General features: G+C 66.5%; 177 protein-coding genes and 7 tRNA genes (1 of these 184 running past the window's edge). 90 read left to right on the plus strand and 94 right to left on the minus strand.

Features of this window, described 5'->3' with window-relative positions:
- The 3 genes from AC13GA_RS04965 to AC13GA_RS04975 form a co-directional block, all read left to right on the plus strand.
- Nucleotides 1-355 carry the end of a pseudouridine synthase gene (locus tag AC13GA_RS04965; RefSeq protein ID WP_012510490.1) on the plus strand. It extends 368 nt beyond the left edge of the window, so 355 of the gene's 723 nt are visible here — the last part of the coding sequence; the start codon falls outside the window, past its left edge; its stop codon occupies nt 353-355.
- A 143-nt stretch (nt 356-498) separates the two neighbouring features.
- Nucleotides 499-1569, plus strand: coding sequence for a sensor domain-containing diguanylate cyclase (locus AC13GA_RS04970; RefSeq protein ID WP_482997639.1), 1071 nt, complete (start codon nt 499-501; stop codon nt 1567-1569).
- A 121-nt stretch (nt 1570-1690) separates the two neighbouring features.
- The gene (locus AC13GA_RS04975; protein WP_430766986.1) at nt 1691-2851 is read left to right on the plus strand and encodes an AAA family ATPase; all 1161 of its coding nucleotides are present in this window, start codon (nt 1691-1693) and stop codon (nt 2849-2851) included.
- 30 nt (nt 2852-2881) lie between these two features.
- Here AC13GA_RS04975 and AC13GA_RS04980 read toward each other — a convergent pair whose 3' ends face one another.
- The 3 genes from AC13GA_RS04980 to AC13GA_RS04990 are packed head-to-tail and all read right to left on the minus strand — an operon-like array spanning nt 2882 to nt 5130.
- The gene (locus AC13GA_RS04980) at nt 2882-3829 is read right to left on the minus strand and encodes a DMT family transporter (protein WP_447781027.1); all 948 of its coding nucleotides are present in this window, start codon (nt 3827-3829) and stop codon (nt 2882-2884) included.
- Between the two features lie 45 nt (nt 3830-3874).
- Nucleotides 3875-4687 (minus strand): DUF72 domain-containing protein, encoded by an 813-nt coding sequence (locus AC13GA_RS04985; protein ID WP_482997640.1) that lies wholly within the window; start codon nt 4685-4687, stop codon nt 3875-3877.
- Nucleotides 4687-5130 (minus strand): VOC family protein, encoded by a 444-nt coding sequence (locus tag AC13GA_RS04990; protein ID WP_482997641.1) that lies wholly within the window; start codon nt 5128-5130, stop codon nt 4687-4689. The genes AC13GA_RS04985 and AC13GA_RS04990 overlap by 1 nt, the downstream gene beginning before the upstream one ends.
- 110 nt (nt 5131-5240) lie before the next feature.
- Here AC13GA_RS04990 and AC13GA_RS04995 point away from each other — a divergent pair, with 110 nt between their 5' ends.
- From AC13GA_RS04995 to agp, 3 genes are all read left to right on the plus strand, one after another.
- Nucleotides 5241-6803 carry a serine hydrolase gene (locus tag AC13GA_RS04995; protein WP_482997642.1) on the plus strand — a complete coding sequence of 521 codons (1563 nt, stop codon included), beginning with the start codon at nt 5241-5243 and terminating at the stop codon, nt 6801-6803.
- A gap of 132 nt (nt 6804-6935) precedes the next feature.
- Nucleotides 6936-8768 (plus strand): multidrug efflux ABC transporter SmrA, encoded by a 1833-nt coding sequence (gene smrA / locus AC13GA_RS05000; protein ID WP_253077657.1) that lies wholly within the window; start codon nt 6936-6938, stop codon nt 8766-8768.
- Nucleotides 8765-9976 carry a bifunctional glucose-1-phosphatase/inositol phosphatase gene (agp, locus tag AC13GA_RS05005; protein ID WP_482997643.1) on the plus strand — a complete coding sequence of 404 codons (1212 nt, stop codon included), beginning with the start codon at nt 8765-8767 and terminating at the stop codon, nt 9974-9976. The genes smrA and agp overlap by 4 nt, the downstream gene beginning before the upstream one ends.
- A gap of 9 nt (nt 9977-9985) precedes the next feature.
- Here agp and AC13GA_RS05010 read toward each other — a convergent pair whose 3' ends face one another.
- Both AC13GA_RS05010 and AC13GA_RS05015 read right to left on the minus strand, forming a co-directional pair.
- Nucleotides 9986-10984, minus strand: coding sequence for a polysaccharide lyase (locus tag AC13GA_RS05010; RefSeq protein WP_482997644.1), 999 nt, complete (start codon nt 10982-10984; stop codon nt 9986-9988).
- 144 nt (nt 10985-11128) lie between these two features.
- Nucleotides 11129-12937: a DUF885 domain-containing protein gene (locus AC13GA_RS05015; RefSeq protein WP_482997645.1), complete on the minus strand. Its 1809-nt coding sequence runs from the start codon at nt 12935-12937 to the stop codon at nt 11129-11131.
- A 113-nt stretch (nt 12938-13050) separates the two neighbouring features.
- Here AC13GA_RS05015 and AC13GA_RS05020 point away from each other — a divergent pair, with 113 nt between their 5' ends.
- Together AC13GA_RS05020 and AC13GA_RS05025 are read left to right on the plus strand one after the other, a co-directional pair.
- Entirely contained in the window at nt 13051-13407 is a 357-nt protein-coding gene (locus AC13GA_RS05020) for a GFA family protein (RefSeq protein ID WP_046983156.1), read from the plus strand.
- Between the two features lie 32 nt (nt 13408-13439).
- Nucleotides 13440-14207: a DUF4349 domain-containing protein gene (locus AC13GA_RS05025; protein ID WP_426355766.1), complete on the plus strand. Its 768-nt coding sequence runs from the start codon at nt 13440-13442 to the stop codon at nt 14205-14207.
- Nucleotides 14208-14319: 112 nt separating this feature from the next.
- On the opposite strand, the gene AC13GA_RS05030 is transcribed toward AC13GA_RS05025, so the two are convergent.
- Nucleotides 14320-14613: a hypothetical protein gene (locus AC13GA_RS05030; RefSeq protein ID WP_046983155.1), complete on the minus strand. Its 294-nt coding sequence runs from the start codon at nt 14611-14613 to the stop codon at nt 14320-14322.
- A gap of 69 nt (nt 14614-14682) precedes the next feature.
- Nucleotides 14683-15627, minus strand: a complete 945-nt coding sequence (locus tag AC13GA_RS05035) for a LysR substrate-binding domain-containing protein (protein WP_004150868.1) — start codon at nt 15625-15627, stop codon at nt 14683-14685.
- 116 nt (nt 15628-15743) lie between these two features.
- Between AC13GA_RS05035 and AC13GA_RS05040 the strand changes: the two genes are divergently transcribed.
- Nucleotides 15744-16616, plus strand: a complete 873-nt coding sequence (locus AC13GA_RS05040) for a DMT family transporter (RefSeq protein WP_482997646.1) — start codon at nt 15744-15746, stop codon at nt 16614-16616.
- A 571-nt stretch (nt 16617-17187) separates the two neighbouring features.
- Here the strand turns inward: AC13GA_RS05040 and AC13GA_RS05045 are convergent.
- Nucleotides 17188-18090 carry a peptidylprolyl isomerase gene (locus AC13GA_RS05045; RefSeq protein ID WP_482997647.1) on the minus strand — a complete coding sequence of 301 codons (903 nt, stop codon included), beginning with the start codon at nt 18088-18090 and terminating at the stop codon, nt 17188-17190.
- A gap of 170 nt (nt 18091-18260) precedes the next feature.
- Between AC13GA_RS05045 and AC13GA_RS05050 the strand changes: the two genes are divergently transcribed.
- The 3 genes from AC13GA_RS05050 (at nt 18261) to AC13GA_RS05060 (ending at nt 21144) form a co-directional block, all read left to right on the plus strand.
- Complete coding sequence (locus AC13GA_RS05050; protein WP_136638661.1) at nt 18261-19700, plus strand: HEAT repeat domain-containing protein; 1440 nt, start codon at nt 18261-18263, stop codon at nt 19698-19700.
- 92 nt (nt 19701-19792) lie between these two features.
- Nucleotides 19793-20158, plus strand: coding sequence for a PadR family transcriptional regulator (locus tag AC13GA_RS05055; protein WP_004150914.1), 366 nt, complete (start codon nt 19793-19795; stop codon nt 20156-20158).
- Entirely contained in the window at nt 20155-21144 is a 990-nt protein-coding gene (locus AC13GA_RS05060) for a sensor domain-containing protein (protein WP_482997648.1), read from the plus strand. The genes AC13GA_RS05055 and AC13GA_RS05060 overlap by 4 nt, the downstream gene beginning before the upstream one ends.
- 106 nt (nt 21145-21250) lie before the next feature.
- On the opposite strand, the gene AC13GA_RS05065 is transcribed toward AC13GA_RS05060, so the two are convergent.
- Entirely contained in the window at nt 21251-22558 is a 1308-nt protein-coding gene (locus tag AC13GA_RS05065) for a polyhydroxyalkanoate depolymerase (protein WP_065722413.1), read from the minus strand.
- 93 nt (nt 22559-22651) lie between these two features.
- On the minus strand, nt 22652-23242 hold the full coding sequence (locus AC13GA_RS05070) for a class I SAM-dependent DNA methyltransferase (protein ID WP_046983149.1): 591 nt from the start codon (nt 23240-23242) through the stop codon (nt 22652-22654).
- A 147-nt stretch (nt 23243-23389) separates the two neighbouring features.
- On the opposite strand from AC13GA_RS05070, the gene AC13GA_RS05075 reads away from it, so the two are divergent.
- Complete coding sequence (locus tag AC13GA_RS05075) at nt 23390-23845, plus strand: CopD family protein (RefSeq protein WP_253077652.1); 456 nt, start codon at nt 23390-23392, stop codon at nt 23843-23845.
- A 315-nt stretch (nt 23846-24160) separates the two neighbouring features.
- Here the strand turns inward: AC13GA_RS05075 and AC13GA_RS05080 are convergent, their stop codons facing one another.
- The 24 genes from AC13GA_RS05080 to AC13GA_RS05195 form a co-directional block, all read right to left on the minus strand.
- Nucleotides 24161-25120 (minus strand): acetyl-CoA carboxylase carboxyltransferase subunit alpha, encoded by a 960-nt coding sequence (locus AC13GA_RS05080; protein ID WP_012510504.1) that lies wholly within the window; start codon nt 25118-25120, stop codon nt 24161-24163.
- 113 nt (nt 25121-25233) lie between these two features.
- Complete coding sequence (locus tag AC13GA_RS05085; protein ID WP_253077651.1) at nt 25234-26103, minus strand: hypothetical protein; 870 nt, start codon at nt 26101-26103, stop codon at nt 25234-25236.
- A 65-nt stretch (nt 26104-26168) separates the two neighbouring features.
- The gene (gene dnaE / locus AC13GA_RS05090; protein WP_482997649.1) at nt 26169-29759 is read right to left on the minus strand and encodes a DNA polymerase III subunit alpha; all 3591 of its coding nucleotides are present in this window, start codon (nt 29757-29759) and stop codon (nt 26169-26171) included.
- 260 nt (nt 29760-30019) lie between these two features.
- Nucleotides 30020-30694: a ribonuclease HII gene (locus AC13GA_RS05095; protein WP_046983145.1), complete on the minus strand. Its 675-nt coding sequence runs from the start codon at nt 30692-30694 to the stop codon at nt 30020-30022.
- Nucleotides 30691-31950: a lipid-A-disaccharide synthase gene (lpxB, locus tag AC13GA_RS05100; RefSeq protein ID WP_046983144.1), complete on the minus strand. Its 1260-nt coding sequence runs from the start codon at nt 31948-31950 to the stop codon at nt 30691-30693. Before lpxB ends, AC13GA_RS05095 begins: the two co-directional genes overlap by 4 nt.
- On the minus strand, nt 31947-32738 hold the full coding sequence (gene lpxA / locus AC13GA_RS05105) for an acyl-ACP--UDP-N-acetylglucosamine O-acyltransferase (RefSeq protein WP_012510508.1): 792 nt from the start codon (nt 32736-32738) through the stop codon (nt 31947-31949). The genes lpxB and lpxA overlap by 4 nt, the downstream gene beginning before the upstream one ends.
- Before the next feature lie 16 nt (nt 32739-32754).
- A complete protein-coding gene (fabZ, locus tag AC13GA_RS05110) occupies nt 32755-33213 on the minus strand; it encodes a 3-hydroxyacyl-ACP dehydratase FabZ (protein ID WP_004150978.1) in 459 nt (152 codons plus the stop codon).
- Entirely contained in the window at nt 33210-34232 is a 1023-nt protein-coding gene (gene lpxD / locus AC13GA_RS05115; RefSeq protein ID WP_046983143.1) for a UDP-3-O-(3-hydroxymyristoyl)glucosamine N-acyltransferase, read from the minus strand. Before lpxD ends, fabZ begins: the two co-directional genes overlap by 4 nt.
- A 376-nt stretch (nt 34233-34608) precedes the next feature.
- Nucleotides 34609-36972 carry an outer membrane protein assembly factor BamA gene (bamA, locus tag AC13GA_RS05120; RefSeq protein WP_046983142.1) on the minus strand — a complete coding sequence of 788 codons (2364 nt, stop codon included), beginning with the start codon at nt 36970-36972 and terminating at the stop codon, nt 34609-34611.
- 74 nt (nt 36973-37046) lie between these two features.
- Entirely contained in the window at nt 37047-38405 is a 1359-nt protein-coding gene (gene rseP / locus AC13GA_RS05125) for an RIP metalloprotease RseP (protein WP_482997650.1), read from the minus strand.
- Between the two features lie 55 nt (nt 38406-38460).
- Nucleotides 38461-39651 carry a 1-deoxy-D-xylulose-5-phosphate reductoisomerase gene (locus AC13GA_RS05130; RefSeq protein ID WP_046983140.1) on the minus strand — a complete coding sequence of 397 codons (1191 nt, stop codon included), beginning with the start codon at nt 39649-39651 and terminating at the stop codon, nt 38461-38463.
- Nucleotides 39652-39653: 2 nt separating this feature from the next.
- Nucleotides 39654-40490, minus strand: coding sequence for a phosphatidate cytidylyltransferase (locus AC13GA_RS05135; protein WP_012510511.1), 837 nt, complete (start codon nt 40488-40490; stop codon nt 39654-39656).
- Nucleotides 40487-41254, minus strand: coding sequence for a polyprenyl diphosphate synthase (gene uppS, locus AC13GA_RS05140; protein WP_482997651.1), 768 nt, complete (start codon nt 41252-41254; stop codon nt 40487-40489). The genes AC13GA_RS05135 and uppS overlap by 4 nt, the downstream gene beginning before the upstream one ends.
- Before the next feature lie 5 nt (nt 41255-41259).
- On the minus strand, nt 41260-41814 hold the full coding sequence (gene frr, locus AC13GA_RS05145) for a ribosome recycling factor (RefSeq protein ID WP_004151064.1): 555 nt from the start codon (nt 41812-41814) through the stop codon (nt 41260-41262).
- Nucleotides 41815-41910: 96 nt separating this feature from the next.
- Nucleotides 41911-42639 (minus strand): UMP kinase, encoded by a 729-nt coding sequence (gene pyrH, locus AC13GA_RS05150; RefSeq protein WP_005408745.1) that lies wholly within the window; start codon nt 42637-42639, stop codon nt 41911-41913.
- Between the two features lie 120 nt (nt 42640-42759).
- Entirely contained in the window at nt 42760-44298 is a 1539-nt protein-coding gene (locus AC13GA_RS05155; RefSeq protein ID WP_046983137.1) for a GGDEF domain-containing protein, read from the minus strand.
- A 281-nt stretch (nt 44299-44579) separates the two neighbouring features.
- On the minus strand, nt 44580-45455 hold the full coding sequence (gene tsf, locus AC13GA_RS05160; RefSeq protein WP_046983136.1) for a translation elongation factor Ts: 876 nt from the start codon (nt 45453-45455) through the stop codon (nt 44580-44582).
- 125 nt (nt 45456-45580) lie between these two features.
- A complete protein-coding gene (gene rpsB / locus AC13GA_RS05165; protein WP_012510514.1) occupies nt 45581-46384 on the minus strand; it encodes a 30S ribosomal protein S2 in 804 nt (267 codons plus the stop codon).
- A gap of 219 nt (nt 46385-46603) precedes the next feature.
- Nucleotides 46604-47302 carry a fimbrial biogenesis chaperone gene (locus AC13GA_RS05170; protein WP_046983135.1) on the minus strand — a complete coding sequence of 233 codons (699 nt, stop codon included), beginning with the start codon at nt 47300-47302 and terminating at the stop codon, nt 46604-46606.
- Entirely contained in the window at nt 47302-47517 is a 216-nt protein-coding gene (locus AC13GA_RS05175) for a hypothetical protein (protein ID WP_482997700.1), read from the minus strand. The genes AC13GA_RS05170 and AC13GA_RS05175 overlap by 1 nt, the downstream gene beginning before the upstream one ends.
- Before the next feature lie 260 nt (nt 47518-47777).
- A complete protein-coding gene (locus tag AC13GA_RS05180) occupies nt 47778-48815 on the minus strand; it encodes a Csu type fimbrial protein (RefSeq protein ID WP_426353929.1) in 1038 nt (345 codons plus the stop codon).
- Nucleotides 48812-51190 (minus strand): fimbria/pilus outer membrane usher protein, encoded by a 2379-nt coding sequence (locus tag AC13GA_RS05185; protein WP_482997652.1) that lies wholly within the window; start codon nt 51188-51190, stop codon nt 48812-48814. The genes AC13GA_RS05180 and AC13GA_RS05185 overlap by 4 nt, the downstream gene beginning before the upstream one ends.
- A 7-nt stretch (nt 51191-51197) precedes the next feature.
- The gene (locus AC13GA_RS05190; protein ID WP_136638656.1) at nt 51198-51947 is read right to left on the minus strand and encodes a fimbrial biogenesis chaperone; all 750 of its coding nucleotides are present in this window, start codon (nt 51945-51947) and stop codon (nt 51198-51200) included.
- Nucleotides 51947-52477: a Csu type fimbrial protein gene (locus AC13GA_RS05195; protein WP_046983131.1), complete on the minus strand. Its 531-nt coding sequence runs from the start codon at nt 52475-52477 to the stop codon at nt 51947-51949. The genes AC13GA_RS05190 and AC13GA_RS05195 overlap by 1 nt, the downstream gene beginning before the upstream one ends.
- Before the next feature lie 230 nt (nt 52478-52707).
- Between AC13GA_RS05195 and map the strand changes: the two genes are divergently transcribed.
- Genes map through dapE form a run of 6 tightly spaced genes read left to right on the plus strand, consistent with a single transcriptional unit; the run spans nt 52708 to nt 59583 of the window.
- Nucleotides 52708-53493 carry a type I methionyl aminopeptidase gene (map, locus tag AC13GA_RS05200; protein WP_032969368.1) on the plus strand — a complete coding sequence of 262 codons (786 nt, stop codon included), beginning with the start codon at nt 52708-52710 and terminating at the stop codon, nt 53491-53493.
- 20 nt (nt 53494-53513) lie between these two features.
- Nucleotides 53514-56123: a [protein-PII] uridylyltransferase gene (locus AC13GA_RS05205; RefSeq protein ID WP_482997701.1), complete on the plus strand. Its 2610-nt coding sequence runs from the start codon at nt 53514-53516 to the stop codon at nt 56121-56123.
- Nucleotides 56123-57187 carry a 2,3,4,5-tetrahydropyridine-2,6-dicarboxylate N-succinyltransferase gene (dapD, locus tag AC13GA_RS05210; RefSeq protein WP_253077639.1) on the plus strand — a complete coding sequence of 355 codons (1065 nt, stop codon included), beginning with the start codon at nt 56123-56125 and terminating at the stop codon, nt 57185-57187. The genes AC13GA_RS05205 and dapD overlap by 1 nt, the downstream gene beginning before the upstream one ends.
- Nucleotides 57188-57189: 2 nt before the next feature.
- On the plus strand, nt 57190-58056 hold the full coding sequence (locus AC13GA_RS05215) for a hypothetical protein (RefSeq protein WP_430766974.1): 867 nt from the start codon (nt 57190-57192) through the stop codon (nt 58054-58056).
- A 31-nt stretch (nt 58057-58087) separates the two neighbouring features.
- On the plus strand, nt 58088-58459 hold the full coding sequence (locus AC13GA_RS05220) for an arsenate reductase (RefSeq protein WP_136638654.1): 372 nt from the start codon (nt 58088-58090) through the stop codon (nt 58457-58459).
- Complete coding sequence (gene dapE, locus AC13GA_RS05225) at nt 58456-59583, plus strand: succinyl-diaminopimelate desuccinylase (RefSeq protein WP_046983126.1); 1128 nt, start codon at nt 58456-58458, stop codon at nt 59581-59583. Before AC13GA_RS05220 ends, dapE begins: the two co-directional genes overlap by 4 nt.
- A gap of 142 nt (nt 59584-59725) precedes the next feature.
- On the opposite strand, the gene AC13GA_RS05230 is transcribed toward dapE, so the two are convergent.
- A complete protein-coding gene (locus AC13GA_RS05230) occupies nt 59726-60604 on the minus strand; it encodes a tetratricopeptide repeat protein (RefSeq protein ID WP_482997653.1) in 879 nt (292 codons plus the stop codon).
- Between the two features lie 354 nt (nt 60605-60958).
- On the opposite strand from AC13GA_RS05230, the gene asnB reads away from it, so the two are divergent.
- Nucleotides 60959-62650: an asparagine synthase B gene (gene asnB, locus AC13GA_RS05235; protein ID WP_136638653.1), complete on the plus strand. Its 1692-nt coding sequence runs from the start codon at nt 60959-60961 to the stop codon at nt 62648-62650.
- Between the two features lie 57 nt (nt 62651-62707).
- Here the strand turns inward: asnB and AC13GA_RS05240 are convergent, their stop codons facing one another.
- Entirely contained in the window at nt 62708-65035 is a 2328-nt protein-coding gene (locus AC13GA_RS05240; protein ID WP_482997654.1) for a penicillin acylase family protein, read from the minus strand.
- A 123-nt stretch (nt 65036-65158) separates the two neighbouring features.
- Here AC13GA_RS05240 and bfr point away from each other — a divergent pair, with 123 nt between their 5' ends.
- Complete coding sequence (gene bfr / locus AC13GA_RS05245; RefSeq protein WP_004151115.1) at nt 65159-65647, plus strand: bacterioferritin; 489 nt, start codon at nt 65159-65161, stop codon at nt 65645-65647.
- A 339-nt stretch (nt 65648-65986) separates the two neighbouring features.
- Here the strand turns inward: bfr and parC are convergent, their stop codons facing one another.
- Nucleotides 65987-68230 (minus strand): DNA topoisomerase IV subunit A, encoded by a 2244-nt coding sequence (parC, locus tag AC13GA_RS05250; protein ID WP_428709179.1) that lies wholly within the window; start codon nt 68228-68230, stop codon nt 65987-65989.
- Between the two features lie 60 nt (nt 68231-68290).
- On the minus strand, nt 68291-69172 hold the full coding sequence (locus tag AC13GA_RS05255) for a helix-turn-helix domain-containing protein (protein ID WP_049456750.1): 882 nt from the start codon (nt 69170-69172) through the stop codon (nt 68291-68293).
- A gap of 172 nt (nt 69173-69344) precedes the next feature.
- On the opposite strand from AC13GA_RS05255, the gene emrR reads away from it, so the two are divergent.
- The 4 genes from emrR to emrB are packed head-to-tail and all read left to right on the plus strand — an operon-like array spanning nt 69345 to nt 74068.
- The gene (emrR, locus tag AC13GA_RS05260; RefSeq protein ID WP_025877626.1) at nt 69345-69788 is read left to right on the plus strand and encodes a multidrug efflux system transcriptional regulator EmrR; all 444 of its coding nucleotides are present in this window, start codon (nt 69345-69347) and stop codon (nt 69786-69788) included.
- Nucleotides 69785-71281 (plus strand): multidrug efflux transporter outer membrane subunit EmrC, encoded by a 1497-nt coding sequence (gene emrC / locus AC13GA_RS05265; RefSeq protein WP_046983119.1) that lies wholly within the window; start codon nt 69785-69787, stop codon nt 71279-71281. The genes emrR and emrC overlap by 4 nt, the downstream gene beginning before the upstream one ends.
- A gap of 11 nt (nt 71282-71292) precedes the next feature.
- Nucleotides 71293-72471, plus strand: a complete 1179-nt coding sequence (gene emrA / locus AC13GA_RS05270; RefSeq protein ID WP_482997655.1) for a multidrug efflux MFS transporter periplasmic adaptor subunit EmrA — start codon at nt 71293-71295, stop codon at nt 72469-72471.
- Between the two features lie 7 nt (nt 72472-72478).
- Complete coding sequence (gene emrB / locus AC13GA_RS05275) at nt 72479-74068, plus strand: multidrug efflux MFS transporter permease subunit EmrB (protein ID WP_046983117.1); 1590 nt, start codon at nt 72479-72481, stop codon at nt 74066-74068.
- Between the two features lie 132 nt (nt 74069-74200).
- Here emrB and AC13GA_RS05280 read toward each other — a convergent pair whose 3' ends face one another.
- The 3 genes from AC13GA_RS05280 to AC13GA_RS05290 all read right to left on the minus strand — a co-directional run bounded on the left by AC13GA_RS05280 (nt 74201) and on the right by AC13GA_RS05290 (nt 75653).
- A complete protein-coding gene (locus AC13GA_RS05280; protein ID WP_482997656.1) occupies nt 74201-74605 on the minus strand; it encodes a hypothetical protein in 405 nt (134 codons plus the stop codon).
- An 11-nt stretch (nt 74606-74616) separates the two neighbouring features.
- A tRNA-Leu gene (locus tag AC13GA_RS05285) sits at nt 74617-74703 on the minus strand.
- A 50-nt stretch (nt 74704-74753) separates the two neighbouring features.
- A complete protein-coding gene (locus AC13GA_RS05290; protein WP_482997657.1) occupies nt 74754-75653 on the minus strand; it encodes a LysR family transcriptional regulator in 900 nt (299 codons plus the stop codon).
- 99 nt (nt 75654-75752) lie between these two features.
- Between AC13GA_RS05290 and AC13GA_RS05295 the strand changes: the two genes are divergently transcribed.
- On the plus strand, nt 75753-76499 hold the full coding sequence (locus AC13GA_RS05295) for a sulfite exporter TauE/SafE family protein (RefSeq protein ID WP_065722395.1): 747 nt from the start codon (nt 75753-75755) through the stop codon (nt 76497-76499).
- Nucleotides 76500-76631: 132 nt separating this feature from the next.
- On the opposite strand, the gene AC13GA_RS05300 is transcribed toward AC13GA_RS05295, so the two are convergent.
- A tRNA-Leu gene (locus AC13GA_RS05300) sits at nt 76632-76718 on the minus strand.
- A gap of 182 nt (nt 76719-76900) precedes the next feature.
- Nucleotides 76901-76985, minus strand: a tRNA-Leu gene (locus AC13GA_RS05305).
- 128 nt (nt 76986-77113) lie between these two features.
- Here AC13GA_RS05305 and rnr point away from each other — a divergent pair.
- The 3 genes from rnr to rlmB all read left to right on the plus strand — a co-directional run bounded on the left by rnr (nt 77114) and on the right by rlmB (nt 80989).
- The gene (gene rnr / locus AC13GA_RS05310; protein ID WP_046983114.1) at nt 77114-79573 is read left to right on the plus strand and encodes a ribonuclease R; all 2460 of its coding nucleotides are present in this window, start codon (nt 77114-77116) and stop codon (nt 79571-79573) included.
- Between the two features lie 83 nt (nt 79574-79656).
- Nucleotides 79657-80151 carry a GFA family protein gene (locus tag AC13GA_RS05315; RefSeq protein WP_046983113.1) on the plus strand — a complete coding sequence of 165 codons (495 nt, stop codon included), beginning with the start codon at nt 79657-79659 and terminating at the stop codon, nt 80149-80151.
- Between the two features lie 94 nt (nt 80152-80245).
- A complete protein-coding gene (gene rlmB / locus AC13GA_RS05320; protein ID WP_012510538.1) occupies nt 80246-80989 on the plus strand; it encodes a 23S rRNA (guanosine(2251)-2'-O)-methyltransferase RlmB in 744 nt (247 codons plus the stop codon).
- A gap of 159 nt (nt 80990-81148) precedes the next feature.
- Here rlmB and AC13GA_RS05325 read toward each other — a convergent pair whose 3' ends face one another.
- The 3 genes from AC13GA_RS05325 to AC13GA_RS05335 are packed head-to-tail and all read right to left on the minus strand — an operon-like array spanning nt 81149 to nt 85781.
- Entirely contained in the window at nt 81149-82588 is a 1440-nt protein-coding gene (locus AC13GA_RS05325; RefSeq protein WP_482997658.1) for a TolC family protein, read from the minus strand.
- The gene (locus AC13GA_RS05330; RefSeq protein ID WP_337301992.1) at nt 82585-84543 is read right to left on the minus strand and encodes a MacB family efflux pump subunit; all 1959 of its coding nucleotides are present in this window, start codon (nt 84541-84543) and stop codon (nt 82585-82587) included. The genes AC13GA_RS05325 and AC13GA_RS05330 overlap by 4 nt, the downstream gene beginning before the upstream one ends.
- A complete protein-coding gene (locus AC13GA_RS05335; RefSeq protein ID WP_482997659.1) occupies nt 84540-85781 on the minus strand; it encodes an efflux RND transporter periplasmic adaptor subunit in 1242 nt (413 codons plus the stop codon). Before AC13GA_RS05335 ends, AC13GA_RS05330 begins: the two co-directional genes overlap by 4 nt.
- A gap of 204 nt (nt 85782-85985) precedes the next feature.
- Here AC13GA_RS05335 and AC13GA_RS05340 point away from each other — a divergent pair, with 204 nt between their 5' ends.
- The 3 genes from AC13GA_RS05340 (at nt 85986) to AC13GA_RS05350 (ending at nt 91334) form a co-directional block, all read left to right on the plus strand.
- The gene (locus AC13GA_RS05340; RefSeq protein WP_004151313.1) at nt 85986-86714 is read left to right on the plus strand and encodes a response regulator; all 729 of its coding nucleotides are present in this window, start codon (nt 85986-85988) and stop codon (nt 86712-86714) included.
- Between the two features lie 6 nt (nt 86715-86720).
- The gene (locus tag AC13GA_RS05345) at nt 86721-88130 is read left to right on the plus strand and encodes an ATP-binding protein (RefSeq protein ID WP_046983109.1); all 1410 of its coding nucleotides are present in this window, start codon (nt 86721-86723) and stop codon (nt 88128-88130) included.
- A gap of 177 nt (nt 88131-88307) precedes the next feature.
- Nucleotides 88308-91334 carry a two-component regulator propeller domain-containing protein gene (locus AC13GA_RS05350; protein WP_482997660.1) on the plus strand — a complete coding sequence of 1009 codons (3027 nt, stop codon included), beginning with the start codon at nt 88308-88310 and terminating at the stop codon, nt 91332-91334.
- A 285-nt stretch (nt 91335-91619) separates the two neighbouring features.
- Here AC13GA_RS05350 and rnt read toward each other — a convergent pair whose 3' ends face one another.
- The 11 genes from rnt to pstS (AC13GA_RS05405) all read right to left on the minus strand — a co-directional run bounded on the left by rnt (nt 91620) and on the right by pstS (AC13GA_RS05405) (nt 101188).
- Nucleotides 91620-92270 (minus strand): ribonuclease T, encoded by a 651-nt coding sequence (rnt, locus tag AC13GA_RS05355; protein ID WP_004151343.1) that lies wholly within the window; start codon nt 92268-92270, stop codon nt 91620-91622.
- Between the two features lie 169 nt (nt 92271-92439).
- Nucleotides 92440-92961: an HvfX family Cu-binding RiPP maturation protein gene (locus AC13GA_RS05360; protein WP_295378366.1), complete on the minus strand. Its 522-nt coding sequence runs from the start codon at nt 92959-92961 to the stop codon at nt 92440-92442.
- Between the two features lie 22 nt (nt 92962-92983).
- Complete coding sequence (locus tag AC13GA_RS05365; protein WP_136638641.1) at nt 92984-93739, minus strand: HvfC family RiPP maturation protein; 756 nt, start codon at nt 93737-93739, stop codon at nt 92984-92986.
- Nucleotides 93732-94607, minus strand: coding sequence for an HvfB family MNIO-type RiPP peptide maturase (locus tag AC13GA_RS05370; protein ID WP_447781051.1), 876 nt, complete (start codon nt 94605-94607; stop codon nt 93732-93734). Before AC13GA_RS05370 ends, AC13GA_RS05365 begins: the two co-directional genes overlap by 8 nt.
- Nucleotides 94594-94953 carry an HvfA family oxazolone/thioamide-modified RiPP metallophore gene (locus AC13GA_RS05375; RefSeq protein ID WP_136638639.1) on the minus strand — a complete coding sequence of 120 codons (360 nt, stop codon included), beginning with the start codon at nt 94951-94953 and terminating at the stop codon, nt 94594-94596. The genes AC13GA_RS05370 and AC13GA_RS05375 overlap by 14 nt, the downstream gene beginning before the upstream one ends.
- Nucleotides 94954-95211: 258 nt before the next feature.
- Entirely contained in the window at nt 95212-95925 is a 714-nt protein-coding gene (gene phoU / locus AC13GA_RS05380; RefSeq protein WP_136638638.1) for a phosphate signaling complex protein PhoU, read from the minus strand.
- A gap of 70 nt (nt 95926-95995) precedes the next feature.
- The gene (pstB, locus tag AC13GA_RS05385) at nt 95996-96826 is read right to left on the minus strand and encodes a phosphate ABC transporter ATP-binding protein PstB (protein WP_005408788.1); all 831 of its coding nucleotides are present in this window, start codon (nt 96824-96826) and stop codon (nt 95996-95998) included.
- A gap of 19 nt (nt 96827-96845) precedes the next feature.
- Complete coding sequence (gene pstA / locus AC13GA_RS05390; protein ID WP_004151398.1) at nt 96846-97709, minus strand: phosphate ABC transporter permease PstA; 864 nt, start codon at nt 97707-97709, stop codon at nt 96846-96848.
- Nucleotides 97709-98677 (minus strand): phosphate ABC transporter permease subunit PstC, encoded by a 969-nt coding sequence (gene pstC, locus AC13GA_RS05395; protein ID WP_012510550.1) that lies wholly within the window; start codon nt 98675-98677, stop codon nt 97709-97711. Before pstC ends, pstA begins: the two co-directional genes overlap by 1 nt.
- Before the next feature lie 82 nt (nt 98678-98759).
- Nucleotides 98760-99848, minus strand: a complete 1089-nt coding sequence (gene pstS, locus AC13GA_RS05400; protein ID WP_065722382.1) for a phosphate ABC transporter substrate-binding protein PstS — start codon at nt 99846-99848, stop codon at nt 98760-98762.
- 323 nt (nt 99849-100171) lie between these two features.
- Entirely contained in the window at nt 100172-101188 is a 1017-nt protein-coding gene (pstS, locus tag AC13GA_RS05405; RefSeq protein WP_482997661.1) for a phosphate ABC transporter substrate-binding protein PstS, read from the minus strand.
- Between the two features lie 552 nt (nt 101189-101740).
- On the opposite strand from pstS (AC13GA_RS05405), the gene AC13GA_RS05410 reads away from it, so the two are divergent.
- On the plus strand, nt 101741-102973 hold the full coding sequence (locus tag AC13GA_RS05410; RefSeq protein ID WP_004151438.1) for a porin: 1233 nt from the start codon (nt 101741-101743) through the stop codon (nt 102971-102973).
- An 80-nt stretch (nt 102974-103053) separates the two neighbouring features.
- Here the strand turns inward: AC13GA_RS05410 and nth are convergent, their stop codons facing one another.
- Genes nth through AC13GA_RS05425 form a run of 3 tightly spaced genes read right to left on the minus strand, consistent with a single transcriptional unit; the run spans nt 103054 to nt 104883 of the window.
- On the minus strand, nt 103054-103743 hold the full coding sequence (nth, locus tag AC13GA_RS05415; RefSeq protein WP_447781053.1) for an endonuclease III: 690 nt from the start codon (nt 103741-103743) through the stop codon (nt 103054-103056).
- Nucleotides 103743-104096, minus strand: a complete 354-nt coding sequence (locus AC13GA_RS05420) for a hypothetical protein (protein WP_447781054.1) — start codon at nt 104094-104096, stop codon at nt 103743-103745. The genes nth and AC13GA_RS05420 overlap by 1 nt, the downstream gene beginning before the upstream one ends.
- Before the next feature lie 4 nt (nt 104097-104100).
- The gene (locus AC13GA_RS05425; RefSeq protein ID WP_046984943.1) at nt 104101-104883 is read right to left on the minus strand and encodes an enoyl-CoA hydratase/isomerase family protein; all 783 of its coding nucleotides are present in this window, start codon (nt 104881-104883) and stop codon (nt 104101-104103) included.
- 167 nt (nt 104884-105050) lie between these two features.
- On the opposite strand from AC13GA_RS05425, the gene AC13GA_RS05430 reads away from it, so the two are divergent.
- The 3 genes from AC13GA_RS05430 (at nt 105051) to AC13GA_RS05440 (ending at nt 107700) form a co-directional block, all read left to right on the plus strand.
- Nucleotides 105051-105752: an FKBP-type peptidyl-prolyl cis-trans isomerase gene (locus tag AC13GA_RS05430; RefSeq protein ID WP_004151465.1), complete on the plus strand. Its 702-nt coding sequence runs from the start codon at nt 105051-105053 to the stop codon at nt 105750-105752.
- Between the two features lie 245 nt (nt 105753-105997).
- Nucleotides 105998-106801 (plus strand): CoA pyrophosphatase, encoded by an 804-nt coding sequence (locus AC13GA_RS05435; protein ID WP_430766358.1) that lies wholly within the window; start codon nt 105998-106000, stop codon nt 106799-106801.
- Nucleotides 106798-107700: a sulfurtransferase gene (locus AC13GA_RS05440; protein WP_253077619.1), complete on the plus strand. Its 903-nt coding sequence runs from the start codon at nt 106798-106800 to the stop codon at nt 107698-107700. The genes AC13GA_RS05435 and AC13GA_RS05440 overlap by 4 nt, the downstream gene beginning before the upstream one ends.
- Nucleotides 107701-108013: 313 nt before the next feature.
- Here the strand turns inward: AC13GA_RS05440 and AC13GA_RS05445 are convergent, their stop codons facing one another.
- Complete coding sequence (locus AC13GA_RS05445) at nt 108014-108580, minus strand: N-acetylmuramoyl-L-alanine amidase (protein WP_046984946.1); 567 nt, start codon at nt 108578-108580, stop codon at nt 108014-108016.
- Between the two features lie 72 nt (nt 108581-108652).
- Between AC13GA_RS05445 and AC13GA_RS05450 the strand changes: the two genes are divergently transcribed.
- Both AC13GA_RS05450 and rlmKL read left to right on the plus strand, forming a co-directional pair.
- Nucleotides 108653-109180, plus strand: a complete 528-nt coding sequence (locus AC13GA_RS05450; protein ID WP_100434353.1) for an alpha/beta hydrolase — start codon at nt 108653-108655, stop codon at nt 109178-109180.
- Nucleotides 109181-109324: 144 nt separating this feature from the next.
- On the plus strand, nt 109325-111463 hold the full coding sequence (gene rlmKL, locus AC13GA_RS05455) for a bifunctional 23S rRNA (guanine(2069)-N(7))-methyltransferase RlmK/23S rRNA (guanine(2445)-N(2))-methyltransferase RlmL (protein WP_046984948.1): 2139 nt from the start codon (nt 109325-109327) through the stop codon (nt 111461-111463).
- Between the two features lie 121 nt (nt 111464-111584).
- Here the strand turns inward: rlmKL and AC13GA_RS05460 are convergent, their stop codons facing one another.
- The 7 genes from AC13GA_RS05460 to aptA form a co-directional block, all read right to left on the minus strand.
- Entirely contained in the window at nt 111585-111914 is a 330-nt protein-coding gene (locus tag AC13GA_RS05460; protein WP_253077617.1) for a DUF3325 domain-containing protein, read from the minus strand.
- Nucleotides 111911-113545 carry a PepSY-associated TM helix domain-containing protein gene (locus AC13GA_RS05465; protein WP_482997662.1) on the minus strand — a complete coding sequence of 545 codons (1635 nt, stop codon included), beginning with the start codon at nt 113543-113545 and terminating at the stop codon, nt 111911-111913. Before AC13GA_RS05465 ends, AC13GA_RS05460 begins: the two co-directional genes overlap by 4 nt.
- The gene (locus AC13GA_RS05470; protein WP_482997663.1) at nt 113542-113856 is read right to left on the minus strand and encodes a DUF3649 domain-containing protein; all 315 of its coding nucleotides are present in this window, start codon (nt 113854-113856) and stop codon (nt 113542-113544) included. Before AC13GA_RS05470 ends, AC13GA_RS05465 begins: the two co-directional genes overlap by 4 nt.
- Nucleotides 113857-113963: 107 nt before the next feature.
- Nucleotides 113964-116189, minus strand: a complete 2226-nt coding sequence (locus AC13GA_RS05475; protein ID WP_426353898.1) for a TonB-dependent siderophore receptor — start codon at nt 116187-116189, stop codon at nt 113964-113966.
- A 292-nt stretch (nt 116190-116481) separates the two neighbouring features.
- Nucleotides 116482-117768 carry a DUF445 domain-containing protein gene (locus AC13GA_RS05480; protein ID WP_136638794.1) on the minus strand — a complete coding sequence of 429 codons (1287 nt, stop codon included), beginning with the start codon at nt 117766-117768 and terminating at the stop codon, nt 116482-116484.
- Nucleotides 117769-117886: 118 nt separating this feature from the next.
- Nucleotides 117887-118765, minus strand: coding sequence for a plasmid replication/partition related protein (locus tag AC13GA_RS05485; protein ID WP_046984954.1), 879 nt, complete (start codon nt 118763-118765; stop codon nt 117887-117889).
- Between the two features lie 63 nt (nt 118766-118828).
- Nucleotides 118829-120181 carry an omega-aminotransferase AptA gene (gene aptA, locus AC13GA_RS05490; RefSeq protein WP_426353895.1) on the minus strand — a complete coding sequence of 451 codons (1353 nt, stop codon included), beginning with the start codon at nt 120179-120181 and terminating at the stop codon, nt 118829-118831.
- A gap of 104 nt (nt 120182-120285) precedes the next feature.
- Here aptA and AC13GA_RS05495 point away from each other — a divergent pair, with 104 nt between their 5' ends.
- On the plus strand, nt 120286-121782 hold the full coding sequence (locus AC13GA_RS05495) for an aldehyde dehydrogenase (RefSeq protein ID WP_482997664.1): 1497 nt from the start codon (nt 120286-120288) through the stop codon (nt 121780-121782).
- Between the two features lie 43 nt (nt 121783-121825).
- Here the strand turns inward: AC13GA_RS05495 and AC13GA_RS05500 are convergent, their stop codons facing one another.
- Nucleotides 121826-122470 (minus strand): hypothetical protein, encoded by a 645-nt coding sequence (locus tag AC13GA_RS05500; RefSeq protein WP_482997665.1) that lies wholly within the window; start codon nt 122468-122470, stop codon nt 121826-121828.
- Between the two features lie 147 nt (nt 122471-122617).
- Here AC13GA_RS05500 and AC13GA_RS05505 point away from each other — a divergent pair, with 147 nt between their 5' ends.
- A complete protein-coding gene (locus tag AC13GA_RS05505; RefSeq protein ID WP_136638790.1) occupies nt 122618-123919 on the plus strand; it encodes an MFS transporter in 1302 nt (433 codons plus the stop codon).
- Here the strand turns inward: AC13GA_RS05505 and AC13GA_RS05510 are convergent.
- The 3 genes from AC13GA_RS05510 to AC13GA_RS05520 all read right to left on the minus strand — a co-directional run bounded on the left by AC13GA_RS05510 (nt 123900) and on the right by AC13GA_RS05520 (nt 127439).
- Entirely contained in the window at nt 123900-124361 is a 462-nt protein-coding gene (locus AC13GA_RS05510; protein ID WP_065722369.1) for a bacteriohemerythrin, read from the minus strand. The two genes, AC13GA_RS05505 and AC13GA_RS05510, sit on opposite strands and share 20 nt — an antisense overlap.
- An 85-nt stretch (nt 124362-124446) precedes the next feature.
- A complete protein-coding gene (locus AC13GA_RS05515) occupies nt 124447-125790 on the minus strand; it encodes a diguanylate cyclase (protein ID WP_136638789.1) in 1344 nt (447 codons plus the stop codon).
- 95 nt (nt 125791-125885) lie between these two features.
- Nucleotides 125886-127439, minus strand: a complete 1554-nt coding sequence (locus AC13GA_RS05520; protein WP_482997666.1) for an MASE1 domain-containing protein — start codon at nt 127437-127439, stop codon at nt 125886-125888.
- Nucleotides 127440-127686: 247 nt separating this feature from the next.
- Between AC13GA_RS05520 and AC13GA_RS05525 the strand changes: the two genes are divergently transcribed.
- Nucleotides 127687-128199 (plus strand): hypothetical protein, encoded by a 513-nt coding sequence (locus tag AC13GA_RS05525; protein ID WP_482997667.1) that lies wholly within the window; start codon nt 127687-127689, stop codon nt 128197-128199.
- 104 nt (nt 128200-128303) lie between these two features.
- Here the strand turns inward: AC13GA_RS05525 and AC13GA_RS05530 are convergent, their stop codons facing one another.
- From AC13GA_RS05530 to AC13GA_RS05540, 3 genes are all read right to left on the minus strand, one after another.
- Nucleotides 128304-129893 carry an MASE1 domain-containing protein gene (locus AC13GA_RS05530; protein ID WP_482997668.1) on the minus strand — a complete coding sequence of 530 codons (1590 nt, stop codon included), beginning with the start codon at nt 129891-129893 and terminating at the stop codon, nt 128304-128306.
- Nucleotides 129894-130090: 197 nt separating this feature from the next.
- Nucleotides 130091-131695 carry an MASE1 domain-containing protein gene (locus tag AC13GA_RS05535; RefSeq protein WP_482997669.1) on the minus strand — a complete coding sequence of 535 codons (1605 nt, stop codon included), beginning with the start codon at nt 131693-131695 and terminating at the stop codon, nt 130091-130093.
- Between the two features lie 51 nt (nt 131696-131746).
- Entirely contained in the window at nt 131747-133024 is a 1278-nt protein-coding gene (locus AC13GA_RS05540; protein WP_482997670.1) for an NAD(P)/FAD-dependent oxidoreductase, read from the minus strand.
- Nucleotides 133025-133185: 161 nt separating this feature from the next.
- Between AC13GA_RS05540 and AC13GA_RS05545 the strand changes: the two genes are divergently transcribed.
- From AC13GA_RS05545 to AC13GA_RS05555, 3 genes are all read left to right on the plus strand, one after another.
- Complete coding sequence (locus AC13GA_RS05545) at nt 133186-133947, plus strand: gamma-glutamyl-gamma-aminobutyrate hydrolase family protein (protein WP_482997671.1); 762 nt, start codon at nt 133186-133188, stop codon at nt 133945-133947.
- Entirely contained in the window at nt 133944-135338 is a 1395-nt protein-coding gene (locus AC13GA_RS05550) for a glutamine synthetase family protein (protein ID WP_046984963.1), read from the plus strand. The genes AC13GA_RS05545 and AC13GA_RS05550 overlap by 4 nt, the downstream gene beginning before the upstream one ends.
- A gap of 91 nt (nt 135339-135429) precedes the next feature.
- Entirely contained in the window at nt 135430-136539 is a 1110-nt protein-coding gene (locus AC13GA_RS05555) for a polyamine ABC transporter substrate-binding protein (protein ID WP_253079637.1), read from the plus strand.
- A gap of 39 nt (nt 136540-136578) precedes the next feature.
- On the opposite strand, the gene AC13GA_RS05560 is transcribed toward AC13GA_RS05555, so the two are convergent.
- A complete protein-coding gene (locus AC13GA_RS05560; RefSeq protein ID WP_482997672.1) occupies nt 136579-137979 on the minus strand; it encodes a flavin-containing monooxygenase in 1401 nt (466 codons plus the stop codon).
- Nucleotides 137980-138252: 273 nt separating this feature from the next.
- Here AC13GA_RS05560 and AC13GA_RS05565 point away from each other — a divergent pair, with 273 nt between their 5' ends.
- The 4 genes from AC13GA_RS05565 to AC13GA_RS05580 all read left to right on the plus strand — a co-directional run bounded on the left by AC13GA_RS05565 (nt 138253) and on the right by AC13GA_RS05580 (nt 142605).
- A complete protein-coding gene (locus tag AC13GA_RS05565) occupies nt 138253-139389 on the plus strand; it encodes an ABC transporter ATP-binding protein (protein ID WP_049412072.1) in 1137 nt (378 codons plus the stop codon).
- Complete coding sequence (locus tag AC13GA_RS05570; protein WP_482997673.1) at nt 139386-140318, plus strand: ABC transporter permease subunit; 933 nt, start codon at nt 139386-139388, stop codon at nt 140316-140318. Before AC13GA_RS05565 ends, AC13GA_RS05570 begins: the two co-directional genes overlap by 4 nt.
- Nucleotides 140315-141157 (plus strand): ABC transporter permease subunit, encoded by an 843-nt coding sequence (locus tag AC13GA_RS05575; RefSeq protein ID WP_008267688.1) that lies wholly within the window; start codon nt 140315-140317, stop codon nt 141155-141157. Before AC13GA_RS05570 ends, AC13GA_RS05575 begins: the two co-directional genes overlap by 4 nt.
- An 83-nt stretch (nt 141158-141240) precedes the next feature.
- On the plus strand, nt 141241-142605 hold the full coding sequence (locus AC13GA_RS05580; RefSeq protein ID WP_426353887.1) for an NAD-dependent succinate-semialdehyde dehydrogenase: 1365 nt from the start codon (nt 141241-141243) through the stop codon (nt 142603-142605).
- A 74-nt stretch (nt 142606-142679) separates the two neighbouring features.
- On the opposite strand, the gene AC13GA_RS05585 is transcribed toward AC13GA_RS05580, so the two are convergent.
- The 7 genes from AC13GA_RS05585 to AC13GA_RS05615 form a co-directional block, all read right to left on the minus strand.
- On the minus strand, nt 142680-143702 hold the full coding sequence (locus AC13GA_RS05585) for a magnesium and cobalt transport protein CorA (protein WP_046983335.1): 1023 nt from the start codon (nt 143700-143702) through the stop codon (nt 142680-142682).
- 6 nt (nt 143703-143708) lie between these two features.
- Entirely contained in the window at nt 143709-144959 is a 1251-nt protein-coding gene (locus AC13GA_RS05590) for a lipoprotein N-acyltransferase Lnb domain-containing protein (RefSeq protein WP_136638781.1), read from the minus strand.
- The gene (locus AC13GA_RS05595) at nt 144956-145837 is read right to left on the minus strand and encodes a CorC family transporter (RefSeq protein ID WP_004151956.1); all 882 of its coding nucleotides are present in this window, start codon (nt 145835-145837) and stop codon (nt 144956-144958) included. Before AC13GA_RS05595 ends, AC13GA_RS05590 begins: the two co-directional genes overlap by 4 nt.
- Before the next feature lie 64 nt (nt 145838-145901).
- A complete protein-coding gene (locus AC13GA_RS05600; protein WP_482997674.1) occupies nt 145902-146477 on the minus strand; it encodes a hypothetical protein in 576 nt (191 codons plus the stop codon).
- A gap of 28 nt (nt 146478-146505) precedes the next feature.
- Complete coding sequence (locus tag AC13GA_RS05605) at nt 146506-147114, minus strand: hypothetical protein (protein WP_136638779.1); 609 nt, start codon at nt 147112-147114, stop codon at nt 146506-146508.
- A 54-nt stretch (nt 147115-147168) separates the two neighbouring features.
- A complete protein-coding gene (gene ybeY, locus AC13GA_RS05610; protein WP_019659039.1) occupies nt 147169-147654 on the minus strand; it encodes an rRNA maturation RNase YbeY in 486 nt (161 codons plus the stop codon).
- Nucleotides 147651-148637, minus strand: a complete 987-nt coding sequence (locus AC13GA_RS05615; protein WP_032969420.1) for a PhoH family protein — start codon at nt 148635-148637, stop codon at nt 147651-147653. Before AC13GA_RS05615 ends, ybeY begins: the two co-directional genes overlap by 4 nt.
- Before the next feature lie 502 nt (nt 148638-149139).
- On the opposite strand from AC13GA_RS05615, the gene AC13GA_RS05620 reads away from it, so the two are divergent.
- From AC13GA_RS05620 to AC13GA_RS05630, 3 genes are all read left to right on the plus strand, one after another.
- Nucleotides 149140-150096 (plus strand): HlyD family secretion protein, encoded by a 957-nt coding sequence (locus tag AC13GA_RS05620; protein WP_046983331.1) that lies wholly within the window; start codon nt 149140-149142, stop codon nt 150094-150096.
- 65 nt (nt 150097-150161) lie between these two features.
- Nucleotides 150162-151040 carry an ABC transporter ATP-binding protein gene (locus tag AC13GA_RS05625; protein ID WP_482997675.1) on the plus strand — a complete coding sequence of 293 codons (879 nt, stop codon included), beginning with the start codon at nt 150162-150164 and terminating at the stop codon, nt 151038-151040.
- Nucleotides 151037-152149, plus strand: a complete 1113-nt coding sequence (locus AC13GA_RS05630) for an ABC transporter permease (RefSeq protein ID WP_482997676.1) — start codon at nt 151037-151039, stop codon at nt 152147-152149. The genes AC13GA_RS05625 and AC13GA_RS05630 overlap by 4 nt, the downstream gene beginning before the upstream one ends.
- Nucleotides 152150-152237: 88 nt before the next feature.
- Here AC13GA_RS05630 and miaB read toward each other — a convergent pair whose 3' ends face one another.
- A complete protein-coding gene (gene miaB / locus AC13GA_RS05635) occupies nt 152238-153656 on the minus strand; it encodes a tRNA (N6-isopentenyl adenosine(37)-C2)-methylthiotransferase MiaB (protein ID WP_136638778.1) in 1419 nt (472 codons plus the stop codon).
- Nucleotides 153657-153843: 187 nt separating this feature from the next.
- Complete coding sequence (locus AC13GA_RS05640) at nt 153844-154464, minus strand: glutathione S-transferase family protein (protein ID WP_482997677.1); 621 nt, start codon at nt 154462-154464, stop codon at nt 153844-153846.
- 80 nt (nt 154465-154544) lie between these two features.
- Between AC13GA_RS05640 and AC13GA_RS05645 the strand changes: the two genes are divergently transcribed.
- The 7 genes from AC13GA_RS05645 (at nt 154545) to AC13GA_RS05675 (ending at nt 160627) form a co-directional block, all read left to right on the plus strand.
- The gene (locus tag AC13GA_RS05645; RefSeq protein ID WP_046983327.1) at nt 154545-155513 is read left to right on the plus strand and encodes a helix-turn-helix transcriptional regulator; all 969 of its coding nucleotides are present in this window, start codon (nt 154545-154547) and stop codon (nt 155511-155513) included.
- Between the two features lie 46 nt (nt 155514-155559).
- Nucleotides 155560-156486, plus strand: coding sequence for a lytic transglycosylase domain-containing protein (locus AC13GA_RS05650; RefSeq protein WP_136638776.1), 927 nt, complete (start codon nt 155560-155562; stop codon nt 156484-156486).
- 212 nt (nt 156487-156698) lie between these two features.
- Entirely contained in the window at nt 156699-157319 is a 621-nt protein-coding gene (gene petA / locus AC13GA_RS05655; protein WP_004151998.1) for a ubiquinol-cytochrome c reductase iron-sulfur subunit, read from the plus strand.
- Nucleotides 157319-158578, plus strand: a complete 1260-nt coding sequence (locus AC13GA_RS05660; protein ID WP_428709153.1) for a cytochrome b — start codon at nt 157319-157321, stop codon at nt 158576-158578. The genes petA and AC13GA_RS05660 overlap by 1 nt, the downstream gene beginning before the upstream one ends.
- A complete protein-coding gene (locus AC13GA_RS05665) occupies nt 158571-159320 on the plus strand; it encodes a cytochrome c1 (RefSeq protein ID WP_482997678.1) in 750 nt (249 codons plus the stop codon). Before AC13GA_RS05660 ends, AC13GA_RS05665 begins: the two co-directional genes overlap by 8 nt.
- Before the next feature lie 134 nt (nt 159321-159454).
- Nucleotides 159455-160090 carry a glutathione S-transferase N-terminal domain-containing protein gene (locus AC13GA_RS05670; RefSeq protein WP_046983323.1) on the plus strand — a complete coding sequence of 212 codons (636 nt, stop codon included), beginning with the start codon at nt 159455-159457 and terminating at the stop codon, nt 160088-160090.
- An 84-nt stretch (nt 160091-160174) separates the two neighbouring features.
- Nucleotides 160175-160627, plus strand: coding sequence for a ClpXP protease specificity-enhancing factor (locus tag AC13GA_RS05675; protein ID WP_046983322.1), 453 nt, complete (start codon nt 160175-160177; stop codon nt 160625-160627).
- Between the two features lie 153 nt (nt 160628-160780).
- Here the strand turns inward: AC13GA_RS05675 and AC13GA_RS05680 are convergent, their stop codons facing one another.
- From AC13GA_RS05680 to AC13GA_RS05695, 4 genes are all read right to left on the minus strand, one after another.
- A complete protein-coding gene (locus tag AC13GA_RS05680) occupies nt 160781-161131 on the minus strand; it encodes a DUF3301 domain-containing protein (protein WP_012510594.1) in 351 nt (116 codons plus the stop codon).
- Nucleotides 161132-161198: 67 nt separating this feature from the next.
- Complete coding sequence (locus AC13GA_RS05685; RefSeq protein ID WP_482997679.1) at nt 161199-162200, minus strand: DUF2272 domain-containing protein; 1002 nt, start codon at nt 162198-162200, stop codon at nt 161199-161201.
- Nucleotides 162201-162315: 115 nt separating this feature from the next.
- Nucleotides 162316-163167, minus strand: a complete 852-nt coding sequence (gene nadC, locus AC13GA_RS05690; protein WP_012510596.1) for a carboxylating nicotinate-nucleotide diphosphorylase — start codon at nt 163165-163167, stop codon at nt 162316-162318.
- Nucleotides 163164-163433, minus strand: a complete 270-nt coding sequence (locus AC13GA_RS05695; protein ID WP_032128883.1) for a Trm112 family protein — start codon at nt 163431-163433, stop codon at nt 163164-163166. The genes nadC and AC13GA_RS05695 overlap by 4 nt, the downstream gene beginning before the upstream one ends.
- Before the next feature lie 58 nt (nt 163434-163491).
- On the opposite strand from AC13GA_RS05695, the gene purE reads away from it, so the two are divergent.
- The 3 genes from purE (at nt 163492) to AC13GA_RS05710 (ending at nt 165594) form a co-directional block, all read left to right on the plus strand.
- Nucleotides 163492-163995, plus strand: coding sequence for a 5-(carboxyamino)imidazole ribonucleotide mutase (gene purE / locus AC13GA_RS05700; protein WP_005412808.1), 504 nt, complete (start codon nt 163492-163494; stop codon nt 163993-163995).
- Entirely contained in the window at nt 163992-165140 is a 1149-nt protein-coding gene (locus AC13GA_RS05705; RefSeq protein WP_482997680.1) for a 5-(carboxyamino)imidazole ribonucleotide synthase, read from the plus strand. The genes purE and AC13GA_RS05705 overlap by 4 nt, the downstream gene beginning before the upstream one ends.
- A 112-nt stretch (nt 165141-165252) precedes the next feature.
- The gene (locus AC13GA_RS05710; protein ID WP_004152082.1) at nt 165253-165594 is read left to right on the plus strand and encodes a carboxymuconolactone decarboxylase family protein; all 342 of its coding nucleotides are present in this window, start codon (nt 165253-165255) and stop codon (nt 165592-165594) included.
- Between the two features lie 37 nt (nt 165595-165631).
- Here the strand turns inward: AC13GA_RS05710 and AC13GA_RS05715 are convergent, their stop codons facing one another.
- The gene (locus AC13GA_RS05715) at nt 165632-166210 is read right to left on the minus strand and encodes a superoxide dismutase (RefSeq protein WP_136638773.1); all 579 of its coding nucleotides are present in this window, start codon (nt 166208-166210) and stop codon (nt 165632-165634) included.
- A gap of 119 nt (nt 166211-166329) precedes the next feature.
- Between AC13GA_RS05715 and grxD the strand changes: the two genes are divergently transcribed.
- The 11 genes from grxD to AC13GA_RS05770 all read left to right on the plus strand — a co-directional run bounded on the left by grxD (nt 166330) and on the right by AC13GA_RS05770 (nt 179796).
- Nucleotides 166330-166650, plus strand: coding sequence for a Grx4 family monothiol glutaredoxin (gene grxD, locus AC13GA_RS05720; protein ID WP_004152129.1), 321 nt, complete (start codon nt 166330-166332; stop codon nt 166648-166650).
- Nucleotides 166647-167423, plus strand: a complete 777-nt coding sequence (locus AC13GA_RS05725) for an SDR family NAD(P)-dependent oxidoreductase (RefSeq protein WP_482997681.1) — start codon at nt 166647-166649, stop codon at nt 167421-167423. Before grxD ends, AC13GA_RS05725 begins: the two co-directional genes overlap by 4 nt.
- A gap of 230 nt (nt 167424-167653) precedes the next feature.
- Nucleotides 167654-170902 carry a TonB-dependent receptor gene (locus AC13GA_RS05730; RefSeq protein WP_482997682.1) on the plus strand — a complete coding sequence of 1083 codons (3249 nt, stop codon included), beginning with the start codon at nt 167654-167656 and terminating at the stop codon, nt 170900-170902.
- A 252-nt stretch (nt 170903-171154) separates the two neighbouring features.
- Nucleotides 171155-172543: a nucleotide 5'-monophosphate nucleosidase PpnN gene (gene ppnN / locus AC13GA_RS05735; protein ID WP_004152180.1), complete on the plus strand. Its 1389-nt coding sequence runs from the start codon at nt 171155-171157 to the stop codon at nt 172541-172543.
- A 172-nt stretch (nt 172544-172715) separates the two neighbouring features.
- Nucleotides 172716-173231 (plus strand): GspH/FimT family pseudopilin, encoded by a 516-nt coding sequence (locus AC13GA_RS05740; protein WP_295379187.1) that lies wholly within the window; start codon nt 172716-172718, stop codon nt 173229-173231.
- Nucleotides 173228-173728: a type IV pilus modification protein PilV gene (gene pilV / locus AC13GA_RS05745; RefSeq protein WP_046983314.1), complete on the plus strand. Its 501-nt coding sequence runs from the start codon at nt 173228-173230 to the stop codon at nt 173726-173728. The genes AC13GA_RS05740 and pilV overlap by 4 nt, the downstream gene beginning before the upstream one ends.
- Nucleotides 173725-174894, plus strand: a complete 1170-nt coding sequence (locus tag AC13GA_RS05750) for a PilW family protein (RefSeq protein WP_046983313.1) — start codon at nt 173725-173727, stop codon at nt 174892-174894. The genes pilV and AC13GA_RS05750 overlap by 4 nt, the downstream gene beginning before the upstream one ends.
- A 3-nt stretch (nt 174895-174897) precedes the next feature.
- A complete protein-coding gene (locus tag AC13GA_RS05755) occupies nt 174898-175419 on the plus strand; it encodes a pilus assembly PilX family protein (protein ID WP_046983312.1) in 522 nt (173 codons plus the stop codon).
- 11 nt (nt 175420-175430) lie between these two features.
- Nucleotides 175431-179225, plus strand: coding sequence for a pilus assembly protein (locus tag AC13GA_RS05760; protein ID WP_482997683.1), 3795 nt, complete (start codon nt 175431-175433; stop codon nt 179223-179225).
- Between the two features lie 21 nt (nt 179226-179246).
- Nucleotides 179247-179672 carry a type IV pilin protein gene (locus tag AC13GA_RS05765; RefSeq protein ID WP_136638768.1) on the plus strand — a complete coding sequence of 142 codons (426 nt, stop codon included), beginning with the start codon at nt 179247-179249 and terminating at the stop codon, nt 179670-179672.
- Between the two features lie 47 nt (nt 179673-179719).
- A tRNA-Asn gene (locus AC13GA_RS05770) sits at nt 179720-179796 on the plus strand.
- A 49-nt stretch (nt 179797-179845) separates the two neighbouring features.
- Here the strand turns inward: AC13GA_RS05770 and AC13GA_RS05775 are convergent.
- Entirely contained in the window at nt 179846-180382 is a 537-nt protein-coding gene (locus AC13GA_RS05775; RefSeq protein ID WP_482997684.1) for a GspH/FimT family protein, read from the minus strand.
- Between the two features lie 128 nt (nt 180383-180510).
- On the opposite strand from AC13GA_RS05775, the gene uvrB reads away from it, so the two are divergent.
- From uvrB to AC13GA_RS05790, 3 genes are all read left to right on the plus strand, one after another.
- Entirely contained in the window at nt 180511-182535 is a 2025-nt protein-coding gene (gene uvrB, locus AC13GA_RS05780) for an excinuclease ABC subunit UvrB (RefSeq protein WP_046984513.1), read from the plus strand.
- Nucleotides 182536-182641: 106 nt separating this feature from the next.
- A tRNA-Val gene (locus AC13GA_RS05785) sits at nt 182642-182716 on the plus strand.
- Between the two features lie 98 nt (nt 182717-182814).
- Nucleotides 182815-182889, plus strand: a tRNA-Val gene (locus AC13GA_RS05790).
- A 98-nt stretch (nt 182890-182987) separates the two neighbouring features.
- Here the strand turns inward: AC13GA_RS05790 and AC13GA_RS05795 are convergent.
- On the minus strand, nt 182988-183320 hold the full coding sequence (locus tag AC13GA_RS05795; protein ID WP_046984512.1) for a hypothetical protein: 333 nt from the start codon (nt 183318-183320) through the stop codon (nt 182988-182990).
- A gap of 182 nt (nt 183321-183502) precedes the next feature.
- Between AC13GA_RS05795 and AC13GA_RS05800 the strand changes: the two genes are divergently transcribed.
- Nucleotides 183503-183643: a hypothetical protein gene (locus AC13GA_RS05800; RefSeq protein ID WP_162838403.1), complete on the plus strand. Its 141-nt coding sequence runs from the start codon at nt 183503-183505 to the stop codon at nt 183641-183643.
- Between the two features lie 55 nt (nt 183644-183698).
- On the opposite strand, the gene AC13GA_RS05805 is transcribed toward AC13GA_RS05800, so the two are convergent.
- The gene (locus tag AC13GA_RS05805; protein WP_004152241.1) at nt 183699-183983 is read right to left on the minus strand and encodes a hypothetical protein; all 285 of its coding nucleotides are present in this window, start codon (nt 183981-183983) and stop codon (nt 183699-183701) included.
- A 32-nt stretch (nt 183984-184015) separates the two neighbouring features.
- Nucleotides 184016-184783, minus strand: coding sequence for a MipA/OmpV family protein (locus AC13GA_RS05810; RefSeq protein WP_482997685.1), 768 nt, complete (start codon nt 184781-184783; stop codon nt 184016-184018).
- Between the two features lie 143 nt (nt 184784-184926).
- Between AC13GA_RS05810 and AC13GA_RS05815 the strand changes: the two genes are divergently transcribed.
- The 14 genes from AC13GA_RS05815 (at nt 184927) to AC13GA_RS05880 (ending at nt 199960) form a co-directional block, all read left to right on the plus strand.
- Nucleotides 184927-185598, plus strand: coding sequence for a response regulator transcription factor (locus AC13GA_RS05815; protein WP_046984515.1), 672 nt, complete (start codon nt 184927-184929; stop codon nt 185596-185598).
- 1 nt (nt 185599) lies between these two features.
- A complete protein-coding gene (locus tag AC13GA_RS05820) occupies nt 185600-186943 on the plus strand; it encodes a sensor histidine kinase (protein WP_136638767.1) in 1344 nt (447 codons plus the stop codon).
- A 58-nt stretch (nt 186944-187001) separates the two neighbouring features.
- Nucleotides 187002-189401, plus strand: a complete 2400-nt coding sequence (locus AC13GA_RS05825; RefSeq protein ID WP_482997686.1) for a DNA internalization-related competence protein ComEC/Rec2 — start codon at nt 187002-187004, stop codon at nt 189399-189401.
- 3 nt (nt 189402-189404) lie between these two features.
- The gene (locus tag AC13GA_RS05830; protein ID WP_046984508.1) at nt 189405-190067 is read left to right on the plus strand and encodes a MotA/TolQ/ExbB proton channel family protein; all 663 of its coding nucleotides are present in this window, start codon (nt 189405-189407) and stop codon (nt 190065-190067) included.
- A 3-nt stretch (nt 190068-190070) separates the two neighbouring features.
- Nucleotides 190071-190493 (plus strand): ExbD/TolR family protein, encoded by a 423-nt coding sequence (locus AC13GA_RS05835; protein WP_046984507.1) that lies wholly within the window; start codon nt 190071-190073, stop codon nt 190491-190493.
- Complete coding sequence (gene msbA / locus AC13GA_RS05840; RefSeq protein WP_136638765.1) at nt 190490-192238, plus strand: lipid A export permease/ATP-binding protein MsbA; 1749 nt, start codon at nt 190490-190492, stop codon at nt 192236-192238. Before AC13GA_RS05835 ends, msbA begins: the two co-directional genes overlap by 4 nt.
- Entirely contained in the window at nt 192238-193257 is a 1020-nt protein-coding gene (gene lpxK / locus AC13GA_RS05845; RefSeq protein ID WP_482997687.1) for a tetraacyldisaccharide 4'-kinase, read from the plus strand. The genes msbA and lpxK overlap by 1 nt, the downstream gene beginning before the upstream one ends.
- 75 nt (nt 193258-193332) lie before the next feature.
- Nucleotides 193333-194106, plus strand: coding sequence for a 3-deoxy-manno-octulosonate cytidylyltransferase (kdsB, locus tag AC13GA_RS05850; protein WP_482997688.1), 774 nt, complete (start codon nt 193333-193335; stop codon nt 194104-194106).
- Nucleotides 194103-194591: a low molecular weight protein-tyrosine-phosphatase gene (locus AC13GA_RS05855; RefSeq protein WP_136638763.1), complete on the plus strand. Its 489-nt coding sequence runs from the start codon at nt 194103-194105 to the stop codon at nt 194589-194591. Before kdsB ends, AC13GA_RS05855 begins: the two co-directional genes overlap by 4 nt.
- On the plus strand, nt 194588-196000 hold the full coding sequence (locus AC13GA_RS05860; RefSeq protein WP_482997689.1) for a hypothetical protein: 1413 nt from the start codon (nt 194588-194590) through the stop codon (nt 195998-196000). Before AC13GA_RS05855 ends, AC13GA_RS05860 begins: the two co-directional genes overlap by 4 nt.
- Nucleotides 195997-197841 carry an excinuclease ABC subunit UvrC gene (gene uvrC / locus AC13GA_RS05865; protein WP_046984501.1) on the plus strand — a complete coding sequence of 615 codons (1845 nt, stop codon included), beginning with the start codon at nt 195997-195999 and terminating at the stop codon, nt 197839-197841. Before AC13GA_RS05860 ends, uvrC begins: the two co-directional genes overlap by 4 nt.
- A gap of 18 nt (nt 197842-197859) precedes the next feature.
- Complete coding sequence (gene pgsA / locus AC13GA_RS05870; protein ID WP_004152330.1) at nt 197860-198486, plus strand: CDP-diacylglycerol--glycerol-3-phosphate 3-phosphatidyltransferase; 627 nt, start codon at nt 197860-197862, stop codon at nt 198484-198486.
- 155 nt (nt 198487-198641) lie between these two features.
- Nucleotides 198642-198717 (plus strand) — tRNA-Gly (locus tag AC13GA_RS05875).
- 136 nt (nt 198718-198853) lie between these two features.
- A complete protein-coding gene (locus tag AC13GA_RS05880) occupies nt 198854-199960 on the plus strand; it encodes an NAD(P)/FAD-dependent oxidoreductase (protein WP_478475115.1) in 1107 nt (368 codons plus the stop codon).
- Nucleotides 199961-200139: the final 179 nt, after the last annotated feature.

The raw sequence follows: 200139 nt of genomic DNA on the forward strand, positions 1-200139 counted from the left end.
CGTCAACCAGATCCTGCGTGCCGAGAACGGCCATCAGAAGGAATACCTGGTGGCGGTGAACAAGCCGGTCACCGACGAGTTCCTGCGTGGCATGGCCCGCGGCGTGCGCATCCACGATCAGATGACGTTGCCCTGCAAGACCTCGCGCATCGCCAAGTTCGGTTTCCGCATCACCCTGCAGCAGGGCCTGAACCGGCAGATCCGCCTGATGGCTGCCGAGTTCGGCTATCGCGTGACCCAGCTGCGCCGCGTGCGCATCGACAACATCAAGATCGGCGCGCTGAAGCCGGGCCAGTGGCGCAACCTGACCGAGCAGGAACTTCAGGGCCTGCTGCCGAAGCAGCTGGACTGGTAACGCGAGGTAGTGCCGGCCGCTGGCCGGCTGCACCAGGCATCGGATGAGCGCGGATGCCGGCCAACGGCCGGCACTACCCGTTGTGCGGATTGCGGACCGGCATCGGCTAGACTCCGCAGTGACCTGCCGGAACGTGACGCTGCATGATCAAGCCCGACAAGCCTGCCAACGAAGCCCTTCGGCTCGAGGCGCTGTACCGCTACCGGATCCTGGATTCGCAGCGTGAGAAATCCTTCGACGACCTGGTCGCGATCGCCAAGGCGGTCTGTGGCACTTCGATGGCGGCGGTGACCCTGATCGATGTGGAACGGCAGTGGTTCAAATCGATCCAGGGCATCGACGCGGCGGAGAACCTGCGCAGCGATTCGATGTGTGGCCACGCCATCCTGCAACCGCAGGAAATCATGGTGGTGGAGGACGCGTTGCAGGACGCCCGCTTCCATGACAACCCGGTGGTGACCGGCGACCCGCACATCCGTTTCTATGCAGGCGCGCCACTGATCAGCTCAGATGGCCTGCCGCTGGGCACGCTGTGCGTATTCGACGCGCATCCGCAGCACCTGCCCAGCGACAAGGCCGAGGCGCTGGCGGCGTTGTCGCGGCAGGTGATGCTGGTGATGGAGCTGCGCCGCTTTGCGCTCGACATCCAGAAACACATGCTGGAACGTGATGATTACGAGCGCCTGCTGTCGGAATACCAGGACGTGCTGCTTGCGCAGAATGCCGACCTGGCCGAGCAGAGCCGTACCGATGCGCTGACGGGCCTGCCCAACCGCCGCGCGATGGCGGCGGCGCTGGAAGAGGCGGTTGCGGTGGCGGATGGTCAACCGGGCGTCGCCTGCGTTGCGCTGCTCGACATCGACCATTTCAAGCACATCAACGATTTCCAGGGCCACGCCACCGGTGACCGGGTGCTGGCCGAGCTGGGTGTGCTGCTGCGCTCGCACTTCACCGGCCGCGGTATGGCTGCGCGCTACGGCGGCGAGGAGTTCGTGGCGGTGATGCCGTCGACCGACCTGCACACGGCCGAACTGCAGTGCGAGTTCCTGCGCCTGGCGGTGGCCGACCTGCCGCTTGGATTCCCGGTCACGGTCAGCATCGGCGTTGCCCAGCACCAGCCGGGTGAAAGTGTGGATGACACGCTGGCCCGCGCCGACAAGGCGCTGTACCGGGCCAAGGGCAATGGCCGCAACCGGGTGGAACGGGCGGGCTGAAGCACCCTCAGGTAGATCAACGCCACGCGTGGGTGAAGAATCCATTCGAATGCCGTGCGCGTCGCATTCCCTGCGATCCACGCGCTGCACCATGGCGCTCCTGTTCCTACGGACGCCGACCATGCTGCAGACCCTGGCCATCGCCCACTACCGTTCGTTGCACGGGTTGGTGCTGCCGCTGCAGCAGCTGAACGTGGTCACCGGCGACAACGGCAGCGGCAAATCCAGCCTGTACCGCGCGCTGCGCTTGCTGGCGGAGACCGCGCAGGGCGGCGTCGCGGCGGTGCTGGCCCGTGAAGGCGGCCTCGCTTCGGCATTGTGGGCGGGTCCGGAAAAACCAGATCGACGGGTCACTGCCGGCGAGATTCCATTGCAGGGCGGCCCACGCCAGGAATCGGTGGGACTGAAGCTGGGCTTCACCACTGACGAATTCGGCTATGCCATCGATCTGGGCTACCCGCCACCGAGCCGTTCCGCATTCGCACTGGACCCGCAGATCAAGGCCGAGGCGATCTGGGCTGGGCCCTTCCTGCGCAGTGCCAACCTGCTGGTCGACCGCCGTGGTGCAATGGTCCGGCAACGCCATGCGCATGGCTGGGATCTGGTTGACGACCACGTGTCACTGTTCGACAGCCTGTTCACCCAGGTCGGCGATCCGCAGCGCATGCCGGAGGCCATCGCCCTGCGCGAGTACATCCGTCGCTGGCGCTTCTACGATCATTTCCGCAGTGATGCCGACGCACCGGCGCGGCAGCCGGCGATGGCCACGCGTACGCCGGTGCTGCATCACGACGGCCGCGATCTGGCCGCAGCGTGGGTGACCATTCTCGAGATCGGGGATCCGGGCGCACTGGCGCGCAGCGTGGACGATGCTTTCCCGGGTGCCACGGTCAGCTTCGAGCCGCTGGATGGCCGGCTGGCCCTGCGCTTCCACCAACCCGGCCTGCTGCGGCCGTTGTCGATGGCCGAGCTGTCCGACGGCACGCTGCGCTTCCTGCTGCTGGCCGCTGCGCTGCATACGCCGCGTCCGCCACCGTTGCTGGTGCTCAACGAGCCGGAGACCAGCCTGCACCCCGATCTCCTGCCGGCGCTGGCGCGGCTGATCATCGCCGCCGGCGCACGCAGCCAAGTATGGGTGGTTTCACATGCCAGCCGCCTGATCGCGGCGCTGGAACAGGCGCCCGGATGCCACTCGCTGCACCTGCAGAAGGAACATGGCCGCACGCTGTTGAGCGGGCAGGGCCTGCTGGATGCACCGGCATGGCATTGGCCGCAGCGTTGACACGGCCATCCACGCCCGGCGTGAATGCGCTCAGTCGGCGATGTTGCGTGCTTCGGCGGTACCGAGAATCTCCGGGTGCTGCACCGGCCTGCGGCGGTTCAACAACGGGTGCAGGAATACCGCGCCGACGATGATCGCCACGCCCAGGTAGAACCACGGGGTGACCTCGTGCTGTTCGCGCAGCAGCAGCACCGCCAGCAGCACGGCATAGACCGGCTCCAGGTTGGTCACCAGCTGCACGGTGTAGGCGCTCAGGTGGCGCAGCGCGACCAGCGCCAGGGCGAACGGCAGCAGCGTGCAGAACCCGGCCAGCACCAGCAGCAGGATGCCGTCGTGCAGGTCCGGTACCACCCAAAGCGGGCTGGCCAGCGCCGGCAGCAGGTAGGGCATCAGCGGCGCCAGCAGGGTCAGGGTGAGGGTACCTGCACCCAGTTCCAGTGCCGTGACCGTAAGCGGATCGGCGTGGCTGACCATGCGCTTGTTGAGCGAGCCGAACACCGCCACCAGCAGCGCCGAGATCGCGCCGATCAGCACACCCAGGCGCATGCCATCGGGCACGCCACCGACCACCAGTGCAACACCCGGAAGCACCGCCAGGCCGAATGCCAGTTCACGCAGCTGGAACGGCCGTTTGGCCACCCAGGGTTCGATGATCGAGGTGAACACAGGGGCCAGCGCGATGCAGGTGGCGGCCACCGAGGCATTGGCCAGTTTCACCGCACCGTAGAAGGTCAGCCAGTGCAGGGCGACCAGCGCGCCGATGCCGGCATAACCTGCCACCAGTCGCAGTGGCAGGGTACGCAGCCCGCGCCAGACCCGCGGCAGCAGGGCCAGCATCGCTGTCACCAGCAGCATGCGCCACCACACCAGCGGCAGCGCGGGCAGGGTGATCAGTTTGCCGAGGATGGCGGTGACGCCCCACAGCAGGACACAGAAGTGGATCTGCCACAGCGCTTTGCGGGTGTCGGGTGTGCTCATCGGCCTATTGTGAGGCAAGGCGGCGCCCGTCGCGCATCGGTCGTGCTATGCGCCGCCGTCTACGTGCCGCTGCAGCGCCATTGCCGCCGCAGGATTGCGCGCTTTGGCAGCGCCTATGCACAGCAGGTAGACCTCGCGCGGTGTTTCCGTGGCTGCCGTGGCGAGGCAGGGCAGGTCGGCCACCGGCTCGCCGCGTGACCAGCGTCCTGCGCGCTCCGCCCAGCGCTGCTGCACCGGGGCCGGCAGGCCCTCGTTCAAGCGTGCCTGGCTGCGCTTGATCCGCGCGTAGATGAAGCCGGCACTGACATCTCCATGCAATGGCGCCTCGTCGCTGTCCTCGATCACCAGCGCCACGCCATGGCGGCGCGCGGCGGCGACCAGTGCCGGGCCATGTGCCTCGGCGTTGCGGACCTCCAGCGCATGCTGCAGTGGCACGCCGTCCAACTGCTTCGGCAGCTGTGCCATCAGTGCGCCCAGCGCTTCGGCACCGGCCGGATGGCGTGGGTCGAACTGCCACAGCAAGGGGCCAAGCCGGTCACCCAGCGCGAGCGCCGCCTGCAGGAACGGCGCTGCAGCTTCCACGGTGCTGGACAGGTCGCGACGTTGCACCAGGTAGCGCGGCGCCTTCATCGAGAAACGAAAGCCCTCCGGCGTCTGCGCGGCCCATTGCGCGCACTGGGCGGCAGTGGGCGTGCGGTAGAAGGTGCCGTTGATCTCGATGCAGCGTAGCGCGCGGCTGGCATGGGCCAGTTCCTCGCGTTGCGGCAGGCCCGGCGGATAGAACATGCCGCCGCGCCATTCGGGAAACACCCAGCCACCGATGCCGCAGCGGATCGCGGCCTGCGTCGTTGCGGCCATCACTGGCCGTGGTCCACGCGCCACGGATCGTAGCTGCCGAACCACCACAGGTAACCTTCTGGGTCGGCACAGGCGTAGCCACGGCCACCGTAGTCCTGGTCGGCAATGTCGATGACGATGCGAGCGCCGGCGGCCTTGGCCCGCGCGTAGTGCGCGTCGGCATCGGTAACGATCACGCAGGCGCTCTGGGTCTGGCGGCCGCCGACCTCGTCCGGCATCACCGCCAGCTTGGACCATTCGCCGCTACTGCTGCTCGAGCCAAGCATGATCATGCCGCTGCCATATGTGAGCTGCGCATGGAACACGGTATCGCCGTCGGCATACACCGCCTGGACGTGAAAACCGACGGCGCGTTGCAACCACTCGATGGCGGCCTGCGCGTCACGGTAGCGCAGGCACGGAATGATGGTCGACCCGTTGCTCGGTTGTCCGTTCTCGCCCATGACACCCCTCCTATGGCACAGGGCAGGCTGCGCCCGGGGCCGTTACCATCGCGCGAAACCCCGGTGACGGCCTGCACATGGCCGCCACCCCTGTTCGGAGATCGTGCTGGATGAAAACCTGGATTGGAGGAGCCGTGCTGCTGGCGTGCACGACCATGGCGAACGCTGCGACCCCGGAGCAGCTGCAGGACCTGGATGCCACCGTCGAGCGCGTGCGTGCACAGTTCGACGTGCCCGGCATTGCCGTGGCGGTGGTCAAGGATGGCGAGGTGGTGCTGGAACGCGGCTGGGGCGTGCGCGAGCAGGGCAAGCCGGAGCCGGTGCAGGCCGATACGCTGTTCGCCATCGCTTCCAACACCAAGGCATTCACCGCCACCTCGCTGAACCTGCTGGCCGAGGACGGCAAGCTGAAGATGGACGACAAGGTGATCGACCACCTGCCGTCGTTCCGCATGTCCGACCCGTTCGTGACCGGCCAGATGACGATCCGCGACCTGCTATCGCACCGCAGCGGCCTGAGCCTGGGTGCCGGTGACCTGCTGTTCTGGCCGACCACCTCCTACAGCAACGCTGAAGTGGTGGAGCGTCTGGGCAAGGTGCCACTGAAGGGTGGGTTCCGCGAAAGCTACGCCTACGACAACATCCTGTACGCGGTCGCCCAGCAGGTGATCGAACATGTCTCCGGCATGAGCTACCAGCAGTTCCTGCAGACCCGCATCTTCGACAAGGTGGGCATGGCCGGCACGCGCTACAACGCCGATCACCTGAAGCCGGGCGACAAGGCGGCGGTCGGCCACGCCAAGTTCGATTTCAAGGACCTGCGCACCGTCGCGCCGCTGACCTGGTCGAACAACGCCGGCGCCGGTGGAATCTATTCCAGCGCGCACGACATGGCGCGCTGGATGCAGGTACAGCTGGCCGAGGGCAAGCTGGCCGATGGCACGCCGCTGTTCACCGACAAGAGCCAGCAGCAGATGTGGCGGATGATCACGCCACAGTCGATCCCGGCGCCGAGCGTGCCGGAGCTGGCACCGGCGCGGGCCAACTTCGCCGGCTATGGCGAGGGCTGGAGCCTGAGTGACTACCGCGGGCAGAAACTGGTCTGGCACACCGGTGGCTGGCCGGGCATGGTTTCGCGGCTGACCCTGGTGCCGGGCGAGAAGCTGGGCGTGGTGGTGCTGACCAACCAGGAAGTGGGTGCGGCGTTCAACGCGATCACCCTGAGCGTGCTTGATGCCTATCTGGGCGGCGAGAAGCACGACTGGGTGGATGCCTATGCCAAGGCCGTGGCCAAGGGCCAGGACAAGGCCGACGAGGCCTGGGCCAAGCACCAGGCGGCGCGCGACAAGGGCAGCAAGCCGTCGCTGGCAATGGCCGGCTACAGCGGCACCTTCCGCGACCGCTGGTATGGCGACATGCAGGTCAGTGCCGAGGGCAAGGGGCTGCGCCTGCGTTTCATGAAGACCGCGCAGCTGAGCGGCCGGCTGGAGCATTGGCAGCACGACACCTTCATCGTGCGCTGGGACGACCGTTCGCTCAACGCCGATGCGTTCGTGAACTTCAGCCTGGACCCGGACGGCAGGGTGCGCGAGGTGCGCATGCAGTCGATCTCCGACCTGACCGATTTCAGCTTCGATTTCCAGGACCTGCTGTTCACCCCGGTGGCCCGGTAGGTGCCAACCTTGGTTGGCCTGCGGTAGGGCGCCCACCAAGGTGGGCGACTACCGGGGGGCTCAGGCGATCATCGGCTGGCGTACACATCCGGCGTGGGATACTTCGCCGCTTGCAAGAGGCGAGGGAATGCGATGTTCCGTTGGTTTGAATCCCTGATTCCGGTGTTTCCGCCCGTGGACGGGCGCATGCCGCCGCGCAAGGTGGTGCCGTTCTACCTGCACTACCTGCGCCCGGTGTGGCCGGTGCTGCTGGCCACGCTGATTGCCGGCCTGCTGCTGGCGCTGGTGGAAGTGGCGATGTTCGATTACCTGGGCCGCATCGTCGACATGGTCGCCGAGCAGCCCGGTGCCGGCTTCTTCCAGCGCCATGCCAACGAGCTGGGCTGGATGCTGTTCATCACGGTCATCGCTCGGCCGATCCTGGTCGGCCTGCACAACCTGCTGGTCAACCAGGCGATCGTGCCAGGCCTGAGCAACCGCTCGCGCTGGCTGATGCACAACTACGTGGTGCGGCAGAGCCTGAACTTCTTCCAGAACGACTTCGCTGGAAGCGTGGCCAACCGGGTGATGCAGACCGGTACCTCGCTGCGCGAATCGGCTGTGCAGATGGTCGATTCGCTGTGGTACATCGTGGTCTATACCGGCACTGCGCTGTACCTGTTCGCACAGGCCGACTGGCGCCTGATGGTGCCGTTGATCCTGTGGCTGCTGACCTATGCGGTGATCCTGGTGTACTTCGTGCCGCGCGCGAAGGAACGGGCGTGGATCGCTTCCGAAGCACGTTCCAAGGCGATGGGCCGCATCGTCGACGGCTACACCAACATCCCTACGCTGAAGCTGTTCGCCCATGGTGGCCGCGAGCAGGCCTATGTGGCCGAGTCGATCCAGGAACTGGCGGTGAAGCACCGCGCGCAGACCCGGGTCACCACCGGCATGGACCTGGCCATCGCCATCGTCAACGGTTTCCTGATCGCCGGTACCTGCGGCCTGGCGCTGTGGTTGTGGAACGGCGGCCACATCACCGTTGGCGCGATCACGCTGGCGACCGGCCTGGTGATCCGCATCCACAACATGTCCGGCTGGATCATGTGGACCATCAACGGCATCTTCGAGGACATCGGCACGGTACAGGATGGCATCACCACCATCGCCCAGCCGCTGACCGTGCAGGACCGCGAGGATGCGGTGCCGCTGCAGGTGACCCGTGGTGGCGTGCACTTCCAGGACATCCACTTCCACTACGGCAAGAAGGGCGGCGTGATCGCCGGACTGGACCTGGTGGTGAAGCCGGGCGAGAAGATCGGCCTGGTCGGCCCTTCCGGTGCCGGCAAGTCGACCCTGGTCAACGTGCTGCTGCGGCTCTACGACCTGGAAAGCGGGCGCATCCTGATCGACGATCAGGACATTGCCTACGTTACGCAGGAAAGCCTGCGCCAGCAGATCGGCGTGGTCACCCAGGACACCTCGCTGTTGCATCGCTCGATCCGCGACAACCTGCTGTATGGCCGCCCCGATGCCACTGATGAGCAGTTGCATGCCGCCGTGGCCAAGGCGCGCGCCGCAGCCTTCATCGATACGCTGGTGGACGGGCAGGGCCGGCGTGGCTACGACGCGCACGTGGGCGAGCGCGGCGTGAAGCTGTCCGGTGGCCAGCGCCAGCGCATCGCGATCGCCCGCGTGCTGCTGAAGGACGCACCGATCTTGGTGCTGGATGAGGCTACCTCGGCATTGGACTCGGAAGTGGAAGCCGCGATCCAGGACAGCCTGGACCAGTTGATGGGCAACAAGACGGTGATCGCGATCGCGCACCGGTTGTCGACCATCGCGCGCATGGACCGGTTGGTGGTGATGGATCAGGGCCGCATCGTCGAGACCGGTAGCCACGCCGAGCTGATCGAGGCCGGTGGACTGTACGCGCGGTTGTGGGCGCGACAGACCGGTGGTTTTGTGGCTGCCGATCGGTGATTGCTCTGCTGTTGGCGCTCAGCCTGGCGACCACGGCCGCAACTGCGGCGCCGGCATCCATGCAAGGCGAAGCCCTCGAGCAGGTCATCCTGCTCAGCCGCCACAACCTGCGCGCGCCCGTGGTGGCGTCCGGCGCGCTCGCCAGCGCGACGCCCGAGACCTGGGCGCGCTGGGACGTGGGCGCAGGCGAGCTGACCACCAAGGGCGGTGTGCTCGAGGTCTACATGGGCCGTTACATGGGCCAGTGGCTGCGCCAGGCACAGCTGCTGCCGGCAACGGGCTGCCCGCAGCGGGATGACTTCCACGCGCACGCCAACAGCCTGCAGCGCACCCAGGCCACCGCACAGTTCTTCGTTGCCGGCGCTTTCCCGGGCTGCCATGTCGCGGTCGAACAGCGCATGCCGCTGGGTACGATGGACCCGCTGTTCAATCCGGTGATCCACCGCGATGACGCGGCGTTCCGCGCACGTGCGGTGCCGGCGATGCAGCAGGCGCTGTCCGCATCCGATCTGGCGCCGGCACTGTCCGTCGTGGAGGCGATCACCCGCTATCCGCAGTCGGCGGCGTGTACGGGCCGCAGCGACTGCCATCTGGCGCTGGCTGATACCACTTTCAGTGCGGAGCCGGGCAGTGAGCCTCGCGCTTTGGGTTCACTGGCGCTGGCCAGCGGGCTGGTGGATGCGCTGCTGATGGAGCACTACCAGGGACGTGGCATTCCACGCGGGGGTTGGGGCCGCTTGAACAACGAGGCGCAATGGCAGGCGCTGGCGCAGATCCGCAACCGCTACCAGGACATCCTGTTCGGCACCCCCGAGGTCGCCCATGACGTGGCCGCGCCGCTGCTGGCACGGGTGAGTGCATTGTTCGAAGATCCGGCGTCGCCGAAGGTGACCCTGCTGGTCGGTCACGATTCCAACATCGGTTCGGTGCTGGCGGCGCTGGGCATCTCGGACTACGCGCTGCCCGGCCAGTACGAAAAGACGCCGATCGGTGGCCTGCTGCAGTTCGAGCGCTGGCGTGACCGCCACAGCGGCGTGGAGCGGATCCGCCTGGCCTATGTCTATCCGACCACCGCGCAGCTGCGTGATGCACAGCCGCTGACCGAGGCACAGCCGCCGGGCCTCGTCGCGCTGTCCCTGCCGGGCTGTGACCGGCAGGGCTGCAGCAGTGCCCAGTTCCAGCAGCTGCTGCAGCAGGCCCGCCGCTGAAACAGAGGTCTATCGCAGCGGTGTACGCACGATGCCGTGCGCGGCCATCAGCGTAAGGTCGCCGCCCAATCGCGGTGAGTGGAACGGTCCGTGTGCATGTGCGGCATCGAACAGGCCGCCATCCGGTGAGCGCAACCGGTAGAACTCGACCCAGCCGCTGGCCTTCAGTGGCAGCTGTGTGATGCCGGTGTGTTGGTTGAACCACGCGGGATCGTTGCTGCCTTCGATCACTCGGCGTGCCAGGCGGTCGATGGCGTGATCCCGGCTGGCATACCAGTCCTGCCCGCGCAGCCGTGCCAGTTCGGCCATCATCACCAGTGGCGCCAGCGCGTAGTCGTGGTAGTGCAGGGCACGCTGCCCGCGCGCCATTTCCAGCGGCAGGCTGCCATCGTCCTGGATGTCATTGATGCCCTTCTGGAAGGCGGCGTGGCCGGCCTGCCAGAGAGCATCGTCCTCGGTGGCCAGGCCGGTGGCCAGTACGCCCAGGCCGCCCCAGTAATAGTGGTTGTTGCGGCGCCGTTTCGGGTTGTCCCAGTAGGCCAGGTTGGCGCGTGCCAACTGCTTCAGCCACGGATCGATACGCGCGCGCTGCTGCGGGTCGGCCTGGTCATGCACCTTCAGGTAGGCCATGGCCACCGCATCCAGCATCCACTGCCGCATGTAGAACGACTGGTCGTTGTTGACCCGGATCATCTGCGCGAGCATCGCGCCGTCCTTCGCCCAGGCGCCGAGCCAGGCCAGCGTGCACTGCGCAGCGGCACGATCACCGTCACGCAGGTAGTCGTCGCTCATGCGTGCCACGTCGGCGGCATAGCGGTCCAGTGGCGCGGTGGCGTCATGATTCTGCTGGTGCAGCGCCGGGTCGATCACCGAGCCGGCCTTGTCGGTGTAGTAGCCCAGGGCACGGATGTCGGGCTGGCCGGGCGGCGGCGGCGGGCAGGTGGCGAAGGCAGAGACGCTGGCCAGCAGTGCGGGTAGCAGGGCGAGGCGAAGCAAGGGAAGCGACATGGAAACCGGCGGAAGGGGGAGCCCGGCGAACGATGCGCCTGGCCATGTTGCCGGCATGTGATGCGGCGATGGCGTGGCGATCCTGCACGAACAGAACGGCCCGGGTTTGCCCGGGCCGCTCTCGTTCAACTCACACCCGATCCATCACTCGATCGGCTGGTCCAGCATCAGCTGGCGTGCGAAGCGCACCGGCGGTGCGCCGTAGGACAGCATCTGGTCGTGGTAGGCCTTCAGGTTGAACTTGTCACCCAGCTTGTCCTGCATCGCCTTGCGGGTGTCGAAGTGTTCCTGCGCACCGACGAAGTAGGTCGGCAGCTGTGCCGAGGTCAGCTGCGCGCGCACCCACTTGCCCGAAGCTTCGCTTTCCTGCTGGAAGGCGTCGTGGGTCATCAGGTGCATCGCCTTTTCGCGATCCCAGTTGTCCACGTGCACGCCCTGGTCGAGGATCGCGTTGGAGATCGTGCGCAGGTAGAACTTCAGCTGCACCAGGTGGAACAGCGGGTCGTTGTTGAGGTAGCCCTGCTCCTGCATCATCCGCTCGGTGTAGACCGCCCAGCCTTCGGCGAACAGGCCCGAACGCAGCACCGCACGCAGGGTGGAGGGGAACTTGGCCGAATGCCAGCCTTCCAGGTAATGGCCCGGCGTGCCTTCGTGGATGCTCAGCAGGTGGATCATGCGCGAGTTGTACTCACGCAGGAACGAATCAACCTGCTTGTCGTTCCAGTCCTCCGGAATCGGCGAGACGGCGTAGAAGGTCTTCAGGTTCTTGTCCAGCGGGCCGGGCGAATCGCAGTAGGCCACTGCCACGCCACGCTGGAATTCCGGCATCAGGATGATGTCCACCGGCGCGTCGGGCAGGGTCATCAGATCGTGTTCGCGCACGAACGCGGTGGACTGGTCCAGCGCGGCCTTGGCATCGTCCACCACCTTGTCGCGTGCCGGCTTGTCGGCGTAGGCCAGTTCCAGCGCGGCCTCGATCGCCTTCTGCTGCTGCTCGTCGGTCGGCTGGGCCGGCATTTCCGGTGCGCCGGGCTTGTCCTTCAGCACGGTCTGCGCGATGCCGTACATGTCTTCGCGCACGCGCTTGAGTTCGGCGCGTGCCCGCTCGCCGATCTCCTGCCGCGACAGCGAGGAATTCAGCGCGAACTTCAGCTTCTGGTCGTACTTCTCCGCACCGATGCGGAAGTCGCCCTTGGCGTTGGGCACCAGGGTCTTGTCCAGCCAGGTCTGCTGCTCGTCAACGGCCTTCTTCAGGCCATCGATGGCGGCCTGCAGGCGCTGCTGGTCGGCCTGCGGCAGTTCGCCGATGTGCGGGGTGATGAAGGTATCGACGATGCTGAGAATGCCCTTGTTCTGCTTGGCCACCGTCTCGGCATGGATCTTTGGCACGCGGGCCGGATCCAGGTTCTCGCGGGCCTGGGCGAAGATCGCCGGCAGCTTCTCCATGCGCGCGGTGGCCGCCTTCAGGCGCTCGGGCAGCGGTGCGAATTCACGGGCCATCAGCCCGTAGATCGCGCTGCCGGCCACGCCGTTGTACAGCTGCGGGTCCCACTTGCCGGACTGCATGACCTCGGCATTCCAGATCTCCGACTGCAGCTGGTTGCGCAGGATCGCCGCGTCCACCTGGTTCTCGCGGCCCAGCTTGGCCACCTCGATCTTGTCCAGCTCGCCCAGCAGCGCCTTGTAGGCGGCCACGGTCTTCTGCTGGCCGGCGGCACTCAGATCGTCGATATCGCTGTCATAGCGGTGGTCGCCGATCTGGGTGGCGCTGACCGGCGAGAGCTGCATCCAGGTGTCCAGGGCGCGCTTGGACAGGTCGGCGAAGGCGGCATCAACCGCTGCGTCACCGGCCTGCTGGCTGGCGGCCGGGGTGGAACCGTTGGTCGGGGCGTCGGCCGGCTGGCAACCGGCCAGGGCGGCGACCAGGGCGAGGGCAAGAAGATGCGGGCGCATCGGCGTTCCTGTACTGGGGTCAATTCCCGAGCATAGGCCCCCGGAGCTGCTTTGTCCCCGTGCCATAGGATTACCATGGGCACTGACAAGGACCCTCCAGCGGAGCGCAGGACATGGAATACCAGGGAAGCTGCCATTGCGGCAGGATCGCATTCACCGTACAGGCCGAGGCGCCGATCAGCGACGTCATCGACTGCAACTGCTCGATGTGCCGTCGCCGCGGCAGCCTGCTGTGGTTTGCCCCGCGCGAGGCGTTCCAGCTGAGCACCAATCCCGCGGACGTGGCCACCTATCATTTCAACAAGGCCCACATCGATCATCACCACTGCCGCGAGTGCGGCGTTGCCCCCTACAGCGAAGCGGTGGACCCGCGCACCGGCACGCCGATGGTGGCGGTGAACGTGCGCTGCGTACCGCAGGTGGATCTGGCCACGTTGGCGGTGATGTCCTACGACGGAGCGGCACTGTGAGGCCGCTGCACGTGTGGATGCGCGTGGTGACGATGCCGGTGCTGCTGCTGGTGCTGGTGGCCTGTGCCAAACACGGCGATGTGGCGGCCGATGCAGGCGCCACCGCCGCCGAAGCTGCCGTTGCTTCACCGGAAGGCGCATTCCTCGCCTACGAACACGACGTGCAGGTGCAGCTGGAAGCGGCGCAGATCGCACCGCGTATCCAGCAGGTGGCGCAGGCCTGCCAGAGCGCGAAGTTCGGTGACTGCGCGGTGCTGCAGGTCGATCAGCGCAGTGGCGAGCAGCCCAGCGGCGAGGTCAAGGTACGCATTGCGCCGAAGGGCACTGAGCCGTTGATCGCGTTGGCCGGTGAGGGCGGCAAGCTGCAGTCGCGTAACACGCGCGCCGAAGATCTCGCGCAGCAGGTCGCCGACACCGCACTGACCAAGGCGCGGCTGGAGAAGGAACACGCGCGGCTGCTGTCCTACCAGGACCGCAAGGACCTGAAGATCGAGGACCTGATGGCGATCACTACGCGCCTGTCGGAGATCGAAGCGGGCGTCGAACAGGCCAACAAGGATTCGGCGCAGCAACGCCGGCGCATCGATACCCAGCTGGTCACGATGCACTTCGATACCACCTCGGGCCAGCGCAGCCGCAGCGAGATCGGTGAGGCGCTGAGCGAATCGGGCAGCATCCTCAGCACCAGCATTGCGTTCCTGATCCGCGCTGCCGCCGCGTTGTTGCCGGTAGCGGTGCTGGCGTTGATCGCGACCTGGGGTGTGCGGGCGTGGTGGCGTCGCCGTCGTCGCAAGCCGTAATCGCACGTGTTCGCCGGGCATGGCCTGGCGCTACCGGAACAGACGGCACATGGCCCGGCGCTACCGGGGTGCTTCGAGCATCGGGTAGCGCCGGGCCATGCCCGGCGGAATATCAACCTTCGTCGGTCTCGTACTCGACGAACACATCAAGCTCCAGCGCAAGCTCCTGCACTGCATCGCGCACCTTCTGCGCAGTGCTCTCGTTGCCCACTTCCACCTCCAGTTCGTGGGTGCCCGGGCCGATGTCATCGGACAAACCGGCCGAACTGGAATCGTCGTCGTCCATGTGCGGCATCAGGTCGTCGGTTTCCTCGACATGCTCGATGCCGTCCAGGCCAAGCAGCAGATCGCTGATGGCGCGGGCGTCGTCTTCGGTTCCGGTAATACGCAGTCGTAGCAGGGCCATGGCAGAAGCACGTAGGGGAGTTCGCCTGCAGACTAGCCAGCCGCGGGCAAAGACCGGGTGAGGGCACGGTCAGCCGGCTGTGGGCATGCGCCCCAGCAGGCTGTCCGGCAGCGCCGGGATCGGCGTGCGTTCGTCCTGGGCCTGTTCCAGCAACCAGTCGATGAACAGGCGCGCGGCCGGGCTCGGCGCTTGTCCTTCGGCATGCACCACGTAGTAGGCATAGCGTGCCTTCAACGCTGGGCCAGGCAGGCGCAGCAGCTCATAGCGTTGCAGATAGGGCTGGGCGACATGCGTGCGGGCCAGTACCGCGCCCATGCCGTACACCGCCGCACGCATCGCATCGGTGCTGTCGGCGAAGGTGTGCATCGGCGGCATGGGCGAGGGCGGACGTACACCGGCGTGGCGGAACCAGTCGCGCCAACCCTGCGGTGACAGATCACTGAGCAGCGGCAGCTCGGCGATGCGTGCCGGGTCCTGCAGCGTTTCGACCCCGGCCAGCGCCGGTGAGGCGACCGGGAACAGGTTGTCGTCCATCAGATGCTGCGCATGCAGGCCGGGCCATTGGCCCAGGCCGTAGCGGATGCCGACCTCTGGCCCGTTGTCGTCGTAGCGGTCCAGGCCGCTGCCGGTGTGCAGCTCGATGCGTATGTGCGGATGGGCCTGGGTGAAGCGCGGCAGCCGTGGCAGCAGCCAGCAGTAGGACAACGAGCGCAGCGTGGTGATCCGCAGTGGCACGCTGTCGGCGTCAGGCTGCAGATGATGGGCGACCGCAGCCACATCAGCGAAGGCCGCACTGGCGGCATCGGCCAGCTGCCGTCCCTCGGCGGTGAGGCGAACGCCTCGCGCATGACGCAGGAACAGCCGGGTCTCCAGCACCTCTTCCAGACGGCGCACGTGGTGGCTGACCGCACTGGCGGTCAGGTGCAGCTCCTGCGCGGCCTGGGCGAAGTTCTGGTGGCGCGCGGCGACCGCGAACACGGCCAGCGCGGGCAGCAGGGAAGGGCGTAGCAGCATGTCGAGCCTCAAACCATATTTGTGGCTGGCAGCGATACTACGCGCTTGTGTGGCGGTCGTCTGCGGCCGATCCTGTGAGGCCGGACGAGGAATGCAGTGATGGTTGGAGAACGGATATGAATGCGGTACCACAGGCGGCCGAGCGCGACTGGCGCACGCCGCTGGAATTGACCCTGCTGGGCGCCATCTGGGGCTGCTCGTTCCTGTTCATGCGGGTGGCGGTGCCATCGTTCGGCCCGTTCGCGCTGGTCGAGGTGCGGCTGGTGCTGGGCGCGCTGGTGCTGCTGCCGTTCCTGTGGCGCGCGCGTGCGCAGTTCCCGCCACGACGCTGGCTGTGGCTGGCGCCCATCGGCCTGGTCAACTCGGCGCTGCCGTTTGTTCTGTTTGCCTATGCCGCCGAGCGTGCCCCTGCGGCGATCGGCGCGATCTGCAACGCGATGACCGTGCTGTTCGCCGCGCTGATCGCCTTCCTGTTTTTCGGTGAGAAGATCGGCGCGCGGCGTGCGGGTGCGCTGCTGGTCGGCTTTGCCGGCGTAGTGGTGTTGGCCACGGCCAAGATCTCGGGCCTGAGCATCGGTACGGCCGTGCTGGCAGGTGCGGCCGCTTCGCTGTTGTACGGTCTGGGCGTGAACCTGGTGAAGCGGCACATGACCGGATTGCCTTCGGCTGCGGCGGCCGCCGCCACGCTGTCGTGCGCCTCATTGTGGTTGCTGCCGATGGCGCTCACCCATCTGCCGCAGGGCCCGATCCCGGGCAAGGCCTGGGGCGCGGCAATCGCGCTGGGCGTGGTCTGTACTGGATTCGCCTTCCTGATGTTCTATCGTCTGATCGGCCGCATCGGCCCGTCGCGTGCATCGACGGTGACCTATCTGGTGCCGTTGTTCGGCGCAGCGTTCGCGTGGCTGTTCCTGGGTGAAGCGGTCACGGTGCAGATGTTGATTGCCGGTGCGTTGATTCTGGGGAGTGTGGCGGTGAGTCAGAAGGGCTGAGGTGTTTTGCACGTGGTGCGTGCTGAAGGCGCTTCATTGTTCATGGGCGTCACTTTTCTTTGTACGCAAAGAAAAGTAACCAAAAGAAACGCGCCGCCAGGTCGCGAGCCGCCGTGCTTCGCACGTCGGTCCCCTGCGCTTCTCGGTGAATCAGGGGACAGTGCCGAACTCGCTACGCTCAGACATCGGCACCTCTTCGCCCCTGATTCCCCTGCGATGCTCGGCTCGCTCAAGGCGGACCCAGATCAAAGGCCACAGCCGCGAGTGCGGGCAACGACAGCGCCGGACCATGCGCGGCGAATGATGCGGTCGCTTTGGACGTTGGGTCCGCCTTGAGCGAGCCGAGCACCGCAGGTCCGGCGAGGGCGAAGAGGCGCGGGTGTCTGAGCGCAGCGAGTTCCCGCGCCGTCCCTCGACGGGCCGAGGAGCGCAGGGCACCGGTGCGCAACGCGCATCGGCTCGTGACCGGCGGAACGTTTCTTTTGGTTACTTTTCTTTGCGTACAAAGAAAAGTAACGCCCATGAACGGTGAAGCACCTTCAGCACGCGCCACGCGCAGGAAGCCAGCCTCCTACCGCACCGGCACCGGAATATTGCAAAGATCGATATGCCCCGCTGGGCGCTTGTAGAAATCGTCCACACGATTGCGCCTCGCTTCGACCGTATCGGCGAACGTCTTTGAATCAGTGCGCAGCACCTGGATTGGCGTGCGCTCGGCCGCCGGCACGTCGCTGGCGCGGCGGATCGACACGATCGGCGTGCGCAGCTTCGGGTCGGCATAGAAACCCATCGGCGCCGGTCCGCGCGGGGTCGCGCTGAGCAGTTCCATGCCCTTCAGCACACGACCGACCAGGGTGATGTTGCGGTCCAGCTGACGCGGTGATTGGCCGGTCACCACGTACAGTTCGGCACCGATGCTGCTGTCTTCCTCGTTGCTGCGGCCGGCGCCCAGCATGCCGTAGCAGTGCGCCAGCCAGGCCTTGCCGGCCTGCGGGTCCTGGCCGACCGGGAAGCCGTCGAAGAAACCGGTCTGCGCGGCCCAGCCATCGCGATCCGGCAGCACGCTGACCTTCAGGCCTGCGCTGGCGCGCTCGAACTCGGCCGGCAGCTTGCGCGCGGCACTGCCGAACGGCTTGGCCTTGGCCGCGTCATCGGCGTCGGCATCACCGAACTGCACCACGAAGTTGTCCTGCGAACGGTAGATGCTGGTGCCGTCCCAGAAGTGTTCGTGGGCAAAGGTCTGGATGTTGGCGACATGGCGCGGGGCGAATTGCGGAGCCAGCTCGATGATCACCCGTCCGGCCGGCAGGTCCATGTACAGCAGGTTGGCCGGGTCCGGCGTGCGCCAGTCGCTGGCCGCCGAGGCGTCGAGGATCTGCTGCGGGCTTCTGTAGGGCGAGGCCGCGCTGGCCATTGCGGGCAGCAGGCAGGTCAGGGCGAGGGCGGTCAGGGCAAGGCGTCGACGGTGCGGCATGGGATCCCCGGAACATGAACGAGGGTCTGATTCTGCGCGAGAGTACGCGCCTGCGCCACGGTGGCGTGCTGGCCCTGTCCATGCAGGTGCGGCACGATGGCCATTGTCCTTGATGGAAGCAGATGATGGTGATACCGCATCCGGAAGCGCCCGAAGCCGCACTGCGCGCGATGATCGACCAGATCCTGAAGGGGTTCGTCGATGAGGGGGTGGATCGTCTGCATTGGTTGCAGACGCTGTCGCCACGAGGGTTGTTCGATCTTGATGAGCGTCGACGCAGCTGGTGGGCCCCCAACGGCGATGGCCTGCTCGACTGCCTGAAGGCCTGCGCAGCGCCGCCGGTCGATGTGCAGACGGCGGCACTGTTCCTTGCGGGCTCGGACGGCAATGGTCACACGCGCGAGGCCGCGTTGCAGAAGATGCGCTCGGTGCCCAGCCATCTGACGTTGTCCTGTGCCTTGCTCCGCTGCAATGATTGGGTGGCCGAAGTGCGCGCGGTAGCGCGGGATGTTGTGATGTCCCTGCTCGAACAGTGTGCTGTGCACCACGTGCTGAAGGCTTGGCCGATCGCTGTCCGCTTGCGCGATGCACAGCGCGTGCAACGGGAGTGGCTCGACGGCGGCCTGTTCGCCTGGCTGTCGTCGCCAGCCGCTCACCCCGTTCTTGAAGGGCTGCTGGGCCACCCCGAGGCAAGAACCCGGCTGGCCGCCTTCACCATCGCCCTGCAGATCCATCCAGACCCGGAGGAACTGCGCTCGCTCGCGCTGCTGGACAACAGTCCGCAAGTCTCGCACCTGGCACTTACACATCTCTTGGCGAACGGCGTGCCTGGGGAGATCGAAGAGAAATGTGTCGTGGCGTTGGCCGCGCCCTCCAGCGGGGTGCGTGCCGGCGCGTTGCGGGCACTGGTCGAACGTAACGTGCCGGGTCTCGATGCACACATCGAAGCTGCCGCATTTGACCGTTCGCGCAGCGTGCGCAGATTGGCGGCGTGGCTGCTTCAGCAGCGCCATGCTCCCCCCGCGATCACGTTGTGGCGCGATGAACTTCAGCAGCGTACCCGCGGGCGCTGGCGCGAGGCATTGGAAGCGTTGGGCGACCACGCCGAGGCTGCAGATGCGACCGCGCTGCGCGCGTTGTTGCCCCAGGTGTCGGCGCGCCATCGACGCAGCTGCCTGCGCGGTTGGCTGAGGGCTGGGGACGGCGCCAGTCTGGAATGGTTGCGTGCCGCACTGGAAGAGCCTGGGCGGACAGTGAACGAGCTGCTGGCCCGTGCGACGCCCCTGTGGGCCGGCGAGCTGGATCCGGTCCGGCTGGTGGCGTTCTGCCACGATGGTCCTTCGCACGTGGCACAGGTCGGCCTGCTGAGCCAGTTGCGCAGACTGCCCCTTTGGCAGCACCTCGATCTGCTGCTGGACGCGGTGCCGCAGCGCGAGGATGAGCGGGCTTGGCACCTGCGACTGGTGGAGAACTGGCTTCGGGCGAGCCAGCATTACTCACCACTGGGGGCCGCGCGCCGTCAGGCACTGGTCAGCCGGCTAGAAGAGGGCAGGCACACGCTGCCGGAGGCGGCCACCGCGCAGGTGCTGGAGGCGATACGTCGGGCCTGAATGCGCCTCGCCAACCGTCAGAGTGACTAACGACACATTCGCTATACCGAACTTCGCACTACTGTGGACTTCAACGTAGTGGAGGGCCGGTCATGTCCGAGGACGATGTCCACCTGAAGAAGTTCCAGAAGGAGCTCAGCGCCGGAACCGTGTCGCTGGCCCTGCTGGCAGTGCTGGCCCGGGCCGGCGAGCCGCTGTACGGCTACCTGATTGCCAAGGAGCTGGAGCGGGTGGGCGAGGGCGTGCTGAGCGGCAAGCAGAGCGCGCTGTACCCGGTGCTGCGGAACCTGGAGGGTGCGGGCCTGCTGGAAAGTCATGTGGAGCCGTCCAGCAGCGGGCCGCCGCGGCGCTACTACCGCATCAATGAACGTGGCCGCGAGGTGTTGGCGCAATGGCGCCAGGCGTGGCAGGCCACCCGCGATTCCGTCGATTCCGTGTTGGAGGGGGTACCACAATGAACGACCCGAGCCTGGCAGGCAGTGCCCTGCCGACCACCATTCCGCAGTATCTGGCGCAGCTGCGCGCGGCACTGGAAGGCGCCGACCCGGCGATGGTGCAGGACGCACTGTACGACGCCGAGGAGTATCTGCGCTCGGAGCTGGCGGCGCAGCCCGGGCGCAGCGAGACCGAAGTGATCGCCGACGTCGCCGGCAGCTATGGCGCACCGGATGAAGTGGCCGAGATCTACCGCGAGACCGAAGTGACGGTGAATCGTGCGTTGCGCTCGCCGCGTGCGGATACCGCGCCGATGCTGCGTGCGGCCGCGCAAGCGAGCGGCGTGGAGCCTGCCGCGCCGCCGCCGACGCCGGTGCAGCGCTCGCTGCTGGCGCGTTTCTTCGGCGTGGTGGCCGATCCGCATACCTATGGCGCGCTGTTCTACATGCTGCTGTCGCTGGCCACCGGCATCTTCTTCTTCACCTGGGTGGTGACTGGTCTGTCGCTGTCGCTGGGCCTGCTGATCCTGATCATCGGCATCCCGCTGACGGTGCTGTTCTTCGGCTCGGTGCGCGGGCTGGCGTTGCTGGAAGGGCGGCTGGTGGAAGCGCTGCTGGGCGAGCGCATGCCGCGTCGTCCGCGCTACACCGACCGCAGCCGCACATGGCTGCAGCGCATCGGCGACATGTTCACCGATGGCCGCACCTGGCTGACGCTGCTGTACTTCGTGCTGATGCTGCCGCTGGGCATCATCTACTTCACCATCGCGGTGACGCTGCTGTCGCTGTCGCTGAGCCTGATCTGGGCGCCGGTCGCAGCGATCTTCAGTGGCGACATCCCCGGCGTGTACATCAACGACGTGAACGTGTTGCCGATGGCGGCCTCGCCGCTGGTGGCGATCGCGGTTGCCGCAGTGGGTGCGCTGCTGCTGGTGCTGACCCTGCATCTGGCACGCGGCATCGGCAAGCTGCATGGCTTGATCGCCAAGAACCTGCTGGTGCGGCTGTAAGCGGGAATCCACGCTTTGGTAGGTGCCAACCTTGGTTGGCACGATCCATCGGATATCGGGATTCATGGTAGAGCGCCAACCAGGGTTGGCATCTACCAGGGGCGAGTTACCCCGCCTTGCGGCGCAACGGGGTGACGTTGCTCTTCTTCTTTGAGGCCTTCGCCGCCGGTGCTTCGGCATGCGCGGCGAAGAAATCGCGCACCTTCGGGTACACCACTTCGCGCCAGCGACGGCCGCTGAAGATGCCGTAGTGGCCGGCGCCTTCAACGATGAAATGCTCGCGACGGTCCGCGCCGATGCCAGTGCACAGCGCCTGCGCCGCTTCGGTCTGGCCGAGGCCGGCGATGTCGTCCAGCTCGCCTTCGATGCTCAACAGTGCGGTATCGCGGATCGCCGACGGATCGACCTTCTCGCCGTTGACCACCCACTCGCCACGCGGCAGCAGGAAGTCCTGGAACACCACGCGGATGGTATCCAGGTAGTACTTGGCCGGCATGTCCAGCACGGCGTTGTACTCATCATAGAAGTTGCGATGAGCGTCGGCGTCTTCCAGATCGCCCTTGACCAGGTCGGTGTAGAAATCCCAGTGCGAGCTGAAGTGGCGGCTGGGATTCATCGACAGGAAGCCGGCGTGCTGCAGGAAGCCCGGGTACACGCGACGGCCGGCGCCGGGATAGCTGGCCGGCACGGTGTGGATGACGTTGTTCTCGAACCACGACAGCGGGTTCTGCGTGGCCAGGTTGTTGACGGCGGTCGGACTGCAGCGCGCATCGATCGGACCACCCATCATCACCAGCGTGCGCGGGGTCGGTTCACCACGGCTGGCCATCAGCGAAACCGCCGCCAGCACCGGCACCGTCGGCTGGCACACGCTCACCACGTGCAGGCGCTCGACGCCGAGATGGCGGATGAACTCCTGGATGTAGGCGATGTAGTCGTCGAGGCCGAACTCGCCCTCGCTGGCCGGCACCATGCGCGCGTCGACCCAGTCGGTCACATACACGCGGTGGTCGCGCAGCAGCGTGCGCACGGTGTCGCGCAGCAGCGTGGCGTGGTGGCCGGACAGCGGCGCCACCACCAGCACGAACGGCTGGTTGAGCATGGTGTGCAGCTGGTCGGCTTCATTGCTGTGGCGCTTGAAGCGCAGCAGCTTGCAGAACGGCTTGCTCACTTCCTCGTGCACGACGATCGGCACGCGCTCGCCTTCGACATCGATTTCGTTGATGCCCCATTCGGGCTTCTCGTAATCCTTGCCGATGCGATGGAACAGCTCATTGACGGCCGCCAGTCGATCGGCGCCGGGCATCTGCGACCACCAGTGGCCCGGGGTGGCGAAGAACTTGGCGTTGGCCTGGGCCTGGTGCACCCAGGGGGCGAGCAGGTTGCGGGTCAGTTCGTGCAGTTGATAGAGCATGCCGACCGAATATGTATGGTCATATGTTGCCGCGCAGCATATCCCATCCGGGTGTCCCGCAGGTTAAGTTGGCTGAAAATAATGAATCCGGATTCACATCCGCTCCAACGCCGCCGCATCGCCTGCCAGAGCGGGGCCGAGCCAGCAATGCGACCCTGCCGGCTGCATGCCCTGCCGGGCCAATTCACGCCGGTACCAGCGCGCCGGGCGGGCCTGGAAGCCATCGTGGTCGCCTTCGAACGCATCCTCGGCGGCGAAGGTCTCCAGGAAGGCCACCCCCGCGGTCAGTTCAGCCACGCCGGCCAGGCCTGCGCGCAGTTCGCGATTGGGTACGTAGTGCATCACGTCCGAGCAGATCAGCAGGTCGACCGGGGCACAGGGCCGCAGCCAAGCGAAATCACCGAAGCTGGCCAGGTGCAGGTTGCGGGTCCGACCGTAGCGGCGCACAGCGTACTCGCTGCTGTCGAAGCCGAGGTATTCGACCTTCGGACGCAGCTTCAGCAGCGGTGCGCGCCAGGCGCCTTCGCCACAGCCGATATCCAGCACGCTGCGGATCGGCCGTTCCAGGTAGTACTCGGCGCTGGCCACGGCCAGAGCGACCTTGCGCGCCAGTCGAGCGCTGCCGCCGATGTCGGCGCTGCGGTACCAGCGTTGGAAGTAGGCGGCGTCGTAGGTCTTGTCCATGGGTCGGTCGCAGTGGTGAAAACGGCGCTTATCGTACGGCGTTGCGGCGTGCCATGCGTCGATGTGTCGCGGCGCTGGCGCGAGGGGTGGCCCGGCCACGGCATGCGAGAATGGCCGCCAACCTACGCCAGCCGCCGGAGCGAGCGCATGCAGAGCTACTACTGGGTCAAGACCTTCCACATCGTGTTCGTGGTGGCGTGGATGGCGACGGTGTTCTACCTGCCGCGCATTCTGGTGAATCTGGCCGAGACCGCTGGCCAGCCGGCGGTGACCGAGCGCCTGCAGCTGATGGGCCTGCGCCTGTACCGCTTCGGCCACTCGATGTTCGGCCTGGCGTTCCTGCTGGGTCTGGTGCTGTGGCTGGGCTACAGGGTCATCCCGGATTTCCCGACCATGGTCGCCCCCGGTGGCGCTGGTTGGCTGCACGCCAAGCTGGGCCTGGTAGTCTTGCTGCTGGCGTATTTCATCTGGATCGGGCGGCTGCTGAAGGGCGTGGCCAAGGGCAGGGCGCTGCCGTCGTCGCGCGCGCTGCGCTGGATCAACGAGATCCCGCTGCTGGCCTTCATCCCGATCGTCTGGCTGGTGCTGGCCAAGCCGTTCTGAGATCCCGCTATCCGTAGAGCCATGCTTGGGGCTCTAAGGGTTCGCGTGATTCTTCGCCAAAGCAGAGGCATCCACGCGTGGCGAGGATCTACTGGGGGCAGCTGTGGCTTTTGATGTTCAGGTCCGCCATGAGCGAGCCGAGCATCGCAGGTGAAACAGGGGCGAAGAGGCGCCGATGTCTGAGCGCAGCGAGTTCGGCGCCGTCCCCTGATTCACCGAGAAGCGCAGGGAACCGGTGCATGGCACCGGCTCGCGTTCGGCGGCGTGTTCTTTGGTTACTTTCTTGCACGAGCAAGAAAGTAACAAGCCGATGAATCAGGCCGCTTCGTACGTGCCGTAGCTGCGCAGGCGGGTATAGCGCTGTTCCAGCAGCTGCTCGGTGGACAGCTTTTCCAGCGCATCCAGCTCGTTCAGCAGTACCGCCTTCAGGCGCTTGGCCATCTGCGTCGGGTTGCGGTGGGCGCCACCGGTCGGCTCGCGCACGACCTTGTCGACCAGGCCCAGGCTCTTCAGGCGCGGGGCAGTCAGGCCCAGCTGCTCGGCCGCGTCCTTCGCCTTGCCGGCGTCCTTCCACAGGATCGAGGCGCAACCTTCCGGGGTGATGGTCGAGTAGACCGCATATTCCAGCATCACGGTGCGGTCACCCACGCCCAGCGCCAGCGCGCCGCCGGAGCCGCCTTCGCCGATCACGGTGCAGATGATCGGCACCTTCAGCTCAGCCATCTCGATCAGGTTGCGCGCGATCGCTTCGGACTGGCCGCGCGATTCGGCGTCGATGCCCGGCCAGGCGCCGGCGGTATCGATCAGGGTCAGCACCGGTAGGCCGAAGCGCTCGGCCATCTTCATCAGGCGCAGCGCCTTGCGGTAGCCCTCCGGCTTGGGCATGCCGAAGTTGCGCTTGATCTTTTCCTTGGTGTCGCGGCCCTTCTGGTGGCCGATCACCATCACCGAACGGCCGTTGATGCGGGCCAGGCCGCCCATGATGGCCTTGTCGTCGGCGAAGGCACGGTCGCCGGCCAGCTCCTGGAACTCATCGAACATCACGCGGAGGTAGTCGGCGGTGTACGGGCGCGACGGGTGACGGGCCAGCTGCAGTACCTGCCACGAGGTCAGGTTGCGGAAGATCTGCGCGGTGCGCAGGCGCAGCTTGTCCTGCAGCGCGTGCACTTCCGCCTCGACATTGACCGCCGGCCCGGCGCTGGCGTTGCGCAGTTCCTGGATCTTGGCTTCCAGGTCGGCGATGGGTTGCTCGAAGTCGAGGTAGTTCGGATTCATCGGAAGCCGTCGTGTAAAGAAGGGGGGAATTCTAGCCGAATGCGTGCAAAGCACCCGTACGCCTTCGTCTGGAAGGCGACGGTAGCGCAGCCGGGCAGGGCGCGCCAGTCAGCTCAAGGCACCACCAGCGCGCTGCGGCCCATCAGCTGGCTGCGCTGGGAAACGAAGTCGTTGTAGGCCTCGTTGGCCTCACGGCCCAGCCCACTGCCCAGAGTGGCGGTGGCCGAGGTGAAGGCCATCTGTGCGGCGAAGTCCTGCTTGCGCAGGGCCTTCTGTTCATCGGCGGTGGTCGCCTTCAGCCAGCGCGCATAGACCTCGCGCAGCGGCGCGGCATGCGCCTCGAAGGCCGGCACCAGCGCCGGCAGGCTGGCCGGGGCCGGTTCCAGGCCGAACGTCGGGGCCACGTAGCCGGCCGGCTGCTCGCGCTTGAACGCGCCGGGCTCGCCCATGCCTTCTTCCACGTAGGTGATGAAATCCGGCGCGGTGAACACCTTGGCCACGATCTGGCCGCCGCTGGAATCGACGTGGGCGACCACCTTTTCCTTGGGGAACGGTTCGCGCACGCCGTAGGTCCAGGTCTTGTCGATGAACAGTTCGTGGCTCTTCTCGAACGGGCCTTCGAAGTCGACGCCGCCCAGCTCGATGCCGGCCTTGCCGGTGCCGAAGTTCTTCAGCTTGCTCTCGTCGGTGACATAGATCTCGCGGGCGACCACGTACTCGCTCAGGGTCGGGTTGATCAGCCCGCCACGACCGTCGACGTAGACGATGAAGCGCACATCACCGAGCTTGTCGGTGTGCAGGCGATGCTCGCCCACGGCCAGCGAAATCGGGCGCGAGCCCTGTGCGGCCACCGGCAGGTCCTGGCCGTCGATGCTCAACGCCAGCGGCGTGTCGGTCGGGTTGTCGATCTGGAACTCGATCTTCGACGGGGAGCAGGCGGCCAGTGCGAGCGCAGCGGCGAACGGGAACAACAGGGTCTTCATCGGTAATCGTCCTTGATACTTGGAACGGGGAAATCAGAAGTTTCAGGAAAACCAGAGAGCCAGCCTCAGCTGGCCCATGGCGGGCTGTAGCGCACCTTCAGCGTGCGCACGGCCGGGTCGGCGCGCAGCGCCTCCATCAGCTTGGAATCGATGCGTACCGCGCTCTGCCCGGACACATCGAGCATGCCGGCGACGCCGCCGTGCGGCCCTTTCAGCAGCAGGTCCAGGCGCAGCGGCGTGCGGCCGGGGCGGTGGCGGTCGAGCAGGGCGTCGATGCGCTCCCATACCGGGCGCTGCTGGCGCAGGTCCAGGCGCAGCGACAGCCGCGTGGCGTAGTTGGCGCAGACTTCGTCGAAGTCCCAGCACTGGCGGATGCGCAATGCGAAACCGCCGTTGAATTCGTCCTCGCGCAGGCCACCCTTGACCACCAGGATGCGGTCCTTGGTCATCAGGTGGCCGAACTCGGCCATCGCGTCGGAGAACGCGCTGCACTCGACGCGACCGCGACCATCTTCGAGCTGGATGAAGATCTGGCTTTCACCCTTGCGGCGCACGCCGACCACCTGGCCCGCCAGCACCGTCTGCACTTCAGGTCGCCAGCGCTTCTCCCCGCCGCCACCGCCACCGCTGTTGGCGCTCCAGATCTTTTCCACTGAACCCAGGTCAGTACCGACCAGGTCGCGCACATCGTCACGCCAGGGGTCGAAGGGGTGGCCGCTGAGGTAGAAGCCCAGCGTGTCGCGCTCGCCATTGAGGCGCTGCAGCAGCGGCCATTCCTCGGCTTCGGGAAGGTCCAGCTGGATGGTCGCCGTGCTCGGGTCGGGGCCACCGAACAGCGAGTTCTGGCCGGAGGCACGCTCGCGCGCCATCTGCTCGGTGGCCTTGATCACTTCCGGCAGCTGCAGCATCAACGAGGCGCGATTGCGGCCCAGCTCGTCCAGCGCGCCGCAGTTGATCATCGCCTCCAGCGTGCGCCGGTTGAGCTTGGCCGAACCGACGCGGGTGCAGAAGTCGAGCAGGTCCTTGTAGTCGCCGCCCTTCAGGCGTTCGTCCACCACCGCCTCGCAGGCACCCTGGCCGACGCCCTTGATCGCGCCCAGGCCGTACTGGATGGTGTCCGGGGTGACCGCTTCGAACATGAAGGCCGAGTGGTTCACCTTCGGCGGCAGCACGGTCAGGCCCAGGTTGCGCACCTCGTCCAGGAAGCCCACCACCTTCTCGGTGTTGTCCAGGTCCGAGGACAGCGTGGCCGCCATGAACTCGGCCGGGTAATGGCGCTTGAGCCAGGCGGTCTGGTAACTGACCAGCGCGTAGGCGGCGGCGTGCGACTTGTTGAAGCCGTAGCCGGCGAACTTCTCCATCAGGTCGAAGATCGCGTCGGCCTTGGCTTCGTCCACGCCGTCCTTGGCCGCACCTTCGCGGAAGATCTCACGGTGCTTGGCCATTTCGGCCGGCACCTTCTTGCCCATCGCACGGCGCAGCAGGTCGGCGCCGCCCAGCGAGTAGCCGCCGACGATCTGCGCCATCTGCATCACCTGCTCCTGGTACACCATGATGCCGTAGGTGTCCTTCAGGATGGCTTCGGTGCGCGGATCGGGATAGATGATTTCTTCCTGGCCGTGCTTACGCGCGTTGAAGGAAGGAATCAGGTCCATCGGGCCGGGGCGGTACAGCGACACCAGCGCGATCAGGTCTTCGAACCGGTCGGGGCGCGCGTCCTTCAGCAGGCGCCGCATGCCCGAGGATTCGAACTGGAACACCGCGCCGGTATTGCCGTTGGCGAAGATGTCCTTGTAGGTGGGCGTGTCGTCCAGCGGAATCGCGGCGATGTCCACCGGCGGAATGCCGGCGCGCTCATGGCGCTTGTTGATCGCCTTCACCGCCCAATCGATGATGGTCAGCGTGCGCAGGCCGAGGAAGTCGAACTTCACCAGGCCCACTTCTTCCACGTCGTTCTTGTCGAACTGGGTGACCGGGTTCTTGCCGAGCCCGTTCTCGTCGTGTTCGGCGTACAGCGGGCAGAACTCGCTCAGCGGCTCGGGACCGATCACCACGCCACCGGCATGCTTGCCGGCGTTGCGGGTCAGGTCTTCCAACTGCAGCGCCAGGTCGATCAGGTCGCGGACATCGTCCTCGGTTTCGTAGCGCTGGATCAGTTCGGCCGAGGCCATTTCCGAGCTGGGGCCTTCCTTGCCCTTGCCCAGCGCATCCTTCAGGTGGATGCCGAGGATGTTCGGGATCAGCTTGGAGACGCCGTCGACCAGGCCGTACGGGAAACCGAGCACGCGACCGGAGTCACGCACCACTGCCTTTGCGGCCATGGTGCCGTAGGTGATGATCTGGCTGACGCGCTCGCGCCCGTACTTGCGCGCGACGTAGTCGATCACCTCGTCGCGGCGGTCCATGCAGAAGTCGATGTCGAAGTCGGGCATCGACACGCGTTCCGGATTGAGGAATCGCTCGAACAGCAGGTTGTACGGCAGCGGGTCCAGGTCGGTGATCTTCAGCGCCCACGCCACCAGCGAGCCGGCACCCGAACCACGGCCCGGGCCGATCGGGATGCCCTGGTTCTTGCCCCACTGGATGAAGTCGGCAACGATCAGGAAGTAACCCGGGAAGCCCATCTTGATGATGGTGTTGAGCTCGAACTCCAGGCGTTCGAAGTACTCCTCGCGGGTCTTGCCCGGCGCCAGAGGATTCTTCTCCAGGCGCTCTTCCAGGCCGTCGCGCGACATCTTCTGGATCCAGGTGTCCAGGGTCTCGTCGTCGGGCACCGGGTAGTTGGGCAGGAAGTAGGTGCCCAGCCGCATCTCGATGTTGCAGCGTTCGGCCAGCGCCAGCGTGTTGTCGATCGCATCGGGGATGTCGGCGAACAGCGCGCACATCTCCTCGGCCGACTTCAGGTACTGCTGGTCGCTGTACTCGCGCGGGCGCTTGGGATCGTCCAGCACGCGGCCGGTGGAAATGCATACGCGCGCTTCGTGCGCGCTGAAATCCGTCGGCGACAGGAAGCGCACGTCGTTGCTGGCCACCACCGGCAGGCCACGCTGGCCGGCCGCCATCAGTGCGAACTGGTTGAAGGTTTCTTCGCCTTCGCGGCCGGTGCGGGTCAGCTCCAGGTGCAGGCCGTCGCCGAACACGCGTTGCCAGTCGGCCAGCTGCTGCTCGGCCAGTTCATGCTTGCCGTCCAGCGCCAGGCGCCCGGCCAGGCTCTGCCGGCCAGCGAGTGCGAACAGGTTGGCGTTGCCGGCCTTCAGCCAGTCCGGGTGGATTGCAACGCCGCCTTCGGGGCGATGGCCTTCCATCCAGGCGCGGGTCAGCAGGCGCGACAGGCTCAGGTAGCCCTCGCGGTCGCGGCACAGCAGCGTCATCCGCCACGGGTCCTGCCCGTCCTCGGCGATCAGCACATCGGCGCCGGCGATCGGCTTGATGCCCACGCCTTCGGCCGCCTTGTAGAACTTGACCAGGGCGAACAGGTTGTTGAGGTCGGTCACCGCCAGTGCGGGCAGGCCAAGCTCGACCGAGCGCGACAGCAGGTTGGCCTGCTTGGCCTTCTTCGGGTCGGCCTGATCGGGTTTGGCCGGCACGCGGATGGTCGAGTCCGCCAGCGAGAACTCGGTGTGGACGTGGAGATGTACGAAGCGGGAGTTGGACATGCCGGACCAGGTTGGAGCGCGCGGGCCCCGGGTGCTGACGGGGGAATCGTCGCCGGGGTCGGGAAGCGCTGGAGTGCCTGGTCAGGGTAGCGAGGGCAGGGGGTGGCGACAAGGCTTGACGGTACGGCGATTGCGCGCATGCCGCCGGGCATGGCCCGGCGCTACCGGATGCGTTCATATTGCCGTGTACGTGGATTTCCCGGTCGCCGGGTGCGTCCACGTTGCCGTGGTAGCGCCGGGCCATGCCCGGCGGCCGTTGTTCAGGCGATCGCGATGGCGATGTCAGCCGCCGCGGGCGGCGTTTCCAGGCACTCGCGCACCGGGGCGAAGCTGCGCCGGTGCTCCAGGCAGGGCCCGTGCTCGCGCAGGGCGGCCAGGTGGGCGGGGGTGCCGTAGCCCTTGTGCTGCTCGAAGCCGTATTGCGGGTGGAGGGCATGCACGTCCAGCATGTAACGGTCGCGCGAAACCTTGGCCAGGATCGAGGCCGCCATGATGGCGCGGTCGATGCCGTCGCCTCCGACCAGCGCCTGTGCCGGCAGCACCAGGCCCTTCGGCACCACGTTGCCATCGATGCGGGCGAAGCCCGCCACATGGGCCACGGCCGCAACCACGTCGCGCATACCCTGCAGGGTCGCCTGGTAGATGTTCAGGCGGTCGATGGTGTCCACGTCCACCAGCACTACGTGCCAGGCCAGCGCCCGTTCGATGATGCGGTCATGCAGCTGCTCGCGACGGGCTGCGGTCAGCTGCTTGGAATCGTCCAGGCCATTGATGCGTGGTCGCGATGGATCGAATACCACCGCCGCCACCGCTACCGGCCCGGCCAGCGGGCCACGGCCGGCTTCGTCGACGCCGGCGACCAGGCGCTCCGGTTCGATCACCGCGCCGCCGTCGAACAGCGCCAGGCTGGCCGCTGCGGCGTGGCGGCGGCTCATGCCTGGTCCTGTTCGCGCATCAGCAGTTCGCCGACGGCGTCGGCGGCGCGGGCCGAGGCATTGCGGCGCAGGCGCTCATGCAAGCGGGCATAGGTGCCCTGCAGATCGGTCACCCGCTGCGGGTGGTCGAACCATTGCTGGACCGCAGCCGCCAGTTTGTCCGGCGTGCAGTCGTGCTGCATCAGTTCCGGCGCCAGGTCCTGGCCAGCCAGGATGTTGGGCAGTGCGAAACGGTCCACCTTGATCAGACCCAGCGCCTTGACCAGCCGGTAGGTCAGCTCGTTGACGCGGTAGCCGACCACCATCGGCCGTTTCACCAGCATTGCTTCCAGGGTCGCGGTGCCGGAAGCCAGCACCACCACGTCGGCGGCGATCATCGCGTTGCGGGCCTGGCCGTCGAGCACATGCGAGTACGCCACCGGCAACGCCGAGCGCGACAGCTGCTCTTCGATCAGGCGCTTGCAGGCTGGGTTGGCGGCAGGCACCACCACATGCAGGCCGGGGATGCGCTCGGAGACCTGCCAGGCGGCCTCGAAGAACGGTTCACCCAGCCGCGAGATTTCACCCAGGCGGCTGCCCGGCAGCACCGCCAGCACCTTGGCCGAGGTCGGCAAACCCAGTGCGGCACGGGCTTCCTCACGGTTGCCGTGCAGCGGAATGTCATCGGCCATCGGATGACCGACGAAGCGCGCGTCGACGCCGTGCTTGGCATAGATCGGCGGTTCCATCGGGAACAGGCACAGCACCAGGTCGGCACTGCTGCCGATCTTCTCGGCGCGCTTCTCGCGCCAGGCCCAGACCGAGGGGCTGACGTAATGCACGGTGCGCACACCACGCTGCTTCAGCCAGCGCTCGATACCGAGGTTGAAGTCGGGTGCGTCGATACCGATGAACACATCCGGCTGCCAATCCAGCGCACGCTGGCGGAACGCCGAGCGCAGCTTCAGCAGGCGTGGCAGGTGGCGCAGTACTTCGGTCAGGCCCATCACCGCCAGTTCGCTGGCATCGTGCCAGGTCTGGCAGCCGGCGCTGCGCATCGCATCGCCGCCGATGCCGGCGAATTCGGCATTCGGGAAGCGCGCCTTCAGTTCACGCACCAGGCCTGCACCGAGCAGGTCGCCGGAGGCTTCACCGGCGACGAGGGCGATACGCAGTGGGCGCTCGCTGAGCACCCGCTGCGCAGGGACGCTGCCGGCCATCGAGGCCAGCGGGATCACGGCGGCGCTGGCCGGCGCCTGGCCGGTCGCATTGCTCATCGCAGCAACGGCCTCTCGGCGTGCTCGATGAAGTCCAGCATGGCCTTCACGTCATCGCTGCCGCGCGCCTGTTCGGTCAGCTGCTGCTTGGCCTCGGCCAGCGGCAGGCCGGCCACGTACAGCGTGCGGTAGGCACGCTTGATGGCGGAGATGCGCTCGGCATCGAAGCCACGGCGCTTCAGGCCTTCGCTGTTGATGCCTCGCGGGCGCCCCAGAGAGTCGGTGCCGACCATGGTGAACGGCGGCACGTCACCGTTGGTCAGCGCGCCCATGCCGAGGAAGGCATGCGCGCCGATGCGGCAGAACTGGTGGGCACCGGCGAAGCCGCTGATGATCACGTAGTCGCCCACGGTCACGTGGCCCGCCAGAGTGGTGTTGTTGGAGAACACGCAGAAGTTGCCGACATGGCAGTCGTGCGCCACATGCGTGTAGGCCAGCATCCAGTTGTCGTTGCCGATGGTGGTGATGCCACCGCCACCGCCGGTGCCGCGGTTCACGGTCACGAATTCACGGAACACGTTGCGGTCGCCGATCACCAGCTCGGTGCGCTCACCAGCAAACTTCTTGTCCTGCGGTTCGCCACCGATCGCGGCGTGGCCGACGAAGCGGTTGTCGCGGCCGATACGGGTCGGGCCGTGGATGCTGCAATGGGGGCCGACCACCGTGCCGGCGCCGATTTCCACATCGGCACCGATCAGGGTGAAGGCGCCCACCTGGACGTCATCGGCCAGGCGCGCGGCCGGATCGATGACGGCGGTCGGGTGGATCCGGGGTGCGTTGTCAGTCATTCCTGCCTCCAGTGGATCAGCCCTTGGCGCCGGCGCACATGACTTCGGCCGAGGCAACGACTTCACCGTTGACCTTGGCTTCGCCGTAGTACCAGCCCATGTTGCGGATCAAGCGCTTCATCTGCACATCCAGCAGCAGTACGTCGCCGGGGACGACCTGCTTGTTGAAGCGGGCGTTTTCCACCTTGACCATGTAGAACAGCTTGGACTGCGAGTCGCGGCCGAGCGTGAGCTGGGTCATCACGCCACCGGCCTGGGCCAGCGCTTCGATGATCAGCACGCCGGGCATGATCGGGCGGCCCGGGAAATGACCCTGGAAGAAGGGCTCGTTGATGCTCACGTTCTTCTGCGCCAGGATGCGCTTGGCCTCGATGTCGAGCTCAAGCACCCGGTCGACCAGCAGGAACGGGTAACGGTGCGGGAGCAGTTCCTGGATCTGGCAGACGTCGATCGGAAGCTGCAGCGTGTCGTTCATTCTTTCTCCTTGCCAGCAGCCAGGACGCGGCGAGCCAATACGTCCAGCTGCTTGAAGCGCGCGGCGTTCTTGCGCCACGTGCGGTTATCGGTCAACGGGGTACCGGACGAGTATTCGCCCGGCTCATGGATGGAGTTGCGGACCACGGACTTGCCGGTGATCACGACCTTGTCGCAGATCTCGAGGTGGCCGACTACGCCGACGTGGCCGCCGAGCAGGCAGTAGCGGCCGATCTTGGCGCTGCCGGCGATGCCGGTGCAGCCGGCGATGGCCGAGTGCGCGCCGATCTGCACGTTGTGCGCGATCTGCACCAGGTTGTCCAGACGAACGTCCTCATCCAGCACCGTGTCTTCCAGCGCTCCGCGGTCGACGCAGGTATTGGCTCCGATCTCGCAGTCGTCGCCGATGCGGACACCGCCGAGCTGCGGCACCTTGATCCACTTGCCGGCGTCCATCGCCAGGCCGAAGCCATCGGCGCCGAGCACGGCACCGGGGTGCACGCGGACGCGCTTGCCGAGCTTGACCCGGGTCACCAGGGTAACCCGGGCAATCAGTTCACAGCCGGAGTCCAGGCTGCAGTCTTCGCCGATCACGCTGCCGGTGCCGATGATGCAGTTCTCACCGACCACGCTGCGTGCGCCGATGGAGACGAACGGACCGATATGCGCGCTGGCCGCGACCTGGGCGCTGGGATCGATGACGGCGCTGGGATGGATGCCCGGCGGGCGCGTCGGCGCGATGTCGAACAGTGCAGCGATCTTGGCGAAGGTGGTGTACGGGTCCTTGGCCACGAGCGCGGCGCCGGGGGCGGCCTCGGCGTCTTCGGCACGCAGCACCACCAGCGAGGCGTGGCTGTCGGCCAGCTGCGCACGGTAGCGCGGGTTGGCGAGGAAGGTCAGCTGGCCTGGGCCGGCATGGGCGAGGGTGGCCACGCCATGGATGGCGGTGGCGGGGTCGCCATGGACCTGCAGGCCGAACTGCTCGGCGAGTTGCTGGGCGGTGTAGGTGGGAGTATTCACGGCGGGAGTTTAACGTGTGACGCCATTTCGGTCATGCAGGGTCAAAAGCGGCGCCTGCCTGATGTCCCGGGGTGATGGCGCAGGGGGCTGCCCAGGACACGCCGTAAACCCATTCCTGGGGGCTCGATGGCGCCATCCATGGCGCCAACGGTCCTGGTCAGCCCCCTGCGCCATCACCAGATGATTTCACGCGAGCGCGGGAAGTAACGGCGGCCGCGAGCAAGTAAAACGAAAACGCCGGGCAATGCCCGGCGCTTCGCACCCCGTCTGGTGGAGAGCCCCCCTTTGTTAAGGGGGGCGCGCCAGCGGCGCGGGGGATAGGTGAAATGCGGGGGCAATTCACCGGAGGTGGATCAGTTCTGAGGAACGACGTTCCTCAGAACTGGCCACCGAACGTGAATTGCAGCCGCTCGACCTTGTCGCCGTCTTCCTTCTTCAGCGGGAAGGCGTAGCTGATCGAGATCGGGCCGACCGGGGCGCGCCACAGCAGGGCCACACCGGTGGACACGCGCAGTTCGTTGGCCTTGAAGTTGTCCACGCCGGTGTAGACGTTGCCGAAGTCGACGAAGGCCGACACGCGCGCCGACGGGCTGTCGAACAGGCGCGGGAAATAGGCTTCGACCGAACCGACGGTCTTCAGCGAACCACCCAGCGGCTGGCCTTCCGGATAACCGGCGGTGGCTTCACGCGGGCCGAGGGTGTTGTCCTCGAAACCGCGCACCGAGTTGGTACCACCGGCGTAGAAGTTCTCGTAGAACGGCAGGCCCGATGCGGTGACCGAACGCAGGTTGCCATCCTTGTCCGGCACCATTGCGGTCTTGTCGCTGCCATAGCTGTCACCGTAACCAACTTCGGCGCGGGTGTTGATGACCAGCGACGGCATGATCGGCCAGTACTTGCTGATCTGGTAGTTCAGCTTGTAGTACTCGATGGTCGAGCCCGGCAGCGTCGTTTCCAGGCCAACGCGCTGGTAGGTACCGCGGGTCGGCATGAAGTAGTCGTTGCGCGAGTCGCGTGCCCAGCCCAGCTCCGTGCGCCAGGCATGGAAGGTCTTGCTGCCCAGTACGTTGATGTAGTCGATGATCGACTGCGGCGTCGAGCCCTGGTAGGTGGTGATCTGGTTGCTGTCGATGCCGAACATCAGCGAGACGGTATCGGTCTCGGTGATCGGCACGCCGAACACCACCTGCGCCGAACCATTGGTGCTGTTGTACTGCGCGGTGTTGAAGTCGGAGTAGTCCAGCTCGCGCCAGGACAGGTTGTAGCCCAGCGACACGCCGTCATCGGTGAAGTACGGGTTGGTGTAGCTGAAGCCGTAACGCTGCAGGTAGCTGCTGCGCGAGGCTTCGACCGACACGCGGTTGCCGCCGCCGAGGAAGTTGTTCTGCGACAGCTGCACCGAGGTGGTCATGCCGTAGGACTGCGAATAGCCCAGGCCGAACACGAAGCTGCCCGAGGTGGTTTCCTTGACGTTGTAGACGACGTCGACCTGGTCGTTGCTGCCGCTGACGGCCGGGGTTTCCACTTCCACCGACTCGAAGTAGCCCAGGCGCTGCAGGCGGATCTTGGAGCGGTCGATCGCGGCCTGCGAGTACCAGCTGTTCTCGAACTGGCGCATTTCGCGACGCATCACTTCGTCGGAGGTACGGGTATTGCCGCGGAACAGGATGCGGCGCACCGACACGCGCGGGCCGGGAACGACCTGCATGTTGATGGCAACGGTCTGCTCGGGGCGGTTGGTGGTCGGAATCGGGTTCACCTTGGCGAAGGCGTAGCCGATGTTGGACAGCGAATTGGTGATGGTATCCGAGCTGAATTCCAGCAGCGCACGCGAGAACGTGTCGCCGGATTTCTGGATCACCATGCGCTCGACGTCCTCCTGCGGGAGGATGGTGTCGCCGCTGACCTTGATCTCGGAGATCTTGTACTGCGCACCTTCGGTCACGCCGGCGGTGAGGAACATGTCGCGCTTGTCGGGGCTGATCGACACCTGGGTGGAGTCGATGCTGAAGTCGACGTAGCCGCGGTCCAGGTACCAGGAGTTGAGCTTTTCCAGGTCGCCGGACAGCTTTTCCTTGGAGTACTGGTCGTCACGGCGGTACCACGACGCCCAGTTGTGCTCCTTGGACTCCCAGGTTTCCAGGATGTCCTTGCTCTCGAACTTCTCGGTGCCGACCAGGTTGACGTGGCGGATCTTGGCCGCCTTGCCTTCCTTGATGGCGATCGCGATGTCCACGCGGTTGCGGTCCAGCGGGCTCACCGTCGGGGTGATCTCGACGGTGTACTTGCCACGGTCGTTGTACTGGCGGCGCAGTTCCTGGGTCACGCGGTCCAGGCTCAGGCGGTCGAAAGTGCCACCCTCGGTCAGGCCGATGTCGGACAGGCCCTTGAGCAGCTGCTCGGACTTGATGTCCTTGTTGCCGGTCACGGTCAGCTTGTTGATCGCCGGGCGTTCCTTGACGGTCACCACCAGGATGCTGCCCTGGCGGTCCAGCTGCACGTCTTCGAAGAAGCCGGTCTTGTACAGGGCGCGGATGGTCTCGCCGACCTTGCTGTCAGTGACCGTCTCGCCACGTTCCACCGGCAGGTAGGTGAACACCGTGCCCGAGCTGATGCGCTGCAGGCCATCGACGCGGATGTCGCTGACAGTGAAGGGCTCGGCTGCCTGGGCAAGGCCGGGGGCGCCGGTGACGGCGGCGAGGGCGAGGGCCAGCAGGCGGCGATTGGGGAGTCGCGTCATGTCACGTCCGGTAGGAAGGTCGATTTCATTGGTGCGGGATGCCGACGCTGTAGACGGCAACAACGTGGAAAAGTTCATCGCGGGACCAGGCCGAGGATGTCGTTGTAGAACGCCAACCCCATCAGCCCGGCCAGCAACGCCAGGCCGATGTATTGGCCGGCGGCGATGGCACGCTCGCTCAGCGGGCTGCCCTTGACCAACTCGATAAGGTAATACAGCAAGTGGCCGCCGTCCAAGATCGGGATCGGCAGCAGGTTGATGATGCACAGGCTGAGCGACAACAGGGCAAGGAACTGCAGGAACCAGTCGAGGCCGCGCTTGGCCGAGACATTGGCCACGCGGGCGATGGTGACCGGCCCGGAAACGTTCTGCAGCGAGGCTTTGCCGGTGACGATGCGGCCCATCATGCCGAGCGAATCGGCCGCCAGGCGGCCGGTTTCACGTACCGCGACGGTGACCGAGTCCAATGGGCCGTAGCGCAGCAGGGTGTCGTAGGGTGGGCTGAATTTGGTCGGGAACTGAACGCCGATCTGCCAGGTGGGGTCGCCCTTGGCGTCCTGGCCCTTGCGTGGCGTGACTTCCAGCGCCAGGCGCTCGCCGCCACGGAGGACCTCGATCATGCCCGGGCCGCCGGCACGCCCCAGCGCCTGGATCTCACCGATCACCTGGTCGGCGCCGTCGATGCGCTGGCCGTCGACGGCCACGATCAGGTCGCCCGGCTGCAGTTGCCCGCTGACGACCGAATCCGGGGTCAGCGATTCCACCAGCGCCGGCTGCAGCCACGACTGCCAGTACAGGCCCGCCAGGATCGGCACCCGTCGTTCATCGAAACCGGCTGGCAGCTGCGACAGGGGGAGGGTACGCACGCGCACCTGTTCGGCCGGGTCCAGCACTTCCAGCTTCACGTCACGGCGGTCCATTGCCGCGGCGGTCAGCGCCATGCTGGCCTCGCCCAGGGTCACCACCTGGCGCTCGTCCACGCGCAGCACGCGGTCACCGCTGCCGAGGCCGGCTGTGGCGGCGATGCCGCTGACGCGGCCTATGGTCGGCGAATAGTCCTGCTTGCCGATCACGAACATCGCCCACAGCAGCAGGATGCACAGCAGCAGGTTGGCGATCGGTCCGGCGGCGACAATGGCGATGCGCTGCCAGACCGTCTTGTGGTTGAAAGCCTGGCCGCGTTCGTGCGGATGGACCTCCACCTCGCGTTCGTCGAGGAACTTCACGTAGCCACCCAGAGGGATGGCAGCAATGGCGAACTCGGTGCCGTGCTTGTCGCGGCGCGACCACAGCGGGCGCCCGAAGCCGACCGAGAAGCGCAGCACCTTGACCCCGCACAGGCGGCCGATCCAGTAGTGCCCGAATTCGTGGAAGGTGACCAGCAGCCCGAGGCTGACAATCATCCACCAGACCGATCCGATGAAATCAGTCATGCAGGCTCACATTGGCGGGCAGGGGCGGCGTCGTCATGCTGGGCGAGGCGTTCGTTCAGGCGGCGGCGATGGTGTTCAGGGTGAGCTGGCGTGCCCGCTGGTCGGCGGACAACAGAACCTCAAGTGTATCGGCTGCTTGGGTCGGCAGTGTTGAAAGAGCGTTAGCAACCAGTTCCGGAATGGTCAGGAAACCGATCCGGCCCTGAAGAAACGCTGAAACCGCCTCTTCATTGGCGGCGTTCAGCACGGCCGGGGCAGTGCCGCCGGCCTGCATGGCCTGCCAGGCCAGCGCCAGGCACGGGAAGGCTTTGGTATCCGGGGCCTCGAAATCGAGGCGGCCCTGCGCCAGCAGGTCCAGCCCGGCCACGCCCGATTCGATGCGCTGCGGCCAGCCGAGGCCAACGGCCAGGGTGGTGCGCATGTCCGGCAGGCCCATCTGGGCCAGGGTCGAGCCGTCAACGAACTCGACCAGCGAATGGACCAGACTCTGCGGGTGCACCAGCACTTCGATGCGCTCGCCAGGGATGCCGAACAGGTGGTGGGCCTCGATCACTTCCAGGCCCTTGTTCATCAACGTCGCCGAATCGACCGAGATCTTCGGGCCCATCGACCACTTCGGGTGGGCCACGGCCTGCGCCGGGGTGACCGCGGCAAGCTCGGCGCGGCTGCGGCCGCGGAACGGGCCGCCAGACGCAGTGAGCAGGATGCGGCGTACGCCGGCGCCATCGACACTGGCGTCGCGCGAGCGCAGGCACTGGAAGATCGCGCTGTGCTCGCTGTCGATCGGAATGATCTCGGCGCCTGCCTGCTGGGCGGTACGGGTCAGCAGTTCGCCGGCCAGTACCAGTGATTCCTTGTTGGCCAGCAGGATGCGCTTGCCGGCGGCGGCCGCGGCCAGGGTCGAGGACAGGCCGGCAGCGCCGACAATCGCCGCGACCACGGTGTCGCAGGCGTCGCTGGCGGCCAACTGGTCCAGCGCGGCATGGCCGGCGTGGGCCTCGGTGGACAGGCCTGCCTCGCGCAGGCCGTCGCGCAGCTCGGCGAACAGCGATTCGTCGGCGATCACCGCATGCGCCGGACGGTGCTGCCGGCACAATGCCAGCAGCGCCTGCACCTGGCGGCCGGCGGCGAGCACGGTGGCCTGATAGCGCTGCGGGTGGCGGGCGATCACGTCGAGCGTGGAGGCACCGATCGAGCCGGTGGCGCCGAACACGGCGACCCGGCGCAGGTCTGCGACAGCATTCATGGTCAGAACCCGAAGATTTCCTTGCCCAGCGCGAACACCGGCACGGCGGCAAGAACACCGTCGACACGGTCGAGCACGCCACCATGGCCCGGGATCAGGTGTCCCGAGTCCTTGGCACCGGCATGGCGCTTGATCAGACTCTCGAACAGATCGCCCAGCACCGAGGCGAACACCGCCACCACCGAAGTGATCAGCAGGCCCGGCAGGTGTGCGATGTCGATGCCGGCCAGCCAGCCCAGGCCGACGGCCACGGCGACACCGGCCAGCAGGCCACCGAACAGGCCTTCCCAGGTCTTGTTCGGGCTGATGCGCGGGGCCAGCTTGTGCTTGCCGAAGTGACGACCAGCGAAATAGGCGCCTGAATCGGCGGCCCAGACCAGCGCCAGTGCGGCCAGCAGCCACAGGTGGCCCTGCTTGCCGGGCGGATCGCCGCCGGCGTGGATCAGTACCAGCGCGGCCCAGGCCGGGACGATGGCCAGGGTGCCGGCCAGCATCTTCACGATCCGCGAGGGTGCCGAAGGTTGGGCACCGAAATTGAAGAAGCGCAGCCAGACCAGCGCCGCCAGCCACCAGGCGACGCCGGCCAGGGTGGTGATCTGGAACAGCACCAGCGTGCTGCCATCGGCCCAGACCAGCAGCACCATCAGCAGCAGGTTCAGCACCAGCAGCACGGTACGGGCCAGGGTGTCTTCGATCCCGGCCAGCTTCAGCCACTCCCACAGGCCGATCAGCAGCACGGCAGCTGCGGCGGCGGCCAGCCATTGGGTCGGCAGCAGCAGGATCGCGGCAATGGCGACCGGCGCCATGATCAGCGCGGCGAGGACTCGGGTCTTGGTCATGGGCTGGTGGTCTCGGTGGCCAGTGCGGCGATCTGGGCGCTGGTCAGGCCGAAGCGCCGCTCGCGGCTGCCATAGGCGTCCAGCGCCTGTTGCAGCAGGACCGCATCGAAGTCCGGCCACAGCGCCTCGGTGAACCACAGCTCGGTGTAGGCCAGCTGCCACAGCAGGAAGTTGCTGATGCGGGTGTCGCCACCGGTGCGGATGAACAGGTCCGGCGGCGGCAGATCGGCCAGCGCGACCTGACGGCCCAGCAGCGATTCGTCGATCTGCTCCGGCAGCAGGCGGCCTGCCGCGACTTCGGCGGCCAGTTCGCGCGCGGCACGCGCGATGTCCTGGCGGCCACCGTAACTGGCGGCGATCGACAGGGTCAGTGCGGTGTTGTCGGCGGTGCGCTGCTCGGCCAGCTGCATGCGGCTGACCAGCCCGGCGCCGAAGCGTTCGCGCTCGCCGATGAAGCGTACGCGCACGCCACGCCGATGCAGCTCGTCCACTTCGCGGTCGAGCGCGCCGAGGAACAGCTTCATCAACGCATCGACTTCTTCCTGCGGCCGGCCCCAGTTCTCGCTGGAAAACGCGAACAGGGTCAGCGCCGAGATGCCCAGTTCAAGGCAGCGCTCGATGGTGCGGTTGACCGCGCGCGCGCCGGCACGGTGGCCGATCACGCGCGGGCGACGGCGCTGCTGTGCCCAGCGTCCATTGCCATCCATGATGATGGCAATGTGGCGAGGCAGGGCAGCCGGCAACGGAGGCGGGACTGAAGGCATCGACTTCAGACCGACAGCAGTTCTTTTTCCTTGTCGGCGACGACCTTGTCGACGTCCTTGATATTGGCGTCGGTCAACTTCTGGATGTCGTCTTCGCCGCGCTTCTTCTCGTCTTCGCTGATCGCCTTGTCCTTGTCCAGCTTGGCGATTTCCTTGTTCGCGTCCTGGCGGATGTTGCGGATCGCGATCTTGGCGCCTTCACCTTCCTTCTGCACCTGCTTGGCCAGCTCCTTGCGGCGCTCTTCGGTCGGCGGCGGCATGTTGATGCGGATCGCGGTGCCCAGGGTGTTCGGGGTGAACTCGGCGTTGTAGAGACCCTTCTCGATCTCCTTGATCATGCTCTTGTCGAACGGCGTGACCAGCAGCGAGTGGGCGTCGGCGTTGGAGATCGACGCAACTTGGTTCAGCGGGGTGCTGGCATTGCCGTAGGCATTGACCGTAACGCGGTCCAGCAGGGCCGGCGTGGCGCGGCCAGTGCGGATCGAGGTGAGGGTGTGCTTCAGAGCGTCGATGCTCTTGGCCATGCGCGTCTGCGCGTTGTTCTTGATGTCGTTGAGCATCGCCCGGTCCTGGGTGTAACTGGAATCGGGCGATTATAGGCGAATACGGGACGCTGCCGGGCCTGAATCGACCCGCAGCTCGCCTGGCGCTCAGGCTCAGGCCGGATCGCGGCCCTGGACCAGGGTGCCGATGTTCTCGCCGTTGAGGATCTTCAGCAGCTCGCCCGGCTGGCCCATGTCGAACACGCGCATCGGCAGGTCGCTGTCGCGGGCCAGCGCGAAGGCGGCGGTATCCATCACTTCCAGGCCGCGGCGGATCACTTCGTCGTAGCTCAGGCTGTCGAAGCGGACCGCGTCACTGTGCTTGTTCGGGTCCTTGTCGTAGACGCCATCGACCTTGGTCGCCTTCAGCAGCAGGTCGGCGCCGATTTCGATGGCGCGCAGGGCGGCGCCCGAATCGGTGGTGAAGAACGGGCTGCCAACGCCGGCGGCGAAGATCACCAGGCGGCCCTTTTCCAGGTGGCGGATGGCGCGGCGGCGGATGTAGTCCTCGCACACGTCGTTGATCTTGATCGCGCTCATCACGCGGGCCTTGGCGCCCAGCTTTTCAAGGGCATCCTGCATGGCCAGCGCATTGATGACCGTGGCCAGCATGCCCATCTGGTCGCCGGTGACCCGGTCCATGCCGCCAGCGGCCAGGCCGGCACCGCGGAAGATATTGCCGCCGCCGATCACCAGTGCCACTTCGGCACCGGCCTGCTGGGCTTCGATGACCTCGCGGGCCAGGCGGTTGATGATCTTCGGGTCGATGCCGTAGTCCTCATCTCCCATCAGCGCCTCCCCGGACAGTTTCAGAAGGATGCGGCGATAGGCGAGCTTGGACATAGGGACCTCGGGTGCGTGGAAATCGCGGGCGATTCTACGCGCATGCAGCGTTGCGCCAAAGTGTTTTGTGCACTGCGGCGCAAAATACCGGCGTTCACCCCGGTCATCCGGGGCGTTCGTTCAGCCCAGTTCGGCGCCGGCGGTGGCTGACAGCTCGTCGTGGCCGAGGGCGCCGGGTGAGCGGGCGATCACCCGGTTGCGGCCCAGGTTCTTCGAGCGGTACAGCACGTCGTCGGCGGCGCGCAGCAGGTCCTGCACGTCAGCGAAGCGCTCGTAGCCGCCCTGGGTGGCCACGCCGGCGGAGAAGGTGACGAACAGCGGGCCACCCTCGATCTCGGCCATCGGCGTGGCAACGATGTTGGCCAATACCCGGCGGATTACGTCCAGTGCCACCGACTCGCTGGTATTGGGCAGCAGTGCGACGAACTCCTCACCGCCAAAGCGGGCCACGGTGTCGCTGTTGCGCAGCTGGCCCTGCAGCTTGCCGGCGAAGGCCCGCAGCACTTCGTCGCCGGTCAGGTGGCCGTGGGCGTCGTTGATCTTCTTGAAGTCGTCGAGGTCGATGAAGGCCACCGACAGTGGCCAGCCCTGGCGGCCGGCGCGCAGGAATTCCTGTTCCAGCACCGCCTCCAGCTGGCGGCGGTTGAGCACGCCGGTCAGTGCGTCGCGGTGCGCCTGGTCGGCCAGGCGCTTGGCCCGGGCCTCGAATTCGTCGGCGCGACGGCGTGCCTGGTCGGCATCCTGCAGTTCGCGCAGGTTGCGCAGGGTCGCCAGTTCCTGGGCGTGGTCGATCAGTTCGCGCACCCGTGACGGCGAGTTCAGTCCGGCCTCGAACAGGCTGGCGATGTCCGGCAGGGCGGCACTGATGCGGGCCAGCACCTGGTCGAAGCGGGCGCTGTCCAGCTCCAGGCGGTCGTGTACCTGCTGCAGGGCGCGTTCGCGGGCGGCGTCGGCATCGGTATCCAGCCAGATGTCGGCCACCGCGCCGGACAGCTGCACGCACGCCTGGAACGGCGATTCGGCAGCGCCTTCATCCTCGCTGTGGCTGATGCTTTCCACCAGGTAGCGCGGCAGGCCCCATTGTTCGGCCACCCAGGCGCCGACATCGGCGTGGCTGCAACCCAGTTCGCTGCGCTCGCGCGCCACCAGGTCGGTGTTGTCGCCGGCCTCGCGCAGCAGCGGCAGGTAGCGTTCCGATTCGGCCTGGGCCAGGCACAGTACGCCGAGGTCCTGCAGCAGGCCGGCCAGCATGAGCTCCTCCAGCCGGCGCAGGCCGCGGGCCTGGCCCAGCTGGCTGGCGGCCAGTGCGCTGAGGATGCTGCGCTTCCACGCCCGCTGGCGCAGGTCATGATCGGCCCCAGCGCCACCGGTCAGGCCCTGTGTGACGGTGAAGCCGAGCGCGAGGCTGATCGTGGCGTTCAGACCGAGCATGGTCAGTGCCTGGCCGAGGTTCTCGATCCGGCGGCGGCTGGCATACAGCGGCGAATTGGCGATGCGCAGCATGCGAGCGCTCAGCGCCATGTCGATGGCGATGATGTCGGCGGCGGTGGCGATGTCCGCTTCCGGGTCCTGGGCCAGTTCGATGATGCGCAGGGCAATACCGGGCGGCGAAGGCAGGTTGCGGCAGAGCGCCAGGGCAGCTGTCAGCTCGGGAGGCATGTCGGATCGTTCAATTCCATTAGGACAAGAATACCTAGGAATACATCACAGTCCGCGACTTTCGTTCCTGCTATGTGACTGTGGATTCCCTGCGCCGAGTATCGGCCTGATTCGCGCGCAACGCAAAGACCCTGGGTGCCGGTATGCGCACCAACGGTGCGCACCCACAGATATGGCAGAGATGGCACCAGCGGTGCGCACCTGTCACCGGGGCGGGCATAAAAAAAGAGCCGCGGTTCCCCGCGGCTCCTTCTGGTCGCATCACAGCCGGGAGGCTGGAATCAGACCTGCATCGCCTTGGCAACTTCGGCGGCGTAGTCTTCCACCACCTTCTCGATGCCTTCGCCGACGACCAGCAGCTTGAAGCCTGCCACGTCGGCGCCAGCGGCCTTGACCACCTGCTCGACGGTGGTGTCGCCCAGCACGTAGGTCTGGCCGTACAGGGTCACGTCGCTGACGATCTTGTTGATCTTGCCGCTGATGATCTTTTCCAGGATCTCGGCCGGCTTGGCCTTGTCCTTTTCGGACATCTTGGCCAGCTCGATTTCCTTTTCCTTCTCGACGAACTCGGCCGGGACGTCCGCAGCCTTGTTGTGCGGCGGCTTCAGGGCAGCCACGTGCATGGCCAGGCCACGGGCCAGCTCGACGTCGCCGCCGACCAGGTCGACCAGCACGCCAACCTTGCCGTTGGTGTGGACGTAGGCGCCGATGGTGTTGTTGCCATCAACCTTCACCATGCGACGGATCTGGATGTTCTCACCCAGGGTCTGCACGGCGGTGGCGCGGGCTTCTTCAACGGTGCGGCCATCGGCCAGCTTGGCAGCCTTCACGGCTTCGACGTCGTTGGCGCCCGATGCCAGGGCGGCAGCGGCGACGGAATCGACGAAGTTCTTGAAGTTGACGTCGTTGGCGACGAAGTCGGTTTCCGAGTTGACTTCGACCAGCACGGCCTTGCCGCCATCCTGGGCCAGGCCCAGACGGCCTTCGGCGGCCACGCGGTCAGCCTTCTTGTCGGCCTTGGCAGCGCCGGACTTGCGCATGGCTTCAGCAGCAGCGTCGATGTCGCCGTTGGCTTCGGTGAGAGCCTTCTTGCATTCCATCATGCCGGCGCCGGTGCGCTCGCGCAGTTCCTTGACCAGGGAAGCAGTGATTTCCACGGGATTACCTCACGAAAGAAAGGGGTTGGGCCGGCATGGTGGCCGGCCCGTGTGACAGTGTCCTGTCGTCGCGCCATCGGCAGCGGACAGGACAGGTGGGCGCGTGGCGCCCACCGGGGCCTGGATCAGGCCTGGGCTTCGCCCTTGTCGGCAGCAGCCTTCTTGGCCGGAGCGCGGCGGGCCGGCTTGGCGTCTTCGGCCGGAGCGTCGGCGAACTCTTCTTCACGGACGGTGGCGGCGTGCGGAGCAGCAGCCTTGCCTTCCAGCACGGCGTCGGCAGCGGCGCGCGAGTACAGCTGCACGGCACGGATGGCGTCGTCGTTGCCCGGGATCGCGTAATCCACCAGTTCCGGGTTGTAGTTGGTATCAACCACGGCGATGACCGGGATACCCAGCTTCTTGGCTTCCTTGATCGCGATGTCTTCGTGGCCGATATCGATCACGAAGATGGCGTCCGGCAGGCGGTTCATGTCCTTGATGCCGCCCAGCGAGGCTTCCAGCTTGTCGCGCTCGCGACGCAGGCCCAGCACTTCGTGCTTGACCAGCTTCTCGAAGGTGCCGTCGGTTTCACCGGCTTCCAGTTCCTTCAGGCGGGCAACCGACTGCTTGACGGTACGGAAGTTGGTCAGGGTGCCGCCCAGCCAACGCTGGTTCATGAACGGCATGCCGCAACGCTCGGCTTCTTCCTTGATGGTTTCGCGGGCGCTGCGCTTGGTGCCCAGGAACAGGACGGTGCCGCGCTTCTGGGCAACCGACGAGATGAAGTTCATCGCATCGTTGAACAGCGGGACGGTCTTTTCCAGGTTGATGATGTGGATCTTGCCGCGGGCGCCGAAGATGTACGGAGCCATCTTCGGGTTCCAGTAGCGGGTCTGGTGGCCGAAGTGGACGCCGGCTTCCAGCATCTGACGCATGGTGACCTGGGGCATTGCAATACTCCTGATATGGAACCGGCGATTCCGCCCGCGGGATAGGTATGCGGGACGCGTGGAAGCGCGGATGGTTCCGGGGTTGGGCTTCCCTGTTGCCTCCGTGGCCGAACTCCTTGCGGAGCACCCCGGCACGGATGGGGGCAGCAGGTGTGGATTCACCGGTGACGTCCGGTGTGGACGGGTTCCCGCGCACGCATGCGGCAGGAATCCGGACGATTATAGCCCGCTCGATGCGCTGGCTGCAATCGCAGGGTCTGGCACGGCCAACTCGACCTCGCGCCCGTCCTGCAGCCGGGCCAGGAACCGGCCACCAGTGTAGCCCTGGGCGCGCTGGGGCAGGGCCCAGCGGCGGACTTGGCCGGGCAGGATGTAGCCGGCCAGCCCCGGCAGCAGGAGGTTGCGGCGACCGCCATCGGTGATGAACGAGAGATCGTGGAGGCGGGCGTGCAAGGCGCCCGTGTTGTTCAGTCGCAGCACGGGTTGCGACATGCCCGGTTCGACGCGGGCATGCAGTCGCGGCTGCGCCACGGGTGCGGCCTGGCCACGGAAAAGCGGCAGCGAGTAACGAGGCAGGTCAGGTACACCTGGAGCCAGCACGATCCGGTAGGCCTGCTCGCCAACACTTGGCGCGGGCTGACGTGGCAGCAGCCAGATGCGTTGGCGTGCCCCGGGGGCGAGGTCCAGCTGCGTGGGGCTGGCCAGGATCTGGTCGCTGGGCCGCAACACTTCGGCATCGGGGTGCTGTTCCCACGCCAGTATGTGCACCTGGCCCTGCCAGCGGCTTGGGCCCGGGTTGTGCAGCCACAATTCGGCATGACCACCTTCGGCCGGCAGCTGCAACGTGGTCGGCATTAGCTCCAGCGCTGCGGCAGGCAGTGCCAGCAGCAACCCAAGCAGGGGCAGCAACAGGCGCATCAGTAGATGACGGTCACGGTGGGTGTTTCGTCGTCATCGGTTGCAGGCGGCACGAGCTCGCGGATCTGTGGCGGCAGCTGTGCTGCGTCGCTGCGCTGGTGGGGTACCGGGCAGCCGGCATTGCCTGTGTCAGCGCTGCAGGCTTCGACCACGGTAAGGCGGATCTGCAACGTGTTGCTGGGATGGGCCCACGCGGGCGTACTGGCGACCAGCATCGCCCCGATCAGAAGTGCGCGAACCACCTGCCATCCACCGTGCTTTAGGACTCGCTGCGCGGTATCGGCCGGATGCGCTGGAACTGTAGCAACTGTCTTGTCAGGCGGAGGCCCAGATGGCCTCCGCCTGACAAGACAGTTGCTACAGATCACTCAGGCAGTCGACTGCTCCCGGGGCAAGGGTGATGCGCGCATCCACGCATGGCGTGGATCTACCGAAACCTGCCCCGGTGTGTGCCGACCGTTGGTCGGCACACAGGTCAGTAAGTGATCGTCACCTGCACCAGGTCATTGTAGGTACCGGCAGGGGGCTGGCCGGTCACCGGTGGTACCCGGCCGTAGATGGTCAGCTGCTGCGCACTTCCGGTGCCGGTTCCGCTGGCGGTATCAACGGTCAGCGTATTGCCCCAGCGCTGGGTCCGTGCCGAGTCCCGGTACAACTCGTAATTGAGGAAGTGGGTACCGGTGCCGATGGTGGTGGCCATGCGCCGGGTGGTAGTGGCAGCGGGGTTGTTCTGGCCGTTGTTGAGGCCGACCTGGAAGGCGGTGTTCTTCAGGCAGGTCAGCGTCAGTGTGGCAGTCTGGTCGATGTTGGCCGGAATGCCGCCGGTGACATTGCCGAAGTTCATGTTGGTGGTGACGTAGCTGCCGCATTGCGGCAGCACGTTGGCGGTGGCGGTGAAGCTGAAGGCGGCGCTGGCGCTGTTGGTACCGGTGGCGCCGCCGTTGCAGGTGGCGGGCACGGTGGCGGTGCCGAGCAGCACTTCATTCCAGGCCCAGGTCAATACCACGTTGGCACCATTGAACGAGCTGCTGTACGCGCCGGAAGCCAGAACCTGGTTGGCGGGGATCTGCGCGAACAATTGCGTGGTCTGCGCGCCGCTGCCGCCTGTCAGCAGCGGTACGTTGTAGGACATGGCCAGTTCCTGTGCCGGTGGCGTGCCGTGTGGGAGCAGGCCGGTGACCTGGCCGAAGCTGGCGTTGTTGTACAACTGGAAATTCATGGTGTCGCCACTGCCGGTGGCCATCGTCCGTGATGTAGTGGCACTACCGCCGCCACTGCCGGCACCGATGCCCACGCAGACGCGCACACCGGTAGTGGCCAGCAGGCTGAGGGCGGCGGTGGTGCAGGTGACCGTGATGTTCAACGTGGCTGTAGTGGGGCCGGGGGCATTGCTGTTGATGTTGCCGAACGGCAGGGTGGGGTTGGCGACGGCCGTACAGGCCGCGGTGGCGCCCGCCGGTGCGCTCGCCAGCAGGCCAGCCAACAGCAACAGGCCGAGCAGCAGCACCCTCACGGCGCCACCTCCGGGATGCACTGCAGCGGTGCCGGCTTCGGCCGCGCGCCGGCTGCCACCACCTTGGGCAGATCTGGCACCTTCACGCGGCACTGTCCGCGGCTGGTGGTGATGTACAGCACGCTGCCGGCGGCGACGTCTTCCAGATACAGCAGGCCGTCATAGCCCACCGTCGTCTGGCGGCCGTCGGGCAGTTGTACTTCGCTGCCCACTTCCAGTGGCTGTCCGTCCATCGCCAGCAGGGTCAGGCTCAGAGAGGGCCGCGAGCGCAGCTGGAAGGTCACGCGCGCACCTGCGCGCTGGCGCGGCGTCACCCAGTCCTCGATGCGGTCGGCACGCATGTCTTCGGGCAGGTCCAGAGTGTCGATCGAGACCCGGTTGCGCTGCCAGGACAGCAGCGGGCTGACCAGCAGCAGGCCACGATCATCGGTGACGCCGATCAGGCGGTTCTCCAGCCGCACCGGCACGCCCCCGACGCCGTTGGTGCTGATCACCGCGAACGCGTCCGAGACCTCGCGGGTGGCGAACGCGTGCCCGCCCATCCAGACCAGGCTGCCACTGGCGCTGCCGTAGGCATAGTTGAGCCCGCCCTGGCGCGAGGCACCGAACGAATAGCGGCCGATGTCATTGAGAATGCCGACCTCGGCCAGGCCACCATTGCCGTCTTCGCCATGGCGTACCTGTGCACGCCAGCCGACACCGCCAGCGCTGCCGTCGCCGGGCACCGGCTGGTTCACGTCGGCCACCCAGCTCTGGCTGTCGCCGTTGCGCTGGCTGGACAGGCTGGCCTGGCGGTTGTTGCCCAGGCTGGCGGTCACCGACAGATAGATGCTGCGGTCGTCGCTCTGGTCCAGGTTCTGGTTCACCGACAGGTAGGCTGACCAGCGCTGGCTCCAGGTGCGCGACCAGAACAGGCTGGCGTAGCGGTTGTCCTCGCCATCCGGGTAGCGCAGGCGCAGGTAGCTGGCGCTGAGCGTACCCAGCCGCAGCAGATCCATGCCGACCGTGGCCTGCTCGCTGATGCTGGGCGGCAGGTTGCCCTGTAATGCGCCCAGGTCGCGGTAGTCGCCGTGGCTGCGCACGCTGCGCAGGTTGAAGTTGACGCGCCGGTTGTTCCAGCTGTAACCCAGCGCCCACTGCCCGCCCTGCAGGCCGTGGTAATCGCTGTGCGCGTAGGCCGCGTTGAACACGCCGGCACCGCCGAGCAGCCACCAGCCGCCGACGCCGGCCTGGGTCAGGCCGCCGCCGCCTTCGGCATGGGCCTCGCCGGTGAACGAGTCGCTGATGCCGCCGCGCCAGCTGGCGTTGGCCACAGTGCGATCATCGTAGGCGAAGGAGCGCTGGCCGAAGTCCTCGCGCAGGCGGCCGACGCCGACCGACCAGTCCGACAGGCCCTTGGCCAGCAGTTGCTGGGTACCGTAGAAACTGAAGTCCAGCGTCTGCATGCGGCCGAACGCATCGGTGACCACCACCTGCGCGCTGCCGGTGCCACTGATGCCCGGCTGCGCGGCCAGCTGGAACGGGCCAACCGGCACCTGGCCGCTGTACTGACGCAGGCCATCGACGTACAGCTCGACCGTGGACGGCACCACCGCCTGGCCGAGGAAGCTGGGCGTGGGGGTCAGGACGCGATAGGGCTGCAGCCCGTAGTTGCGGCCGATCTGCAGGCCGCCCAGGCGCACCGGTCGGGTCCAATCGACGAAGCCGCTGTAGAAATCGCCGACCTCCAGTGTCATCGCCTTGTCGGGGAAATCCAGGCGCCAGCGTGTGTCCAGGCGCACGCTTTCGCCGCGCCAGCGACGGTCGCCGGGCTGCTGGTAGCGACGGCTGATCGCGGTGTTCTCGAAGGTGCCGTCGCCGACGCCGAACAGGCGCAGCTCCGAGCTCAGGCTGAGGTTGCCGAGCGTGTCCACCCGGCTGCCGTAGATGTCGTAGTTGAGCAGCACGCCGGGCGAGGCGCTGCCGGCGGGCGCACGCGTCTGCGGGCGGCTGAGCACGGTGGTCGGCAGGGTCAGCTGGTCCAGCGGCACGTCCAGCGCCAGGGTCTGCAGGTGGGCGTCATAGCGCACCACCGCGCCGCTGATCTGGTCCAGGTACACCGGTGCATCGCCACTGGCATTGAAGCCGAGCTGGCGCAGAACCTCGGGGCTGGCCTGCAGGCGGCCGCGGTTCTCGATGAAGGGAAGCAGCCCGCGCGGCGTGCTGTTGAGCGACACGTCCAGGTACAGCGTCTGGCTGGCGGTCAGCGGGGTGGGGGGCGGCAGGATCGCATCGGCGGAGATGCCTGATACGTCGGCGGCCCCGGTGGCCGTTACGCCGGACACATCGGCGGCTTCGGTCGCCGCAGGAGCCAGGGCAGCAAGCAGCGCGCCCATCAACGCCTCAGCGAGCCGATGGGGGCGACAGCGGCGTCTGTTCCGACTCGCCATTGAGCTTGGCCGTGATCTGGTCGTTGTCGCGGTCGATCGCCACGCGCTCGATCGGCCAGCGCATCACCTGGCCGGGGAGTACATAGCCCAGCAGGCCAGGGTGCACGATGCGCGGGCGCTTGAGGCTGCCGAGTGCGAGATCGGCAATCTGTGCGTAGCTGTTGCCCGAATTGGTTACCTCGACGCCGTTGCGGCCATCGTCCAGCGTCACCAGGCGCGCCTGCAGTTGGGGGGCGAGTTTGCCGGACGCGGGTTGTACGAACACCGGGATCGAGTAGCGCAGGACGAACTGCATGCCCTCGGCACGGGTGGCCAGGTCCGGCACCTCGTCCACGATCAGGCGGAAATACTGTTGCACCGAGGGGGGCTCCCGGGTCGGGCGCATCACCCGCACCAGCTGCTGCTGGCCGGCGGCCAGCTCCTGCATCGGCGGGGAGGCCATCAGTTCATCGGTGGGCAGCAGTTGCTCCTGGCCGCCCTGCTGCACCCAGCGGAAGACGCGTACCTGCAGCTTCACCGGCGAGGTACCACTGTTGGTCAGCCACAGCTCGCCGGCACGCTGGCGGGCTTCCAGCTGCAGGCTGGTGGGGGCGACCTGCAGGCTGGTGGCACCTGCCATGGAGGTCGCCAGCAGGCACAGGGCGAGCAACGCCACGCCGGTGGCGCGCCACGGGCGGGGTCCGGCCATGCGGGCGTGCTCCATCAATAGGTGATCGTGGCGGTGACCGTATCCAGGTAGTTACCGGTGGCCGGGTTGTTGGTGCTCAGGTTGAGGATCTGGCCGTAGACGATGTAAGGCACGGCCAGGCCAGTGCCGATGCCGGCCTGCGTGTTGGTGCCGGAGGTGGAACCCCAGACCAGGGTGTGCGCGGCATCCTGGTACAGCTGGTAGCCCACGAAGTTGTTGGCGGTCACCGCGGCGTTGGTGTTCTTCATCCGGCGGGTGGTGACGTCATTGGCGGTGCTGGCGTTGGCACCCGCATTCAGTGAAATCGTGTACGGGGTCAGGGCCGAGCACTGTGCGGTCACCGTACCCTGGCCCAGGGTGGGAGTAGCGGTGGTCGAGGCGGCGGTGCCGAAGTCGACGTTGGTGGCGGCCGCCGCCGTGATGGTGCAGGCCTTGGTAACCACCAGGGTGACGTTGAAAGTGGTGGTGTCGGCGGCCAGGGCCGGGCTGGACAGCAGGACCCCGGCCAAGGCCCAGGCAAGCGGCGAACGAAGCGGGAATCGCATGGACAACCTCCCTGACCCGAAGGTCCGTTGAACAAGGCGAAGGCGGCATGTTCGGCGCCGCTTTGACGACAGTGGCCCCAGCTTAGGTGCCGTAAGTGTCTGTAATCCGTGATAAATAGGCAGGCGAAAGGGCGGACTCCATCACGCTTTCACTTTCCTTGCCGGAACCGTGCATGGCCCGGATCGCCAGTTGGGTGGCGTTCGTTCAGATTGCGGCCGGATCGGCGATAATGGGCGCCATGAGCGTGAATCTGAAAACCCCGCAGGAAATCGAGATGATGCGTGTCGCCGGCCGCCTGGCCAGCGAAGTGCTCGACATCGTCACCCCCCACGTCAAGCCCGGTGTCACCACCGAGGAACTGGACCGCATCTGCCACGACCACATCGTGAACGTGCAGGGCACCATTCCGGCCAACGTCGGCTACCGCGGCTTCCCGAAGACCGTGTGCACCTCGGTCAACAACGTCATCTGCCACGGCATTCCCAGTGAAGGGAAGGTCCTGAAGGATGGCGACATCATCAATATCGACGTCACCGTCATCAAGGATGGCTGGCACGGCGACACCAGCCGCATGTTCTTCGTCGGCACCCCCTCGGTGATGGCGCGGCGCTTGGTGGAAGCCACCTACGAAGCCATGTGGCGCGGCATCCGCGCGGTGCGTCCGGGCGCTACGCTGGGCGACATCGGCCATGCCATCCAGAGCTACGCCGAAGGCGAGCGTTTCAGCGTGGTGCGCGAGTACTGCGGCCACGGCATCGGCAAGGTCTACCACGACGAACCGCAGGTGGTGCACTACGGCCGTCCCGGCCAAGGCCTGGTGCTGCAGCCGGGCATGACCTTCACCATCGAGCCGATGATCAATGAGGGCACCCGCTACAACAAGGTGCTGCCGGATGGCTGGACCGTGGTGACCAAGGACCGCAAGCTGTCGGCGCAGTGGGAGCACATGATCGCGGTCACCGAAACCGGCGTCGACGTGCTGACCCTGTCGCCGGGCGAGTCGCAGGTCTCCTGAGCATGTTGCCGGCGAGTTCGCTGCTGGACACGCCGGCCGCGTCGCTCAATGACACGGACTGGGCTGCTGCCGCGCGCCAGGCGCTGCAGCAGGCCGACGCGCGCCTGTACCGCCGATTCGACCAGGGCGACAACATCGAGCGACTGCTGGCGCTGCGCGCGCGCGCTGCCGACCACCTGATCCGCCTTGCCTGGCAGCGATGCCTGCCCACCGACAGCGGCCTGTCGCTGTTCGCGGTGGGCGGCTATGGGCGTGGGGAACTGTTCCCGTGTTCGGACATCGACCTGCTGGTGTTCGGAGAGCCGGCGGCGCAGTTGGCCCAGGAGGCCGCGCTGGCGCGCCTGTTCGCGCTGTTGTGGGATTGCGGGCTGGCGGTCAGCCACGCCGTGCGCTCGGCCGCGCAGTGCCGTGAGGCCGCTGCCGACCAGACGGTGATGACCGCACTGATCGAGGCGCGGCCGATCCTCGCCGAGGATGCGACCCGTCGCGCGTTGCGCGAGGCCATCGACGACCGTGAGCTTTGGCCGGCGCGTGCGTTCTTCCTGGCCAAGCTGGAAGAACTGCGCAACCGCCACCAGCGTTTTGGCGACACCGCCGATAATTTGGAACCCGACCTGAAAGATGGTCCCGGCGGACTGCGCGACCTCAACACGCTGGGATGGATGGCGCTGCGTGCGTTCGGCGTGCGTGACCTGGAGGCGCTGGTCGGGCTCGGCCATCTGGGCGCCGACGAAGCGGCAGCACTGAAGCGCGAGCGCGCGGTGCTGGCACGCTTGCGCTTTGGCCTGCACCTGGTGGCACGTCGCCCGGAAGAGCGCCTGCGCTTCGATTACCAGAAGACCCTGGCCGCGCGCCTGGGCTTCGAAGACGACGCCGAGAACCTCGGTGTCGAGAAGATGATGCAGGGCTTCTACCGCGCCGCACTGGTGGTGCGCCGGATCAGCGACCGCCTGCTGCAGCGCTTCGAGGAGCAGTTCGATGGCGAGGCACAGCCGGAACCGCTGACCGTTGGTTTTTCCCTGCGTCGTGGCTATCTGGCCGCCAACGAGGCCGAATGGCCGCGTGGCGACATCGGCCAGGTATTCGCGCTGTTCGCCGGCTGGGCCAACAACCCGCAGGTGCGGGGCCTGCATTCATTGACCGCACGCGCGTTGGCCGAATCGTTGCCGCAGCTGCCGGCCTACGACCAGGCCGATACCGATGCACGCGAACATTTCCTGGCGCTGCTGCGCGGCCAGCGCCCGGTCGATACGCTCTCGCGCATGGCGCGGCTGGGCGTGCTCGGGCAGTGGATTCCCGCCTTCGCCCAGGTCAGCGGGCGCATGCAGTTCGACCTGTTCCATGTCTATACCGTCGATCAGCACACGCTGATGGTCCTGCGCAACATCGGCCTGTTCGCCAGCAGCCGTGCCGACGAGCGCTTCTCGATCGCGCATGAAGTGTGGCCGCGCCTGCGCAAGCCGGAGCTGCTGTTGCTGGCCGGCCTGTTCCATGACATCGCCAAGGGCCGTGGCGGTGATCACTCGGAACTGGGGGCGGTCGACGCGCGTGCGTTCTGCCAGGCGCACGGGCTGAGTGCTTCCGATACCGAGCTGGTCGCGTGGCTGGTCGAACAGCACCTGCGCATGTCGATGACGGCACAGAAGCAGGACATCGCCGATCCGGTGGTGATCCATCGCTTTGCGACCCTGGTCGGCAGCCGCGACCGTCTGGACTATCTCTACCTGCTGACCTGCGCCGACATCGCCGGCACCAGCCCGAAGCTGTGGAACGCATGGAAGGACCGGTTGCTGGCCGACCTCTACTTCGCCACACGGCGTGCGCTGCGCGAGGGCCTGGAGCATCCGGTACCGGCCGCCGAGCGCGTGGCCGAAGCACGTGACAGCGTGCGTGCACTGGTGCGCGAGCAGGGTTACGACGACGCCACCATCGATCGCCAGTTCGCGGTGATGCCCGACGAAGGCTTCATCCGCCTGCGCCCGGAGCAGCTGGCCTGGCAGGCCGCTGCCCTGGTGCCGGTGAAGCAGGGGCAGGCGCTGGTGAAGGTGCGCCGGATCAGCGTCGACGATCCCGCACTGGAAGTGTTCGTGCACTCGCCTGACCGCGACGGCCTGTTCGCCGCGATCGTCATGACGCTGGACCGCAAGGGCTACGGCATCCATCGCGCACGCGTGCTGGATGGCCCGGCCGATACCATTTTCGATACGTTTGAAGTGAGCCCGGCCGATACCTTTGCCGATGGCAGCAGCGCCAACCTGGAGGCCGCCCTGCGTGAAGCGCTCAGCGGCGACCTGACCCGCCTGCGGCCGTCACGCCGCGTGGTGCCACGGCAGCTGCGCCACTTCCGTTTTGCGCCGCGCATCGAGTTCCGCGATGAGCCCGGCGCGACCCGTTTTGCCCTGGTCGCCCCCGACCGTCCCGGCCTGCTGGCCGATGTGGCGTTCGTGCTGCGCAACCAGGGCCTGCGCGTGCAGGACGCGCGCATTGCCACCTTTGGCGAACGCGCCGAAGATACCTTCGTGATCAGTGACGAACACGACCTCCCCCTGACTGAACCCGCCCGGCAGCAGCTGCATGACGCAATGCTGGCCTGCCTGGACCCTGATCGAAACGCCGGAGACCCCGCCTGATGGCCACCAAGCCCGCCAAGAAGACCGCCGCGACCACCAAGAGCGCAGCGGCCCGGAAAACTGCTGCCGCCACGCCGGCCGCGAAGAAGGCCGTTGCGCCGAAGAAGGCCGCTGCAGTGAAGGCCCCGGTGAAAAAGGCCGCAGCAGCGAAGAAGGCTCCGGCCAAGAGCGCTGAAACCACGCGCGCCGAGACCATCGCCCGCAAGTCGTTGCGCAAGCCGGCCGCGCCGGGCGTGGAAGAGCTGAAGTTCGGCATCGAGAGCGCGTTCGAGCGGCGCGCCACGCTGACCCTGCACGAACTGGAAGGTTCGACCAAGCCGCTGGTCAACCGCGTGATCGATGGCCTGGAGAGCGGCGAATTCCGCGTTGCCGAGCCGGACGGCCACGGTGGCTGGAAGGTCAACGAGTGGCTGAAGAAGGCCGTGCTGCTGTACTTCCGAGTCAACGACATGGCGGTGGTCGATGCGCGTCCGGCGCCGTTCTGGGACAAGGTCGAATCGCGCTTTGCCGGCTACGACGAAGCCAAATTCCGCCGTGGCGGCGTGCGCGTGGTGCCGGGCGCGATTGCCCGTCGCGGCACGTACTTCGGCAAGGATGTGGTGCTGATGCCGAGCTTCACCAACATCGGCGCTTACGTCGGCGAGGGCACCATGGTCGACACCTGGGCCACCGTCGGTTCGTGCGCGCAGATCGGCCAGCATTGCCACCTGTCCGGCGGCGCCGGTATCGGCGGTGTGCTGGAGCCGCTGCAGGCCAGCCCGACCATCATCGAGGACCACTGCTTCATCGGTGCGCGTTCGGAAGTGGTGGAAGGCGTGGTGGTCGGCCACCACAGCGTGATCGGCATGGGCGTGTTCCTCAGCCAGAGCACCCGCATCTACAACCGTGCCACCGGCGAGATCAGCTATGGCTACATCCCGCCGTACAGCGTGGTGGTGTCCGGCTCGCTGCCGAGCAAGGACGGTACCCATTCGCTGTACTGCGCGGTGATCGTCAAGCAGGTCGATGCCAAGACCCGCAGCAAGACCAGCGTCAACGACCTGCTGCGCGGCCTGGCCGACTGACGGTGACTGCGCCGGAGGATCTGGCGCAGTCCGCGATCTACCGGCATCCGTCCGACACCCTGTTCGGGCGGATGCTGCCGCGCCTGCTGCACGCCCTGCGCTGGACCCGTCTGCGCCGCGGGCTGTCGCGGCGCTGGCCGATGCCGGCCCTGGTCAGCGATGTGCGCGACGTGGTCTACGTGAGCTGGTGGGTCGACGTGCGCCACGCACCAACGCCACCGCCGGGCCATCATTACGTGGTCCATGCCGGACATACGCCTTACACCATCCTCAGCTACCGGCATGGGCACTTCGGGCCGGCGCTGGCTGGGCCGCTGCGTTCTCTGCTGCCGTCTCCCAGGCAGAGCAACTGGCGCTGGTACCTGCGCCGCGACGACGATCCGGACGGAACGCCGGTGGTGCTGTTCGATCGCAACGTGATGGACCAGCTGGCCTTCGTGGCCGGCGCACGCGCCTTCAGCGATGCCATGCAGCCGCATCTGCCGGCACGCTTCGCGCATGTGCTGGACGCCGAAGGCGGCGGCTGTACGGGGATCGAGGGTGGGGAGGGCAGTGCACCGGACCTGCGCCTGCAGTGGCGGGCCGCAGACGCCTGGGAGGATGCAGCATGGTCGGCCGCTTTCGGTGGTCACCACGCCGTGCTGAGCTTCCTGACCTGCCAGGACGAGGCCATCGCCCGTACCTGTGACCACCGCTGGGCCAGCACGCGCATTGCGTTGCCGGTGGACGTCGACAGCCTGCTGCCGCTGCGCCTGCTCGGCGAGTTGCATTGCCCTCGTCTGCAGGCGATGGACGTGGCGTTGCATGGGGGACTGGCCTTCCGGCTGCCCCGGGTGCCGTTCCGGGTCGTGTCCGAGCGCCTGTTGTGAGATTCTGGCCCTCTGTTTTCCAGCATCACAGATGGCCATGAGCACCACTGTCTACGGTTTGAAGAACTGCGATACCTGCAAGAAGGCGACCAAGTGGCTGGACCGCTTCGGCGTGCCGTACACCTTCGTCGACTACCGCGACAACACGCCCAGCCCGGAAACGCTGCTGGCGTGGGCGGCGCAGCTGGGCGGCCTGGGCGCGATGGTCAACAAGTCGTCCACCACCTGGCGGCAGTTGCCGGACAACCGCAAGTCCGCCGATTCCGAGGCCGAGTGGAAGCTGTTGCTGCGCGAGTACCCGCAGCTGATCAAGCGCCCGGTGGTGGTCACCACCGATGGCAAGGTCACCCAGGGGTTCAGTGACAACGGCTTCAAGGCGCGCTTCAGCGTGGGCGACGCATGAGCGCGGTGCTCGACCTGACCTGCGAGCTGATCTCGCGGCCTTCGGTGACGCCGGACGATGCCGGCTGCCAGGCATTGCTGGCGGCGCGGCTGAAGCAGGCCGGGTTCCATTGCGACCACCTGCGCCTGGGCGAGGTCGACAACCTGTGGGCGACCCACGGCCAGGGTGCGCCGGTACTGGTGCTGCTGGGCCACACCGACGTGGTACCGCCTGGCCCGCGTGAGGCCTGGGCCAGCGATCCGTTCACGCCGCAGATCCGTGATGGTGTGCTGTACGGCCGTGGCACCGCCGACATGAAGGGCAGCGTGGCTGCATTCGTGGTCGCCGCCGAGCAGTTCGTCGCCGCACATCCCGATCATCCCGGCACGCTGGCAGTACTGCTGACCAGTGACGAGGAGGGCGATGCGATCGACGGCGTGCGCCACGTGGCGCGGCTGTTCGCCGAACGCGGCCAGCGCATCGACTGGTGCATTACCGGAGAGCCATCGTCTACTTCGACGCTGGGTGACCTGCTGCGCGTAGGCCGTCGTGGCAGCCTGTCTGCCAAGCTGCGCGTGCAGGGCGTGCAGGGGCATGTGGCGTACCCGGAAAAAGCGCGCAATCCGATCCATCAGGCGGCACCGGCACTGTCCGAACTGAGCGCACGGCGCTGGGACGACGGTTATGAGAGCTTCCCGCCGACCAGCCTGCAGATATCCAACATCCACGCGGGTACCGGTGCCAACAACGTGATTCCCGGCGAGCTGGAGGTGGATTTCAACATCCGCTACAACCCGCACTGGGATGCGCCGAAGCTGGAGGCAGAGATCATTGCACTGCTTGACCGGCATGGCCTGCAGTACACGCTCAAGTGGCATCGCAGCGGTGAGCCGTTCTACACCCCGGAAGGCACGCTGCGTGCGACTGCGCGCGCGGTACTGGCCGAGCACATCGGCCGTGCCCCGGAAGAAAGCACCGGCGGCGGCACCTCGGATGCACGTTTCATCGCGCCGCTGGGCGCGCAGTGCATCGAAGTAGGACCGGTCAACGCCAGCATCCACCAGGTGGACGAGAACGTGCGCGTTGACGATCTGGAAGCACTGCCGGGGTTGTACCAGCGGCTGGTGGAACGGTTGCTGGTGTGAGCCCTGTGGTGGGGATGCCCCGATCCTGCCGAGGTGGGTGCCGACCGTTGGTCGGCACGCCTCCCGCCGGGGCCGCTTCCCAGTAGGGCCGAGCCATGCTCGGCTGTTTATTCCACCAGAAGCGGCCGAGCATGGCTCGGCTCTACTCTGAAAAAATGAAGAACGGCGGCTCGATCGCTTTCTTCCAGTAGCTGGGCGCGGCCATGTAGAAGCGCTGCGCCTCGGCGCGCGCGAACCAGCGCGCGGCAGCATCGGTGTCCTTCTCCACGCCCGGCGCACGGCGGCCCAGCAGCAGCCCGGCGAAGTACTGGCCGAACACATTGCCCCGCTCACCTGCGCGCTGGTACAGCTGCAGTGCACGCGCTGGATCGCGTGGCAGGCCGACGCCTTTTTCCAGCAGTGCGCCCAGATCGACCTGTGCGTCGGCGTCACCTGCAGCGGCACGGCGTTGGATCCTCGCCACCAGCGGATGCACGGTATCGCCTGTGGCCGCTACTGCGCCGGGCAGTCCCGATGACGACGACGCATAGCGCTGGTAGACCATCGCGCGAAGGTCCCAGCGCAGCGCTCGCTGGGCATCGCCGCGCTCGCGATAGGCCTTGGCCAGGTCAAAGAACGCATACGGATTGCCGTGGTTGGCGGCGGCCATAGACCAGCGTTCGCCACGTCGCCAGGACGCGCGCAGCACCGGTGCCGGGTTGATGTGGGGGCTGTCGGCATGCTGCAGCGTGCCGGAGATCCAGATCCGGCCCAGTGCTTCTTCCGCCTTGGTGTTGTGGAAGGTCCAGGGTGTGATCGCTGCGGCACGCTCGTAGTAGGTGACGGCGCGCAGATCGTTGAAGCGCTCGAAGGTCCGCGCGGTTTCCCAGGCGCCGTCGAAGCTGCCGTCGGTTCCGCGTTGCTCCAGTACCTGTTGCTGGTCCAGCTGCAGTGTGGAAGGTGGGGGTAGGCTCTGGCAGGCGGCCAGGCTCAGGCAGAGCAGGGCGGCCAGCGCTCCGGTGCGTCCATTGCGGTGTTGCATTCCTGTTACACGGTTCAGGGTGGGCCATTATGCGCTGGCTGGCGCGGTGGCGGTCCTTCCGCGTGGTTGCCGACGCAACTGTTGCGCGGCGCCGAAAACCGGGGTAGGGTCGATGCCATGTCGATCCGCCTGGCCACCGCCGTCAATAACAACAACCGCAATAATCTGCGCGCGAATAATCGTGCGCGGCCGATGCGGGACTGCGCCCTGGGTAGATAGACAGCAACACACGCCCGGACACCAGAAAACCCGCATCAGCCGATGCGGGTTTTTTTGTGCCCGGGCGCAGTCCCCCCGGGCCTGGTTGCCGGTCGAACACCTTCCCCGTGAAATCCCCACAACAGGAGCTCTGCCATGTGTTCGATCTTCGGAATCTTCGGCCTGCAGGCCGGTGACGATCTTCCCGCCCTGCGCCGCCACGCGCTGGAGCTGTCGCAACGCCAGCGTCACCGCGGTCCGGACTGGAGCGGCGTGTACCTCGATGAAGGCGCGCTGCTGGTTCACGAACGGCTGGCCATCGTCGATCCGGCCGGTGGCTCGCAGCCGTTGTTGTCGGCCGATGGGCAGCTGGCGCTGGCGGTCAACGGCGAGATCTACAACCACCAGCAGCTGAAGGCCACGCTGACCACCGCCTACGACTTCCAGACCGGTTCGGACTGTGAGGTGATCAACGCGCTGTACCGTCAGGGCGGTACGCCAGCACAGTGGCTGGAACAGCTCAATGGCATCTTCGCCTTCGCCCTGTGGGATCGCGAGGCCGGACGGGTGCTGGTGGCACGTGACCCGGTGGGCGTGGTGCCGCTGTACTGGGGCCACGATGCACAGGGCCGGCTGCGCGTGGCCTCGGAAATGAAGGCACTGGTCGATACCTGTGCCGACGTCGCGCAGTTCCCGCCGGGCCATTACTTCGACAGCGCCAGCGGTGAGCTGGTGCGCTACTACCAGCAACCGTGGCGCGACTATGCCGACGTGCAGGGCCGCCAGGCCGACCTGGCCGAACTGCGCCAGGCGTTCGAGCATGCGGTGGAACGCCAGCTGATGAGCGACGTTCCGTACGGCGTGCTGTTGTCCGGTGGCCTGGACTCGTCGCTGGTGGCGGCGGTGGCCGCACGCTACGCGCGTCGCCGCATCGAGGATGGTGGACAGACCGAAGCCTGGTGGCCGCGCTTGCATTCGTTCGCGATCGGCCTGAAGGGCTCGCCCGATCTGGCGGCTGCGGCGATCGCTGCCGAGGCACTCGGCACCGTGCATCACGGCTTCGAATACACCTTCGAGGAAGGCCTCGATGCGCTGCCGGAAGTGATCCGCCACATCGAGACCTACGACGTCACCACCATCCGTGCATCGACGCCGATGTTCCTGCTCGCACGGCGGATCAAGGCGATGGGCGTGAAGATGGTGCTCTCCGGCGAAGGCAGCGACGAGATCTTCGGCGGCTACCTGTACTTCCACAAGGCGCCGGATGCGCGCGAATTCCACGATGAGCTGGTACGCAAGCTTGATGCCCTGCACAACTACGATTGCCTGCGCGCCAACAAGTCGATGATGGCCTGGGGCGTGGAGCCGCGTGTCCCGTTCCTCGACCGCGAGTTCCTCGATGTGGCGATGCGCTTCGATGCCGCGCACAAGATGGTCGGTGCCGGCTTCGGTGGCCGCCGCATCGAGAAGGCGGTGCTGCGCGAAGCGTTCGAGGGCTACCTGCCGGACAGCATCCTGTGGCGGCAGAAGGAGCAGTTCAGCGACGGCGTCGGCTATGGCTGGATCGACGGGCTGAAAGCGCATGCCGAAGCGCAGGTGAGCGACCGCGTGCTGTCGGCGGCCGACAAGCGCTTCCCGCACAACCCGCCGCAGACCAAGGAGGCGTACTACTACCGCCACCTGTTCGAACAGTTCTTCCCCAGCCGCGCGGCGGCCGAGACCGTGCCGGGCGGCAAGTCGATTGCCTGTTCGTCGCCGGCGGCGATTGCGTGGGATGCCAGCTTCGCGGCAGCAGCCGATCCTTCCGGCCGCGCGATTGCCGGCGTGCATGAGCAGGCGCTGGCCTGACGCTGCAATGATGGGGTCAGATCCCTTTTCTTTGGAAAAGGGATCTGACCCTGGTCGTCAACGCGCAGGGACCAGCGTCATCACGTGCTGCGCCTTGCCTGGCAGGAACGGGGTCGGTCGGCCATGCACCCAGTCTTCGTGGCCAGCCGCCCAGTACGGCGACAGCGGATGGCCGCTCTGGCCGCCGGGCATGTGCACGATGCCGTCGGCCTCGTGGCCGGGCGAAACCACCATGCGTTCGGAGGCACCGAAGTTCGGCGTCTGCACGCGTGGCATGTCGCGGTCACCGGGCAGGGGATCGGTGGGCATGCACAGCCAGCGTTTGGCGATGTCCGGCAATGCACGCGCGATGGGATGGCAGATCGCCGCGGTGTTGCGCTCGCCCCAGGTGCGCTGGGCCAGTGGGCCTTGCTTGGCCAGCTCGCTCTCGGTGCGGTGAGCTGCATCAAGCAGCAGCGCGTCCCAGCTGTCGTAAGCCGGTGGCAGCAGATTGGCCGGGCGCTGCTGCAGCATCGGCCAGGCCACACCTTCCAGTTGTGCCAGGCGCGGGTCCAGATAGTCATCGCCCAGCTGCGCGTTGGCCGGTGCCAGGAGTGCATCGGACAGGGTATCCATCACCTGCGTGCGGAACTCGCGCACCACCCGGTAGCTCACCGAGCTGGTCGAGGCCCGGCCGCCCCATTGGTGACTGACGGACTTCAACCGCTTCAGCGCAGGATCGTCACTGTGTTCGATGACGTCATGCAGCAACGCCCACCAGCGCTGCAGGAACACCGCGCGGTCATCAAGCTGGATCGCCAGCAGGTCGTGCTCGTCGAAGCGTTCCTGGATGGCCAGCAGGTCGCGGATCTGCCGCCCACGCGCGCCGAGGTCGTAGCCACCGTTGCCGACGATGGTCAGTGCCTCGCCATCCAGCACGCGGCCATTGGCGGTCCAGAGGCGATGGTTGGTGGGATCGATCAGTGCAGGTGAGGCATCGCTGCGGATCGGCCACGGCGCGCAGTCCTGGTTGTTGGCAGCATTGAAGCCGGCCGGCGCACAGCCGGGGCCTCGGTCGGGGCGGGCGCCGATCAGGCGCCAGGCGATGCGTCCGCTGCGGTCGCCGACCACCAGGTTCTGCGCGGGGATGCCGGCGCGGTCGGCGAAGTGCAGGGCGCCATCCAGATCGCCGGCGCGGGCCAGATCACCGAAGTCCAGGCGCACCGCGCCGGGCAGGTGCGCGACCCAGCGCAGGGCATCGCCGCTGCCATCGGCATGGGTGTGCAGGATCGGGCCCCAGGCGGTTTCGCGCACCGGGAACACCACGTCGGCCTGGCCGGCCACCGCAATGTGTTCGTCGTGCACGGTCACAGCGGCGCTGGCCGGTTCAGTCCGGTAGTCGGCAGTATCGATGTAGCTGTTGGTGAAGCCCCAGGCGACGTGTCCATTGCTGCCGACGATCACCGCCGGCAGGCCAGGCAGCGAGAAGCCAGTGACGTCGACCTGGCCGCCTGCAGCCTGCGGGTCGGGGTAACGCAGGCGCACCCGGAACCAGAGGCCAGGCGCGCGCAGGCCCAGGTGCATGTCGTCAGCCACGATCGCGCGGCCGTCGGCGGTGAGTGCGCCGGCCACCGCGAAGTTGTTGCTGCCGATGACGTCCGCCTCCTCCTGCTCGGTGCCCGGCTTTCCCTTCAATGTGCGCAGATCGAGCTGGCTTGCATCGGGCAGGGCCGCGTTGCCGGTGGCTTCGCCAAACAGCGGTGCATCCCATTCGGTGCCGTCGTGGGCAATCAGCGCGTACAGCGCCGGCGGCACCACCGCGCGGATGCGGCTCAGGGCAAGCTCGGTCTGGTTGCCTGGGTCCTGCAGGTCGGCGTACATGGCCAGTCCGGCCAGCACGCTGTCGCTGGCCTGCCACGGGTGCGGTGACTGCCGCAGCAGCAGGTAGGCCCACGGCCGCACGGAGAGATCAGCCAGGCCTTCGTTGACGCCGTCCACATAGGCACGCACGGCCGCGCCGTTGTCGCCCAGCGCGGTATCCAGATGCGCCTCGGTGCGGGCGCGCAGGCGGTGCACGCGCATGCGTTTGTCGGCGTCGATGGCTTTCGGCCCGAACAGCGCCGACAGCTCGCCGGCGGCACTGCGGCGCATCAGGTCCATCTCGAAATAGCGCTCCTGCGCATGCACATGGCCGAGTGCACGCATCGCGTCGGCCTGGCTGCCGGCAGTGATGGTGACCACGCCCAGCGCATCGCGTTCGACGGTGACCGGCCTGGCCAGACCAGGCAGTGCATGTTCGCCGTCGAGGTCGGCCAGGCTGCCGCGCAGCAGCAGCCACAGGCCCAGTACGGTAACCAGCACGATGGCGATCAGCACGCCCAGCACCCAACGCCATGTACGTCGCATCGCACGTCCTTTCCGAACTCGTGGGCCGATTGTAGCCGCAGGCGCAACTGCGACTGATTCCGATTAGATCACCGTATTTTGAAATGCGGCACCCTATGTCACATCGATTCACAGGAGCCCCCCATGAAAGGCAACCCGGACGTCATCGCCTGCCTGAAGGAACTGCTGCGCGGCGAGCTTGCTGCCCGCGACCAGTACTTCATCCATTCCCGCCGCTACGAGGACCAGGGCCTGTTCGCGCTGTACGAACGCCTGAACCACGAGATGGAAGAGGAAACCCAGCACGCCGACGCGCTGCTGCGCCGGATCCTGTTCCTCGGAGGCGACCCGGACATGCGCCCGCATGCCACCGAGCCGGGCAAGACCGTGGAGGAGATGCTGCAGAAGGATCTGGATACTGAATACGCGGTTCGGAACAATCTCGCCGCCGGCATGAAGCTGTGCGAGGAGAAGGGTGACTACGTGAGCCGCGACATGCTGCTGGCGCAGCTGAAGGACACCGAGGAAGACCATGCCTGGTGGCTGGAACAGCAGTTGGGCCTGATCAAGCGCATCGGCCTGGAGCTGTACCAGCTGAGCAAGATCGACGGCAACGGCGCCCCGGCGCACTGAGCCGGCGCCTCGCGCCGACCCGGTAGGGCCGACTGTTAGTCGGCCGCTTTTGCAGGGCAGCCGACCAGCGGTCGGGTCTACCAGAAGCACAGCGTTCTGTCGCCCGCCAGCACCGGAGCACCGCCAGCCAGCCTTCGTCCGCCAGCTGCTCCACCGCCCGCCAGCCGACAACGAAAAAGCCGGGGAATGCCCCGGCTTTTTCGTGTCCGGGGTCGGATCCGTTTTCAACGAAAACGGCTCTGACCCCATTGGGATGGAAAACGCCAACCGGGGTTGGCGTCTACCGGGGTAAGGTGTGTCAACCAAGGTTGACACCCACCAGGAGCAGGGCCCCAGCCCTTACTCCACCGACAGCCCTTCCACCTTCTGCCAGCCGCGCGGCAGCAGGTGGCCGCGGGTGGCGCGGGCGCCGAGGTAGGCGTCGAGCTCGTTGAACTTCAGGCCCATCGTGCGCTGCCCACTGCGCACCTGAAGGGTCTGGCCCGGGCTGATCGCCACGATGGCGACCACGCGTTCGGTGGCGAGCTTGGCCTTCGGGATCTCGATGATCTTGTTGCCCTTGCCCTTGTCCAGTTCCGGCAGGTCGTTGGCGGCGATTGCCAGCAGGTTGCCGGAACTGGTCACCGCCACGATGCGGTCGGTGGCGACGTTGGCCACCACCGACGGGGTCAGCACGGTCGAACCGGCTGACAGGTTCAGCATCGCCTTGCCGGCCTTGTTGCGGCCGATCAGGTTCTCGAAGCGGGTGACGAAGCCGTAGCCGTGGGTGGAGGCCAGCACGAAGCGGGTGTCCGGCTCGGCGCTGGCCAGGGTCACGAAGCTGGTGCCCGCGGCCGGCGAGAAGCGTCCGGTGAGCGGTTCGCCGTTGCCACGCGCGGAGGGCAGGGTGTGTACCGGCGTCGAGTAGGCGCGACCCTCGCTGTCGAGGAACGCGACCTGCTGGGTGCTGCGTGCACGCACCGCGCCCTGCAGGGCGTCACCATCGCGGTAGGACAGGGCGGACGCATCGACGTCGTGGCCCTTGGCGGCACGGATCCAGCCCTTCTCCGACAGCACGACGGTCATCGGCTCGCTCGGCACCAGTTCGGTCTCGTCGATGGCCTGCGCGGCCTGGCGCTGGACCAGCGGCGAACGGCGTGCGTCGCCGAACTTCCTGGCATCGGCGGTCAGTTCGTCGCGGATCAGCTTCTTCAGCTTGGTCTTGCTGTCGAGGATGCCGAGGATCTTCTCGCGCTCCTTGGCCAGCTCGTCCTGCTCGCCACGGATCTTCATCTCTTCCAGGCGCGCCAGCTGCTTCAGCTTGGTTTCCAGGATGTACTCGGCCTGGTCGTCGGACAGGCCGAAGCGCGCGATCAGCGCCGCCTTCGGTTCGTCCTCGGTCCGGATGATGTGGATCACCTCGTCCAGGTTGAGGAATGCGACCAGCAGGCCTTCCAACAGGTGCAGGCGGCGCTCGACCTTCTGCAGGCGGTGCTGCAGGCGGCGGGTGACGGTGCTGCTGCGGAACGCCAGCCATTCGCTGAGCAGCATCTTCAGGTTCTTCACCTGCGGACGGCCGTCCAGCCCGATCACGTTGAGATTGACGCGGTAGCTGCGCTCCATGTCCGTGGTGGCGAACAGGTGGCCCATCAGCTGCTCGGCGTCGACACGGTTGGAGCGCGGCACCAGCACCACGCGCACCGGGTTGGCGTGGTCGGACTCATCGCGGATGTCTTCCAGCCACGGCAGCTTCTTGGCGCGCATCTGCGCGGCGATCTGCTCGATCACCTTCGACGGCGACACCTGGAACGGCAGCGCGGTGACCACGATGTTGTTGGCTTCCTTGGTGAAGGTCGCACGCGCACGCACGCTGCCGTTGCCGGTCTCGTAGATGTTCCGCAGGTCATTGGCCGCGGTGATGATCTCGGCGCTGGACGGGTAGTCCGGGCCCTGCACGTGCTCGCACAGGTCGCGCACGCTGGCCTCGGGGTTGTCCAGCAGGTGCAGCAGTGCGCTGACGATCTCATTGAGATTGTGCGGCGGCACGTCGGTGGCCATGCCCACGGCAATGCCGGTGGTGCCGTTCAGCAGCAGGTGCGGCAGGCGCGCCGGCATCCAGGTCGGTTCCTGCAGGGTGCCGTCGAAGTTCGGCGCCCAGTCGGTGGTGCCCTGGCCCAGTTCGCCCAGCAGTACTTCGGCGATCGGGGTCAGCTTGGATTCGGTGTAACGCATCGCCGCGAACGACTTCGGGTCATCGCTGGAACCGAAGTTGCCCTGGCCCTCGATCAGCGGGTAGCGGTACGAGAACGGCTGCGCCATCAGCACCAGCGCCTCGTAGCACGCGCTGTCGCCGTGCGGATGGTACTTACCGATGACGTCACCGACGGTGCGCGCGGACTTCTTCGGCTTGGACGCGGCATTCAGGCCCAGCTCGCTCATCGAATAGATGATGCGGCGCTGTACCGGCTTCAGGCCGTCGCCGATGAACGGCAGGGCACGGTCCAGGACCACGTACATCGAGTAGTCGAGGTAGGCGCGTTCTGCGTACTCGCGCAGCGGCAGTTGTTCGAATCCGTGGAACACGGGGCGGGCAAGATCGGTCATGCGGCGTTGTTACCTATTGTCGGGAGGCGGCGACGGCGGTCGCCGCTCGCAATCCTGTGATTATCCGGATGCGGCCGGGGATGCCAAGCCGCGCGCAGGGTCCAGCCCGGTTTCCAGGCCATGCCCGGCCCGCGCCAGGTAGCGCCCGGGCGGCAAACCGAAGTGGCGGCGGAACACGGTGACGAAGGCGCTGGCGCTGCTGAAGCCCAGCGCGTGGGCGATATCGGCCACGCTGCGGCCGTCGGTCAGCTGGCGCAGCGCCTCGGACAGGCGGGCCTGCTGCCGCCACTGGGCGAAGCTGAGCGTGGTCTCGTCGCGGAAGTGGCGGGTCAGGCTGCGCGGCGACAGACCCGCCCAGTGCGCCCATTCGGCCAGGCTGCGCTCGTCGGACGGGTCGGCCAGCAGCTGCGAGGCGATCTTCAGCAGGCGCCGGTCGTGCGGCATCGGCAGGTGCATGCGCTGGCGCGGTGCGGTGCGGATCTCGTCCAGCAGTACATCGATGATGTGCTGGCGCTCAGGGGTGGTGGCATAGCCCAGCGGCCATTCGCAGATACGGTCGGCCAGCGCCTGCGCCAGCTTGGACAGGCCCAGCACGCAGGGGTCGGAGGGCAGGGTGGCGCAGGCGGGCGCGGCCAGCGCCATGCCCCAGCCACGCAATGGCCCGTCGAGGGTGACCGTATGCGGCTCCAGCGGCGGCATCCAGCCGGCCGAACCCGGCGCCAGCGACCACGTGCCGTGCGAGGTTCGGGTGGTCAACAGGCCGCGCTCGACACAGATCAGCTGTGCGCGCTGGTGGTGATGCCAGTCCACTTCACGGACCAGGCCCTGCGGGCTGTCGAAGCGGAAAGCGACAACCGGAGGGCCGTCATTGCGCTCGAACCAGTCCAGTGCGTCATCACGCAGCAGGCGCTTGGGAGGGGGGATTTCTGCCTTGTTCATCATATCCGCTGGCTGAAATGTGTCATCCATTGGCTGAATTGTACTACCGGGCCAGCTGAGCGGGCCATTAAGGTGAGCGCCTTCACTGATCCAGCCCACTGCTGCAACACAGCATTCGATGCCAGATCGAATATTTCCATTGAGAAATATTTTTTTTGGAAGAGAATGCTCCCCCATGATCTGTCCTGCAACCACTCCCCCCAGCTTCGGCCTGCTGCTGCGCCAGGTGCGCGACGGCCTGGTCCGCCAACTCGACGCCTCCATGGCTGAAGAAGACCTCGGCATCGGCTTCACCCACTACATCGGGTTGAAGGTGCTTTCGAACATGGCGCCGTGCACGGCCAATGAACTGGCCCAGGCCATCGACCAGGTGCCCAGTGCGGTGACCCGTCTGCTGGACAAGCTGGAGGCACTGGGCTGCGTACGCCGCGAGCCGCATGCCCAGGACCGGCGTGCGCTGCAGATCGTGCTGACCGATGAAGGCCGCGCGCTGTGGGCGCGGCTGAAGCTGCGTGGCGACGCGGTGATGGATTACGCCCTGCGTGACCTGTCCGCCGACGAACGCACGCAGCTGCTGTCCCTCCTCACCCGAATCCGCGATTCCCTGACGACCCCATGAACCCGATCCCGCATTCCACTCTCCGCCGGTCCGGGCGCGCGCTGCTGGTATCAGCGCTGGCCCTGGCCTTGGCCGCCTGCGCCAGCAGCCGCGGCCTCAACCCGCAGGGCCACGTGCTCGATGTGGACAGCCTGCACAGCGAACGCACCCTGGCCGACACCGATCTGAGCGCCACCGGCTTCCCGGCGCAGGACTGGTGGAAGGCACTGGGCGATGCGCAGCTGGACGCGCTGGTCGCCGAGGGGCTGGCCGGCCACCCGAGCCTGGACGCTGCCGATGCGCGCCTGCGCCAGGCGCAGTCGCAGGTCGGTACCGCGCGTGCCGATCGCCTGCCCAGCCTGTCGGTGTCCGGTGGTTACACCGGTCTGCGCCTGCCCGAGTCGATGGCCGGCAGCGAGATGGGCGGCCATTACGCTGGCAGCAGCCAGGTCGCGTTTGATTTCAGCTATGGCGTGGACCTGTGGGGCGGCAAGCGCGCCGCTTGGGAAGCCGCCGTGGATGGCGCGCATGCCGCCACTGTTGAAGCCCAGGCCGCGCGCCTGAACCTGTCCACCGGCATCACCCAGGCCTATGCCGACCTGGCCTACGCGTGGCAGCTCAACGACGTGGCCGAGGAAGAGCTGACCCGCTCGCAGAAGTCGCTGCAGTTGACCCGCCAGCGCCGCAGTGCCGGCATCGACAGCGATCTGCAGGTGCGCCAGGCCGAGGCTCGCGTGCCGGCCGCGCAGCAGCAGGTGCTGGCCGCACAGCAGCGCATCGACGCCGCCCGCACCGCGCTGGCCGCCCTGGTCGGCAAGGGCCCGGACCGTGGCCTGTCGATCCAGCGTCCGCAGGCGTTGAATCCGATGGCGCTCCAGCTGCCGGGCGTGCTGCCCAGCGAGCTGCTCGGCCGTCGTCCGGACATCGTTGCCGCGCGCTGGCGGGTGGAAGCGGCCGACAAGCAGATCAAGGTCGCCAGGACCAAGTTCTACCCGAGCTTCAACCTGACCGCACTGGCTGGCGTCGTCGCACCGAACGTGGGCGATCTGCTGAAGAGCAGCTCCACCTTCGCCTACATCGGCCCGGCGTTGAGCCTGCCGATCTTCGAAGGCGGCAAGCTGCGCGCCAACCTGGCCAACACCGATGCGCAGTACGACCTGGCGGTTGCCAACTACAACCAGACCGTTCTCGATGCACTGCGCGACGTGGCCGACCAGGTCAACGCGGTGCGCTCACTGGCGCAGCAGTCGAACGCGCAACAGCAGGCGGTGGACACCGCGCGTTCGGCCTTCGATCTGGCCCAGCAGCGCTATCGCGCTGGCATCGGCAGCTACCTGGACGTGCTGACCGCGCAGTCCACCCTGCTGCAGTCACAGCAGCAGCTGGCCGGCCTGCAGTCGCAGCAGGTGCAGACCTCCGTGCGCCTGAGCAAGGCGCTGGGCGGTGGTTTCCAGCCCAGTGATGCCGATCACGCCGCGCCGCTCGCCTCCCATTCCGATTCCTCGCATTCCTGAAGATCCCTGCCATGAGCCAGACCCAAGACACCGCGGCCCCGGCCGCCCCCAACCGCCGCGGCAACCTGCTGCGCGGCCTGTTCGTGATCGTCGTGCTGCTGCTGGCCGCACTGGCGTTGTGGTACTTCATGTTCGGCCGTTGGTTCGAAGAAACCGACGACGCTTACGTGCAGGGCAACCAGGTGCAGATCACCCCGCTGGTGGCCGGTACCGTGGTCGCCATCAACGCTGATGACGGCATGCGCGTGGAGCGCGGCCAGCTGCTGGTGCAGCTGGATCCGTCCGACACCGCAGTAGCGCTGCAGCAGGCCGAAGCCAACCTGGCCAAGACCGTGCGCCAGACCCGTGGCCTGTACCGCAGCGTGGAAGGTGCGCAGGCGGACTTGAACGCCCGCCAGGTCACCCTGAAGCGTGTGCGCGACGACTTCGCCCGCCGCAAGGACCTGGCCACCACCGGTGCCATCTCCAACGAAGAACTGGCGCACGCCCGTGACGAGCTGGCCGCTGCCGAAGCGGCCGTGGCCGGTTCGCGCGAGACCGTCGAGCGCAACCGTGCGCTGGTCGACGACACCGTGATCGCCACCCAGCCGGATGTGCAGGCTGCCGCCGCGCAGCTGCGCCAGGCCTTCCTCAACAACGCCCGCGCTGGCATCGTCGCGCCGGTCACCGGCTACGTCGCCCGTCGTTCGGTGCAGGTCGGCCAGCGCGTGCAGCCGGGCAACGCACTGATGGCGGTGGTGCCGACCGAGCAGATGTGGGTCGAGGCCAACTTCAAGGAAACCCAGCTGCGCCACATGCGCCTGGGCCAGGAAGTGGAGCTGAAGTCGGACCTGTATGCCGGCGACGTGAAGTACAAGGGCCGCATCGACAGCCTGGGCCTGGGTACCGGTTCGGCGTTCTCGCTGCTGCCGGCGCAGAACGCCAGCGGCAACTGGATCAAGATCGTGCAGCGCGTGCCGGTGCGCATCGCCATCGATGCCAAGCAGCTGGCCGAGCACCCGCTGCGCATCGGCCTGTCGATGAAGGCCGAAGTGAGCCTGCGCGACCAGAAGGGTGAAGTGCTGCCGAGCAGCCCGGCCAAGGGCACGGTGTTCGACACCGACGTGTATGCCAAGCAGCTGCATGATGCCGACGAGGTGATCCACACGATCATCCAGGGCAACCTGCCGCAGCAGGCGAAGGTGGGCTGAGGTCGCCATGTCCGCACAAGCTCCAGCCGCGCCCGGTGCTCCGGGCGCCCCGGCGGCGTCGGGTGCGGCCTCCGGGTTCCTGCCGCCCAGCGTCGCCCTGTGCACCGTGGGCCTGGCGATGGCGTCGTTCATGCAGGTGCTCGACACCACCATCGCCAACGTCTCGCTGCCCACCATCGCCGGTAATCTCGGTGCCAGTTCGCAGCAGGCGACGTGGGTCATCACCTCGTTCGCGGTCAGCACGGCCATCGCGCTGCCCCTGACCGGCTGGCTCAGCCGCCGCTTCGGCGAACGCAAGCTGTTCGTCTGGGCCACGCTGGCGTTCGTCATCACTTCGCTGCTGTGCGGCCTGGCGCAGAGCATGGGCATGCTGGTGCTGTCGCGCGCGCTGCAGGGCTTCGTGGCCGGCCCGATGTACCCGATCACGCAGTCGCTGCTGGTCTCGATCTATCCCCGCGAAAAACGCGGACAGGCGCTGGCGCTGCTGGCGATGATCACGGTGGTGGCGCCGATCTGCGGCCCGATCCTCGGTGGTTGGATCACCGACAACTACAGCTGGGAATGGATCTTCCTGATCAACGTGCCGCTGGGCATCTTTGCCGCGCTGGTGGTAGGTAACCAGTTGAAGGGGCGCCCGGAGCAGATCGAGAAGCCGAAGATGGACTACGTCGGCCTGGTCACGCTGGTGATCGGTGTCGGCGCACTGCAGCTGGTGCTCGACCTGGGCAATGACGAGGACTGGTTCTCGTCGATGAAGATCGTAGTGCTGGCGTGTGTGGCAGTGGTCACGCTGACGGTGTTCCTGATCTGGGAACTGACCGACAAGGATCCGATCGTCGACCTGAAGCTGTTCCGGCATCGCAACTTCCGCGCCGGTACGCTGGCGATGGTAGTGGCTTACGCGGCGTTCTTCAGCGTGGCCCTGCTGATTCCGCAGTGGCTGCAGCGTGACATGGGCTACACCGCGATCTGGGCGGGCTTGGCGACGGCGCCGATCGGCATCCTGCCGGTGATCATGACCCCGTTCGTGGGCAAGTACGCCTCGCGCTTCGACATGCGCATGCTGGCAACCATCGCCTTCGTGTTCCTGTCGATGACCAGCTTCCTGCGCTCTGGCTTCAACCTGCAGGTGGACTTCCAGCACGTGGCCGGCGTGCAGTTGATCATGGGTATCGGCGTGGCCTTGTTCTTCATGCCGGTGTTGCAGATCCTGCTGTCGGACCTGGATGGCCGCGAGATCGCGGCGGGCTCCGGCCTGGCCACGTTCCTGCGTACGCTGGGCGGCAGCTTCGCAGCATCGTTGACGACGTGGCTGTGGGCGCGCCGTACCCAGGTGCACCATGCGGACCTGACCGAGCACATCTCGGCCTACCAGCCGGGCATGCAGGACCAGGTGGCGGCGATGGGGCAGGGCGACCTGCAGCATGGCGCGGCGGTACTGAACAACATGATCAACCACCAGGCCTCGCAGATGGGCTTCAACGACATCTTCTTCCTGCTGGGCTGGATCTTCCTGGCGATCATCACCTTCCTGTGGCTGGCCAAGCCGCCGTTCGGTGCGGGTGCGGGTGCAGCCTCTGCGGGTGGCGGGCACTGATCGATCATTGTTGATGAAAAACAAAACCCCGCCGGAAGGCGGGGTTTTTGTTTGCGCGTTGCTGTCTACGCCAGGTCATGTCTGCCAGGTGGCGTACCGAAGGACATCCAGGCCAAGCGCATTGGTGCGAGTCTAGCGTGTGCGATGTACGCGCTTGAAAACCACGCGAGCGCGGAACAGCTGGGCCAGCGCCCACATTCCTGCCACAAGTACGATGCCGCCGCTGATCCAGCCGGCAGTGGCCTGCAGGTGGCTGCCAACGAATGCGCCGCAGACAAGGGCGGCAATGGAAACAACCACGTACGTGTCCCTGGAAGCGCCATATTCCGTCTGGGAGAAGTACGAATTCGAACGAAGCGTGGAATGGATCCCGAAAAGGTTGTCGTTCAGAGCGTGATAGCGACACGCCGGTGGAAGCTCGTACGAGCAGGTGGCTGCCAGGGAGGCGCCGGATACGACACACTGAGCGGCAATCGCAATGCATCGCGCATCCCAAACCGCAGGCATGAAAAAACCCGCTTGCGCGGGTTTGATCATTTGCTGAGTCATGGTGCCCAGGAGAGGACTCGAACCTCCACGAAGTTGCCCCCGCTAGCACCTGAAGCTAGTGCGTCTACCAATTCCGCCACCTGGGCGACTCAGGAGAAGAATTTTGCGGCATGGCAGCGGATGTGTCAACACTGTTTCACACTTTTTTTTCTGCTTCGACGCCGAGGTGAAGCAGCAGGCTGCGCATTGGCGGCGAAAGCGCTTTCCAGTGTGCGAAACAGGCGCACAGGCGACGCTGTGCCCACGCATCGGCAAGCGGCACTGCAACGGTATGCGTACTGCGCCGATGCTGGCGGGCGATGGAGCGCGGCACGATACCGAGGCCGATGCCGTGGCCGATCATGATGCACACGCCTTCGAAGGTTTTCATGCGGATGCGGACGTCGAGGCGGCGACCAATGTCGCGGGCCTGGTCTTCGATGTAGGTCTGCAGTGCGTTGCCATCGGCCAGCGCGACGAAGGTCTCGCCCGCCACGTCCGCGAACGCCAGCGTGCGCTGCGGGGCGAAGCGGTGATCGGCCGGCAGCAGCATCACCAGCGGATCTTCGGCAACCACGTGCTGCTGCAGTCCGTCAGCGTCGACCGCGTCGCTGATGATGCCGGCCTCGGCCTGGCCGGCACTGATCGCGCGTACAACCTCAGGGCTGGTGCGTTCCAGCAGTTCTACATGCAGTCGCGGCCGTTCGGCCAGCCAGGGGGCCAGCCGCGACGGCAGGTAGTTGGTCAGTGCGGCGGTATTGGCGTACAGGTGCAGGGTGCCGCGCGCGCCATGGGCGAACGCCTGCATTTCGCCGCGCAGCTGCGCCTGCTGCTGCACGATCAACCGCGCATGGTGGGCGAGAGCGGCACCGGCTTCAGTGAGGCTGACCCCGCGCGGATGCCGGGTCAGCAGGGCTGTGCCGGCGTCGGCTTCGATGGCGCGCAGGCGTTCGCTGGCAGAGCCCAGTGCCAGGTTTGCCTGTGATGCACCGGCCGTGATGCTGCCCGCTTCGGCGATGGCCAGGAACAGGCGCAGGTCGGCAATGTCCATCCGCATGTGTTGTCCTCCTCGTGACACCAGAGCCTTCGGTTCAACCGAAGGAAGGGCCGGGAAGACCGCATTGTGCGCCGATGGCCTGCCCGATCCAATGACGGCATGAACGAAACGACGTACTTCTATTTTCTGCTGGTGGCGGTGTTCGTGCTGGCGGGCGTGGTCAAGGGTGTGACCGGCATGGGCCTTCCGACGGTGGCGATGGGCCTGCTGGGCAGCGCGCTGTCGCCGGTGGCGGCGGCCTCGATGCTGTTCATTCCCACCTTTGTCACCAACGCGTGGCAGTTGTTGTCGGGCCCGTCGCTGGGGCCCATCGTGCGGCGGCTGTGGCCGATGATGCTGGCCGTGGTGGTGGTGACGCTGGGTTCGGCCGCGCTGCTGGTACGGGTGGATCGCACATGGTCGCGCGTGGCCTTGGGCATGGCGCTGGTGATCTATGCCGCGTACGCGCTGTTTGCACCGGTGTTCCGCGTGCCAGAACGGCGCGAACGCTGGCTGGGGCCGCTGGTGGGTGCACTGTCCGGCATGGTGACTGGTGCGACCGGCGTGTTCGTGATGCCGGCGGTGCCGTACCTGCAATCGCTGGGGCTGCAGCGCGAAGAGCTGGTGCAGGCGCTCGGGCTGGCGTTCACTGTGTCGACGATTTCACTGACGACAGGTCTGGTGCTGCATGGCGCGTTCGGTATCCAGCAGCTGGGCCTGAGCGCGTTGGCGGTGGTGCCGGCACTGCTGGGCATGTGGCTGGGGCAGGTGATCCGGCAGCGGATCAGCGCACGCGTGTTCCGCGCGTGTTTCCTCGGGTTCCTGCTGCTGCTCGGGCTGGAGCTGGTGCTGCGGCCGTTGTTCTGATGGAGGTCGCCGCGCATGGCCCGGCGAACACCGCGGTCCGCCTTTGTAGAGAGTCGAGCAAGCTTGACTCTACGCGCCCCGGATCACAGACAAGAAAAAACCCGCTTGCGCGGGTTGTTTTCTTTCTCGACATGGTGCCCAGAAGAGGACTCGAACCTCCACGAAGTTGCCCCCGCTAGCACCTGAAGCTAGTGCGTCTACCAATTCCGCCATCTGGGCGTCGAGGAGGAAAATTATGGGGTGTTGTTACGGGGATGTCAACACTTCTGGATGAATCCCGCGATGGATTCTGGCGATGGGGCCAGAGCCTTTTCTTCGCAGGAAGGGATCCGCCCCGGTGCCGGGGTCAGAGCCGGATTCCAGGCAAAAAAAATCCCCGCCGAAGCGAGGAGTTTTTTCGTTGGTGCCCAGGAGAGGACTCGAACCTCCACGGTTTTACCCGCTAGTACCTGAAACTAGTGCGTCTACCAATTCCGCCACCTGGGCGTTCCAGAGGCGCAATTGTGAAGATGAATTGGCAGCCTGTCAACGACTTCCCTCAAATTTCTCATGCAGGTTCTTCAAAAGGCGCGCTGACCCGTTCTGCACGCCATCAACGGCTACCATGTAGGGCGATGACTACCAAAAAACCAAGCAAGGGCGGGACCACGTCCCGCAGCCAGGCCCCGAAGAAGGGCGCCAAGGCGGGCGCAGCCCGCACCACCAAGCCGGGCAAGCCGCTGCCGGGCTGGCTCCCGGAACTGGCCGACGGTGGCGCTCCGCCACGTGGCCGCAGGATCCGCAGCACTGAGGCGCCGGGCCCGGCCCCGGGCCGCAAGCTGCCGCCGACCGGCAAAGTGATCGACGATCCCTATGCCGCCCGCGAAGCAGAGAAATACGAACAACCCATCGCTAGTCGCGAAGCCATCCTGGCCCTGCTCGAGCGTTGCGAAGGACCGCAGACTGCCGAGGAGCTGGGTGCACGCCTGGGCCTGGGCGCGCCTGACCGTGCCGAGGCGCTGTCGCGCCGCCTCGGCGCCATGGTCCGTGACGGCCAGCTGGTGCAGAACCGCCGCGGCGGCTTCGCGCCGATCCAGACCCTCAACCTCGTCACTGGTGTGGTGATCGCCAACCCGGAAGGGTTCGGCTTCCTGCGCCCGGTCGAGGGCGGCGACGACCTGTTCCTGCCGCCGTATGAAATGCGCAAGGTGATGCACGGCGACAAGGTGCTCGCCCGCGTCACCGGCATCGACCACCGTGGCCGTCGCGAGGGCAGCATCGCCCGCGTGCTGGAACGTGGCATGACCCGCCTGATCGGTCGCTTCAGCATCGAGATGGGCATCAATTACGTGGTGCCCGATGACAAGCGCATCCAGCGCAACGTGCAGGTACCGCCGGACCAGACCGGTGGCGCGCGCGACGGCCAGCTGGTGGTCTGCGAACTGACCCAGGCTCCGGACAGCCGGCGCCCGCCGATCGGTCGCATCATCGCGGTGCTCGGCGACAAGCTGACCGCCTCGCTGGTGGTGGAGACCGCCATCCACGGCCACGAACTGCCGTTCGAGTTCCCGCAGGAGGTGCTGGACGAAGCCGCGTCGGTGCCGCTGGTGGTGGAACCGGCGATGATCGGCGACCGCGTCGACCTGCGCAGCACGCCGCTGGTCACCATCGATGGTGAGGACGCCAAGGATTTTGACGACGCGGTGTACTGCGAGCCGAACGCCGATGGCTTCCGCCTGGTGGTGGCCATTGCCGATGTCTCCAACTACGTGCGTCCCGGCACGCCGCTGGACGAGGAGGCACAGAAGCGTGCGACCTCGGTGTACTTCCCGGGCTTCGTGGTGCCGATGCTGCCGGAGACCCTGTCCAACGGCATCTGCTCGCTGATGCCCAAGGTCGATCGCATGTGCTTCGTCTGCGACATGCAGATCGACCGTGATGGCGTGGTTTCCCACTCGCGCTTCTACGAAGCGGTGATGAATTCGCACGCACGCCTGACCTACACCCAGGTCTGGCAGGCGGTGGGCGAGGACGATGCTGGCGCGAAGGCGTTCATCGGCGACCTGCTGCCGCAGGTGCAGCGCCTGCACCAACTGTACAAGGTGCTGGCCAAGGCGCGCGCCAAGCGCGGCGCCATCGAGTTCGAGAGCAGCGAAGTACGCTTCGTTCTGGACAACCGTGGCGAAGTGACCCAGGCCGGGATGCTGGTGCGCAACGACGCACACAAGCTGATCGAGGAATGCATGATCGCGGCCAACGTGGAGGCAGCGAAGTACCTGCTGTCGCGCCATGTGCCGGCCCCGTACCGTGTGCATGAGAAGCCGCCGGAGACCAAGTACGCCGACCTGCTGGAGTTCCTGAAGGAATTCAAGCTGAGCCTGCCGCCGTGGTCGAAGGTGCGCCCGGGCGATTACACCAAGTTGCTGAAGAAGATCCGCGATCGCCCCGATGCAACGCTGCTGGAGTCGGTGCTGCTGCGCAGCCAGAGCCTGGCCGTGTACAGCCCGGACAACAACGGTCATTTCGGCCTGGCACTGGAGGCGTACGCGCACTTCACCTCGCCGATCCGCCGCTATCCCGACCTGCTGGTGCATCGCGCGATCAAGCACGCGTTGTCCGGCAAGCCGCTGGACAAGTTCACCTACAACGCGCGCGAGATGGCGGCGTTGGCGCTGCAGTGTTCCGAGCGCGAGCGTCGTGCCGACGAGGCCGAACGCGAAGTCGACGAACGCTACCGCGCGGCGTGGATGGAAAAGCACGTGGGTGGCCAGTTCGATGGCGTGATCAGTGGCGTGACCAGCTTCGGTCTGTTCGTTGAGCTGGCCGATTCGAAGGTGCAGGGCCTGGTCCACGTGACCCAGTTGCCGCAGGACTATTACAAGTTCGATGCGACCCGCAAGACGCTGACCGGTGAGCGCCGTGGCAGCAGCTACCGGTTGGGTGACCAGGTACGCATTCTGGTGCTGAAGGCCAGCATGGAGGAACGCAAGATCGACTTCCGCCTGGTCGAGCACAAGGGCGAGGAAGAAGGTGACGGCCTGCCGCCGCTGCCCGAGCGTGGCAAGCCGACCAAGCGCACGAAAAAGAAGTATTGAAAGGTGTGCCGACCAACGGTCGGCACCTACCTCACCTGGTAGGTGCCAACCTTGGTGGGCACGACGTTACGGAGGAACCCACCATGCAGGGCCAACCCGAATACAGCGGCGGCTGCCAGTGTGGCGCGATCCGCTTCCAGGCGCGCGGTGAACTGACCGACAGTTCGATCTGCCATTGCCGGATGTGCCAGAAGGCGTTTGGTGCCTACTACGCGCCGCTGGTCTCGGTGCGCGGCGTGCAGTTCAGCTGGACCCGCGGGCAGCCGCGCTATTTCCAGTCGTCCAACGTGGTGCGGCGTGGCTTCTGCGCCGACTGCGGTACCCCGTTGACCTATGAAGCCCCCGACGGCGTGGCCGTGGCCGCTGGTGCCTTTGACCAACCCGAACGCCTGCCGCCGACGATCCAGTACGGGGTGGAGCGCAAGCTGGGGTTCGTCGACAGCCTGTCCAGCCTGCCGGCGCGGCGCACGGAGGAGGACATCGCGGCCTTGGAATTCCTGGCCACGATCGTGTCCCACCAGCACCCCGACCACGACACCCCGCACTGGCCGCCACGCAGCCGCTCCGCCGAAGGCTGAGCGGCGGGTAGCGCCGGGCCGTGCCCGGCGAGCGCGCAGCGCGGTCGGCGCCGATGCTCTACCATAGCCACCCCCTATCCGGTTCGGCCCCCGCATGAGCAAGAACAGCCAGTGGATCGTCGGCGTCAACGCCGTCGCCTCCTCCATCGAGAACGACGCCGAGAACGTCCGCGAAGTGCTGGTCGAGGCCGGTGCAAAGAACCCGCGGCTGACCGAGATCGAGGAAAACGCCCGCCGCAAGGGCATCGACGTGCGCAAGGTCAACAGCCAGGCGCTGGACGGCGTGGGCGGTTCGGTACGCCACCAGGGCGTGGCCGCACGCTATGCCGCGGCCCGCACCTACAGTGAGAACGAGCTGGAAGGCTTGGTCACGGCCGCCGAAGGCAAGGCCCTGCTGCTGGTGCTGGACGAGGTGCAGGACCCGCACAATCTCGGCGCGTGCCTGCGTTCGGCTGCCGCGGCCGGCGCCACCGCGGTGATCATTCCCAAGGACAAGTCGGCCTCGGTGAATGCCACGGTGCGCAAGACCTCGGCCGGTGCCGCCGACCTCATTCCGGTGGTGGCGGTGACCAACCTGTCGCGCTGCCTGAAGGACCTGCAGAAGCAGGGTGTGTGGATCTACGGCCTGGCCGGTGAAGCCACCGCCTCGTTGTACCAGCTGGACCTGAAGGGCAACATCGCGCTGGTGTTGGGCGGCGAAGCCGACGGCCTGCGCCGCCTGACCCGCGAGAACTGCGATGGCCTGGTCAAGATCCCGATGCCGGGTGAGATCGAGAGCCTGAACGTCTCCGTCGCCGCCGGCGTCAGCCTGTTCGAGGCCGTGCGCCAGCGCGGTTGATCGGCTTTCCGGTAGCGCCGGGCCATGCCCGGCGGATTGCTTCGCCGGGCATGGCCCGGCGCTACCGGCGATCCGATTCACGCATGGCGTGGATCGGCCGTGTCGACCAAGGTCGGCACCTACCGGTAGTCGCCAACCTTGGTTGGCGCTCCCGCCGCCTTACCCCGCGCTGCCGCCCAGTGCCTTGAACAACGTCACGTCGTTGTTCAGCTGGCCCTGGCGCACACGCGCCAGCGACAGCTCGGCGTCGCGCCGGGTCTGCTGTGCTTCCAGCCAGGTGCGCAGGTCGGTGGCGCCCACGCGGTAGCGCACTTCCTGCGCGCGTTCAACTTCCACCGCTTCGTCGTACGAGGCCTGCGAGGCCGCGACCTGGCGGACCAGCTGCTCGCGTGCCGAGAGTGCGTTGTCCACTTCAGAGAGCGCGGTGTACAGCGTCTTGCGGAAATTGGTTGCAGCAATCTGGTACGTGGCGCCGGCGATATCGGTATCCAGCTGTGCGCGCTGCAGGTTGAGGAACGGCAGCGACAGGCCGGCGCCCAGGGTGGCCACCGGGTTGCGCAGCACGTCACCCAGCGAGGTCGCACTGGAGCCAAGGCTGCCAGTGAGGCTCAGCGCCGGGTAGTACTGGGTGGCGGTGACCTTGATGGTCTTCAGGCTGTTGCGCAGCCGCAGTTCGGCCGCGCGCAGGTCGGGACGGCGGCCAAGCAGGTCGGTCGGCAGGCCCTCGGCAATGCTTGGGCTGCGAGCGCCGAGCAGGTCCTGCGGTTCGTCCTGCTGCGGCCACGGCGTGCCGTCCAGCAGGACCGTCAGCGCATTGCGCACTTCCACACGCTGCTGTTCCAGTGCGCTCTGCGAGGCCCGCTGCGACTGCAGGTTCTGCAGCGCCTGGCGCACTTCCAGGCGCGACACCGCACCGGCGTCGAAGCGTGCCTGCACCAGTTCCCGGGTACGCTCCAGCCGCTCCAGGTTGGCCTGGCCGGTGGCGATCGACTGGTTGAGATAGGCCAGCGTCCAGTACTGGGTGATGCTGTCGCCGATTACCAGCAGCGCGGTGTTCTGGCGGTCTTCCTCACTGGCCTCGGCTTCCCAGCGGGCAATGTCGCGCTGGGTGCGCAGGCGGCCCCACAGGTCGACCTCCCAGCCCAGCGACACGCCGGTGGAATAGCTGCGGCGCCAGTCGTCGGTCTGGTCGGTGGCGCGGCTGGCGCTGCCGCTTACGCCCGAGGACGAGGGCTGCGGCCACAGCGCGTTGCTGGCCAGGCCGGCCTGCAGGCGCGAACGCTGGACGGCCAGACCGGCAGCGGCCAGGTCGCTGTTGGCGGCCAGCGCCTGTGCCACCAGGCGGTCCAGGCGCTCATCGCCGAAGCCGGTCCACCAGGTGTCCTGGCGGATGTCGCGACCGGGGGTATCCAGGCTGCTGCGTGGCTCATCGGCCGGTGCGTTGAGGCTGGCATCGCCACGCCCATAGGCAGCCGCCACGCTGGGGTCTGCCACCGGATAGCGGCCCATCGATGCGCAGCCGGACAGGGCGAGCAGTACGGCGCCCACCAGCAGCAGGCGCGAGGGAGCAGGGAAGGGAAGTCGGGTCATCATCTTCATTCGCGGGCCAGGGCCTCCACCGGGTCGAGCTGCGCGGCATTGCGCGCGGGCAGGAAGCCGAACGCCACGCCGATCAGGGTCGAGCAGGCGAACGCGGCCACGATCGAGGCGGTGGAGAACAGCACCTGGAAGTCGCTGGCGAAACGGCCGATCATCGAGCCCAGCAGCAGGGCCAGGCCGATACCGAGCAGGCCACCGAGCAGGCACACCAGCACCGCTTCGATCAGGAACTGCTGGCGGATATCACTCTGCCGTGCACCGACGGCCATGCGTACCCCGATCTCGCGGGTACGTTCGGTCACCGACACCAGCATGATGTTCATCACGCCGATGCCGCCCACCAGCAGCGCGATGGCAGCGATGGCGCCGATCAGCAGCGTCATCGTGCGCGTGGTCTGCTCGATGGTCTGGCGGATCTCGGCGCTGTTGCTGAGGAAGAAGTCCTCGGTGCCATGGCGCATCGTCAACAGGCGGGTGATCGCCTCCTGCGCCGCATCCATCGGCGTGGCGTCGTCCACGCGCACGGTGATGCTGGACACGTGGCTCTGGCCGAGCATGCGCGACATCACCGTGGTGTAGGGCAGCCACACGCTCAGGCTGGTGCTGCCGCCGAACCCGAAGCTCTGGCGCTTGGCCACGCCGACCACGCGCGCCGGCACGTTGCCGAGCAGGATCACCTGGCCGATCGGGTCGGTATCGGGGAAGAACTGGGTCTGGGTGTTCTCGTCGATCACTGCGACCTGGCCGAGGCCCTTCACCGCGTCACTGTCGAAGAAGCTGCCACTGAGCAGGGTCACACCCTTGACCCGGAAGAACTGCTCGCCAACGCCGCTGACCTGCGCGGTGGAGGACTGGTTGCGGTAACGCGCGGTGACCGAGGTCGATACGCTGGGCGTGGAGCTGTCGACGTAGCTCTGCCGGGCCAGCGCATCGGCATCACTGGCCTTGAGCGTCTGTACGCGGGCCGAGCGCATGTCGCCGAACCCGCGGCCGGGGTAGACGTCGATGGTATTGGTACCCAACGCACTGATGTTCTGCAGGATCTGCTGCTGCGAACCGTTGCCCAGCGCCACCACCGAGACCACCGAGGCGATGCCGATGATGATGCCGAGCATGGTCAGGAAGGTGCGCAGGCGGTGTGCGTTCATCGCCAGCAGCGCCATGCGGAACGCTTCGGTGAAGCGGTCGCGGGCGGCGCGCCAGCTGTTGCCGCGGGCGACGCCGGTGCTGGCCTCGCGCTGCGCGCGGTAGGTCGGCGCGTTCGGGTTGGCGCGGTCGGCAATGATCTCGCCGTCGCGGATCTCGATGATGCGCTGCGCGTGCTCGGCCACGCTCATGTCATGGGTGACGATGATGATGGTGTGGCCTTCGGCGTGCAGCTCGCCGAGGATCGCCATCACTTCCTCGCCCGATTTCGTGTCGAGCGCACCGGTCGGTTCGTCGGCCAGGATCACCTCGCCGCCGTTCATCAGGGCGCGCGCGATCGACACGCGCTGCTGCTGGCCACCGGACAGCTGGCCCGGCTTGTGATGCATGCGGTCACTCAGGCCCAACCGCTGCAGCAGCTGCTCGGCACGCGCGTTGCGCACCGGGCCGGGGCTGCCGGCATACACCGCCGGCACCTCCACGTTGCCACGCGCATCGAGGTCGCCCAGCAGGTGATAGCGCTGGAAGATGAAGCCAAAATGCTCGCGGCGCAGTTCGGCCAGCTCGTCCGGTTCCATCTTCCCGGTTTCGCGGCCGGCCACCTGGTAGCTGCCACGAGTGGGGCGGTCGAGGCAGCCGAGGATGTTCATCAGCGTCGACTTGCCCGAGCCGGATTGGCCGACAATGGCCACCATCTCACCGGCGTGGATGTCGAGATTGACGTCGCGCAGCACGGCGATCACATCGTCGCCGGCCGGGAATTCGCGTCGCAGGTCGCGCAGGCGCAGCAGCGGCGCCATCGTGCTCATCGGCGCCCCATGCCCGGGCCGCCGACCCGCATCTGCATGCCGCCGCGGTTGCCGCCACTGGCGCTGGCACCGGCCGCACCGGCTTCGCCGACCACCACGCGCTCGCCTTCCTTCAATCCGGACAGGATCTCGGCCGAGGCGCCGTTGTTGATGCCGACGGTGACCTTGCGCGGCTGCGGCTGGCCGTTGCCATCCAGCACCCGCACCATGCGCTCGTCGCCACGACGCTTCGGCCCCAGTGCAACCGCCGGCACCATCAGTACGCCCTTGGCCTGCCTCAGCAGCACCGAGACCTGCGCAGTCATGTCGATGCGCAGGGTGCCATCCGGATTCTCCACGTCGAACAGTGCGTTGTAGTAGACCGCGCTGCTGGAACTGGAGCTGGACGAGCTGCTGGAACTGGACGAACTCTCGTTGGCGATCGAGGCCGGCGCCGGATTGATCTGGCGCAGCGTGGCGTGGTACTTGCGGTCCGGATCGCCCAGCGTGGTGAAGTACACCGGCATGCCGGCCTTGATCTTGACCACGTCGGCTTCAGAAATTTCGGCATTGACGGTGACCACGTCCAGCCGCGCCAGCATGACGATGGTCGGTGCGGTCTGGTTGGCGTTCACGGTGCGGCCTTCCTCGGCCACCACCGCCACCACGGTGCCATCCATCGGCGCAGTGATGCGGGTGTAGGCCAGGTTGGCGCGGGCGGTGCCCAGCTCGGTCTCGCGGCCCTTGATCTGTGCCTCGTAGGACTGCAGCTGGGCACGTGCGGTCTTCAGCTGTGCTTCGGCGGCATCGTATTCCTGGCGCGAGGTGGCCTCGGCGGCCAGCATCTGCTGCTGGCGCGTGAATTCCAGTTCGGCCTGGCGCAGGGTGGCCTGCTGCACGGCGCGCTGGGCGGTGACCTGGTCCAGCGAGGCCTGCGCATTGAGCACCTGGTTCTGCTGGGTGGTGGCGTCGATCTCGGCGATCAGGTCGCCTTCCTTCACGGTATCGCCCAGCTGCACCTTCAGCGATTTGATCTGGCCCGACGCCTGCGCACCGACGCTGACCAGCTTGTAGGCGTCGATCACGCCGGTGGCCTCCACCGTCTGCTCGATGTCACCACGGCTGACCGGGGTGGCGGCGACCGCCGGGGCGGCGGGCTTGCGCAGCAGCCACCAGGCGGCCACGGCGACGATCAGGGCGAGCAGGGCGATCAGTATCAGGCGACCCCGGCGGGTCGCTGGCAACAGGCGGAACGTCACGTCGTGGCTTCACTCTCGGGGCCGCGGTGGCGGCGTTGGGGGGCATTGTGAAGACCGGGCGATGGACGGCTCAATCCTCAGGGTATGTCTCTATGTAACACTGTCGGTGAATACGCGTAACCACAGGTATCCCGCCCATGGCTGGATACACTGGTACGCATTGCCCCGGATGCGGTTCAGCTGCCGACACGGGATGATCGCGACATGGAGACTGAAAACCCGATGCATCGACTGCTGATCGTCGACGACGACAACGACATCCGCACCCTGCTGGCCGAGCAGCTCGGCCGTGCCGGCTACCAGGTGAGCACCGCGGCCGATGGCACCGCCATGCGGCAGCTGCTGGACCGTGAGCATGTGGACCTGATCGTGCTCGACCTCAACCTGCCCCGCGAAGATGGCCTGACCCTGTGCCGCGACCTGCGCGCGCGTTCGAACACGCCGGTGATCATGCTGACCGCACGCGCCGAGCCGATCGATCGCGTGCTGGGCCTGGAAATGGGCGCCGACGACTACCTGGCCAAGCCGTTCGAACCACGCGAGCTGCTGGCGCGGATCCGCAACGTGCTGCGCCGGACCGAGGCGCTGCCGGCCAACCTTGAGCCGCTGGCGGTGCGCCGCGCGCGCTTCTCGCGCTGGGTGTTCGATCTGGAACATCGTCACCTGGTGGACCCGGATGACCGCGTGGTGGTGCTGTCCGGCGCCGAATTCCGCCTGCTGCGGGTGTTCATCGCGCATGCCAACAAGGTGCTGTCGCGCGAGCAGCTGGTCGCGCTCAGCAGTGGCCGCAACTACGAGGCGCAGGACCGTGCGATCGACCTGCAGGTCAGCCGCCTGCGCAACAAGCTCGGTGATGACGGCGGCCCGGACGGGCTGATCAAGACCGTGCGCAACGAAGGCTACGTGCTGGCCTCGGCCGTCAACCTGGAATAAGCCGCGATGAAGCGCCTGCGCCACTTCATGTCCTCGATGGTCGGGCGCTTGTTCGTGATCCTGCTGCTGGGCATGAGCGTGGCCGCGATCGGCGCGACCATGCTGGCCACCTCCAAGCGCCAGCAGGAATTCGAGCGGCAGAACCTGAACCGCATCGCCGACCGCCTGCAGGGCTACGTCAACCTGCTCGATGGCAACCCCGAACTGCGCGAGCGCCTGCTCGAGATTGGCGGGCCGAGCGTGCGTGCGCTGCAACCGGGTGCACGCCTGGGGCGGGCCGATACCGCGTTGATGGAAGTGCTGGATGACCGGCCGGGCCCGGTGTCGCGTGCACACGTGCACTTCGCCTCGTTCCGCTCCTGCATTCCCAAGCTGCAGGACCTGTTGCCGCCACCACCGCCCGGGCACCGCAAGCGTCCGCGCGAGCGTGATCCGGCGTTCATCCCGCCCAAGTGCCGCGCGGTGGACGTGACCCTCAACGACGGCACGCTGCTGAAGCTGGCGCTGGATTCGCCGGCGGTGGCGCACAACGGCATTCTCGCCGTCGACCCGTGGTTCCTGACCCTGCTGGTGCTGGCGATTGCCGTACTGGCGTACATCGTCGCGCGCATGGCCAGCGCACCGCTGCAGGAACTGGCGGCGGCGGCCGAAGATCTTGGCGACGACCTGCAGCGCGATCCGCTGCCCCTGCGCGGTCCGCGTGAAGTGCAGCGCGCTGCCGAGGCCTTCAATGCCATGCAGCACCGCCTGCAGCGGCACCTGGCCGAACGCACGCAGATGCTGGCGGCGATCACCCATGACCTGCAGACGCCTCTGACCCGGCTGCGCCTGCGCCTGGAGAACGTCAGTGACGAGACCCTGCGCGAACGCCTGATTGGTGACCTGGCGGCGATGCAGGCGCTGGTGCGCGAAGGCCTGGAGCTGGCCCGCAGTGCGGAAAGTGCCGAGCAGCGCGCCGCGCTCGATCTGGACTCGCTGCTGGAAAGCATCGTCGAAGACACGGCCGAGGGCGGTGGCGATGTGGTCTTCGAAGGCGGCAGCGGGGCGGTGCTGATGCTGCGTCCGCTGGCCATGCACCGCTTGTTCTCCAACCTGGTAGACAACGCGGTGATGTATGCCTACCGGGTGCGGGTACGGGTCGAGCGCAGTGGTGGCGCCATCACCGTGGTGGTGGCCGATGATGGCCCCGGCCTGGCCGAAGATCAGCTGGAGGCGGTATTCGACCCCTTCGTTCGGGTGGAGACCTCGCGTTCGCGCGAGACTGGCGGTGCCGGGCTGGGCCTGACCATCGCCCGCGCCCTGGCCGAAAAGGATGGTGCTCGCCTGTGGCTGCGCAACCGTGCCGAAGGTGGGCTGGAAGCGGTGGTGCAGTGGCCGGCCAGCGCGCAGGTGACGCCACCGGGGCGCGGCGGCTGACTATCGCCGTCCCCGAGCGGTGACGCCGGGGGCGGGGTTTCGCCTATCATCTGCGTACTTCCCCAGTTCCTCTTCAATGAGCCAGCCCGTACCCGCCGGCATGCCGTACCGCGTTGCCCGGCCGTTCCCGCACGCTGCCAGGCCTGGCAGCCGCACCTGGCCACCGCCGCTGCGCTGATGGGCGGACAGGGGGACAACGGGCGCTGGGTGGAGCGCTGTGGCACGGAATTCGGTCGGGCATTGCGGCAGGGCCTGCTGTGTCTGCTGCTGATGCTGTCCCTGCCGGCGGTGGCGCAGGAGGGCGCACCGCCGCTGCGCGACTACGCCATCGATGTATGGACCTCGCGCAACGGCTTGCCACACAACTCGCTCCGGGACATCGCGCAGACCCCTGAAGGCCACCTGTGGTTTGCCACCTGGGAAGGCCTGGTGCGTTACAACGGCCTGGATTTCACCGTGTTCGACCGCAGTACCCGACCGGGACTGCGCGACAACGGCATCGGCGCGCTGCTGGTCGACCGCCAGGGCGGATTGTGGATCAGTGATTCACGCGGCAACGTCAGCCATCGCGGCAGCGACGGCCAGTGGCGGGTCTGGGAGCATCAGGCTGATACCCCCCAGGTGCTGATCCAGTCCATGCAGATGGACAGCCAGGGGCGGCTGTGGCTGTTGTACGAGGGCAAGGGCATCGGCTACCTGGCCGCGGACAAGGGCATTGTCTATCAGGCGCCGGCGGCTGACCTGCCGTTGGCGATGAGCTTTACCAAGCTGGTGGTCGACGCACAGGACCGGGTCTGGATCGGCACACTCGACGGGCTGGTGCTGCGCGACAACGATGGCGTGCTCAAGCGTGCGCCGGCGGCCTGGGGACTGGGCGCCGGCAGTGGCCTGTCATGGCCGTACCGGGCGCCGGATGGCGCGTTGTGGATCGTCGCCGGCGAGCGCCTGTACCGCGTGGAGGACGATCAACTGGTGCTGGTGCATCGCCTGCCGGGCCAGTTGCATCTGACCTCGATGCTGCAGGACCGCCATGGCGACCTGTGGCTGGGCACCGAGAACCAGGGGCTGCTGCGCATCTCCTCACATGGCCTGGAGCGGTTGCCGGCTGGCCTGAACCTGCCGGGCGGACGCGTGGTCAGCCTGCGCGAGGATGCCGAGGGCAGCATCTGGGTGGGTGCCAACGGCGGCTTGTACCGCCTGCGCGAAACGCTGTTCAGCAGCTACACCGAGCGCGACGGGCTCAGTGGCGACTACGTGCGCACTGTGTTCGAGGATCGCGACCGCCAGCTGTGGGTGGGCAGTGCCAGCGGCCTGGACCTGCAGGCGGCGGACGGTCGCTTTCGCGCGGTGCCGCTGCACAACCGCGGTGGCAAGGCGCCGTCTGTCCTGAGTCTGGCGCAGGGCCCGGATGGCGATCTGTGGGTCGGCACCTTCGGCGATGGCGTTTACCGGCTGGGCCGCGACGGCCGCCTGCGCCACACCTACGCAGCGTCCGACGGCATGCCTGGCGGCAACATCCGTGCTATCAGCGTCGACCTGCAGGGCGTGGTCTGGGCCGGCACGCAGAAGGGGGTGGTACGCATCGACGGCGACCGTGTGCAGGTATCAAGCGTGCCGGGCATGCCAGCTGGCCTGATCACCGCGCTCGAGCATGACCACCAGGGCAATCTGTGGATCGGCACCATCGAAGGCATCCGCGTGCTGCGCGGCGATCGCGTGCAGTCGATCGACCTTGCACCGTTGGGCGGTGGCCGCAGCGTGTTCGGTTTCCACCAGCTGGGCGATGCGATGTGGATCAGCAGCGACCGCGGCCTGTACCGCTGGCAGCACGGAACGCTGGCGCGGGTCGGGCTGGAGCAGGGCATGCCGGTGGACGCGGTGTTCCAGCTGGTGCCGGACCGCCTGGGCAACGTCTGGATCAGCAGCAACCGCGGCGTGCTGCGCACCGACATGGCCACGCTCAATGCGGTTGCCGACGGGCGCGCGCCGCGGGTGGTGGTGGAGCGCTACAACGAGATCGATGGCATGGCCAACGCGCAGGCCAACGGCAGCTCCAGCCCATCGGCGATCCTGCGCCAGGACGGCACGTTCTGGGTGGTCACCGCTGGTGGCCTGAGTACGGTGGATCCGCAGCGCCTGCAGCGTTTCCGCGAACGCCCCTCGCCACCGGCAGCGATCGAAAGCGTGCAGGTGGATGGCGCGCCGGTGCACTGGGAAGGCCCCGAGCGCAACTACATCCCCGGCGGGCGCCGGCTGGCGGTGAGCTATGTCGGCCTGAGCTACCTCATGTCCGATCGCATCCGCTACCGCACCCGGCTGGACGGACTGGATGCCGGCTGGGTCGAGCGCGGCCCGCAGCGCAGTGTCGAATTCGTTGGCCTGCCGCCGGGTGATTACACCCTGCATGTGGCGGCGGCGCATCCAGGCGGCAGCTGGGCGCAGCAGGAAGCAGTGTGGAGCTTCACCGTGGAGCCGTTCTGGTGGCAGCGACGCAGCGTGCAGGCACTGGGAGGCCTGCTGCTGCTGGCCGCGCTGGTGGCGTTGTACCGGTTGCTGCTGCAGCAGCTGAAGGCCAGCAACCTGCGCCTGGCGCGGCGTGTGGACGAGGCCACTTTCGACCTGCAGGCCAAGACCGTGCACCTGCAGGCGCTGAACCAGGAAAAGACCGAATTGGCCGAACGGTTGGCGCGGCAGGCCGAGGCCTTCGAGCGCCAGGCGCGCGAAGACGCGCTGACCGGCTTGGCCAACCGTCGTGCCTTTGATGAAACCCTGGCGCGCGATTTCGCCCGCTCGCAGCGCAGTGGCCATCCGCTGTGCCTGGTGGTGCTCGACATCGACCACTTCAAGGACGTCAACGACCGCCACAGCCACAGCATCGGCGATGCGGTGCTGGTGCAGGTGGCAACGGTGATCGCCGCCGCCTGCCGTGACTCGGACCTGCCGGCGCGAACCGGCGGCGAAGAATTCGCGCTGCTGCTCAACGACACCCGCCTGGAAGAAGCCGCACAGCTGTGCGCACGCCTGCGCGGCCTGTTCCACGACCATTCCGACTGGGCTGGCGTGGACGGCCTGCGCGTGACCTTCAGCGCAGGCCTGGTGGAGCTGGATGCCGACGACCGCACCCCGGCGCTGCTGTACCAGCGCGCCGACCGCGCGTTGTACCGTGCGAAGAGTGACGGCCGGGATCGCACGAGCATCGGTTGATCCAATGCAAAGCATCCACGCATGGCGTGGATCTACTGGCATTGCCGTACCAACAGTCGGCACCCATCGAGCGCAGCGACCCGCTGTTGCTCCCGCTTTTCTGATCTTCCCGTGGCGCCCGGGAAACTGTCAAAGGCCGGGCAGGGTGGGTTCGCGGGGGTATCCGCGCCATGGATGGCGCGGCTAAGCCCCCAAGGATGGGTTTACGGCGTCCCCCGCGAATCCATCCTGCCCGGCCTCACCCGCAATGCCGATTCGCCACGAGGGGCTCCGCCGTTGGCTGCTTCACCGCGGCCAGGCGTTGGCGATCGTGCAGAACAGCCGCGCCGTCTGCTCGGTGTCGTACACCGCGCTGTGCGCCTCGTTCGCATCCCAGCCCAATCCGGCGGCATTGGCCGCACGTGCCAGCACCGTCTGCCCGTAGGCAATACCGGCCAGCGTCACCGTATCGAACACGCTGAACGGATGGAACGGATTGCGCTTGTGGCCGGTGCGCGCCACGGCGGCATTGACGAAGCCGAGGTCGAAATGCGCGTTGTGGCCGACCAGGATCGCGCGCTGGCAACCGTATTTCTTCATGGCCGCGCGTACCGGGGTGAAGATGTGGTCCAGTGCCGCCTTCTCTTCCTTCGCCAGCCGGAACGGGTGGTCGAGGATGATGCCGGTCACTTCCAGCGACTTCGGATCGATCTCCAGGCCCTCGGCCGGCACCACGTGGGCACTGGCGGTCTGGCCCGGGTAGAGCAGGCCGTTCTCGTCCATCTCGATCGGCACGGCGGCGATTTCCAGCAGCGCGTTGCGCTGGCTGTCGAAGCCGCCGGTTTCCACGTCCACCACCACCGGCAGGAAGCCGCGGAAGCGTTGTGACATCGCGCGCTGCGCCTGGGGGACTGCGGAATCGGGAGCGGCGGCAGGTGCGGGGGTGGGGTCAGTCATGCGTGAATTCTAGCAGAGCGACCCTGAGCGCCCGGCTGGCCCGTGGTGCACGGGATGCCTGGGTGGGGGTGTGTCGACCCAGGTCGACACCTACCGGTGCACCACACGCTCGGGATCCCGGTAGGTGCCAACCTTGGTTGGCGCACGGTGCGCCGACCAGGGTTGGCGATTACCGGACTGCGGGCCGCGCCGTCGTGGCCGAGGGAGACCACCGCGCCAACCACGCATCCACGCTCAGCCTGCCGGCACCGGTGAAGATCAGCGGCAGCAGCATGGCCATGAACAGCACCGGCAGCTTGAAGTTGCCGAAGCCCTGGTCGCTGATCGCATAGCCCATGGCGAGGTCGGCCAGCGAGTTCCATTCCATCGGCCAGTGCACCGCATAGGTGGCCACCACGGTCAGCACCAGCAGGCTGGCGGCAGCGAAACGGGTGCCGAACCCGAACAGCAGGCAGGCCGCGCCGATCAGTTCGAACCAGGTCGCCAGCTGCCAGTTCAGCGCGGCCGGCAGCTGGTCGAACGGGAACGGGAAGGCGTCCTGCAGGTCGGCGAACCAGTTCTGGCCGTGCAGTTTCTCGCGGCCGGATTCGAAGTATTCCCAAGCCAGCAGCAGGCGCAGGCCGAGCGGGGCCAGCCAGGGGGCGAGACGGTCCAGCTGGCCGCGCGCGGCGGCCAGGGTCGGAAGGTTCATCAGGGGCTCCGTGGGAGGGGCGTCAGGGAGGAGCTGTGAGCGGGCCGATCACGCCGGCCTGCAGGAACTGCTGCAGCAATGCGGCTCCGGGTCCGGCCAGTACGTCTTCGGCCAGACCATGCGCGCTTGCCAGTTGCTGCAGATAGGCATGTCCATCGAGGCCAGGTTGTTCGCCGATGCTGGACAGCAGGTACACCGCCAGTGGACTGAGTGCGGCGAACCGAACTTCACCGTCAGCTTCGCGGCGCACCAGCAGGCCGGTCGGTTCGGCCGGCGGCTGCGTTGGCGCATCCTCTGCACCGAGTCGATGCACCGGCCACTGGTACAGCAGTGGCCAGGCCAGTGGTGAGCGCTGCAGCGGTACCTTCAGCGGATCGAAGTTGCCGGGTGCCGGCAGCGGCTCGGCCTGCAGCTGGTACAGCGCGGTCTCCACCCACTCGTAATGAGCAAGTTCGGCCAACGCCGGGTGCGGCAGTTGTGGCTGCGCCTGCAGCCACTGCACGAATTCGGCGGCTAGTTCGGTGAACAGCGGCGTCTGGCAGCGATGGGTGGCGAAGTACTGGCGGACCAGCGCACTCCAGGCCGGTTCTCCGAGCAGGCGCACGCAGACCGGGAAGCCGTTGCTCAACAGGCCGAGCAGGTTGTTGGACAGCAGCCGCTGGTATACCGCCACCCGCCGGGGTTCCAGCCCGGCCGGTGCGGCCACCGCCTGCGGATCACGCAGGTGCGCGGTGAACGCGTGCTGTTGTGCGCGCAGACTGTCGGGAGCATCAGCCATGCGCTTTCTCGGCGTGCGTGGCCTGCAGGCGGCGGATGGTCTGCAGCTCAGCCTGCAGTTCTGCATAGGGCGGGAAGTTGAAATCGCGTTCGAGCAGGGTCGGGCGCGCGCCGATGCGTGCATAGGTACGCGCCAGCAAATCCCAGACCGGGTCGATCACAGCACTGCCATGGGTATCGATCTTCAGGTCCGGGGCTTCGTCCAGGTGCCCCGCCACGTGCAGGCAGACGATGCGCTGCGCGGGCAGTCCGGCGATGAAGGTGTCGGCGTCATAGCCGTGGTTGCAGGCGTTGACGTAGACGTTGTTGACGTCCAGCAGCAGGTCGCAGTCGGCTTCGGCAAGTACCGCGTTGGTGAAGGCAAGTTCGTCCATCGCCGGTTCCGGTGCCAGGTAGTAGGAGACGTTCTCCACCGCGATGCGGCGGCCGAGAATGTCCTGCACGCGCGCGATGCGTGCCGCGGTATGGCGCACGGCTTCGTCGGTGAAGGGAATCGGCAGCAGGTCGTAGAGGTGGCCGTCGTCGCTGCAATAGCTCAGGTGTTCGCTGTACAGCGGCACGCGGTGCGTGTCGAGGAACTGGCCGACCTGCTCCAGCAGCTGCGTATCCAGCGGCGCGCTGCCGCCCAGTGACAATGACAGGCCATGGCAGCTCAGTGGATGGCGCTGTGCCAATTCGGCCAGTGCATCGCCGGCCGGGCCGCCGACATGGATCCAGTTCTCCGGCGCACATTCGAGGAAGTCGAAGTCACCGGCCGGCGCATCGCGCAGATCCTGCAGCAGCGCCCGGCGCAGGCCCAACCCGGCGGCCGCCGCACGAAGCGGCGACCGCGGGTGGACGACGCTGGCGCGGACGTCAGTGCTTGGCACCGCACTTGCCTTCGCCGCACTTGCCTTCGGCCGACTTCTTGTCGCCGGCCTTGGTCTTGGCACCCGCGGCAGCGCCGGTAGCGGCCTTGCCCTTGTCGGCGCCGCACTTGCCTTCAGCGCTCTTGCCGTCGGCACCACATTTGCCTTCGGCGTGCTTGGTCGCATCAGCGGCCATCTTGGTGTCCGCTGCCTTGGCATCGGTGGTGGCCTTGGCGGCCTGGCCAGCGACCAGATAGCCCTGGGCCAGGTCACTCATGCTCAGCGCCGAGGCGCTGGCGGTCATGCCCAGGCCAGCGGCCAAGGCGGTAGCAGTCAGCAGGGACAGGGTCTTGTTGGAACTGCTCATCGGTGGTGCTCCTGGGTGGTGTGGGCGGATGCCCGGGTAGCCGGCAGGGATGCCGGTGGAAGCGATGGTGCAGCGATCCTACTCAACGAATCCTCGCCAAGAACTCAAATTTTCGTGAGGTTTGTTACAGAAGGGGAGACCAGCGGCCCGGTAGGCCACGCCATGCGGGGATGAACCGCCGGAACGCCCAAAACAAAAAGGCCGCTGTCAGCAGGACAGCGGCCACCTTGGAGTCAACTCCGGTGTTGCAGTGCAGTATCAGATCTGGCCGGTGCTGGACGTCTCGTCGCGCTTTTCACGCGGCGGCAGCGGCTGCTCGCCATGCACCAGGAACCACACGTTCTCGGCGATGTTGGTGGCATGGTCGCCCACGCGCTCCAGGTTCTTGGCCATGAACAGCAGATGGGTGCACGGGGTGATGTTGCGCGGGTCTTCCATCATGTAGGTCAGCAGCTCGCGGAACAGCGCGGTGTACTGCGCGTCCAGGCGGGCGTCGTCCTCGCGCAGTTCCAGCGCGGCGTCGGCGTCATTGTCGCGGTAGGCGGCAATGGCACGGCGGACCTGCTGCGCGGCCAGGCGGCCCAGCGCACGCAGGCCCTGGATCTGCGGCAGCGGCGGCACCTTGCCCAGCGCGATCGAGCGCTTGGCGACGTTGGCAGCGTAGTCACCGATGCGCTCGATGTCGGCCGGAATGCGCAGGCCGGCGAGGATCTCGCGCAGGTCGCGCGCCATCGGGCCACGCAGCGCCAGGCGCATCACGTCGTGGCTGATCTGCTGCTCCAAGGCATCGATCGCTTCGTCGTTGGCGATGATGCGATGGGCAGCGTTCTCGTCGCGCTTCTCGATCACGTCCATCGCCGCTTCCAGCTGGGCGACGGCCATCTCGCCCATGCGCACGATTTCGGCCACCAGGCGCTGCTGCTCTTCGTCGTAGCTCTTGACGATGTGGTCGTTGGGAAGATTCATGTTCATTCCACTCTGTAGAGTCGAGCCTTGCTCGACTGACGTTGTCTGTAGAGTCGAGCCATGCTCGACTGACGTTTCAGCCGAAGCGACCGGTGATGTAATCCTCGGTCTGCCGCTGCGACGGCTGCGAGAAGATCACTTCGGTGCGGTCGTGCTCGATCAGGTCGCCCAGGTACATGAAGGCCGTGTAGTCGGACACGCGCGCGGCCTGCTGCATGTTGTGGGTGACGATCACGATCGTGTACTCGTGCTTGAGCTCTTCCACCAGCTGCTCGATGCGGCTGGTGGAGATCGGGTCCAGCGCCGAGGTTGGCTCGTCCAGCAGCAGCACCGACGGGCGCAGGGCCACCGCACGGGCGATGCACAGACGCTGCTGCTGGCCACCGGACAGGCCCAGTGCGCTCTGCCCCAGCTTGTCCTTCACTTCGTCCCACAGCGCGCCCTGGCGCAGCGCCTGCTCGACGCGGTCGGCCATGTCGGCCTTGCTCAGCTTCTCGTGGTGGCGGATGCCGTAGGCCACGTTCTCGAAGATGGTCATCGGGAACGGCACCGGCTTCTGGAACACCATGCCCACCTTGCTGCGCAGGCGGTTCATCGGGTACTTCGGCGACAGGATGTTCTCGCCGTCCAGCAGCACTTCACCACGCGCTTCCAGCTTCGGGTACAGCGCGTAGATGCGGTTGAAGATGCGCAGCAGGGTCGACTTGCCGCAGCCGGAGGGACCGATCAGCGCGGTCACGCGCTTTTCCGGAATCTCCAGGTTGATGCCCTTCAGGGCATGGAACTTGTCGTAGTAGAAGTCCAGTCCACGCGCAGCCAGCTTCACCGGCGACGGCGTGTGCAGGCTCTCGTGCGAGGACGGCACGGCGATGCGCTGCATCGGCACGGCGTTGGAAAGGTCGTTCATGGCGTTATCCACGGAAAGGTCAGTCATGGGAGATACGGTTGCGCAGCAGGATGCCGCGGGCGGCAAGGCTGACCAGCAACACGAAGACAGTCAGCACCAGGGCACCGGCCCAGGCCAGGACCTGCCAGGATTCATACGGGCTGCCGGCGAACTGGTTCATCACCACCGGCACCGAGGCCATCGGCTGGAAGATGTTGTTGTTCCAGTACTGGTTGCCGAAGGCAGTGAACAGCAGCGGTGCGGTCTCGCCGGAGATGCGGGCGAGTGCCAGCAGGATGCCGGTGATGATGCCGGCCGAGGCACTGCGGTACAGCACCTGCACGATCACCTTCCACTGCGGGATACCCAGCGACAGCGCCGCTTCACGCATCTGCGAGGGCACCAGGCGCAGCATCTCGTCGGTGGTGCGCACCACCACCGGCAGCACGATGAAGGCCAGCGACAGCGCACCGGCGAATGCCGAGAAGTTGCCGCCGGTCTGCATCACGTACAGCGTGTAGACGAACAGGCCGAGTACGATCGACGGCGCCGACAGCAGGATGTCGTTGACGAAGCGGACCACGGTGCCGGCCTTGCGGGCGTTGCCGTATTCGGCCAGCCAGGTGCCAGCCAGCACGCCCAGCGGGGTGCCGATGCCGATTGCCAGCGCACACATCACCGCGCTGCCGAAGAAGGCGTTGGCGAGACCGCCTTCCTGCATCGGCGGTGGCGTCATCTTGGTGAACAGATCCAGGTTGATGCCGGCCAGGCCCTTGGAGGCCAGGGTGAACAGGATCCAGCCCAGGAAGAACAGGCCGAACAGGGCGGTGGCGCAGGACGCGGCAATGGCGATGACATTGCCGATGCGGCGGCGCAGGTACAGCGAATCAGCGGTGCTGGACATCAGTTGCCCTCCTTGCGGGACAGGCGCATCAGCATCAGGCGGGCGATGGCCAGCACCACGAAGGTGACGATGAAGAGGACGAAGCCGAGCAGCAGCAGGGCCGAGCGGTAGGTTTCAGTGGCTTCGCCGAAATCATTGGCGATCAGCGCGGCGATGGTGGTGCCCGGTTCCAGCAGCGACGGCGACAGGCGCACGCTGTTGCCGATCACGAAGGCCACCGCCATGGTCTCGCCCAGGGCACGGCCGAGGCCGAGGAAGATGCCGCCGATCACCGCCGAGCGGGTGTAGGGCAGCACGATGTCCCAGCTCACTTCCCACTTGGTGGAACCCAGCGCATAGGCCGATTCCTTCAGGCGGGTCGGCACGGTCAGGAACACTTCGCGCATCACCGAGGAGATGAACGGAATGACCATGATGGCCAGCACGAAACCGGCGGTGAGCATGCCGATGCCCAGCGGCGGGCCCTGGAACATGGGACCGATGATCGGCCATTCGCCCAGGGTCTCGTTGAGGAACGGAGTGACGTACTCGGTCATCACCGGCACCAGCACGAACAGGCCCCACATGCCGTAGATGATCGAGGGAATACCGGCCAGCAGTTCGATGGCGGTACCGACCGGGCCCCGCAGCCAGCGCGGCGCGACTTCGGTGAGGAAGAAGGCGATGCCGAAGCTGACCGGCACGGCGATGACCATCGCGATGGCGGCGGTGACCAGGGTGCCGTAGATCGGTGCGAGGGCACCGAACTTGTTTTCGACCGGATTCCAGTCGGCAGAGAAGAAGAAGCTCAGGCCCTGCATCTGCAGGGCATGGCGGCCGCCCCACAGCATCGACAGCGCGGCGCAGGCCAGGGCGATGAGGACGAAGATGACGGTGCCGACCAGCACCCATCGGAACAGTTTGTCGTTGCGGGCATCACGCGCATCACGCGTGGACGGGGCGGCTACAGGCTGGGCGATGGCATTCATGGGGACGGCGGGGCCAGGAAGGGGCGGGGCGGCACGGCGTGGCAGAGGCGGTGCCCGCGCAGGGCGGGCACCGTCATGTCCATCACTTCAGGTCGGTCGCCCAGTAGGCCTCGATCTGCTTGACCAGGTCGGCCGGCAGCGGCACGTAGTGCAGCTCGTTGGCCTGGGCCTGGCCGTTCTCGAAGGCCCACTTGAAGAAGGCCAGGGTGTCCTGGTTGCGCTTGGCATCCTTCGGCTGCTTCTGCATCAGCATGAAGTTGGTGGCGGTGATCGGCCACGCCTGCTCGCCCGGGGCGTTGGTGATGACCAGGTTGAAGTCCTTGGCGCTGGCCCAGTCGGCGCTGGCGGCCGCAGCGGCGAAGGTTTCCGCGCTCGGCTCGACCCAGTTGCCGGCGGCGTTCTGCATGGCGGTGTACGGCATGCCGTTCTGCAGCGCGTAGGCCAGTTCGACGTAGCCGATCGAACCCTTGATCTGCTTCACGTACGAGGCGACGCCTTCATTGCCCTTGCCACCGACGCCGTCCGGCCACTGCACCGAGGTGCCTTCGCCGACCTTGGTCTTCCACTCCGGGCTGACCTTGGACAGGTAGTTGGAGAAGTTGAAGGTGGTGCCCGAACCGTCCGAACGGTGGACCAGGGTGATCTTGCCGTCCGGCAGCTTCACGCCCGGGTTGGCGGCGACGATGGCCGGGTCGTTCCAGGTCTTGACCTTGCCCAGGAAGATGTCGGCCAGCAGGGCGCCGCTCAGGCGCAGCTTGCCGCCTTCCAGGCCTTCGATATTGACCACCGGGACCACGCCGCCGATGGCGGACGGGAACTGCGCCAGGCCGGCCTGGGCCAGCTCTTCGCTGCTCAGCGGCTTGTCGGAGGAACCGAAGTCGACCGTGCCGGCCTTGATCTGGGCGATGCCGCCACCGGAGCCGATCGACTGATAGTTGATCTTGGCACCGGTGCTGGCGTTGTAGTCAGCCGACCACTTGGAAACCAGCGGGAAGATGAAGGAAGCGCCGGCACCGGACACTTCGGCGGTCACCTTGGCACCGGCAGCGGCCGGGGCGGCGGCACCGTCGGCAGCCGGCTGCTGCGCGGCCTGCTTGTCGCCACCGCAGGCCGACAGGCCCAGGGCAATGGCCAGGGAAAGGGCGGCGAGGCCGGCCGAGTGCAGTTTCATGGTCACTCCATAGCGGGGTAGAGCCGACGGCGTCGGCGGATGCGGCTATGAAATGATGTTTTTGTTACAGCCGTATTACGACCATGACAGAGGTGTCCTCGATCACGTTCCGACAAGGGTTTCACAGGGCTGGCTCCGACCCGGCAGGGGCCCGGAGACCCCGGATCTGCGCACCGACTCAACTACGGACCAGCGACAGCGCAGCGCCTTTCACGACCAACCCCAAAAAACAAGAAGAGCGCGAGATCTCGAGGATCTCGCGCCCGGGTGGGATCGGCGGGGGAGAGAGGGCCCGCCGATCCCATTCCTGCGGGGGAACGCGCTTACTTCAGGTTCTGCGTCCAGTAGGTCTCGATCTGGCGCACCAGGCTGTCCGGCAGCGGCACGTAGTCCAGCTGGCGGGCCTGGGCGTCGCCGCTCTTGTAGACCCAGCGGAAGAACTCCTGGGTGGCCTTGCCGTTGGCAGGGTTCTTCGGCTTCTTGTGCACCAGGATGAAGTTGGTGGCGGTGATCGGCCAGGACTCGGCGCCTGGCGCGTTGGTCATCACCAGGTAGAAGTCCTTCGCGCTGGCCCAGTCGGCGCTGGCAGCGGCGGCGGCGAACGAGGCGTCGCTCGGCTGCACGAACGTGCCGGCAGCGTTCTTCATGGCGGTGTACGACAGCTTGTTCTGCAGTGCGTAGGACAGTTCGACATAGCCGATGCCGCCCTTGATCTGCTTCACGTAGGCAGCAACGCCTTCGTTGCCCTTGCCACCGATGCCGGCCGGCCACTGGACCGAGGTGCCTTCACCGACCGAGGTCTTCCACTCCGGGCTGACCTTGGACAGGTAGTTGACGAAGTTGAAGGTGGTGCCCGAACCATCCGAACGGTGCACGACGGTGATCTTGGCGCTCGGCAGGGTCACGCCCGGGTTCAGCGCAGCGATGGCCGGGTCGTTCCAGGTCTTGATCTTGCCCAGGAAGATGTTTGCCAGCACGGTGCCGTCCAGCTTCAGCGCGCCCGGAGCGATGCCGGCAACGTTGACCACCGGCACCACGCCGCCGATCACCGACGGGAACTGGGCCAGGCCCGCAGCGGCCAGTTCTTCCGGCTTCAGCGGGGCGTCGGAGGAGCCGAAATCAACGGTCTTGGCCTTGATCTGGGCGATACCACCACCGGAGCCGATCGACTGGTAGTTGACCTTGTTGCTGGTGGCGGCGTTGTAGTCGGCCGACCACTTCGACATCACCGGGTAGATGAACGAGGCGCCCGCACCGGTGATTTCAGCGGCGTTGGCGGCGAACACGGACGACGCTGCGAAGACGGCAACGGCAACGCGCGACTTGAAGGCGTGGATCACGGGGTGGCTCCTGGGTTGATTGGGATGCGGGGTTACCCGCCCGGCGCACATTCCATAACGGTTCGATGACAGCGCAGGGACCGTTGTATGACGCAACCGTTACAGCGTTGTCCGGCGCCCGCACAGCAGGGGTGTGAAGGTTCTGCGTACCGCTGGCAACGTGATGACCGATGCGCCGGAGACGGGCGTGGCCCGGTTGCGATCACGCTCTATATGTCGCTGATGGCCTGTCCGGAGTGGTCGTCAATGCCGTCGCGGCCTGGCATTCCGCAGTGATGCTGCGTCATCCACGCGAAACCAGCGGTGCCGGTGAAGGTCCCGCAGCGACAGGTCCGCGCATGAACGCTGATACGTGACGCCATATGCCGCAAGGGATCGACAAGGATGTGGCGGCAAATGAGTCGTGCGCATGACCGCACGAAGAAATCTGTGGTTGGTGCTCAGGTTGTCATTCGGCTGTCATGGTTTTAACGGAATGTTCGCAAAACGCTTGACCGGCCTGCCGGCGTGGCGTTCTGCCCAAGCCATTCCAACCCTCTGGAGAAATCCAAAATGCGTTCCCATTTGCTCGCCGCCGCGGTCGTTGCAAGCCTCGGTCTGGTTTCCGCCGACGCCTTCGCAGCTCCCGCCAGCACGGGCGTATCCCAGGCACAGCTGCAGCAGCTGCAGGCGCAGATCGCTGCCCTGCAGGCCCAGGTCCAGCAGTTGCAGAACGATTCGCAGGCGCTGCAGGCACAGTCCGATGCGCAGTCCGAAGTGAACATCACCCAGGCCCAGGCTCTGGAAGGTGCACAGAAGACCCAGACCAGCGTCGACAAGCTGGCCAAGCTGGTCAATGACAACAAGATCGGCGGTCGCATGTTCTTCGACCTGACCAACATCGACAAGACCAGCAACGGCAAGGACACCGCCGCCAGCGGCACCGGTCTGGACGTCAAGCGCTTCTACCTGACCGTCGACCACAAGTTCAACGACATCTGGTCGGCCAACCTGACCACCGACTTCCAGTACAGCTCGGCCATCGGCAACACCGAACTGTTCGTCAAGAAGGCCTACGTGCAGGGCAGCTTCGACCCGGCCTTCAACCTGCGCGTCGGTGCCGCCGACATGCCGTGGATCCCGTACGTCGAGAAGTTCTACGGCATGCGTTATGTCGAGAACACCCTGACCGATCGCCTGAAGTACGGCAACTCGTCCGACTGGGGCCTGCATGGCTTCGGCAACCTGGGCAACAACTTCAACTACGCGGTCTCGGTCGTGTCCGGCGCCGGCTACAAGAACCCGACCCGCAGCAAGGGCATGGACGTGGAAGGTCGTGCGGCCTATACCCCGAACGAGAACTTCGTGGTTGCCGTCGGTGGCTACAGCGGCAAGCTGGGCAAGGAAACCGACATCCAGAGCGCCGAGAACACCTACACCCGCGCCAATGCGATGGTCGCCTACGCCAGCAGCGACTTCCGCGTCGGTGGCGAGTACTTCCAGGCCAAGAACCTCAACAACGTGATGACCGTTGCTACCGACAAGACCAGCGGCTGGTCGGTGTGGGGCAGCGTGCGCGTCACCGACGGCGGCATCAACGTGTTCGGTCGTTACGATGACACCGACGTCAGCAAGACCCTGGACCCGACCCTGAGCGACAAGTACTGGAACGTCGGTGTCGAGTTCCCGGTCATGAAGAACCTCAAGCTGTCGACTGTGTACAAGTACACGCACCTGGCCAACGCCGGCGACAAGAAGAACGACAAGACCAAGGAATTCGGCGTCTGGGGCGACCTGTCGTTCTGATCACCTGAAGCACCTTGTCTGCAAACGAAGACGGCGGGCCTTGTGCCCGCCGTCTTTGTTTTGTCACACCACGAACGCGGTCACGCCTCGGCCGTGGTCTTTTCCTTGAACCGGCACAGGTCGGCGATCACGCAGCCCGGGCAATCCGGCTTGCGCGCCTTGCATACATAACGTCCGTGCAGGATCAGCCAGTGATGCGCGTCGAGCAGGAACTCGGCCGGAATGGCCTTCACCAGTTTGTCTTCCACTTCGCGCACATTCTTGCCAGGTGCCAGGCCGGTGCGGTTGGAGACGCGGAATATATGCGTGTCCACCGCCATCACCGGCTCACCGAACGCAGTGTTGAGCACCACGTTGGCGGTCTTGCGGCCCACGCCCGGCAGCGCTTCCAGTTCATCGCGATCGCGCGGAACTTCACCGCCGTGCTTCTCCAGCAGGATCGCGCAGGTGGCGATCACGTTCTTTGCCTTGGCATTGAACAGACCGATGGTGGCGATGTACTGCTTCAGTCCGTCCTCGCCAAGTGCGAGGATCTTTGCCGGGGTATTGGCCACCGGGAACAGGCGGCGCGTGGCCTTGTTGACGCCCACGTCGGTGGCCTGCGCCGACAGCGCGACCGCCACCAGCAGTTCGAACGGCGAGCTGTATTCCAGCTCGGTCTTCGGGTGCGGATTGAGTTCGCGCAGCCGGGTGAACATTTCCACCACGTCGGCGCGCGGCATCACGCTGCCACGGCGCGCAGGTGCGCGCGCGGTCTTCTTCGCGGCCATTACTGTTCCTTGCCGGTGGCGCGGGCCTTGGCCCGGGCGAGAATCGCGGCCGCTGCGGCGGGCAGTGCGGGCTTCATATCCGGTGCCGTGGCGGGCGTGCGCCTTGCGTCGCGTTCGGCCTCACGCCGCGCCAGACGCACGGCACGGGTGCGGTAGCGTTCGCGTGCGGCCCAGGCGTTCTGCAGCTGCTGCTGGGCCTGGTGCAGGCGTTGTGGAAGCTCCGGGTGGCCGGGTACCAGCTGTTCGTCGCCGGTACGGGCCACATAGTCCATCAGGCCGGCCTGCAGGGCGCCATCGAGATCGTCTGCCTGGACCCGGGCGAACAGTTGCGCGGGGTTGGGTCGGGATGCCATGGCGTCAGCGGTTCTGGAAGGCCGGCGGGCGGCGCTGCAGGAACGCGCTGGTTCCTTCGCGCATGTCCTCGGTGGCGAACAGCAGGCCGAACTGCGCGCTTTCGTACTCCAGCCCCGCTTCCAGGCTGCATTCGCCACCAACGTGCACGGCATCAAGCAGGCCGCGCAGGGCCAGCGGCGCCGAGCGCGCCAACTGGCGGGCGACGTCCTGCACGCGATTGTCCAGTTCGGCGGCGGGGACCACCTCGTTGACGATGCCCAGTTCCAGCGCACGCGCCGCGTTGATCGGAGCACCCAGCAGGCACAGTTCCAGGGTGGCGGCGCGGCCGCACAGGCGCAGCAGGCGCTGGCTGCCACCAAAGCCGGGAATCAGGCCAAGGTTGATTTCCGGTTGGCCGACCTTGGCGCTATCGGCGGCGATGCGCAGGTGGCAGGCCATCGCCAGTTCCAGCCCGCCGCCCAGCGCAAAGCCGTTCACACGGGCGATGACCGGCTTGGGCATGCGTTCGATCTGGCGCATCAGCGCCTGGCCCAGCAGCGAGAAATCACGTCCCTGAACCGCACTGAGTGTGTTCATTTCGGCGATGTCGGCGCCCGCCACGAAGGCCTTCGGGCCGGCACCGGTCAGCACCACCACGCGCACCTCCGGGTCGGCGGCGGCGGCGCTGAACGCCTCGGCCAGGGCCTGCAGGGTCGCGGCGTTCAGGGCGTTGAGCTTGTCCGGGCGCTGGACGGTCACGGTGCGGATGGCGCCGTCGTCGGCGACAGCGATCAGGGCATCTGCCACGGGGAAACTCCAGAAACGTTAAAAAATAGTGATATTGAACTCTGCAAACGCAGACGGGTCATAGCCTGCATCGTGAGTAGCGGTTACACGTTGCGCCCGTTATCCTAACCCGTCGCCTCAGGGCGGCGCAGAACGTCCCTGAGTTACCACCCCTGGAGAACTGTTTGATGAAGTTGCGTTCTATCGCGGTCGCCGTCGCGGCCCTGGCCCTGACGGGCAATGCCTTCGCCCAGGACATCGCGTCCGAGAAGGGCAAGCTGAGTTATTACTTCGGTTACGACTACGGCAACAACCTGGCGGAGCTGACCGGTCGCGGTGAGCAGCTGGACATCAATTCGGTGGTGAAGGGCCTGCAGGACGCCTACGCCAAGAAGCAGCCGGCCATCACCGCCGAGCAGCTGAAGCCGGCCGTTGAAGCGTTCCAGAAGCGCGAGCAGGGCCGTGCCCAGGCTGCCAAGGCCGAGTACGAAAAGGCTGCTGCCGAAAACAAGACCAAGAGCGACCAGTTCATCGCGGCGAACAAGGCCAAGGCCGGCGTGCAGTCCCTGCCGAGCGGCGTCCAGTACCGCGTGGTCGAAGCCGGCAAGGGTGCCAAGCCGACCCAGGCCAGCACCGTGCAGCTGGAAGTGGCCGGTCCGTTCCCGTACGGCCAGCGCCCGACCGAAGCCCGCCCGGCCCAGCAGATCCCGTCGATCAAGGTCAGCGAAGTCGAAATGAAGGCCATGCGCGAGACCCTGCTGCAGATGCCGGCAGGCTCGAAGTGGGAAGTCACCCTGCCGCCGGACCAGGCCTACGGTGCCGACCCGCGCACCCCGTTCCCGCCGAACGTGGCTGTGCAGTTCGAGATCAAGCTGGTCAGCGTCAAGTAACAAACAGCGTCAACATCAACGCGCCGGTGATTTCACCGGCGCGTTTTTGTTTGCGCGCGGTTGCAGAGTCGACTGTCAGTTGACTGCTCTGCGGCCAGCCTGGGGAAATCCCTGCGCTACGCGCGATAGTCGACTGACAGTCGACTCTACCGTTCACGCTCCACCTCGCAGCCAGCGTGCCGCGCGCCGCATCTTCACCCCGCGCAAATCCAGCCTAATCGCGCTACTGTTGCCGGGTGCAAACAATGGAAGAAACGGCGCGTGTTGTCGCAAGTCCCTGCATCGGCGTGTGCAAGCTGGATCCAGACCGGCAGTGCACCGGCTGCGGGCGGCATCTCGATGAAATCGCACGGTGGTCGTCGATGAGCAACGACGAACGCAGTCGCATCCTGCATCGCGTGCAGCCATTGCGCGAAAAACTCCAGCAATCCCTGCGCGGCTCACTGGCCGACCATCACCGTCTGATGCGCGCGCTGCATCCGCTGGCCGATCCCCCCGCGGGCGATGGCTGGAACCGCAGCGAACTGATCGACCTGCTGCCGCCGGGACCGCCAGTGGAAGCGGCGGTGCTGGCCGGTATCGTGCCGCGCGCCAACGGTGCACAGGTGATCCTCACCCGCCGCACCGAAACCCTGCGCACGCATGGTGGCCAGGTTGGATTCCCCGGTGGTCGTACCGAACCCGATGACCGCGACGCACTGGCGGCCGCACTGCGCGAGAGCCAGGAAGAGATCGCGTTGGCACCTGGCCAGGTGCAGGCATTGGGCTATCTCGATCCGTTCGTGACCATCACCGGCTACCGGGTCACCCCGGTGGTGGCGGTGGTCGATCCGGATTTCGTGCCGGTGCCGCAACCCAGCGAAGTGGCCGAGGTGTTCGAGGTGCCGCTGGACTACCTGATGGCCGCCGACAACCTGCGCCAGGTCGAAATCAATCATCGCGGCCGCGTCCGCCACGTCCTCGAATACGGCTGGCCGGGCCAGCGTATCTGGGGGGCGACCGCGGCCATCCTGTACAACCTGCGTCGCCGCCTGGAGCAAGTGCAATGAAGCCGATCGATCCGCCGTGGACCACCCTGGTCGATGTCGCCACCCTGGCCGCTGCCCTGGGCGAGGACGTACGCGTGGTCGACGCGCGTGCCACCGCCAGCACGGCAGTGCGCGTGGTCGATGCGCGTTCCTCGCTGGCCGATCCGCAGGCCGGCAGCGGCCAGTACCTTGCGGGGCATGTTCCGGGCGCGGTGTATGCCGATCTCAACCGCGATCTGTCCGATCTGGGGCGCGTCGGCCACGGCCGCCATCCGTTGCCGGACAGCGATGCCTTTGCCGCGACGCTGGGTCGATGGGGTATCGGTCCCGACACACAGGTGGTGGTCTACGACGGCAGCGACGGCAGCATGGCCGCCTCGCGTCTGTGGTGGCTGCTGCGCCTGATCGGGCACGACAAGGTGGCCGTGCTCGACGGTGGCATCGCCGCCTGGCAGGCCGCAGGTCATGCGTTGGCAACCGGCCAGGGCGAAGTAACGGCGCTGCCGGCTTACCCGGGCCGTTTCGACACTGCTCAGATCGCCAATGCCGACGAAATCACCGCCCGTTTGAAGCATGCGCCGGGTTGGCTGGTCGACGCACGCGCGGGCGAACGCTTCCGTGGTGAAGTGGAGCCGCTGGATCCGGTCGCCGGCCATGTGCCCGGTGCGGTCAACCGTCCGTTTGCGCTGAACGTAGTCGACGGCCACCTGCGCGATGCACAGGAACTGCGTGCCGAACTGCAGGGCGTGATCGGTAACCGCGATCCGCAGCAGGTGGTGCTGATGTGCGGCTCCGGCGTGACCGCCTGCCACCTGTTGCTGGCGATGGAAGCGGCCGGTCTGTCCGGCGCACGCATCTATGCCGATTCCTGGAGCGGATGGGTGAGCGACAGCAGCCGCCCGGTCGCGACCGGCGCCTGAGCCGCGCGGGGTCGGATCAGTTTCCCAGCGGAAACGGTTGTGCCCCCATCGACCGACCCCATCGAATGCAGATTGGGGTCAGAGCCCGTTGCGTAGCAACGGGATCCGACCCCGGGTATCCGGCAGATCGCGGAGATCTGTCGAAGGCGGGGTGGGTCCGGTTGCGAGGGTGTCCGCGGCATGGATGCCGCGACCAAGCCCCCATGGATGGGTTTACGGCGTCCCTCGCAACCGGACGCACCTCGCCATCCCACGCAATGCCAGCGTTTGACGTTGACGTTGCCTCTGCAGGTGCAGGGCGCAGCCCTGCTGCTTACTCCAACCCCTGCAGCGGCACCTTCGCCAGAATCCGTGCCCACGGGAACAACGGCCCCGGGTCGCGCTTGCGCGCCACCATCAGCGCCGGGTCATCGCTGGCCGGCACCTGCTCCAGGTCCAGCTGGTCGTGCCCGGCAATCCGCCGCAGCGACGGGTAGCGCGCTACCAGCGCCAGCAGCAGCTGCTCCAGCGCCTGCAGCTGCGCCTCGGTGTAGGCCTCGTCCATCGCCTGCTGGCGGCTGTCGAACCAGTGCGGGTAGCGGCCGGTATTGACCAGCTCGATGCCCAGCGTGTGTGCGTTCATGCCGCGCACGTGGTGGGCCACGCGTTCCGGTGCCACGTACTGCACCACGCTGCCATCGCGGTCGATGTAGAAGTGACCGCTGTTGCCGGCGCCGCTGTCGTACAGCACGCGCTCGCCGTACTCGCGGGCCATCGCCAGATCGGGCAGCTCGGTGCAGTGGATCACCACCATCTCCAGCGTGGCCGGGTCGCGCAGCGGCAGGCGGTCTTGGTAGGGCAGGGGCTGCAGCTGCAGGCCGGGCAGGAGCGGGTTGGGCATCTGGCGATGCTAGCATTGCGGCATGAACCTGCCTTTCCTTTCCTCGTTGGCCCGCTCGCCTGGAGCGCGCGCATGAGCCGCGGCCATTGCATCCTGTCCCACGGTTTCGAGAGCGGCCCGGAGGCGACCAAGGTCACCGCGCTGGCCGACGTGGCGCAGCGCCTGGGCTGGACCCATGAGCGCCCGGACTACACCGACCTGGACGCGATGAGCGAGGTCAGCCGGGTGGGCGACGTGCCGACCCGCCTGCGCCGCCTGGTCGAACGCACCGCCATCGCCGCCCAGCAGGGTCCGGTGGTGCTGGCCGGCTCCAGCCTGGGCGCCTATATCTCCGCCATCGCCTCGTTGCAGGTGCCGGTGGCCGGCCTGTTCCTGATGGTGCCGCCGACCACCATGGGCCCGATGCCGGCGCTGGACGCCGCGCCGGTGCCGACCACGGTGGTGCAGGCCTGGCATGACGAGGTGGTGCCGGCCGCAGGCGTGATTGCCTGGGCCCAGGCGCGTTCGGCGCAGCTGCTGCTGGTCGACGACGGCCACCGCCTGGAACGGCATGTGGAGGCCTCTGCGCAGGCCTTCGAGCGCCTGTTGCGCCAGCTGTGAAGCCCGGGCGCACGGCGCGCCCGCCCGCATTGACTACAATGGCAGCCCCGCCGCCCCCGGCGCGGGCCTGCCGGCCGTGTCCACGGCCCTCCCTCTTGAATGGCCCGGCTTCCTGCCGTGCCTGACCACCTGTGAACCGATCCCGTGAAATTTTTTGTCTCCTGCGCCAAGGGCCTGGAATACCTGCTTGCCGATGAGCTGTCGGCCCTGGGCCTGGAAAAGGCCACTGCTACCATTGCCGGCGTCAACGCCGAGGGCGAACTGGAGCAGGCGCTGCGGATCGTGATGTGGTCGCGCCTGGCCAGTCGTGTGCTGTGGCCGATCGATGCGTTCGAGTGCCCGGACGAGCAGGCCCTGTACGACGGCGTGCGCGCCCTGCCGTGGCACGAGCACATCAAGCCGGAAATGACCCTGGCGGTGGATGCGCACGTGTCCGGCGACAAGATCACCCATGCGCGCTTCGCTGCGCAGCGGATCAAGGACGCCATTGTCGACCGCATGCGTGACGAAGGCCTCGAGCGCCCTTCGGTCAACACCGACCTGCCGGACGTGCGCGTGAACCTGTCACTGCGCAAGGGCCGTGCCTCGCTGTCGATCGACCTCGGCGGCGGCTCGCTGCACCGCCGTGGCTGGCGAGGTGCCGCCCACGAGGCGCCGCTGAAGGAAAACCTGGCTGCCGCGCTGCTGCTGCGTGCGCAGTGGCCGCGCCTGCACGCCGCCGGTGGTGGCCTGCTGGACCCGATGTGCGGCAGCGGCACGCTGCTGATCGAAGGTGCGCTGATGGCCGCCGACGTTGCGCCCGGCCTGATGCGCCACGGCAGCCTGCCGCCGAGCCGCTGGCTGGGCTTCGACAAGGCCGCCTGGAAGACCATCCAGAGCGAGGCACGTGACCGCGAAGCAGCTGGCCTCGCCGCGCTGAAGCCGGTCATCCACGGTAGCGACATCGACCCGACCGCGATCCAGGCGGCGCGCGAGAACGCTGAAGTTGCCGGCGTCGCCCACGCCATCCGTTTCACTCGCGCAGACGTAGCCGACCTGGCTGCGCCGGAGCAGGAAATTGGCGCGGTAGTCTGCAATCCGCCGTACGACGAGCGCCTGGCCGCCGATCCGGCGCTGTACCGTGCGCTGGGCAACGCGCTGCAGAAGGCGGTGCCGCAGTGGCGTGCGAGCCTGCTGTGCGGCAACGACGAGCTGGCCTTTGCCACTGGCCTGCGTGCGGGCAAGAAGTACCAGATGTTCAACGGTGCGCTGGAATGCGCGCTGATCATCTGCGACCCGATCGCCGTGCCCGGACGCGACCCGGCTCAGCCGCGTGAGCTGAGCGAAGGCGCGCAGATGGTGGCCAACCGCCTGCGCAAGAACCTGAAGAAGTTCAAGAGCTGGCGCGCCCGGGAGGACATCACCTGCTTCCGTGCCTACGATGCCGACCTGCCCGAATATGCGGCGGCCATCGATGTCTACGAAGAAGACGGTGGTCAGCGCCGCACCTTCCTGCACGTGCAGGAATATGCCGCGCCGGCCGCGATTCCAGAGAACGACGTGCGTCGTCGCCGCAACGAACTGCTGGCCGCTGCACGGGAAGTGTTCGGCGTGCCGCCGGAGCAGGTGTCGATGAAGTCGCGTGAGCGCGGCAAGGGTGGCAGCAAGTACGGCCGTTTCGAACAGCGTGATGAATTCATCGTGGTGCGCGAGAACAATGCGCTGCTGCAGGTGAACCTGTTCGACTACCTTGATACCGGCCTGTTCCTCGACCATCGCCCGCTGCGCCGGATGATGGCCGAGCAGGCGCGTGGCAAGCGTTTCCTCAACCTGTTCTGCTATACCGGCGTGGCCAGCGTGCAGGCCGCCGTGGCCGGTGCGGCCAGTACCACCAGCGTCGATCTTTCGGCGACTTACCTGCAGTGGTGCTACGACAACCTGGCGTTGAACGGGCAGGGTGGCAACCAGCACCTGCTGGTGCAGGCCGATGCGATGGCATGGCTGGAAGGTGACCGCGGGCAGTACGACGTGATCTTCTGTGACCCGCCGACGTTCTCCAACTCCGCGCGTGCCGACGACTTCGACGTGCAGCGCGAGCAGCTGAAACTGCTGCGCGCAGCAGTGGCGCGACTGGCGCCGGGTGGCGTGCTGTATTTCTCCAACAACTTCCGCCGCTTCAAGCTGGAAGAGAACGCCATCGCCGAATTTGCCCAGTGCCGCGAAATCACCGCGCGCACCATCGGCCCGGATTTCGAGCGCAACGCGCGCATCCACCGTGCGTGGGAACTGAAGCGGTTGGGGTAAGCCGACGCCCGGGGGCGGATCCCCCTGCGCGAAGCGAAGGGGCTCTGACCCCATCCGGATCTACGTACCAGGGGTCAGATCCCTTGCGCTGCGCGCAAGGGATCCGGCCCCGGTGGCTCTGCTACACCAACGCCACCAGCAGCCCGATCACGGGCAGTGCCAGGGCCAGTGGTGCGATCCACTTCGGCCGGTACGGATACAACCCGAACGACAACACCACGCCGCCCACGGTCATCACGCCCAGCCACAGTACCGGGCCCATTGCCCAGCCGTGGTCGACCACGCACAGTGCAAACGCTACCGTCAGTAGCACCCAACCCAGCACCCGCCATTGCGTGCGACGTGCCGGCGCGGCCGCGGCCTTGCCATGCAGGTCATGCTGGTGTTTCTCCATCGCCAGCGACAACGCGGTGAACGCAGAGAACGACAGGGTCAACGCCAGCAACATCATGCGCTGGCCTCCGCTTCGGCGGTTTCCGCAGCGTCCACCGGGGCCTTGGGCGCCGCCGCCGCGGCACGCTTCTTCTTCTCGGCCGCAGACAGCGGCGGCGTCCAGCGCTGCATGCGCCAACCGCACAACGCCAGCATCGCACCGAAGGCGATCATCGACAGGTCAAAGCCGGCCAGCACCCAGTCGCCGTTGCGCAGGGTGTTGCCCAGGTGCGCATGCGTGGTCAGTGCATTGACCACCGGCACCAGCGCGAACGCGGCCGCGCCCAGGTACAGCTGCCATGCCCACATCATCCGCTTGGGCCAGATGAAGGCGGCCAGTAATGCCGCACCCCAGGCATAGAAGAACGTGTTGGCCTCGGCAGTGGAGCGTTCGGCGATGTCCAGCGGCAGCAGGCGATTGCCCCAGAAGTACGCGGCGAACGCGATCGGCAGGCCGGCGACGGTGCCGATGTTCAACGCGTCGACCAGGCGCAGGCCGAAGCCGATGCGGCCACTCTTGGCGTGCTTGGGTCGTTCCTTCACCGCCCACAGCACCACGCCGCTGGCGACCATCAGGCAGCCGACCAGGCCGGACAGGAAGAACAGCGCACGCAGGCCCCAGTCGGCGAAGCGCGCCAGATGCAGGCCGTACAGCACACCACGGGTAGCGGTGGCGCCGCCGGACGGCGGCGTCTCTTCCAGCAGCGTGCCGTTGACCATGTCGTAGCGCACGGCCGGGGTGTCGGTGGACAGGCGCTTGCCGTCACGCTGGCGGATGTCGATCACCGCATTGGCGGCGCCCGGATTGGACACAGTGAAACCGGCCACTTCCACGCCGTGCCAGTGTGCACGCGCGCTGTCCAGCAGCTGCGCGATCGGCAGCGGCGTGACGTGGCCTTCGGCAGGTGCAGTCACCTCCGGCATGCCGCCGAAGGCTTCGCTGAAGAACTTGTCCTCGTCCTGTGGGTAGGCGACTTTCACCCCCCACGGCAGGTACATGATCATCAGGGTGACGATGCCGGTGTAGGTGATCATCGCGTGGTAGGGCAGGGCCATCACCGCGCTGACGTTGTGGAAATCGAGCCAGGACCGCAGGCCCTTGTCCTTGCGGAAGGTGAAGAAGTCCTTGAAGATTTTCTTGTGGGTGATGACGCCGGTGATGATTGCCACCAGCATGAACATCGCGCAGAAGCCGACCAGGTAGCGCGCCCACAGCACCGGGATGTAGTGCAGGTCGAAATGCAGGCGGTAGAAGAAATCACCGCCTCGGGTCTCGCGGGCCTTCAGTGCCTGCCCGGTGTTCGGGTCCAGTGTTGCGTCGCCGAAGCCACCGCGACGGCCACGGCTGGGGTCGGCCAGCTCCGGCGGCAGCCGCCAGAACATCTGCATGGCGGGGTTGCGCGGCTGCGGCAACGTTACGAACCAGTTCTCGGCCTGCGCGGCATTGGCCTGCAGGTAATCCACGGCACGCTGCGCGGCGACGTCGATGCTGACGTTGGTGGAGGGCAGCTCAGGACGCATCCAGCGGCTGATTTCCTCGCGGTAGTAACTGGCCGTGCCGGCCATGAAGATCAGCAGGAGCAACCAGCCGACCAGCAGGCCGGTCCAGGTGTGCAGCCAGGCCATCGACTGGCGGAATCCATTCTTCATGCCCAGGCCCCCAGCATGCGCGCGATGGCTGCCATCAGCAGGGTGGGGGCGAGGATGCCGACCCACGCACGCAGCGCGCTGCGGGTGGCGAACGCCCACAGCGCCGCACAGGCGGCCACCAGAATGGCCAGCAGCATGCCGGTCAGCACGGTCTGGCCACGTGCGCCGGGCAGGACCACCGCGCAGAACACGCTGGTCACCGCGGCCAGCGCGTAGCCGCCGAAGATCGCCGCCAGCGAGCGTGACAGCACGCCCCAGCGCGGGTTGGAGAAGAAGGTGCGGGGGCTGGCGGTTGCGGGCGAGCGGTCCACGGCATTCCTGCAGGTTTCAGTGAAAAGGAACCGGCGCACCGCAGCGCGCCGGGGTTGGCCATCCGTGGCCGGGCACCGGTCGCAGAACCGGTGCCATCCATCGAGGGTCAGAGCTTCCAGCGCAGCGTCACGGTGACATTGCGTGGTTCGCCCCAGAACACGCCGTCATAGAAACCGACGCGGTTGTAATACTTCTTGTCCAGCAGGTTGTTCACGTTTACCTGCGCGGTGAAGTTCTCGTTGAAGCGATAGCCCGCCGACAGGTTGAGCAGGTAGATGTCGCCCTGTTCGATTGCCACGCGGTCGCGCTTGCCGCTGGTCAGGAAATCCGCACGCGGCTTGTTGCTCAGGCTCCAGATACCGCTCTGCCAGGTGGCGCCTCCGCCCAGCCAGAAGCGGCCTTCAGCGCCGCCCGGTCGCCAGCTGGCGTTGAGGCGGAACAGATCGACCGGGATGACGGTGTTCTGGCGCACGCCCTGCGCATTGCGGCTGACGGTGTGGGTGAAGCCGGCCGCCAGGTTCCAGTTCTCACCAAGGCTGCCTTGTGCTTCGATCTCCCAGCCCTTGACCTTGTTGCCCTTGCCGGTGGAGCGGTAGGCACTGACCCCACCCGGCAGCGAGTTTTCCGGCACCGAGTCGTCGAGCTCGGCAACGTTGTCCTTCTGGCCCTTGAACACGGCCGCGGAAGCATTCAGCAGACCGTCGAAGAACTCGGCCTTGACGCCGGCCTCCCACATGTCACCGACCACCGGTTCGAGGTAGTTGTTGTCCCGGTCACGGTAGTTCTGCGGCTGGAAGATGTCGGTGTAGCTGACGTAGCCGCTGAAGTAGCGGTTGAAGTCGTAGATGAAGCCGGCGTACGGAGTGAGCGAGTCGTCCGGCTTGTAGCCGCCGCGACGCGTATCGGTCAGGCGACCGGCGGCGTCATGGGTGTAGTTCCAGGTGCGCGTTTCCCAGCTGCCGTAGCGCGCGCCGAGCACCGCGGTCAACGGATCGGCCAGCTGCAGGCGCGTCGCCAGATAGGCCGCGCGCTGGCGCAGTTCGTCTTCAGAAGCCAGATAGCCCAGGCGGGTGACCTGCAGCGGCGCGACGTCGCCGTTCCAGCGGTGCCAATCCGGTACACGGGTGTAGCTGTCCGGGTAGGCAGCGGTGTCGGTGGCAGGCACGTCACCCTTGCGCACCGATTGGCCGAAACCGAGCACCAGCTCATGTTCGCGGCCGAACAGCCGGAACGGACCGCCAACGTTGAAGTCGAATACCTGCATGTCGCCGTTCTCGCCGAAGCTGCCGACGAAGGCGCTGATGCCGCTGCCATCGGCATTCGGGTAGCCGGAGGCCCCGTACCACACCGCACCGTCGGTTTCGCGCTTGGAGCGGGTATAGGCGGCTTTAGCGGTCCAGCCGTTGCCCAACTGCTGCTCAAGGCGTGCGAATGCGCTCTTTTCGATGATCGGCCAACTGCTCCAGCGGGCGGACAGGTTGGTCGAGCGCGGCAGGTTGGCGGGCTGGCCATCGGACCCCCAGTACGGCACCACGCCCCAGGTCACGCCTGTGGTGCGCGGCGACTGGTATTCGTAGCCGGCCTCGAGCAGGGTCGTGTCGGTAATGTCGGCCTGGACGATGCCGTAGAACACGTCCTTGTCCAGTTTGTAGACATCGCGGAACGAGTCGCTCTGCTGTTTGGCCGCCACCACGCGCGCGCGGATGCGGCCGTCGAGCGCAACCGGGCCACCGAGGTCGGCTTCCAGGCGCTGGTTGCCCCAACGCCCGAGGGTCAGGTTGGCGCTCATCTGGAAGCTGTCGGTAGGACGCTTGCGCACGAAGTTGATGGTGCCGGACGGATCGCCGGCACCGGTGGTCAGGCCGGTTGCGCCGCGCACCACTTCGATGCGGTCATAGATCACGCTGTCGGTGTTGGTCTTGATGTACCCACCGAAGGTGTTGAGCATCCCATCGACCTGGAAATTGGTGATGTTGTAGCCGCGCGAGACGTAGTTGATGCGCTCGCTGTCGGTGACCGATACCGCCACGCCGGTGACCTGGCCCATCACATCGGACAGCGAGAACAGGCCCATGTCGTCCAGGCGCTGGCGGGTGACCACGGTCATCGACTGCGGCGTCTGGCGCAGCGACAGGCCGAGCTTGGTGGCCGTGCTGGCACGCTTGACCGTATAGCTGTCGACGATATCGCCGTCAGCGGTGACCTGGACCGTATCCAGCGTGCGCGCGGAAGGATCGGCAGTGCCGTCGGCGTGGGCCAGCGGGGCGATCATCAGTGCGGTCACGGCCAGGGCCAGCAGAGTGGGACGAGGGTGGTTCAGCGGCATTGCCATCGGTGCGATTCCATGCAGGACGAAACAGGCGATGGAATGCGCAGACGCAGCAGCCGTGCGCTCCGCGCACGTCGCCCAGCGAGTCCCATCGACGGTGCGCCACCCGTGTAGTGCGGGCGACCCGGTAGTCGGGGGATGTACACGGGCGAAGGGGCGGGTGGGTGCGTGCTTCCGTGCCCCGCTTGGCTAAGCGTACAACCGATCGGCAAATGATAGGCATTCGCATTTCGTTAATCAAGCGTGATGAATTCCGGCCTTTGCGCAGGGCGGGGATCGACTACCGCACGGGCGCCTAGAACCTGAACACCACCGTCGCTGCGTGCAGCAGCAGGCCGATCAGGCCGCCCACCAGGGTGCCGTTGAAGCGGATGAACTGCAGGTCGCGGCCCACGCTCAGTTCCAGCTGTTCGACCAGATGCCGCTCGTCCCAGCTCTTTACGGTCTGCGCGATGTGCGCGGTCACGCCTTCGCGCAGGCGGCCGGTGAGGCGCTGTGCGCCCTCCAGTAGATGCTGGTTGAGCGCCTCGCGCAGGGCCGGGTCGGCCTGCAGGCTGCTGCCCAGCGAGGCGAGGCTGCGCTGCAGGTGGCCGACCAGCGCCGAGTCTTCGCGCTGCAGGTCGCTGCGCAGGCTGGCGTGGATGCGCGCCCACAGACCCTGCACGTAGTCCTGCAGGGCCGGGTGATCGATCATTTCCTGCTTGAGCTGTTCGACGCGTTCGGCCAGGGCCGGGTCCTCGCGCAGGCGCTGCACGTAGTTCTGCAGCCAGCTCTCGTAGTCCTGGCGCAATGGATGCTGCGGCTCGGCCAGCACCTGCTGCAGTTCTTCCAGCACCGCACGCGCCAGTCGCTCGGCCAGGCTGTCGCCGATCTCGTCGATCGGCTTGACCCAGTTCACCGTGCTCGACAATGTCGGCCATTCGCGCTGGATGTAGCGCACGATCAGCTGCGAGGCGCGCTCCTTCACTTCCGGCTGCTCCAGCCAGCGGCCCAGGCGCTGCAGGCCCTCGTCCAGCACGCGCTGGTGGCGGCCATCGGCGGTCAGCAGGGCCAGCAGCTCACCGGCGGTTGAGGCGGCATTCCACTGCCGCAGCTGCTGCACCACGAACGCATGGAGCTGCCGGCGCACGGCGGCTTCGTCGAAGAAGTCCAGCGCCTGCAGCGCCCAGCCGCGGGCCATGTCGGCCAGCATCCGCGAGCGCGCCGGATCGGCCAGCCAACTGCCGAGGCGGCTGGCCGGATCGAACACCTGCAGCTTGGCCAGCAGCACCTGCGGCTCCAGGAACTGGTCGCGCACGAACAGGGCGAGGCTGTCGCCGATGCGTTCCTTGCTGCGCGGGATGATTGCCGTATGCGGGATCGGCAGGCCCATCGGCCGCCGGAACAGGGCAACGACCGCGAACCAGTCGGCCAGTGCGCCTACGGCTGCTGCTTCGCAGAAGGCCGAAACCCACGCCCAGATGCCGCGCTCGCCCTGCCAGTGGCTGACCGCGAAACCGGCCAGCATCAACAGCAGCAGGCCCAGCGCGAGGGCTTTCAGGCGCCGCAGCTGTGCGCGGCGCGGATCGTTGGCAGGCGTCATGGCGGAAGTCTAACCGGCACGGCATGAGCATCTGGTAGTGCCGGCCGCTGGCCGGCATCCGCAACGCACCCGGTACGTTCATGGGGTTGCCGGCCAGCGGCCGGCACTACCCGTTGCTTCAGAGCGCTTCGAGCTGCTTGCGCAGCGCGGCCAGCTGTGCGCGCAGGGTGTCGTTCTCGCGGGTCAGCGCGACCACGCGGCGGCGCAGCGCCGGGGCATCCTCGCCAAGCTGCTCCAGTGCCGACAGCACCTCGGCGTCGCGGCTGGCGATCTGCTCCTCGTCCGCTTCCTCGAAGTCCATCTCGGCTGCTTCCGGCTTCGGTGCGCGCGGCTTGCGCTTGGACTCGCGCACGCGCTTGGCGGCCTGCTTCAGCTCGTCCTTGCCACCAGCGGCAGCGGCGCGCTGTTCGTCTTCGGGCAGGTCCGCCACGGCAGCGGCGGCGCTGATCGAGATCACGCCGGCCTTCACCGCTTCCACTACCTCGGCCGCGGCCTGGGCGTGGATGCGTTCGATCATGCCGACCTGGCTGGTGCTCAGCTTGGCCTCGCGCGCCAACTCGGCACGGCTGATCTTCGGCGCCGGTTCCCACGGCGGGCTGTCCTCACCGGTCTCCTCGACCGCCTCGGCGGTGCCGTCGCTCTCGCGCTGCAGCTGGGCCTGCTCGACGTGCTTGCGGGCGGCCAGGATGTCACGCTTGCGCAGCGCCAGCACGCCGCGCTGGAAGTCGGACACGCTCCGGCGGCCCAGGTGCTGCTCGATCATCCACAGGTGCACGTCTTCCATGCTCTGGAAGCGGGTGTTCTGCACGGTATTGAAGGGCAGGCCATGCTTCTGGCAGATGCCGAAACGGTTGTGGCCATCGACCAGCACATCACCCCACAGCACCAGCGCATCGCGGCAGCCCTCGGCCAGGATGCTGCGCTCCAGCGCGTCATGTTCGTCCGCGGTCAGCGGGTCGATGTAGGCCTTGAGTTCTTCTTTGACGACGATATCCATGGGCACGGCAACGAGCAGGAGCGGAACCGACCATTGTACCCGCTCGACGCCGCCGGCCCGGGCTCAGGCGGTGGCCCGGATCATCTCGCCCAGGGTGCCGGTGATCTGGTCGATCTGCGCCTTGTCCACGATCAGCGGCGGCGACAGCGCAATGATGTCGCCGGTACAGCGCACCAGCAGCCGTCCGTCGTGGAAGCAGCGCCGGAACACCTCGTAGCCGCGGCTGCCCGGCGCATCCCGGCGCGGCGCCAGTTCGACCGCACCGACCAGCCCGAAGTTGCGGATATCGATCACGTTGGGCAGGGCCTGCAGGGCATGCAGCCGCTCCTGCCAGTACTCGCCCAGCTCGATGGCACGCTCGAACAGGCGTTCTTCCGCGTAGACGTCCAGCGTGGCCAGCGCCGCCGCGCAGGCCAGTGGATGGCCAGAGTTGGTGTAGCCATGGAACAGCTCGATGGCCTGCGGCGGCGCCTGCATCAGGGCCGCATGCACGGCATCGCTGACCAGCACGCCGCCCAGTGGCACCGCGCCGTTGCTGACCGCCTTGGCGAAGGTCAGCAGGTCCGGAGTGACCCCGAAGCGCTGCGCGGCGAAGGGCATGCCGACCCGGCCGAAACCGGTGATGACCTCGTCGAACACCAGCAGGATGCCGTGGTGGTCGCAGAGCTCGCGCAGGCGCTGCAGGTAGCCCGGCGCGGGCAGGATCACCCCGGCAGATCCGGCGATGGGTTCAACGAACACCGCCGCGATGGTCGAGGCATCGTGCAGGGCGATCAGCCGTTCCAGGTCGTCGGCCAGCTCCGCGCCCTGGCGCGGCAGGCCCTTGCTGAACGCATTGCGCGGCAGGTCCAGGGTGTGCCGCAGGTAGTCCACACCACCCAGCTGCAGGCCGAACGCTTTGCGGTTGTTGGGCAGCCCACCCAGCGCCATGCCGCCGAAGCCCACCCCGTGGTAAGCCTTCTCGCGGCTGATGAAACGGGTGCGCTGGCCCTCGCCGCGCTGGCGGTGGTAGGCCAGCACGATCTTCATCGCGGTATCCACCGCCTCGGAGCCGGAACTGGTGAAGAACACATGGTTGAGCGGAGGCGGCGCCAATGTCGCCAGCCGCTGTGCCAGCGCAAAGGCCGGTGGCGACCCCATCTGGAACGCGGGCGAGTAATCCAGGGTGCGCGCCTGCTCGACGATGGCGTTGACGATGTGCGGCCGCGCGTGGCCGGCGTTGCAGCACCACAGGCCGGCGGTGCCGTCGAGGATCTGGCGGCCGTCGACGTCCTCGTAGTGCATGCCTTCGGCGCGTACCAGCATGCGCGGCGCGGCCTTGTACTGGCGGTTGGCGGTGAACGGCATCCAGTACGCGTCCAGTGACTCGGGGCGCTGGGTGGCCAGGTCGTGCAGGTCGCTTTCGGGACGCTTCATGCCAGCTCCATCGGGTCCGATGCGATGAATGTAGCGCAGCTGCGTCACGGCGGAGTCGCGGCGGCCCCGGTATAACCAAGGCTCGTTGAATGTTGGAGCTTCCCATGGCCGATTTCCCCGACCGCAGCCATTGGCAGGCGCTGGTCCTCCAGCTGTCGATGCCGGGCCAGGCCTTCATCGACGGCCGCTATGTCGATGCCGCCAGCGGCGCCCGCTTCGACTGCATCAGCCCGATCGACGGTCGCGTGCTGGGCGCGGTCGCCGACTGCGACGCGCAGGATGTCGAACGCGCGGTACTCGCCGCGCGGCGCAGCTTCGAGGTGGGCCACTGGTCGCAGGCGAGCCCGGCGCATCGCAAGCGCGTGCTGCTGGCGCTGGCGGCATTGGTGGAAACGCACGCCGATGAACTGGCCCTGCTGGAAACCCTGGACATGGGCAAGCCGGTGCGTGACGCCCGCCGTATCGACTTGCCCGGCGTGGTGCGCTGCCTGACCTGGACCGCCGAAGCCGTGGACAAGCTGTATGGCGAAATCGCGCCCACCGGCCCGCACGAGCTGGGCCTGGTCACGCGCGAGGCTGCCGGCGTGGTGGCCGCCATCGTGCCGTGGAATTTCCCGCTGCTGATGGCCTGCTGGAAGATCGCGCCGGCACTGGCGATGGGCAACTCGGTCGTGCTCAAGCCTTCCGAGCGGTCGCCGCTGAGTGCGCTGCGGCTGGCGGCGCTGGCCGCCGAAGCGGGCCTGCCCGAGGGTGTGCTGAACGTGCTGCCGGGCCAGGGTGCGCGCGTCGGCGAACCGCTGGCCCTGCACATGGACGTGGACGTGCTGGCGTTCACCGGCTCCACTGCCACTGGCGCCAAGCTGCTGGAGTACTCAGGCCGGTCCAATCTCAAGCGGGTCTGGCTGGAATGCGGCGGCAAGAGCCCGCACGTGGTGTTCGCCGACGCGCCCGACCTCGATGCAGCGGCGAAGGGCGTGGCGCAGGGCATCTTCTTCAACCAGGGCGAAGTCTGTACCGCCGGTTCGCGGCTGCTGGTGCAACGCTCGATCCGCGAGGATTTCGTGCACCAGGTGATTGCTTATGGCCAGCACATGCAGTCGCGTCATCCACTGGAGCCCGATGCACCGATGGGCGCGCTGGTCGATGCCGCGCACGTGGACAAGGTGCTGGCCGACATCGCGCGGGCCGAAGGCGAGGGTGCCCGGCTGTTGCTGGGAGGCCATCGTGCCGAGGTCGAGGCGGGTGGTTGCTACGTGCAGCCCACCGTGTTCGACCAGGTGCGGCCGGAGCAGGCATTGGCACGCGAGGAAGTGTTCGGGCCGGTGTTGGCCGTGCTCGGTTTCGAGGACGAGGCCGAAGCGGTGCGCGTGGCCAATGACAGCCGCTACGGCCTGGCCGCCGGACTGTGGACGCGTGACCTGGGTCGCGCCCATCGGGTCGCGCGCCAGCTGCGCGCCGGTAGTGTATGGGTGAATGGCTGGGACGGCGGGGACATGACCGCACCGTTCGGCGGCTACAAGCAGTCCGGCAACGGCCGTGACAAGTCTCTGCATGCGTTCGACAAGTACAGCGAGATCAAGGCTACCTGGATCCAGTTGTAACGACGCGGCTGCTCGGCTCTACATAAAGCATACAGCTGTCGAGCTACCGGCAGCGGGCGCTCACCTGCAGCACTGCCGCACGCAGCACGTCGCGGTCGGCTTCTTCGACGGCGTTCTGGAAATAGTCCATGTCCTGCTTGCCCAGCTCGCACGGGTCGACGATGTACCCCGGTGGCCACAAACCCAGCAGCTGTGCCACGCCATGCACGATCTGCTCGGGGGTCATCTGCCGACGGATCCGGAAGTAATTGCGGCGCGGCGCGAACGCGGGATGGACCTCGCGCCGACCGATCAGGCGCGGCGCCACGCCCGCTGCGCTGATGCCGTCGCCGCCATTGATGCTGCCCGCAGGCAGGTCCAGCATCAGTGGCGCCATTGCAGGCAATTCCTCGAACGCGGGTGTGCTGGCATCGTTAGGTGCCGCCGGGGGCGAGCGTGGCGCTGTCGATGCGGCCGGGCGCGCTGCCTCTGCGGTGGGCTGCGCCGGGTGCGGTTGCTGCGCAGGCACGGGCTGCGTCGGTGGCAGCCAGTACAACGTCATCCTGGCGCCTTCGTCGCTGCGCAGCGTCATCCTGCCACTGCCCAGCAGCCACACTGCCATCAACCCATGCACCAGCAGCACCACCAGCCATGCCGCCATGCGCGGCAGCTTCGGCGAATCGGACCACGACAGTGCGACTGCAGTCATCGGCAAAGCATCCATGCAGGGACCGGTGGCGCAGCCTAGCGGGCGGCCGGAAAAATTCCGTTGGCATCGGTGTCGGCTGAAACCATCGCCCCGTGCGGCCACCGGCCCGTGGCAGAATCGGGCGATCCGCCGTTACCCGTGTTGCCGATGTCGACGATCACCGCTGCCGCACCGCCCGTGAATTCCCCCCGCCGTGTCCTGCTGGCCAGCCTGATCGGCACCACCATCGAATTCTTCGATTTCTACATCTACGCCACGGCCGCAGTGCTGGTGTTCCCGCACCTGTTCTTCCCCGACAGCAGTGATCAGGCGGCGCTGCTGCAATCACTGGCGACCTTCGCGGTCGCGTTCATCGCCCGCCCAGTGGGCTCGGCGGTGTTCGGCCACTTCGGCGACCGCATCGGCCGCAAGGCCACGCTGGTGGCCGCGTTGCTGACCATGGGCGTGTCCACGGTGCTGATCGGCCTGCTGCCGACCCATGCGCAGATCGGGCTGTGGGCCCCGGCGTTGCTGGCGCTGTGCCGTTTCGGCCAGGGTCTGGGGCTGGGTGGCGAATGGGGTGGGGCGGTGCTGCTGGCCACCGAGAACGCACCACCGGGCAAGCGCGCCTGGTACGGCATGTTCCCGCAGCTGGGCGCACCGCTGGGCTTCCTGCTGTCGGCCGGCATCTTCCTGGTGCTGGGCCGCTGCCTGAGCCAGGACGACTTCCTGCAATGGGGCTGGCGCATTCCGTTCGTGGCCAGCGCGTTGCTGGTCGGCCTCGGCCTGTGGGTGCGCCTGAACATCCACGAGACGCCGGATTTCAAGAAGGCGCTGGAGCGCAAGGCCCCGGTGCGGCTGCCGATGCTGACGGTGCTGCGTGACCACCCGGTGCCGATGTTGTTGGGCACGCTGGGTGCGTTCGCCACCTTCGTGCTGTTCTACCTGATGACGGTGTTCAGTCTCGGACATGGCACCGCAGTGCTGGGCTACAGCCGCGAGCAGTTCCTGCTGATGCAGATGGCCGGCATGCTGTTCTTCGCGCTGGGCATTCCGCTGTCGGCACGCTATGGCGACCGCTGGGGCACGCGCCGCACGATGATCGTCGCCAGTCTGCTGATCATCGGTTTCGGCGTACTGTTCGCGCCGCTGTTCCAGCCGCACAGCCCGTGGCTGGTCACCGGTTTCCTGTGCCTGGGCCTGTTCCTGATGGGCCTGACCTACGGCCCCTGCGGCACCTTCCTGGCCGAGATCTACCCGGTGGAAGTGCGCTACACCGGTGCCTCGTTGTCGTTCAACCTGGCCGGCATCCTTGGTGCGGCGCCGGCGCCGTACCTGGCCACCTGGCTGGCCGAACGCTTCGGCCTGGTCGCGGTGGGCTACTACCTGTGCCTGACCGCGGTGGCGACCCTGTGCGCGCTGGTGGCACTGCACCGGCGCGCCCTGCGGCTCAACCAAAGAAGCGCTTGAGCGTGCGCCCCAGCCAACCGCCGCCCTGGTGTTCGCGGGCGAACTGGTTCAGGTGCGCCTTGACCTGTTCGGCATAGGCCTGGTCATCGCCGCGGATGTGATTGAACAGCCAGCGCGAGAGCATGGTGCGCAGCTCGTCACTGATGTCTTCGCCGGCCTGGAAGCGCATGCGGTATTCCGATACCCGCTTGATGAAGACCTCATGCACGCGCTTGTGCGCGGCACAGAACGGATAGCCCGCTTCCTCCATCAGCTCTTCTTCGAACGCGAAGTGCGACATGGTGTAGTCCACCACCTCGTCGATGACTTCACCCACTGCAGCACGCTGCATGCTGGTCTGTGCCACGTGCAGGTGGTTGAGCATCTCGATGATGCGGCGATGTTGCTGATCGATCACATCGATGCCGATGTTCAGATCGTCCTGCCAGACCAGTAGTGCCATCCCCGGCTCCCCTTCATGCGTATGTCGGGGCCGACTGTAGGGCCGCCGCGCCTGGGCGGCGTTGATCTGGATCAAAGCAGGCCGGTCAGGGCAGGGCGGGCTCGCGCGGGCGCAGCTGGCTGGCCACCGTGGTGCAGGTGACCCGGTTGCGGCCACCGGCCTTGGCCAGGTACAGCTGGCGGTCGGCCTCGGAGATCAGCCGGTGCAGTGCATCACGCTGCGGGCGCAGGCAGCACAGGCCGATGCTGACCGTCATGCGCAGGGTGGCGGTGCCGATGTCCACTTCCAGTGCGGCAATGCGCTGACGCAGTTCCTCGAAGTACTGCAGTGCCTCGTCCTGTTCCATGTCCGGCACCAGCAGGCAGAATTCCTCGCCACCGAAGCGTGCGATCAGGTCCTGGCTGCGTGCATGCGCGGCCACCGCACCGGCCACCGCGCGCAGCGCATCATCGCCGGCCTCGTGGCCGTGGGTGTCGTTGATGTGCTTGAAATGATCGATGTCGATCATCGCCACCGCCACGCACTGGCCATGCAGCTGCAGCTGCGGCAACTGGCGCTGGCTTTGCTCCAGGAAGCAGCGGCGGTTGGGCAGGCCGGTAAGGAAGTCGCGGGTGGCCAGATCCTGCAGGGTGCCGATCAGTTCCAGCTGGTCCACGTTCTGCGAGACGCGGCAGAAGAACTCTTCGCGCGAGAATGGCTTGCGCAGGAAGTCATTGGCACCGTTCTTCAGGAAGCGCGGGATCAGCGAGGCGTCGGTGTTGCCGGAGATGCCGATCACCGCCACCTTGTCGCGCGAGCGCAGGGTGCGCAGGCGGCGGGTGAATTCCACGCCCTGCATGCCGGGCATTTCCTGGTCGACCACCGCCAGGCGGATTGCCGGATGCGCCTCGATCGCGGCCAGGCCCTCGTTGCCGTCGGCGGCTTCATGCACCTCATGGCCGTACATGCGCAGCAGGGCGGCGGCATAGCCACGCGCGGAGGGCGAATCGTCCACCACCAGCGCGGCGATGCGGCGGTTGCGTTCCAGCCGCTGCACCAGCCACACCAGGTAGTCGATGCTGCCGGGGGTGTTCTTCAGCACGTAGTCGATGATCTGCTGCTGCAGCACGCGCTTGCGCAGGTCCTCGTCATACACGCCGCTGACCACCACGGTGGGCAGGTCACGCTTGAGGAAGAACTCGACCACCGTGTCGCGGTCGCCATCGGCCAATACCAGCCCGGTCAGCACCAGGAACCAGCCGCCCCCTTCGCTGAGCAGGCGGTCTGCCTCGGCCAGGGTGGAGGCGATCACCACCGGCAGTTCCAGGCGTTGCTCGATGGCTTCGCGCAGCATGCCGGTAAAGGCACGGGAGTTTTCGACCAGCAGGATCCGCTGTGGCAACGGATCGGCCAGGTCGCCATCGACGGCGGCCTGCGGCAGGACGGGCATGATGCGGTGGCTCACGAAGGAGGGCTCGGCACGGATAGCGGCGGTTTCGGGCGTAACTTTAGCCGGGCAGGGCGCGCGGCCGCACCAGCATGGCATCAGACGGACGGCGAGATTGGCGACTGACGCTGCGTGGAGGGTTCGTGCAGCACAAGGCGAAGGCGGTTGCTACGGCAGTTCACCGAGCCGCCGTAGGCCAGTATTCGGCCGCCCAGCCGCTCGATGGCCTGGTGGGTTGTGTCGGTCGACAGTGCACAGCCGTGGTCAAGCAGCGCGACGACCGCGACGATGCCGCGGCGGTTCCCCGCCGTGCCACACCGGGCACGCACACAGATCTGGCCGGCCTCCCGCTCCAGGAGCAGCGAGACCGCCTCGATCATGGTGCGGTAGATCGCCAGTTGCAGGTCCACGTTCAGCATGCAGGGGTTTCCTGTCAGCCTCGGCTGCGTGACGCGATGGGTGTTACTCCAGATCTCGTATGCGCCGCCGCCTTGTAGTGCCACGTAAAGCCCTACCTGTTCAAGCCCTGTGGGGTAGACCAGGCTGGCCTGTTCGCGGAACAGGCGAGAGTGCACGGACGATGCGTGCTGCAGGCTGTTGGCCACCGCGTGGTGGCCTTGCAATCTCAGCCAACTGACCATTTCACCGAGCGAACTGTCCATGCCTTCGCCCAGGTGCTTGAGGTGGGCGGCACGTTCGCGAAGTTCACGTTCATTGGTCTGGTGTGAGCTGCGTGCCAAGCGCAACGTGGTTTCCTCTGCCAGGCCGCGGGACCGTGCACGCTGATGGTGATAGCTGATGCTGGATCCCAGTGCGAGCAGTGCGACGCTCATCACCGCCATGTTCTGCTGGGTGGCGAACGTGCCGAGGTCGAAAGAGGCTGGTAACCCGGTGCTGGGCGTAGCCAAGTGAAGTGGAAGGTTCACCAGCGGAATCGCGATGGCTGCACCACGCCATCCGTGCATGAAGGTCAGAGCGATTGCGGGCAGTGCTGCCAGCAACACAACGTGTGTGCGGGTGGTATGGGCATCTTTGGCGATCAGTTGCATGCACAGCCCAAGGAGCAGCATCAGCACGATGGCAACCATAGATGGAACCAGCAACCTCTTCTGCCATGGAGTACCCGATCGGCGCCGGGCCCATAGAAGGGCCAAGGGGGCCAGGGTGATGATCGCCGCGAAATGCCCGAATACAACTCTTTCAGCAGCATTCAGCAAGGTGTCTGGAGGCGGATTCGGCCACAACAGGCGTGAAAGGCTCAGGTTGATGCTGGTGACCGCGAGCGCCGCGGAAACTGAAAGAGACAGCAGCCAAAGACCGGTCGCCGCCTCGGATATGGCCTTCCTCAGGTGCAGGTGCACCACCAGCATCGCCGCCGGCATCAACAATGTGGAAGCCAGGATGACCCATTCCAGGCCGTAATGGTCAATCGTAGGTATGCGCAGGTGCGCGAAGTAGCCGAGCTCACCAAGCAGTACATACATCCAAAGTCGTGGCGGAACGATCAACAGCGTTGCCACGCGGATGCCGGCGGGCAGGAAAAACTGGTCCAGCGAAATCTGGCGCGCAGAGATGCAGGCGATGGCGTACACCGCCGCCAAGACAAGGCCCGCCGGGTGCACTGGTATGCCAGCCAGAACTCTATCCTTCACGGCGCCCCATCTCGGACGGGCTGGTGCATGACCAACGCTCACATTCCCTCGAGGCGGTACTGGGTCATAAGGGAAAGTAGCGGTACTTCGAGGAGCGTGCAACGGTACGGGAGGAAGCGCTGCCGTTGCTCACATCGGGATCGAGGCGCTCAGTGGCGTGAATGGCACACAGGGAACGGCGCCGGTATGCTGGCAAAGCCCCCTGCTTCGCGATCATTCACGCCGCCAGCGTGCCACGCAGGGGAGATTGCATTATCTGATCGAAGTCAGGCTTGCGTGCCTGGATGCTGTCCACCTTTCAATCATGGAGATGCCTGTGAAATTTTCTCGATTCTCGAAGATGACGTCCATTGCGGTGCTGCTGGCAGCTCCGACCCTGGTGTTCGCCTGCTGTCCGGGTGGCGGGCAGGGTGTGCAGCTGGCAACGGCGGGGCTGGGGGAGAGCCAGCCTGCAGCGCTTGATCTCAGTTCGGACCCGGCATGGCTTGTCTATGCGTTCGAGCGCGATGGAGTTTCCTACTACCAGGTCAATGATCTGACAGGGCAGGTCAACCTGATTATTGCCGCGATCGATTCGACATTCTGGACCCTGCCGGCCGGTAAAACCGCGGCGCGTGTGTCGCTGCCCTCCGCGCCACTGGCGTTGCCGAAGAATGCGCGTCGTAGCGTTGTCTTCCGCGGGCCTGACTTCTCTCTGGTGGTGTATGGAGAGGGGCGCAGCGCAGTCTGGGCCGTAGAACACATTGTCAGCGGCAGGTAGCGGTTTGCATGCAGATGGCCTGCTGTGACCTGCCTTGCAGCGGTAGCAAACGCCGCTGTGAGGCAGGGCAGGCGCAGCTTCCGGTATCGTTCGCCCGTCTGTGATTACTGTCGTGCGGGTGCCTCGAAGATTCTGCTTCGCCCGTTTGGTAGCGTTTCACATCCGGGTTCGCCAACGTTGTCCAACAGGACCATCGTGATGCGATGGCCTTGGCATTGCACGCTTCCCGAATAGGCATGCGCACGAGCCGAGAGCCGGTCAATAGCCCGCTCCATGGTCCGGGATGCAAGCATGCGATGCCGATCCAGCAGCGCGACATTGAGCACGATGCCGCGCACTCCCTTGTAGCAACCGCAGCGGGCACTGATCTGAATCTGACCCACCTCATCCTTCAGTAGTAGCGACACTGCCTCGGCAAAGGCACGATAGGCCGCCAACTGCAGACCCATGCTCAACCTGCAGGGATCTCCCCCTAGTATCGGACGGACGACTCGGTGACTTGCATTCCATTTTTCACGCAGACCACCGGCCTGCAGAGCGACATAGAGTCCTGCATGCTCGAGTTCCGTGGGGTAGACCATGCTTGTAAGTTCACGGAACTGCTGGGAACGCTGCGAAAACGCTCGAAGCAGATCGGTGGCCGAGGCCTCGTGTCCACCGGCCTTGAGCTGCTGCACGGTTTCCCCCAGCGCTTCTTCAATGTCATCCGCAATCTGACGCAGCCCCATCGCGCGTTCACGTAGTTCCTGTTCGTTGGCCAGGTGGGCCGAGCGCGAGAGCGCGCTGGTTGGCGGTTCCGCCATGGTTCCGGGCGTACGTTGGTGATAGTGATGGGTGATGCGTGGTCCCAACGCGATGAGTGCTGTGCTGGTTATTGCAATGATCTGCTGGGTAACGAACGTTGTCTCGTCGAATGAACCGGGAAGTCCAGTCGTCGGCATGGTCTGGCTCAGGATGATGTTCATGAGCGGCACGCCTATGGCGGCGCCGCGCCAGCCATGCATGCAAGTGAGGGCGATGACCGGCAGCACCAGCAGCAGTTGCAAGGTGGCACGCGCCGAATGGTCCTGCGTGCTGACCAGGATCAGCAGGGTGCCCAGTACACCAAGTGAAGCAAGTGCCGCGAAAGTGGGCCGGCGTCGCCAGACGGTCCAGTCGTAGCTGCTGCGTCGGCGCATCCAGAGTAGCGCCAGCGGCGCGACAGTGAGGATGGCTATGTAGTCACTGAGCACGTACAGGATTGCGTTGGTGTAGAACGGCATGCTGGGTGGAACTGGCCATAGCATATGGATCAGGCCAAGCTTGAGTGCTGTAGCCACCAAGGCGGCTGAGGCCGCGATCGAAAGCAGCCAGCTTTCGTTGGTGGATGCCATCAGTCTGTTATGCAGATGGACAATCAGCGCCACCGCTGGGATCAGGCAAGCGGATGCGAAGATCACCCAGGACATCCCATAGTTCTCAATCATGGGATAGCGCATCTGGGCGAAGTAGGCGTACTCGCCAAGAATCAGATATGGCCACATCCGCTTCGGCGTCAACAACAATGCCGCCACTCGAATGCCAGCCGGGAGAAAGAACTGATCGACGGAAAGGTGCCACGTGGCCCAGCACGTGACCGCGTAGAGCACGGCCAGCGCAATGCCGGCTGGGCGGATACGGAAACTCAGCTCAAAACCACTCTTCAGCCACTTCAAACGCAAGCCTCCCCTGCTCGTCGAACGCTATCGCTGTCCTGTCGATACATGTGTCGTAGTCCTTCGTACCCGACAGTATCGGGTGTTCCAGAAGGGTGCAATCTCGACATCTGTTCGGAAGTGCGAACATACGCAAGGTGTTCTTGGAGAATGTCACGACAAAGCTGTGATATTCGTCGCATTTCCTGACGGAGTACCTACGGGGGCAAGGGATTCCCGGGCTGCTGCAATCCCGTGTTGAGCGCAGGCACCCTCGACGGGATCTCAGGGTCCAAGGGTAGATCGGTCGCTTCCAACAGCAGGAGCCTGACCCGGTTCCGGCCGCAGTGCAGATTCCCCTGGTAGGCAAGCACCCGTGTGGTCAACTGGGAAGTGGCGAGATCGGCAGTTGCCCGGGAAAGAGCCTGTTTCGGATCAATTGCCGCGACAACTACAACAATGCCTCGCAGATTGGCCCGTTGTCCGCAACGGGCTCGGACGATGAACTGCCCTTTTTCGCTTCCCAGGAGAATGGAAACGGCCTCGACGATCGAACGGTAGGCAGCCAATTGCAGGCTTGGACTGAGTAGGCAGGGGTCCCCGATCAACCTGGGCTGACCAATCCGATGCGTGGCGTTCCAAGCCTCGCGCACCCCGCCAGCCTGCAGCGCCACATACAGTCCCAGCCTCTCCAGCGCGGCGGGATAGATCATGCTGGCCTGTGCCCGGAACAGGCGCGAATGTACCTCCGAGGTATGCCGCAGGCTGTCGGCCACAGCGTGATGACCCTGCGCATGCAGCCAGTTCACCATTTCATTCAGTGAAAGATCCATGCCATCGCCCAGCTGGCGCAGATGGGCCGCGCGCTCACGCAGGTCCATCTCGCTGGCCAGATGCGAATTCCGTGCGAGCTGCAGGGCCGCTCTGCCATCTTCCTCGCGCAACCGGTGCTGGTTCTGGAAGTGGGTGATGCGCGCACCCAGCAGCAACAGGGCGATGCTGGCGATGGCCATGGCCTGCTGGGTAGCGAAAGTGGCCGGGTCGAATGCCGTCGGATGGTCGGCGGGGGCGCTCAGACCAAGAATGGTGTTCACGGCGGCGACACCGATGGCCGCACCGCGCCATCCCAGCAGGCAGGTCAGGGCGATTGCGGGAATAGGCAGGATCAACAACAACTGCAGCGAGCCAGGCGCCGTGATCGAGGCAGGTACCGGAGTCGCCTGCAGGCCAACGACCAGCATGGCTGCGAGTGCTCCTGCCACAGCAGCAACAGACCGGGCCGTCCATTTTTCCTCGGCGCGGCGGATCCACAGCAACGCCAGAGGCGCGAGGATCAGGATGCCGGTGAAGTCGCCCAGCGCATAGCGCAACACGTTGGTGAGAAATGTCGCGTTATGCAAGGGCTCCCAAAGCAGGTACGAGATTCCCAGGTTGAGCAGGCTGATGATCGTCGCAGCGCATACCGCGATGGAGATCACGCCGAGGATCGTGGTGCGCGCAAGCAGCTTCCGGTGCAGGCGCACGATCAGCATCACGGCGGGCATCAGGAACACCGAGGCCAGGATCACCCAGGTCAGGTTGTATTTGCTGATCAGGGGGATGCGCAGATGCGCGAAGTAGGCGTATTCACCAATCAGCAGGTAGGGCCAAAGACGGGGCGGGCACAACAGCAGTGCGGCCACCCGCACGCCGGCAGGCAGGAAGAATTGATCCAGCGACAGCTTGCGCGCGCCCCAGCACGCGAGGGCATAGATCAGCGCCAGCGCCAGCCCCTCGGGGCTGACCCGTATCCTCACCAGCAGGCCGTCCTTCCACCACTGCATCCACGTGCTCCCCCAGCTCCTGCCCTGATTATGTGGTTGGGAAGGGTCCCGCTACCACAACGCATCCCGCAGCTTGTACCAGGACATGGCCGCCACCAGCAGCGGCATGCGCAGCAGGCGTCCGCCGGGGAAGGGGCCATGGCGCAGGCGCTGGAACACGTCCAGCCGCTCGCTCTGGCCAACGATGGCTTCGGCGATCACTTCACCGGCCAGCCCGGCCGCTGCCACGCCGTGGCCGGAGAAGCCCTGCGCGAAGTACACATTCCCATCCAGCCGGCCCCAGTGCGGGGCACGGTTGCGGGTGATGTCCACATAACCGCCCCAGACCTGCTGGAGCGGGATGTCGGCCAGTTGCGGGAACACCTCGTGCATGCGCCGCTGCATCACCCGGTGCAGGCCCGGCGGCGGCAGCGCGGAATAGCTGGCGCGGCCACCGAACAGCAGGCGATGGTCATGGCTGAGCCGGAAATAGTCCAGCGCCCAGGCCGTATCGGAGACCGCCATGTTGTTGCCGATCAGGGCACGGGCGCGCTCGGCCCCCAGCGGTGCGCTGGCCCCGATATACGTACCGACCGGCATGATGCGCCGCTCGAGCTCAGGCACCAGCCCCTGCAGCAGGGCGTTGCCGGCCACCACCAGCTGCGGCGCGCGCACGCTGCCGTGGTCGGTATGCAGCACCGCATGTGCGCCGCGTTGAATACGCGTCACCGGCGATTGTTCGTGGATGACCACCCCGGCTGCGCGCGCGGCATCGGCCAGCCCGCGGGCGTAGGCCAGCGGATGCAGGTGGGCGCTGAGCGGGTCGAACATCGCCGCGCGGTAGCGCGGACTGTCCAGTTGCCCACGCAGGGTATCGCGCTCCCACCACTGCATCGGGTAATCGTAATGTCGCTGCAGGTGTTCGCAGGTGGCGCGCAGGTCGCGCTCGTGGCGTGCGCGGATGGCAACGCTGGCGTGGCCCTCCACCCAATGGCACTCGATGCCATGCCGGTCGATGCGCGCGCGCATCGCCTGTACCGCCTCGCGCGACCAGTCGAAGAGGCGGCGCGCATCCTCGTGGCCGAGCTGGCGTTCCAGCTCGTCCACTTCGCAGCCGTAGCCGACCAGCGCCTGGCCACCATTGCGGCCCGAGGCTCCCCAGCCGATCCGCTGCGCTTCCAGCACCACCACCCGCTGGCCGCGCAGGGCCAGTTCCAGTGCGGCGGTGAGGCCGGTATAGCCGGCGCCCAGTATCGCCACATCGGCATGCAGTTCACCGCGCAACGGCGGCAATGCGGGCGGTTCGGGCAGGCTGCTGGCGTACCAGCTGGGCGGGAAGGCGGCGCTCACCGGCGGCCTCGCAGAAGCGGGAAAGGGCGTCGGAGCGTAGGAGGACGGTCGGGCTTCACACCGATAGTTTGGCCCAATCCGGGCGCCCGTGGTGTGAGGGCAGCGGCTTGCCGATGCCGATGCCGGGCGCGTACCTTGATGCCACACCAAGGAGTTTCCCCATGCGCCGCCTGCCCTGGGTGGGCCTGCCCACCGACAGCACCGTGCTCGGCCATCATCGTTTCGCGGTGGCCGGGGAAAAATATGTGCGTGCGTTGGTTGACGCTGCGCAGGCAACACCGCTGGCGCTGCCGAGTCTGCAGCCGCCGCTGCCGGCGCGCGATTGGCTGCAGGGCCTGGATGGCCTGCTGCTGACCGGCGCGGTCAGCAACATCGAGCCGCAGCATTACGAAGGGGGTCGCACCTGGAACGGCAACCGGCATGACCCGGCGCGCGACGCCACTGCGTTCGCGCTGCTGCGCGAGGCGCTGGCGATGGATCTACCCGTGCTGGCGATCTGCCGCGGATTCCAGGAATTGAATGTGGCGCTCGGTGGCACGCTGCATCCGCAGGTGCATGCGGTACCTGGCCTGGCAGACCATCGCGAAGACCCACAGGCGCCGGTGGAGGTGCAGTATCGGCCGGCCCACGCGATCACCCTGGCCGATGGGGGGTGGCTGGCGCAGTGGTGTGCCGCCGATCGGGTGCAGGTCAATTCTGTGCACGGGCAGGGCATCGCACAGGTCGCCGAAGGCCTGCAGATCGAGGCCTGGGCCGATGATGGCCTGGTCGAAGCAGCGCGCAGTCCGCACCATCGTTTCGTGCTCGGCGTACAGTGGCACCCGGAATGGCGTGTCATGCAGGCGCCGTTCTATCACGCTATTTTCCGTGCGTTCGGCCAAGCTTGCCGGCAGCACCAACAGAACCGACTGGATTCCCGATGAGTTCCCGAACGCGCCCGCGCAAGACGGCCACGCCCCCCGCACCGCAGGAAAGCAGTCTGCTGCGCTGGCTGAAGGAGCGGCGCATCACCGAGGTCGAATGCCTGGTGCCGGATATCACCGGCAATGCCCGCGGCAAGATCATTCCCGCCGATAAGTTCTCGCATGATTACGGGACGCGCTTGCCGGAAGGCATTTTCGCGACCACCGTCACCGGCGAGTTCCCGGACGATTACTACGACCTGACCTCGCCTTCGGATTCGGACATGATCCTGCGTCCGGATCCGGATACCGTGCGCATGGTGCCGTGGGCCACCGATCCGACCGCGCAGGTCATCCACGATTGCTACACCAAGACCGGCGAGCCGCACGAGCTGGCTCCGCGCAACGTGCTGCGACGGGTGCTGGACGCTTACACGGAGCTGGGCCTGCGCCCGGTGGTAGCGCCGGAGCTGGAGTTCTTCCTGGTGCAGAAGAACACCGATCCCGATTTCCCGCTGCTGCCGCCGGCCGGTCGCTCGGGGCGGCCGGAAACGGCCCGTCAGTCCTACTCGATCGATGCGGTCAACGAATTCGACCCCATCCTTGACCTGATGTACGACTACTGTGATGCGATGAAGCTGGACGTGGATACGCTCATCCACGAGTCCGGCGCGGCGCAGCTGGAAGTCAACTTCACCCATGCCAACGCCATGGACCTGGCCGACCAGGTGTTCCTGTTCAAGCGCACCATGCGCGAATCGGCGATGCGTCACGGGGTGTATGCCACCTTCCTGGCCAAGCCGATGGAGAACGAGCCGGGCAGTGCCATGCACATCCACCAGAGCCTGCTGCGGATCAGCGATGGCCAGAACGTGTTCACCGGCGAACATGGCGGGGAAGATTTCAGCCCGTTGTTCGCCCACTACCTGGCTGGCCTGCAGAAGTATGTGCCGATGGCCATGGCGTTCTTCGCGCCGAACGTGAATTCCTACCGCCGGCTGGTGTTTGGCGAGGTCTCGCCGAGCAACGTGCACTGGGGTTTCGACAACCGCACCTGCGGCCTGCGCGTGCCCTTGGATACGCCGGAGAACATGCGTGTGGAGAGCCGCTTCGCCGGTTCCGACGCCAACCCTTACCTGGCGATGGCTGCGACCCTGGCCTGTGGCCTGCTCGGTATCCGCGAGCGGCTGGCACCGGATGCACCGGTGACCGGCAGCGCCAAGGAGCTGGGCTACAACCTGCCGCGCTCGCTGGGTGAAGCGCTGGACGGGCTGGAGCAGTGCAGCGAGCTGCAGGCCCTGCTGGGCGAGCGCTTCTGCCGTGCCTACATTTCGGTCAAGCGCAAGGAATACGAGACCTTTTTCCGGGTCATCAGTTCGTGGGAGCGCGAGTTCCTGCTGCTGAACGTCTGAGCATCTGGAATAGAAAAATCCGCCGCCGGGGGGTAGGCTGGCACCCGTCGCCGGCCCCGCCGGCCCCCCTTCCCGCATTCTGGAGCACCCGATGAAGCTGCGTATCCTCACGCTCGGCCTGGCCTCCGCCATGCTTGCCGCCTGCAGCGGTGGCAACGGCGGCGCGCAGGACAGCCAGGTCCTGAACGTCTACAACTACAGCGACTACATCGCCGAGGACACCATCCCGACCTTCGAGAAGGAGAGCGGGATCAAGGTGACCTACGATGTGTTCGACAGCGATGAGATGGTCGAGACCAAGCTGCTGGCCGGCAACAGCGGCTACGACGTGGTGGTGCCGACACTGAACTTCTTCGGTCGCCAGATCCAGGCGGGCGTGTTCCTGCCGCTGGACAAGAGCAAGATCCCCAACCTGGCCAACCTCGACCCGGCGGTGATGAAACGCATCGCCACCCAGGATCCGGGCAACCAGTACGGCGTGCCGTACATGATCGGCACTACCGGCATCGGCTACAACGTGGAGATGCTGAAGCAGCGCTTCGGCGGCAGCGCCGACATCGCCAACAGCTGGGACCTGGTGTTCAAGCCGGAGAACATCAGCAAGATGAAGGACTGCGGCGTGACCATCCTGGACACGCCGGCGGACATGATCCCGATCGCGCTGCACTACCTGGGCCTGGACCCGCACAGTGGCGATCCGGCCGAGCTGCAGAAGGCGGCTGACCTGCTGAAGTCGATCCGCCCGTACGTGCAGAACTTCCACTCCTCGCAGTACGTGGGGTCGCTTGCCAATGGCGGTACCTGCCTGGTGGTCGGCTGGTCGGGTGACATCATCCAGGCCCGCGACCGCGCCGAGGAGGCCAGCAACGGCGTGCACGTGGCCTATTCGATCCCGAAGGAAGGCGCCCCGCAGTGGTTCGACATGCTGGCGATCCCGAAGGATGCCAAGCACCCGGAAGCGGCCTACGCGTTCATCAATTACCTGCTGCAGCCGAAGGTTGCCGCGGCCAACACCAACTTCATCCACTACGCCAACCCGGTGCCGACTGCGACCCCGCTGGTGGATGAGGCGATCCGTACCGACCCGACCATCTACCCGCCGGCCGACGTGGCCGAGAAGATGTTCACGTACTCGATCAACACGCCGGAGACCGACAAGCTCTACACCCGGCTGTGGACCGAGGTGAAGACCGGCCGCTAAGCCGGTCTGGCGCCGACGGGCCATGCCCGTCGGATTGCTTCATCCTTGGCCCGGCGCGGTACCGCCGCCCTGGCCAAGGTGTCGCAGGATCGCCGGCAACAGGTCGCGCGCATCGCGGCCGCCGTTGCACAGGAACGACGAACTCATCCGCTGCAGGTTGTGCATGCCGATGAAGAACAGCCCCGGCTGCGGGGAAACGCCGAACTCGCCGAGCGGATAGCCGTGTGCATCCAGCGCGCCCCGCACGTCGAGCCACGGCCATTCGGCAACGAAGCCGGTGGCCAGCACCACCGAGCGGATGCCTTCCGCCTGCAGATCCAGTTCAAGCGGAGCGGCGTCCGGCTCCCAGTGCAGATAGACCTCTTCGGGAATGTAGCGGGCATCGTCGGTACGCGGTTCGGGCCGCGTGGCGTAGTACGCGCTGGCCAGCGAATCGAGATAGGCATACTCGGCGCGCGTGGCCTTGATCGCGGTATGCAGCTGCGGGCGCACATCGGCGAAGCGGGCGACGTTTCCTTCGAAGCCCTGCAACCGGCCCAACAGTCTGATGCCCGCGCGGTGCATCGCCAGCAGGCTGATCGAGCTCCCCAGGCCGGCACTTCCCTTCCCGGAAATCAGCGGGAACTCCGCGGTGCGGGCCATGCGCAGCGCATCCGGTTCGCCGGCCAGTACGGCGGCCGCTTCACTCACGTGCTGGTGGATGCGCCCGGCCATGTCCCACCAGGTCATCGAGTCCTTGCCTCGCAGCCGGCGGGTATGCGAATGCCGCTGGGCCAGTGACCAGTACACGCTGCGACCGCTGTCGCGCAGGTCCTGGGTGATCTGCGCACCGGACTGGCCGCCACCGATGACCAGCACGCCGCCGTCGGGCAACTGATCGGCACTGCGGTAGTCCCCCGAGTGCAGCACGGTGAGGCTTGGCGCGGGCGCGAAGGGCACCCGGGGCATCCGCGCGCGGCGATATTCACCGGTGGCGACCACCACCGCGCGGGCGTGGACCAGCCCCTGGCTGCTGTCGATGGCATAACTGCCGGACTCAGGCGCGACCCGGCGCACCACGCACCCCTCGCTGATCGGCAACGCGCGTTCGTCGGCATAGTCGCGGAGCCGCCGGATCACCTCCGGGGCCCCCATGAAGCCTTCCGGATCATCGCCGGCATAGGCATGACCGTGCAGGGCCATCGTCGCATTGGCAGTGTTGGTCTGGAACGACTCCCAGCGCCGCTGCCAGCTGGCACCCACGGTTTCGGCCTCCAGCACGCGATGCTCGACGCCGGCCTCCTGCAGGAGCGCACTGAGGGACAACCCGGCCTGGCCGGCGCCGATGATGACCAGCGGCAGCCTTGCAGGCAGGGCGCCCGGCAGGCGGGGCGGGAAGGGGGAGGAGCTGTCCGGAGAAATCACCAGTGTGGGTCCATGCAAGGCTTTGATCCGGGCCATTGCGCGGGCAATGGCCGAGGCCTTCAACAGATCCGGTTCTGAAAAACGTTGCAGATCGGGCCGTCGCCCGTGGTGTCTGGCCGGGACGGGCGCAGGATGGTCCAGGGGAGCCGGGGCCTTTGAGCGGACAGGCCACCACGGCGGGGGAAAACCGACACCCCCTCGGGGCCCCGGGGCGCCCACCGGCCGCTTCCGCCTGCCGCCGTCATATCCCCTGCGCCCACCGGCCGTTAGAATGGCGGCCGCTGTCCACCGCCCGCTCCCGGAGCCCCCATGCCCGTTGAAGCCCAGCCGGTAGCCGCCGTCGTCGACACGACCGGTGCGCCCGGCTATCTCTCCATTCGTGACCTGCGCAAGGAATTCGATGGTTTCGTCGCCGTCGACGACGTCAATCTGGACGTGCGCAAGGGCGAGATCTTTGCCCTGCTCGGTGGCTCCGGCAGTGGCAAATCGACCCTGCTGCGCTGCCTGGGCGGCTTCGAGACGCCCACCAAGGGCAGCATCACCGTTGATGGCCAGCGCCTGGACGCGCTGCCGCCGTACCAGCGGCCGGTCAACATGATGTTCCAGTCCTATGCCCTGTTCCCGCACATGACGGTTGAACAGAACATCGCCTTCGGCCTGAAGCAGGACGGCCTGGGCAAGGATGCGATCAGCAAGCGCGTCGGCGAGATGCTCGACCTGGTGCAGATGGGCCACCTGGGCAAGCGCAAGCCGCACCAGCTGTCCGGCGGCCAGCAGCAGCGCGTGGCGCTGGCGCGGTCGCTGGCAAAGGGGCCGAAGCTGCTGCTTTTGGATGAACCGATGGGTGCGCTGGACAAGAAGCTGCGCTCGCAGATGCAGCTGGAACTGGTCAGCATCATCGAATCGTCGGGCGTGACCTGCGTCATGGTCACCCACGACCAGGAAGAAGCGATGACCATGGCCACCCGCATCGCGGTGATGGATGCCGGCTGGATCCAGCAGGTCGGCAAGCCGGACGAGGTCTACGAGCAGCCGGCCAACCGCTTCGTCGCCGAGTTCATCGGTTCGGTCAACCTGTTTGACGGGGTGATCGACGAGGACCTGCCCGAATACGTGACCGTGCGCTCGCCGCTGTTCCCGGCACCGATCTACATCGCCCATGGCATCACCTGTTACGAAGGGCAGCCGGTCGCGTTCGCGCTGCGCCCCGAGAAGGTGATGATCGGCAAGGACGAGCCGGAAGGGCATACCAACAAGGCGCAGGGCGTGATCGAGGACATCGCCTACTTCGGCAGCCACTCGGTCTACCACGTGCGGCTGCCCAGCGGCGCCAAGGTGCTGGCCAACTTCGCCAACTCGCAGCGCTGGGCCAGCGATGGCCTGACCTGGGGCGACGAAGTGTGGGTGCATTGGCGCGACAACGATGGCGTGGTGCTGACCTCATGATCGTCGCCGGCCTGAAGCGCTGGCTGCCGGGGCTGCGTGCCACGGTGATCGGTATTCCGTACCTGTGGCTGCTGCTGTTCTTCGCGGTGCCGTTCCTGATCGTGCTGATGATCAGCTTCTCGCACAGCCGGGTCGGCTCGCCGCCGTACACCTGGCTGCTGCAGTACGTGGACGGCGCGTTCTCGCTCAAGCTCAACCTCGAGAACTACCTGGCCCTGTTCCGCGACTCGATCTATGCGCAGGCCTTCCTGAGCTCGATCAAGATCGCGGCCATCTCCACTTTCCTGACCCTGCTGATCGGCTACCCGATGGCCTATGCCATCGCCCGCCTGTCGCCGGCCGCGCGCAACGTGGCAATGATGCTGGTGGTGCTGCCGTCGTGGACCTCGTTCCTGATCCGCGTGTATGCGTGGAAGGCGATCCTGGACCGCAACGGCCTGCTCGACCAGTTCCTGCAGTTCACCGGCCTGCAATCGTTGATGACCAGCATGGGCCTGCCCAAGCTGCAGCTGATCGACACCCCGACCGCCGCTTACATCGGCATCGTCTACTGCTACCTGCCGTTCATGGTGCTGCCGCTGTACGCCAACCTGGTCAAGCACGATCACCGCCTGCTGGAAGCGGCCTACGACCTCGGTGCCAAGCCGTGGCAGGCGTTCCTGCGCATCACCCTGCCGCTGTCCAAGGCCGGCATCATCGCCGGTTGCATGCTGGTGATGATCCCGGCGATTGGCGAATTCGTGATTCCGGAAATGCTGGGTGGCTCGGAAACGCTGATGGTTGGCCGCCAGCTGTGGAATGAATTTTTCAACAACCGCAATTGGCCGGGCGCCTCGGCGATGGCGGTGGCGATGATTCTGTTGCTGCTGGTGCCTATCCTGCTGTTCAACCGGTCCCAGCAGCGCCTGCTGGAAGGGAAGCAGGCATGAGCCCGCGTTCCGCCAAGGGCCTGGGGCTGGGCGTGCTGCTGCTCGGCTTTGCCTTCCTGTACCTGCCGATCCTGTTGTTGATGTTCTATTCGTTCAACAGCTCGCGGCTGGCGATGGTCTGGGCAGGGTTCTCTACCCGCGCCTACAGCGACCTGTTCGCCGACCGCGCGCTGATGGATGCGATGTGGACCAGCCTGGTGGTTGCGTTCTGGACCGCCTGTACCGCCACCGTGCTGGGCACGCTGGCGGCGATGGTGATGACGCGCTTCAAGCGCTTCCGTGGCAAGCCGCTGTTCGGCGCGCTGGTGACCGCGCCGCTGGTGATGCCGGATGTGATCCTCGGCTTCTCGCTGATGGCGCTGCTGGCCTCGATGGGTGCGATTCCCGGCTTCCCGGCACGTGGCTTGACCACCATCTGGATCGCCCACGTCACCTTCACCCTGTGCTTCGTCACCGTGGTGGTGTCCTCGCGCCTGCAGGAAATGGACCTGTCGCTGGAAGAAGCCGCAATGGACCTGGGCGCGAGCCGGCTGACCGTGTTCGGGCGCATCACCCTGCCGATCATCGCACCGGCGCTGGTGGCCGGTTGGCTGCTGGCGTTCACCCTGTCGCTGGATGACGTGGTGGTGGCCAGCTTCGTCGCCACGCCGGGCTCGACTACGCTGCCGATGAAGGTGTTCGCCTCGGTGCGCATGGGCATCAGCCCGAAGATCAACGCGTTGGCCACCCTGCTGGTGTCGGCGGTGTCGATCGCCGCGGTGATCGGCTGGTACATCAACGCGCGTGCCGAGAAACGGCGCCAGCGCGACCTGCAGCTGGCACGCCAGGACAACGGCTGAGCACACGGTTTGTCGACAGCGTCGGCAACATCCGGCTCACGGCCGGCGGCGCACAATGGGGGTCTACCAGATGGAGATCCCCCATGACCGTCGAGATTGTCGACCCGGCCACCGGCCAGGTGACCTACCGCCATGAACTGATGGGTGCTGCCGACATCGAGCAGCGCCTGCAGGCCGCCGCCGATGCATTCCCCGGCTGGGCCGAGCGCTCGCTGCAGGAACGGGGGGCGATCCTCAAGCAGATCGCTGGCCAACTGCGTGCGCGCCGCGATGATCTGCAACAGGCGATGACCCACGAGATGGGCAAGCTCAAGGCGGAGGCGTTGGCCGAGGTCGACAAGTGCGCGGCGGCCTGCGAGTTCTACGCCGACCACGCCGCTGATTACCTCAAGCCGCAGCTGATCGACACCGAAGCCCAGCGCAGCTATGTGCGCTACGAGCCGATCGGCTGCGTGTTCGCGGTGATGCCGTGGAATTTCCCGATCTGGCAGGTGTTCCGTTTTCTCGCTCCGGCGTTCATGGCTGGCAACGTGGCCCTGCTCAAGCACGCCAGCAATGTGCCCCAGTGTGCCGGCCTGATCCTGGCGGTATGCCGTGACGGTGGCCTGCCGGACGGCGTGTTCGATGTACTGCACATCGACAACGACCAGGCGGCCGACGTGCTGCGCGATGCACGGGTGAAGGCGGTGACCCTGACTGGCAGCGAACGGGCAGGGCGCTCGATTGCGTCCAACGCGGGCAGCCAGCTGAAGAAGTCGGTGATGGAGCTCGGGGGCAGCGATGCCTTCGTGGTGCTAGACGATGCCGACCTCGACAAGACCGTGGCGGCGGCGGTGAAGTCGCGCTTCGACAACAGCGGGCAGACCTGCATCGCGGCCAAGCGCTTCATCGTGGTCGAGGCGGTGGCCGATGAGTTCACCCGTCGTTTCGTTGAAGCGGCGGGCGAGCGGCGGTACGGTGATCCCGACGAGCGCGGCACCACGCTGGCACCCATGGCCCGCGCTGATCTACGCGACGAACTGCACAAGCAGGTGCAGGCCAGTGTGGCCAAGGGCGCTCGGGTGCTGGTGGGTGGTGAGCCGATTGCGGGCACGCATGCCGGCTATCCGGCCACCGTGCTCGATCAGGTCGGCCCGGGCATGCCTGCCTACGACGAGGAACTGTTCGGTCCGGTCGCTGCGGTGATCCGGGTCAAGGACGAGGCCGAGGCGCTGCGCGTGGCCAACGACACCCGTTTTGGCCTGGGCGGCAGCGTGTGGACGCGCGATCCAGTGCGCGGCGAACGTTTCGCGCAACGCATGGAATGCGGCGCGGCGTTCGTCAACGCCATCGTCAAGAGCGATGCGCGCTTGCCGTTCGGTGGCAGCAAGCAGTCCGGTTTCGGCCGTGAACTGGCCGACCACGGCATCCATGAGTTCATGAACATCAAGACCGTCTACGTGGCTTGATGCCGAACGGTAGTGCCGGCCGCTGGCCGGCATTGCCTGGTTGCCGGCCCGCGGCCGGCACTACCCAAAGCGGGCTACAACCACTTCGCGCGCTTGAACAACCGGTACAACCCCACGCACACGCCACCCACGCCCACGATCATCAGCGGGTAGGACCACGGTTCGCTCAGCTCCGGCATGTGGCTGAAGTTCATGCCGTACCAGCTGGTGATCAGCGTCGGCGCCGCCAGCAGCGCCGCCCATGCACCCAGCCGCTTCACCGTCTCGCCCTGCGCCAGCGTCACCAGCGACAGGTTTACGCTCAGTGCGGTGCCCAGCATCTCGCGCAGGGTGTCGATCACATCGCTGATGCGTACTGCGTGGTCGTGCACGTCGCGGATGTACAGCTTCACTTCGTCGGGGATCAGTTCGCCCTGGTAGCGGCGCAGCTGAGCCAGTACGTCCTGCAGTGGCGCCACCGCCATCCGCATCTTGTTCAGTTCGCGCTTGAGCTCGTACAGCCGCACCACCGTGCTGCGCTTGTAGTTGTCCGCAAAGATGTCCTTTTCCAGCAGGTCCAGGGTGTCGCGGAAGCGGTGCACGATGGGCAGGTAGTTGTCGACCACGAAGTCGGCCACTGCGTACAGGCAGTACGACGGGCCCATCTTCAGCAGCTGCGGCTCGCGTTCCACGCGTGCGCGCACAGGTGCATAGGACAGCGAAGCACCATGGCGCACCGTGACCAGGAAGCGCGGGCCGAGGAAGGCGTGGGTTTCGCCGTACTGGATACGCTCGTCGACCATCTGCGCGGTGGTCACCACCACGAACATTGAGTTGCCGTAGGTTTCGACCTTGGGCCGCTGGTGCGCGTTGCGCGCATCCTCGATGGCCAGGTCGTGCAGGCAGAATTCCTCCTGCAGTTTCAGCAGCACATCGTCGTTGGGGTCGTACAGGCCGACCCAGACGAAGCCGTTGCCACTGGCGATGACGTCGCTGATGGCATCCAGGCTGATGTCGTGGCGTTTGCCCTCGTCATCGTAGTGGACGCAGTTGATGACGCAGGCGGGGTTGGCCGAAGCAGGTGCGGAAGCGGAGGCGGGCAATGACATGCCCGCCATCGTGCGTCAGTGCCGTGTTTCCGACAAGTGAGGACGCCGGCCCAGTACCCAGGCCAGGGCCACATGGACCGGCAGCAGCAGCACGATCCACTGCACGTTGTACTGCGCCTGCAGGCTCAGCCAGTGCAGCACCAGCGCGGCTACGGCCTGTACCGCCAGCAGCCACAGCACGATCCTGAACATGCGGCCCGGCACACGTCGGCGCAGCAGGGCGATCGCACCCGGCAGCAGCAGCACCGCCAGCGGCGAGAGCAACAGCAGGTTGCGGTTGGCCCATGCGGCGTAGTGGATGCTGAAGCCCCACAGGAACACCAGCACGCCACCGAACAGGGCGCACAGCAGCCAGAACGGCAGGGCCAGCCCCGCCAGCAGGCGCGGGCGGTTGCGCAGCGCCAGCACGCCAGCGGCGATTACCAGGCCGCACAGCAGCCACGGCCACCAACGGCGTGCGAACTCCTTCGGCTCCGGGTCGATGCGGTGCGGCAGCAGTTCCTGTTCGGACTGCACCAGCGGACGGCCATCGCTGTTGCGTGCCTGGCGCAGTGCATCTGCCAGGCGCATCGGCACGAAGGCTTCCTGCCAGCGCGACAGCGGCTGGTCGGCGAACGGCCCAAGGCCTACATCGAAGCCCAGCCACATCCACGGTGCCGGCGATGCCAGGCGAACCGATTCACTGCGGTAGGTATTGCCACGCGAGCGGCCCGACAGCTGCGAGTGCAGGCCACCGCCGAGTGCCTTGTCCACCGTGTCGCGCACCATCGTCGCGCAGTTGGCGGTGTAGTAGTCGTAGTGGTAGCGCGCGTTTTCCGGCTTGGCCCGCTCGGCCAGATCGGCGGCCAGCGCACGTGCCTGGTCCGGGCGCAGGTCCAGCCACTGCACGCTGGCGCCACGGCCGGTCTCGTCGTAGTACGACAGGTCCTGCTGCAACGGCAGCGCCACCAGGTAATACATCATGTCGCCGCGTGCGAAGCGGCTGATGAAATCGTCCTCGGACGGGTCGAAGTAGCCGAAGTTGTAGGAGGTCGCCTCGCCGCTGACCGGATCAAGCACCACGATGGCGTCATGGCCGAAGCGTTCGAAGAACACCGTGCCCGGCTGCATGGTCACCACGCCGATGCGCGGGGCAGGGGCTTCGGCGTGGGTCGCGGGTACGGCAGGCGCGGCTGCCGCAGGCTGCGCGAAGGCGGCCAGCGGCAGGCCCATGGCCAGCACGCACAGTGCCAGCCACAGCGTCAGGATCAGGCCGCGGCGCTTCAAGCGTCGTCCTGCGCGTCCGGCGGCAGCACGGTCACGTGGAAGGCCTGCACCCGGCGCGCATCGGCGCGGGCCACACGGAACATGAAACGGTCCAGCGCCAGCTCGTCACCGACTTCCGGCAGATGGCCCACGGCCTCGGTGACCAGGCCGCCGATGGTGTCGTAGTCTTCGTCGGAGAACGTCGCGCCGAATCGCTCGTTGAAGTCGCCGATCGGGGTCAGCGCGTCGACCACGTACTGGCCGTCGGACTGGATGGCGATCTGCGCCGAGGGATCTTCAGCTTCGTCATGCTCGTCGTCGATGTCGCCGACGATCTGTTCCAGCACGTCTTCGATGGTGACCAGGCCGGCGACACCGCCGTACTCGTCGACCACGATGGCCATGTGGTTGCGCGACAGGCGGAACTCCTTGAGAAGCACGTTGAGCTTCTTGGCCTCCGGAATCAGCACCGCCGGGCGCAGCAGCTCACGCACGTTGGCCGGGCCGTTGTCGGCAACCACGCCGCGCAGCAGGTCCTTGGCCAGCAGGATGCCAAGGATGTCGTCCTTGTTCTCGCCGTGCACCGGGAAGCGCGAATGGCCGGATTCGACCACCTGCTTCATCAGTTCCAGGAAGGGCGCTTCGACCGGCAGCGAGACCATCTGCGAGCGCGAAATCATCACGTCGCCCACGGTCAGCTCGGCCACCGAAATGGCGCCTTCCATCATCTTCAGGGTATCGGCGGCAATCAGACCCTCTTCCTGCGCGGTGTGCAGGACAGCGACCAGCTCGTCGCGGGTGTGGGGTTCGCCGGAGAAGGCGGAGGTCAGGCGTTCAAGCCAGCCGCGCTTCTTTTCACTGTGCTCCGCGGGGGAGCTACTACTGTCGTCTTCTGACATCTCTGGAAAAAAGGCACCCGGCAGGCCGGGCGTTGGCCCAAGTCTAGCAGGATGTGGCGGCCTGTCAGTTACCGACGCTGCCCGGTCCAGTGATCGGCGGCGGGGCCAGTTCGGGCCGGGGGGCTTCCTCCTCGGGCAGGTCCAGGCTGTAGGTGCAGCCGGCCAGGGTCTTGCCGGGGTGGGAGGCCACGGTGGAGACGCTGAGGATGATCGACTCGATCTGGGCCTCGCCGGTCTTCGGGTCGGTCATATCGCGGCTGACCAGCTCGCGCCCGGCCATGAACTTGCCGTCCTGGTCGTAGCCGGTCTCCAGTTCCAGCTGCTTGGCCAGCGGCCGCGGGTCGGCCTGGTCGAGGACGGCCATGAAGCTGGCGCCGGCCACGGCCACCCGCTCGGTGACTGTGCCAAATACGCTGATCGGCTGGGCCAGGCGGTACTCGCTCATGAACTGGTTGCCCTGCGGCAGCGGCTGCAGGCCCTGGGCCACGGCTTTCAGCGGGTCGGCCAGCAGCGGTGCCAGTGCGGCGTACTCGGCCATACCCTGGCGGCATTCGATCAGCGCCGGCAGGTCCAGGCTGGAGGCGACGGCAGACGGGGCCGCAAGGGCACACAGCAGGGGCAGGCAGCAGCGCAATGACACGAGCGGTTTCCGTGGTCGGGGGCCGCCATCATAGCTCCGGCGAACGCCCGGAAGGCCGGGTGAGAAGGCGCAGGAAGCCGACCATCGCCCGCCGTACGACCATCAGCGACAGGGTCAGCACGACCGCAAGCATGGCGACCTGCATCAACTGCCCCGCGATGCGCGCCACGGTCGGCCACAGGCCCGGGCTGGTCAGCCAGGGCATCAGTTCCGCTGCCGCGATCCTGGCCACTTTCATGTAGATCACGGCCAGCACGAACAGCACCAGCAGCGCGGTGCGGCTGGCATGGAAGAACGGCAGCGCGTTTACGGAGCGGCCCAGACGGCGGTGCAGGATCATTCGCCACAGGACCGGAAGGGTCAGTGCACCCACCAGCACCAGCACCATCGACGTTTCCCACATTCCGGGAAGATGGACCGGCTCGCGTTCGCCGGTGAGATGCGGGCCGATCAAGCCGATCGCCAGCCCGATCAGCAGACAGACGGGCGACAGCAGGGCCAGGCCGCGCAGCAGCCAGTGGCTGCCGGCGGGATCACGGGCGCCGATGCGTTGAACGGCATAGGCACCGAGCACCACCAGGACGGCAAACAGGCTGGCGCCAATCAGAAACGGAATGAAGCTGCCGTGCGAGGTCATCCTTGTTCCTCCGGTTTCTGGCCCCCGGCATGGGGCATTGGGGGCGTTTCCCGCTCAGCGCTCGCCAGCGTACGGATCGGCGATGCCGAGCTCGGCCAGGATGTCACGCTCCAGCTGTTCCATCGCCTCGGCTTCCTTGTCGTCTTCGTGGTCCCAGCCGAGCAGGTGCAGCACGCCGTGCACGGTCAGGTGCGCGTAGTGCGCGTTGAGTGCCTTGCCCTGTTCGTCGGCCTCGCGGGCCACCACCGGTGCGCAGATCACCAGGTCACCGAGCAGTGGAAATTTCACGCCCTTGGGCAGGCCTTCGGGCACTTCGGCCGGGAAGCTGAGCACGTTGGTGGCGTAGTCCTTGCCACGGTAATGGCGGTTCAGCGACTGCCCCTCCTTGGCATCGACCACGCGGATGGCCAGGTCGGCCTCGCGGATGCGGCCCTTCAGCGCAGCGGCCACCCACTTGCGGAAGCTGACGGCCGCCGGCAGGCCGGCACGCGGCAGGGCGTAACTGACGGCGACGTCCAGTCGCACGGGACCACGGGTCATGGAGTTGCTCCAGGTTGGATCTGATGCAGGTCGCGGCGGTCGTAGGCACTGACGATACGCGCCACCAGCGGGTGGCGCACCACGTCGCGGGATTCGAAGAAGGTGAAGCTCACGCCCTCGACCTCGCGCAGCACATCGATGGCATCGCGAAGGCCGGACTTCACATGCTTGGGCAGATCGGTCTGGGTCAGGTCACCGGTGACCACTGCGGTCGAGCCATAGCCCAGGCGGGTCAGGAACATCTTCATCTGCTCGATGGTGGTGTTCTGTGCTTCGTCCAGGATCACGAATGCATCGTTGAGCGTGCGGCCGCGCATGTAGGCCAGCGGTGCGATCTCGATGACGTTGCGCTCGAGCAGCTTCACCACCTTTTCCACACCCATCATCTCGTACAGGGCGTCGTACAGCGGTCGCAGGTAGGGGTCGACCTTCTGGCTCAGGTCGCCGGGCAGGAAGCCCAGCTTCTCGCCGGCTTCCACTGCCGGGCGCACCAGGATCAGCCGCTGCACCCGCGACTCGTTCAGCGCCTCGACCGCGCTGGCTACGGCCAGGAAGGTCTTGCCGGTGCCGGCCGGGCCGATACCGAAGTTGATGTCGTGGCTGGCGATCTGGTGCAGGTAGCGGCTCTGGTTGGCGCCACGTCCGCGCACCGTGCCGCGCTTGACCTTGATTGCCACGTCCTGTGCTTCGTAGGAGCGCTCGGCGATCTGCTCGACATTGGCCTGCGCCAGGCGCAGATGGATGGCGTGGTTGTCGAAGGTGGTCTCACCGGCTTCGGCGTACAGCGCCTCGACCAGCTTCTGCGCCTCGACGATGGCCTCGTTCGGCCCGCTGATGCGGAACACGAAGCCACGGTTGGCGATCTCCACGCCGAGCTTCAGCTCGATCTGGCGCAGGTGGCCATCGAAGGGGCCGCACAGGTTGGCCAATCGCTCGTTGTCTTCCGGCGACAGGGTGAAGTCTCGATGATCGATGCTTTTCATTGCTTTGGGTGGGGCGGAAGCCTTCCACCGCAGTGTATTCAGGGAGGACAAGGGTAGCGCGCGCACGGGGCGCACGGCCAGCAGGAGGGCGATACAGCGTTTTCCACACCCGGTGTGGACGGGAGCTGAGGAAACCTGTGGATAGACCTCTGCAGTGCTTGTGCCACAAGCCTCATGAGAAGGTGGTGAAAAAATCGTCACGGCCGCAAGGGCTCCCGCATCGAAAGGACAAACGCGTCGCAAGGAGGCTACTTCGCAGCGCACTCCGGGATTCATCGTGATGGCAGCGCATGTTCCACTGCCAGGCGAGCAACGGCAGCGTGCCGTGCCGGTTTTCCACACCCGCTGTGGAATGATGCTGAATCAACCTGTGGATAGGTGGCTCAGACCCTTGTCGCAAGGGCTTCGCCACGCCGTGGTGAAAAAACCGTCAGGGCTGATCGGGATCATTGTGGGTGCACGGAGCACATGGCACCGTAGCGCCGTCGCAGTAGGGGCTGGCATGGATATGGGCAACGGCATGCGTCGAATTGGGCTGGTAGGCATCGGTCTGCTGGCAGGGTGTGGGCAGGCACCGCCCATCGCACTGGGCACGCTGGAATGGGACCGGATCACGGTGCCGGCGCCGGCAGCCGAAGTAATCGCCACGGTGGACGTGCACGAAGGCCAGCAGGTCAAGGCCGGCGCGGTGCTGATGCAGCTCGACCCGGCCCGCGGCGACGCGCAGTTCGCTGCCGCTCAGGCCGACACGGCCCGAGCGCAGGCGCAACTGGAAGAACTGAAGATCGGACCGCGCCAGGAGCAGATCGCGCAGGCAAAGGCACAGCTGACCGCATTGCGCGCACAGGCCGCCGAGGCCAGTGCCTACTACCGCCGGGTGCAGCCGTTGGCGCAGCAGCGCCTGATCGCCGCCGCCGAACTGGACCGCGCACGCGCCGCCGCCGGCAATGCCGAGGCCAGCGTGCATGCTGCCGAGCAGGCCTGGCTGGAGCTGGTGCACGGCAGTCGCTTGCAGGACATCGCCCAGGGCCAGGCCACCGCCGAAGCCGCACAGGCACAACAGGTCGTGCAGGGGGTCAATCTGCAGAAGCTGCAGCTGCGCGCGCCACGCGATGGCGTGGTCGATGCCTTGCCGTATCGGCAGGGTGACCAGGCCCCCATCGGCGCACCGCTGGCGGTGATGCTGGTCGGCGAGCGTCCCTACGCGCGTGTCTACCTGCCGCAGCCGCTGCGCCTGCAGGTCACCGTGGGGCAGGCCGCACAGGTGCAGTTGGAAGGGGGCGGCACCGTGCTGAAGGGGCGCGTGCGTTCGATCCGCAGCGAGCCCTCGTTCACGCCGTACTACGCACTGACCGGCGACGACGTCGCGCGCTTGAGCTATCTGGCCGAGATCGAAGTGGACGAGGCTGCGGACATGCAGAAGCTCCCGGCCGGGTTGCCGGTGCAGGTGCGCTTCTGAACACCAGTGAGGACATCGCGGTCCGCGCACGAGGGCTGACGCGTCGCTTCGGCGAACTTCTGGCCGTGGACAACGTCGACCTGACCGTGCCGCGCGGCCAGGTCTACGGCTTCCTGGGCCCGAACGGGTCCGGCAAGTCAACCACCATCCGCATGCTGTGCGGCCTGCTGGAACCCAGCGCAGGGCAGATCGAGGTGCTGGGACTGGCAGTGCCCGAGCAGGCAGAGGCGCTGCGCCGGCGCATCGGCTACATGACCCAGCGCTTCTCGCTGTACGAAGACCTGTCGGTGCGCGAGAACCTGGAATTCCTCGCCGCCATCCAGGACCTGCCGCGCGCGCAGGCCCGACAGCGGATCGAAGCGCTTCTGCAGCAGTACCGCCTGCAGGACCGGCAGCCGCAGTTGGCCGGCACCCTCAGCGGTGGGCAGAAGCAGCGCCTGGCGCTGGCCGGTGCGGTGATACATGGGCCGGAACTGCTGTTCCTGGACGAGCCGACCAGTGCGGTCGATCCGGAATCGCGCCGCGATTTCTGGGAGGCCCTGTTCGAGCTGGCCGACGCCGGTACCACCGTGCTGGTTTCAACCCATTACATGGACGAGGCCGAGCGCTGCCACCGGCTGGCGATTCTCGATCGTGGCGCACTGGTGGCCGACGGCACGCCGGACGAGCTGTGTGCACAGCTGCAAGGCCGCACGTTGCAGGTCACGTCGGTGCAACCGCGTCAGGCCAGCCGCGCGCTGGCCGCATTGCCTGGCGTGCTGAGCGTGGCGCAGATCGGCACTCAGCTGCGCGTGCTGTGCAGTGGGGAGATGGCAGAAGTTGCTGAGCTGCGCCATGCACTGGCCGGTGCCGATCCGCAGGCCAGCATTGAGCCGGTGGCGCCGAACCTGGAAGACGTCTTCGTGGCCGCCACCCGCGGCCGCGGCCGGGAGCCGGCGGCATGAACCTGCGCCGGCTGTGGGCGATCATGCTCAAGGAACTGCGGCAGCTGCGCCGCGACCGCATCACGCTGGCGATGATCGTCGGCATTCCGGTAATGCAGCTGCTGCTGTTCGGCTACGCGATCAATCTCAACCTGCGCCATCTCAACGCCGGTGTCGCCGACCAGGCCAACAGTGCGGCGTCGCGTGCGCTGGTGCAGGACATGGTGGCCACTGGTGTGATCACGCCGCGCAGCGACACCTACACGCCTGATGAGCTGATGCAGGCGTTGCGCCGTGGCGAGATCAGTGTCGGCATCGCGGTGCCGGCCGACTTCGAGCGGCGCCGTTTCGATGGACGCGAGGCGGTACAGGTGCTGGTCGATGGCAGCGACACGGTTGTACAGAGCGCGGCGATCCAGCTGGCGCAGGTGCCGCTGGAGACACGACCGACCAGCAACGCGCGGCCACTACGCGAAGGCAGCATCGCCGGTGGTCCGATCAGTGTGACCAGTTTCTACAACCCGCAGCGGCGTTCGGCAGTGAACATCGTGCCGGGCCTGATCGGGGTGATCCTGACCATGACCCTGGTGATGTTCACTGCCGTGGCGGTGGTGCGCGAACGCGAGCGCGGCAACATGGAACTGCTGATCGCCACGCCGGTGTCACGCAGCGAACTGATGGTCGGCAAGGTGCTGCCCTATGCGGCCATCGGCCTGCTGCAGACTACGCTGGTGCTGCTGCTTGGCACATGGCTGTTCCAGGTGCCGATCCGCGGCAGCCTGTTGGACATCTACCTGGCGGCGGTGCTGCTGGTGCTGGCCAACCTGGCGTTGGGCCTGCTGATTTCCACGCGCGCGCGCTCGCAGTTCCAGGCCATGCAGATGACTCTGTTCCTGTTCCTGCCGTCGATCCTGCTGTCGGGCTTCATGTTCCCGTTCGCGGGCATGCCGCGGCCGGTGCAGTGGCTGGCCGAGGTGCTTCCGCTGACCCATTTCCTGCGACTGGTGCGCGGCATCATGCTGCGCGGGGCCTCGCTGTGGGAGCTGTGGCATGACGCGCTGGCGCTGCTGGCCTTCATCGTGGTGATGATGACGCTGGCGATCCTGCGCTTCCGCAAGCGGCTGGATTGACGTGGCCGGGGTCGGATCCCCACAGGGGCTCTGACCCCAATGATCGGTGCAACGGGTCGGAGCCCCTGCGGGGATCCGACCCTGCCGGTCAGCCCGCGACCACGCGCGCGCGCAGCGAATTGGTCAGCGCTTCGGTGATCACCACGTCCACGAACTGGCCGATCAGCCGCGCCGGTGCCGGGAAGTTCACCGAACGCATGTTCTCGGTCTTGCCGGTCAGCTCGTTCGGGTTCTTGCGCGAAGGACCTTCCACCAGCACGGTCTGCACGGTGCCGACCATCTTCTCGGAGATGCCGGCGGCATGCGCATTGATGCGTTCCTGCAGACGCGACAGGCGTGCGTGCTTCTCGGCGTCGCTGATCGTGTCCTCCAGGTCCGCAGCCGGGGTGCCCGGGCGACGCGAATAGATGAAGGAGAAGCTGTGGTCGAAGCCGATGTCTTCGATCAGCTTCATGGTCTTCTCGAAGTCGGCATCGGTCTCGCCGGGGAAGCCGACGATGAAGTCCGAGCTGATCGAGATGTCCGGGCGCACCGCGCGCAGTTTGCGGATCTTCGACTTGAATTCCAGTGCGGTGTAACCACGCTTCATCGCCGACAGCACGCGGTCGCTGCCGGCCTGCACCGGCAGGTGCAGGAAGTTGGCCAGCTGCGGCACGTCGCGGAATGCATCGATCAGCGAATCGCTGAATTCCAGCGGGTGCGAGGTGGTGAAGCGGATGCGACCGACACCGTCGATCTCGGCGATGGTGCGGATCAGCAGGCCGAGGTCGGCAAATTCGCCGTCGCCATACGGGCCGCGGTAGGCATTGACGTTCTGGCCGAGCAGGTTGATCTCGCGCACGCCCTGCGCGGCCAGCTGCGCCACTTCCACCACCACGTCCTCGAACGGGCGGCTGACCTCGGTGCCGCGGGTGTAAGGCACCACGCAGAACGAGCAGTACTTGGAACAGCCTTCCATGATCGAGACGAAGGCAGAGGCACCGTCGGCGCGCGGCTCGGGCAGGCGGTCGAACTTCTCGATCTCGGGGAAGCTGATGTCCACCTGCGGACGCTTCTGCTCGCGCCGTGCGCGGATCAGTTCCGGCAGGCGGTGCAGGGTCTGCGGGCCGAACACCAGGTCGACGAACGGCGCGCGCTTGATGATCGCTTCGCCTTCCTGCGAGGCGACGCAGCCGCCCACGCCGATGATGACTTCACGGCCCTTGTTCTTCAGGCCCTTCCACACGCCCAGCTGGCTGAATACCTTTTCCTGCGCCTTCTCACGGATGGAGCAGGTGTTGACCAGGATGACGTCGGCGTCGTCCGGGCTGTCGGTCAGTTCCAGGCCATCGCTGGCGGCAAGCACGTCGGCCATCTTGGCCGAGTCGTACTCGTTCATCTGGCAACCGTGGGTCTTGATGTACAGCTTGCCCTTGACCTGGTCAGGCTTGCGCGGACCAGCGGGCAGGGCAACGAGCGGGGTACCGCCCGGCGCGGCGGGCGGAAAGACGTCTGGCGTCCCGGTCATGGCGCTTAATCCATTCGGGTGGCGGGAAAGCGGGCAATTCTACCCGCATCCTGCGCCCCCCGCCGCGCCTGTGTAGAGCCGAGCCCACGCTCGGCTGCTCCTCCATCACCTACGTGGCAGCCAGGCATGGCCTGGCTCTGCTGAAACCCAAGCCGAGCGTGGGCTCGGCTCTACAAGGGGGCGCTGCTTAAGCCGCTGCCAGCTCCGCATCGATCTGACGCGAGCGGTCAAAGGCGGTCATCGCGCTCATTCGCGCGATGTAGTCAGCCGTGGCCGGCGCCGGCTGCACCAGGCCGAAGGCGGTGGTCCAGGCCAGTGCATTGCCCCACAGCACGTCGGCGGCGCTCATCGTCTCGCCGAGCAGATGCGGGCCTTGCGCCAGCTGGGCTTCGATCACCTGCAGCACGGTCTCCGCGTCGTTGTAGGGCGACATCAGTCGCGGCGGCGGCTCGCGATGCATCGCCTTGTCGATCATCGCCGGCTCGAAGCAGGCGCCATAGAAGGCCATCCAGCGCAGGTAGGGGCCGCGCAGGGCGTCGCCGATCGGCGGGGCCAGCCCGGCTTCCGGGTACAGGTCGGCCAGGTACAGGTAGATCGCCACCTGTTCGGTCACCAGGGCGCCGTTGTGGACGATGGCCGGCACCTTGCCCATCGGGTTGATGGCCAGGTAGGCCGGGGCCAGGTTGGCGCCGGCCTTCAGGTCCAGCACCTGCATGCGGTAGTCGGCACCCAGCGCTTCCAGCAGGGCCACGGCGCCGCTCGAGCGTGAACGGGCGGCGTGGTACAGGGTGATCTGGCGTGACGTCATGGCATTGCTCCTTGCGGTGGGTGGTGAACTGGAGGCCATCCTGAGGCACTATTGCGGACGACTTCTGTCCTCGATCCTTCATGCGCCACACCGCCCATCGACTGCTGCGCCTGATCGCCCTGCTGCAGGCCCGTCGCCAGTGGTCCGGCGCCGAACTGGCCGAGCGCATGGGCGTGGACCGGCGCAGCATCCGCCGCGACATCGAGCGCCTGCGCGAGCTGGGTTACCCGGTGCAGGCCTCGGCCGGCGTCGGCGGCGGCTACCAGCTGGGGTCCGGCGCGCCAGTGTTGCCGATGCTGCTGGATGAGGAGGAGGCGACCACCCTGGCCATCGCGCTGCGTGCGGCATCGGCCACCGTCGCCGGAATCGACGACACCGCGCGTGGGCTGCTGTCCAAGCTCGACCCGCTGGTGCCGGCCCGCCGTCGCCAGCAGGCGGGCGAGGTGCATGCAGCGACGGCCACCCTGTCAGATCTTCCGTCCACCGATGCACGGCTGCTGGGACGGCTGGCCCTGCATTGCCGGCAGGCGGCGCGGCTGGCCTTCGAGTACCGCAGCGCGCAGGACGCGGTGACCCAGCGCGAGGTCGAGGCCCAGCATCTGGTCAATTACGGTCGGCGCTGGTACCTGCTGGCCTGGGATCTGGGGCGCCAGGACTGGCGCACCCTGCGCGTGGACCGGATGGGCGCGGTACGCGAATGCTCCGAGCCGGGCATGCACCGACGTACCCCGGCACCGCCGGATGTGATGGTGCGGCAGGCAGTCAGCCAGGCCCCGTTCGCGCTGCAGGCGATCCTGCGCCTGGCCGGCAGCCGCGCCGAGCTGGAAGGGCGCATTCCGCCGTGGTGCGGGGTGCTGGAGGCCGATGGCGCCCACCATTGCCTGCTGCGCATGGGCGCCGAGAGCCGCGGCATGATGCTGGCGCAGATCCTCAGCCTGGACCGCGTGCCGGTGGCGCTGTGGACCACGCCACCAGGCCTGCGCGACGAGCTGGCGCAGCGCTTGGCCGGGCTGGGCCAGGTGCTGGCTGTGGCGCCGGTCACAGCCTGAGCCGCATCGCTTGGCAAGCTCAGGCGAAGCTGGGACACTCGCCGCCATGAAGGGGATACTGGGGACAACGGCGATCATCATCGCTGCGCTGACCGCTGCGCCGGCCAGCGCCGGCAGCCTGTACAAGTGCCAGGGCGCCGATGGCGTCACCAGTTATGTCAGCAAGCGTGTGGCCGGGGCCCGCTGCAGCACCATCAGCTACAGCCGCGATAGCCGCCCGGCACCGCGCCCGGTGGTTTCCGCGCCGAAACCGTCTCCGGCCACCGTGGCCAGCATCGAGCGCAATCCGGTCGCTGTGGCGGCCGGTGTGGCGGCGCCGGCCGTGGTCGGGCCAGCACCAACGCCAACACCTGCAGCTGTTCCGGCGCCCCAGGCCACCCCGCGTGGCGGCCGCATGGTCAGCGGCCAGGTCTATTCCTTCATGAAGGACGGCGTGCGCCACTACACCAGCGCCCGGCCGACCCAGGTGGCCAATCTCGGCCCGGTACGCACCATCCGCTACAGCTTCATGGAGCGCTGCTACGCCTGCGGGGTCAATCCGCGCGTGGACTTCGGCACGGTGCGCTTGAACACCACGGCATTCCAGAGCGAGATCACCTCGGCCGCACGCGAGTTCGGCGTCGACGAGGCGGTGGTGCGCGCGATCATCCATGCCGAGTCGGCCTACAACCCGACCGCGCTCAGCCGCGCCGGCGCCCAGGGCCTGATGCAGCTGATGCCCCCCACCGCCGCCCGCTTCGGGGTTGGTGATTCCTACGATGCCGGACAGAACATCCGCGGCGGCGTGCAGTATCTTGCGTGGTTGCTGAAGCGCTTCAACGGCGATCTGACCCTGGCTGCCGCCGGCTACAACGCCGGCGAAGGCGCGGTCGACCGCCACGGTGGCGTGCCGCCATACAGCGAAACCCAGTATTACGTGCGCCGGGTCGGCCAGCTGGCCGAGCGTTACCGCACCGCCCTGAGTCACCAGTAGGTGCCGCTAACTGGTGGGGTGCCAACCGTTGGTCGGCACTCATTTGAAAGGTAGTGCCGGCCGCTGGCCGGCAACCCCGCACTCAATGTTGTTGCAATGCGTTGTGTGGCGCGCGACGGTTCCGCTACACTCGGCCATGATTCAATGCGGCTCTGGCCCCCACCGGAACCGTTGGCAGCCTTAAAGCTACCTAATCAATATCGGAGTGCCGGATGGCAAACGATGGGGTACACGATCCAGTCAACACCGGACGTCGGCGTTTTCTTTCTGCCACCACAGCCGTGGTGGGCGCCGTCGGCGTCGGATTCACCGCAGTCCCTTTCATCAAATCCTGGAATCCCAGTGCGCGGGCCAAGCTTGCCGGTGCACCTGTGGTGGCCGACATCAGCGCGCTGCAGGAAGGCCAACGCCTGATCGTGGAGTGGCGTGGCCAGCCGATCTGGATCGTCAAGCGGTCCAAGGCCATCCTCGATGCGCTGCATGGGCTGGATGGCCGTCTCAAGGACCCCGAGTCCGGCGAGAAGGACCAGCAGCCGGACTACGTGCTGAAGCAGAATCCCGAGCTGCGTTCGATCAAGCCGGACATTTCCGTGCTGGTCGGCCTGTGCACGCACCTGGGCTGCTCGCCGGAGATGGTCGCCGAGATCCGGCCTGAACCCTACGACCCGCAGTGGAAGGGCGGCTACTTCTGCCCCTGCCACAAGTCGCGCTTCGACATGTCCGGCCGCGTCTTCAAGGACGTGCCGGCGCCGATCAACCTGAAGGTGCCCGCGCACCATTACCAGGACGACAACACCATCATCATCGGTGTCGATCCGCAGGGGGCTGCCTGATGGCCAATATCCTCAGCCGTACCGCCAGCGGCGTGGCCGACTGGGTCAACGCCCGCGCACCGGGCCTGATGCCGGTCTACCGCAAGCACGTCAGCGAGTACTACGCGCCGAAGAACTTCAACATCTGGTACTACTTCGGTTCGCTGGCGCTGCTGGTGCTGGTCAACCAGATCGTCACCGGCATCTTCCTGACGATGCACTACAAGACCAACGCCGCCGAGGCGTTCGGTTCCATCGAATACATCATGCGGGACGTGGAGTGGGGCTGGTTGATCCGCTACATGCACTCCACCGGGGCCTCGCTGTTCTTCATCGTGGTCTACCTGCACATGTTCCGCGGCCTGCTGTACGGCAGTTACCAGAAGCCGCGCGAGCTGGTGTGGATCCTCGGTATGCTGATCTACCTGGTGCTGATGGCCGAAGCCTTCATGGGCTACGTGCTGCCGTGGGGCCAGATGTCGTTCTGGGGCGCCAAGGTGATCATCTCGCTGTTCGGCGCCATACCGGTGATCGGCAACGGCCTGACCGAATGGATCATGGGCGACTACCTGCCCAGTGACGCCACGCTCAACCGCTTCTTCGCGCTGCACGTCATCGCCTTGCCGCTGGTACTGCTGTTGCTGGTGGTGCTGCACCTGGGCGCGCTGCATGAAGTGGGGTCGAACAACCCGGACGGGGTGGAGATCAAGAAGGGGCCGAAGGGCAATCGCTGGTCGCCGAACGCACCGGCCGACGGCATCCCGTTCCACCCGTACTACACGCTCAAGGATGGCGTCGGCGCCGGCTTCCTGCTGATCATCGCCGCCTTCATCATCTTCTTCGCACCTGCATTCGGCGGCTTGTTCCTGGAGCACGACAACTTCACCGAGGCCAACCGCCTGGTGACCCCGGAGCACATCAAGCCGGTCTGGTACTACACCCCGTACTACGCGATGCTGCGGGTGGTGCCCAACAAGCTGGGTGGTGTGCTGGTGATGTTCTCGGCCATCGCGATCCTGTTCCTGGTGCCCTGGCTGGACCGCGCGCGGGTGAAGTCCTACCGCTACCGCGGCGTGCTCTCGAAAGTGCTGCTGGGGGTGTTTGCAGTGTGCTTCGTCTGGCTGGGTGTGATCGGCTCCGGTCCGGGTACCGACGTGCATGAGACCTACATCGGGCGGGTACTGACCTTCCTGTACTTCGCCTTCTTCATCACCATGCCGCTATGGACCCGGTTGGACAGGACCAAGCCGGTACCGGAGAGGGTGACCACCCATGACTGAGCGCTGGATGGTCCGGCTGGCCCTGGCGGCCACCCTGATGCTGGGAAGTTTCCTGGCCTCCGCCGCCGAAGGCGGCACCAAACTGCTGCAGGCCGGCAACGACCTAGGTGACCGCGCATCGCTGCAGCGCGGCGCGCAGCTGTACATGAACTACTGCTCCGGCTGCCATGCGCTGAAGTACCTGCGCTATTCGCGGATGGCGCAGGACCTGGGCCTGACAGAGGAAGAGGTGATGAACAACCTCAACTTCACCGGCTCGGCGATCGGCGACCCGATTCCGGTGGCGATGACCAAGGAGAATGCCGAGAAGTGGTTCGGCAAGATGCCGCCGGACCTCAGCCTGATCTCGCGCGTGCGTGGCAGCGACTGGGTCTACACCTACCTCAAGTCGTTCTATCTGGACAGCAGCCGGCCACTGGGCTGGAACAACGCGCTGTTCGCCAACGCCTCCATGCCCAACCCGCTGTGGGAGATGCAGGGCCTGCAGCACGCCGTGCATGGAAAGCCGGAAGCGCCGGGCATGGACCCGCCGGTGACCGCCCTGCGCATCGACAGTCCGGGCTCGGTCGATGCCGGCCAGTACGACCAGGCAGTTCGTGACATCACCAACTTCCTCGAATATGCCGGTGAACCGGCCGCACTCAAGCGCCAGCAACTGGGCGTGTGGGTGATCCTGTTCCTGGCCCTGTTGACCTTCCTGCTGTACCTGCTGAAGAAGGAATACTGGAAGGACGTTCACTGATTCTGCCGCCGGCCATCGCACGGGCCTATTGGCTTTTGTGATGGTCGGTTGCACACTCGGGGAGGAGTCGATCGCCGGCACGGTGCCGGCGGCGCCGATGCGGCAGGCGGTCTCCTGTCGTGGGAGAGCCTTTGATGGCGGCGAGCGTACGCATGCGCAATACACTGACGCTGTTTTCCTCGAACGACGATGTACTGTGCCACCGTGTACGCCTGGTCCTGGCGGCCAAGGGTGTGAGCTTCGACTTCGTTCCGGTCGATCCACAGAACCCGCCCGAAGACCTGATCGACCTCAATCCGTACCATTCGGTGCCTACCCTGGTCGAGCGCGAGCTGGTGCTGTACGCGGCATCGGTGGTCAGCGAATACCTCGATGAGCGCTATCCGCATCCGCCGCTGATGCCGGTCGACCCGCTGTCGCGTGCCCGCATCCGATTGGCCATGCTGCGAATCGAGCACGATTGGGTGCCGCAGGTGCAGGCCATCCAGCTGGGCAACAAGACGCAGGCCGAAGCGGGGCGCAAGCGCCTGAAAGAATTGCTGACGGCTTCGCTGCCACTGTTCAAGGCCAGCAAATTCTTCCTCAATCCGGAAATGAGCCTGGCCGACTGCGCGATGGCCCCGATCATCTGGCGCCTGCAGTCGCTGGATGTGCCGCTGCCGAAGGACGGCAAGGCGATCGAGGACTACGGCAACCGCATCTTCCGTCACCCTGGTTTCATCCGCAGCCTGACCGAACAGGAAAAGAAACTGCGCGATCTGCCGGTCTGATCCGGTGCGCGATTACCCGTCTGCACGCCGACCGGCGTGCAGGCGATCTGCCCAGGCAGGGCGCCGGGCGCGTACACTTCACGCATGACCGAAGACTTCTTCCACATGACCAGCCACCGCCCGTACCTGCTGCGGGCGCTGGTGGAATGGATCAACGACAACCAGCTGACCCCGCACATCCTGGTCGACGCCGGCGTCCCCGGCGTGCAGGTCCCGCCTTCGGCGGTCAAGGATGGCCGGGTGGTGCTCAACATCGCCGAGCGCGCCGTCGTGCGGTTGATGATCGACAACGAGATGGTGAGCTTCTCGGCGCGCTTCTCTGGCACCAGCTATCCGGTGCAGGTGCCGATCAGCGCCGTGCTGGCCGTCTACGCCCGCGAGACCGGGCAGGGCATGGCGTTGCCGGATGACATTCCCGGCGCCGAAACCGCGCCGACCAGCGATGAACTGCTGCACGACGAAGACACGCCACCGGACGATACGCCGCCGGCCAGTCCGCCGCCGAAGGGGCGCCCGAACCTGCGCGTGGTCAAGTAACCTCTCCGACGCCGCCCCTCAAGGGCGGCGTTTTTCGTTTGATGGCGTAGCGCCGGGTGCCGTCAGGTTGTGGGGGCGAGATGGGGTGGGTGCCGACCGTTGGTCGGCACACCGGTGCCGCTGTGCTCGCCGGGCATGGCCCGGCGCTACCGCCTAGATGTCCTCGGCATCATCCACGTCCGCGCGGATCTGGCTGATCCGCGCCGCGCCCGGGCCAGTGAACGAAATCAGCTGATCGCCGCGCAGCACCATGCGCCCCACATGGCGGTCGATGCCATCGTAGGAATACTCGAACTTGAAGGTGCGCTCGAAACCGAGCCGGCCGTCCTCGCCGCGCGACAGGCGCAGGCCGGTAGCGTGCACCGCCTGGTCCAGCCATTGCACATCGGCGGCACGGCAGGCGTTGCGGCCCAGTTCGACCGCGCGCTCGGCAGCCGAACGCGCGGCGTTCCAGAAGAAGTAGATGATTCCGCCGGCAATCAGCAACAGCAGCAGGGTGGGCATGGCGTCAGCCGTCAGGTGTCGATCCTGCAAAGATGGCGGCGAACGCGCGCTGGATCAAGCGCCGGATTCAATGCGTTGGCCGCGGGCCACCAGAGACCGGTTGCGGCGGTATGACGACCGGCTGTGGCGCGGGTGAGGGCTGCATCGGCGTCGCTGTTGGTGTGGGCATCACCGACGGCGCAGTTGCGGTCAACTGCAGCAGCGCCGCCCAGTCCTGGCGGTTGAAGCTGCACTCGTCCTCGCGGCCCGGCGTGCAGCTGGGGTCGATGCCGGTGCTGTTGCGTTCGCGCGCGGGCGGCAGCTTGATCAGTCCGGTGCGGTCCAGCGGCAGCAGGCGCATCGCCACGGTGTTCATGACGTTGCCACCGATCAGGTACAGGGTCTGGTCGCCGCCGAGATTGGCCGCGACCACGACCTCGCAGTGCGACTTCCAGTGGCCGACCGAACCGTTGCCCAGCGCCTGCACCAGCCCGCCGTAGCTGAGCGTGCTGCTGCGGTCGCGCAGGAAGCACAGTAGGTCGCCCGGCGCGGGTTTGGCCGTGGCGGGGTCGACCAGCCGGTAGGGCACGCCCGACGGGCCACCCTGGTAGGCGGCACGGATGTAGTCGATGTGGCGTGGCGACGTGTTGAAGCCGGGAACGCCGGACTGCACCATTACCCAGGAAATGAACGCGGCCGACCACGGGTTGTCGATCAGGAAGGCGCGGCAGTCGCTGTCGGTGTAGCGCGTGCCCAGAGGTGCCAGACAGCTGCTGGCGCCCACGATGCTGCCCATCGCGTTGAGCGTGCCGCTGTTGCGCCAGTAGCCGGCCACGCGCTGCCAGGCGATCAGCCCGTTGTCGGCCAGGTGATCGCTTTCGGCTTCGGTGACGCTGAGGCTTGCGGCGCGGCCATCACGGTCGATGAAGGGCCGGTACCACAGACGGTGTTCGTTGCAGGCAGTATTGCGGATGGCCACCGCCAAGGGGCTCAGGCCAAAGCGTGGCGGTACATCGCAGGCTTCGGCGGCAGCCGCAGACAAGGGGGCGGCTGCCAGTAGCAGGCAGGCAGGCAAGAGCGTCCGGCGCATGCGCGGCTCCTGTGGGGGATGGCCGCAGCGTCGCAGTGCCGTCGTGAACGCCGGGTGTGAGATCGGGGTCAGATCCCTTTTCCCGAGGAAAAGGGATCTGACCCCAGCCCCGGCCTCAGCCCGGCGGCGGGCCCAGCTTCAGCGACAGATCAATCGCTTGCACGTGCTTGGTCAGTCCACCGATCGAGATGCAGTCCACGCCGTCTTCGGCGATCGAACGCAGGCCACCCAGGCCGACGCTGCCGGAGACCTCAAGCGGAATGCGTCCCGCCGTGATGCGCACCGCCTCGCGGCGCAGATCGGGACTGAAGTCATCCAGCAGGATGCGCTCGCAGCCGGCCTCCAGTGCCTGCCGCAACTGCTCCAGATCCTCGACCTCGACCACCAGCGGCAGCTGCGGCCATTGCCGGCGTGCAGCCGCCACAGCGGCAGCCAGCGAACCGGCGGCACGGATGTGGTTTTCCTTCAGCATCACCGTGTCGTACAGGCCGAAGCGGTGATTCTCGCCACCGCCGCAGCGCACTGCGTACTTCTGCGCCAGGCGCAGGCCGGGCAGCGTCTTGCGGGTGTCGAGGATGCGCGTGCCGGTGCCTTCCACGGCCGCCACGTAGCGGGCGGTGGTGGTGGCGGTGGCGGACAGCGTCTGCAGGAAATTCAGCGAGGTGCGCTCGGCGCTGACCAGGCTGCGGCTGCGGCCATGCAGCAGGGCCAGTACGGTGCCGGCGGTGACTGCATCGCCGTCGGCAACGCGCCATTCAATGCGCACGTCGGGGTCGAGTGCACGATGGGTGGCGTCGAACCAGGGGCGGCCGGCGATCACCGCATCCTGCTTGCACAGCAGATAGGCGCTGTCGGCCTGGTCAGGCAACAGGGCGGCGGTGACGTCGCCGCTGCCGAGGTCCTCGGCCAGCGCACGCGCGACATCGGCGGCGACCACGGCCGCATCCGGCGTCGGCAGCGTGCTCATGCGGCCGGGAAGTCGGCGATCTGCGCGGTGGGGATGGCTTCCTCGGCCAGCAGCACCGGGATGCCATCGTCGACGCGGAACACCTGCTTTCGGTCGCGGGTGACCAGCGCCTCGCGCAGCGGCTGCGCCAGCGGGTTGCCATCGGCCTTGTTCACCGCGCCGGTGGAAATGGCCTTGTTGAGGGCTTCCAGGCCCTTGCCATCCAGCAGGGACAGGGGCTGGCGGGTGTCCGGCGACACCAGCAGGTCGAGCAGCTTGCGATCCATGGTTCTTCGTCTTGCGTGGAAGATGGCTAGAATACGTCTTTAAGGCAGGTGACGGCCAATGACCCCCAACCCGATCGCGCCGCTTGTCGGCATCGTCATGGGTTCCCGCTCCGACTGGGAAACCATGCAGCACGCCGCCCAGAAGCTTGAAGCCCTGGGTGTTCCGTTCGAAGTGAAGGTGGTGTCCGCCCATCGGACGCCGGATGTGTTGTTCAGTTACGCCGAGCAGGCGGGCCCGCGTGGTCTGCGCGCGATCATCGCCGGTGCCGGCGGGGCCGCGCACCTGCCGGGCATGATCGCGGCCAAGACCGCGGTGCCGGTGCTGGGCGTGCCCGTGCAGTCCAAGGCCCTCAACGGCATGGATTCGCTGCTGTCGATCGTGCAGATGCCGGCCGGCATCCCGGTCGCCACCTTCGCCATCGGCAATGCAGGTGCCTCGAACGCCGCCCTGTTCGCCGCCGCGATGCTGGCCAGCGACCAGCCGGCTATCGGCCAGGCGCTTGACGCGTTCCGCGCACGCCAGACCGAAGACGTGATGGCCCACGACGATCCGCGCCAATGAGCTTGACCGTCGGCATCCTGGGCGGCGGCCAGCTCGCCCGCATGATGGTTCTGGCTGGTGCGCCGCTGGGACTGCGCTTCGAACTGTATGACCCGGCAGCCGACGCCTGCAGTGGCCCGCTGGCGCCGCTCACCGTCGGCGCGTTTGACGACCGCCAGGCTCTGGCGGACTTCGCCGCCAGGGTCGATGTGGTCACCTTCGATTTCGAGAACGTGCCTGCCGACAGCGCGCAGTTCCTGGCTGATCGCGTGCCGGTCTACCCGCCGCCGGCCGCACTGGCCGTGGCCCAGGACCGGCTGAGCGAGAAGACCCTGTTCCAGCAGCTGGGCATCCCGCTGCCGGCCTTTGCCGACATCCGCAGCCGTGACGAGCTGGCCGCGAAGGCCGCCGAGTTCGGCCTGCCGTGCATTCTCAAGACGCGCCGCCTCGGTTATGACGGCAAGGGCCAGTTCCGCCTGCGCAGCGAAGCCGACATCGACGCGGCATGGAATGCGCTGGGCGCCCAGGTCGAACGCACTGGCCTGATCCTGGAGGGCTTCGTGGCCTTCCAGCGCGAGGTCAGTGTGGTTGCCGTGCGTGGCCGCGATGGCAGCTTCCAGGCCTGGCCGGTCACCGGTAACTGGCACGTCGACGGGGTGCTGTCGGCCAGCGTGGCCCCGGCCGTGCTGTCGGCCGCCGAGCATGAGGCCGCGATCGGCTATGCGCGCCGCATCGCGGAGCACCTGCAGTATGTCGGTGTGTTCGCGCTGGAGCTGTTCTGCCGCGATGGCGAACTGCTGGCCAACGAGATGGCACCGCGCGTGCACAACTCCGGCCACTGGACCATCGAAGGCAGTGAAACTTCGCAGTTCGAGAACCACCTGCGTGCGGTGCTCGGCCTGCCGCTGGGCAGCACCCGCATGCTCGGCCATGCCTGCATGCTGAACTGGCTGGGCGCGATGCCCGACCCGTTGCCGGTGCTGGCCCAGGCCAGCGGCCACTGGCACGACTACGGGAAGGAAGCGCGCGATGGCCGCAAGGTTGGCCACGCCACCTTGCGCGACGATGATGCCGATGCGCTGGCCGATGCGCTGGAGCAGGTCGGCCTGGAGCTGGACCGCCAGGCCCAGGTGGCACCAGCGGTACACGCGCTGCGCAATCGCTGAGGAGGGTAGTGCCGGCCGCTGGCCGGCAATGCAACGCTGTGGCGCGCCGGTGCAGGCATCGGCGCAACATTCCCGGTGGTAGCCTGGAGCTCCTTTCACAGGAGTCATCCCCATGCTCGACTGGAATGCCTACCGCAAGGAACTGAAGGGCCGCATCGGCGAGATCGGCAAGCTTTCACCGGATACGGTCAAGGGCTACGCGACGCTGGCCAATGCCGGCGCGCAGACCAACCATCTCGATGCCAAGACCCGCGAGCTGATCGCGCTGGCGGTGGCGGTCACCACCCGCTGTGATGGCTGCATCACCGTGCACGTGGATGCTGCGCTGAAGCACGGCGCCAGCCGCGAGGAAATCGCCGAAGCGCTGGGCGTGGCGGTGTCGCTCAATGCCGGTGCAGCGCTGGTCTACTCGGCGCGGGTGATGGATGCCGTGGCCGCGCACGAGAGCGCGTGAGGTCCACGTGTCGCCGGGCCATGCCCGGCGGATGTCCTCAGCGCAGCTGGCTTTCGGCGAATTCCCAGTTGACCATCTGCCAGAACGCTTCCAGATAACGCGCGCGATCATTCTGGTAGTCGGTGTAGTAGGCGTGTTCCCACACATCGCAGCACAGCAGTGGCGTACTCTCGCCGGTCAGCGGCGTGCCGGCATTGCGGGTGGCCTGGATGCCCAGCTGGCCGCCGGGATGCTGCACCAGCCACACCCAGCCGGAGCCGAACAGCCCCAGCGCGGTACGGTTGAACTCCTCGCGCAGGCGCTGCGTGTCGCCAAACTGGCGCTTGACCAGCTCGCCCAGCCGGCCCTGTGGCTCGCCACCGCCGCGTGGGCGCAGGCATTGCCAGTAGAAGCCGTGGTTCCACGCCTGGGCCGCAGCGTCGAACAGTCTGCCCTGGGTGTGGCGGACGATCTCTTCCAGTGACGCCTCCTCCCACTCGGTGCCGAGAATGCCGGCATTGACCGCATCGACATAGGCGCGATGGTGGCGGCCGTGGTGCAGTTCCACGGTCTGCGCGGACAGGTGCGGCAGCAGGGAGCCAGAGAGGTAGGGCAGGGCAGGCAATTCGACGGGCATGGACAGGTTCGTGGCAGGGGGCGGCGGCAGCCGGTTCCATCGGCTTACAATGGCGGCTACCTTGGGCAGTCTAGCCGACCATCGCGGTCGGTTTGTCCGGCGGAGCAAGGAGTGTGGTTGTGGCGGTAATGCAGCAAATCCAGGCCGAGGTCGATCGTTACCCGCTCGTCTTGTTCATGAAGGGCACCCCGCAATACCCGATGTGTGGCTTCTCCAGCCGCGCCGTACAGGCGTTGATGGCTGCCGGCGCCGTCACCCTGCGCACCGTCAACGTGCTGGAAGAGCCGGAGATCCGCGCCAATCTGCCGCGCTTCTCCAATCTGCCGACCTTCCCGCAGCTGTTCATCAACGGCGAGTTGATCGGCGGCTGCGACATCGTCATGGAACTGTTCGAAGCCGGCGAGCTGAAGCGCATCGTCGAAGAGGCGACCCAGGGATGAGTGCCTGGCCATCGACGTCACCGACTGACGGGGCGCTCGATGGCCGCCCGTTGCAGGACCGCGTGGTGCTGGTTGCCGGTGCCGGTGGCGGGCTGGGCAGTGCCGCAGCGGTCGCAGCGGCCGCCGCCGGGGCCACTGTCGTCCTGATGGGGCGCAAGCCGCGCCGGCTGGATCGCGTCTATGCGCAGGTCCAGGCCGTCGGTCCGGAGCCTCTGCTCTACCCGCTGGACCTGGAAGGCGCCGGCCCCGATGACTATGCCGAGCTGGCCCAGGCCCTGCAGCGCGAGCTGGGCCGCCTGGACGGCCTGCTGGTCTGCGCCGCCCACTTCCCGGGCCTGACCCCGTTCGAGCTGGCCGATCCGGCCAGCTTCGCCCGCGCCGTCCATGTCACCCTGACTGCCCCGGCCTGGCTGGCCCAAGCCTGCCTGCCGCTGCTGCGGCAGCGTGAGGATGCAGCGCTGGTATTCGCCGTCGATGCGCCCGAACGGGTCGGGCAGGCCTACTGGGGCGGCTACGGCGTGGCCCAGCACGGCTTGCGTGGCCTGATCGCCAGCCTGCACGACGAACTCGGCCGCAGCCCGGTGCGGGTCAGTGGCCTGTACCCCGGCCCGCTCCGCACGGCGCTGCGCGCCCGTGCCTATTCGGTCGACCAGGATCCGGCCGCCCAAGGGCCGGAAGCGGCCGCGGCGGCGGCCGTGACCCTCCTGTCCAGCGCGGGGAGCGCGTGGCGCGGGCAGGTCCTTGACGCCAGTGGAATGAGCCCGGTCGAGTAAGTCCCGGGGAAAGGCGGAGTGAAGAACCCGTCACGATTGCGTTGCGATCCGGTGCCGTTTGTCGCACAACCGTCACATCCAAGGCGTAGCGTGTTAATCTAGTGTTAACCGTTTCGGCAGCTGCCGTTCACGGTAGGGAACCCCAGATAAATGTCCGAACAGCCGCCCGCAAGGCTGCTTGGATGCGCTTTTTTTCCGCCATCGCCAACTCGCATCGAGGCTACCGAAAAATGACTCACCCACTCCGGATGTCCAAGCTTACCCTTGGTCTCGTGGCTGCACTTGCTGCCGCTCCTGCCTTCGCCCAGAGCACCTCCGCCGGTGTCGGTGGCCAGGTCATGTCCGCTGCAGGCCAGCCTGTCGCCGGCGCTGAAGTCACCATCACCCACACCGAGTCGGGCACTGTTTCGCGTGCTACCACCGATGCGTCGGGTCGTTACAACGCGCGCGGCCTGCGCGTGGGTGGCCCGTACACCATCACCATCACCAAGTCCGGTGAAGGCACCAAGACCGAAGAAGGTGTCTTCCTGAACCTGAATCAGGTCAACACGGTCAATGCCAACCTGGGCGGCGATCTGGCTGCCACCAACCTGGATGCCGTGAACGTTGTCGCCACCGCCGGCGGCCTGGACCTGTTCAGCGCCACCAAGATGGGCACCGGCACCAACGTCACCCGCGAGACGATGGACGCGCTGCCGTCGGCCAACCGCAACATCCAGGACTACATCCGCCTGGACCCGCGCATCTCGCAGGTCAGCAAGGCTGACGGCGCGATCTCGGCCGGTGGCCAGAACACCCGCTACAACGCCATCCGCATCGACGGCATCAGCGCCTCCGATCCGTTCGGCCTGGGCTCCAACAACCTGCCGACCGAGCGTCAGCCGGTGTCGATGGACGCCATCCAGGAAATCAACATCGACCTGGCCAACTACGACACCACCATCGCCGGTGGTACCGGTGCGGTGATCAACGCCGTGACCAAGTCGGGTACCAATGAATTCCACGGCACCGTGTACGGTTCGTACCGCGACAAGGACATGGTCCGTTCGCGTTTGGAAGGTGACCGCACGGACTTCAATGGCTTCAAGGACGAGAAGACCTACGGCATGACCTTCGGCGGCCCGATCGTCAAGGACAAGCTGTTCTTCTTCACCAACTACGAGAAGTACGAGCGTAGCGGTGGCGGCGTCAGCCTGAGCGAAAGCCCGTACAACAAGGATCCGTCGAAGGGCGGTATCAGTGATGCCGACATCTCGGCCGTGCAGAAGCGCATGGCGGAGCTGGGCCATCCGGTGGGCAGCGTCAGCGACTTGAACAACAAGACCGAGATCGAAGAGTACGCGGTCAAGCTGGATTGGAACATCAACGAGAATCATCGTGCAGCCCTGCGCTACAACAAGATGAAGCAGGACGTCGTCCGCTTCCCGCAGGTCAGCAGCAGTGCGCTGTCGCTGAGTGACTTCTGGTATACCCAGCCGACCGAATACGAAACCTGGATGGGTGAGCTGTTCAGCGACTGGTCCGAGAACTTCTCGACCGAGTTCAAGGTTTCGCACAAGGACTACTCGTCTAACCGCGTCGCAGCTTCGCACCTGCCGCAGATGCGCGTGCGCTTCGGCAGCAACTCGCTGTACCTGGGTACCGAGCAGAACACCCACACCAACCTGGTCGAGTCGAAGGAACTGAGCGCCTTCGGTGCCGGCACCTGGTACGTCGGTGACCACACCATCAAGTTCGGTTTCGATTACACCGACAACGACCTGATGAATTTCTACGGCCGCAACTTGTACGGCGCGTATGACTTCCGTGACCTGGCCTCGTTCCTGAAGGGCACCGCGAACGGCTACCAGCTGCGCGTTCCGCGTCCGGGCGGCAGCCTGGATGACATTCCGGCCAAGTTCCACCTGAAGAACACCGGTCTGTTCATCCAGGATACCTGGGCGATCAACTACAACCTGAGCCTGATGTTCGGTGTCCGCGTGGACATCCCGGACTTCACCAGCCAGACCAAGTACAACACCGATATCCAGGCGCTGTATGGCTACAACAACACCAAGCTGGTGGACAAGAGCCTGATCCAGCCGCGTGTTGGCTTCAACTACACCTTCGACAGCGATCGCCCGACCCAGCTGCGCGGTGGCGTAGGCCTGTTCGGCGGTGCAGCCCCGAACGTGTGGCTGGCAGGTGCGTACCAGAACACCGGCCTGAACTACGTTGAGTACAACGTCAGCGGCAATCCGGGTGGCTTCAGCGTCGATGCCGACAATCCGTTCATCCCGGATCCGTCGAAGATCATCGCCCGCCAGAACGTCGACATCATCAACCCGGGCACCCGTCTGCCGTCGGTGTGGAAGGCCAACCTGGCCTTCGATCACGAGCTGCCGTGGTATGGCATCGTGGCCTCGGCCGAACTGCTGTTCACCAAGGTCAAGGATGGCCTGTACTTCGAGCGCCTGGACCTGACCAATGGCAAGGGCAATGGCCCGACCTACGTGTCGGCACAGGATGGTCGTGAGATCTACTGGAACGACAAGGGCCTGAACCAGGCCAACAGCAAGATCGACAGCCGCAGCGGCGACAACCTGGGCATGGAGAACGGCACCAACGGCGTGCTGAACCGCAACTACCGCCCGAACAACATCGGCGACGTGCTGCTCCTGCGCAATACCGACAAGGGCCGTGGCAGCCAGGCGACCTTCTCGCTGGCCAAGCCGCTGACCGAGAACTGGGGCTGGTCGCTGGGTTACACCTACACCCAGTCGAAGGAAGTGAGCCCGCTGACCAGCTCGCAGAACACCTCGAACTGGAACAACACCCAGATCCTGAACGCCAACGAGAACATCGCGTACAACTCGCGCTATGCGATCAAGGACCGTGTCACCGGTACCCTGGAGTGGAAGCACAACTTCTTCGGTGACAACGCCACCCGCGTCGGTCTGTTCTATGAAGGCCGTTCGGGCCGTCCGTACAGCTACGTGTTCTACAACGATGCCAACGGCGACAGCGCAATCGGCAACGACCTGTTCTACGTGCCGAAGGGTCCGGGCGACGTGATCTTCACTGGCGGCGTCGACATGGAGAAGAAGTTCTTCGACTGGCTGGCGCAGAATCCGGAACTCGATGCCTACCGTGGCAGCACGGTGCCGGCCAACCAGCACCGCGCCAAGTGGGTCAACAGCTTCGATGTCCGCATCAGCCAGGAATTCCCGGGCTTCGCGAAGACCCACAAGGGTGAGATCGCGCTGGACATCATGAATGTCGGCAACCTGCTCAACAAGAAGTGGGGCCTGATCGACGACTACGGCTTCTACGCCACCCGTCGCGTGGGCAACTTCGCAGGTATCGATCCGGCCACCGGCAAGTACGTGTACTCGTTCACCGGTGCGGATGATTCCTCGGTCCAGGAAAACAACAACGACAAGGGCAACACCGCCGTGTCGCGTTGGTCGATGCAGCTGACCGTGAAGTACAAGTTCTGATCCGTCAGAGCCTGAAGCAGTGAGTGAGAACGGCCGGGGAAACCCGGCCGTTTTCCGTTCATGCGAAAGTCCTTGCAGGTCACCTGGCATCGGCGTAGCATCCAGAAATGTGCGCGGTGCCAACGCCGCCGATGCGGTCCCGGAAAGGCGAACGCGGGAAGCACACATCCAACGGTCGGGCTTCCCGGCCGTTTTGCTTTTTAAGGGGGCGGCAGTACAGTCGGAAACCTTGAAGGAAGCGAAAAATTGGATATGACCACGAACGAAAAATCAGCCCGTGCACTGCCGGTGCAGGACGCGCGGATCTACCCGCGCGGTGGGCTGGATGTGCTGTCGCGGGCCGAAGTGGCCCGCCTGCGCGATGCGTCTGCCGGCGGTATGCACGAGCTGCTGCGCCGCTGCGCGCTGGCCGTGCTGACCAGCGGCAGTGCCTCTGACGATCCGCGCGCGGCGCGCGATCTGTATCCCGATTTCGACATCCAGGTGGCGCAACAGGATCGCGGCGTGCGCATCGACCTGGTCAATGCACCGGCGATGGCCTTTGTCGATGGCGAGATCATCCGCGGCGTCGCCGAACTGCTGTTCGCAGTGGTGCGTGACCTGGCCTACATGGCCATCGAGATGGGCCCGGCCTACGCGGCCGAGCTGGAGTCGTCCGAGGGCATCACCAATGCGGTGTTCGGCCTGCTGCGCAACGCGCGCATCCTCAACCCGGGCGACCCGAACCTGGTGGTGTGCTGGGGCGGCCACTCGATCTCGCGCGACGAATACCTGTACACCAAGCAGGTGGGCTACGAGCTGGGCCTGCGCGGTCTGGACATCTGCACCGGCTGTGGTCCGGGCGCGATGAAGGGCCCGATGAAGGGCGCCACCATCGCCCATGCCAAGCAGCGCCGCACCGTGACGCGTTACATCGGCCTGACCGAGCCGGGCATCATCGCCGCCGAGTCGCCGAACCCGATCGTCAACCACCTGGTGATCATGCCGGACATCGAGAAGCGCCTTGAGGCCTTCGTCCGCATCGGCCACGGCATCATCGTGTTCGCCGGTGGCGTCGGCACCGCCGAGGAAATCCTGTACCTGCTCGGCATCCTGCTGCGCGAGGAAAACAAGGACCTGCCGTTCCCGCTGATCCTGACCGGCCCGACGGTGGCAGCGCCGTACTTCGAGCAGATCGATCGCTTCATCCGCCTGACCCTGGGCGATGCAGCCGCCGAGCGCTACGAGATCGTCATCGGCGACCCGGTGGCGGTGGCAAAGAAGATGGCCAACGGCATCAAGCGCGTGCGTGAGCACCGCCTGGCACAGAAGGACTCGTTCTTCTTCAACTGGTCGATCGAGATTCCGTGGGAGTACCAGCAGCCGTTCGTGCCGACCCACGAGGCAATGGCCGCGCTGGACCTGCACCACGGACGTGCCCCGCACGCGCTGGCGGCCGACCTGCGCCGGGCGTTCTCGGGCATCGTTGCCGGCAACGTGAAGGAAGACGGCATGCGCCGCATCGAGCAGTTCGGGCCGTTCCAGATCCACGGCGATACGGACATGATGCAGGCCCTGGATGGGCTGCTGCGTGCCTTCGTCGAGCAGCGCCGGATGAAGATCTCCGGCGAGTACCAGCCCTGCTACCAGGTGCTGGCCTGATCGGCCCGGGGTCGGATTCCATCGGGCTCCGACCCCGCCACGGGCGGCCGACAGGGCAGGGGTCGTCAAGGCTTTGACGCCCGTCGCCCCGGATTGACCGTTCATCCTGCCGCCGCTTGCCGGTGGCAGGGCGATGGCCCATCGTGGCCATCAACACGCTGGGGAGCGTCCAATGTCTTTGCGCCGGCAACACGGCTTCACGCTGGTTGAGTTGATGATCACGCTGGTGATCCTGGTCATTCTGGCCAGCATCTCCTATCCCAGCTTCCGCACCGCGATGCGTTCCAACCGTTTGACCACCACCAACAACGAGGTGATCGGTCTGCTGTCGCTCGCTCGCAGCGAGGCCATCCGCAACCGGCACGGAGGCGCGGTCTGCGGCAGCAGCAACGGCACGTCCTGCGACGGTGACTGGAGCAAGGGCATGCTGGCCTGGGGCGACGCCGATGGCGATGGTTCGCTCAGCGGAAGCGAAAGCGTGCTTCGTTTTTCCAAGGGCAACAACAGCCTGGCCGTCGAGGTTCCCAGCCAGGCCGTCATCGCCTTCGATTCCCAGGGGCGCCGCCGCGCTTCCGCCGACCAGACCGTGAGCCTGGTGCCGCAAGGCTGCAAGGCGGGTGACCCCATGCGGACCTTGACCGTGCTGTTCTCCGGGCAGGTCCGCTCCACTGCAGGAACCTGCAAATGAAACGTCGTCTTTCCGGCCTGGGGGGGCATGCCCGCAGTCGTGGCTTCAGCCTGATCGAGGTGCTGATCGCGCTGCTGGTGCTGGCGTTCGGCCTGCTGGGCTTCGCGCTGCTGCAGACCATGAATGTCCGCTTCGTGCAGAGCGCCAGCCAGCGTACCCAGGCCACCAGCCTGGCCTACGACCTTATCGAACTGATGCGTGTGCAGCGCAGTGAAACCCTCAAGGGTGGCGAGTACACCAAGGCTTCCTTCACTGCAGGCTCGGTCACTGCGCCGGCTGGCCCATGCACCTGGCCCAACAGTACCGACCAGACAACATCCAAGGCGAACGTGGCGCGCTGGCAGTGCCAGGTCGTCAAGGTGCTGGGGGGCAAGGCCAGTGCCAACGTGAGCGTCAACGACGGTCTGGTCACCGTCGGCATCGGCTGGGGGGACGAGCGCTGGAATGCCGCCAATCCCGACAGCATCACCACGTTCACTCTGGTTACCCGCCTATGAAGCGCGCCCCCTTCGCTGCCACCCATGCGGCCGGCCTTTCGCTGGTTGAACTGCTGATCTCGCTGGTCATCGGCCTGGTGCTGATGCTTGGCGTGACCCAGATATTCATGGCCTCACGCGCGGCCTCGCAGCTGTCCGAAGGCGTCGCGCGCACCCAGGAGAATGCTCGATTCGCACTTGAGTTCCTCGAGCGCGACATCCGCATGGCCGGGCACATGGGCTGCGTGAATGATCAGGCACACATCGTGCGCGGGCAGAACAGCATCAAGGTCAACATCGCCGGCGTGAAGCAGGGAGACGGCAGTCCAATGGACTTCTCCGTGCCGATCCAGGGATACGAGGCGGATGGTACGGCGCCGGGCAACAAGCTGACCCTCGGCGCAACCTGGGGAGCGGCCGGCAGCACACCGTCGGCGGTCACCAACCTCAAGCCCGCACCCCGTGCTGGCAGTGACATCATCGTGATGCGCTATCTGGCGCCGGAAGGCTCGCCGGTGCTTGCCATTGGCTCCGGCGCTTCGCCGGACATCACCATTGCCGCGGATGCGGCCGCACGCTTGTCGGCTGGTGCTGTCACGACGCCTTCGGCATTTGCCGTAGCTGATTGCAGCAGGGTGAACGTGTTCGCCGGGAAAATCGCCGGCAGCACGATCACGGCCAGCAATGCCGATCTCTCGGCCTACTCGGCCAACAATGCAGTGACCATGGTCTACCGTGTGGAATCGATGGCGTACTACGTGGCCACGAACACGGCCGGCGAACCTGCGCTGTATCGTGCGCGCGGTACCGGCAACAACACCTTTGCCAACGGCGAAGAGCTGGTGGAAGGCATCGAGAACCTGCAGTTCCTGTACGGCCAGGACACCGAGACTGCGATCAGCAGCACCACGCCGCCGACCGGTGCGATCACCTTCCAGAAGACTGCCAGCGGCGTCAGCACCGGCACCGATGACGCCGCCGTCGCCGCGTGGCGCCGGGTTGGCCTGGTGCAGTTCGGTCTGCTGGTACGCAGCCCACAGCGGGCCGCCGCCGAGCAGGCCAACACCGCGGTGGCCCAGCTGGGCGTGCTGGGCGTTGGTTTCAATCCGCCCACGACCTACGACGATCGCTATCGCGCCTCGTATGAGGTGTCCGTGGCGCTGCGCAACCGACTGTTCGGAAACTGACCCATGAAGCCCTCCGTCTCCCGTCGTTTCCAGGGGCGCGCGCAGCAGCGTGGCGCGGTGCTGTATGTGGCCCTGATGCTGTTGATCCTGCTGTCGCTGATCGGCGTGGTCGGCATGCAGGTGGCCAGCATGCAGGAGCGCATGTCGTCCAATTACCGGGCGGCCAACGTCGCGTTCCAGGCGACTGAGCGCGCCGTCCGCGACGCCGAGCGGTCGATAGAACAGATCGACAACAATACCGGCGATGGCGGCTCGTTGAAGGCCGACGCCATCAAACGCATCTGCGATGACGGCTTCGACCCCACCCGTTGGGTGGGCCAGCAGAAACTTTCGGCGGCACCGGTGGTCAGCGTGCGCCGTATCGATTCCTGCATCCTGGGCGAGACGCCGCTCGGCATGGGCACGCCGGAAAGCGAAGAGCCCACACGCGTTTACCAGATCACCGCGTTCGGCTCCGACCGCGATGCCGCCACCAGCAACGAGGGTACCTCCTCGGCGGCTGTCGACACTGTTTTCAAGCTTTGAGGAATCCGGTCATGGCGACCCGAAAGATCAAGATCCTGGCTGGTTCCGGGCTGCTGCTGGCGGTGGCCGGCGGTGCCTGGCTTGCGATGAATCTGTTTGCCGCACAGGCGCAGGGCACGTTGTCGCAGCGTCCGATGAACCTGAAGGTATCCGCGCCGCCGTCGTTCATCATGGCGGTGGACGACTCGGGCTCGATGACCTTCCAGACCCAGTTCCCGGGGCAGGATGGCACGGCGTGCTGGAGCAATGCGCGCAAGAGCTTCTTCAGATCGGCCGGTGTCCTGAACAAGCCAGAAGACATCGTTGCCTACGATGCGTGGGGCAGGGCATACAACGATGGCCAGTGCAACTATTTCTACCTGTTGCCGGGGCCGCGGATCAACACCAGTTATCTCGGAATTCCTGCGTTGGACGTGTTCGGGTTCGCCCGGTCGGCTGCCTACAATCCGGCCTATTACGATCCTTCGATCCAGTATCAACCGTGGCTCCGGATCGTCAATGAGGCCGTTGAATCCTACCCGCCGTCCACCGCCAGTGCCGCGCTCATTGATCCTCGCAGGGCGGGTGAGAGCGACTATGTCGTGAATTTGACGGGCACCTACCTGGGTGCTCTGTCCTGGGACGTGCAGCGTATGCAGGACGGCATGTATGCGCCGCCGGGGCAGAGGTACAGCACCGTAAGCGATTCCGGACGCTTCAGTGCCGTGCAGGCCAATAAATTCGGAGCTTCTTGGACGTCGGCCGGCAATGCGTCGTTGGAGTACACGCCTGCGACGTTCTATATGCCCTTCAAGAGCAATGGCGATCCTTATCCGCAGTTGGCGGGGGCGCCCGATGCCTACGCCAACGCAGGCAACAACCGGACCAAGGTCCTGGATGCCTGTGGCAAGGGCTGCCACATGTGGAAGTACGTGCTCACGTCCAGTGATGCGGCGGCGATGCAGAACTTCGCCAACTGGTTCACCTACTACGGCAATCGTAACCGCGCGATGATCGCAGGCATGACGCATGCATTGAATGTCAATGACATGTATGTCGGCTACTTCAAGATCAACGATTTCCAGAAGTACAACAGCTCAACGGATCCAGCGAAGCGTCTGGCGGTCCAGGACATGAGCCAGATGCCGCAGAAGACACAGCTGTACAGTGACATGATTTCGCTGACGGCCAGTGGTGGTACGCCAAACCGCAACGCGGTCAACGCGGCCGGTCTGCAGTTCATGCGCACCGACGATGCTGCACCGATCAAGCTGTCCTGCCAGAAGAACGCGGTGATGCTCTTCACCGATGGCTACAGCAACAACGGCAATGGATTCCCGGCGAGCTCGATTCCCACGCCGGGCAATATCGACGGTGGTCTCGGGGCCCCGTTCTCGGATGGCTACTCACATACGATGGCCGACATCGCGACGTACTACTACGTCAATCCACTGCGCACCGACGACAGGATGCCGCTGGGGCAGGTGCCGGTACCGGAGCAGTGTGCGACCAGCACTGACAAGTCGCTGGACTGCAAGAAAGACCTGCATATCAACTTCTACGGCATCACCCTGGGAGCACGCGGCAATCTGTTCGATCCGGACAGGCAGCAGAATCCCTATACCGATTCGACGGTCTACAGCAACTGGCCGGATCGCCAGAACGACAACCCCAGCACCGTGGATGACATCTGGCACGCGGCGACCAATACCCGCGGCGAGTACATCAACGCGCGCACGCCGGCAGACATCACCACGGCCATGCGCCGGGTGCTGTCGTCGGTTACGTCCGGGCCGGCACCTTCGGGCAGCCAGGGCCTGACCGGTGCGCGCATCGGCACCGGCTCGCTGGCGGTCACGCCCCAGTTCGAAGTGGCCAACGAGGAAACCGATTGGTTCAGCCGCCTGAAGGCCTCCAAGCTCACGGTGAACAACACGACCCGCCAGACCGAGTACACGCAGGCGTGGGATGCGGCCGAGAAGCTGGGCGCGCAGCGTTCGCGCAACATCGTCGCGGCCAAGGGCAATGCGGCTGTCGTATTCAACAGCACCAACATCTCCTTCACCGATCTCTGCAGCAAGGACGAGAAGCAGTATCCAGGCATCGTACGCTGTACCCCCACCGAGGCCGAGAAGCTGGGCGGGGATATCGGCACGGCGATTGCCTACCTGGGAGGCGATGCATCACGGGAAGTACGCAATGCGGGCGGTTTCTACCGGACGCGCACCACCGTGCTGGGAGACATCGTGAACTCCAGCCCGGTGATCAGCTCGCCGCGTGATGACTATGGTTATCAGCGCATCGGCGACGACATGGCCACGTCGTATGCCACGTATCTGGCCCGCAAGCGCAGCAACGGCCGCTACATGGTCTACGTCGGCGCCAACGACGGCATGCTGCACGCCTTCGATGGCGGCATGAACGGCAGTGGCGTGAGTGACAGTGCCGGCGGCAGCGAGACCTTTGCCTACATCCCCGGCACGGCGCTGGGGCACATGGCCAACCTGCTGTATCCCTACGTGGCGGCCAACAAGTCCGACCAGCGCTTCCGCCATCGCTATTACGTGGATGGACCGATTGCAGTGGCAGACGCGCAGATCGATGGCAACTGGGCCACGGCGCTGGTGGGTACGGCGGGCGCCGGTGGGCGCTCGGTGTTCGCGTTGGATGTGACCACGCCGTCCAGCTTCAGCACCGGCAACCGCCTGTGGGAAATCAGCGACGTGGCGCCAGGCCTCGACTCCACCGTCAAGGCCAATATCGGCCACGTCCTTGGCAAGCCGGTCATCGTGCCGGTGAAGAACGGGACCGGGGTGGCGTGGAAGGCGATTTTCGGCAACGGTTACAACAGCCTCAACCGGAAGGCGGTGCTGTTCGTGGTTGACCTCGGCTCTGGTGCGGTACGGATGATCAGCGCCAATGAGGCTGCGGCAACCGCACCGGCGGGTGACAATGGCCTGGGCAACATCGTGGCGGTTGACCGTTGGCGTGCCGACAGCAGCGGTGGAACGGGGCGTGTACGCGGCCGCGATGGCCTGGCCGACACGGTCTACGCGGCCGACCAGCGTGGTGCGCTGTGGAAGTTCGACCTGGAAGATGCGGCGACGTCGGTCACCACGCCGGTGTTCACCACCGCGCGCCAGACCAACAACAACAACCAGGTGTACCGCCAGCCGATCACCGGCGGCATGGCCGCGGTGACCGGGCCTGGCGGCGGTGTGATGCTGGTGCTGGGTACCGGCAGTTTCTCGTTCGACAATGATCCGCAGGACATCACCGCGCAGTCCCTGTACGGTGTCAACGACACCAGCAAGGGGCAGCCCGACGCGACGATCGTTCCCTCCGATCTGGTGGCCTATTCGGTGACCACCAATGGAAAGCAGCGATCAATCGCCGCCAAGCCGTTCAGCGGGACCGCGCGTGGGTGGAGCATCGCGCTGCCGGGTTCCGGCGAACGCTTCGTCGGCAATCCTGCCGTGGCGTCGGGCACGGTGTTCATGCCCACCTACATGCCTACCTCGGGTGGTCGTGGTTGTTCGACCGAGGGCAGCAACTGGTTGTTCGGCCTCGACCCGGTCTCGGGTGGTGCATCGCTGGAACTTGCGCGTGTGGGATCCACTGACGGAAAGGCGTACGGATCCGGCACGGCAGCGGTCAGCCTGGATACCGGCGGCACCGCGCCGGTGAAGGACGTAAACGCTTCTGTGATGCCGCGCCTGGACAAGGGCGGTGGACGTGCCTGCTGGATGGCTATCAATGTGGCAGGTGCTCCGACGATGTACGTGCCTTACCCCTGCGGCCGCCAGTCCTGGCGTCAGATCCAGTAACGATCAACCAAGACGACCCCAATGAACCTGAACAGTGTTTCCAGTACAGTGCGACGCCCTCACCAGCAGCGCGGTTTCTCCCTCATCGAACTGATGATCGTGGTGATAGTGCTCGGCATCCTGGCGGCCATCGTCGTTCCCTCGTACCAGCAGTACATCCGACAGTCCCACCGTGGCGTGGCCAAAGCGGATCTGGTGGAGTACGCACAGCGCGCCGAGCGCTACTACTCGGTGAACAACACGTATTCCGGCTTCGCTCTGCCCAGCAAAGTGTCGCCGCGGGAGGGTGGGACCACGCGCTACGCGATCACGTTTGATGGCAAGGCGTCCTCGTTCACGCTGACTGCGACGCCCCAGGGCAACCAGACCAAGGACAGCTGCGGGACGCTGGGCGTGGACCAGGCCAACCGCAAAACCGCCAGCGGTACCGTTTCCGACTGCTGGTAAATCAGGTGTTGATCTTCCCGTAAACGGTCAGTACAATGCGCCTCCCCGCCCGAATAGCTCAGCCGGTTAGAGCACTTGACTGTTAATCAGGGGGTCGTTGGTTCGAGTCCAACTTCGGGCGCCAGATACTGCAGAAGCCGCGAGAAATCGCGGCTTCTGCTTTTTCAGGCCTGTCAGCAGGGCAGCGCGCGGTCGACGCGTTCGCTGCGGGTGCGGCCGCCGTTGTTGACCACCAGCCTGCCATGCAGTCGACTTCCCGCGCAGATGCGCAGGGTCAGATTGGCGCCGGGGCTGCGTCCGTCAGGCTGGAAGAAGAGCAACGGCCGTCCACTGCTGGTCTGTGCAACGATCGAGACATCTGAGCGGCCTTGATGATGGGCCAGGATGTCCTCCCTGGATTCCGGTGTGCCCCGCTTTCCGCCGCTGCGATAGATGATCCATCCGGCGCTCCAGTCGCGGGTGCAGTGCTCACCGTCATCGCTGGCGCACAGCCCGATCAGTTCCCGCCGCATCAGGGCTTCGCTGCGGGCACTGGAAAGGCTGGCGTGCAGGGTCAGTTGCAGGGCATCCGCGCGATGGCGCAACAACATCGGATGCAGGGCGGGCCAGCCTGCTGCCAGCAGCACGGCAAGTACGGCCACGACCACCAGCAGTTCGACCAGATGCATGCCTCGCGGCAGGGGAGGGCAGGGGAAGAGGGGGCGGCGCATGTGTCCAGACTCCCCGGCCTGCGCCGGCGCCGCCATCAGGCACCGCCGCGCCCGCCTGCCCGGAAACCCCTCAGCCGGCCGTCACTGCTTGCCTCGTATACTTACCTTTCCCGGGAACTGGCAACACCATGAGCGACCGTTTTGAACTCGTCTCGCCGTATTCGCCGGCAGGCGACCAGCCCGATGCCATCGCCAAGCTGACCAGCAATTTCGAGGCAGGCATTGCCAAGCAGACCCTGCTGGGCGTCACCGGCTCGGGCAAGACCTACACCATCGCCAATGTCATCCAGAACGTGCAGAAGCCGACGCTGATCATGGCGCCGAACAAGACGCTGGCGGCGCAGCTGTATGGCGAGTTCAAGGCGTTCTTCCCGCACAACGCGGTGGAGTATTTCGTCAGCTATTACGATTACTACCAGCCCGAAGCCTACGTGCCGTCGTCGGATACCTTCATCGAGAAGGACAGTTCGATCAACGAGCACATCGAGCAGATGCGGCTGGCCGCGACCAAGACCCTGCTGTCGCGCCCGGATGCGATCGTGGTGGCGACGGTGTCGGCCATCTATGGCCTGGGCGCGCCGGAAGACTACCTGTCGCTGCGCCTGATCCTGTCCAAGGGCGAGCGCATCGACCAGCGCGACCTGATCAATCACCTGACCCAGCTGCAGTACACGCGCAACGAGTACGAGCTGCAGCGCGGTACGTTCCGCGTACGCGGCGAGGTGATCGACGTGTTCCCGGCCGAGTCGGACAGCGAAGCACTGCGCATCGAGCTGTTCGATGGCGAGGTCGAGAAGATCACCCTGTTCGATCCGTTGACCGGTGAGACGATGCGCAACCTGATGCGCTTCACGGTCTACCCGAAGACCCACTATGCAACCACGCGCGAACGCGTGCTGGCAGCGGTGGAAACCATCAAGGTCGAGCTGAAGGAGCGGCTTGAGCAGCTGTATGCGCAGAACAAGCTGGTCGAAGCGCAGCGCCTGGCCCAGCGCACCCAGTTCGACATCGAGATGATGGCCGAGGTCGGCTTCTGCAACGGCATCGAGAACTACTCCAGGCACCTCACCGGCAAGAATGCCGGCGAACCGCCACCGACCCTGTTCGATTACCTGCCGCCCGATGCGCTGCTGGTGATCGACGAATCGCACGTGACCATCCCGCAGATCGGCGCCATGTTCAAGGGCGATCGTTCGCGCAAGGAGACGTTGGTGGAGTTCGGTTTCCGCCTGCCGTCGGCGCTGGACAACCGTCCACTGCGCTTCGAGGAATGGGAAGAGCGCTGCCCGCGTAGCATCTATGTGTCGGCGACGCCGGGACCGTACGAGTATCGGGAGGCCGGCGAAGAAATCACTGAGCTGGTGGTGCGGCCGACCGGCCTGATCGACCCGGTGGTGGAGATCCGCCCGGTCGGCACCCAGGTCGATGATCTGATGAGCGAAGCCAACGAGCGCATCAAGGCTGGCGACCGCGTGCTGGTCACCACCTTGACCAAGCGCATGGCCGAGAACCTCACCGAATATCTCACCGAACATGGCATCCGCGTGCGCTACCTGCACTCGGACGTGGATACCGTCGAGCGTGTGGAAATCATCCGCGATCTGCGCCTGGGCAAGTTTGACGTGCTGGTGGGCATCAACCTGCTGCGCGAAGGCCTGGACATGCCCGAAGTGTCACTGGTGGCGATCCTGGACGCGGACAAGGAGGGCTTCCTGCGCTCCACCGGCTCGCTGATCCAGACCATCGGCCGCGCCGCGCGCAACGTTCGCGGCAAGGCGATCCTGTACGCCGACAAGATCACCCGCTCGATGCAGGCGGCGATCGACGAGACCGACCGCCGTCGTGCCAAGCAGGTCGAGTACAACGAGGAGCACGGCATCGTGCCGCGCTCGGTGGCGCGCCCGATCGTCGACGTGCTGGAAGGTGCACGTTCGGATGCAGCCGAGAAAGAGGCGAAGAAGGGTAAAGGCAAGGGCAAGGCCGGCGTGGCCGAGGAAGCGGCCGATTATCGTTCGCTCAGCCCGGCCCAGCTGGCGGCCCGGCTCAAGGCGCTGGAGCAGAAGATGTACCAGCACGCCAAGGACCTGGAATTCGAGGACGCCGCGCGCGTGCGCGACCAGATCCGGCAGCTGAAGGAGGCCAGCCTCGGCTGAACGCGGCAGTGCAGCATCATCTTCACAAAAGTATTGCGCTCAACCGCCGGCATCCGTAATATACGCGGCCTGCACCGACGCATTCGCGGAAATGCAGAAGCAATACGGGCGGTTAGCTCAGCGGTAGAGCACTACCTTGACATGGTAGGGGTCACAGGTTCGAACCCTGTACCGCCCACCACGAAGTCCTCGCAGGAGGGTTGTCGTGAACTGCAAAGCCCGGCCCTGGCGCCGGGTTTTTACGTAGCAAGGCCAGCTTTCGGGCGGCAGGAACAATATGGGCGGTTAGCTCAGCGGTAGAGCACTACCTTGACATGGTAGGGGTCACAGGTTCGAACCCTGTACCGCCCACCACCTGGCTCCCGGCACTGCCGGTGCAGCGGTGGATTACGATGAAAGCCGGCCCTGGGCCGGCTTTTCTCGTTTTTGGCATCGGCCACAGTTGCACATGGTCAGTGCTGCACGACCAGGTCTTCGACGCTGATCATCCGCTGCAGCTTCCAGTGGCCGTCCACGCGCTCCCAGAGCTGGGCAACGCGAACCGTCGCGCCACGCGTGGGCTGGGCATCGGCGGGGGCGTGTTGCAGGGGCTGGTTGGCCAGCCGCAGGACCCGGTCCTGGCGCAGCCGGTACAGCAGCAGGGAGGGCGAGCCGCAATCCTGTCGTGCGGCTTCCGGCTGCTGGGTTTCGGCAAGCAGGATCTGGCTGCGAAGGGCCTCTTCAGTGGGCTCGTTGCCAGCGCTGAACAGGCTGGAGAGCAGCAGCATCAAGGCAAGCATCGGCATGGCACGGTGCTCCAGCGGGAAAGTGCACGCAGGCTGGCATGACATGTGGGGTGCTGCAGCCGGCCTGCGACGAAGGCCGGAATTGAACCGCCAAAGACGGCCGGGGAGCGATGAATCCGGGCCGTGCAGGCGTAGACTCCGGTCTACCGCGCAATCGCGCCGTCACTGCAAGGAGCTGCCGCATGAGCGATCACGTCCCGGTTTCCAGGCCCAATCCGTTTTTCGAACTGCTGTTCGGCGGCAACATGCTGGAAGGCACGTTCAAGGCGGTGATCTGGGTGGCACTGCTGGCGGCGGTACTGGCCTGGACCACCTTCCGCTGAGTGGAAACCGCACGGCGCGGCACGGGGGGCATGCGCCGGCACTGAACGCTGGAGATCAGGCGCTGAAGGCCTGCCGCAGGCTGCGCAGCGTCGCCTGGCGATGTTCCTTGGCCGTCGCTTCGCCCATTTCCAGTTCCTGCAGGCGCAGCCCGACCAGGGTCATCGACAGCGCGTAGCCGCGTGCCGCATCGGCCACGCGGGACAGGCCCAGCGCCCGTCGTGCCAGTGCGTTCACGTGCTCAAGGTCGGGCATGAGGACGAGGTAGGCGCGCTCGGCGCTGTCCAGGTCGGGCGCACGCAGGATCGCGTGCGCTTCGGTGGTGGGGGAGACGGAGGCCATGTGGGGTGTCCTTGTCCGTAACGGGCGCTCGATCAGAACGAGCGCATCAGGGAAACGAAGGCTGACGTCTGTGTACCGCGTCGCGCCATCGGGCTGTCCTTCACTGCATCACCGAACCATTGGTTGGCGACCACGCCGGTCGCGCGCCACTTCGTGCCCAAGGGCGTGCTCACCGCGATCTGGAGGCTCGGCGACGTCGCGCTACCCGGGTTGTAGGCGGCAAGCCCCGAGCGCACTGCTTCCTCGTCGCTGATGCCGTAGTAGTAGTCGAGCAGGCGTGCACTGGAATGCACCACACCCACCCGGGGCACCCAGGTGAAGCGTCCGGCCTGGATCGGATAGCTGTAATGCAGGCGCGATTCAATGCCGCCGCCATGGCCGGTGACCTCGCGCATCACGCTGGCTTCGACGATGCCCCAGTCAGCGCTGTATTCGCCGTTGAGCCCGGCCATGGCCGACATCTGCCGGCTGTGCAGGCGGCGCAGCTGCGGATCGTTCACGTCGTCGGTCTTGAAGCGCAGCGTGTACGGGGTGACCGCAGCCGACAGGCGCAGGCCCTGGCCCTTGTACAGGTACATGCCCAGCGAGCCGGGGCTGGCGAAGAAGCGCTGGCCCTGCCAGGCAATGGACGGTACGACCAGCGGCTTGACGTCATAGTGGGCGTAGGCCCCAGAGGTCGCCCCTGCGCTTATACCGGCCTGCACGTCCGGGTTCTGCTCGCCGGCGTACGCTGCCAGTGGCAGGCCAATGGCGGCGGAGAACAGCAACGGGCGCAACAGTTTCGGGGGCAGCGACGGCATCGATCAACCACTTTGCGGGGGATGGCTGCGCATGGTGAGGGCTCAACATTGTCAGAACATTGCGCCGGTGCAATCGGCACGCCTGGGGGAAAAAGCTGGCGGCAGGCACTATGATCGGCACCGTTTCCGTAACCGAGCAGCTGATGCGCATCCTCCTGGTCGAAGACGATCCCGATCTGTCACGTGCCCTGCAATCGGGCCTGGAGCGGCAGGGCGTGGTCGCCGACGTGGTCGGCAGCCTGGCCGAGGCGGCGATCGCATTGCGCGAGCCGGTGCACCAGCTGATGCTGCTCGACCGGCAGCTGCCCGATGGCGATGGCGCAGGTTTCGTCGCCACCGCGCGTTCGCTGCGGCCGAACCTGGCGGTGATCATGCTGACCGCCAAGGGCACTTTGTCGGACAAGGTTGAAGGACTGGATGTCGGCGCCGATGACTACCTGGTCAAGCCGGTGGCGATCGAGGAGCTGATGGCGCGCATCCGCGCGGTGTCGCGGCGGCCGTCGGCGATGGTGACGCCGAGCCTGCACCTGGGCCGGCTGGAATTTGACTTCGAGTCGCTGCAGGCGCAGGTGGAGGGCCAGCCGCTGGCATTGCCGCGGCGCCAGGTGCTGGTGCTGCAGGCATTGGCGATGCGGCAGGGGCGGACCGTCACCCGCAGCGCGCTGGAGGCGGCGGTGTACGGGTTCGATGATGAGATCCAGTCCAATGCGCTCGACGCGCATATTTCCAAGCTGCGCAAGGCACTGCAGCAGGCCGGGGCGGGCGTGGAAATTCATGTGATCCGCGGTGTCGGCTATCTGCTGGCGGAGGGCTGAGATGGCGCGTCCGATCCGTTCCATCACGCTGGGTCTGGCCTGGCGCCTGTTCCTCGCGCAGGCCTTCACCGTGCTGTTCGCGGTGGTCGCGCTGATCCTGACCTGGGGCGACAAGGACACCTGGGGCATGGACATGTTCATGGCCGAGGCGGTCGCCAAGGCGGTGCACAGCGACGGCGGCCATTTAGTCCTGGACGAAGCGCGCTGGCGCAGGCTGGACGCGGAGGCAGGCGGTAACCTGTGGTTCGCGGCCGTCGATGACAAGGGCGTGTGGCTGGAGCGCGGCACGATCCCTGCGATCCACGCACCGCTGCTTGCGCGTCTGCCGACACTGGGTGCCACCGAGCTCGGCTCGCTGGTGCCGCCGTACCTGGACGTGGCGCGGGTGATGATCCGCAAGGAAGATGGTCGCCGCATCACGGTGATGGTCGGTGGCGCGCCGAAGGGCGGCCTGCTGGATGGCGCGCTGATGGTGCTGCGCCTGATCGGCCTGTGGTTCTTCCTGCCGTTGATCGTGGTCACGCTGCTGGTGATGCCGACGGTGATCCACCGCGCGATGCGCGGGGTGCGCCGCTCCGCGCAGCAGGCCAAGGAGCTGGATATCGGCCAGCCGGGTGCGCGTCTGGATGCGCAGCTGGTGTCGACCGAGGTCGCACCGCTGGTGGAAGCCTTCAACGACGCAATCGACAAGGTGCAGCAGGGGTATGCCGCGCGTGACAAGTTCCTCGCCGATGCCGCGCACGAACTGCGCGTGCCGATCGCAGTGGTGCAGGCGCGGCTGTCGCAGCTGCCGCAGGGCGAGTTGAAGTCGCAGCTGTTGACCGATGTCGCCCGCCTCGGCAACGTCGCCGAGCATCTGCTCGACCTGCAGCGGCTCGATCGCAATGTCGGCGCACTGCAGCAGCTGGACCTGGCGCTGCTGGTACGCGAAGCGGCCGCGGATCTTGCGCCGTTGGTGGTCGGCGCCGGCTATGGCTTTGAAGTGGATGCGCCGGAAGTGCCGGTGTGGATCCACGGCGACAGCCTTGCGCTGGGGCGGGTGATCGCCAACCTGGTCCACAACGCCATCGTCCATGGTGGCGGGCGCGGAACCATCTGCGTACGGCTGGACGCGCGCGGCCTGCTGGAAGTCAGTGACCAGGGCGCCGGCATTCCGGTCGGTGACCGCGAGGCGATCTTCGAGCCGTTCCATCGGCTGCGTGCGGCCGGCAGTGGTAGTGGCCTGGGCCTGCATCTGGTCAAGGAGATCGTGCAGCACCATGGCGGATCGGTCAGCGTCGGCGAGGCGGCCGGTGGTGGCGCCAGTTTCCGTGTCAATTTCCATCGCGGTAGCGTCCGCCGCTGACGCCAATACGGGCTAAAACCCGATAGGCAAGCTGCTGCCCCGGCGCCAGGCTGGGGTGATGGTCGCCGAACGATCCGCCCCACCGCTGTTTGGCAGTGGTTGTGCCGCCGGTCTGGTGCTGGGTGCGCTGGCCTGCGTGCAGCTGCCGGTGCTGCCGCCGCTGTGGCTGTGCATGCCGTTGGCCATTGCCAGCGCCACAGGCTGGATCGTGCCTTGGCGCGGCCGCGCCTGGGCGGCTGCACTGTTCGGCCTGTCGTGGGCGGCATTGCACGGACACTGGGTCCTGCAGGACCAGCTTCCACCCGGAGGGCCGGCGCAGGGCGTGCAGGTCCTTGGCCGAGTGGTTGATCTTCCACACAGTGGCCCCGGCTATACCCGTTTCGTGTTGAAGGTCGACGAGGCCGATGCGCTGCCCTCGTTGCGTGGCAAGCGCCTGCAGATCACCTGGAACGATCCATGGCGTGGACCGCCTGCGAGCGGTACCGATGGTGGGCGCCATGCGGTTCAAGCTGGCGCGCACTGGGAGCTGTCGCTGCGGGTGCGGGCACCGCGTTCGCGGATCAATCCTGGAGGCTTTGACGGCGAGCGCCATGCATTGCTGCGGGGTACATCCGGCACCGGTACGGTGCGCGATCCGGCGAGTGCGCGTGAGCGGCGACCCGCGCACGGCCTGCCGGCCTGGCGCGAGCGCAGCAGTGCTGCCATCGCCACCCAGGTGCCCCGTCCTGCCGCTCGCTTCGTACAGGCGCTGGCACTGGGCGATACCCGCGGCTTGTCCGATACCGACTGGGAACACCTGCGCGCTCTGGGCCTGACCCATCTGGTCGCCATCTCCGGATTCCATGTCGGTGTGGTTGCCGGCTTTGGCGTGATGTTGTGCCGGGGGCTGTGGTGGCTGTGCCCATGGTTGGCCCGCCGCTGGCCACGGCCGCAGGCGGCCGCGTGGGGCGCCGCATTGGCGGCGGTAATCTACGCGGTGGTCGCCGGCGGCGCGTTGCCCACGGTGCGCGCCGCGCTGATGATCGGCGTGGTTGCGTTGGCTCGCGCCGGGCGTCGTCCGGTCGGCGCGGGGCAGGGGTTGGCACTGGCTGCCGTGGTGATGTTGCTGCCGGCACCGCTGTCGGTGCTGGCCGCCGGTTTCTGGCTCAGCTTCGGTGGCGTGCTGTGGCTGCTGTGGTGCCTGCCCCGCAGCGGGCCGGAGGGCGTCGGTGGTGGCCTGCGCGGATTCCTGTCCGCCCAGGGGGTGGCCAGCCTCGGCCTGCTGCCATTGTGCGTGGCGCTGTTTGGCGGCACTGCCCGCTTGGGCCCGCTGGTCAACCTGCCGATCATCCCCTGGTGGACGCTGCTGGTAGTGCCGCTGTCGCTGCTGGGGACCGGGCTGCATGCGCTGCACGACGGGGCGGGGCGCTGGGCATGGCGCGCCGCTGCTGGGCTGTTCGAGCTCAGCTGGCAGGCCCTGCAGCCGCTGGCCCTGCATCCGCAGGCGATGTGGTGGCTGGCCGAGGCGCCGCGCTGGGCGGTACCCGCAGCGTTGCTGGGGGTGTTCTGGTGGCTGCTGCCTCGCGGGAACGGCGGCGGCCTGGCCGGCCTGCTGTTATGCCTGCCGCTGCTGTGGCCGGCACGTGAGACACCGGCGGAAGGGGAGCTGGAACTGCTGGTGCACGATGTTGGCCAGGGCACGGCGGTGCTGCTGCGCACCGCGCGGCACGCACTCTGGTACGACGTCGGGCCGCCGACCGGCGGCGATGGCAACGAGCGGATCCTGGTCCCGGCCCTGCGCGCGCTGGGGCAGGCGCCGCCGCAGCAGGTGATGCTCAGCCACGATCACCTCGACCACACCGGCAGCCTGCCCAGCCTGCGTCGCCAGCTGCCGGGGCTGCAGCTGCTGGCGCCACCGGGCAGCGCCATCGCCGGTACCCGGCCGTGCCAGCAGGGGCTGCGCTGGCAGTGGGACGGGGTCGATTTCCAGGTGCTGCACCCGGCGCCCGGCAGCCGCCACGCCGAGAACGAGGACAGCTGCGTGCTGCGCATCGCCAGCCGCCATGGCGTGGTGCTGCTGGCCGGCGATATCGGTCAGCCGGCCGAGCAGGCGCTGCTGCAGGCGTCCCCAACGGCACTGAAGGCGGACGTGGTGCTGGTGCCGCACCATGGCAGCGGCGGCAGCTCCAGCGGCCCGTGGGTGGCCGCGGTAGCACCACGGCTGGCGCTGGTTTCGGCCGGCCACCAGAACCGCTTCGGCCATCCCCGCCCGGACGTGGTCCGGCGCTGGCAGGCGCAGGGGGCCGAAGTGCTGGCCACGGCCGATTCCGGTGCAATCCGCGTATGGCTTGGCGCACAAGGGCTGCAGCTGCGTGAACAGCGTATCCACGCATCCCGGTGGTGGGATGCCGCTGGGCGGGCGCGGTCGGCTGCTATCCTATCGCCGATTGAACAAGCGGCCGCTGGGCCGGAGGGTTGAAACGTGTGGGAACTGGTCAAGGCCGGTGGCTGGCCGATGGTGCCGCTGCTGCTGTTGGGCGTACTGGCTTTGGCGATCATCCTGGAGCGTTTCTGGTCCCTGCGGCGTACTGAAGTGCTGCCGCCCGGCCTCGGCCAGGAAGTGCGCAACTGGGCGGCACGCGGCAAGCTCGACCCGGCCCACCTGCAGACCCTGCGCAGCAACTCGCCGCTGGGCGCGCTGCTGGCCGCTGCGCTGGAAGCGCGCAACCGGCCGCGTGACCAGATCCGTGAACGCATCGAAGACACCGGCCGCCACCTGGTGCACCGCATGGAACGCTTCCTCAACGCGCTGGGCACCATTGCTTCGGCCGGCCCGTTGCTGGGCCTGCTGGGCACGGTGATCGGCATGATCCAGATGTTCCTGGGCATCCTCGACCACGGCGTGGGTGATGTGAACCAGCTGGCCGGTGGCATCGGCAAGGCGCTGGTGTGCACCGCCACCGGCATGATCGTGGCCATTCCGGCACTGATGTTCCACCGCTACTTCAAGGGCCGCATCCACGGCTATGTGGTGGAGATGGAGCAGGAAGCCAGCGCGCTGCTGGATACGCTCGACGGCCGTCCCGGGGTGTTGAACCCGGCCCCGGCCGCACGTCCAGCCAATGCTGCCACGGCAAAGGCCTGATCGATGCGTATCGGCAACGACCGATCCCAGGATGAGCCGCATATCGACCTGGTGCCGCTGATCGACGTCATCCTGGTGCTGATCATCTTCTTCGTGGTCACCACCACCTTCGATGCGCGCTCGACGCTGCAGGTGCAGCTGCCGACCGCCAGCGATCAGCCCAGCAACGAACCGCCGCGCTCGCTCAGCGTGTTGATCAACGCCGAAGGCCGCTATTTCATCAATGACCAGGAAGTGCTGCGCAGCGACGTCGAGTCGGTCAAGCAGACCATCGCCGCCGTGGCCGGCAGCGACCGCACGCAGCCGGTGCTGTTACGCGCCGACGCACGCACTCCCTACCAGGCCGTGGTGACCGCGCAGGATGCGCTGGGTCAGCTCGGTTTCCGCCGTATTGCCATTGCAACAGCACCCGAGGTGCGTCCATGAGTTCCAAACACGCGCCGGTGTGGCCGATCTACAAACGTCTGTTGGGGTATACCCGCGCCTACTGGGGCCTGATGGTTGCCGCCGTCATCGCCATGGTGGTGGAGTCGGTGGCCGGCTACCACTTCACCAAGCTGATGGAGCCGCTGGTCAATCGTGGCTTCGTCAATCCCGAGCCCAGAATGGCGGTGATCCTGCCGCTGACCATCCTCGGCCTGTTCCTGATGCGCAGCGCCGCCACCTGGGTCAGCGACTACGCGCTGGCCAAGACCGGCCGCAGCGTGGTGCGCGACCTGCGTGAGCAGGTGCTGGCCAAGTACCTGCACCTGCCGTCCTCGCATTTCGATACCGAATCGACGCCGGTGATGGTCAGTCGCCTGAATTTCGACACCGAGCAGGTCACCCAGGCCAGCGCCGATGCGCTCAAGACCGTGGTGGCAGATACCCTGACCATCATCGCCATGCTGGCAGTGATGCTGCAGATGAGCGTCAAGGTCACCGTGGCGATGCTGGTGGTGGTGCCGATGATCGGCGTGATCGTGTCCTACGTCGGCAAGCGCTACCGCCGTATCAGCCGCGGCATCCAGGACGGCATGGGTACGATGGCGCAGACCGCCGAGCAGTCGCTGGCCGCGCAGCAGGAAGTGAAGGTGCACGGCACCCAGCAGCATGAGATGTCGCGTTACTCGCGCCTGGCCAACCGCATGCTGGCACTGAACATGAAGGTGGAAATCACCCGTGCCGGTGCCTCCAGCGTGGTCCAGTTCCTGGCTGCGCTGGCCCTGGCGGTGATCGTCTGGGTGTCGACCCGTGAAGCCTTGGCGGGGCGCCTGAACGCCGGCCAGTTCATGGGCCTGATGATCTCGATGACCGCGATCATTCCGTCGCTGCGCCGGTTGACCAGCGTGCAGTCCTCGATTTCCCGTGGCGTGTCCGCTGCCGAGCGCCTGTTCGACATCCTCGACATGCCGGTCGAGCGCGACGAAGGCCGCAATGCAGCGCAGCGCGTACGCGGCGAACTGGCCTTCGAGCACGTCATGCTGCGCTACCGCGAAGACAGTGGCATTGCCCTGGATGACATCAGCTTCGTCGCCAAGCCGGGCACGGTCACCGCCATCGTCGGACGCTCCGGCAGTGGCAAGACCAGCCTGATCCGGCTGGTGCCGCGCTTCTACGAGCCCAGCGGCGGGCGCATCACGCTGGATGGTGTGGCGCTGGACGACTATCCGTTGGCCGACCTGCGCCGCCAGGTGGCAATGGTCGGGCAGAAGGTCATGCTGTTCGACGACACCATCGGCGCCAACATCGCCTATGGCATGGACGCGACCGACGAACAGATCCGTGCGGCGGCCGAAGCGGCCAATGCGTGGGAGTTCATCGCGCGCATGCCGCAGCAGCTGCAGACCCCGGTCGGCGAGAATGGCGCGCTGTTGTCCGGTGGTCAGCGCCAGCGCCTGGCGATCGCCCGCGCGATCCTGCGCGATGCGCCGATCCTGATCCTCGACGAAGCCACCGCCGCGCTCGACAATGAATCCGAGCGCCTGGTGCAGGACGCGCTGCAGCGCCTGATGCCCGAGCGCACCACGCTGGTCATCGCGCACCGCCTGTCGACCATCGAGCATGCCGACCAGGTGCTGGTGATGGACCACGGCCGCATCGTCGAGCGTGGCACCCACAAGGAGCTTCTGACCATGGGCGGCCTGTACCAGCATCTGCACAGCATGCAGTTCCGCGAAAGGCAGGACTGATGGCCGGCAAGGGTACCCAGACCCCGCCGTACTGGTACGACGGCAGCCCGGTTCCGTGGGCGATGCGCCTGCTGGCGCCGCTGTACGCCGGTGTCACCGCGTTGCGCCGGCGTGCCTACCGGCGCGGCTGGCGCAAGCGCTACACGCTGCCGGTGCCGGTCATCGTGGTAGGCAACATCACCGCCGGTGGCACCGGCAAGACGCCGCTGACCATCGCGCTGGTGGAGCGCCTGCGAGCCGCTGGCTGGAAGCCGGGCGTGGCCAGCCGTGGCTACGGCCGCGAAGACGCCGACAAGCCGCTGTGGGTACAGGCCGACACGCCGACCGCCAAGGGCGGTGACGAGCCGGTGCTGATCGCCTGGAAGACCGGCGTGCCGGTGCGGGTGGACCGTGACCGTGTGGCCGCAGGCAAGGCCCTGATCGAAGCCGGTTGCGACGTGATCGTCTGCGACGACGGCCTGCAGCACTATCGGCTGGCGCGCGACATCGAGATTGAAGTAGTCGATGCCCAGCGCCGCTACGGCAATGGCCGGATGATCCCGGCCGGGCCGCTGCGCGAACCGGTCAGCCGTGCCAGCGAATGCGACTTCCGTGTAGTGAATCTGGGCCAGGCCGACGAAGAGACCGCGACGCAGGCCTGTGGCTTCGGCCAATGGCCGATGGCGCTGTACATCGACAGCGCGCAGCCACTAGCCGGTGGCCGTGCGCGCCCGCTGGCGTACTTCAAGGGCCAGCGCGTGCACGCCGTGGCCGGCATCGCGCATCCGCAGCGCTTCTTCGACATGCTGCGCGCGCGTGGCATCGGCGTGGTGCCGCATGCCTTCGCCGATCATCAGGCCTACCAGCCGCAGGACCTGTCCTTCGGCAGCCAGCTGCCGGTGCTGATGACCGAGAAGGACGCGGTGAAATGCCGTGCGTTTGGCAATGATTGGCACTACGCGGTTCCGCTGCGTGCCGAGCTGCCTGCCGCGTTCTGGGTGGCGCTGACCGACCGCCTGGACAAGCTGCGACCGAACTGAGTGGCGCAGCGGCGCTTGCATTCACGCGCCGCCGGCCGCATTCCCGTTGTAACGAGCCTGCCGAGTACCGCCCGCATGACCGAATTCGTCGTCGCCATTCCGGCCCGCTATGCCGCCTCGCGGCTGCCGGGCAAGCCGCTGCGCCTGCTGGGCGGTGAGCCGCTGGTGCTGCATGTGGCGCGCCGCGCGCTGCAGGCCGGTGCCGGCGAGGTCTGGGTCGCCACCGACGATCAACGCATCGCCGACGCACTGTCCGGCCTGGCCGAAGTGAAGGTGGCGATGACCGCCGCCTCGCATGCGTCCGGCACCGACCGCCTGGCCGAATGCGCGCGCATTGCCGGCTGGACCGACGACACCGTTGTGGTCAATCTGCAGGGCGATGAGCCGTTCGCACCCGCGGCCGGCATCCGTGCGGTGGCCGAGGCACTGGTCGGTGGCAATGCGCCGATGTCGACCCTGGCGACCACTGTTGAAGACGCGCACACCCTGTTCGACCCCAATGTGGTCAAGCTGGTACGCAACGTGCGCAACGAGGCGATGTACTTCAGCCGCGCACCGATCGCCTGGCACCGCGATGGTTTCGCGCGCAGCCGGGACACGTTGCCGGAGGGCCATGCCTGGCTGCGCCACATCGGCATCTACGGCTACCGTGCCGGTTTCCTACAGCAGTTTGCCGCGATGCCGCCGGGCCGGCTGGAGCAGGTCGAGTCACTGGAGCAGTTGCGCGTGCTGGAAGCTGGCTATCCGATCAGCGTGGCGATCTCGCCGGAACCGTTCCCGCCCGGCATCGACACCCCGGAAGACCTGGAGCGCGCCGAAGTGCTGCTGCAGGCAATGGCCGCACGATGAAGCTGCTGGTCGTCTGCCTCGGCAACATCTGCCGTTCGCCGATGGCCGAAGGTGCGCTGCGCGCACGCCTGGAGGCCTCGCCGCTGGCGGGGCGGGTGCAGGTTGATTCGGCGGGCACCGGCGACTGGCACGTGGGTGAGCCGCCCGACCGGCGCGCGATCGCCTGCGCGGCCGGGCACGGCGTGGGCATTGGCAGCCTGCGTGCGCGCCAGCTGCAGGCCGTGGATTTCGACCGCTTCGACTGGATTCTGTGCGCCGACGAAGCCAACCTGCGCGATGCAGGTCGCCTGGCCACACCCGCCCAGCGCGAACGCCTGGCGCTGTACCTGCCGTGGTCCGGCGGAGAGGGCCGGGTCGCGATCCCGGACCCCTACACCGGCGGCAACGATCACTTCGAACAGGTCTGGACACTGGTCGACGATGCTGCAAAACGTGCCGTGGCACGACTGTTGCATGACGCCGACTCCGGCATAATCGGGCCATGAACGTCCAGCCCGTCCCGGACCTGCCCGAGTTCGCCACCTGGCTCAATGCCACTCCCTGCACCCTGACCGAACTGCGTGGTCGGCCAGTGGCGCTGTTGTTCGTCAACGCCGCCTCCGCCTGGAGCGCGCAACGCCTGGCCGAGTTCGGTCAATGGCTGTCGCGCCACCCCGGCAAGCTGCAACCGCTGGTGCTGCAGGTGCCTCGCTTCGATTTCGAACGCGAGGCCGGTGCCGCACTGAAGCTGCTGCGCCGCCAGGGGCTGACGATGCCGGTGCTGCTTGATGCCGACTGGGATGGCTGGCGCCGCTTTGGTGTCACCGCCTGGCCGACCATGGTGCTGCTGGATGCGCAGGGGCGCGAACAACAACGGCTGGTCGGGCAGGGCGCGCCGGGTGAACTGGAGCGTGCCTTGAATGCACTGTGCGAGGGCGCGCCATCGGCGCCGCCGCGCGGTGGCAGCGAACTGCATCCGGAGCCGCGCCACGCGCTGCGCTTCCCGCTCGGCCTGGCGGTCAGCACCGAACGCCTGTACATCGCCGACAGCGGCCATCACCGCATCCTCGAATGCAGCCACGGTGGCCGCATCCTGCGCCAGTTCGGACTGGGCACCGCCGATTTCATGGACGGCAACCTTGCCGAAGCCGCGTTCCACCGCCCCCAGGCGCTGGTGCTGGAGCGCGATTCGCTGTACGTCGCCGACACCGGCAACCATGCCGTGCGCCGCATCAACCTGTTGACCGGGATCGTCGATACCCTGTGCGGCAACGGCCGTCCCGGTGCGCCGGTGGAAGGTCCGGTCGCACAGGCCAGGCAGGTGTCGCTGGATCATCCGGTCGGCCTGGCCATCGCCGACAACCAGCTGCACATCGCCATGGCCGGCGACAACCGCATCTGGAGCTACCACCTGGGCCAGCGCAGCCTGCAGTGGCGCGCCGGCAGCGGTTCCATCGACGAACGCGATGGTAGCGGTCACCTGGCTGCCTTTGCCCAGCCCACCGCACTGGCCGTGGTGCAGCAGGTGCTGTACGTGGCCGACGCGTTGGGTTCCTCGATCCGTGCGCTGCAGCTGCGTGGCGACCTGGTGCAGACGCTGGTCGGGCAGGGGCACTGGCGCTTCGGCAATGAGGACGGCCCACGCACCCAGGCCAGCCTGCAGTTTCCGCAGGCGATGGCACTGAGCCCGGATGCGCCGCTGCTGTGGATCGCGGATACGGGCAACGGCCGCCTGCGCACCCTGCGCCTCGGCGGTGGTGAACTGACCACCCAGCCGCTGCCGCGCCGCCTGCATGGTCCGGCCGGTCTGGCAGCCGGTGCGGGCGCGGTGTGGATCGCCGAGACCGATGCCCACGCCGTGCTGCGTTTCGACCCCGACAGCGGCGTGCTCAGCGAAGTCCCGATCAGCGAATGACCGACGTATCCGCTCCGGTCTTCGACGGCAAGGCCTTCGCGGCCCAGCTCAGCACCGCCCCCGGCGTGTACCGCATGTACGCTGCCGACGACACCCTGTTGTACGTCGGCAAGGCGCGCGCGCTGCGCAACCGTGTCGGCAGCTACTTCAACGGCAGCCCGAAGAACGCGCGGATCATGTCGATGATCTCGCAGATCACGCGCATGGACGTGACCGTGACGCGCTCGGAAGCCGAGGCGTTGCTGCTGGAAAACCAGCTGATCAAATCACTGTCGCCGCGTTACAACGTCTCGTTGCGCGACGACAAGACCTATCCGCATGTGCTGCTGACCCGCGAGGACTGGCCGCGCATCGCGCTGCATCGTGGGCCGCGTGCCATTCCCGGTCGCTACTTCGGGCCGTACCCCGGCGTTACCGCAGTACGCGAAACGCTGAACCTGATGCATAAGCTGTTCAAGCTGCGCAGCTGCGAGGACAGCGTGTTCCGCAACCGCTCGCGGCCGTGCCTGCAGTACCAGATCGGCCGCTGCAGCGCGCCCTGCGTGGAGCTGGTGCCGGCGCCGGAGTACGCCGAATCGGTGCGTCGCGCCGCGCTGTTCCTGGAAGGCAAGAGCGACGAGCTGACCCGCGAACTGGGCGAACAGATGCAGGCCGCCAGCGAGGCGCTGGAGTTCGAGCAGGCCGCGCGCCTGCGCGACCTGATTTCCTCGCTGCGCAGCATGCAGACCCGCCAGTATGTGGATGGCCGTGCCGCCGACCTGGACGTGCTGGCCGTGGCCATGCAGGGCTCGCAGGCCTGCGTGCTGCTGCTGGCCTTCCGTGATGGTCGTAATCTCGGCACCCGCCCGTTCTTCCCGCGCACCAATGGCGAAGAAAGCCCGGAAGAAGTGCTGGCCGCGTTTGTCTCGCAGTACTACATCGAATTCGAACCACCGCGCGAGATCCTGCTGGACCGCGAGATTCCCGACGCCGACCTGCTGGTCGCCGCGCTGTCGGCCTCGGCCGAGCGCAAGGTGCAGCTGAAGTGGAACGTGCGTGGCGAGCGTGCCGGCTATGTGGAGCTGGCCAGCCGCAACGCGCAGCTGACCCTGGCCACTGAACTCAACAGCCGCAACGCACAACACGCGCGCAGCGATGCCTTGCGCGACATGCTGGGTCTGGCAGAGCCGGTCAAGCGGGTCGAATGCTTCGACATCAGCCATACGCTGGGCGAGGCCACCGTGGCGTCGTGCGTGGTGTTCGACGCGGCAGGCCCGGTGCGCGCGCAGTACCGCCGCTTCAACATCAGCGGCATCGAGCCGGGCGACGATTACGCCGCCATGCGCCAGGCCATCGACCGCCGCTTCCGCCGTGCAGTGGAAGAGCAGGGCGTGCTGCCGGACGTGCTGCTGATCGATGGTGGTGCCGGCCAGCTTGCGCAGGCGCAGGCCGCGCTGGCCGACCTCGGCGTGGAAGGCGTGCTGCTGGTGGGCGTGGCCAAGGGCGTGGAGCGCCGTGCCGGCCACGAAGCGCTGGTGATGCCCGATGGCCGCGAGCTGCGTCCTGGCGCGGCCAACCCGGCGCTGCAGTTCATCCAGCAGGTGCGCGACGAGGCCCACCGCTTCGCCATCACCGGGCACCGCGGCCGCCGCCAGAAGGCACGGATGACCAGCAAGCTGGAGGACATTCCCGGTATCGGCCCGCGCCGCCGTGCCAGCCTGCTCAAGCATTTCGGTGGTCTTGTAGGCCTGAAAGCCGCTGGTGAAGCGGAAATCGCCAAGGTGGAAGGCATCAATGACGCCCTCGCGGCACGTATCTACGCTAACCTGCACGGGTTGGCCACGCCTGATCCGGCCGAGTAGAGAGAGAAGCACGCAAGCATGAAGTTGACCCTGCCCACCTGGCTGACCTTGTTGCGGATCGTGATGATCCCGGTGCTGGTGCTGGTGTTCTACCTGCCCTACACCTGGACCAACTTCGCTTCGGCGGCGATCTTCGGCCTGGCCGCGATCACCGACTGGCTCGATGGCTGGATCGCACGCCGTTACCAGCTGGAGTCGGCCTTCGGCGCCTTCCTCGACCCGGTCGCGGACAAGCTGATGGTGGCAGTGGCGCTGTTCCTGATCGTGCAGGGCCACCCGACGCCGTGGATGGCGTTCTGGGCGGCGGTCATCGTCGGCCGCGAGATTGCGGTGTCGGCGCTGCGCGAGTGGATGGCCGAGCTGGGCCAGCGCGCCAAGGTGCGCGTGGCGATGATCGGCAAGGTCAAGACCACTGCGCAGATGGTCGCACTGTTGTGCCTGCTGTATTCGGTGGCGCCGAACGTGCCGGTGCAGGACATCTGGATGGGCTGGCCGGTGTTCCACATCGGCGACTGGACCCTGGCGATTGCCGCGGTGCTGACCCTGTGGTCGGGCCTGCAGTACCTGCATGCCGCCTGGCCGAGCCTGCGCGATGACGAGCGCGCTGCGCGCGAGCGGGCGCGGCAGAAGAAGCTGGGCAACTGAGCCCCGGGGTCGGATCCCTTTCCGCAGGAAAGGGCACTGACCCCATCGATGCGCCTATCCACGCATGGCGTGGATACGCAATGTCAGGCGCATCGCAGATCTCCGAAAAAAGCGCTTGACGCCATCCTTGGAATAGGTAGAATTTCGCCTCCCAAGCGGGAATAGCTCAGTTGGTAGAGCGCAACCTTGCCAAGGTTGAGGTCGCGAGTTCGAGTCTCGTTTCCCGCTCCAGATTCAGGAAAACGCTCCCGAAAGGGGGCGTTTTTCGTTTGCCTCCAACGCGCTTCATCCCCACTTCACCGCCACCCCATCGCCGCACCACGCGAAGGTTCGATGCTGCGGCCTTCTTTCCCAGGGTGACGCCGCGATGCCTCATCAATCCTCCGCCTACGACCACGATGTGATCATTGTCGGCGCCAGTTTCGCCGGTGCCGCCTGTGCGTTGGCCGCCGCCCAGTACGGCTTGCGCGTCTGCGTGCTCGAACGCAAAGCCGATCCCGGCGAGCGCCTGCACACCACCGGCATCGTGGTGAAGGAAGCGATGGAGCAGACCTGGCTGGGGCGCATGCCCGAACACCTGGTGCAACGCGTCGCGAATGTGCGCCTGTATGCGCCGAACCTGCGCAGCGTGCTGCTGGCCGCACCGGGCTACTACTTCCTCACCACCGATACGCCGAGCCTGATGCGCTGGCTGGCCAGCGAACTGACGGCCAATGGTGTCGACCTGCGCCTGCAGCACTCCTTCACCGACGCCCATCGCAGCGGTGATGGCTGGCAGGTGGAAGGGGCAGGGCGATGCGCCTATCTGGTCGGCGCCGATGGTGCGCGTTCGCGCGTGGCCCAGCGCACCGGCCTCGGCCACGTGCGCGACAATCTCCATGGCGTCGAACGTGAGTTCGCCGGCCTGCAGCTACCGCAGGGCGATGCACTGCATTGCTTCGTCAGCAAGCGCTTTGCACCGGGCTACATCGGCTGGGTCGCACAGAACCCGACCGGGCTGCAGGTCGGCCTGGCGCTGCGCCATGACCCGAATCAGGTGCGGCCACCTGATATCGATGGCTTCCTTGAGCATGTGCGCGATGTGGTCGGCATTCCGCCTTCCGCGCGTCCTTCGGCCACCCGCGCTGGGCTGGTGCCGTGTGGTCGGCCGGATGGGCCGATCACCGGCCCTCGCCTGATCCTGACCGGCGACGCCGCAGGCATCGTCTCGCCGTTGTCCGCCGGCGGCATCCACTCATCGTGGCGGCATGGCTGGGCGGTCGGCGAGGCGATTGCCCGCCATCTGCGTGGCCAAGGGCCGGAAGCGGAACGGGTGGCCCAGCAGGTGGCGCCGGCATTCCATGGCAAGCGCCTGCTGCGCTGGGGGATGGACCACCTGCAGGCCGACTGGCCGCTCAATGCCTTGCTGCACACGGCCGCCACGCGGCGCATCGCCGAGCAGATCTACTTCCATCGCCGCGGCCTGCGCACGTGAAGGGAGCAGGCGGGGACGCCTGAACGCTGCCCCTCACGTCACGTGAAAATTCCTGTTGACGCCGTGCAGCAATCCCGACACAATAACGCTCCTTCGACGCAGGTCGAACGGAATCTGCGGGAATAGCTCAGTTGGTAGAGCGCAACCTTGCCAAGGTTGAGGTCGCGAGTTCGAGTCTC

The organism is Stenotrophomonas sp. 22DLJC03 (assembly GCF_056861405.1).

Excerpts from the sequence above, each read along its gene's own strand:
- AC13GA_RS04970 (WP_482997639.1), top strand. The coding sequence starts at position 499 with ATGATCAAGCCCGACAAGCCTGCCAACGAAGCCCTTCGGCTCGAGGCG.
- AC13GA_RS04975 (WP_430766986.1), top strand. The coding sequence starts at position 1,691 with ATGCTGCAGACCCTGGCCATCGCCCACTACCGTTCGTTGCACGGGTTG.
- AC13GA_RS04980 (WP_447781027.1), bottom strand. The coding sequence starts at position 3,829 with ATGAGCACACCCGACACCCGCAAAGCGCTGTGGCAGATCCACTTCTGT.
- AC13GA_RS04985 (WP_482997640.1), bottom strand. The coding sequence starts at position 4,687 with ATGGCCGCAACGACGCAGGCCGCGATCCGCTGCGGCATCGGTGGCTGG.
- AC13GA_RS04990 (WP_482997641.1), bottom strand. The coding sequence starts at position 5,130 with ATGGGCGAGAACGGACAACCGAGCAACGGGTCGACCATCATTCCGTGC.
- AC13GA_RS04995 (WP_482997642.1), top strand. The coding sequence starts at position 5,241 with ATGAAAACCTGGATTGGAGGAGCCGTGCTGCTGGCGTGCACGACCATG.
- smrA (WP_253077657.1), top strand. The coding sequence starts at position 6,936 with ATGTTCCGTTGGTTTGAATCCCTGATTCCGGTGTTTCCGCCCGTGGAC.
- AC13GA_RS05010 (WP_482997644.1), bottom strand. The coding sequence starts at position 10,984 with ATGTCGCTTCCCTTGCTTCGCCTCGCCCTGCTACCCGCACTGCTGGCC.
- AC13GA_RS05015 (WP_482997645.1), bottom strand. The coding sequence starts at position 12,937 with ATGCGCCCGCATCTTCTTGCCCTCGCCCTGGTCGCCGCCCTGGCCGGT.
- AC13GA_RS05020 (WP_046983156.1), top strand. The coding sequence starts at position 13,051 with ATGGAATACCAGGGAAGCTGCCATTGCGGCAGGATCGCATTCACCGTA.
- AC13GA_RS05025 (WP_426355766.1), top strand. The coding sequence starts at position 13,440 with ATGCCGGTGCTGCTGCTGGTGCTGGTGGCCTGTGCCAAACACGGCGAT.
- AC13GA_RS05030 (WP_046983155.1), bottom strand. The coding sequence starts at position 14,613 with ATGGCCCTGCTACGACTGCGTATTACCGGAACCGAAGACGACGCCCGC.
- AC13GA_RS05035 (WP_004150868.1), bottom strand. The coding sequence starts at position 15,627 with ATGCTGCTACGCCCTTCCCTGCTGCCCGCGCTGGCCGTGTTCGCGGTC.
- AC13GA_RS05040 (WP_482997646.1), top strand. The coding sequence starts at position 15,744 with ATGAATGCGGTACCACAGGCGGCCGAGCGCGACTGGCGCACGCCGCTG.
- AC13GA_RS05045 (WP_482997647.1), bottom strand. The coding sequence starts at position 18,090 with ATGCCGCACCGTCGACGCCTTGCCCTGACCGCCCTCGCCCTGACCTGC.
- AC13GA_RS05050 (WP_136638661.1), top strand. The coding sequence starts at position 18,261 with ATGATCGACCAGATCCTGAAGGGGTTCGTCGATGAGGGGGTGGATCGT.
- AC13GA_RS05055 (WP_004150914.1), top strand. The coding sequence starts at position 19,793 with ATGTCCGAGGACGATGTCCACCTGAAGAAGTTCCAGAAGGAGCTCAGC.
- AC13GA_RS05060 (WP_482997648.1), top strand. The coding sequence starts at position 20,155 with ATGAACGACCCGAGCCTGGCAGGCAGTGCCCTGCCGACCACCATTCCG.
- AC13GA_RS05065 (WP_065722413.1), bottom strand. The coding sequence starts at position 22,558 with ATGCTCTATCAACTGCACGAACTGACCCGCAACCTGCTCGCCCCCTGG.
- AC13GA_RS05070 (WP_046983149.1), bottom strand. The coding sequence starts at position 23,242 with ATGGACAAGACCTACGACGCCGCCTACTTCCAACGCTGGTACCGCAGC.
- AC13GA_RS05075 (WP_253077652.1), top strand. The coding sequence starts at position 23,390 with ATGCAGAGCTACTACTGGGTCAAGACCTTCCACATCGTGTTCGTGGTG.
- AC13GA_RS05080 (WP_012510504.1), bottom strand. The coding sequence starts at position 25,120 with ATGAATCCGAACTACCTCGACTTCGAGCAACCCATCGCCGACCTGGAA.
- AC13GA_RS05085 (WP_253077651.1), bottom strand. The coding sequence starts at position 26,103 with ATGAAGACCCTGTTGTTCCCGTTCGCCGCTGCGCTCGCACTGGCCGCC.
- dnaE (WP_482997649.1), bottom strand. The coding sequence starts at position 29,759 with ATGTCCAACTCCCGCTTCGTACATCTCCACGTCCACACCGAGTTCTCG.
- AC13GA_RS05095 (WP_046983145.1), bottom strand. The coding sequence starts at position 30,694 with ATGAGCCGCCGCCACGCCGCAGCGGCCAGCCTGGCGCTGTTCGACGGC.
- lpxB (WP_046983144.1), bottom strand. The coding sequence starts at position 31,950 with ATGAGCAATGCGACCGGCCAGGCGCCGGCCAGCGCCGCCGTGATCCCG.
- lpxA (WP_012510508.1), bottom strand. The coding sequence starts at position 32,738 with ATGACTGACAACGCACCCCGGATCCACCCGACCGCCGTCATCGATCCG.
- fabZ (WP_004150978.1), bottom strand. The coding sequence starts at position 33,213 with ATGAACGACACGCTGCAGCTTCCGATCGACGTCTGCCAGATCCAGGAA.
- bamA (WP_046983142.1), bottom strand. The coding sequence starts at position 36,972 with ATGACGCGACTCCCCAATCGCCGCCTGCTGGCCCTCGCCCTCGCCGCC.
- rseP (WP_482997650.1), bottom strand. The coding sequence starts at position 38,405 with ATGACTGATTTCATCGGATCGGTCTGGTGGATGATTGTCAGCCTCGGG.
- AC13GA_RS05130 (WP_046983140.1), bottom strand. The coding sequence starts at position 39,651 with ATGAATGCTGTCGCAGACCTGCGCCGGGTCGCCGTGTTCGGCGCCACC.
- AC13GA_RS05135 (WP_012510511.1), bottom strand. The coding sequence starts at position 40,490 with ATGACCAAGACCCGAGTCCTCGCCGCGCTGATCATGGCGCCGGTCGCC.
- uppS (WP_482997651.1), bottom strand. The coding sequence starts at position 41,254 with ATGCCTTCAGTCCCGCCTCCGTTGCCGGCTGCCCTGCCTCGCCACATT.
- frr (WP_004151064.1), bottom strand. The coding sequence starts at position 41,814 with ATGCTCAACGACATCAAGAACAACGCGCAGACGCGCATGGCCAAGAGC.
- pyrH (WP_005408745.1), bottom strand. The coding sequence starts at position 42,639 with ATGTCCAAGCTCGCCTATCGCCGCATCCTTCTGAAACTGTCCGGGGAG.
- AC13GA_RS05155 (WP_046983137.1), bottom strand. The coding sequence starts at position 44,298 with ATGCCTCCCGAGCTGACAGCTGCCCTGGCGCTCTGCCGCAACCTGCCT.
- rpsB (WP_012510514.1), bottom strand. The coding sequence starts at position 46,384 with ATGCCCCAGGTCACCATGCGTCAGATGCTGGAAGCCGGCGTCCACTTC.
- AC13GA_RS05170 (WP_046983135.1), bottom strand. The coding sequence starts at position 47,302 with ATGCGCCTGTTGCTGCCCCTGCTTGGGTTGCTGCTGGCACTGCCTGCC.
- AC13GA_RS05175 (WP_482997700.1), bottom strand. The coding sequence starts at position 47,517 with ATGCTGGTCGCCAGTACGCCCGCGTGGGCCCATCCCAGCAACACGTTG.
- AC13GA_RS05185 (WP_482997652.1), bottom strand. The coding sequence starts at position 51,190 with ATGGGCGCGCTGCTTGCTGCCCTGGCTCCTGCGGCGACCGAAGCCGCC.
- AC13GA_RS05190 (WP_136638656.1), bottom strand. The coding sequence starts at position 51,947 with ATGGAGCACGCCCGCATGGCCGGACCCCGCCCGTGGCGCGCCACCGGC.
- AC13GA_RS05195 (WP_046983131.1), bottom strand. The coding sequence starts at position 52,477 with ATGCGATTCCCGCTTCGTTCGCCGCTTGCCTGGGCCTTGGCCGGGGTC.
- map (WP_032969368.1), top strand. The coding sequence starts at position 52,708 with ATGGGCGCCATGAGCGTGAATCTGAAAACCCCGCAGGAAATCGAGATG.
- dapD (WP_253077639.1), top strand. The coding sequence starts at position 56,123 with ATGGCCACCAAGCCCGCCAAGAAGACCGCCGCGACCACCAAGAGCGCA.
- AC13GA_RS05220 (WP_136638654.1), top strand. The coding sequence starts at position 58,088 with ATGGCCATGAGCACCACTGTCTACGGTTTGAAGAACTGCGATACCTGC.
- dapE (WP_046983126.1), top strand. The coding sequence starts at position 58,456 with ATGAGCGCGGTGCTCGACCTGACCTGCGAGCTGATCTCGCGGCCTTCG.
- AC13GA_RS05230 (WP_482997653.1), bottom strand. The coding sequence starts at position 60,604 with ATGCAACACCGCAATGGACGCACCGGAGCGCTGGCCGCCCTGCTCTGC.
- asnB (WP_136638653.1), top strand. The coding sequence starts at position 60,959 with ATGTGTTCGATCTTCGGAATCTTCGGCCTGCAGGCCGGTGACGATCTT.
- AC13GA_RS05240 (WP_482997654.1), bottom strand. The coding sequence starts at position 65,035 with ATGCGACGTACATGGCGTTGGGTGCTGGGCGTGCTGATCGCCATCGTG.
- bfr (WP_004151115.1), top strand. The coding sequence starts at position 65,159 with ATGAAAGGCAACCCGGACGTCATCGCCTGCCTGAAGGAACTGCTGCGC.
- parC (WP_428709179.1), bottom strand. The coding sequence starts at position 68,230 with ATGACCGATCTTGCCCGCCCCGTGTTCCACGGATTCGAACAACTGCCG.
- AC13GA_RS05255 (WP_049456750.1), bottom strand. The coding sequence starts at position 69,172 with ATGATGAACAAGGCAGAAATCCCCCCTCCCAAGCGCCTGCTGCGTGAT.
- emrR (WP_025877626.1), top strand. The coding sequence starts at position 69,345 with ATGATCTGTCCTGCAACCACTCCCCCCAGCTTCGGCCTGCTGCTGCGC.
- emrC (WP_046983119.1), top strand. The coding sequence starts at position 69,785 with ATGAACCCGATCCCGCATTCCACTCTCCGCCGGTCCGGGCGCGCGCTG.
- emrA (WP_482997655.1), top strand. The coding sequence starts at position 71,293 with ATGAGCCAGACCCAAGACACCGCGGCCCCGGCCGCCCCCAACCGCCGC.
- emrB (WP_046983117.1), top strand. The coding sequence starts at position 72,479 with ATGTCCGCACAAGCTCCAGCCGCGCCCGGTGCTCCGGGCGCCCCGGCG.
- AC13GA_RS05280 (WP_482997656.1), bottom strand. The coding sequence starts at position 74,605 with ATGATCAAACCCGCGCAAGCGGGTTTTTTCATGCCTGCGGTTTGGGAT.
- AC13GA_RS05290 (WP_482997657.1), bottom strand. The coding sequence starts at position 75,653 with ATGCGGATGGACATTGCCGACCTGCGCCTGTTCCTGGCCATCGCCGAA.
- AC13GA_RS05295 (WP_065722395.1), top strand. The coding sequence starts at position 75,753 with ATGAACGAAACGACGTACTTCTATTTTCTGCTGGTGGCGGTGTTCGTG.
- rnr (WP_046983114.1), top strand. The coding sequence starts at position 77,114 with ATGACTACCAAAAAACCAAGCAAGGGCGGGACCACGTCCCGCAGCCAG.
- AC13GA_RS05315 (WP_046983113.1), top strand. The coding sequence starts at position 79,657 with ATGCAGGGCCAACCCGAATACAGCGGCGGCTGCCAGTGTGGCGCGATC.
- rlmB (WP_012510538.1), top strand. The coding sequence starts at position 80,246 with ATGAGCAAGAACAGCCAGTGGATCGTCGGCGTCAACGCCGTCGCCTCC.
- AC13GA_RS05325 (WP_482997658.1), bottom strand. The coding sequence starts at position 82,588 with ATGAAGATGATGACCCGACTTCCCTTCCCTGCTCCCTCGCGCCTGCTG.
- AC13GA_RS05330 (WP_337301992.1), bottom strand. The coding sequence starts at position 84,543 with ATGAGCACGATGGCGCCGCTGCTGCGCCTGCGCGACCTGCGACGCGAA.
- AC13GA_RS05340 (WP_004151313.1), top strand. The coding sequence starts at position 85,986 with ATGGAGACTGAAAACCCGATGCATCGACTGCTGATCGTCGACGACGAC.
- AC13GA_RS05345 (WP_046983109.1), top strand. The coding sequence starts at position 86,721 with ATGAAGCGCCTGCGCCACTTCATGTCCTCGATGGTCGGGCGCTTGTTC.
- AC13GA_RS05350 (WP_482997660.1), top strand. The coding sequence starts at position 88,308 with ATGGGCGGACAGGGGGACAACGGGCGCTGGGTGGAGCGCTGTGGCACG.
- rnt (WP_004151343.1), bottom strand. The coding sequence starts at position 92,270 with ATGACTGACCCCACCCCCGCACCTGCCGCCGCTCCCGATTCCGCAGTC.
- AC13GA_RS05360 (WP_295378366.1), bottom strand. The coding sequence starts at position 92,961 with ATGAACCTTCCGACCCTGGCCGCCGCGCGCGGCCAGCTGGACCGTCTC.
- AC13GA_RS05365 (WP_136638641.1), bottom strand. The coding sequence starts at position 93,739 with ATGGCTGATGCTCCCGACAGTCTGCGCGCACAACAGCACGCGTTCACC.
- AC13GA_RS05375 (WP_136638639.1), bottom strand. The coding sequence starts at position 94,953 with ATGAGCAGTTCCAACAAGACCCTGTCCCTGCTGACTGCTACCGCCTTG.
- phoU (WP_136638638.1), bottom strand. The coding sequence starts at position 95,925 with ATGAACATGAATCTTCCCAACGACCACATCGTCAAGAGCTACGACGAA.
- pstB (WP_005408788.1), bottom strand. The coding sequence starts at position 96,826 with ATGAACGACCTTTCCAACGCCGTGCCGATGCAGCGCATCGCCGTGCCG.
- pstA (WP_004151398.1), bottom strand. The coding sequence starts at position 97,709 with ATGTCCAGCACCGCTGATTCGCTGTACCTGCGCCGCCGCATCGGCAAT.
- pstC (WP_012510550.1), bottom strand. The coding sequence starts at position 98,677 with ATGAATGCCATCGCCCAGCCTGTAGCCGCCCCGTCCACGCGTGATGCG.
- pstS (WP_065722382.1), bottom strand. The coding sequence starts at position 99,848 with ATGAAACTGCACTCGGCCGGCCTCGCCGCCCTTTCCCTGGCCATTGCC.
- AC13GA_RS05410 (WP_004151438.1), top strand. The coding sequence starts at position 101,741 with ATGCGTTCCCATTTGCTCGCCGCCGCGGTCGTTGCAAGCCTCGGTCTG.
- nth (WP_447781053.1), bottom strand. The coding sequence starts at position 103,743 with ATGGCCGCGAAGAAGACCGCGCGCGCACCTGCGCGCCGTGGCAGCGTG.
- AC13GA_RS05420 (WP_447781054.1), bottom strand. The coding sequence starts at position 104,096 with ATGGCATCCCGACCCAACCCCGCGCAACTGTTCGCCCGGGTCCAGGCA.
- AC13GA_RS05430 (WP_004151465.1), top strand. The coding sequence starts at position 105,051 with ATGAAGTTGCGTTCTATCGCGGTCGCCGTCGCGGCCCTGGCCCTGACG.
- AC13GA_RS05435 (WP_430766358.1), top strand. The coding sequence starts at position 105,998 with ATGGAAGAAACGGCGCGTGTTGTCGCAAGTCCCTGCATCGGCGTGTGC.
- AC13GA_RS05440 (WP_253077619.1), top strand. The coding sequence starts at position 106,798 with ATGAAGCCGATCGATCCGCCGTGGACCACCCTGGTCGATGTCGCCACC.
- AC13GA_RS05445 (WP_046984946.1), bottom strand. The coding sequence starts at position 108,580 with ATGCCCAACCCGCTCCTGCCCGGCCTGCAGCTGCAGCCCCTGCCCTAC.
- AC13GA_RS05450 (WP_100434353.1), top strand. The coding sequence starts at position 108,653 with ATGAGCCGCGGCCATTGCATCCTGTCCCACGGTTTCGAGAGCGGCCCG.
- AC13GA_RS05460 (WP_253077617.1), bottom strand. The coding sequence starts at position 111,914 with ATGATGTTGCTGGCGTTGACCCTGTCGTTCTCTGCGTTCACCGCGTTG.
- AC13GA_RS05465 (WP_482997662.1), bottom strand. The coding sequence starts at position 113,545 with ATGAAGAATGGATTCCGCCAGTCGATGGCCTGGCTGCACACCTGGACC.
- AC13GA_RS05475 (WP_426353898.1), bottom strand. The coding sequence starts at position 116,189 with ATGGCAATGCCGCTGAACCACCCTCGTCCCACTCTGCTGGCCCTGGCC.
- AC13GA_RS05480 (WP_136638794.1), bottom strand. The coding sequence starts at position 117,768 with ATGACGCCTGCCAACGATCCGCGCCGCGCACAGCTGCGGCGCCTGAAA.
- AC13GA_RS05485 (WP_046984954.1), bottom strand. The coding sequence starts at position 118,765 with ATGGATATCGTCGTCAAAGAAGAACTCAAGGCCTACATCGACCCGCTG.
- aptA (WP_426353895.1), bottom strand. The coding sequence starts at position 120,181 with ATGAAGCGTCCCGAAAGCGACCTGCACGACCTGGCCACCCAGCGCCCC.
- AC13GA_RS05495 (WP_482997664.1), top strand. The coding sequence starts at position 120,286 with ATGGCCGATTTCCCCGACCGCAGCCATTGGCAGGCGCTGGTCCTCCAG.
- AC13GA_RS05500 (WP_482997665.1), bottom strand. The coding sequence starts at position 122,470 with ATGACTGCAGTCGCACTGTCGTGGTCCGATTCGCCGAAGCTGCCGCGC.
- AC13GA_RS05505 (WP_136638790.1), top strand. The coding sequence starts at position 122,618 with ATGTCGACGATCACCGCTGCCGCACCGCCCGTGAATTCCCCCCGCCGT.
- AC13GA_RS05510 (WP_065722369.1), bottom strand. The coding sequence starts at position 124,361 with ATGGCACTACTGGTCTGGCAGGACGATCTGAACATCGGCATCGATGTG.
- AC13GA_RS05515 (WP_136638789.1), bottom strand. The coding sequence starts at position 125,790 with ATGCCCGTCCTGCCGCAGGCCGCCGTCGATGGCGACCTGGCCGATCCG.
- AC13GA_RS05535 (WP_482997669.1), bottom strand. The coding sequence starts at position 131,695 with ATGCAGTGGTGGAAGGACGGCCTGCTGGTGAGGATACGGGTCAGCCCC.
- AC13GA_RS05545 (WP_482997671.1), top strand. The coding sequence starts at position 133,186 with ATGCGCCGCCTGCCCTGGGTGGGCCTGCCCACCGACAGCACCGTGCTC.
- AC13GA_RS05550 (WP_046984963.1), top strand. The coding sequence starts at position 133,944 with ATGAGTTCCCGAACGCGCCCGCGCAAGACGGCCACGCCCCCCGCACCG.
- AC13GA_RS05555 (WP_253079637.1), top strand. The coding sequence starts at position 135,430 with ATGAAGCTGCGTATCCTCACGCTCGGCCTGGCCTCCGCCATGCTTGCC.
- AC13GA_RS05560 (WP_482997672.1), bottom strand. The coding sequence starts at position 137,979 with ATGGCCCGGATCAAAGCCTTGCATGGACCCACACTGGTGATTTCTCCG.
- AC13GA_RS05565 (WP_049412072.1), top strand. The coding sequence starts at position 138,253 with ATGCCCGTTGAAGCCCAGCCGGTAGCCGCCGTCGTCGACACGACCGGT.
- AC13GA_RS05570 (WP_482997673.1), top strand. The coding sequence starts at position 139,386 with ATGATCGTCGCCGGCCTGAAGCGCTGGCTGCCGGGGCTGCGTGCCACG.
- AC13GA_RS05575 (WP_008267688.1), top strand. The coding sequence starts at position 140,315 with ATGAGCCCGCGTTCCGCCAAGGGCCTGGGGCTGGGCGTGCTGCTGCTC.
- AC13GA_RS05580 (WP_426353887.1), top strand. The coding sequence starts at position 141,241 with ATGACCGTCGAGATTGTCGACCCGGCCACCGGCCAGGTGACCTACCGC.
- AC13GA_RS05585 (WP_046983335.1), bottom strand. The coding sequence starts at position 143,702 with ATGGCGGGCATGTCATTGCCCGCCTCCGCTTCCGCACCTGCTTCGGCC.
- AC13GA_RS05595 (WP_004151956.1), bottom strand. The coding sequence starts at position 145,837 with ATGTCAGAAGACGACAGTAGTAGCTCCCCCGCGGAGCACAGTGAAAAG.
- AC13GA_RS05605 (WP_136638779.1), bottom strand. The coding sequence starts at position 147,114 with ATGACCTCGCACGGCAGCTTCATTCCGTTTCTGATTGGCGCCAGCCTG.
- ybeY (WP_019659039.1), bottom strand. The coding sequence starts at position 147,654 with ATGACCCGTGGTCCCGTGCGACTGGACGTCGCCGTCAGTTACGCCCTG.
- AC13GA_RS05615 (WP_032969420.1), bottom strand. The coding sequence starts at position 148,637 with ATGAAAAGCATCGATCATCGAGACTTCACCCTGTCGCCGGAAGACAAC.
- AC13GA_RS05620 (WP_046983331.1), top strand. The coding sequence starts at position 149,140 with ATGGATATGGGCAACGGCATGCGTCGAATTGGGCTGGTAGGCATCGGT.
- AC13GA_RS05630 (WP_482997676.1), top strand. The coding sequence starts at position 151,037 with ATGAACCTGCGCCGGCTGTGGGCGATCATGCTCAAGGAACTGCGGCAG.
- miaB (WP_136638778.1), bottom strand. The coding sequence starts at position 153,656 with ATGACCGGGACGCCAGACGTCTTTCCGCCCGCCGCGCCGGGCGGTACC.
- AC13GA_RS05640 (WP_482997677.1), bottom strand. The coding sequence starts at position 154,464 with ATGACGTCACGCCAGATCACCCTGTACCACGCCGCCCGTTCACGCTCG.
- AC13GA_RS05645 (WP_046983327.1), top strand. The coding sequence starts at position 154,545 with ATGCGCCACACCGCCCATCGACTGCTGCGCCTGATCGCCCTGCTGCAG.
- AC13GA_RS05650 (WP_136638776.1), top strand. The coding sequence starts at position 155,560 with ATGAAGGGGATACTGGGGACAACGGCGATCATCATCGCTGCGCTGACC.
- petA (WP_004151998.1), top strand. The coding sequence starts at position 156,699 with ATGGCAAACGATGGGGTACACGATCCAGTCAACACCGGACGTCGGCGT.
- AC13GA_RS05660 (WP_428709153.1), top strand. The coding sequence starts at position 157,319 with ATGGCCAATATCCTCAGCCGTACCGCCAGCGGCGTGGCCGACTGGGTC.
- AC13GA_RS05665 (WP_482997678.1), top strand. The coding sequence starts at position 158,571 with ATGACTGAGCGCTGGATGGTCCGGCTGGCCCTGGCGGCCACCCTGATG.
- AC13GA_RS05670 (WP_046983323.1), top strand. The coding sequence starts at position 159,455 with ATGGCGGCGAGCGTACGCATGCGCAATACACTGACGCTGTTTTCCTCG.
- AC13GA_RS05675 (WP_046983322.1), top strand. The coding sequence starts at position 160,175 with ATGACCGAAGACTTCTTCCACATGACCAGCCACCGCCCGTACCTGCTG.
- AC13GA_RS05680 (WP_012510594.1), bottom strand. The coding sequence starts at position 161,131 with ATGCCCACCCTGCTGCTGTTGCTGATTGCCGGCGGAATCATCTACTTC.
- AC13GA_RS05685 (WP_482997679.1), bottom strand. The coding sequence starts at position 162,200 with ATGCGCCGGACGCTCTTGCCTGCCTGCCTGCTACTGGCAGCCGCCCCC.
- nadC (WP_012510596.1), bottom strand. The coding sequence starts at position 163,167 with ATGAGCACGCTGCCGACGCCGGATGCGGCCGTGGTCGCCGCCGATGTC.
- AC13GA_RS05695 (WP_032128883.1), bottom strand. The coding sequence starts at position 163,433 with ATGGATCGCAAGCTGCTCGACCTGCTGGTGTCGCCGGACACCCGCCAG.
- purE (WP_005412808.1), top strand. The coding sequence starts at position 163,492 with ATGACCCCCAACCCGATCGCGCCGCTTGTCGGCATCGTCATGGGTTCC.
- AC13GA_RS05705 (WP_482997680.1), top strand. The coding sequence starts at position 163,992 with ATGAGCTTGACCGTCGGCATCCTGGGCGGCGGCCAGCTCGCCCGCATG.
- AC13GA_RS05710 (WP_004152082.1), top strand. The coding sequence starts at position 165,253 with ATGCTCGACTGGAATGCCTACCGCAAGGAACTGAAGGGCCGCATCGGC.
- AC13GA_RS05715 (WP_136638773.1), bottom strand. The coding sequence starts at position 166,210 with ATGCCCGTCGAATTGCCTGCCCTGCCCTACCTCTCTGGCTCCCTGCTG.
- AC13GA_RS05725 (WP_482997681.1), top strand. The coding sequence starts at position 166,647 with ATGAGTGCCTGGCCATCGACGTCACCGACTGACGGGGCGCTCGATGGC.
- AC13GA_RS05730 (WP_482997682.1), top strand. The coding sequence starts at position 167,654 with ATGACTCACCCACTCCGGATGTCCAAGCTTACCCTTGGTCTCGTGGCT.
- ppnN (WP_004152180.1), top strand. The coding sequence starts at position 171,155 with ATGACCACGAACGAAAAATCAGCCCGTGCACTGCCGGTGCAGGACGCG.
- AC13GA_RS05740 (WP_295379187.1), top strand. The coding sequence starts at position 172,716 with ATGTCTTTGCGCCGGCAACACGGCTTCACGCTGGTTGAGTTGATGATC.
- pilV (WP_046983314.1), top strand. The coding sequence starts at position 173,228 with ATGAAACGTCGTCTTTCCGGCCTGGGGGGGCATGCCCGCAGTCGTGGC.
- AC13GA_RS05750 (WP_046983313.1), top strand. The coding sequence starts at position 173,725 with ATGAAGCGCGCCCCCTTCGCTGCCACCCATGCGGCCGGCCTTTCGCTG.
- AC13GA_RS05755 (WP_046983312.1), top strand. The coding sequence starts at position 174,898 with ATGAAGCCCTCCGTCTCCCGTCGTTTCCAGGGGCGCGCGCAGCAGCGT.
- AC13GA_RS05760 (WP_482997683.1), top strand. The coding sequence starts at position 175,431 with ATGGCGACCCGAAAGATCAAGATCCTGGCTGGTTCCGGGCTGCTGCTG.
- AC13GA_RS05765 (WP_136638768.1), top strand. The coding sequence starts at position 179,247 with ATGAACCTGAACAGTGTTTCCAGTACAGTGCGACGCCCTCACCAGCAG.
- AC13GA_RS05775 (WP_482997684.1), bottom strand. The coding sequence starts at position 180,382 with ATGCGCCGCCCCCTCTTCCCCTGCCCTCCCCTGCCGCGAGGCATGCAT.
- uvrB (WP_046984513.1), top strand. The coding sequence starts at position 180,511 with ATGAGCGACCGTTTTGAACTCGTCTCGCCGTATTCGCCGGCAGGCGAC.
- AC13GA_RS05795 (WP_046984512.1), bottom strand. The coding sequence starts at position 183,320 with ATGCCGATGCTTGCCTTGATGCTGCTGCTCTCCAGCCTGTTCAGCGCT.
- AC13GA_RS05800 (WP_162838403.1), top strand. The coding sequence starts at position 183,503 with ATGAGCGATCACGTCCCGGTTTCCAGGCCCAATCCGTTTTTCGAACTG.
- AC13GA_RS05805 (WP_004152241.1), bottom strand. The coding sequence starts at position 183,983 with ATGGCCTCCGTCTCCCCCACCACCGAAGCGCACGCGATCCTGCGTGCG.
- AC13GA_RS05810 (WP_482997685.1), bottom strand. The coding sequence starts at position 184,783 with ATGCCGTCGCTGCCCCCGAAACTGTTGCGCCCGTTGCTGTTCTCCGCC.
- AC13GA_RS05815 (WP_046984515.1), top strand. The coding sequence starts at position 184,927 with ATGCGCATCCTCCTGGTCGAAGACGATCCCGATCTGTCACGTGCCCTG.
- AC13GA_RS05820 (WP_136638767.1), top strand. The coding sequence starts at position 185,600 with ATGGCGCGTCCGATCCGTTCCATCACGCTGGGTCTGGCCTGGCGCCTG.
- AC13GA_RS05825 (WP_482997686.1), top strand. The coding sequence starts at position 187,002 with ATGGTCGCCGAACGATCCGCCCCACCGCTGTTTGGCAGTGGTTGTGCC.
- AC13GA_RS05835 (WP_046984507.1), top strand. The coding sequence starts at position 190,071 with ATGCGTATCGGCAACGACCGATCCCAGGATGAGCCGCATATCGACCTG.
- msbA (WP_136638765.1), top strand. The coding sequence starts at position 190,490 with ATGAGTTCCAAACACGCGCCGGTGTGGCCGATCTACAAACGTCTGTTG.
- lpxK (WP_482997687.1), top strand. The coding sequence starts at position 192,238 with ATGGCCGGCAAGGGTACCCAGACCCCGCCGTACTGGTACGACGGCAGC.
- kdsB (WP_482997688.1), top strand. The coding sequence starts at position 193,333 with ATGACCGAATTCGTCGTCGCCATTCCGGCCCGCTATGCCGCCTCGCGG.
- AC13GA_RS05855 (WP_136638763.1), top strand. The coding sequence starts at position 194,103 with ATGAAGCTGCTGGTCGTCTGCCTCGGCAACATCTGCCGTTCGCCGATG.
- AC13GA_RS05860 (WP_482997689.1), top strand. The coding sequence starts at position 194,588 with ATGAACGTCCAGCCCGTCCCGGACCTGCCCGAGTTCGCCACCTGGCTC.
- uvrC (WP_046984501.1), top strand. The coding sequence starts at position 195,997 with ATGACCGACGTATCCGCTCCGGTCTTCGACGGCAAGGCCTTCGCGGCC.
- pgsA (WP_004152330.1), top strand. The coding sequence starts at position 197,860 with ATGAAGTTGACCCTGCCCACCTGGCTGACCTTGTTGCGGATCGTGATG.
- AC13GA_RS05880 (WP_478475115.1), top strand. The coding sequence starts at position 198,854 with ATGCCTCATCAATCCTCCGCCTACGACCACGATGTGATCATTGTCGGC.